Source organism: Nocardioides ultimimeridianus, from assembly GCF_054777895.1.
Map to the genome: position 1 here is coordinate 56,986 of NZ_BAAHAB010000011.1, position 221,800 is coordinate 278,785.

The following is a 221,800-nucleotide window of genomic DNA, read 5'->3' on the forward strand; positions in this document are numbered from 1 at the left end:
CGCCTCCCTGATGGGCTACGGCGTCGGCATGCTCGCGCCGGGCCGCGCGCTGCTCTTCGACGCGCAGCCCGTGACCCACCACCTGCTCCTCGCCCACGGCCGCGCGGTCGCGGCGCTGCGGGCCGCGGGCGTGACCGGCCGGATCGGCTGCGCCAACAACCACGCCCCGGTGTGGCCCGCCTCCGACAGCGATGCCGACGTGGGCGCGGCCAAGCTCTTCGACGCCCTCTGGAACGGCCAGTACGTCGAGCCGATGCTGATGGGCCGTTACCCGGCCGACATCGCGATGCTGATGGGGGAGTTCGACGGCCTGGTCCTCGACGGCGACCTGGCCGCGATCCGCCAGCCCCTCGACTTCTACGGGCTCAACTACTACAACCCGATGCGGGTCGCGGCGACCGCCGACGACGCCGACCTGCCCTTCGCCTTCCGCGAGGTCGTCGGCCACCCCCTGACCGACTTCGGCTGGCCCGTCGTGCCCGACGCGCTGCGCGAGCTGCTGATCACGCTGCGGGCGCGCTACCGGGCGGTGCTGCCGCCGGTCGTGATCACCGAGTCGGGGTGCTCCTACGCCGTCGGGCCGGACGCGGCCGGTGTCGTCGCCGACCAGGACCGGATCGACTACCACGCCGGCCACCTGCGCGCGGTCGCCGAGGCGAACAGCCGCGGCGCCGACGTACGGGGCTACTACTGCTGGTCGCTGCTGGACAACTTCGAGTGGGCCGACGGCTACCAGCAGCGGTTCGGGCTGGTCTGGGTCGACTTCGCGACCCAGCAGCGGATCCCCAAGGCCAGCTACCGGTGGTACGCCGACCTCATCGCGGCCCACCGAGCGCGGCAGCCGTCCGCTCCACCACCTGGGTGAGGCGCTCGGGGCTGGTCGCCAGGTTGACGCGGGCGTGCCCGGTGAGCCCCGGGTGGTAGTCGTGCCCCGGCGCCAGCCGCACCCGACCCTTCTCGTGCGCCACCGCGGCCGGGTCGTCGTGGCCGTAGACGCGCAGGTCGACCCAGGCCAGGTACGTCGCCTCCAGCGGCCGCATCCGCGCCTCCGGCAGGTGCTCGGCGAGCAGGTCGGTGAACAGGTCGCGCTGCTGTCCCAGGCGGGCGACGAGGGAGGCGAGCCAGGGGTCACCGTCGGTGTAGGCGGCGATCGCCGCGGCCACGCCGAGCGGTGACCACGAGTCGTTGCGCACCATGGGCAGCGCCCGGACCAGGTCGCGGGTGGCGTCGTCGCCCACGACGACCTGCGCGCAGCGCAGCCCGGCCACGTTGAAGGCCTTCGAGGCGGCGACCACCGCGACGGCGTGGTCGGCGGTGCCCTCGAGGGACAGGTAGGGGATGTGGGCAGGGGAGCCGGGCAGTACCAGCGGCGCATGGATCTCGTCGGCGACCACCCGGGCGGCGTACCGGATCACCAGGTCGCGCACGCCCTCGAGCTCGGGGCGGGTGAGGACGCGGCCCCACGGGTTGTGCGGGTTGGTGAGCAGCACGGTGCGGGCGCCGGCGGCGAGGTGCCGCTCCAGGGCGTCGAGGTCGATCTCGGCGCGTGCGGCATCGGGGGACACCACGAGGTCCCAGCGCTCCCGGCCGGTCACCCCGCCGACGTCGAGCAGCGGCGGGTAGCCCGGCAGCGTCATCACGACCGGGGCTGCCTCGGAGAGGGCGTCGAGCGCGAGCCGGACCCCGGCCGTCACGTCGACGGTCGGGATCACGTGCGTGGGGTCGACGGTGTGGCCGAAGTGGCGGGCCGCGAAGCCGGCGTACGCCTCACCCAGCGGGCCGCCGAGGGGGAAGTCCGGATAGCCGGTCATGCCGGCCGTGACGGCCTCCCGCAGCGCCTCCGCGATCGGCGGGGCGAGGGCGTAGTCCATCTCCGCGACCCAGGCCGGTAGCACGTCCGGCTCGACCATCCCCCACTTGCACGGCAGGGCCCGCCGCGCCTCCTCGTCGGTCAGGTCGCGCAGCATGCGGCCAGCCTAGTTGGCGTCGCACCTGACCAACGCGTTGGTTTTTGCCGCCTGGGGCAACGCGTTGGTCAGGTACGACGATTCAGAGGGCCGCGGCGACCTCGGTCCCTTGGAGGATCGCCCGCTTGGCGTCCAGCTCGGCGGCGACGTCGGCGCCGCCGATGACCGTCCGGCCATCGCGCACCAGGTCGCGCACCGACTCCTGGCCGGCGCAGATCACGACATGGTCGACGTCGAGGACCTGCTGCGCGACCGAGCCGTCGGCCGCGGTGACCGTGATGTGGAGGCCCGCGTCGTCGATCAGGTCGTACGTCGCCCCGCTGATCTGGTGCACGCCGTCCTGCTTGAGGTGGGCCAGGTGCGCCCAGCCCGAGGTCTTGCCGAGGTCCTTGCCGATGCGCGAGGTCTTGCGCTGCAGCAGCCACACCTCACGCGCGGGCGTGCGCGGCTTGGCCGGGGCCAGGCCGGCCCGGTCGAGCTGGAAGTCGCCGACGCCCCAGTGCGCCTTCCACTCCTCGAGGGTCTCGTCCTCGTGGGTGAGGAAGACCGACATGTCGACGCCGATGCCGCCCGCGCCGATCACCGCGACGCGCTTGCCGGGGACGACGCGGCCGTCGAGGACGTCGGCGTACGAGACGGCCTTGGGGTGGTCGATGCCCGGGATCTGCGGCATGCGCGGGACGACGCCGGTCGCGACGACCACCTCGTCGAAGCCGGCCAGGGTCGCGTCGTCCGCCTCCGTGTTCAGGCGTACGTCGACGCCGAGCACCTCGAGCCGCCGCGCGTAGTAGCGGACGGTGTCGCGGAAGTCCTCCTTGCCGGGGACCTGCATCGCGAGCCGGAACTGGCCGCCGATCTCCGCGCCCTTCTCGAACAGCGTCACCGAGAGACCGCGCTCGGCGGCGGACACCGCGGCCGCCAGCCCGGCCGGCCCGGCGCCCACGACGGCGACCCGCTTCGCGACCCGGGTCGGGGAGAGGACCAGCGTGGTCTCGCGGCCCGCGCGCGGGTTCACCAGGCAGGACACCTTCTTGTTGACGAAGGCGTGGTCCAGACAGGCCTGGTTGCAGGCGATGCAGACGTTGATCTCGTCGGAGCGACCCGCGGCCGCCTTGGCGACCAGGTCCGGGTCGGCCAGGAAGGGTCGCGCCATCGACACCGCGTCGGCGGCACCGGAGGCGATGATCTGCTCGGCGAGCTCGGGGGTGTTGATCCGGTTGGAGGCGATGACCGGGACCGAGACGTGGGGCTTGAGGGCGGCGGTCGAGTCGACCCACGCGCCGCGCGGCACCTGGGTGATGATCGTCGGCACCCGGGACTCGTGCCACCCGATGCCGGTGTTGAACACGTCGACGCCGGCCTCCTCGAGGCGCTGCGCCAGCGTGACGGTCTCGTCCCAGCTCTGACCGCCCTCGACCAGGTCCAGCAGCGAGATGCGGTACTGCAGCACGAAGTCCGGGCCGACCAGCTTCCGTGCCCGCCTCACGATCTCGAGGGGGAAGCGCATCCGCTTCTCGGCCGTGCCGCCCCACGCGTCGGTACGCCGGTTGACCCGCTCGGCGAGGAACTGGTTGATCCCGTAGCCCTCCGAGCCCATGATCTCGACGCCGTCGTAGCCGGCCTTCTGCGCCAGCCACGCCGACCGCGCGAACGCGTCGACGGTGCGCTCGATCTCGCGCGCCGACATCGCCTTGGGCTTGAACGGGTTGATCGGGGCCTTGATCGCCGACGCCGAGGCGTTGAGCGGGTTGTAGCCGTAGCGGCCGGCGTGCAGCAGCTGCAGGAAGATCCGGCCGTCGTGGCGGTGCACCGCGTCGGTCACCTGGCGGTGCCGGATCGCGTGCAGCCGGGTCGACATCTCCGAGCCGAAGGGCTTGAGCCAGCCGCGCTTGTTGGGGGAGAAGCCGCCGGTGACGATGAGGCCGACGCCGCCCTTGGCCCGCTCCTCGTAGAACGCCGCGAGCTTCGCGACGTCCCACGGGTGGTCGTCGAAGCCGGTGTGCATCGAGCCCATCACCACGCGGTTGCGCAGCTCCAGGTTGCCCACCCGGAGCGGGGACAGCAGGTGCGGGTACGGCGAGGCGGTCTCAGTCATTGCGGTGGTTCTCCCAGGTGTCCAGGTATTCGGTCAGCCACGCGACCTGCCCCTCCTCGAGGAGGAGCCCGCCGCGCAGCACGAGGTACTGATCGAGCTCGAGCCCGTCCAGGCCGGCCGGCCCGTCGGGGTAGTCCCGCTTCATCAGGGACGTGTAGATGTCCAGGCGCACCTGGTGGTCGGCCACGAGGTCGCGCACCGAGGCCAGCACCGCGGAGCGGTCGCCGAACGAGGCCCCGCGGAGCTTGACGGCGATCTCGCTGCGCACCGCCTGCTCCCGGGTGGGAGCGGCCAGCCAGCCGGCCAGCTCGGCGCGGCCGGCCGCGGTGACGGCGTACACCTTCTTGTCGGGCTTGCCCTGCTGCCCGACCACCGACGCCTCGACCCAGCCGTCGGACTCCATCCGGCCCAGCACGCGGTAGATCTGCTGGTGGGTGGCGGACCAGAAGTAGCCGATGGACCGCTCGAAGCGCCGGGACAGCTCCAGGCCGGAGGACGGGCGCTCGCGCAGGGCGACGAGCAGCGCGTGTTCCAGGGCCATGGCACCACTGTGGCAGACCTATGCAACTCGTTGCAAGGTGACCCGGACCACCTCGCGCCCGCTAGGTTCGGGCCATGCGCGCAGCCCAGGTCGTCACCACCACCGGTCCCGCCGACGTCGTCGTCCGGGAGGTGCCCGAGCCGACGCCCCAGGCGCACGAGGTGCTCATCGACGTGCACAGCGTCGGCATCTCGTTCCCCGACCTGCTGCTGAGCAAGGGCGAGTACCAGCTCAAGCCGGAGCCGCCGTTCACCCTCGGCGTCGACATCGCCGGCACCGTCGTCTCCGGTCCCGGTTTCGAGCCCGGCCAGCGCGTCTGCGCCGTCGGTCCGTACGGCGGTGCCGCGGAGCGGGTCGCGGTGCCGGCCGAGGCCGTCTTCGCGCTGCCCGACGAGCTCAGCTTCGACGAGGGCGCCGCGATCCCGATGAACTACCTGACCGCGCTCTTCGCGCTCGACGAGCGCGGTGGCCTCCGTGAGGGCGACACCGTGCTCGTCAACGGCGCCGCCGGCGGCGTCGGCAGCGCGGCGCTCCAGGTCGCGCGCGGTCTCGGGGTCCGCAGCATCGCGCTGGTGAGCACCCCGGAGAAGGCCGAGTTCGCGAAGGCCGCCGGCGCCGACCAGGCGGTCCTGGTCGAGGGCTTCCGCGACGCCGTCGCCGAGCTGACGGACAAGCGCGGCGTCGATGCCGTGCTCGATGTCGTCGGTGGGAGCATCTTCACCGACTCGCTGCGCTCGCTCGCCCCGCAGGGCCGCCTGCTGGTCGTGGGCTTCGCTGCCGGCCAGGGCATCCCCGAGGTCAAGGTCAACCGGCTGCTGCTCAACAACATCGACATCCGTGGCGTCGGCTGGGGCGCCTACGCCTTCCTCACCCCGGGCTACCCGGCCAAGCAGTGGGCCCAGCTGGTGCCGATGATCGAGGACGGCTCGATCCGCCCGCCGATCGGCCGCACCTTCGACCTGGACGGCTTCAGCGACGCGCTGCTCGAGATGGACGCCCGCGGGACCCTCGGCAAGTCGATCGTGAGGATCCGCGACTGACCGGGCTCAATGGCGGCCGAAGTCCTGGGTCCACCAGACCGTGCCGTAGTCGTCCATCCGCACGCCCACCCCGAGGTCGCGCAGCCGGCAGTCGAGGATGTTGCGGCGGTGCTCGGTGCTGTGCATCCAGGCCGTGACGACCTCGGACGGCGTCGAGTAGCCGACCGCGATGTTCTCGGCGAGGCGGGACCACGGGTGGTAGCCCACGCGCAGGATCCGGGCCACGAGGCCGAGCTCGCTGGCGAGCAGGTGGGAGAGGATGTCGCGGGCCGACATCAGGTTCGTGTGCAGCTGGGCCGAGCGCTGCAGCTGGTCCTGCCAGTGCAGGGCGACGCAGCCGTGCCGCGTGCGTTGCCGGTTCGTCAGCGTCAGCACCCGGCGGCCGTACGCCGCTGTGTCGATCGTTCGGGCCGCGGACCGGAGCACGGTGGTGCCCGCGGCGCTCGCGGCGGAGAGGTGGACCGATCCCGGGAGCACGCCGACGACGAGCGCGGCGGTGACCGCGGCGAGTGTCCGTCGTAGGTGTTCCATGCCTTGCACTTCGACGCAAGCGGGCGTCACCTGAGCGCGGACGGTGCGAACGGGACCATCCGGGACCTGGTCCCGTGAGGTCCCCGGTGAGGGTCCGTGCCCTACATTCGAGACGTGAGCATCCTCGATGACGCCCGCCCGGGCATGGACCCCGCCATCCGGCCGCAGGACGACCTGTTCGGCCACGTCAACGGCACCTGGCTGACCGAGACGGAGATCCCGTCGGACCGGTCGAGCTGGGGGCCGTTCGTGCAGCTCGCCGACCGGGCCGAGGAACAGGTCAAGGAGATCATCACCGAGCTCGCGGCCGAAGGCGGCGCGAGCGAGGACGCGCGCAAGATCGCGGACCTGTTCAACTCCTTCATGGACACCGACCGGATCGAGGCGGCCGGCGTGGCGCCGGCCCAGCCGCTGGTCGACGCGGTCCAGGGGCTGCGCGACGTGCGCGACCTGGCGGCCTACCTGGGCGAGTTCGAGCGGGTCGGCGGTCACGGCCTGTTCGGTTCCTACGTCGACACCGACGACCGGCAGTCCGACCGCTACCTGTTCCACCTCGGCCAGGGCGGGCTGGGGCTGCCGGACGAGTCCTACTACCGCGACGACCGGTTCGCCGAGATCCGCACGGCGTACGTCGACTACCTGACCAAGCTGCTCACCCTGGGCAAGCACCCCGACCCGGCGGGCGCGGCGAGCCGGATCCTCGAGCTCGACACGCTGCTGGCGAAGGGTCACTGGGAGCGCGCCGAGACCCGCGACGTCCAGAAGACCTACAACCTCCGGACGCTCGCCGAGCTGACCGAGCTGTGCCCGAGCTTCGACTGGCACGCCTACATCACCAACCTGGGCGGCTCCGAGGCCACCATCGCCGAGGTCTGCGTGCGCCAGCCCAGCTACTTCGAGCACCTCTCGAAGGTCCTCGACGAGGTCCCGCTGAGCACCTGGCAGGACTGGCTGACCTCGCACGTGTGGCGGCACGCGGCGGCGTACCTCACCGACGACTTCGTGCAGACCAACTTCGACTTCTACGGCAAGACGCTGAACGGCACCCCGGAGCTGCGGGCGCGCTGGAAGCGGGCGGTGGCGTTCGTCGAGGGGGCGATGGGCGAGGCCGTCGGCAAGGAGTACGTCGACCGGCACTTCCCGCCGGCCAGCAAGCAGATGATGGACGAGCTGGTGGCGAACCTGCTGGCGGCGTACCGCGCCTCCATCGAGAAGCTCGACTGGATGACCGCCGAGACCAAGGAGCGCGCCTACGAGAAGCTCGCGACGTTCCGGCCGAAGATCGGCTACCCGGAGAGGTTCCGCGACTACTCCTCGCTGCAGGTCACGCCCGACGACCTGTTCGCGAACGCGCAGGCGGCGGCGTCCTTCGAGACCGCGCGCCACCTCGCGAAGATCGGCAGCCCGGTCGACCGCGACGAGTGGTTCATGCTGCCGCAGACCGTCAACGCCTACTACAACCCGGGCACCAACGAGATCTGCTTCCCGGCCGGCATCCTGCAGAAGCCGTTCTTCAGCCCCGACGCCCACCCGGCCGAGAACTACGGCGGCATCGGCGCCGTCATCGGTCACGAGGTCGGTCACGGCTTCGACGACCAGGGCGCGCAGTACGACGGCGAGGGCAACCTCAACGACTGGTGGACCGCCGCCGACAAGACCGCCTTCGAGGCCAAGTCGAAGGCGCTCATCGAGCAGTACAACGGCTTCAGCCCGCGCAACCTGCCCGGTGAGCACGTGAACGGCGCGCTGACCGTCGGCGAGAACATCGGCGACCTCGGCGGCCTGACCATCGGCCTCAAGGCCTTCCTCATCTCGCAGGGAGGCGACGCGGCGGTCGAGGACAAGGAGAAGGTCTTCCTCAACTGGGCCTACGTCTGGCGCACCAAGCGCCGCGAGGAGCAGGAGCGGCAGTACCTCACCATCGACCCGCACAGCCCGCCGGAGTTCCGCGCCAACATCGTGCGCAACCTCGACGAGTTCCACGAGGTCTTCGCGACGTCTCCGGGTGACGGCCTGTGGCTGGAGCCGGAGGACCGCGTCCGGATCTGGTAGCTCGACCGTGGGGGAGAAGTGGGACGTCTACGACGCGCCCGACCGCGACGAGAAGCGGCCCGAGGACCGGGCCGCGGCCGGTGACCCGCTGCCGAGCGTGATCCAGCAGGTCGGCTCGGGCGGCACCGGCGGTGTGGTCCGGATCCGACGGCGCACGCTGGTGGTCCTGGGCATCGTGCTGGCGGCCGTGCTGGCGGTCCCCGCGGTGATGCTCGTGACGCGGGACGGGCACGGCGGGTCGTCGTACGGCAACGGCGACGAGAAGCCGATCGCGTTCGCGCCGACCCTGGACCAGGCCCGGTTCGCCGCGTTCGTGAAGGGGCTGCGCAAGCGGGCCGGCACCACGCGGGTCTCGTCGTTCAGCTCCTACCAGGGCGACTACCAGGTCGTGGTCCCGCCCGAGCACCAGGGAGATCCCGCGCAGTCCTACTTCTTCTACGGTGACAGCGGGGTGCGCAGCGGCGGGGACGCGAGCTCGTACGTCCTGGGCAGGACCTTCGACCTCGCCAGCCTCGACCTCGCGGCGCTGGAGCGGCTCTACGAGCGGGCCTGGCACGACGCCGGCGGGAAGATCACGCACACCTCGCTGACGGTGAAGCCTCCGGCGGAGTCCGACGACCACTGGGTCACGATCTTCCTCGACCACCCCGACGACACCTTCTACGCCGTCGACGGCGAGCTGGACGGGACCCTGGTGGACGGTCACCTCGTCGACTGACCCGTGACATCCGGCACTTGTCGAGGTCCGGATCGCGAGGTGTCCTGGAGGCATGCCCACGTACGACGTCTACGAGCCCCCGCAGCGACGTACCCCTGAGCCGCCGGTGTACGACGAGCGGCGACGACCCCCCGTCCGGCGGCACCGGCGCATGCCGGCGCCGTTCCTCGGCGGAGCGGTCGTCTGGGCGGTCGTGATCTGGGCGATCAGCGGCGCGGGCTACTTCTGGCCGATGTGGGTCATCGTGCCCGCGCTGTGGATGACCTGGGGCGGCGGACGCCGCCGCTGCTGACCTCGCGGGGTCGGCTGTGGACAACTCCGTTCCCGGGTCGTCGGATGTCGGGAGCGGTTGGTAGACAGGCGGCATGAGCGTTTCCACCACCGACGTCCGCAGCCGCGCCGAGGAGCATCTGCGTGCGCTGGTGGGCTCACCCGACGCGACCCTGTACGACGACCAGTGGGCCGCCATCTCCGCGCTGGTCGTCGACCGGGCCCGCGCCCTGGTGGTGCAGCGCACCGGGTGGGGCAAGTCCGCGGTCTACTTCGTGGCCACCCTGCTGCTGCGGGAGGCGGGTGCGGGGCCGACGGTGATCATCTCGCCGCTGCTGGCGCTGATGCGCAACCAGATCGCGGCCGCCGAGCGTGCGGGCATCCGCGCGGTGACGGTCAACTCCACCAACATGGAGGAGTGGGACCGCGTCCACGCCGACATCGCGGCCGGGGCGGTCGACGTGCTGCTGGTCAGCCCGGAGCGGCTCAACAACCCCGGCTTCCGCGACGAGGTGCTGCCCCGGCTGGCCGCCACCTGCGGGCTGCTGGTGATCGACGAGGCGCACTGCATCTCGGACTGGGGCCACGACTTCCGCCCCGACTACCGGCGGATCCGCACCCTGCTCGGGGAGCTGCCCGCGGGGATCCCGGTGCTCGCCACCACGGCCACCGCCAACCAACGGGTCACCGACGATGTCGGGACCCAGCTCGGGCCGGACACGCTGGTCCTGCGCGGGTCGCTCGACCGCGCGTCGCTGCAGCTCGGGGTGGTGCGGCTGCCCACGGCCGAGCAGCGGCTCGCCTGGCTCGCCGATCACCTCGCCGAGCAGCCGGGTAGCGGCATCGTCTACTGCCTCACCGTGGCCCAGACCCAGGAGGTGGCCGACTACCTGCGCTCGCGCGGCCACGAGGTGGCGGCCTACTCCGGGCAGACCGAGCAGACCGAGCGACTGGCCCTCGAGCAGGCGCTCGTCGAGGGCCGGGTGAAGGCGCTGGTCGCGACCAGCGCGCTCGGGATGGGGTTCGACGCCGCCCTCGGCTTCGTGGTGAACCTGGGAGCACCCAGCAGCCCGGTCGCCTACTACCAGCAGGTCGGCCGCGCGGGTCGTGGAGCGGTGGCCCGGGCGTCCGTCGTACTGCTCCCCGCGATCGAGGACCGCGACATCTGGGCGTACTTCGCCTCGCTGGCGTTCCCGCGGGAGGAGCTGGTCCGCGACACGCTCGCCGCGCTGGCCGAGGAGGGCCGGCCGCTGAGCACGGCCGCGCTCGAGCCGCGCGTCGACCTGTCCCGCACCCGGCTGGAGACGATGCTCAAGGTCCTCGACGTGGACGGGGCGGTGCGCCGGGTCCGCGGCGGCTGGGAGTCCACCGGCCGGCCGTGGGAGTACGACGCCGAGCGCTACGCCCGCGTCACCGAGGCGCGCGAGCGCGAGCAGCGGGCGATGCTCGACTACCTGGCCAGCACCGAGTGCCGGATGGCCTACCTCCGCCGTCAGCTCGACGACCCCGAGCTGATGGCGGACCCGTCGTGGACCTGCGGCCGCTGCGACAACTGCGGTGGGCTCGCGCTGTCGGCGGAGATCTCGGCCGCGGCGGTGAGCGAGGCCGCGGAGCGGATCGCCCGCCCCGGCGTACCTGTCGAGCCGCGCAAGCTGTGGCCCACCGGGCTCTCGGCCATCGGGCTGTCGCTGTCGGGCAGGATCAACCCGCCGCTCGAGGAGGGTCGCGCGATCGCCCGGCTCACCGACCTCGGTCACGGCGGCTCGCTGCGGGCGCTCTTCGCCGGCGAGGACGGGCCGGTCCCCGACCACCTGGCCCGCGCGATGGTCACGATGCTGCAGGACTGGCGCCCGCGGGTGGACGCGATCGTCGCGGTCGAGTCGGAGCGGCGGGCGCAGCTGGTGGCCGACCTGGTCTCGGGGCTGTCGCGCTTCCTCCAGGTGCCCGTGGTCGGGCGGTTCGCGATCGTCGATCCCGAGGTGCCGCCGGAGAAGGGCGCGACGAACTCCGCCCAGCGCGTGGCAGCCGTACGCCGCCGCAGCGCGCTGCGCCTCGAGGAGGGCGTCGACCTCGCAGGCCGCCGGGTGCTGCTGGTCGACGACCGGGTCGGCACCGGCTGGACCCTCACCATCGCCGGGGTCGAGCTGCATCAGGCGGGAGCCGGCGGCGTGGTCCCGCTCACCCTGGCCGTCTCCGCCTGAGCCTCCGCAGGATCGGGCCGTCGCGGACCTAGGCTCGGCAGCATGGACGACGCTGTGAACCCGGACGACGCCACGGACCCCCAGCAGGAGGCGCCGGCCGCGGACCAGGGTCCGCAGCCGCCCGCAGGCGCGTTCGACCCCGACCCGGCCGACGACCCGACCCCGACCGCGACGGTCCAGCGGGTGCAGGTCGACTCCGACGACGACGGCGGCATGGGCGGCCCGATCGACACCGACTTCCCGACCGCGCCCACCAAGGGCGGGCTCACGGCCGCCCTGGTCTCGGTCGGGGCGGGCCTGCTCGGCGCGGGTGTGGTGATCGCGGCCGGCCACGGACGGCACGGTGATCCCAGCACGATCCACTGGTCGACGTACGGCGTCGGGCTGGCCGCCACGGTGGCCCTGCTCGGCCTCGCCCTATTCGGTGCCATCGGCGTGGGCCGGAAGACCGGCGGCCAGGCCCGCGGTGACCTCGTCACCTGGCCGGGCGTGGTCGGCATCCTTGCGACCGCGCCGATGATCGAGGTCGCGGTCGGGCCGGACCACCACGGCGCCTGGGAGGCGTACCTGGTCGGCGGCGTGATCGCCTGCCTGGCCGCCATCGGCTACGTCATCGCCCGGCGGCCGGCCTTCGTCGTCGTGGCCATCGTGGGTCTCGGCGTCCTCTACGTGCAGGGCTTCCGCGACACGGTGAGCGACTCGGTCAAGCACCACGACCACGTCGTGGTGTTCGCGGTCGCGCTGACCGTCTTCGTCGCCGCGGTGACCGTGCTCGGGTGGTTCCTGCCGAGCCGGGCCATCAGCGGTGTCGCGGTCGGCGTGGTCGGCCTGGTCGGGCTGGTCGGCTCGATGGCGGCGCTGTTCGCGGAGCGCCAGATCGCCGGCCTGTTCGGTTCGTTCGGCTCGTTCCTGCCGATGGTCGACGACGCCTCCGCGCCGAGCTCGAACCCTGCCGACTACTCCGGCCACGTCGCCTGGATCCTCGTCATGGTCGCCGCCCTCACCGTGCTGTGGGCCCTGGCCGCGCTGGTCTCGGACCACTCCGGCTTCAAGGTGCTCGCCGTGGCCCTGCCTGCCGTCGCGGTGCCGATCGCCACGGCCGTCCTCGCGGTCCGCCACCCGGCGATCTGGGAGGGAGCGCTCGGCGGTGCCGGCGCGCTGCTGGTCCTCGCGGCGTTCTTCCTGTCGCGCCGCAAGGCGCGTGCTGTCGGTGTGTCCGGCTAACTTCCTCTGAGTGAGCTTCGTGCCCCTGGTCGGACCGGCGACCTTCCGTCCGGCCGACCCGCCGCGCGACAGCACGATCGAGTTCAGCGGCGCCCAGCGCCGGGTGGAGCTGCCCGTCCGGGCGGCCCTCCCGGCGCTCAGCCGCTCCCGGCAGGACCCGGCCGCCCACCCCAGCGTCGCGCTGCTGGCGGCGTCTGCGCTGCTGGCCACGCGGCTGGTGGGCGCGGGTCGTCTCGTGCCGGGTGAGGGGGCCTGGCGCGTCGAGGGTCTCGACGAGCGCGACCGGGAGAGCATCGAGCTGCTGGCCCGCGCGAGGACGTACGACGACCTCGACCCGGTCTCCGCACGCGCCATCGTCGAGGGCATGGTCGCCGCGGTCGCCGACGCGCTGCCCCGGGCCGCTCCGGTGCCCCGGCCGAGCCGTGCGGGGGCCGCGCGGGACGCCGTCGCGAAGCCGGACGACGCCTTCGCCCGGCGGGTGCAGGAGCGGGTCGCGGCCCGGGCGAGCGCCCGCCGCGGCCTGGAGCTCCCCGAGCTAGTGCGGATCTCGTTGCGGGTGGAGGCCGACGAGGAGGAGCTGTCGGCCGGCGGCGTACGGCTCGTGCTGCAGGTGCACGACGAGCAGGACCCGCTCCACGTCTGCGAGGCGGCGCTGCTCTTCGCGCCGGTCCCGGCCGGCGAGCTGCCCGAGCACGGCTTCGGCCCGCGGGCCCGGATCCACGCCGGCATCGCGCTGCGGGCGGCGGCCGAGGTGTGGCCGGTCCTGGACCGGTTCCTGGCGCTGGCCGTGCCCGACGAGATCGCCCTCGACGGCGCGGAGGTCGATTCGCTCCTCGAGCACGTCGCCGCGCTGCGGGACGCGCAGGTCGACGTGCACTGGCCGCGGGCGCTCGGCCGCGACCTGACCACGCGCGCCGTGCTCGACCACAAGGTGACGCCGCGCGACCAGGAGCTGCCGCTGCAGGACGGCATGTTCGGCGAGGGCGCGCTGTTCGCATTCTCCTGGCAGGTGGCGCTGCACGGCGACCCGCTCACGGAGGCCGAGCTCGCCGAGCTGGCCAGCGCGGCCAGCCCGATCCTCAAGCTGCGCGGCGCGTGGACGGTCGTCGACCCGAGCACCGCGATCCGGGCGCGCAAGCGGCTGATCCGCCGCGCGTCCGGTGCCGACGCGCTGGCCGCGGCGCTGACCGGGGTGGCCGAGGTGCCAGCGGGTCCGGGCGAGGAGCCGCTGGCCGAACAGGTGATCGTGGGCGCGTCGCTGCTCCGCGTGCGGGAGGACCTCCTCGCCGCCGCGACCCGCGACCCGCTGCCCGCACCGGCCGGCCTGCGGGCCGAGCTGCGCGACTACCAGCGGCACGGCCTCACCTGGCTCGCCGACCTGACCCGGCTCGGCCTCGGCGGCTGCCTCGCCGACGACATGGGCCTGGGCAAGACGATCACCCTGATCGCCCTGCACCTGCACCGCCTCGAGGCCGGCCTGTCCGACGGCCGGCCCACGCTCGTCGTGTGCCCGGCCAGCCTGCTCGGCAACTGGCAGGCGGAGATCGAGCGGTTCGCCCCCGGCGTACCGGCGGTGCGGTTCCACGGCTCGGCGCGCGAGCTTCCGGAGACCGGGTTCGTGCTGACGACGTACGGGACCCTGCGGCGCAGCGTCGACGCGCTCGCCGGTGTGCCGTGGGACCTGGTGGTGGCCGACGAGGCCCAGCACGTGAAGAACTCCCGGACGGCGACCGCGCGGGCGCTGCGCAAGCTGGCCGGCAGCGCGCGGGTGGCGCTCACCGGCACGCCGGTCGAGAACGACCTCGCCGAGCTGTGGTCGATCCTGGACTGGACCGTCCCGGGCCTGCTCGGCAGCCGCCTCGCGTTCCGTCGCCGGTGGGCGATGCCCATCGAGAGCGGCGTCGACCCGGTCGTGACGCGGCAGTTCGCGGACCTGATCGGGCCGTTCCTGCTGCGTCGCCGCAAGAGCGACCCGGGCATCGCGCCGGAGCTGCCGCCGAAGACCGAGACCGAGCACCTCCTCGGGCTGACCCGGGAGCAGGTCGTGCTCTACGAGGCGTTCGTCAAGGACACCCTGGAGCGGATCGAGCTGCTGCCCGACGACGACCCCGGACGCCGCGGCCTGGTGCTCGCGCTGCTCACCGGCCTCAAGCAGATCTGCAACCACCCGGCCCAGTTCCTCAAGGAGTCCGGCGGGCGCGGGCCCCGGCTGCGCGGCCGCTCGGAGAAGCTCGAGCTGCTCGACGAGCTGCTCGGCACGGTCCTGGCGGAGGGAGGCGCGGTCCTCGTCTTCACCCAGTACGTCGCCATGGCGCGCCTCATCGAGCGGCACCTGGCCGCGTCCGGCGTACCGCACCAGTTCCTGCACGGGCAGACGCCGGTGCCGGAGCGGGAGGCGATGGTGCGCCGCTTCCAGGACGGCGAGGTGCCGGTCTTCCTGCTCTCCCTCAAGGCCGGCGGCACCGGGCTCAACCTCACCCGCGCCGACCATGTCGTGCACTTCGACCGCTGGTGGAACCCGGCGGTCGAGGACCAGGCCACCGACCGGGCGTACCGGATCGGCCAGACCCAGCCGGTGCAGGTGCACAAGCTGGTCGTCCGCGGCACGATCGAGGAGCGGGTCGCCGAGCTGCTGCGCCGCAAGCGGTCGCTGGCCGACTCCGTCCTCGCCCGCGGGGAGGCGGCGCTCACCGAGCTCGGCAACGAGGACCTGCGCGACCTGGTGACCCTGCAGGCGGTCGCCCGGCGCGAGGCCTACCGAGCGGCGCTGGACGAGCGGGATGAGCCGGACGAGCCGTACGAGCCGTGAGGACGACGTACCCCCGCCAGCACCCGCCCACCCGCGGCCTGCGGACCTGGTGGGGCAAGGCGTGGGGCAGGGCCGTCGAGGAGGCGGCGTACGCCGAGGGCGACCTGCGCCGCGGCCGTGCTCTCGCGCGGCGCGGCGAGGTGGGCGGGATCAGCGTCGGTCCCGGCTCGCTGCTGGCGGCCGTGCGCGAGGGCGACGACGCGTGGACGGTGTCGGTCGACGTACCGGAGCTGGCGCCGGAGGAGCGACGCGCGCTCGTCGAGGTCGTCGCGGCCGAGTCGGGTCGCATCGCCGCCCTGCTCGCCGGCGAGCTCCCACACGCACTGATCGAGCATGCCGAGGAGGCCGGCGTCGAGCTGCTGCCGTACGGCGGCGAGCTGGCCGCCACGTGCACCTGCCCCTACGTGCTCGACCCCTGCGCGCACGCCCTCGGAGTGCTCGTCCAGGTCGGCTGGCTGGTCGACGCCGACCCGCTGGTGCTGTTCGCGGTGCGCGGGCTGGACCGTGAGGCGCTGCTCGGGGAGCTGCACGCCCGCGCCGAGCAGGCACCGGTCCTCACCGCGCGCGACCTCGCCGACGACGTCGAGGTCGCCGCCGACGCCGTCCTGCGGGCCCGCCGCCTCGCCGCGCTGCTGGAGCGCGGCGAGGAGATCCCGGAGGGCCTGCTGTAGTCGGTCAGCGCGGGTACGCCGAGCAGAGGACGCGCGCGTTGCCCCAGTCGCCCTGCATCGAGACGCCGCCGGGGTTGACGAAGTTGTGCGAGAGCCGCAGCCGCAGCACGCCCTGGACGCTGAAGGTCACGGCCGTCCCCTGGCCGAGGGACTTGGTGCCGAGGTCGTGGTCGGCGCCGTCGAGCAGCGGGTCGAAGTGGATCGAGGAGCCCGAGCTGCTGTTGTTGTCCACGCCGATGGTGGCGTTGAACTTCGAGCAGTGGTAGCCGAGGTTGTACTCGCCCCAGTAGGTGTTGCTGCTGCTGTAGGTCCCGGCCCCGACCGCCTTGCTGAAGTGCTGCGCACCGATGTTGGCGTCGTTGTAGGTCTCCCAGTTGTTGCTGTCGACCGTGGACAGGTCGTAGAGGGAGAACCAGGTCGAGACCAGGGTGGCGACCACGTTCGAGACGTGCAGGATCGTGCCGGAGCTGACCGGCTGTGCGATCCGCACCTTCCAGTGGTTGATGCCCATCTTCGAGGCCAGGCCCGACACGGTCGCGGCACCGGTGGAGCTCACCCGGGCGGAGCCCACGTTCACCCAGACGCCCGTGCCGACCTGGCGGAGGAGGACCGCGGTCCGGCCCGCGGTCGCGCGCGGCGCCTTCACCGACACAGTGACCGGCTTGCCGTTGATCACGTTGTAGCCGGACGTGACGGCGATGGTGACGTCCTTCTTGGTGGTCGTCGTCGCGCCGGCCGGCGAGGTGCCGGAGAGCCACGCGAGGGCGAGCCCGATCGTGAGGAGCGCCGCCAGAGGCGCTGTGCGGCGTGGACGTCGGTCGGTTCGGCTCATCGGGGTGCCCCTCGCTCGATGGTGGTCGGACGAGCGGCAACGTAGTGGGGTGGCGACAGGCTCCGCGGGCGATCGGTCAGAACTTTGCCTTCGGCCCGGATGCCTAGGTGGTGAGTGCCTGCAGGGTTCCGGCGTACATCTTGCTCTTGATGCCGGCGTAGGCGTCGCCGCGCAGCGGGGCGAGGGCGGCGGCCCGCTCGATCGCGGTCGGGAGCACGTCGTCGGCGCCCACCGCCACGTCGACGATGCCCGCCGCGACGGCCTCGGCGCCGCCGTACCTGCGCCCGGTCGTCATCGCCTCGTGGGCGACGGCCGCGCTCAGCCGTGCCATGACGATGCTGTTCATGCCGTCGGCGAAGGTCATGCCGAGCTGGACCTCGGGCAGGCAGACGAAGCCGCGGTCGGCGCGCATCACCCGCTGGTCGTGGGCGAGCGCCCAGAACACCCCACCCGCGAAGCAGTGGCCCTGCAGCGCCGCCACCGACGGCAGCGGTGAGGCCAGCAGCCGGCCCACGAGCCGCTGGTAGGCGCCGATGTACTCCGCGTGGCCGGGCGCCTTGAACCGCTCCGGCTGCAGGCCGTTGGAGTAGAACTTCCCGACCGCCGTCGTCACGATCGCGGCCGGCCCGGTGGTCGCCTCGGCCTCGTCGATCGCGGCAGTCAGCGCGTCGATCTGCTCGGGGGAGAAGCGGTGGTCGTCGTCGTCTCCGACGTGGCCGAGGTCGAGGAGGAGGACGTCGCCCTCACGGGTCAGATTCACCATGCGCGCGACCCTACCGAGCCGGCGGCTCCGTCACTTCACGATCACCAGGTAGGTCCACGCGCCGTACGTCGTCGTGTTCACCGCGTCGCCCGACGTGCCGCTGATGTAGCTCGAGCGCAGGCGGATCCTGACGCCCGTCGGAACCCGGTTCAGGTAGAGGGTCACCTTGCCGGTGGAGCTCAGCCTCCAGTACGACGTCGGGCCCGTGCGCCAGCTGCCGGTGGAGTAGTCGAAGTGGGCCTGCATCTTGCGGCCCGGGTAGGCGGTCATCGTGGTGACGGTCTTCGGGGAGACGGTGTGGTGGAACACCAGGTAGCGGTGGCCCCCGATGCTCGTCGTCCTGAAGTAGCCGGTCGTGCGGGTCGCGATCTTGACCCGGGTGCCCACGGTCAGGGCCACGGTGCGGGGGTTCTCCAGCCCGCCGCCGGCGAAGACGGCCGTCACCTTCGTGTTCCGCGTCATGGTCATCGAGGCGGAGAGATTGCCGCTCGAGTCGACCGTGCCCGAGGCGAGCAGGTGGTTCGGCGCGGTGCCGGCGGGGTCCGCCCAGATCGAGACGGTCCGGTTCGTGCTCGCGCCCAGGTGTGCGGTGAACGTGCCCGACGAGCCGTAGCTGAAGACCGTCCGGCTCGCGGTCAGGGTGAGCGCGGGTGAGGTGTGCGGCTGCGTGGGCAGGTCGATCATGTCGAGGACCTGGCTCGCGCCCGAGGAACGCATGACGAACAGGTGGGACTCGTCCTCGCCCCAGGTGATCGCCGTGGCGCCGCCCGCCGCGGGGAAGGTGCTGACCGCGGTCGGGGACCCGGCCGGGTACACCGTCACCGACGAGCCGGCTGCGCTCGCCACGTAGCCCGTCGCCGACACGTCGGCCAGCACGCCGGTCGGGTAGGACCCGGCCGCGGTGAACGCGCCGTCGGCGTAGGCCTGGCGGTGGCTGCCGTTGACGAGCACCTGGGTGCCGCCGGGCGTGAGGTCGATGTCGGAGATGCCGTTGTTCAACGTGTAGTTGCCCTGGTGGAACGCGACCTTCGTGACACTCCCGCTGGACACGTCGAGGACCGCCATCGAGTCGGTCGAGAGTCCGGTCTCGCCGATGGCGAGCATCCCGGGTTGCGAGGTGTCCGCATCGAGCAGCCCCGGTCCCCAGATCTGGTTCGTGCCGAGCCGGCCCATGGTGACGGTCCCCGTGCTCGGGTCGATCGAGCCGAGGTCGCCCTCCCACTGGTCGCCGTAGGTGAACCACACCTTCCCGCCCGCGAACGCCACGTGCGTCGGTCCGTCGGTGGTGGCCGCCGTGTAGCGGTGCAGGACGGCCAAGGTGGTGGTGTCGATGGCGTCGACCTCGTTCAGCACCGGCGAGGCGGCGTAGAGCACGGCACCGTCCGGCGAGACCGCCAGGTCCGTCACGCCCGGAACGGTGACCGACCCGACCGCGGCTCCTGCGTAGTCCGCCGCCTTGACCAACCCGTTCGTGCGGTCGCCCACGAACACCCGGCTGACGACGTCGTCGGCGACGAAGCCGCCGACCTGGCTGACCGAGACCGCGGCGGACGCGGGGGCCGCGGCCTGGAGCACCACCGCGCCGGACCCGGCGACGAGAGTCGTGACGGCGAGCAGCAACCGTCGGGCACGGGGGCGGGAGGACGCCGCCGAGGAGGATCGATCCATGCCCACGAGGATGCCTCAGATCCCGGCGCCGCGTGGGTGGTTCTGGGGAGTCCGTCCGTCGGAGTCGTGAGTGGGGGAGTGACCCCTGGGTCACGCTCACACTCACGACTCAGGTGAGCCCTCTGAGCTCCTGCTGGTACGCCGCGTAGCCGGCCCGCAGCTCGCCGGCCGGCCAGTCCGCGGGCAGCAGCGCGGGTGGGAGCAGGGGGTCGGTGGTCAGGTGGCGGACGAGCGCGGCCGCCGCGGCCAGCCGGGGGGCCGGCCGGCGGGTCCGCTCCAGCGCGCGCAGCAGCCGCCGCCCGTCGCGGGCCCAGCCGGGAAGGTCCCAGAGCGCGGCGACCAGCGCCGCCGGGTCGTCGGGGGTGGAGCCGAAGGTGCGCAGGACCGGTTCCTCGGCGTACCCGCGTGGGCGTCGGAGGTTCGCGGGCCGTGTCCAGACCCCCTCGCGCAGCTCGCCGAGGCGGTACGCCGACAGCAGCTCGCGCAGCGCAGCGCGGTCGCCCCCGGACCGGCCGGCGACCACGACGACCGCCATCTCCCAGGTGCCGTCCCACGGAGTCTCGGCGTCGTCGACGGCTTCGTCCTGGCGGCGCTGGCGGCGGACCAGCCGCTCCCCGAGCACGTAGTCCCCCTCCACCCGGACCAGGTCGCCCGCCGCGACCGCGCGGGTCAGCGCGACCCGCATGGTGGCTGCCGGGATGCCGAAGTGCTCGCCCGCGCGGGTCAGTGCGGCGGGGCTCATCCGGTCGGGGTGCGAGCCGAGCATCAGGCTGAGCGCCACGGACCGGGCCGACAGCGCGGGCGCTACAGATCTCGACACAGTTGTCAGCATAGTTGTAACGTCGGGTGCATGACAGACGCAGCGCCGTGGCGCAGGTCCGCCCACGAGGGTGCCGACTCGGCGTACGCCGGCCTGCCGCTCGACGATGCCGAGACGACCTACTCGACGCTGACCTACGAGGTCGACGGCCGGATCGCGCGGATCACCTTCGACCGCCCCGAGCACGGCAACGCGATCACCCTCGACACCCCGCGCGAGCTGGCCGATGCCGTCGAGCGGGCCGACCTCGACCCGCGGGTGCACGTGATCGTGGTGAGCGGGCGGGGCAAGGGCTTCTGCGGCGGCTACGACCTCGGTGCGTTCGCCGAGCAGGCGATCCCCAACCACGACCCGGGCAAGCAGTGGGACCCGATGGTCGACTACGCGATGATGAGTCGCTTCACGCGCGGATACGCCTCGCTCCTCCACGCCAACAAGCCGACGGTCGCCAAGATCCACGGCTTCTGCGTGGCTGGCGGCACCGACATCGCGCTGCACTGCGACCAGATCCTGATCGCCGCCGACGCCAAGATCGGCTACCCGCCGACGCGCGTCTGGGGCGTGCCGAGCGCGGGCCTGTGGGCGCACCGGCTCGGCGACCAGCGCGCCAAGCGGCTGCTGTTCACCGGCGACACGCTCTCGGGCCGCGAGGCGCTGGAGTGGGGCCTGGCGATCGAGGCGCCCGAGCCGGAGGACCTCGACGCGCGCACCGAGAACCTCCTGGAGCGCATCGCCGCGATGCCGCTGAACCAGCTGATGATGGTCAAGCTCGCGCTCAACTCCGCGCTGCTCGCCCAGGGCGTCCAGAACAGCCAGATGATCAGCACCGTCTTCGACGGCATCTCCCGCCACACCCGCGAGGGCTACTCCTTCGCCCAGCGGGCGATGGACGTCGGCTTCAAGCAGGCCGTGCAGGAGCGCGACAGCGCGCCGTACGACGACTTCGGACCCTCCACGAACAAGGGATGATCGACATGACGACGCATGAGGTCTTCAACCAGGTCCCGCCGCTGGTGGGGCACGACACCGCCGACGACCCGGTGCTGCTCGAGGGGGTCGAGCGCGAGGGCGCCGGCTGGGCGCTCGACGAGATCCACGAGCTGGGCCGGATGGCCGGCAGCGCGGAGTGGATCGACCGCGGCCGCTGGGCCGAGCGCGTCAAGCCCGTGCTGCACACGTTCTCCCGCACGGGCGAGCGGATCGACGAGGTCGAGTACGTGCCGGCGTACCACCAGCTGATGGAGGCCGCCGTCACCCACGGCGTGCACGCGGCCCCGTGGGCCGACGACCGGCCGGGCGCGCACGTCGCGCGGGCCGCGAAGTTCGCCGTCTGGAACGTCGACGCGGGCCACGGCTGCCCCATCTCGATGACGTACGCCGTGGTGCCGGCTCTGCGCGCCAACGCCGAGCTCTCGGAGCGGTTCGAGCCGCTGCTCACCAACCGCGTCTACGACTTCGGGCTGCGCGACCCGGCGACCAAGCGCGGGCTGATCGCCGGCATGTCGATGACCGAGAAGCAGGGCGGGTCCGACGTACGCGCCAACACGACGACGGCCACTCCCTCCGCCGACGGCACCTACGTCATCCGTGGCCACAAGTGGTTCACGTCGGCGCCGATGTCGGACATGTTCCTCACCCTCGCCCAGGCGCCCGGCGGGCTGTCGTGCTTCCTGCTGCCGCGGGTGCTGCCGGGTGGCGACGCGAACCCGATCCGCTTCCAGCGGCTCAAGGAGAAGATGGGCAACCGGTCCAACGCCTCCTCCGAGATCGAGTACGACGACGCCACCGGCTGGCTGGTCGGCGAGGAGGGGCGCGGCGTCAAGACCATCGTGGAGATGGTCAACATGACCCGCCTGGACTGCGTGATCGGCTCGTCGTCGGGGATGCGCTCGGCGCTGGTCCAGGCAGCGCACCACGCGCGTCACCGCAGCGCCTTCGGCAAGGCGCTCATCGACCAGCCGCTGATGCGCAACGTGCTCGCCGACCTGCAGATCGAGTCGGAGGCGGCGACCACCGCGATGCTGCGGCTCGCGGGCGCCAACGACCGCGCAATCCGCGGGGACGCCGGCGAGGCGGCCGTACGCCGGCTCGCCCTGGCCGCCACCAAGTACTACGTCTGCAAGCGCGCCCCCGTCGCCGCCGGCGAGGCGCTGGAGTGCCTGGGCGGCAACGGCTACACCGAGGACTTCGACCTCGCGCGGATCTACCGCGAGATGCCGCTGCTCTCGATCTGGGAGGGCTCGGGCAATGTGGCGGCCCTCGACGCGCTGCGGGCGATCGGCCGCGAGCCGGAGTCCCTCGACGCGTTCTTCGCCGAGGCGGAGCTGGCCGCCGGCCTCGACGTTCGGTACGACGACGCACTGGCCGCACTGAAGAAGGAGCTGACCACCTTCGACGACATCGAGCTGCGGGCGCGGCGGGTCGTCGAGCAGATCGCGCTGGTCTTCCAGGGTGGCCTGCTGCTGCGTCACTCGCCGTCCGCCGTGGCCGACGCCTTCTGCGCGACCCGCCTGGCCCGCGACTGGGGTGGCGCCCTCGGCACCCTCCCCGCCGGGCTGGACCTGGCGCCGATCCTGGCTCGCATCCCCGGCAACTGACCCGCGAGTTCTGGCTCGTGGTCAACCCAAACCAGGGTTTCGGTCGACCACGAGTCAGAACTCGGCTGGACTGGCGAGGAGGGAGCGCTCGGCCATCCCGCCCAGCAGCGCCCGCAGCTCGGCGTCGGAGACGGCGTGGCCGGCCCGCGGCGTGGAGTTGAGCAGGCCGAAGGTGGCCTGGGCGGCGGCGTGCGCGGCCCCTGCCGACAGGTCCGGGTCGAGGGCGCGGAGCTGGTCGGCCCACAGGCCGACGTACTGGCGCTGGAGGCGGCGTACCTGCTCGCGGGCGGTGGTGGGCAGCGACTCCCAGTCCCGGTCCTGTACGACGATCAGCGCGCGATGTCCGAGGGCGAACTCCAGGTGCCAGTCGATGAGGGCGCGCAGCGCGGCCGCGGGGTCGCCGCCGGTCTCCACCCGCTCCCGGCCGACGGCCAGCAGCCGTTCGGAGATCGCGGTCAGCATCTCGGCGAGCATCGCCTGCTTGGACGGGAAGTGCTTGTAGAGGGCCGGGCCGCTGATGCCGCACGCGGCTCCCAGGTCGGCGACGGAGACGCCGTGGAAGCCGCGGGCGGCGAACAGCTCGGCGGCCGTGGCCAGGATCTGCTCACGACGGGTGGGCGCACTCACGCGCCCAGGTTAATGCCCGTTCACCTCGCTGGGGGCGGTGGCGCCCGGATCGCGCTCGGCGGCCCGCCGCATCGTCTCGGACTCGTGACGCACGGCCTTGGCGACCGACGGGTCCAGCAGGGGGCGGTCGTCGTCGGCGGGCGCGGGAATCTCGTCGCCCTCGTCGGCCTCGTCGGCCTCGTCCAGCTCGTCGTGCCAGTCGTCGATGTCGGCGGGCTTCGGCTCGGTGGCCACCGGCGGCGCAGCGGGGGCGGGCTCCGGCGGGAACAGCAGCGCCTCCGGCGGGGCGCCGGTGGTGCTGGTGGAGGCGGTCGGCTCGGTCGGGCCGGTGTCGCCGGGGTCCTCCTTGGTGCCCGTGACCGCGCCGGCGGCCGCTGAGGCGGCGCTGCCGGCCAGGTCGGCCACTCCGGTGGCGGTCTCGACGGGGTGGACGATCGCGTGGGCCGTACGGCTCGCGACCTGACGCGTCAACCGCACGACGGTGTCGACGACGGACATGGGTGGTGCTCCTTCCGGGTCGGGGATCCGACAGGGGCCAGTACCCCGGATCCGGAGGTTCACCCGTCACCCCATTGACCGCGCAGGTTAATGATCATTAACCTAGGGCGCGTGTCCGAACCGACGATGAGCGAGCTCGCCACCGAGCTGCGCGAGCGCCTCGCACGAGTCCGCCAGGGCGGCAGCGAGGCCGCCCGCAAGAAGCACACCGACCGCGGCAAGCTGCTGCCCCGTGAGCGGGTCGACCGGCTGCTCGACCCGGGCAGCCCGTTCCTGGAGGTCGCGCCGCTGGCGGCGTACGGGATGTACGGCAAGGACGGGGACGACCATGCGGTGCCGTCCGCAGGTGTCGTCGCCGGCATCGGCCGGGTGATGGGTCGCGACTGCATGGTGCTCGCCAACGACGCGACCGTGAAGGGCGGAACCTACTACCCGATCTCGGTCAAGAAGCACCTCCGCGCGCAGGCCATCGCCGCTGAGAACAACCTGCCGTGCGTCTACCTGGTCGACTCCGGCGGCGCGTTCCTGCCGATGCAGGACGAGGTGTTCCCGGACAAGGAGCACTTCGGCCGGATCTTCTTCAACCAGGCCAACATGAGCGCCCGCGGCATCCCGCAGCTCGCCGCGGTGATGGGCTCGTGCACGGCCGGCGGCGCCTACGTGCCGGCGATGTCGGACGAGACGGTCATCGTCAAGAACCAGGGCACGATCTTCCTCGGCGGCCCGCCGCTGGTGAAGGCCGCGACCGGCGAGGTCGTGTCCGCGGAGGACCTCGGCGGCGGCGACGTGCACGCGCGTACGTCGGGCGTGGTCGACCACCTCGCCGACGACGACGCCCACGCGCTGCGGATCCTTCGGGGGATCGTCGACACCCTGCCCCGTCCGACCGCGGCCGCGCCGCTGGAGTGGGACGAGCCGCTCGAGGCCCCCGAGACGCTGTACGACGTGGTCCCGACGAGCACCCGCACGCCGTACGACGTGCGCGAGGTGATCCGGCGCCTCGTCGACGGGTCCCGCTTCCAGGAGTTCAAGCAGCTGTATGGCGACACCCTCGTCTGCGCCTTCGCCCGCATCTACGGCCGCGAGGTCGGGATCGTCGCCAACAACGGCATCCTGTTCAGCGAGTCGGCGCTCAAGGGCGCGCACTTCGTCGAGCTGTGCAACCAGCGCGGCATCCCGCTGCTGTTCCTGCAGAACATCACCGGCTTCATGGTCGGGCGGGAGTACGAGAACCGCGGCATCGCCCGCGACGGCGCCAAGCTGGTGACGGCGGTGGCGTGCTCGGTGGTCCCGAAATTCACCGTCGTCATCGGCGGATCCTTCGGCGCCGGCAACTACGGCATGTGCGGCCGCGCGTACGACCCGCGCTTCCTGTGGATGTGGCCGAATGCGCGGATCTCGGTGATGGGCGGCGAGCAGGCCGCCAACGTGCTCGCCACCGTGTCGGGACGCGAGGACGACGACGAGTTCAAGCGGCCCATCCGCGAGCAGTTCGAGGCCCAGGGCTCGCCGTACTACGCCACCGCGCGGCTCTGGGACGACGGGATCATCGACCCCGCCGACACCCGGCGGGTGCTGGGGATGGCGCTGTCGGTGACCTCGCACGCGCCCGTCCCCGCGCCCAACTACGGAATCTTCCGGATGTGATGACGATGCCGATCAAGTCAGTCCTCGTCGCCAACCGTGGCGAGATCGCCCGGCGGGTGTTCGAGACCTGCGACCTGGAAGGGATCAGGTCGATCGCGATCTACACCGATCTCGATGCCTCCGCCCTCCACGTGAGCGATGCCGACGTCGCGGTCCGGGTTTCGTCCTACTTGGACGCCTCTGCTGTGCTGGCCGCTGCGAAGGAGGCGGGTGCCGACGCGATCCACCCCGGCTACGGCTTCCTGTCCGAGAACGCCGGCTTCGCCCGCGCCGTCACCGACGCCGGCATCATCTGGATCGGCCCCACGCCCGAGGTCATCGAGCAGATGGGCCGCAAGGATGCCGCCCGCGACATCGCGGTCGCGGCGGGCGTCCCCGTGGTGCCGTCGTACGACATCGACGACGATCCCACGACCTTCGCCTACCCCGTCCTCGCCAAGGCAGCGGCCGGCGGCGGTGGCAAGGGGATGCGGGTCGTGCGCTCGGCCGAGGAGCTGCCCGAGGCGGTCGCGGCCGCGAAGCGCGAGGCGCTGAGCGCCTTCGGTGACGACGCCATGATCATCGAGAAGTACGTCGAGCGCGGCCGGCACATCGAGGTCCAGATCGTTGGCGACGAGCGTGGCAACGTCACGCACCTCTGCACGCGCGAGTGCTCGGCGCAGCGCCGCCACCAGAAGGTGATCGAGGAGGCGCCCGCCCCGGGCCTCGACGACGAGCTGCGCGAGCGCATCCACGCCGCAGCGGTGGCCCTGGGCAAGGCCGTCGGCTACACGAACGCCGGGACCGTGGAGTTCCTCCTCGACGTGGCGACCAACGACTTCTACTTCCTGGAGATGAACACCCGCCTCCAGGTCGAGCACCCGGTGACGGAGGAGGTCACCGGCATCGACCTCGTTGCCCTTCAGCTGCGTGTGGCCAACGGGGGCACGGCGCCGATCCAGGCGACGGTCCGCGCGTCCGGACACGCGATGGAAGCGCGGATCTACGCCGAAGACGCCTTCGGCGGCTTCCTGCCGCAGGCGGGCCGCGCGACTCTGGTCCGGTGGCCGACGATCGCTCGCGTCGACCATGCGTTGGTAAGCGGTCAGGTGGTCTCGACGTCGTACGACCCGATGCTGGGCAAGGTCATCGTGGACTCGTCGGACCGCGACGCGGCGATCAGTGCACTCGTCCTCGCACTCGACGACACCGCCATCCTGGGTCTCACCACCAACGTCGGGTTCTTGCACGAGCTGGCGGCGAGCGACGAGTTCGCTGTCCCGGGCGCGATCGACACCGCCTGGCTCGACCGGAACGAGGTACCCGCGCCCGACCCGACGCCCGCGCGCGAGATCGCGGCCCGGCTGTGGCTGGACCAGCACCGTGAGCACGCCGGCCCGTTCGCGGGGGATGGGTTCCGGATGGGCGGACCGCCCGTCGATCCTGTGGTCGACTTCGACGAGCCGGCCCGGCCGGCCGCCGTCGTACCGCCGAACCTCGTCTCCCGCGTCACCGATCACGAGGTCGAGCTGGCCCTCCACGGCCAGCGCTACGTCTTCGTCCGCCCCGACGCGAGCACCGACCACGGTGTCGGCGCCTCCGACGGCACCATCGTCAGCCCGATGCCCGGCACCGTCCTCGACGTCCGCGTCGCGCAGGGCGATGCTGTGACGGAGGGACAGGTGCTCGGGGTCGTGGAGGCGATGAAGATGGAGCTGGCGCTGAAGGCGCCGTACGACGGCGTGGTGACCGAGGTGGGCGCAGAGGTGGCGCAGCAGGTGGCGCTGGGCGCGATGCTGTTCGTGGTGGAGGCGTCGTGAGTCTGCCGATGGTGGTTCCCGAGCCCGGCCTGCCGGACCGGGTGACGATCTACGAGGTCGGTGCGCGCGATGGCCTGCAGAACGAGAAGGTCGCCGTGCCGACCGCGGTGAAGGCCGAGTTCATCCACCGGCTCTGCGCCGCGGGTGCGCCGATCGTCGAGGCGACGAGCTTCGTGCACCCGAAGTGGGTCCCGCAGCTCGCCGACGCCGCCGAGCTGATGACCGGCCTGGTCGCGGAGATGGGCGACTCGGCCCGGCAGATGCCGGTGCTGGTCCCGAACGAGCGCGGGCTGGACCGCGCGCTCGAGCTCGGCCTTCGGCACGTCGCCGTCTTCGCCTCGGCCACCGAGACGTTCGCGAACAAGAACCTCAACCGGGGCGTGGAGACACAGTTCGAGATGTTCGAGCCGACGATCGCGCGGGCGCTGGCGTCCGGGATGGACGTCCGCGGCTACGTCTCGATGTGCTTCGGCGACCCGTGGGAGGGCGCGGTGCCGATCGAGCAGGTCGTGACCGTCGGTCGCCGTCTGCTCGACCTCGGCTGCGCGCAGCTCAGCCTCGGCGACACGATCGGCGTCGCCACGGCCGGCCACGTGCGCGCGCTGATCGCGGCGTTCGCCGATGCGGGCGTGGGCGTCGAGCGTCTCGCGCTGCACTTCCACGACACCTACGGCCAGGCGCTCACCAATGTCCATGCCGGCCTGCAGTCCGGCGTGACGACGTACGACGCCAGCGCCGGCGGCCTCGGCGGCTGCCCCTACGCCAAGTCGGCCACGGGCAACCTCGCCACCGAGGACCTCGCCTGGTTCCTCACCGGTATGGGCATCGAGCACGGCATCGACCTGGCGGCGTACGTCGCCACGTCCCGCTGGATGGCCGACCAGCTGGGGCGGCCGAGCCCCTCGGCGGTCGTGCGGGCGCTGGAGATCTAGCGAGCCCTGCGCATCAGCGGGGGAGGAACTCGCGGTCGGCGTACCGACCCACCCGCCACGTCGACACCCCGTCGGCGACCATCCCGACGGCCCCGCCGACCACGGGCATCCGCTTGCCGATGGTGGCGGCCATGCGCTTGCCGATGACCCGTCCGACGAGCTCGCCGGCGAGCGCGTTGGCGACGATCTGGTCGGTGGCCGCGTCGTACGCCGGCGACGTGGCGATCGCCATCGGCGGGCCCGGGATGCGGTGCGACTTGACCATCTTGGCGACCACCTCGTCGCCGAGTAGCGCCACCAGGATGGCGTTGCGGACGCGCGGGTCGTCGAGGTCGTAGCCGCGCAGGTGCGCGATCCCGGCGACCATCCGGCACTGGACGAGCGCCAGCCCGGAGATCGAGGCCGGCGCGACCACGGCCGCGGTCACGAGGCCGCCGAGGTTGGTGACGAGACCCTCCACGCCGGCGTACCGGACGTGGTTCTCGATGACCTCCTTGACGGCCCGGTCGACGTCTCCGTGCTGCTCGCGCAGCTGGGCGTCCGCGGCGGCCGCGGCTCCGGGGAGTCTGCCGACGCCGACGATCGCACGGTTGAGCGCGTGCCGCACGAACGCCTCGGTGGCCCCGGGCGCCATGGAGGTCACCTTCGGGGCGAGCTGCCGCGCGACCTCGGTCGCGACTCCGGCCTTGACGTTCCTGCGCATGGCGTCCATCCCATCATGAGAAGTCGGTGGCGACGACTAGGTTCCCCCTGTGCCCATCGAACCGCCGCCCACTCCCTGGGTGTTCCCCACGGTCGGCGAGCTGGGCGCGCTCCCGGCCGCGGGCGCCGGCACTGCCGAGGACGAGCTCGACCCCAGCGACCTGGTGGCGATCGGGGCCGACCTGGCGCCGGGGACCCTGCTGGCGGCGTACCGCTGCGGCCTGTTCCCCATGCCCGAGGGCCCACGCTCGATCGGCTGGTGGTGTCCCGCCCGCCGTGGCGTCCTCGAGCTGGCCGACCTGCGGGTCTCGCGGAGCCTGCGCCGCAGCGCGCGCGACTTCGAGGTCCGCATCGACACCGCCTTCGAGCAGGTCATCACCGCCTGCGCCGACCCCGATCGCCCGCACGGCTGGATCGACCGGCGCATCCGCACGGCGTACGTCGAGCTGCACCGGCTCGGCTGGGCCCACTCGGTGGAGACGTGGCGCGACGGGCGGCTGGTGGGAGGCCTGTACGGCGTCGCCATCGGCGGCCTGTTCGCCGGCGAGTCGATGTTCCACCACGAGCGGGACGCCTCGAAGGTCGCGCTGGTGGGGCTCGTCGAGCACCTGCGGCGCGACGAGCACGGGCGCGCGGGGCAGCGCCTGATCGACGTGCAGTGGCCGACCCCGCACCTGCGCTCGCTCGGCGTGACCGAGCGGCCGCGGGCGGCGTACCTCTCCGGGCTGGGGGCCGTCCTCGACGTCCCGGCCGCCGATTTCGACCTGCGCGGTTAGAACCGGAGGGCGTCGGGCATGGTGCCCGGCATGACCACCATGAAGCGATCCGCCCTCGGCCTCAGCGCCGCGGCTCTGATGGCCCTCTCCCTCTCCGCCTGCGGCGGTGCCTCCGGCGCGCCCAAGGACGCCTCGCAGCAGAGCTTCTGCGACGCCTGGAAGACCAGCTTCACGGCCATCCAGGACAACGGCAGCACCGGCGACCAGGCCGACCAGGCGCACAAGGTCGCCGACCAACTGAAGAAGGTCGGCACGCCGTCCGACATGTCCGCCGACGCCCGCAAGGGCTTCGAGATCTTCGTCGACTGGCTCGGCAAGGTCAGCGCGGACGACGTCAAGAAGATGGGCGAATCCACCGACCCGTCCGCCAGCCCGTTCTCGGGTGACGACGAGACGAAGTTCGAGGCTTTCACCGCCTACACCGGCAGCAAGTGCTTCGACATGCCCACCGACATGCCGACCGACATGAGCCTGCCGACGGACTTCCCCACGGGCGTCCCGACCCAGTGATCGGCTGAGACCCGAACGTCGGCCGGCCCTCTCGGGGCCGGCCGACGTTTGCTTTTCGCGGGTGGTGCCAGTTGGCTGCACCCATGACCCTGAAGCGTTCCGCCCTCGCGCTCGGTGCCGCGGCCCTGATGACCGCCTCGCTCACCGGCTGCGGGGGCTCGGACGGTGCCGCCGGTGCGCCGAAGGACGCCTCGAAGACCGACTTCTGCAACGCGTGGAAGTCCCTCGGCACGGCCGTGACCGGTGGCAACGACGAGAGCACGTTCAACGCGCTCCAGTCCGCCGTCAGGAACCTCGAGGGCGTCGGGACCCCGTCGGACACGCCCGCCGATGCCCGCGCAGGCTTCGAGATCGCCGTCGACGCGATCCTCAAGGCGAGCTGGGACGACGTGAAGGGCAGCTTCGGCAGCGGCACCTTCCCCGGTGTCTCCGGCGACGACCAGGCGAAGGCGCAGGCCTTCGGCACGTGGGCCGTCGGGGAGTGCCCGAGCTGATCAGCCGACGTACGCCGGCTGGCCGGTCTCGCTGACCATCGGCCGCCCGGCCGCGGCCCAGTCGAGCATGCCGCCGGCCAGGTTGATCACGTCGTACCCCTGCTGGGAGAGGTAGGCGACGGCCTGTGCGGACCGGCCGCCGACCTTGCAGACGACCAGGGTCTGCGCGGCGTCCAGCGCGGCGACCTCGTCGACGCGGGCCGGCAGGGTGCGGAGCGGGATGTGCACGGCACCCTCGATGTGGCCCGCGGCCCACTCGTCGGGCTCGCGCACGTCGAGGACGGCGACGCCCTCGGGCAGCGGGCTCGGGACGTTCTCGATGGCGATCGTGGGAATGTTCATCGGGCTCATTTCAACAGCTACTTCAACAGCTTGGACATCCGGCGGTCCGCGAGCGGCTTGCCGCCGGTCTGGCAGGTGGCGCAGTACTGCAGGCTGGAGTCGGCGAAGGAGACCTCGCGCACGACATCGCCGCACACCGGGCACTGCTGGCCGGTGCGGCCGTGGACCGCGAGGTTCGACTTCTTCTCGGCCTTGAGCTCGCTGGCCGCCAGGCCGCGCGAGCGCTCGACCGCGGCGTCCAGGGTGGTGCGCAGTGCCATGTAGAGCGTCTCCAGGTCGTCGCCCTCCACGCTCTTGGCGGGCTTGAACGGCGACATCCGCGCGGCGTGCAGGATCTCGTCGGAGTAGGCGTTGCCGATCCCCGCGATGGTGCCCTGGTGGCGCAGGACGCCCTTGAGCTGCTTGCCGCCCTCGGCCGCGAGGATCTCGGCGAGCGCGTCGATGGTGAACTCCTCCGACATCGGGTCGGGCCCGAGCGAGGCGATGCCGGGGACGTCCAGCGGGTCGCGCACCAGGTAGCACGCCAGCGACTTCTTGGTGCCCGCCTCGGTGACGTCGAGGCCGGGCGTGACCTCGCTGCCGTCGTCCGGCGACAGCACCACGCGCACGGCGAGGGTCGACTTCATCGACGGCTTGGGCGGCAGCGCCGGCACCTCGTCGCGCCAGCGCACCCACCCGGCACGGGCGAGGTGGAAGATCAGGTGCAGGCCGCTGGCCTCGATGTCGAGGAACTTCCCGTGCCGTCGTACGCCGTCGATGAGCGTGCCCTCGATGGCGCTCAGTGGCGGGTCGTAGGTCTTCAGGGCGCTGAACTGCGGGACGTGGATCTTGGTGATCGCACGCCCCGCGAGCCGGCCGGTCAGGTCCTGGGCCAGCGCCTCCACCTCGGGCAGCTCGGGCATGGCCCCGAGTCTAGGCAGGTCGTCAGGCTGTGGGCGGCCCATCGACCGTCCACAGCCTGACGACCCGGGCTCTGGCGCGGTGTCGGTGGCGAGGCGCATGATGCAGGGATGACGGCGATCCGTCCGGTCCCGAAAGTCGGCTCCGTCCACCTGGACGGCCGCGGCGATCGCGCGCTCCGGGTGAGCTGGCATGAGGAGGCCGCCGTCGTCGTCCTCTCGGTGTGGCACGAGAACGTCTGCACCGGCACGGTCCGTCTCTCTCCCGACCAGGTCCCCGACGTGATCGCCACCCTGCAGAAGGCCCTCTCCGAGTCCGTGTCAGGACACGCTAAGGATCTCTACGACGCCGGCTAGAGACGCCGATACGGTCTGATCGTGGATCCGATCCGTAACCCCTACGCGCCCGGCGCGGGGCAGAGGCCGCCCGAGCTGGCCGGCCGCGACGAGCAGCTGACGGCCTTCGACGTGGTGCTCGAGCGGGTCGCGCGGGGCCGTCCGGAGCGGAGCCTGGTGCTGACCGGACTGCGCGGCGTCGGCAAGACCGTGCTGCTCAACACCCTGCGCAGCGCGGCGGTCCGCAAGGGCTGGGGGACCGGCAAGCTCGAGGCGCGTCCCGACCAGAGCCTGCGCCGGCCGCTGGCCTCGGCGCTGCACCAGGCCGTCCGCGAGCTCGGGCACCCATCGCCCGAGGAGACCAGTCAGGTGCTCGGGGTGGTGCGGGCGTTCGTGGAGCGCGACGCCGGTGCGGACGCCAAGCTGCGCGACCGGTGGAGCCCGGGGATCGACGCCGCGGTCGTCCGCGGTCGCGCCGACTCCGGCGACATCGAGATCGACCTGGTCGAGCTGCTCACCGACGTCGGCGGGCTCGCCGCCGACGTGGGCAAGGGCGTGGGCATCTTCATCGACGAGATGCAGGACCTCGGCGCCGACGACGTCTCGGCGATGTGCGCGGCCTGCCACGAGCTCAGCCAGAACGGCTTGCCCGTCATCGTCGTCGGCGCCGGCCTGCCGCACCTGCCCGCGGTGCTGAGCGCGAGCAAGTCCTACTCCGAGCGGCTGTTCTCCTACCAGCGCATCGACCGGCTCTCCCGCGAGGCGGCCGACCGCGCGCTGGCGGCCCCCGCGGCCGAGGAGGACGCGGAGTTCGAGCCCGCCGCCCTGGCCGCCATGTACGACGCCACCGGCGGCTACCCCTACTTCATCCAGGCCTACGGCAAGGCCGCCTGGGACCTCGCCCCGCGCAGCCCGATCACCGCCGACGACATCGCCGTCGCCGCGCCCGAGGCCGAGCGCGAGCTGGCCGTCGGCTTCTTCGGGTCCCGCTACGAGCGGGCGACGCCGGGGGAGCGGGAGTACCTGCGCGCCATGGCCGACGCCGCCGGCGGCGAGGCCGACGACCCGGTGGGCACGGTGGCGACGGCGGACGTCGCCGGCGTACTCAACAAGCGGCCGCAGTCGCTCTCGCCCGCCCGCGACGCCCTGCTCAAGAAGGGGCTGATCTACTCGGGGGAACGCGGCAGGATCGCCTTCACGGTCCCGCACTTCGGCCGCTACCTGCGCACCCAGTCCTGAGGAGCAACTTTCCTCGACGCGGCGACGTCTACCCGGGTGACGAGGGGAGGCAGGTCGTGAGGGCTCGATCCGAGGCGCGTCCGGTCGTTGCCGTGGTGGGGACAGTGGTCGCGGTGGTCATCGTCGCCGCGCTCGCAGACGGCTTCGCAGCGCGGCGCGGTCCTGCGCGGCCGGCGACCTCGACCGCCGACGCGGGCATCTCGATGCAGGTCGCGCAGGACGAGAGCGCGGTCGCCACGAGCGCGCCCTTCCCCACCGATGCGCGCGGCTGGACCTACGGCGCCATCCCGGACAGGGGTCGGGCGCCGTACGCGGAATGGCCCGACCTGGTCGCCGTGTTCTTCGACGGCACCGCGAAGGTCGGCTTCGTCCACAAGGCCGACCTGCACCTCAGTGACGATCCCGCCGACAACCCGCGTACCCCGGCGCTGATGCTCGCGTACGCGTCGACGCTGCCGACCGCAGCGACGGTCTACGCTCCCGATGGCACGACTGTTCTCGGGTCGGTGCCGATCGGACCAACGAGGAGATCCCGATGAGGTACGCCGTCCTGGGCACCGGCATGGTGGGCAACGCGATCGCCGCGCGGCTGGCCGAGCTGGGGCATGAGGTCACCATGGGCACCCGCGACCCGGCCGCCACGCGGGCGCGCGAGGGGTACCGGCCGATCGACGGAGTCGCGCTGGCGACCTTCGCGGACGCGGCGGCCGGCGCGGAGATCGTCGTCAACGCCACCAACGGCGACGCGACCCTCGGGGTCCTCGGTCTCGCCGGTGCGGCGAACCTGGCCGGCAAGCCGCTCATCGACCTGTCCAACGGGCTGGACTTCTCCGGCGGCTTCCCGCCGCTGATCAGCGCCCCGCAGGACGACTCGATCGGCGAGCAGGTGCAGCGCGCCTTCCCCGACGCTCTCGTGGTGAAGACGCTCAACACGCTCAACGCCGACCTGATGGTGCATCCCGAGACGCTGCCCGAGCCGACCTCGGTGTTCGTCTCCGGCAACGACGCCGGCGCGAAGGCGACGGTCACGGCCCTGCTCACCGAGCTCGGTCACACCGACGTGATCGACCTCGGCGACATCACCACCGCGCGCGGCACCGAGTGGCTGATGCCGTTCTGGCTGCGGATGATGCAGGCACTCGGGACGCCCGCGTTCAACTATCGCATCGTGCGCTGAGGTCCCTCGCTACAGCGGCTCGACGCCGTGCCGGCGCGGCGTGACCGTGTCCAGCAGCCGGTGCCGCGGCAGCTGCGGCAACAGCTCGGCGAGCCAGGCCCGGGTCTCGCTCGGCCGGATGACGGCGTCGTACCCGAAGCCCTCGGCGCCCCTGATCGCGCTGGCGCGGTCGTCGAATGCTGCGGCGATCTCCCGCTTCTTCGCTGGCCGCTCCTCGTCCGTCACCGCCTCGAGCTCGCGCTTGAAGACGAGCTCGACAGCGGTCTCCGCCGCCATCACGGCGGTCTCCGCGTGCGGCCAGGCCACGACCAGCTCGGGGGAGAACGTGCGGCCGCCGGACATCATCACGTAGCCGCCGCCGTACCCCTTGCGCGCGACGACGGTGAACAGCGGGACCGTGGCGTTGCCGTACGCCGCCGACATCCGCAGGCTCGCACGGCCCAGCCCGGACCGCTCCGCCTCGAGGCCGACGGCGAGGCCGGGAAGGTCGATCAGGGTCAGCACCGGGATGCCGAACGCGTCGCAGAGCGAGACCATCCGCGATGCCTTCGCGCAGGCCGGGGTGTCGAGCATGCCGGCGCGCACGGCCGGCTGGTTGGCGACGATGCCGATCGGGTTGCCGTCGACGCGGGCGAGGAGGGTCACCATGTTGCGGGCGTACGCCGGTCGCAGCTCGACCTCGCTGTCCTCGTCGACCAGGCCCGCGATCACGTCGTACATGTCGTAGGAGCGGCGGGCGTCCGGGGTGACGGTGGCGTCGAGGGTGCGGGCGGCGGACGGCCGCGGCGGGGAGGACGCGCGGACCGGGAGCGGCGCCTCGGCGTTGCTCGGCAGCGTGTCCAGGTAGAGCCGGACCGCGTCGAAGGCCTCCGCCTCGGAGTCGACCGCGACGTCGATGTTGCCGAACCCGGCCTGCGCGTCCGGACCGCTGACGTCGTCGCCCAGGACCTCGCCGGTGGCGGCCTTGACCAGGGGCGGCGGTGCCATGCCGAGGGTGGCGAGGCCGCGGACGGCGATGACGTAGTCGCACAGGGACGCGCTCAGCGTCGGGGCTCCGAAGCCGGGGCCCAGCAGCACGGCGACCAGCGGCACCCAGCCGCTCATCCGGGTGTGCAGGTGCTGGATGTCGACACCGATCGCGAACTCCTTGGCGTCCAGCCCCTCGTGGATCCGGTGGCCGCCGCCGTCCATCAGCATCACCAGCGGGATGCCGCGGCTGCCGGCGAGGGAGTAGACCCGGCGGATCTTCTCGTTGCCGGCAGCGCCGCTGCTGCCGCCCGCTGCGGTGAAGTCGCTCGCCACCACCACGACCGGCCGCTCGTCGATCTCGGCCGTCCCGCAGACCACACCGTCGGCGGGCACGGGCGCGCCGTCCGGGCCGGTGCCGGCGACCAGCGCGCCGATCTCACGGAAGGTGCCCGGATCGGTCAGGGCGGCGATCCGCTCGCGCGCGGTCAGCTTGCCGCGGCGGTGCTGCTTCTCGGCGGCCTCGGGCCGGCCGGCGTCCAGGACCGCGTCGAGTGCGGCCTCGTGGGGCAGGGGTGCCTCGTGCGTCACGGGGCCACTCTGCCGGTTCGGCGGGCCCGTTCGGTGGCATCTCAGGAAGTTTCCACGGCAACCAAGGCGTAGCATGGCGTCGTGGGAACGCGTTGGCTCGACGACCGCGAGGAGCTCGCCTGGCGAGGGTGGCTCGATGCCCACACCCTGCTGTCGGCGGCGCTCGGCCGCGAGCTGCAGCGCACCAGCGGGCTGTCGCTGGCCGACTACGAGGTGCTCGTCAACCTCACCGACGTCCCCGAGCGCACGCTCCGCATGTACGAGCTCGGCGAGCGGATGCAGTGGGAGAAGAGCCGGCTGTCCAAGCAGCTGTCCCGGATGGCCGCCCGCGGGCTGGTGGCCCGCCGCGAGTGCACCGACGACCGGCGCGGGGCCTTCGTCGACCTCACGCCCGCCGGCGCCGCGGCGATCGAGTCGGCTGCTCCCGCGCACGTGGAGCTGGTCCGCGAGCTGGTCTTCGACCACCTCACGCCCGAGCAGGTCGACGCCTTGGCGTCGGTGACCGCGGTGATTCAGGGGCGGCTCTCCAGCATGTCCGCCACGGCCAGCGACGCGTAGACCATCGCTGCGCCGAGCGGGGCGCCCGGGCCGGGGTAGGCCGATCCGAACACCGACGCCGTGGAGTTGCTGGCGGCGTACAGGCCGGGGATGGGTACGCCGGCGGTGTCGATCACCCGCCCGTGCTCGTCGGTGACCAGGCCGCCCTTGGTGCCCAGGTCGGAGAGGACGAAGCGGGCCGCGTAGTACGGGGGCTGGTCCAGCGGGACCAGCGTCGTACCGCCACCGGCGAAGAAGGTGTCGTACTCGTCCTCGCCGCGGCCGAAGTCCTCGTCGGTGTCGGCGGCGGCGAAGCCGTTGAAGCGGTCGACGGTGGCGGTCACCGCGTCGACCGGCAGGCCCGTCGCCTCGGCGAGCTCCTCGATCGTGTCCGCGCGCACCCAGGTGCCTGCCGTGAGGTGGTCGGCCGGGTCGCCCTCCGGCATCGCGATCGCGGGCAGCCGGCCGCCCTCGCGGGAGTCGAAGAGGAACCAGGACGGGACGCGCTCAGGGGCCGCTGCCATCAATCGGCCGAACCGGTCGTAGGGCAGGCACTCGTTGCCGTAGCGATGGCCGGTCGCGTCGACCATCAGCCCGCCGCGGAAGCCGAGGGTGAAGGTGCCCGAGCCGTCGGGCTGCTCCAGGCCCGGGCAGAACCAGCCCTCGCCGGAGAAGTCGGTGGCCGCGCCGAGGGCCGCCGCCGCGTCGATCACCTCGCCGGTGTTGGTGCCGCGCGGCGCCATCGACCACTCCGCACGTCCGGGGGTGCCGTGCTGCTGCCGGCGCTCAGGGGAGCCCTCGAAACCGCCGGCGGCGACCAGCACCCCGTGCCGCGCCGTGATCGTGACCGGCCCCTCCGGACCCATGGCCTGGACGCCGGACACGCGGCCGCCCGCGTCCTGCTCGAAGCCGACGACCTGGTGCCCGACGGCGATCACCGCGCCGTCGCGCACCGCCATCGCTGCGAGCCGGGCGATCAGCGCCTGGCCGCCGGACAGCGTGGAGCGCCCGGGCCGGCCGGCGCGATCGCGCTCGACCGGTGGGCGCAGGAGGTCGGTGACCTCGGACGGCAGTTCGCTCCGGCTGATCGCGGAGGGCTGGATGGAGCGTCCCATGGGGACCCGGCCGGGCGCGGCGAAGTACTCCGCGAACGGGATCCACTCGAAGTCCATCAGCTCGTCGGCCTCGAGCGTCGCGACCAGCCGCGGCGCCTCGGCCAGCAGGGCCTCGACGCGGGCTCGGTCGGGGTCGTCGAGGACGGCTGCAAGGTAGGTGCGGGCGCCCTCGGTGGAGTCGGGCAGGCCCGCGCGCTGCTGCACGTCGGTGCCCGGCAGCCAGCACGCGCCGCCGGAGTACGCCGACGTGCCGCCGATCAGCGGCGTGCGCTCGAGCACCAGCACCGACAGGCCGGCCTTCGCCGCGAGGGCGGCCCCGGTCAGGGCGCCGCCGCCGGAGCCGACCACCACGACGTCGTACGCCTCGTCACCGGTCATGAGGAAACGATAACGCGTTCTAGTTTTGGGTGGGCCTAGTCTGCGCGTGTGGGGCATGGACACGGGCACGGGCATCGGGCGGCACGCAGCGTCGACGCGTCGGTGCGGGTGGACCCGCTCCCGCGCTGGCTGCTCCTGGGGGGCCTGGCCGTCGCGTTCCTGGCGACCGTGGTCGGCGTGGTGGTGTGGTGGCCGGGGCACGGCGTGGACGCCGATCCCGCGGCCGCGGGGAAGGCCGGCATCCAGTTCGCGGCGCCGGGCGTGACCTACGTGGACGCCACCGTGGTCAGCACCGCCCCCGCCTGCCCGACCGGCGGGAGTCCGGCGAGCGGCACGGCCCCGCCCTGCGGCACGCTGACCGTCGACCTCGGCGGCGGCCGGGGGACCGTCGACGTGGGGGTCCCCCCGGAGGTGTCGACCTCGGGCATCGGTCACGGCGACCGCGTCCAGCTGCTCCGGCTGCCGGGCGGCGACGGCGTCCCGCCGACGTACTCCTACTTCACGATCCTGCGCGGCCACACCCTGCTGTGGCTGACCGTGCTGTTCGTCCTGGTCGTGGCGGCGGTGGCACGCTGGCGCGGGCTGATGGCGCTGCTGGGGCTGGCGTTCGGGGGCCTGGTCGTGTGGCGGTTCCTCCTCCCTGCCCTGTACGCCGGCTCGCCCGGCGTCGGCGTCGCCCTGGTCAGCGCCGCCGCCATCATGTTCGTGGTCCTCTACACGACCCACGGCTTCTCCCTGCGCACCAGCACCGCCCTCGCCGGGACCCTCCTCGGCGTCGCCCTCACCGCGGGCATCGGCGCGTGGACGCTGGCGGACGCGCACCTCACCGGCATCCCGGACGACGGCGCCACCACGCTCCAGACGCTGAGCCCGGCGCTCGACTTCCGGGCGCTGCTGGCGGCCGCCATCGTGATCGCCGGACTCGGCGTCCTCAACGACGTCACCATCACCCAGGCCTCGGCGGTGTGGGAGCTGCGTGCGGCGACCCCGGACGCGCCGCGACGAGCCCTCTTCACCAGCGCGATGCGGATCGGCCGCGACCACATCGCCTCGACGATCTACACGATCGTCTTCGCGTACGTCGGCACCACCGTCGTCGGCCTGATGCTGCTCCAGGTCTACGGCCGCTCGCTGTGGGGGCTGCTCTCCAACGAGCAGCTCGCCGAGGAGATCGTCCGCACGCTCGCCAGCTCGATCGGGCTCGTGCTGGCGGTGCCCGTCACCACGGCCCTGGCCGCGCTGCTGGTGTCACCGGGCGTCCGCGCGCCGGCCGGCCGGCGGATCGCGGGCATGCCGCTCGCGGATCACGACGACGGGTCCGTCCAGCCGAGCTGAACCACCGTCGGCGCCCGGTCGCGGGTGATCAGCCGTGCCCGGCCCGGCGGGGCGGGCACGGGACGGACCCCGCCGAGCAAGGGGCCTTCGCCGGGGTCGCCGGAGAGCAGCAGTCCCGGCTGCCCGAGGTCGAGCAGCGTGCGCAGGATCGGCTCGTAGAGGGCCCGCGAGGCGCCGCCTGCCCGCCGGGCCAGCACCAGGTGCAGGCCCACGTCCGAGGCCTGCGCCAACAGTGGCTGCAGCGCGGCCAGAGGGGAGCTCGAGCCGTCGGCGACCAGGTCGTGGTCGTCGACGACCACGAACACCTCCGCACCCGTCCACCAGGAGCGGGCGCGCAGCCGGGCCGCGTCGACGTCGGGGCCGGGCAGCCGCTGGGTGAGGTAGGCGGCGAGCTCGGCGATCGCCCGCTCGGCCGCCGGGCCGGAGGTGACATGGCCGACCAGCTGCTCGGCCGGCACCTCGCCGAGCAGCGAGCGGCGCGGGTCGACGATCAGGATCCGTGCCTCGTCCGGCCCGCGGCTGCGCACCACCTCCCGGCACACCGCGCGGAGCAGGGCGCTCCGGCCGGAGCCGCGGTCGCCGAGCGCCAGCAGGTGCGGCTCGTGGTCGACGTCCAGGACGACCGGCTCGAGGGCGCCCTCGTCGATGCCGAGGACGAGCCCCCGGCCCCGGACCTCCGGATCGCTGATCTCGTCCAACGTGATCCGGGCCGGCAGCAGGCGCAGCTTGGGTCCGGTTGGACCGGCCCAGGCCGCCGCGACCGCGGCGACCAGGGCATCGACCCCGCCCGCCTCGATCCGCGGCAGTGCGGCGAGGAAGTGCAGCCCGTCGGCGGTCAGCCCGCGCCCCGGTCGCGGAGGCACCCGCGCGGCGGCATGCCGGCCGATCTCGGAGTCCATCGGGTCGCCGAGGCGCAGCTCGAGCCGGCTCCCGAACAGGTCGCGCGTCGCCGCGCGGAAGTCGGACCAGCGAAGACCGCTCGCCACCACGTGGAACCCGAAGGCGAGGCCGCGCGCCTGGAGCTGCGCGAGGGCCGGCTCCAGGTCGTCGAAGTCGGTCCGCAGCGTGCCCCACCCGTCGACCACCAGGAACACGTCGCCGTGCCCGTCGTCCACGGACCCGGCCGCGCGCCTGCTCCGATAGGACTCGATCGAGTCGATGCCGTGGTCGCGGAAGTGCTGCTCGCGGCGGTCCAGGAGAGTGGTGAGCTCGGCGAGGATGCGGCGTACGACGTCCGGCTGGGCCCGGCCCGCGCTCCCCGCGACGTGGGGGAGCCCGGCCAGCGGGGCGAGCGCTCCGCCGAGGTCCAGCAGATACACCTGCGCCTCTGCGGGCGTGGTCGTGAGGGCGAGCGCGCTGACCACCGTGCGGAGCAGGGTGCTCTTGCCGCTGCGGGGGCCGCCCACGACCGCGACGTGTCCGCCGGCGCCGGCGAGCTCGAGTCGCAGGACGTCGCGACGCTGCTCCCGCGGCCGGTCGACGACCCCGACCGGCACCACCAGCGGCCCCGCCGCGCGCCAGTACGGCGAGGTCAGGCCGAGCCGGGAATCGGGGCGCAGGTCGTCGACCAGCCCACCCGCGCCGGCGAGCGGGGCGGACGCATCGAGCGGCGGGAGCCACACCTGGTGGGCACGGCACGGGTGCCGGGCGAGGCGTCGTACGGCGACGTCGAGCTGCGTCTCGCCTCCCACCGTCCTGGGGGTCGTCGTCGCGCGCACCTCGGCGAGCGTGAAGGGCAGCAGCGGCGGGCGCTGACCTCCCTCGGCGGATCGCGACGGACCGGAGACGTACGCCGCCGTGAACCGCCGCAGCGTCGTCGGGTCGGAGCGCAGGTAGCCCAGCCCGGGCACCGCGGGGAGCTCGTAGGCATCGGGCACCCCGAGGACCGCCCGCGACTCCTGTGCGCTGAAGGTGCGCAGGCCGATCCGGTAGCTCAGGTGCGCGTCGAGCCCGCGCAGCCGGCCCTCGTCCAGCCGTTGCGAGGCGAGGAGCAGGTGGATGCCGAGCGAGCGGCCCAGCCGGCCGATCGACACGAACAGGTCGATCAGCTCGGGCTCGGCGGCCAGCAGCTCGGAGAACTCGTCGATCACCACGAGCAGCGACGGCAGCGGCTCCAGCGTCGCACCCGCGCGGCGGGCCTGCTCGTGGTCGTGGCGCGACCCGAGGCCCGCGTCGCGCAGCAGCCGCTGGCGGCGGACGAGCTCGCCGGACAGCGCGTCCTGCATCCGCTCGACGAGCGCGAGGTCCTCGTCCAGGTTGGTGATCACGGCCGACACGTGCGGCAGGTCGGCCAGCCCCGCGAAGGTCGCCCCGCCCTTGAAGTCGACGAGCACCAGGTTGAGCCGGTCGGGCGGGTGGGTGGTCGCCAGGCCGAGGACGAGCGTGCGCAGCAGCTCGGACTTGCCGGAGCCGGTCGCACCGATGACCAGGCCGTGCGGGCCCATGCCGCCGCGGGCGGACTCCTCCAGGTCGAGCAGGACCGGCCCGTCGTCGTCGGCGCCCAGAGGCACGCAGAGCCGGTCGGGGTCACGCAGCTGCGCGAGCAGGGAGTCCAGGTCGGGCGCCGCCGCGGAGGGGCCGGCGGTAGACAAGGGTCGCGTCAGCCGACGGGCGAGGGCCTCGGCCGAGGGCAGGCTGCACCGGTCGGCCTCCGCCGCACTCTCGCGCCCGGGCAGGCGAAGCCCCGTCGTCGCGCCACGGGAGCGGAGCGCGATGACCGTCACGCCGTCGCGTGCCGGTGGATCGAGGTCGCCGTCGACGACCAGCAGCAGGTGCGGGCCGCCGGATGGGGGCAGCAGTGCGTCGAGCACCTCGGGATCGCTGTGCGCCAGCCGCGCCGGACCGACCTCGTCGGTGTGGTCCGGACTCGCGGCGTGGGGCAGCCACTTCAGCCACTCCCACCCGCCCAGAGCGGGGGGTGTCGCGAGCACGGCGACGGCCAGGTTCTCGGGGGCGTGCGTCGCCGCTGCCGAGCAGACCAGGGCGCGCGCCAGCGCCCGCGCCTCCTCCGCACAGCCGTCCAGGTCGATCCGTGGGTGCGCGCGCAGGTCGACGACGAGCGGCAGCCCCGGCTGCGTGCGGTGCGCCGCGACCAACCGCCGTGCCAGTACGACGGCGGCCGGGTCCGCCTCCGGATGCTCGTCGGCCGCGACCGGCTCCAGCGCGGCAGGCTGCTCGCCGGCGCCCCACCGCACCCGCAGGAACCACGGATGGTCAGGACCGCGCTGCTCCACCGCGCCGGCGCCCACCCGCGCGGCCAGGGCGTCCGGAGGTGGGTGCAGGCCCAGCAGCACCACCCGCTGGCGCTCGGCCGCCTCGCGGAGCCGCCCGCGCGCGCCGGCCAGGTGGCGCAGGTAGTCGGTCCGCCCGGCGTCGGTGCGCCGGGCCCGGGAGACCCGCTGCCGGTCGAGCTGGAGCAGCACGACGATCGCGGTGGTGAGCAGGAACATCCCGCCGGCGACGTACCGCAGGACGCTGTGGCCGCCGACCCCGGCGAACAGCGCGATGGACCCGACGCTTCCCAGCATCGGCAGCACCGTCATCGCCGCACCGCCGCCCGCCTCGCGGTCCGGCAGGCGCGGCGGCGCGTCGAGCTCGAGCCGGCCCGCGGCGAGGTCCGGATCGGTGGTGGAGGTGGTCATCGACGACGCCTTTCCCGAGAGTCCGATCACCTTGGCACCGCCCGCCGACAACCGCGGACGTTCTCCACAGGCACCCGCGCCACGGCCCTGTGGAGAACTCCCGCACCCCGTTTCCGGCCCGCCGGCAGCCGGGTAGCCGACGGTCCCGGCACCGACCGCGGTGCCTTGATCAGGAGGACGAACCATGGGATCCACCGCACCCGTCTTCGGCCAGGCCCACGGCGCGCTCGGACGCGCCGCCGGCATGGTCACCGAGGCGAAGGCCGACTTCGAGAGGCAGAGCCAGCGCCTGGACGGCCAGATCGCCGCGATCCGCGGACGCTGGGGAGGCGACGGCGCCACCGCGTTCTTCACCCTGCACCGCGCGTGGCACGACCAGCACCGGGTCGTGGTCGGCGCGCTCGACCGCTTCCACGCCGCGCTGGTCGCCACCGAGCGCGACAACGTCCAGGTCGACCAGCAGGCCGGCGCCGCGATGCACCGGCTGGCCGGCCAGCTCGGCGCGGTCTGAGGGGGAGCGATGAGCCAGGACCTCGACGGCCTCCGGGTCGAGCACGCGGCGCTCGACGGCGCCGCGACCGACATGTACGACACGGTGGGCCGGATGGACGACCGGCTGGACCGGCTGGAGACCGACCTCGCCCCGCTGCGCTCGCAGTGGGCCGGCGCGCAGCACGAGGCCTACCGGATCGCGAAGGCCCAGTGGGACGGCGCGATGCAGCAGATGCGCAACCTGCTCGACGAGAGCCACCGCACCGTCTACGCCTCCAACCAGGACTACACCGCGGCCGACCAGCGCGGCGCGTCCCGGTTCGACTTCTGAGGCGGCGGCGTCATGGCGGCGGGCCCGGTCCGGGTCAGCATCGCGGCCGGGACCCGCCGTGCGGACGTCGTGCTCCCTGGCGCCGTCCCCGCCGCCGAGCTGGTGCCCGACCTGGCCCGCGCGCTCGGCGTACCGGAGGGGCGGTGGGTGCTCGCCACCGTCACGGGCCGGCGGCTGGTGCCCGAGCAGGGTCTCGCGGCGCAGGACGTGCCCGACGGCAGCGTCCTCCTGCTCACCAGCGCCGACCTCCCGCCGCCGCGGATCCACGACGACCTCGCCGAGGCGATGGCCGAGGCCGTCGAGGAGTACGTCGCTCCCTGGCCGCACCGCGCGGGCCGCCCGGCTGCGCTCGTGGCGGCTGTGCTCCTGCTCGGCACGGCCGCCGGGATCGCGCTCCGGCCGCTCGCGCTCGGCGCCCCGGTGGCCGCGCGCATCCTGCTCGCCGTCGCGGCCCTGCTGGTGCTGGCCGGCAGCACCTTCCCGCGGTGGGCGCTCGCGGCCGCGGGCCGGCAGGCGGCCGCGGGCCCGGTCGACCTCGACCGGACGAGGACGGAGGCGCGGGCCGCCCACCGGCTGCTGCTGGCGATGGTCACCGTGACCGGCCTGCTGCTCCTCGCCGTCGCCCCGGTGGCCGCCGGAATCGGGTCGTGGGCGGTGCTGCTCGTGGTCGACTGCGCGGGGGTGCTGGCGCTGCGGATCCGGCACCACCGCAGCGGCGCGCAGGTCCTGGCCGGCCTGGTGACCGCCTTCGCCGCCGTGCTCGGCGCGGTGACCGGAGCCGCCGCCGAGCATCCGGCCCTCGTGCCGCGGCTCGCGTCAGCCCTGGCCGCCGGTGGCGTGCTGCTCGTGGCCGGCGTCGTGGTGCCGGCGTCCCCACGGCGCGCGCGGGCCGCGGAGCTGCTCGAGGCCGCCGTGGTCGTGGCGCTGCTGCCGCTGCTCGTCACCGCGACCGGCGTGCTCCCCTGGGTGCGGTCCGTGGTGGCGCGATGAGCAGCCGCGACCTGGTCGACGCGGCGGCCTTCCACCGTCGCCGCCTGGTGGCGGCCTTCCTCACCGGCGGAGCGGAGCCGCAGGCCCCGCCGCGGCCGGGCCGCCGGGTCGTGGCCGGCGCCCTCCTGGCCGGGCTGCTCACGGCCGGTGCCGCGCTGAGCGGGCTGCCCGTGGTGGCGGCGTACCTGCCCTGGCGCTGAGATCGGATCAGCTGTGGCTGATCCGCTCGTCGTACGCCGCCCGCTGCGACTGGTCCACGTCGAGGAAGGTGTCGTAGGCGCCGAGCCGGCGGTTCATGAAGTCGCGGACGCGACGGCCCAGCAACGGCTGGGTGAAGAAGATGCCGCGCAGCGCCTTCGGGGCGTAGACGTCCTTGTGCTTCTTCTCGATGGCGTCGGCGATGCCGATGGCGACGTCCTCTGGCTCCACGTTCTTGAGGAGCTTCGTGCCCTTGGTGCCGGCGACGAGGTCGGTGTTGGTGAAGGACGGCATCACGCAGGTGAAGTCGACGCCCGTGCCGGCGTACTCGATGCGCGCGCCCTCGGTGAGGTGGATGACGCCGGCCTTGTGCGAGCAGTAGTTGAGGCCGCCGGGCACGCTGGCCTTGCCCGCCGAGGAGGCCATGTTGACGATGTGGCCGTGGCCCTGGGCGATCATGTCCGGCAAAGCCAGGCGCATGCCGAGCGTCGGGCCCAGCAGGTTGATCTCCATCGACCGCCGGACCACGGACTCGGGGATCTCCAGGAAGTGACCGATCGGCATCACTCCGGCGTTGTTGATGAGCACGTCCAGCCCGCCCATGGCCTGCTTGGCGTCGGCCAGGAACGAGCCGAAGGACGCGGTGTCGGTGACATCCAGCTGGAAGGCGAAGACACCGGAGCCGATCGCCGCGGCGGCCTCCTTCGCGACCTCGACGTCGATGTCTCCGATGGCGACGAGGGCGCCGCGATCGTGCAGCTCCTGTGCGGTCGCGCGCCCGATCCCGCGTCCCGCACCCGTGATCGCCACCCGCTGCCCGGCCAGTCGCCGGATGCCTGCTGAGGACATGTCGCTCTCCATCTTTCGAATTCAGGATCAAGGAATCCGGTGCCGCGAGGATCCCTCTGGACGTCCAACATAACTCAGGTTATGGTGTGCTGACCACGGGCACCCGGAAGTTTTCTTCGAGCGATTCGAAAACTCTCGAGGCCCGGCGAACAGAGAGGTGCGGGATGTATCCAGGAGTCCACGCTGCGACCAGCCCCGATCGGCCGGCGGTCGTGATGGCCGGGTCCGGCCAGGTGATCACGTACGGCGAGCTCGAGGACCGGTCGGCCGCCCTCGCGGGCGCGCTGCACGACGTCGGGCTGCGCAAGGGCGACGTGGTCGCGATGCTCGCCGACAACGCGGCCGAGTGCTTCGTCGTCTACTGGGCGTGCCTGCGCTCGGGGCTCTACATCACGCCGGTCAACCGCAACCTCTCCGCCGACGAGGTCGCCTACATCGTGAACGACAGCGACGCCCGGGCGCTCATCGCCTCCGCGGCGCTGGCCGGGCTCGCCGAGGCGGTCCGCGGCAGGGTGACCGGCCTCGTGGCGGCGTACGCCTTCGGCGGGGAGGTGCCGGGCTACGACTCCTACGAGGACGCCGTCGCCGGTACGACGACGCGGCTGGCCGACATGCCGCGCGGCTCGGACATGATGTACTCCTCCGGCACCACCGGCCGCCCCAAGGGCGTGCGCCAGGCGATGCTGCCGATCCAGGTCGACCAGCCCGGCGACCCGATCGTGGGCCTGCTCGGCGGCGCGTTCCAGGTCGGCCCCGAGGACGTCTACCTCCAGCCGGCGCCGATCTATCACGCCGCCCCGCTGAAGTGGTCCGGCGCCGTGCAGGCGCTCGGCGGCACGGTCGTGATGATGGAGAGGTTCGACGCGGAGGCCGCGCTCGCGGCGATCGAGGAGCACCGGGTCACCTGCGCCCAGTTCGTGCCGACGATGTTCGTGCGGATGCTGCAGCTGCCCGAGGACGTCCGCTCGGCGTATCGCCACGACACGCTGCGCCTCGCCGTGCACGCCGCCGCCCCCTGCCCGCCCGAGGTCAAGCAGGCGATGATCGACTGGTGGGGGCCCGTGGTCTTCGAGTACTACGGCTCCACGGAGCAGAACGGCATCACCTTCATCTCCTCGCAGGAGTGGCTGACCAAGCGCGGCTCGGTCGGCAGGGCGATGATCGGTGTCGCCCACGTCTGTGACGACGAGGGCGACGACCTCCCGGCCGGCGAGGTCGGCACCGTCTACTTCGAGCGTGAGACGCGGCCGTTCGACTACCACAAGGACGAGGCCAAGACCCGCGAGGCGACCCACCCGCGGCACGACAGCTGGACCGCCGTCGGCGACATGGGCTACCTCGACGAGGACGGCTACCTGTTCCTCACCGACCGCAAGTCGTTCACGATCATCTCGGGCGGCGTCAACATCTACCCGGCCGAGGTGGAGGCGGTGCTGACGTTGCACCCCAAGATCTACGACGTCGCGGTGATCGGTGTGCCCGACGACGTGATGGGCCAGAGCGTGAAGGCCGTCGTCCAGCTCAAGGACCCCGCCGATGCGTCGCCGGAGCTGGCGCAGGAGCTCATCGACTACACGCGCGAGCGGATCGCGCACTTCAAGGCGCCCCGGACCGTCGACTTCACCGACGACATCCCGCGCCTGCCCACCGGAAAGCTCCTCAAGCGTGAGCTGGAGAAGCGCTACACCACCGTAGGAGCGTCAGCATGACCGTCACCGCCGTACCGCGCGAGTTCCACCCCTACCGTGTCTCCGAGCTCTCGTTCTGGGCCAAGACGGCCGAGGAGCGCGAGGAGACCTTCGCCAAGCTGCGCGCCGAGGCGCCGATCAGCTGGCAGCCCACCATCGAGGGCGCCCTGATCCCGCCGGAGCACGACGGCCTGTGGGTCGTCACCACCCACGAGCTGATCCAGCACGTCAGCAAGAACCCGCAGCTGTTCTGCTCCGGGCAGGGCTTCCAGATGGAGGAGGTCCCCGAGGACGTCAACGAGGCCGCCGGCAGCTTCCTGGGCATGGACGCGCCGCGCCACCCGCGGGTGCGCAAGCTGGTCAGCTCGGCGTTCACGCCCAAGCGGGTCGCCGCCATCAAGGACCAGATCGACCGCCAGGCGCGCGACATCGTCGACGGCCTGCTCGCTAACCCGTCGGGCGACTTCGTGCAGCAGGTGTCGAAGAAGCTCCCGATGTGGACCATCTACGAGATGCTCGGCCTCGACGACCCGGCCAAGCGCGACGAGGCCGCCCACCACGCCGATGGCATGGTGTCGTGGGCCGACGAGGACGTGGCCGCCGGCCGCGAGCCCGGCGAGGTGCTCAACGAGTCGCTGGTCGGGCTGCTGATGATGGGCCTGGAGTTCGCCGAGGAGCGCCGCGCCCACCCGAAGGACGACCTGATGACCGCGCTGGTCCAAGCCGAGGTCGACGGGGTGAAGCTCACCGACGAGGAGATCGGCGCGTTCTTCGTGCTCCTGTCGGTGGCCGGCAACGACACCACCCGCAACTCGATCAGCCTCACCACCCGGGCGCTGCAGCAGTTCCCGGACCAGAAGGCGCTGCTGATGGAGGACTACGACGGTCGCATCGGTACGGCGATCGAGGAGTTCGTCCGCTGGGCGAGCCCGGTGATGACCTTCCGGCGTACCGCGACCCAGGACACCGAGCTGGCCGGCGCCCAGATCAAGCAGGGCGACTGGGTGGCGATGATCTACTCCTCGGGCAACCGCGACGAGTCGGTCTTCGAGGACGCGCACACCTTCGACATCCTGCGCGAGAACAACCCGCACGTCGGGTTCGGTGGCGGCGGCCCGCACTTCTGCATGGGCAACTTCGTGGCCAAGATGCAGATCCGGGCCCTGTTCAAGGAGCTGCTGTTCCGCGCGCCGACCCTGCAGGTCGGCGAGCCCGAGTACCTCACCGGCAACTTCGTGCGCGCCGTGAAGGCCATGCCCTACACCCTGGGCTGAGGCCCCCACCCGAGAGGCTCATCGTCATGACCGCATCCACGACCGCGTCCCCATCCGACGGCGCGACCCAGACCTCCCCGGAGCCGGGAGCGGTGATCTCGCGGCTCCGGGGGACCTATGCCACCGGGCGTACGCGCAGCTACGAGTGGCGCGTCCAGCAGCTCGAGGCGCTGGCCCGCATGCTGACCGAGCGCGAGCACGAGATCGTCGAGGCGGTGAAGGCCGACCTCGGCCGCAACGACTTCGACGCCTGGTTCGGCGACGTGGCCCCGCCCAAGGGCGACGTCGAGTACGCGCTCAAGCACCTGAGGTCCTGGATGAAGGCCCAGCGCCGCAAGGTTCCGCTGATGCAGCTGCCGATGTCGGCGCGGATCCAGTACGAGCCGCTCGGCGTCGTGCTGGTCATCGGGCCGTGGAACTACCCGGTCAACCTCTCCCTCGGCCCGGTCGTCGCCGCGCTCGCGGCCGGCAACTGCGTGGTGCTCAAGCCCTCCGAGGTCGCCCCGGCGACGTCGCGGCTGCTGGCCGAGCTGCTGCCGGCGTACCTCGACAACGATGCGGTGGCGGTCGTGGAGGGGGACGGCGTGGTCACCCAGGAGCTGCTGGCCCAGGGCTTCGACCTGGCGTTCTTCACCGGCGGCACCGAGATCGGCCGCAAGATCATGGCGGGGGCCGCGGCGACGCTGACCCCGGTGATCCTCGAGCTGGGCGGCAAGAGCCCCGTCTTCGTGACCCCCGACGCCGACCTCGACGTGACCGCGCGGCGCATCGCCTGGGTCAAGCTGCTCAACTCCGGGCAGACCTGCATCGCGCCCGACTACCTGCTCGTCCACGAGTCGGTGCGCGACGAGCTGGTCGCGAAGATCGGGGCTGCGCTGGCGGAGATGTCGCAGGGCGAGCCCGCTCTGCGCCCGATCGTCAACCAGCGGCAGTTCGACCGGTTGCGGGGCTACCTGGCGCAGACGCAGGGCACGGTCGTGACCGGCGGCGAGATCGACGACGACGCCTGCGCGATCGCGCCCACCGTGCTCGTGGATCCGGCCGTCGACGAGCCGTCGATGACCGAGGAGATCTTCGGCCCGATCCTGCCGGTGCGCACCTACACCGACCTGGACGCGGCGATCGACTTCGTCAACAGCCGGTCCAAGCCGCTCGGCCTCTACGTCTTCAGCGGCAGCAGGCGTGTCGCCGACGACATCATCGAGCGGGTCCCAGCCGGGGGCGCGGTGATCAACCACTGCGCGATGCACTACCTCGTGCCCAGCCTGCCGTTCGGCGGGGTCGGGGCGAGCGGGATGGGCTCCTACCACGGGGAGTGGGGCTTCTACGCGTTCAGCCACCGCAAGCCCGTGGTGTCCAAGCCGGTGCGGCCGGACCTGCGGATGGTCTACCCGCCGTACTCCGCGAAGACCCAGCGCCTGCTCCGCCGCATGTTCTAGAGGATCAGGCCTTCTTGGCGCGCTTCTGGGCTCGGGCCAGGCGCTGCGCGTCGGCGAGGATCGACTCCAGCGACCACAGCAGGTGCTCCCTGCTGTGCATGTCGGCGATGACCTCGTAGCCCGCGAGCGTGCTCACGCCCCAGACGGCGTACGCCGGTGCCTCCTGCTCGCCGACCAACGCGGTCATCGCCTCGAGGACGACCTGGTAGCGGCCCTCGTCGACCTGGCGCTGGATGTCGCGGACGTGCTCGTCGACGCCGGCCCAGACCCGGATCGCGGCCTCGGTGCGGTGCAGCAGCTCGAAGGACGCGACGGCGAGTGCGCGGAGGCGCTCCACCGGGTCCGGGGTCTGCCGCGCGATCTCGACGGTCTGCTCGGTGCGCTCGGCGAGCCAGTTGGCCAGCAGCGAGTCGGTGAAGTCCTGCCAGTTGTTGAACGAGTGGTAGAAGGAGCCCGTCGTCACGCCGAGCCTCTTGCAGAGGGCGGCGAGCTTGAGCGCGCCGTAGCCGTCGGAGGCCAGGATCTGGTTGGCCGCGTCGAACCACGTGTCGCGCAACGTCTCGTTGCGGCGCACCGGGCGGTCGGTCATCAGCTCTCCCTCGTGAGTGTGGTCGTCATGCTAAAGGCCCGTCCGTCGACGGGCTCAGCGGGCGGTCGTGCCCATCGGCGCACTCCTCCTCGAGGGGGCTGTCAACATAACTTAACTTATGCTAGCGTCTCCGACGTCGGAGGGCACGCGTTCGCGGCCCCGGATTCGGAGGAGTGAGATGGGCTTCAAGGATGCGGACGAGGTCCGCCACTACATCGGCGGCGTGTTCCAGGCCGGCTTTGACGACCCGGAGGTCGGACCGAAGCTGCAGGCGACGGGGATCGTGGTGAAGTTCGCCTTCACCGATCCCGACGCCGACCTGGTCGTCGACATGGCCAAGCAGGAGATCGGCGACGGCGCCGGCATGGCCGAGCCGAATGCGGTCATGCGCATGACCGCCGAGCTGGGCAGCGCGTACTGGCAGGGCAAGGTCAACCTGCCGCTGTCGATGGCGCGCGGCAAGATCAAGGTCGACGGCAACGTGGCGACCCTGCTCAAGATCGCCCCGCTGGGCAAGAAGCTCTTCCCGAAGTACGTCGAGACGCTGCGGGCCGCGGGCCGCGAGGACCTGGTCGTCGCCTGATGGCCGGGGTCGAGGGACGCGTCGTCATCGTGACCGGAGCGGGTGGTGGCCTCGGTCGCGCGTACGCCCTCTTCCTGGCGAGCGTCGGCGCCAAGGTGGTCGTCAACGACCTGGGAGGGTCACGCGACGGGAGCGGTGCCGGGTCGGCGATGGCCGACGCGGTCGTCGCGGAGATCCGCGCCGCGGGCGGTGAGGCCGTCGCGTCGTACGACAGCGTGGCGACGGAGGAGGGCTCGCTGGCGATCGTGCGGACGGCGATCGACGCCTTCGGTGCCGTGCACGGGCTGGTCAACAACGCGGGCATCCTGCGCGACACGTCCTTCGCCAAGATGGACACCGAGGCGTGGAGGCTCGTCCAGGCGGTGCACCTCGACGGCGGCTACTTCATGTCCAAGGCCGTGTGGCCGCACTTCCGCGAGCAGGGCTTCGGCCGGATCGTGATGGCGTCGTCGACCAGCGGACTGTTCGGCAACTTCGGCCAGGCGAACTACGGCGCCGCGAAGGCCGGGCTGGTGGGGCTCCTGAACACCCTGGCGATCGAGGGCGCCCGCGACAACATCCTGGCCAACGCGATCGCGCCGATGGCCGCGACCCGGATGACCCAGGACATCGCCCCCGCCGAGCTGCTCGCCAAGCTGCCTCCGGAGTTCGTCGCGCCCGTCGTGGCCTACCTGCTCACCGAGGAGTCCACCGAGACCGGCTCGGTCTTCGTCGCCGGCGGCGGTCAGGTCTACCGCGTCGCCCAGTTCCAGAACAAGGGCGTCGTCTTCCCCGAGCCGCCCTCGCTGGGCGAGGTCGCGGATCGCTGGAGCGAGATCAGCGACCTCTCCGACACGGTGGTGGGGAAGAACCCGGTCGGCTGAACGCTCTCGGGTGCGCTGCGCCTGCACCGGGTGCGGGGGCCGCGCACCTCAAGCCTCAGTCAGCGGGGGCGAGCTGGGGGTAGAGCGCGGTGACGGGCGCGGCCAGCCCGGCCTTGACCTGCCGGGAGATGTCGTCGGCGAGGACCTCGTAGGTGCCGGCCTCGATGCCGTCGTAGGCCTGGCGGACGACGTCGGCCGGGTCGTTCTTGGCGACGTCGAGGCCCGCGGTCATCGGGGTGTCGGTGTAGCCCAGGTGGAGGGCCGTGACGAGGATCCCGTCGGGCGCGAGGGCGAGCCGCTGGGTGTTGGTGGCCGACCACAGCGCCGCCTTCGTGGCGCTGTAGCCGTCGCCGATGCCGATCCACGACAGCACCGAGAGCACGTTGAGCAGCGCGCCGCCGCCGTTGCCCCTCAGCGCGGGGGCGAAGGCGCCGACGACGGCCAGCGGGGCGAAGAGGTTCACCTCGAACAGCTCGCGCAGTGTCGGGCCGTCGTCCATGACCGTCGCCCCGTTCGAGGCGCCGGCATTGTTGACGACCACGGTGACGTCGCTCGCGACGGCGGCCGCCGCGGCGATGGAGGCGGGGTCGGTGACGTCGAGGGTGAGGGGTACGACGCGCGCGTCGTCCCAGGCCCGCGGGCTGCGCGCGGACGCGTAGACCTTGGCGGCGCCCCGCTCGAGCGCCTGCCCGACGAACTCGGTGCCGAGACCGCCGTTGGCGCCGGTGACGAGGACCACCGCGCCGGCGAGCGGACGGCCGCTCATCGGGTCACCACGATCTTGCCGCTGGCCTTGCCCTGCTCGACGTGCTGCATCGCCTCGAGGGTGTCGTCGAAGGCGAACGTGCGGTCCAGGACGGGTCGGAGGGTGCCGGCGTCGTACAGCTCGGCGAGGAGCTTGAGCTGGGTGCCGCTGGCGCGCATGAAGAAGAACGAGTAGCGCACACCGAGCTTCCCGGCCCGACGGCGGATCTTCCGGCTGAGCAGGGCCATCACCGGCGCGAGCACCGGCTGGCCGAGCTGGCGGGCGAAGGCCGGGTCGGGTGGGCCGACGACGCTGATGGCGATCCCGCCCTTCGTGAGCACGGTCAGCGACTTCTCCAGGCTCGCGGCGCCCAGCGAGTCGAGGACGACGTCGAAGTCATGGAGCACGTCGGCGAAGTCGGTGGTCGTGTAGTCGACGACCTCGTCGGCTCCGAGCGCCCGGACCCTGTCGGCGTCGCGGGTGTGGGCCGTCGTGGCGACGTACGCGCCCAGGTGCTTGGCGACCTGGATGACGGTCGACCCGAGGCCTCCGGCACCCGCGTGCACGAGGACCCTCTGGCCGGGCCGGACCTCGGCGACCTCGACGAGGGCCTGCCACGCGGCCAGCGCCACGAGCGGGACCGCCGCCGCCTCGGCGAAGGACAGCGACGAGGGCTTGAGGGCGACGTCGCCGGCGTCGATCGCGATGCTCTCCGCGAAGGCGCCGATGCGCAGGTCGCGGGGGCGGGAGTAGACCTCGTCGCCGACCTCGAAGTCGCGCACGTCGGCGCCGACGGCGGTGACGACACCGGCCAGGTCGTGCCCCAGCGTGAACGGCCTCCTGTACCTCAGCAGCTGCTTGAACTCCCCGTTGCGCAGCATCTTGTCCAGCGGGTTGATGCTCGCCGCCCGGATGTCGACCAGCACGTCGCGCGGGCCGGGGGTCGGGGTCGGGACGTCGGCGAGCGCGAGCCCGTCGCTGCCGTAGCGCGTGACGACGTAGGCCTTCATCGGGGGTCCTGTCCGGTGGCGAGGGTGATGGCGTTGGCGCGGGCTGCGGCAAGGACCTGGTCGGAGAGCTCGGGGTCGTCGACTGCGCGAGCGAGCTGGAGCGACGCGACGAGCATCGTGAAGAGCCCGATGGCGCGGGTGCGCGCGGCGTCGTGATCGCCGGTGTCGAGGTGGCGGGCGATGGCCTCGATCATCGAGCGCGAGCCCTCGGTGTACGCCGCTCGTGCCTGCGGGCTCGACCGGGCGATCTCGTCGAGCAGCGCGGCGGACGGGCACCCGCTGGCGATGTCGTCGCGGTGGGCGGGGGAGAGGTACTCCTCCAGGAAGGTCGCGACCGAGTCGAGCCCGGCCGGCAGCGCGTCGATGCGCGCCACCTGGCTGTCCAGCTGGTCGGCCACGACGGCGGCGATGAGGTCGTCCTTGGAGTCGAAGTGGCCGTAGAACGCGCCGTTGGTCAGGCCGGCGTCGGCGACGAGCGTGGCGATGCCCGCACCGTCGAAGCCGTCGCTCTTGAAGCGTCGGCCGGCGGCCTCGATCATCCGACGCCGGGTTGCTTCCTTGTGCTCCGGGCTGTAGCGGGGCATGGCCTCGGCCTCCTCTGCATCACGTTGTCGTGCTCGTCACTTGCGCTGGTGCCAACCATAGCATTACGGTCATAATATTACGAACGTACGCCAATGCACGAGTGAACAGAGAGAGACGCCCATGGCCTCGCAGAAGTACGACCTCGCCGGCAAGGTCGTCCTCATCACCGGTGGCAACGGAGGGATCGGCGGTGCGACGGCACGTGAGCTGCTCGGCCGCGGCGCGCGCGTCGTCATCGCCGACGTGGCGCCCGACACCCCGGCCCGTACCGCCGAGCTCGGCGCGAACGCCCTCGGGTGCGTGGCCGACGTTCGTGACCGTCCCTCGTTGGACGCGGCGGTCGCGCTGGCCGTGGAGCGCTTCGGCCGCCTCGACGTCGTCATCGCCAACGCGGGCCTGCTGGCCAAGGCGGCGACCCTGCGCAACACCCCCGCGGCGGACCTCGAGGCGACGCTCGCGGTCAACGTGACAGGCGTGGCCAACACCGTCGCCGCCGCTCTCGAGGAGGTCGTCGCCCAGCAGGGGCAGGTCGTGGTGATCAGCTCGGTGTTCGCCTTCATCAACGGCATGGGGACGATCCCGTACGCCATGAGCAAGGCGGCCGTCGAGCAGCTCGGGAGGGGCCTGCGGGTGGAGCTCGCGGGCCGTGGCGCCTCGGTGCTGACGGCGTACTTCTCGCTGGTGCAGACCGACATGATCGCGCGCGGCGTCGACGAGGACCCGATGGTGCTGGAGCTGCTCGGCACGCTCCCCAAGGCGATGCTCCGGCGGATCACGCCCGCCGTGGCGGCGACCGCCATCGCCGACGGGCTCGAGAGCCGTTCGGCCCGGGTGATCCGGCCCGGGCTCTGGCGCCCCGTGTCCGCGCTGCGCGGACTGCTTGGCCCCGCCCTCGACGCCCGGTTCACCCGGGACCGCCGGATCCTCGACGTCCTCGTGCGCCTCGACGCCCGCACCCCGCTCGCCCTGCAGACCACCCGAGAGAAGGACCTGGCATGACCACCTGGAAGAACACCCCCACACAGACCATCGACGTCGGCGGCACCCCGTTCGCCTACCGCGAGCTCGGGCCGCGAGGCGGCGTACCGGTCGTCTTCTGCCACCACTTCACCGCGGTGCTCGACGACTGGGACCCCCGCGTCATCGACGGGGTCGCCGCGCACCACCACGTCATCGCGTTCGACAACCGCGGCGTCGGCGCGAGCGGCGGCTCGGTGCCGGGCGACATCGAGGACATGGGTGCGGACGCGATCGCGTTCATCCGCGCGATGGGGTACGACGAGGTCGACCTCCTCGGCTTCTCGCTCGGTGGCGCCGTCGCCCAGATGGTCGCGCTGCAGGCTCCCGATCTCGTACGCCGCCTGGTGCTCACCGGCACGGGGCCGCGCGGTGGCGGCGGCATCTGGAAGATGCCGTTCATCGTCGGCGGCGCCTACGCGAAGGCGTTCCTGCTGCGGAAGGACCCGCGGCACTTCCTCTTCTTCCCGCGCACCGCCGAGGGCAAGAAGGCGGCCAACGCCTACTTCGAGCGTCTGGCCGAGCGCACCGCGGACCGTGACCAGCCGATCTCGAGCCAGGCCCGCAACGCCCAGCTGAAGGCGATCACCACCGCCGGGATGCACGCGGCCGACGACCTGTCGGCCATCAAGGTCCCCGTCCTCGTGGCCAATGGCGACAACGACCTGATGGTGGCCAGCGCCCACTCCGCCGACATGGCGGAGCGGCTCCCGGACTCGCGGCTGCGGATCTACCCGCGGTCCGGGCACGGCGGCATCTTCCAGTACCACGAGGAGTTCGTGCCCGAGGTCCTGGAGTTCCTGTCGTGACCGAGGAGGTACGCGGCGGCCTCCACGTCGAGGACCGGGGCGACGTGCTCGTCGCCCGCATCGACGGTGGCCCGCTCGGGCTGTTCGGCAACGACATCGCCGAACAGCTCGACGCGCTCGTCGACCGGGCGGACGCCGATGCGGCGATCCAGGCGGTCGTCTTCACCGGCACCCACCCGGAGCGCTTCGTCTCGCACGCCGAGGTGCGCTGGCTGCAGGAGGGCGGAGCGACGGTCCCGTCGGTCGGCGTACGGGGTGCCTCGGCGCTGGCCCACACGGCCCGCGGCGTCAACCGCGCGGGCGGTCTCAAGACGGTGCTCGGGCGTACGCCGCTCTGGCCGGCCGTCCAGCTCGAGCGCGTCCACCAGACCTTCCTGAAGATGAACCGCAGCGGCGTGGTGTTCGTCGCGGCTCTCAACGGCTCGGCGCTCGGCCTGGGCGCGGAGTTCTGCTGGGCCAACGACCTGCGGGTGATGGCCGACGGCGACTTCGTCATCGGCCAGCCCGAGGTGCTGCTCGGCATCATGCCCGGCGGTGGCGGCAGCCAGCGGCTGCCGCGGCTGGTCGGCAACCACCGTGGGCTTCTCGCGATCCTCTCCGGTGAGCCGTTCACGCCGGCGCAGGCGCTCGAGATCGGTGCGGTCGACGACGTCGTGGCGCCCGAGGAGGTGCTGGACCGGGCGGTCGAGCTGGCGCGCCACCTGGGCTCCCGGCCTAAGTCGTCGCGCGCCGCGATCAAGCGGTCGGTGTACTTCGGCGGCTCGGTCGGTCTCGAGGAGGGCCTGCACACCGAGCGTGCGGAGTTCCTCGCGACCGCGCTCTCCGGCATCGGCCAGGAGCTGATGCTCGACTACATGGCCAACACCGACGCGTCCGGGGAGCTGCCACTCTACCAGCCCGGTGTGTTCGCGAAGGTCCTCCAGCGCGGTACGACGCGAGGCGCGGGGGCGGTCCGATGAGCGGCCACGACGTCGTACGGCACGACGTCGCGTTCGACGTCGACGGCGACAGCTGCGTCGCCTGGCTCTACCTGCCCGGGGGTGTCGAGCGGCCGCCGGTCGTCGTGCTCGGCCACGGGTTGGGTGCCCGCCGCGAGATGCGCGTGGACGCCTTCGCCGAGCGCTTCGCCGCCGCCGGGATCGCCGCCCTCGCCTTCACCCACCGCAACTTCGGTACGTCGGGCGGCGTGCTGCGCCAGGTCGTCTCGATCAAGGACCAGCTCGAGGACTGGGAGAGCGCGCTGCGGTACGTGAGGTCCCGTCCCGACCTCGACGGCTCGCGCGTCGCGGTCTGGGGCTCGTCCCTGGGTGGCGGCAACGCGATCCTCGTCGCGTCCCGGCACCCCGAGCTGGCCGCGGCCGTCGCGCAGTGCCCCTTCACCAGTGGCCCGGCGACCTCCCTCGCGCTCGGGCCGGTGAGCAGCGCGAAGCTGCTGCCCGCCGTGGTCGCCGACCTCGTCGCCCAGGCTCGAGGCGGGTCCCCGGTGCTCGTGCCGCTCGCGGGCGGGGCGGGTGCGAAGGCCTTGATGGCGGGGCCCGGCGTGCTCGAGGACTGCCAGTCGCTGATGCCCGCGGGGGAGACCTTCCGCAACGAGGCCGCCGCGCGGATCGTGCCCACGATCGCGGTCAGTCGACCCGGCCGTGCCGCGCGCAAGGTCCGGGCGCCGATCCTGTTCTGCGTGTGCGATCGGGACACGGTCACACCCCCGAAGCCCACGCTGCGCTACGCCCGGACCGCGCCGAAGGGCGAGATCAAGCGGTACGACGCCAGCCACTTCGACATCTACGTCGGCGAGCAGTTCGAGGCCGCCGTCGCCGATCAGACCGAGTTCCTCACCCGCCACCTGACCACCTCCGGGAGCACGCGATGACCGCCGACTTCGTGACCATCGACGCCTTCTCGCGCCCGCCGGGCGGCCGCGTCCGGTGGCGCCGGCGACTCAACGCCGAGCTGCGGGCCGGCGTACCGGGCCTGCGCGGAGCGAGCGTCAACTACGCGAACAACGGCACCCATGCCGTCGTACCGGGCCTGGTGCCCGGGGGAGCGGCGCTCGTCGCCGCGTGGGACTCACCCGAGGCGGCACGTGCGGCCTTCGCCGGTCGGCTGCGGTCGGCCCTGGACGGCCCGGGGCGGTTCAGCCTGGACGGCGAGGTCGTGCGCGTGCGGATCGACTCGGAGTCCGAGCGGGACAGCTGGCACGGCTGGGTGCCGCAGGCCGGCGACGCCGAGCCGCTCGACAAGGACGAGCCGATGGTGGCGATCGTGCACGGGATCCTCAAGCGCGGTCGCCTGGTCGAGTTCGTGCGCAACAACGTGCACGCCGCCAGCCGGGCCGCGCACCACCCCGGCCACCGCGGCAGCATCGACATCTCCTCGCAGCTGCCCTTCGAGCACACCTCGATCAGCCTCTGGAAGACCTATGCGCTGGCGCAGGACTTCGCCTACAAGCCGGGGGGTCACGCGGCCGCGATGAAGCACTCCGTCAAGGAGAGGACCCACCGCGTCGGCGTCTTCCTCCAGGTGCGACCGCTCGCCGCGACCGGCACGCTGGGGATCGACGCCCCGCCCTTCCCGCAGCTGCCCGAGGCGGCGCGCGGAGGGCTCTGAGCTGCGTCGGGTCCGCGCCTCAGCGCCCGGCGATGTCGCGACCGATGATCTCCTTCATGATCTCGGTGGTGCCGCCGTAGATCGTCTGGATGCGGGTGTCGATGTAGGCCTTGCCGACGGCGTACTCCCGCATGAAGCCGTAGCCGCCGTGCAGCTGCAGGCAGCGGTCGACGACGCGCTTCATGAGCTCGGAGATGTACCACTTGCCCTTGGCGGCCTCGACCGGGGTGAGTGTGCCCGCGTTGAAGGCGAGCACGGATGCATCCATGTAGGCCTGGGCGATGTCGAGCTCGGTCTCCATCTCCGCGAGCGCGAAGCGGGTGGCCTGGAAGTCGACGAGCCGCTTGCCGAAGGCCGTGCGGTCCTGGAGGTAGGCGATCGTCTGCTCCAGCGTCGCGCGGGCCGTGGTGATCGACTGGTTGGAAACGCCGAGGCGCTCGCGGGGGAGGTGGCTCATCAGGTAGCGGAGTCCCTGGCCCTCCTCGCCGAGCAGGTTCTCGACCGGCACGCGGGCATCGGTGAAGTAGAGCTCGGCGGTGTCCTGGGCGGGCAGGCCGATCTTGTCCAGCTTGCGGCCGCGCTCGAACCCCGGGGTGGACGAGGCCTCGACCATCAGCAGGCTGAAGCCGTTCGATCCGCCCTCGGGATCGGTGCGGACGGCGAGCACGATCAGGTCGGCCATGATCCCCGAGGAGATGAACGTCTTCTGCCCGTTGACGACGTAGTGGTCGCCGTCGCGCCGGGCCGAGGTGCGGATGCCCTGGAGGTCGGACCCGGTGCCGGGCTCGGTCATCGCCAGCGCGCCGATCAGGTCGCCGGCAGCGAAGGCCGGCAGCCAGCGCTTCTTCTGCTCGTCGTTGGCGCGGCCGAGGAGGTAGGCCAGGAACAGGTCGTCCTGCAGGCCCAACGTCACACCGAAGGAGATGGCGTTGGCGCGCGCGACCTCCTCGCCGACGACGAGCCGGTAGCGGTAGTCGGGTACGCCGGAGCCGCCGTGCTCCTCGGGGATCTGCAGGCCGTAGACGCCCGCCTCGGCCGCGGCCTTGAAGACTTCCCGCGGGATCCACCGGTCGTCGTCCCACTGGTCCTTGTGCGGGACGACCTCACGGGCCAGGAACTCCCGGACGGTCGCGCGGTAGGACTCGTGGTCCTCGTCGTAGAGGGTGCGCTCCATCGTCGTACCCCTCAGCCCAGCCGCTCGATGATGGTCACGTTGGCCTGGCCGCCGCCCTCGCACATCGTCTGCAGGCCGTAGCGGCCGCCGGTGCGCTCGAGCTCGTGCAGCATCGAGGTCATCAGCCGGGCGCCGGTGCAGCCGATGGGGTGGCCCAGCGCGATCGCGCCGCCGTTGGGGTTGACCTTGGCGGGGTCGGCGTTGAGCTCCTTGTTCCACGCGAGCACGACCGGCGCGAACGCCTCGTTGATCTCGACCACGTCGATGTCGTCGATGCTCAGGCCGGTCTTCTTCAGCGCGTGCTGGGTCGCGGCGATCGGGGCCGACAGCAGCATCACCGGGTCGTCGCCGCGCACCGAGACGTGGTGGATCCGGGCGCGCGGGATCAGGTCGTGCTCGGCGACGGCCTTCTCCGAGGCGATCAGCAGGGCGGCCGAGCCGTCCGAGATCTGCGACGCCACCGCAGCGGTCAGCACACCGCCGGGCACCAGCGTGCGCAGCGAGGCCATCTTCTCGAGCGTGGTGTCGGGGCGCGGGCCCTCGTCGGTCGTGACCCCGGCGTACGCCGAGATCTCCTTGTCGAAGTAGCCGGCCTCGATCGCGGCGAGCGCGCGCTGGTGGCTCTGGTAGGCCCAGGCCTCGCACTCCTCGCGGCTGATCTTCCAGTGCTCGGCCATCATCTCGGCGCCGCGGAACTGCGAGATCTCCTGGTCGCCGTACCGCGCGAACCATCCCTCCGAGCCGGTCCACGGGTCGACCGAGCCGTAGGGCTCGCCCGCCGCGAAGGCGGAGAGGATGGGGAACTGGCTCATCTTCTGCACCCCACCCGCGACCACGAGGTCCTGGTAGCCGCTGGCGACGCCCATCGCGGCGAAGCTGACGGCCTGCTGGGCGGAGCCGCACTGGCGGTCGATCGTCACGCCGGCGACCGTCTCGGGGAAGCCCGCGGCCAGCGCCGCGGTGCGGGCGATGTCGCCGGCCTGGGCGCCGATGTTGTCGAGGCAGCCGAGCACGACGTCGTCGATGGCGGCGGTGTCGATGCCGCTGCGGGCCGCGAGCTCCTGGAGGGAGTGGGCGGCGAGGTCGGCCGGGTGCACGTCGGCGAAGCCGCCCCCGCGGCGGCCGACGGGGGTGCGGACCGCTTCGACGATGTAGGCCTCGGACATGGGTTCCTCCTGGATGCGCTGACGTTGACGTAAGTCTGCTTATGACTATAATCTATTCTTGATTAAAAAGTCTAGGTGGAACGGGGTCCGCGATGCGGGTGTACGACGGCTTGGCCGAGTTCGCGAGGTCCGAGGGCGACGTCCTCGGCACATCGGACTGGATGGTCATCGAGCAGGAGCGGATCGACCGGTTCGCCGAGGCGACGGGCGACCACCAGTGGATCCACGTCGACCCCGAGCGCGCCAAGGACGGCCCGTTCGGCGCGACCATCGCGCACGGGTTCCTGACGCTCTCGCTGCTGCCGCCGCTGCTCAACTCGCTCTACCGCGTCGACAACGTGACGATGGCCGTCAACTACGGCCTGGACAAGGTGCGCTTCATGGCGCCGGTCCGCGTCGACAGCAAGGTCCGCGCGACCGCCAAGGTCCTCACCGTCACGCCGCTGGAGGATGCGGTGCAGGCCGTCTTCGAGACCACCTTCGAGATCGACGGCTCCGCGAAGCCGGCCGCGGTCGTCCGGTCCATCGTGAGGTACGTCGGATGAGCGGCCTGCTCGACGGCCGCAGCGCGATCGTGACCGGTGCCGGCCAGGGCATCGGCCTGGCCATCGCGCGCACCCTTGTCGGTCACGGCGCCCGGGTCACGCTGGCCGACCTCGACGGCACGCGCGCCGAGGCGGCCGCCGCGGAGCTGGACGGCGACGCCCGCGGGGTGGCGTGCGACGTCACCGCCGAGGACGACGTGGCCGCCCTGGTGGCCGGCCACATCGCGGCGTACGGCGGGATCGACGTGCTCGTCAACAACGCCGGCATCACCCGCGACGCCTCCCTGCGGAAGATGACGCTGGAGAGCTTCCAGGCCGTCATCACCGTGCACCTGCAGGGAACCTGGCTCGGCATCCGCGCGGTCAGCGAGGTCATGCGCGAGCAGAAGCGCGGCAGCATCATCAACATCAGCTCGATGTCGGGCAAGGTCGGCAACCCCGGCCAGACCAACTACAGCGCCGCCAAGGCCGGCATCGTCGGCATGACGAAGGCCGCCGCGAAGGAGCTCGCCCACCACGGCGTACGGGTCAACGCGGTGCAGCCGGGCCTCATCCGCACCCCGATGACCGCGGCGATGACCCCCGAGGCGTACGCCGCCACCGAGGCCACCATCCCGATGCGCCGTGCGGGCGAGCCGGAGGAGATCGCGCAGGTCGTGGCGTTCCTGGCCTCGGACATGGCCAGCTACATGACCGGTGCCGTGCTCGAGGTCTCTGGCGGGCGGGGCATGTGATGGATGCCCCGGTGCGCCTGGAGATCGCCGACGGTGTCGCGCGGATCCGGCTCGACCGCCCCCACGCGCTCAACGCCGTCACCGTGGCCCTCGCCGAGGCGCTGGAGCAGGCCCTGCTCACCGCGGGTGCCGACCCGGACGTCCGGGTCGTGCTGATCAGGGGCGCGGACGGCAACTTCTGCGCCGGCGGTGACTTCGAGGAGGTCAGCCGGCTGCGGGCCGAGGGGCCTGAGGCGCTGCGCGCCCTCTTCGTCGCGTTCGGCCGCGCCTGCACGGCGATCAGCACGATCAGCCACCCGGTGGTCGTCGCCGTCGAGGGCATGGCGATGGCCGGCGGGTTCGAGCTGATGCAGGCCGCCGACGTCGCGCTCGTGCGGGACGACGCCCGGATCTGCGACAACCACGTCAACTTCGGCATGGTGCCCGGGGGCGGCGGATCGCAGCGGTTGCCCCGGCTCGTCGGCCGCCAGCGCGCGCTCGGCCACCTGCTCTCCGGCGACCGGCTGACCGGCGTCGAGGCCGTCGCGTGGGGCCTGGCCTACCGGTCGTACGCCGCCGACGAGTTCGACGACGCCGTCGAGGCGTTCGTCGCGAAGCTCGCCGGCCGCAGCCCGGCCGCGGTCGCGACCATCAAGCGCCTCGCGCGTGCGGCCGTCGACACCGACCTGGACGCGGGTCTCCGGGCGGAGATGGACGCCGTGGTCGACCACATCTCAGGAGAGGCGGGCACCGCGAGCTTCGCGGCCTTCGCCGGACGGAAGGGGACCGCATGAGCGACGAGATCACCGAGGGGCTGGTGCTCCTCGACATCACCGACGGGATCGCCCGGATCCGGCTCAACCGGCCCGAGGCGTCCAACGCCGTCGACGCGGATCTGCTCCGCGAGCTGCACGCCGCCGTCCTGCGGGTCCACGCCGAGCCGTCGGTCCGGGTGGCGATCCTCAGCGGCGAGGGCCGCAACTTCTGCGCGGGCGGCGACGTGAAGACGTTCCTCGGCAAGGGGGACGGGCTGCCGGCGTACCTCCGCGAGGCGACCGCTTGGCTGCAGCTCGCCACCGCGGCGCTGATCCAGCTCAAGGCGCCGGTCATCGCGCAGGTGCAGGGCTTCGCGGCGGGTGGAGCCGGCTTCGGCTTCGTCTGCGCCGCCGACCTGGTCGTCGCGGCCGAGTCCGCCAAGCTCTTCTCCGGCGCCGTCCGCGTCGGCATGGCGCCCGACGGCGGCACGACCGTGACGCTCGCCCGGATCGTGGGCCTGCGCCGGGCACTCGACATCCTGCTGACCAACCCGACCCTGACCGCGGCCGATGCGCACGCCCTCGGCATCGTGAGCCGGGTCGTGCCCGACGACGAGCTCGCCGCGCGCGTCGACGCGCTGGCCGCCGACCTCGCCGCCCAGCCGCCGCTCGGCCTCGCCGCCACCAAGCGGCTGGTGTGGGACGGGCTCGGCTCGACGGTCGCCGAGCGGATGCCGGAGGAGGCCCGCGTGGTCTCCGAGCTCTCCGGCACCGCCGACAGCCTCGAGGCGCTCGCCGCGGTCGTCGAGCGGCGCCCCGGGAAGTACGTCGGCCGATGAGCGCGGTCCTGGTCGCCGACGAGGGCGCGGTGCGGGTGATCACCCTCAACCGCCCCGAGCGCAGGAACGCGATCGACCTGCCGCTGCGCCACGAGCTCGCCGAGGCGCTGGAGGCGGCCGACGCCGACGCCGCCGTGCGCTCCGTCGTGCTGACCGGCGCCGACGGCGCCTTCTGCTCAGGCGGTGACGTCTCCACGATGCGGCGGGGTCCGCGCCACGAGACCACCCCGCGCGCCAACGCCGCGCAGCGGGTGATCCGCGCGATCTGGGGCACGCCGAAGCCCGTCGTGGCGGCGGTCGAGGGTCCGGCGTACGGCGCCGGCGCTGCCCTCGCCCTGGCCTGCGACCGTGTGGTGGCGGCCTCCGACGCCGTCTTCGCGACCACCTTCACCGGCGTCGGACTGGCCGGTGACATGGGCATCTTCGCCTCGCTGCCGGCGCGGGTCGGCACGCCGCGCGCCCGGCAGATGCTGATGCTGGGCAGCCGCGTGACGGCCGAGGAGGGCCATCCGTACGGGCTCGTCGACCGGCTCACCGCCCCCGGTGCCGCACTCGGGGCCGCCCTGGAGGATGCGCAGCAGCTCGCCGCCGGGCCGCCCCTCGCCCTCGGCGTGATCAAGCAGATGCTGAGCGGCGAGCCGCGGCACCCCTTGGCCGTCCTCGACCTCGAGGTCCGCAACCAGACCACGCTCTGGGACACCGACGACTTCGCCGAGGGGGTCGCCGCCTTCGGTGAGAAGCGCCGCCCGGTCTTCGGCGGCTACGGGAAGGAGCACCGCCATGGGTGACATCGCCGCGCGCCGCGAGGCGCTGCGGCAGCGCTTCGCGTCGTGGACGCCGCGCACGCTCGACGCCTGGCTCGACCTGTGCGCCGAGCAGTACGCCGACCGCGAGCTCGTCATCACCGACGACCGCACGCTGACCTACCGCGAGGTCGCCGAGGAGTCGCGCGTGCTCGCCGACGGCCTGGCCGCGCTGGGGGTGCGCGCCGGGGACCGGGTCGGCCTGCTGATGGCCAACCACGCCGAGTTCGTCGCCCTCAAGTTCGCCATCGCCCGCACCGGCGCGATCGCGATCCCCTTCAACTTCCTCTACCGCGCCGAGGAGCTGCGCTACGTCCTCGAGCAGTCCGGCTGCTCGGTGCTCGTGACGATGGCCCGCTTCGGCGGCCTCGAGCACGCCGCGATGGCCGCGGAGGTCGCGCCGCCCACGCTGCGCCACGTCGTGGTCACGCCACACGGCGCTCCCAGCGACGCGACGCTCACCCTCGATGGGCTGCGGGAGCTCGGGCACGCCAACCCGGGCGCGGCGGTGGCGACGCACGGACCGGACGACGTCGGCGACATCCTCTACACCTCCGGCAGCACCGGGTCGCCGAAGGGCGTCCAGGTCACCCACGACGCCGTGCTGCGCACGGCGTACGCCTCGGCCCTGACGCGTGCCTACGAGGACGGCCGGCGCATCCTCTTCTCGCTGCCCTGCTACCACATGTTCGGGTACGTCGAGGGGCTGCTCTCGGCGATGTACGTCGGTGGCGCGGTCGTCATGCTGCCCGCGTTCTCCGCCGAGGCGTACCTCTCCGCGATCGAGCGGCACCGGGTGACGGACATGCTCTGCGTGCCGACGATGGCGGTCGCGCTGGTCGAGAGCCCCCTGCGTGCGACGACCGATCTGAGCACCCTGACCGCGATCCTCTGCGGCTCCGCGCCGGCGCCGGTCTGGCTGTGGGAGCAGGTCGAACGGGACTTCGGCGTGAGCGAGATCGTCACCGGCTACGGCATGACCGAGTGCGGCGGCGCGATGACGCTGACCCGGCCCGAGGACGATCTCGTGCTGACCTCGACCACGGTCGGCCGGCCCAAGATGGCCGGGTCCGCCGGTGTCGAGGGCAGCGGCGACCTCGTCGTCTACCGCACCGTCGACCCGGTCACCGGAGCGCCGCTGCCGCCCGGCGAGGTCGGCGAGCTGGTCTCCGAGGGCCCGACGACGATGCTCGGCTACTACGGCAAGCCCGAGGAGACCGCGAAGGCGCTGCACGGGCGCACCCTGCTCTCCGGCGACCTCGGCCGGGTCCGCCCGGACGGCTACCTCGAGCTGACCGGCCGCAGCAAGGAGCTCTACAAGTCCGGCGGCGAGCTGGTCATGCCCAAGGAGGTCGAGGAGGTCCTCGGCTCCCACCCCGCGATCAGCCAGGTGTACGCCGTCGGCGTGGTCGACGACCGCTGGGGCGAGATCGGGTGCGCCGTCGTCGTACCGGCTCCGGGCTCCGAGCTCACCGCGGACGAGGTGATCGCGCACGCCAAGGCGCATCTGGCCCGCTTCAAGGTCCCCAAGCGCGTCGTCTTCCTCGACGCCGACCAGCTGCCCACCACCGCGACCGGCAAGGTCCAGAAGTTCCGGCTGGTCGAGCTCGTGCGGGCCGACGACCAGGAGGTCGTCGGCCCGCACCCGTCGTGACGGCAGCGGTCAGCCGTTCGGCTGTCCGTCCGGAGGGGTCTGCTCGACCAGGTCGGAGGCGTCCACGGCCCCCGGTCGCAGGTCCGGCACGATGAAGTGGTCGTTCACGGCGCTGACCGCGGGGCCGGCCGGGCCGGCGCTGCCGACCGCCGTCGGGTCGGTCGGGTCGACCGCGTCGGGACCGGACAGGAAGTGAGCCTGGGCGGGGTGCGGGTGCACCGGGCGGAACAGGTTCGCGACCGAGACGTGCGGCCAGTCCAGCGGGCCGAACCGCAGGTTCACGAACTGCGAGTACTGCAGCATGATCCCGGGAGCGCCGTGGCTGTCGGTGAACCGACTGATCCAGAAGATGGCGCGCATCTCGGTGACCTTGGCGTTCGGCCCCTGGTGCTGGCTGGGCTGCTGCGGGTTGTTCGCGTCGAGGAACGCGATGTCCGCGATCCCGCCGCCGGCGTGCGGCACCGTCTGCGGCGTGGCGTTCGTCGTGATCTCGATCCGCGTGTGGGACGCGATCGTCTTGCCGACGAGCGCGGCACGCAGGAAGGTGTTGGGTTCGTCGACCATCGCCTGGGTGATGCCGGGCGGGTTGGCCTGGGCCGGGATGCGGCGGTTGCTGTGGTGGGAGATGTCCTGCGACGGGAAGGGCACCTCGTTGTCGGTGCCGATGAAGTCGGGGGTGATCTCCTGGACGGGGATGTGCGGCGGGCCGTCCTTGTGCTGGGCGGTGCCCTGCGCCAGGAGCGAGGTGCCGTGCGGGATCGTCGCGAGTCGGGCAACGGTCGCCGGGGCGTGCGGGTGGTCCGTGGCGGGGATGGTGATCCAGATGCCCGGCTCGATGTGGATGCCGGCGGGTCGTCCCTGCGCGTCGAACTGGTTCTGGTCCGCGACCTGCTGGAGGTAGGTCAGGCCGAACAGGTCGATGTCGCCCTGGGCGAAGCCGCGGTTCGGGATCGTTCCGCCGATGTCGGTGAACTCCAGCGTCTCGTTCGTGAGGTTGAGCTCGAGCACGTTGTCGTCCGCCACGTTCTGGCCGTTGCGGAACGGACGGAAGATCGTGTTGAAGCCGGACCCGGTCCACGTGCCCCGCAGGGCCGCGAGGTGCCCGAGCGGCGAGGTGGGGTGCGCGGGGCCCGCTCCGTTGAGCGGGCCGATGGGCGTGAGACGGGTGGTGAGGTTGATGGCCATGGGGGCTCCGTCGTCGTAGGTCGTCTGACATCCCTCTGAGGGCCGGGAGCGCGACTTTGATACAGCTGTGAGCCAGATCACAGTCGAAGGAGCGATGACGCCGGCCCTTCCTTGCCGATCGCGTCACCACCAGTTATTCTAATCTAGAATAAAAGAAGGACGCGGCACGACAAGGAGAAGGCGCATGACTGCAACGGTTCCGTCGACCGTCGACGTGGAGGAGAGCCGGTACGACCGGCTGATCCAGCCCGCCCGCGTGCACGGCTCGCTCTACACCGACCCCACGATCTTCGCCGAGGAGATGCGCAAGATCTGGCACAAGACCTGGGTCTTCGTCGGCCACGAGAGCGAGGTGCCCGAGCCGAACGACTACGTGCGCAAGCAGCTCGCCGACCAGGACGTCGTGATGACCCGCGACAAGGAGGGCGAGGTCCACCTGCTCATCAACCGGTGCGCGCACCGCGGTCTGCAGGTCTGTGACGACAACGCCGGCAACTCCAGCTCCTTCCGCTGCCCGTACCACGGCTGGACCTACCGCAACACCGGCGAGCTGCTGGGCTACCCCTACAACAAGGGGTACGGCGGCAAGAACCAGCTGCCGCTGGGCATGGGCAAGGTCGCGCGCGTGGCCAGCTACCAGGGTTTCGTGTTCGGCAGCCTCGCCGAGGAGGGTCCGAGCCTCGAGGAGCACCTGGGTGCTGCCAAGGGTGAGATCGACCGCCTCGTCGGCCTGTCGCCGGAGGGTCGCGTCGCGCTCGATGCCGGGTGGCTGCGCCACAAGACCCGCTCCAACTGGAAGTTCCTGGCCGAGAACGAGACCGACGGCTACCACCCGCAGTTCGTGCACGGCTCGATCTTCGGCGTGACGGGCAGCCCCATCGGAGCCCTCTACAGCGACAGCTCGACGGCGGTCACCCGCAACCTGGGCGACGGCCACAGCGAGAACGACCTGCGCCCGGAGTTCCGCGGGTTCGCCGAGCCGATGCGCTGGTTCGGCACCACGCCGGACCGGCTGCCGGCGTACGTGGCAGCGATGAAGGAGGCCTTCGGCGAGGAGGAGGCCGACCGGCGGATGATCGAGGGCGCACCCCACGTGATGATCTTCCCGAACCTGTTCATCGCCGAGATCCAGGTCTTCAACATCCAGCCCGTCGCGACCGGCGAGTGCGTGCAGTACTCCACCGCGGTCCAGATCGCCGGCGGCCACGAGCTCAACCAGCGCATGGTCTCGCAGTCGATCGGGTCCGTCGGGCCCGCGGGCATGCTGCTCGCCGACGACACCGAGATGTACGAGCGCAACCAGCGCGGCGTGGAGATGGCCGACCCGGAGTGGCTCGACGTACGCCGTGGTCTCGTGCGGGAGTCCGTCGACGAGAACGGCTTCACCATCGGCGCCGCCACCGACGAGACCGGCATGCGCGGGTTCTGGAACCACTACAAGTCGCTGATGCAGGCCCCGGAAGGGACGGACCGATGAGCACGATCGAGGCAGCCGAGCTGGCGCCGCGACCCGACACCGCCACCGAGCTGGTGGACGTGCCGGAGGGGTGGGAGGCTCGGGACGTCGAGCAGTTCCTCTTCAAGGAGGCGCGGCTCGCCGACACCAACGACTACGACGGCTGGGAGGCGCTGTGGACCGATGACGCGCTCTACTGGGTGCCCGTCGACGGCGAGGGTGACCACCCGCGCGCCAAGGTGTCGGTCATCTTCGACAACCGCTCGCGGATCCGCACCCGTCTCAAGCAGGTGCGCACCGGCAAGCGCTACGCCCAGGCCCCGCCGTCCAACCTGCGTCGCATCATCGGCAACGTCGAGCTCCTCGGCGGGCGTGCCGACGCGGCCGGTGGGATCGACCTCGAGGTCGGCGCCAACTTCATCGCGCTCGAGTCGCGGCCCCGTGGCAACGAGCTGTGGGGTGGCCGTACGACGTACCGGCTCCGTCGCGTCGATGGCGAGATCCGGCTCGTCTACAAGAAGGTCGTGCTGGTCGACAACGACCGGGCGCTCCCGACGCTCGGCTTCCTGATCTGAGTCTCGAGGGAGTGGTGATGGAGCGCGTCGAGGTACCGGGCAAGGGTGAGGTCGTGGAGAGCGAGTTCGCCTCGGTCGCCGTGCGGGTGGACACCGAGGCGAACGCCCTGCGGCTGCGGATGGAGGACCTGCGCACCGGGAGGGTCCGGTACCTCGACGCGCTCGAGCTGGAGACGATCGTCTGGCTGCCCGACGGCCGGCTCGAGGAGCTGCTCGACCCGTCGCACGACAGGTGGCGCGGGTGAGCTCTCCGGTCCTCGACCTCGGCCGCTACCTCCGCCCGGGTGACACGATCACCTGGGGCCAGATGTGCTCCGAACCGGCGACCCTGACCGAGCTGCTGGTCGAGCAGGCGGACTCCATCGGATCCCTGCGCTGCTTCGTCGGCATCCCGGCCGACTCCTCGGTGCGAGCCGACACGGTGCCGGCTTCGCTGAGTGTTCACTCGTTCTGCGGGACGGGAAGCAACTCCGCCCTTCACGCGCAGGGCCGGCTGGAGATCTGGCCGGTCCACTACTCGACGCTGCCGCACCTCCTCTCCGGTGGCGATCTGCACGCCGACGTGGTGCTGGTGCAGGTCTCTCCACCCGACGACCAGGGGCGGCACAGCCTCGGGCTCGGCGACGACTACTTCTCGGCCGCGCTCGACACCGCGCGGGTCGTGATCGCGGAGATCAACGACCAGGTGCCGTACACCTTCGGCGCCCGCTCGCTCACCGCCGACGAGATCACCGCATCGATCCGTACGTCGCGCACGCCGGGCCAGATGCCGACGCCGGCCTTCTCCGCGGACACCCTCGGGGTCGCGCGCAACGTCGCGCAGCTGGTCGAGGACGGTGCGACGCTGCAGTTCGGCATCGGTGCGCTGCCGGAGGCCGTGCTTGCCGAGCTGCGCGGGCACCGCGACCTCGGCATCCACTCCGGGATCATCAACGACACCGCGATGGAGCTGATCGAGTCCGGCGTCGCGAACGGCTCGCGCAAGTCCCACGACAAGGGGGTCGCGATCGGTGGCCTCCTCGGCGGCACGACGCGGCTGTTCCGCTGGGCCGACCGCAATCCCGCGGTCCGGCTGCGCTCCACGGCGTACACCCACCACCCGATGGTGCTCGCCTCCTCACACCGGATGACCGCGATCAACGCGGCCATCGAGGTCGACCTGACCGGTCAGGTCAACGCCGAGCTCGCGGCCGAGCGGTACGTCGGTGCGGTCGGCGGTGCCGTCGACTTCCTGCGCGGTGCGGGCCACTCGCGCGGCGGCATGCCGATCGTGGCGCTGCCGTCGACCGCCCGTGGCGTCGGGCGCATCGTCTCCCGCCTGTCGGGCCCGGTCTCCACGCCGCGGTCCGAGGGCATCGTCGTCGTCACCGAGCACGGCTCCGCGGACCTCCGTGGCGCCACCCTGAGCCAGCGGGTCGAGCGGATGATCGCCATCGCCCACCCGGACCACCGAGCAGAGCTCGACGCGGGCGCCGACCTGGCGCTCGCGTCGGTGAGGAGCCCCCGATGACCCCCTCCAGCCGACGCGTCGCGATCGTCAACCCGGTGCGGACCGCCGTCGGCGCGTTCGGCGGTGCGCTGCGGCCGGTGCCCGCCGAGGACCTCGCCGCCGAGGTGATCAAGGCGCTCGTCTCGCGCTCCGGTGTCGACCCGGCGCGGATCGAGGACGTCGCCTTCGCGCAGTCCTACGCCAACTCCGAGGCGCCCTGCATCGGCCGGTGGGCTGCGCTCAACGCGGGCCTGCCCGTCGAGGTGCCCGGCTTCCAGCTGGACCGCCGCTGCGGAGGCGGCCTGCAGGCGGTCGTGACCGCGGCGATGATGGTGCAGACCGGCGCGGCCGACGTCGTCGTGGCCGGTGGCGTCGAGTCGATGAGCAACATCGAGCACTACACGACCACCGCGCGGTGGGGCTCGCGGTCGGGCAACCAGACCCTCTACGACCGGCTCGACCGCGGACGCGAGCGGTCCCAGCCGGAGTGGAGGTTCGGTCCGATCAGCGGGATGATCGAGACCGCCGAGAACCTCGCCTCCGCGTGCGGGATCGGGCGTGAGGAGTCCGACGCGTTCGCGGTGCGGTCGCACCAGCGCGCTGCTCGTGCGTGGGAGTCGGGAGTGTTCGCCGACGAGGTGGTGCCGGTCTCGGTGCCGCAGCGTCGCGGTGATCCGGTGGTCTTCGACAGGGACGAAGGGGTGCGGCCGGAGTCGTCGATGGAGACGCTCGGCGGCTTGCGGGTGATCCGGCCCGGGGGGACCGTCACGGCCGGCAACTCCGCCCAGCAGAACGACGCCGCGGCCGCCTGCCTGGTCGTGGCCGAGGACCAGCTCGACGAGCTCGGCCTGGAGCCGATCGCCTGGTTCGAGGGCTGGGCGGCCGCGGGCGTCGACCCGGCGATGATGGGCATCGGCCCGGTCGCCGCCGTCGCGCGACTGTTCGCGCGCACCGGCGTCACCTTCGACGACCTCGACCTGATCGAGGTCAACGAGGCCTTCGCGGTGCAGGTGCTCGCGGTGCTGCAGGGCTGGGGGCTCAAGCTCGACGAGGTCGAGTCGCGACTCAACGTCAACGGCTCGGGCATCTCGCTCGGCCACCCGATCGGAGCGACCGGCGTGCGGATCCTGACCACGATGCTGCACGAGCTGCGCCGTCGCTCGGTGTCTGGCGGCGGGCTGGCTCTGGAGACGATGTGCATCGGCGGCGGTCAGGGCATCGCGGCGCTCTTCCGGGGAGCGGGCGCGTGAGCGGGGGCGTGGTCGGGGTCGTGGCGTACGGCGCCTACCTGCCGGCGTACCGACTCGGGAGCGACAGCGGGGTGCGCGGCCGCCGGGTCGTCGCGTCCTTCGACGAGGACGCGACCACGATGGCGGTCGAGGCGGCCCGGGGACTGCCCGCCGCGGGCTCGCTGTGGTGGGCGAGCAGCTCGCCGCCGTACCTCGACAAGACGAACGCGGCTGCCGTGCACGCCGCCCTGCGGCTGCCGTCCTCCGTGCCGGCCGCCGACCTGATCGGCTCCGCCCGGTCGACCTTCGCCGGGATCCGGGCGGCGATCGGTGGTGGCGGGCTCGTGGTCGCCGCCGACGTGCGCGTCGGCAGGCCCGGCTCGCTCGACGAGCGGGCCGGCGGCGACGGCGCCGCAGCGGTGCTCTTCGGGGAGGGCGAGGTGCTCGCCGAGGTGCTCGGCGTCGCCGGCGACACCCTCGAGCTGCTCGACCGCTGGCGCTCGCCGCAGAGCACCACCGGCGAGCAGTGGGAGGAGCGCTTCGGCTTCGAGCAGTACGCCGAGCTGGTGCGCGCCGTCGCTGCGCGACTGCTCGACGACGCCGGTCTCGCGGACGCCGACCACGTCGTCGTCACCAGCGGCAACCCCGGTGTCACCAAGCGCGCCGGTGCCCTGGTGAAGGGCACGATCTCATCGAGCGGATCGCCGATCGGGTTCTCCGGCGCCGCGGACCCGCTGCTCGCGCTGGCATCCGTCCTCGACGTGGCCGGGCCGGGCGAGACGATCCTGGTGCTGTCGGCCGTCGACGGCTGCGACGGGCTGCTGCTGCGGACGACCGAGCTGCTGGCCTCGCGCCGCTCCGCGCGGCCGATCGCCGCGCAGCTCGCGGGTGGACGCGAGGTGCCGTACCCGACGTACCTCTCCTGGCGGGGACTGCTCGAGCGCGAGCTGCCGCGCCGGCCCGAGCCCGACCGGCCGGCCGGGCCGCCGTCGTACCGTGCCGGCGGGTGGAAGTTCGGCTTCGCCGGCTCGCGCTGCACGGCATGCGGCTTCCTGCACCTCCCGCCGCTGCGGGTGTGCCGCTCCTGCTCGGCGGTGGACGCGATGGAGAGCGTGTCCGCGGCGGACCTGACCGGCGTCGTGGCGACGTACACCGTCGACCGGCTGGCGTTCTCGCCCTCACCCCCCGTCGTCGACGTGGTCGTCGACTTCGACGGAGGCGGCCGTACGACGCTCGAGGTCGCCGACGCCGATCCCTCGGTGGTGACCGTGGGAGCACCCGTGGGGCTGACGTTCCGACGGCTGTTCACCGCGGGGAGCGTCCACAACTACTTCTGGAAGGCGCGGGTGCTCTGATGGGCAGCAACGGCATCGCCGACAAGGTCGCCATCGTCGGTATGGGCTGCACCCGCTTCGGCGAGCGCTGGGAGTCCTCGACCGACGACCTCCTGCTCGAGGCGGTCGGGGAGTGCCTCTCGTCGGCGGGGGTGGCGCGCGACGACATCGATGCGTTCTGGCTCGGCACGCTGTCCTCGGGGCAGAGCGGGCTGACGCTGTCGCGCCCGCTCGGCATCGACCACAAGCCGGTCACCCGCGTCGAGAACTACTGCGCCACGGGCTCGGAGTCGTTCCGGAACGCCTGCTACGCCGTCGCGTCCGGCGCCTACGACCGGGTGATGGCGGTGGGTGTCGAGAAGCTCAAGGACTCCGGGTTCTCCGGGCTGCTGCGGGGCGACCCGCCCTCCGACGGGACGGCGTCCGAGCTGTCGCTCACCGCACCGGCGGCGTTCTCGCTGCTCGACCCGGCCTACACCGCGCGCTACGGCGTGGATCCCGAAGCGATGCGCGAGGCGATGACCCACGTCGCCTGGAAGAACCACGTCAACGGGGCCCGCAACCCCAAGGCGCAGTTCCAGCGCGAGGTGTCGCGCGAGACCATCGACGGCGCCGCTCGGGTGGCCGGCCGGCTGGGCATCTTCGACTGCTCCGGCGTCTCCGACGGCGCGGCCGCCGCGATGGTCGTGCGCGCCGAGGACGCCTACGACTACACCGACCGGCCGATCTTCGTGAAGGCGCTGGCGCTCGCGGCCGGTCCGATGCGCGGTGGGCTGGACCCGGCGTACGACTTCACGACGTTCCCCGAGGTCGTGGCGTCGGCTCGCGACGCCTACGCCCAGGCGGGTGTGGTCGATCCGCGCACGGAGATCTCCCTCGCCGAGGTCCACGACTGCTTCACGCCCACCGAGATCGTGCTGATGGAGGATCTCGGCTTCACCGACCGCGGCCAGTCCTGGAAGGACATGCTCGCCGGCGACTTCGACGCCGACGGTCGGCTCCCGGTGAACGTCGACGGCGGACTCAAGTCCTTCGGCCATCCGGTCGGCGCCTCCGGCCTCCGGATGCTGTACGAGGCGTGGCTGCAGCTGCGCGGCGACGCGGGAGCGCGGCAGCTCGCCTCGCCCCGCCTGGCGTTGACGCACAACCTGGGCGGGCGGCCCGGGGGGTGCGTGTCGTTCGTGTCGGTGGTCGGGAACGAGCGGGGCTGATCTCGGGGCCGGTGGCGGGGTCGGTCTCTGGCGGCCGCACCTTAGCTCGTCGTCACCCGCCGTCAAGGACGCCTTCGGCGCCGCTGCGCGGTGCCTTCGGCCTCCTTGACTGCGGGTCCCGGACGACGAGCTGGACGGCGCGGAGTCGGCACGGGCTTCGCCCGCGCCGCCGCTTCGCGGCCGCCATCGGGTGGATCGCTCGTCGGGGAGTTCTCCCGGCACCTGGTGCCGGGCGGACTCCCGCCTATGTCCTTCGGTGGAACCGGTAGTCGCCGGTGGCGAGCTTGGTCATGTCGTACCGGGTGTCGTGGGCTCGGTGATGGTGGTGGGAGCAGAGCAGTACGCCGTCGGCGAGGTCGGTCCTCCCGCCCTCCGACCAGGGCTTCAAGTGGTGGGCTTCGCACCAGGCTGCCGGTATCGAGCACCCTTCCGCACGGCAGCGCTTGTCCCGCAGCCGCATGGCTTTGCGTTGGGGTGGTTGGAACAGGCGGCGTGCTCTGCCGAGGTCGAGGGGTTCGGACTTGCCGCCGAGGACGACGGGGATGATCTTCGCCTTGCACGCCAACCGGCGAGCCTCACCGGCGCTGATCGGTATCTCGCCGAGCATGGCGGACCCGAGGTCCTCGGCCAGCTGGTCGAGCGAGATGGTGACCATGATGGTGGTGGCGTCGCCGCCGTGGTCGGGGAGTCGTTTGGGGTCGAGTAGTTCGAGGAGGCGGCAGAACGCCTCACCCCTGTTCCGGGATCGGGTCTGGGTGACCCTCGGGGAGTCTTCGGCTTCGAGGTAGGTGAGGACTCGCTCTGAGACGGCGTCGGGGAGGTCGCAGATCCAGCGGGTGATCCCGTTGCCACGTTTCAGGATCCTGATGGCGACCTCGTCCCTCGCGGCCTGCTCCTCGCGCTCCAACGCCTTGCCGAGCTCGGCCTCGGCGATGTCGGGGGCCACGACTTCGAGGATCTTGGTGCCGAGCACCTGAAGGTCCTTCGGGTCATAGATCGCGGCGAGCTCGATCAGGTGCGCCTCGGCCTGGGCCCGCACCGTCTCGTCGACGGCGTCGGAGAGCTTGTCGACCGCGCGGATGATGACGTGGGCCTGGGCTTCGTTCACTGAGCCTTCGCGCATCGCGGCGGCGGTGAGCGGGTGGGCCTCAAGCGCCTCGGCCAGCCGGAGCTGGGCGCGGCCGGCGGAGGCGGTGATGCGGGTGGTGTGGGCGAGCCAGCAGCCGGCGTCACGCGAGCCGTGCTCCTCGGCCACATCCGCCGCAACGGCGAGGACTCGGAGTTCGAGCTCGGCGAGCTGCGCCTTGACCCGCGCCAACTCGGTCAACAAGTCGGCCTTGTCGCGGGTGCGGAGGTAGTCAGCCGGCATGTCCGCGACCGCCAAGAGTTCGTTCCGCAGAGCGTGGGCGCAGGCGAGGAGCGGGTGCAACGACACCGTTCCTGCGACCATGAGGAGCTCCCCGAGACGGACTGATCAACTACCTTTCATAGTACACCTGTTCGAACGCCGGTGGAAGACGTTCGACGAGAGTTTTCCCAGGTCAGAGTGTGTTTTGAGGGCGGCCGCGGAGCGGCGGCGCGGGCGCAGCCCGTGCCGTTGTCGCGCCGTCCAGCACGGCTAAGGTGCGGCCGCCCACGGCCAACCCCGCAGGACAGTCGCAGGCCCACGTATGTCCACCGCCACTTGCGCCACCCTGCCCCGTTGCTTAATCTATATTCAAATAAGTGGGGTTACGGTCCGTCGGATCGTGCGGAAGGAGCGTGGCTGTGCGCCTCGGCATGATCGTCGATCACAGCGGTGGGTTCCCGGAGACCGTGGAGCTGCTGCAGGACTACGAGCGCAACGGGCTCGACCTCGTGGCGGTGGCGGAGGCGTACTCCTTCGACGCGGTGAGCCAGCTCGGCTACATCGCGGCCAGGACCGAGAAGCTGCAGCTGATGTCCGGGATCTTCCAGATCTACTCGCGGACCCCCTCGCTCACCGCCATGACCGCGGCCGGGCTCGACTACGTCTCGGGCGGTCGCTTCAACCTCGGGATGGGCGCCTCGGGCCCGCAGGTGATCGAGGGCTTCCATGGGGTGAGGTACGACGCCCCGCTGGGCCGCACCCGCGAGGTGGTCGAGATCTGCCGCCAGGTGTGGCGCCGCGAGCCCGTCCAGTTCCGGGGCAAGCACTACACGGTGCCCCTGACCAAGGAGGACGGAGGCTCCGGTCTCGGCAAGCCGCTGAAGCTGATCAACCACCCGGTCCGCCCGGACATCCCGATCTCGATCGCGGCGCTCGGGCCGAAGAACGTCGAGCTCACCGCCGAGATCGCCGACGGCTGGCAGCCCCTGTTCTTCCACCCCGGCAAGGCGGACCTGGCCTGGGGCGAGTCGCTGCGCGCCGGCCTCGCCCGCCGCGATCCGGCACGCGGCGAGCTCGACATCCAGCTGCAGGTCGGCTTCTTCGCGGGCGAGCCGACCGAGGAGGCCGTCCGGACGGTGCGCAACCAGCTCGCGCACTACATCGGCGGCATGGGCGCACGCGGAAAGAACTTCTACAACCAGCTCGCCTGCCGCTACGGCTACGAGGACGAGGCCACCGTGATCCAGGACCTCTACCTGTCGGGGCAGAAGGCCGAGGCGGCCGCGGTGGTCCTGGACGAGCTCGTCGAGGCCGTGAGCCTGATGGGCGACGAGGACGCGCTGCGCCGACAGGTGGCCGAGTTCGAGGCGGCCGGCGTACGCACGCTGATCCTCAACCCGCTGGCGACGACGGCCGAGGAGCGTGTGGCGCACCTCGGCCGACTCAGCGCCCTCCTCGGAGACCGCCGATGAGCGCGCGGATGTCGGTCGTCGCCGACGGACCCGTCGCGACCCTCCTCCTCACCGGACCCACCGGGACCAATGCCATGGACGAGCAGTTCTTCTACGATCTCGCGACAACCGTGGAGGGCCTCGACGCGGACGAGGGTGTCCGCGCGATCGTGGTGCGCGGCACCGGCGGCCACTTCTCCTACGGACTCGACCTCCCGTCCCTCGCGCCCACGCTGGTGGGGCTCCGGGACGCGGGTGTGCGCGAGAGGTTGGCCTTCCGTGACTTCATCCTGCGCGGCCAGCGCGGCATGCGGGCGGTGGCCACCTGCACCAAGCCGACGATCGCGGCGATCGACGGCTGGTGCATCGGAGGTGGTCTCGGGCTCGCCTCGGCGTGCGACTTCCGGATCGCGACGAGTCGGGCACGGTTCAGCCTGCGCGAGGGCCGCGTCGGCGTGGTCGCCGACATGGGCAGCCTGCAGTGGCTGGCCGGCATCGTCGGGGACGGCCACCTACGCCAGCTCGCGCTCACCGGCGCGGACGTCGATGCCGCACGGGCGTTGCGGATGGGCCTGGTCAACGACGTGTACGACGACGCCGACACGCTCACCGCGGCTGCCCGCGACCTCGCCCTCGAGATGACCGCGAGCTCACCGATCGTGCTGCGCGGGATTAAGGACGTCCTCGAGGACGAGCGGCGCTCGCGCATCGACCGGGGGCTGCGCGCGGTCGCCGAGTGGAACGCGGCGTACCTCCCGGGCCAGGACGTCACGGAGGCCATGCAGGCGTTCGCAGAGGGCCGGAGACCGGTCTACGTGGGGGCCTGAGCGATGACCGAGCCACGCGCGCTCGTCGAGCGCCTGTACGCCGCCCTCGCGGCCGGCGACGTCGACGCCATCACGGCGACACTCACCGACGACTTCCTCGGCGACCTCACGCCGTCGCTCCCGTTCGGCATCGGGGGCGAGCACCGCGGGCCGTCCGCGATGATCCACGAGGGCTGGTTCCGCTTCGGCGAGCACTGGCGGGTGCGGACGTTCCCCGACGCCTTCGAGCAGCTCGAGGACGGGCGGCTCCAGGTCACCGGCACCTACCGCGGCAAGGGCCGCCGCAGTGGGACGCCGTTCGAGGCCCCGTTCGTCCACACCTGGACCTTCCGTGACGACCGGATCGCCGCGCTCACCCAGCTCACCGACTCCGCCGCCTTCGTCGCGGCGCTCGGCGACGACGCCCCGCTCACCGTCATCGACCTCGGCGTCGCCGACGGCCTGGCGGTCCTGCGCCTCAACCGGCCCGACGCGCGCAACGCGATCGACCAGACGCTCGCCGACGAGCTGCTGGTCGCCGCCCGCCGTGTCGCCACCGACCCGGAGGTCCGCGCGCTCCTCATCTGCGGCGCGGGCCCGGACCTCACCGTCGGCGGCGACATCGGCTTCTTCACCGAGAACGCCGGCGACGACCTCGGCGGGCTGCTGCGAGCGATGACCGCCCCGTTCCACCTGGCCTTCCAGGTCCTCGCGACGCTCGACGTCCCGATTGTCACCGCCGCGCGCGGCGCCGTCGCCGGCGGCGGCCTCGGCCTGGCGTACGCCGCCGACATCCTGATCGCCGCCGACGACACCCGCTTCGTGACGGCGTTCGCGCAGATCGGCCTCAGCGGCGACGGGGGCGGCACCTGGCACCTGCCCCGCCGGATCGGCCCCGCACGGGCCGCGGCGGCGTACCTCCTCAACCAGCCGATCACCGCCGCCCAGGCCCTCGACTGGGGCCTGGTCGCCGAGGTCCTTCCGGCCGACGAGCTCGAGGAGCGCGCCCATGCCCTCGCCCAGCAGCTGGCGAACGGCCCGACCAGGGCGTACGCCGCCATGCGCCGACTCCTCCGCGAGTCCTGGGACCGCAGCCTGCCCGACCAGCTCCACGCCGAGATCGAGGCGCTCGTCGTCGCGGCCGGCACCGACGACGCCCGGGCGGCCCTCGATGCCTTCCTCGCCAAGCAACGCCCGACCTTCCACGGTCGCTGACCCCAGGAGAACCCCGTGAAGAAGATCGCCGACTACGCCGCCCTCACCGGGCCGATCTGCGTGGTCATCACCCTCGCCGGCTGGCTGGTCGCCGGCCTCCTCCCGCTGCCGTTCGGCCCGCGCGACCAGGCCGGGATCGTGCACTTCTTCCTCGACGACCCGACCCGGGTCAAGGCGGGCTTCGTGATCGCCTCGATCGGCACCGCGCTCGCGATGCCGCTGTGGGCCGTCGTCTCGCTGCACCTGTTCCGGATGGACCGCCGGATGCCGCTGCTCGCGCTGGTGCAGGCGATGATCGCCGTGGTCACGCTGGTGATCAACATGTTCCCGCAGCTGATCTTCGCGCTGGCGGCCTTCCGCGCCGACCGTGACCCGGGCGACGTGGTCCTGCTCAACGACCTGGCCTGGCTGCTGCTCTTCACCGGGATCGTGCCGTTCATGGTGCAGAACGTCGTGATCGGCATCGCGATCCTGCGTGACCCGCAGCAGCTGTTCCCGCGCTGGGTCGCGTGGCTCAACTTCTTCGTCGCGTTCTCGTTCATCCCCGACCCGCTCGCCTACTTCTTCAAGAGCGGCATGTTCGCGTGGAACGGGATCTTCGTGTTCTGGCTCGCGCTGACGACGTACTGCGTCTTCATCTTCGTCATGTGCTGGGGCTGCCTCCGGGCCAACCGCACCCTGTCCGACGCCGCACCCGAAGGAGCCTGACCGATGGGCCTGATCCACGACACCGACGACCACCGCGCGATCCGCGAGAGCGTCCAGAAGATCTGCGCGCGCTACGGCCAGCAGTACTTCCTGGAGCGCTCGCGCGCCGGCGAGGACATCACCGAGCTGTGGCAGGAGCTCGGCGACGCCGGCCTGCTCGGCGTCCACCTCCCCGAGGAGTACGGCGGGGGCGGCTGCGGCATGCAGGAGGCGGTCGTGGTCGTCGAGGAGCTCGCGGCGCACGGCATGCCCATGCTCATCTGGGTGATCTCGCCGGCGATGATCGGGTCGATCCTGGCGGCGTACGGCTCGGAGCACCTCAAGCAGGAGTGGCTGCCCGGCATCGCCGCCGGCACCAAGAAGATCGCCTTCGGCCTGACCGAGTCCGACGCAGGATCCAACAGCCACCAGGTCGCCACGACGGCCCGCCGCGACGGTGACGGCTGGGTGCTCAAGGGCGCGAAGACGTTCATCTCCGCGGTCGACCAGGCCGACGCGCTGCTCGTGGTCGCGCGGGACGCCGACCTGTCCACCCCGGAGAAGAAGCGGCTCTCGATCTTCGTCGTGCCGACCGATGCGCCGGGCTTCTCCTACCAGCCCATCCCCACCTCGATCGTGTCGCCGGACAAGCAGTACGGCGTCTTCCTCGACGACGTCCGGGTCGGGCCGGAGAGCCTCGTCGGTCAGGCGGGCGACGGCCTGCGTCAGGTCTTCGCCGCGCTCAACCCCGAGCGGATCCTGGTCGGTGCGATCACCGGCGGTGTCGGGAGGTACGCCGTGGAGCGGGCCGCCGACTACGCCCGGACCCGCGAGGTGTGGGACGTGCCGATCGGCCGGCACCAGGGCGTGGCCCACCCGCTGGCCGCCGCCCACATCGACGTCGAGGTGGGTCGGCTCGCCACCCAGCACGCCGCCCGCCTGTACGACGCCGGCGAGCCCGGCGCGGGCGAGGCCGCCAACATCGCCAAGTACGTCGGCGCCGAGGCGGCCCTCAAGGCGCTCGACCAGGCCATCCAGACCCACGGCGGCAACGGGCTCACCCAGGAGTACGGGCTCTCCGAGCTCTGGTTCACGACCCGCCTGATGCGCACCGCCCCGGTGAGCCGGGAGATGGTCCTCAACTTCGTCGCGCAGACCTCACTCGGCCTGCCGCGTTCCTACTGATCAGGAGACACGACCCATGACCCAGAGCTACGACGCGATCGTCATCGGTGCCGGCGCCGGCGGCCTCTTCACCGCCGCCCGGCTGCAGCACCAGGGCTACCGCACCCTCGTCCTCGAGCGCCTCGACAAGGTCGGCGGCCGCGCGTCGACCACCGACGTCGACGGCTTCAAGGTCAACGACGGCGCGATCGTCATCGAGGTCGGTGGCATCACCCAGCGCACCTGCGAGGAGGTCGGCGCGCCCTTCGACATCCGCGAGCCGAGCCCGCCGATCCTCTACCGGATCAAGGGCAAGGACGTCGACGTCACCGGCGGCGGCTGGGGCTTCCTGCTCCAGAAGCTGACCCGCCAAGGGGCCAAGCTGGTCGGCGGCATCGGCGCCGCCCGCAAGGACGAGGGCCTGCCCGAGGACCAGATGACGCTGCAGGAGTGGGTGTCGAGGTACACCAAGAACGAGGGCGTGCACGGGATCTTCCGCAACATGGCCGCCTCCGTCTTCGCGGTCGGCTCCGAGGACCTGCCCGCCAAGGTCTTCCTGACCTACTTCACCCGCAAGAGCGCGTTCAAGCGCTTCGGCTTCCACCCCGAAGGCACCATCGGCATCTGGAGGGGTCTGGCCGCGGCCATCGAGCGCGACGGCGGCGAGGTCCGGCTCGCCACCGAGGTCGAGCGGATCCTCGTCGAGGACGGGCGCATCACCGGCGTCGTGGTCGGCGGCGAGACCATCAGCGCGCCGGTCGTCGTCAGCAACGTCGGACCCGCCGCGACGCTTGCGCTCCTCGGCGACGCCGACATCCCCGCGGAGTACGCCGACGAGGTCAAGCGCAACGACCGCCCCACCGCGATGATCACGGTCAACTTCGCCAGCCGGGAGCGGCTGATCGAGGCGCCCGGCATGCTCAGCTTCGCCACGTCGCGGCGGCTGGCCTACATCGCCAACTTCACCGACACCTGCCCGGAGATGGCGCCCGAGGGCTGGCACCTGTACGTCGGCACGGCCGTCCCGAAGCCGTCGGTCGGCGACTTCGACGAGGAGTCGGAGTACGGCCTGCTGCTGGAGGACCTGCGCGAGACCATCCCGGGCTTCGACGAGCGCGCCCGGATCCTCAGCAGGGTCACCACGCGCGACGGCTGGCCGCCCCAGCGGGCCGTGGCCGGCTTCGACATGTCCCACGACACCCCGGTAGCCGGGCTGTGGAACGTCGGCGACGGCGTCAAGGAGTACGCCAACGGCGGCACCACCGCGTGTGCGGAGACCGCGGAGATCGTGGCGGGGAAGATCGCGGCGGCGTACGCGCCCGCCTCCTGACTCTCTCGGTTTCTAATGCAAATACGATTCTGAGGCCGACCTCTGGTCACGGAACATAAGTTGAGTTATGGTGGTGCGAACAGGTCACGGGACCACCCTGAACGGAGAAGACGATGAAGTGTGTGACGGTCGATTTCGACAAGTGCACGGGGCTTGGCATCTGCGAGTCGCTCGCGCCCGCTTTCTTCGAGGTCAACGACGACGGCGACCTCGTGCTGCTCCGTGAGGACATCACCGACGCCGAGCTGCAGGAGGTCGAGGAGGCCGTCACCGGCTGCCCGACCGAGGCCCTGCAGATCGTCGAGCGATGAGCGACCCGCGCCGGCTGGTCGTCATCGGGGCCTCGCTCGCCGGCCTGCGGGCCGTCGAGGCCGCGCGCAAGACCGGCTTCGACGGCGAGGTCGTCCTGGTCGGTGCCGAGGAGCACCTGCCCTACGACCGGCCCCCGCTGTCCAAGGCGTTCCTCTACCCGGCCGGCGACGAGGGCCTCGCGCCCGAGCCGTTCTTCCGCGACGAGGCCTACCTGCGCGACGAGCTGTCGGTCGAGCTGCGGCTCGGCGCCCCCGCCACCGCGCTCGACACCGAGCAAAAGGTCGTCGTCGCCGGCGGCGAGGAGATCGCGTACGACGCCCTCGTCATCGCCACCGGCTCCACGCCGCGCCTGCTGCCCGGCACCGGGGGGCTGGCCGGCGTGCACCCGCTGCGCAGCCTCGACGACTCGCTCGCCGTGCGCGACGCACTTGAGGCCGGCGCCCGGACGGTCGTCATCGGCGCCGGGTTCATCGGCTCGGAGGTCGCTGCCACGGCCCGCAAGCGCGGGCTCGAGGCCACGATCATCGAGGCGCTCCCGACGCCGCTGGTCCGCGCGACCGGCACCGAGATGGGCGCTGCCATCGCGTCCCTCCACGAGCAGAACGGCACCGCCCTGCTGTGCGGCACCGGCGTCGCCTCGATCGAGGGCGACGGCCGGGTCGAGAGGGTCGTCCTCGCCGACGGCCGCGAGATCCCGGCCGATCTGGTCGTGGTCGGCATCGGCGTGGTCCCGGCCGTGGACTGGCTCGCCGGCTCCGGCGTACCGCTGGAGAACGGGGTGGTCTGCGACGAGACCCTGTGGACCGGGGTCCCGGGCGTGTACGCCGCCGGCGACGTCGCCAGCTGGCACAACCCGACCATGGGCGAGCGCCAGCGGATGGAGAACTGGACCGCCGCCGCCGAGCAGGGCGCGGCCGCGGCGCGCAACGCGCTGGACCCCGACAACGCCAAGCCCTACGGCACGGTGCCCTACTTCTGGTCCGACTGGTACGACGTGCGGATCCAGTTCGTCGGATCGCCCGACGCCGACGAGGTCCGGCTGGTCGACGGCGACCCGGCCTCGGGCGGCCGGTGGATCGCGCTCTACCGGCGCGGCGACCGCCTGATCGGCGCGCTCACCGTCAACGGCCAGGCCGAGATCATGAAGTACCGCGTGCAGATCATGAAGGGCGGCTCGTGGGACGACGCCCTCGCCTTCGCCGAGGCCCGCCGCAAGGCGCACGAGGAGAAGCTCGCCGGCGTGTAGCCGGCGTCGACGGCTGGGAACTGAGCCACCCGCCGTCCACCCCTGAGGCCGCCCGCTCCGGCCCCTCCCCGGCCGGGCGGGCGGCGTTGGTTTCGTATCGAAACCAACGCGCAGGCCCTCACAGGCCGATGGCTGCGAGCGAGTCGAGATCCTCGATGGCAGCCGCGACGCGGTTGATGCAGGCGAGGCTGATCTCATCGGGCTGCATCTTCGGCTGGTAGAAGGCGCGACCGATGGTGAAGGACCAGGCGGAGTACGCGTAGAAGACCGCTTGCCGGTAGCGAAGCCAGGCCTCGTCGTAGGCCGGGGGCCGGCCGCCGTGCTCGGCGAGACCGGTGAGGTAGTGCTCGAGGAGCTCGCGCTCCCACTCGCGACGCTGCTCGCGCTCGATCGCGGTGCTGACGAGGTAGGCGTAGTCGTAGAACCAGGCGCCGCGCATCGTGCCCTGCCAGTCGGTGTGGCCCATCCGTCCCTCGCCGGTGACATAGACCTGTCCGACGTGACCGTCGCCGTGCAGCAGCGTCTGCGGGCCGCTGGTGGTGGCGAGGTCGAGGCAGCGGCGGGTGCCCTCCCACAGCTTGTCGGCGTGGCCGTAGAGGCTGGCCGGTATCACCGACTTCGCGCGCTCCATGCCGATGGCGGTACGCGGTCCCATGCGAACGAAGGTGGAGAGGTTCCGGTAGAAGTCGTTGGGGGTCTTGAGGACCGCGAGCTCCGGGTCCTCCCAGCACGCACCGTGGTACCGGGCCATGTTGGTGAGCAGGTCCTCCAGCTGCGCCCGCGTGATCGGTGTCGTCGGCTCGTTGAACCGGGCTCCCTTGGTGCTGGCGATGTCCTCCATCAACAGCATGCTCCGCCACGACCGCGCATCGACGGCGCCGTAGTAGCCGAGCGGCGCCTCCATCTCGATGCGGGGCCGGAAGCGCATGAAGAAGTGGGCCTCGCCGTGCAGGACGTCGGCGCCGCCGAGCATCAGCCGCTGGGCGAAGCTCGCCGAGGACTTGGTGAACAACGCCTCGGGCAGGCCCGCGTCCTGTCCCGCCCGGTTGTAGACGACGCGGAGCGCGGCGCGACATGTCGTGCCGGCGTGCGCCTCGGGTACGTCGAACGCCACGACCTCGGCGCCGTCGACGTCCGCGCACAGCACGGCGGTCAGCCACTCGGTGGTGAAGTGGTGGGCGCTGGCCGGTACGTCCGTCGCCGTGTGCGGACGGGCGCGGCCGGCGCGCTCGCGGCCGATGTGGGCGCCGACCGCGACGGCGCGCCCGGCCACCTGGACGAGTGGGTGCACAATGCTCTCCTTCTCGGGTCGATGCTCCGAGCCTGCGCCGTACGCGGTGCGGGCGGAAGGGGCAGAGTGCACCAGCTCTGTGGCATTCTGGCTCCATGTCGGTGGCGACGCGGCTGGCGGCTGAGATCGCCGAGGACGGCAGTGCGTGGGTCGAGCACATCCGCCGGCGGGTACAGGACGAGCTCCCTGATCTGATGCGGTCCCCGATCGCCCTCGAGTTGGCGTCGGCCTCGACGGCGTCGCTGCTGACGCAGTTCAGCGAGGTGCTGGCGGCCGAGGACATGGTCGGCACCGAGCCGCCGCCGGACGCACTGGAGTTCGCTCGGTTCCTGGCGCGCGCCGGCGTACCGCTCTCGTCGCTGCTGCGCTCCTACCGCCTGGGCCAGGAGGAGATCTTCGGCCGCGCTGCACAGCTCGCCGCGGACGGCGACGAGGACGGCGACGAGGGCGGCGACGTCGGCGGATTGCGGGAGGTGGGCCTGCTGACCTTCCGCTTCGTCGACCGGGTGACGACGGGCGTCACGGACGGGTACGAGGCGGAGCGGGAGGCGTTCGCGCGTGGCTCGGCGCTACGGCGCGAACGCACGGTGGCGCGGCTGATGGCGGGGGAGCCGGTTGCGCTCGCGGAGGCTGAGCGCACGCTCGGTTGGCGTCTCGCCGGCGACCACTGCGCGCTCATCGCATGGCCCCTCGACAACGACGTCGACAGCGCGGTGGTCCACTCGGTGACGCGCAGGATCGCCGACTGGGCCGGCCGGGGCCGCCCCTTGCTGCTGCCCGGGCCGGGAGCCGAGTGGTCCGCCTGGCTGCGTCCCGCGGCCGGCACGGAGGAGATCCCGCAGGACCTGCTCGCCGCGATCTCCGCCGCTCGCGTCCGGGTGGCCGTCGGCGGCGTCGGGTCGGGTGTCGACGGCTTCGTCGGATCGCGCCGCGAGGCGGAGGCCGCCCGCCACGTGTCGCCCCGGATCACCCGCCCGCTGGTCAGGTACGCCGAGATCGCGCTGCTGCACGTGTTGCTCAGCGACGAGGCGGCCGCCGCCCGCTTCGTGCGGTCCGAGCTCGGTGGGCTCGCGGCTCCGGAGCATGCCGAGCTGCGGCGCACGCTCCGCGTCTACCTGGAGGCAGGGCAGGACACGACCCGCGCCGCCCGCGTCCTCGACATCCACCGCAACACCGTGATCCGGCGGATCCGTCGGTCCGAGGCGGTACTCGGTCGGGGCGCCGACGTACGGCCTGCCGAGACGATGGCCGCTCTGCAGATCGCTGCTGCGGGCACTGTCCTGCCGTGAGGACTCCGTCTGGCTACGGCGCCAGCGCGCTGCGCACGTAGGACTGGGCGTTGGCGACCACCCGGTCGATGGTGGCCCGGTTCGGCTTCCACCACTCCGCGGTCCAGTTGATGGTGCCCATGACCAGCATCTGCGCGAGATAGGGGTCGAGGTCCTCGCGGAGCTCGCCCGCCTCGGCGGCCGCCTTGAAGAGGTCGCGCCACAGGGCGCCGTACTTCTTCTCCTCGGCGTCGTGGCGCGCGCGGATGCTGTCGGGCAGCTGGCCGGCGTTGCGGATCGACGCGGTCGCGTAGTCGGAGATCGCGAGCTCGTGACGGAGGTGGGTCTCGACGGCGATCAGGATGCGGTCCATCGCGGACGCCTCGGCCGGCGCCTTGGCGAGCTCGGCGGTGAGGTGCTCGCGCATCTCGGCCAGGCCGACCCACATGACCTCCTCGATGAGATCCTCGCGGGAGGGGAAGTAGTAGTAGATCGCGGGCGCCTGCAGCTCGGCGACCTTCGCGACGTCGCTGAGGCGGGTGCCGGCGTACCCGCGCGTGCTGAGGACCTGCGCCGCCGCGTCGAGGATGCGCGTCCGGGTGCGTGCGGACTTCTTGTCCTTCTCGGACTCCGCCTCGAGGGTGCCTGCCGACTTGCGTGCCATGGCTGAATTCTAAACTAGATTCACGGGCGCTGGTCAGCGGCCGAGCCCGCCACGCTTGACCAGCTGGCCGGCGATGACGTTGCGCTGGATCTCGTTCGTGCCCTCGCCGACGATCATCAGCGGCGCGTCGCGGAAGTAGCGCTCCACGTCGTACTCGGTGGAGTAGCCGTAGCCGCCGTGGATCCGTACGGCGTCCAGGGCGAGCTCCATCCCGATCTCGGAGGCGTAGAGCTTGGCCATGCCGGCCTCCATGTCGCAGCGCTCGCCGGCGTCGTACTTCTCGGCGGCGTGCAGGACGAGCTGGCGGGCGGCGGTCAGCTTGGTGGCCATGTCGGCGAGCCGGTGGCCGATCGCCTGGTGCTGCCAGATCGGCTTGCCCATCGACTCGCGCTGCTGGGCGTAGGCGAGGGCGTCGTCGAACGCGGCCTGGCCGACGCCGAGCGCGCGGGAGGCGACCTGGATCCGGCCGGTCTCGAGGCCCCGCATCATCTGGGCGAAGCCCGCGCCCTCGGACTCGCCGAGCAGCGAGGAGGTGGGGGCGCGGAAGTCGTCGAAGGCGAGCTCGCAGGTCTCGACGCCCTTGTAGCCGAGCTTGGGCAGATCGCGGGAGACCACGAGGCCGGGGCCGTGCTCGACGAGCAGGATCGAGACGCCCTTGTGTCGCGGCTGCGCGGCCGGATCGGTCTTGCAGAGCAGGGCGATGAGGCCGGATCGGCGGGCGTTGCTGATCCAGGTCTTGGAGCCGTTGACGACGTACTCGTCGCCGACCTTCTTGGCAGTGGTCTTCATCGCCTGGAGGTCCGAGCCGCCGCCGGGCTCGGTGAGGGCCATGGTGGCCCGTAGCTCGCCGGTCGCCATCCGGGGCAGGTAGTGCTGCTTCTGCTCCTCGGTGCCGAACTGCAGGATCAGCTTGGCGACCACGGTGTGCCCGCCCATCGCGCCGGCCAGGCTCATCCAGCCGCGCGCGAGCTCGGCGGTGATCTCGACGTAGCAGGGCATCGAGACCGCGACGTCGCCGTACGGCTCGGGGATGGCGAGCCCGTAGATGCCGAGCTCCTTCATCTGCTCGATCCACTTCTCGGGGTACTCGTTCGCGTGCTCGAGCTCCTGCACGCTGCCGCGCACGTCCCGGTCGATCCACTCGCGCACGAGCGCGACGATCTCGCGCTCCTCCGGGGACAGTGTCGACATCTGCTCGCCTCGCCTTCCGCGCGGACTGAGGTTGCCCGCTGCTCAAAGTTTAACGTAGATTAAAAGAATGGCGATCGTCAACGCGGCACCCCTGCGTCGTTCCTCACTCTGCGTCCCGGCAGGGGACGGGCACAAGCTCCGCAAGGCCCTGGCGGCCGGCGCCGACGAGGTCGTCATCGATCTCGAGGACGCGGTGGCGTACGACGACAAGGACCGCGCCCGCGCCGAGCTGGCCGCCTTCGACTGGTCGTCGGCCGGTGCGCAGGTAGCGCTATCGGTGCGGGTCAACGCGCCCGGCAGCCCCTGGTGCCACCGCGACCTCGAGGCGGTCGCCGCCATCGACGCGATCGGCTCCGTGGTGGTGCCGAAGGTGGAGAGCCGTGCCGACGTCGGCTTCGTGGAGCGGCTGCTCGCCGGCCTGGAGGGCGAGCGGGCCAGGACCAGCCCGCTCGCCGTCCAGGCCCTGGTCGAGACCGCTTCCGGGGTGCTCGCGCTGGGTGACATCGTGAGCGACGTGCAGCGACTCACCTCCGTCATCGTGGGGTACGCCGATCTCGCGGCCTCCCTCGGCCGCGCGCGCACCGCGCCGGCCGCCTCGTGGGCCGGCGTCCGCGACGCGATCGTGCTGCACGCGCGGGCCGCGGGGGTGGCGGCTGTCGACGGCCCGTTCCTGGGGGTGGCGGTCGACGAGTCCTTCCGCTCCGACGTGGCGAATGCCGCTGTCGTCGGCTTCGATGCGAAGTGGGTGATCCACCCGCGTCAGGTCGCTGCCGTCAACGAGGCCTTCACCCCCTCGGGCGCCGCGGTCGACCACGCCGAGCGCGTCCTCGCGGCCCTGGCGGCCGCGGCCACCGAGGGCAGGGGAGCGGGCGTGGTCGACGGCGCCCTCGTCGACGAGGCGATGGCCCGCGACGCCCGACGGATCCTGGGCCGGGTGGGCGCATGACGGCCGTCGACGTGGCGGGTCCCTTCTTCGACGACCTCGAGGTCGGCCGGGTGTTCACCGATGCCCCCGGGTGCACGCTGACCGAGGGCCGGGCGGCCGCGCACCAGACGATCGTCGGTGACCGCTGGCGGCTCGCGCTCGACGACCACCTCGCGATGGCCGTCGCCGGCCAGCGACTCGCCAGCCCCGCGCTGGTCTGGAACGTCGCCATCGGGCAGTCCACCGTCGCCACCCAGCGGGTGCGCGCGAACCTCTTCTACCGCCGCCTCGCGCTGCTGCGGCAGCCGGCGATCGGCGACACCCTGCGGACCGTCACCACCGTCGTCGGCCTCCGCGAGAACGCCCGGCGCGAGGGGCGTCCGCCGACCGGCCTCGCCGCCCTGCACATGGTCACCGTCGACCAGGAGCAGCGGCCGGTCCTCGACTTCTACCGCTGCGCGATGCTGCCGCTGCGCCCCGGCGCCGGCCCCACCGGGCATGCCGACGACCTCGACGCGATCGGCGCCGAGCCCGTCGACGCGGCAGCGCTGGTGCCGGGCTGGTCGCGCTCGGCGTACGGCGATCACGGGGCGGCCCCCGCCGCCGGCACCGTCCTCCGCGTGGTGTCCGGTGACGTCGTCTCGAGCGCGCCCGAGCTAGCCCGACTGACCCTCAACGTGGCCGCCGTGCACCACGACCGGCACGCCGGTGGTGAGCGGCTCGTCTACGGCGGCCACACCATCGCCCTGGCCGCCTCCCAGGTCCTCCGCGCGATCCCCGGGCTGGCGACGGTCCTGGCGTGGGAGTCCTGCGACCACACCGGCCCGGTCCGCGAGGGCGACACCCTCACCACCGAGATCAGCGTCGAGCGCTCAGCGTCCGTGGGGGAGTGGAGGGTCCTCGACCTGCGCGCCGTCGTCACGGCCGATGGCGAGCGGCCGGTCCTCGACTGGCGCTTCTCGGCCCTCCACCCCTAGGTGGTTCCGCTACGCCTCGGGCAGCTGCCTCACGGCATCGTGTAGCCACCGCTGACGCTGAACAGCTGCCCGGTCACCTGCCGCGCGGCCCGGTCCGAGGAGAGCCACAGCACCGCGTTGGCGACGTCCTCGGCGGTGGTGAGCCGTCCGAGCGGGGTGTCCTTGAGCAGGTACTCCGCCTGCTCGTCGTTGAACACGTTGTCCTTGCCGACCGACCACAGGCTGGATGCCCCCACCGCCTCCGGCCCGTCCGGTACGACGAGGCCCGGGCAGACCACGTTGGAGCGGATGCCGTGCCGGCCGTGCTCGCGGGCGGTCGTGCGGGCCAGCGCGACGACGGCGGCCTTGGTGGCGCCGTACACGCCCTGCCGGATCTGCCCGAACGCGGCCTCCGAGGCGACGAAGACGATGCCGCCCGCGCCCTGCTCTCGCATCGGGCCGAGAGCGGCCTGGGTGGCGGCGATGGCGGTGTAGAAGTTGATCTCCACGGTGCGCTGCCAGTTGCTGCGGTCGGTGTTCTTGGCGATGAAGCCGGGCGTGCTCCAGCCGGCGTTGTTGACCAGCACGTCCAGCCCGCCCCACGCGTCGACGGCGGTGGCGACGGCGCGCTCGGCCTCGCCCTCGACGGTCAGGTCACCGACCGCGAGCAGCACCTCGGCGGCCCCGAGCCCCACGGCCTCGGCCCGCACCCGCTCGGCCTGGTCGCCGTCGATGTCGGCGAGCACGATGCGGCTGCCCTCGGCGGCGAAGCCGTGGACGATGCCGCGGCCGATGTTCGATGCGCCGCCGGTGATCAGCACGCGTGCGCGTGCGAGTCCCAGGTCCATGGCGTTCCTTCCCTCGGTTCTTCGGTAGTGAGCCTTGACACATCCTCGAGCGCCGTCCTAGGCTTCCATAACTCGACTTACGTTAATCTAGATTCAAAAAGTCCGGTAGTCCGGATTGAACGCCTGAAGGGGGTGATGGCGCAATGGCGTCCATGACAGCGACGATCGCGAAGCCGGCCCGGGCGCTGGGCGACGTCCTGGCGATGACCCTGGATGCGCTCGTCATCCTGTGCACCCGGCGCTTCTCCTGGCGCGAGTGCGTGGCGCAGGCGTGGTTCATCGCGCGGGTATCGCTGGTCCCTACCCTGCTGGTGATGCTCGGCTTCACGCTGCTGGTGATCTTCGAGGTCAACCTGCTGTTGAAGGACCTCGGCGCCCTGGATCTGTCCGGCGGCATCGCCGGCATCGCCTCGGTCCAGCAGATCGGGCCCTTCGTCACCGTCGTGGTGGTCGCCGGCGCCGGCGGTACGGCGATGTGCGCCGACCTGGCCGCGCGCACGATCCGCGAGGAGATCGCGGCGATGCAGGTGCTCGGCATCGATCCGATCCAGCGTCTCGTCGTCCCCCGGATCGTGGCGGCGGTGTTCGTCTCGCTGGTCCTCAACGTGCTGATCTGCGCGGGCGGCCTGATCGGCGGCTACTTCTTCTCGGTCTACCTCCAGGGCGTCACCCCGGGGGCGTACGTCGCCAGCATCCCGCTGTTCACCGGCATTCCCGAGCTCGCGGTCAGCATGCTCAAGGCGCTCATCTTCGGGCTGATCGCCGCGATCATCGCCTGCTACCGCGGTCTCAACGTGGCCGGCGGCTCCAAGGGCGTCGGCGACGCCGTCAACCAGGCGGTCGTCATCACCGTGGCCGTGCTCGTCCCGGTCAGCCTGACCATCACTCTCATCCAGTTCGCGGTCCTGTGAGGAACCACCTGTGACCACCACGCTCCCCCGCCTGGCCGACCTCAGGTCGCGGCCGGGCAAGGCGCTCGACGCGATCGGCGCGCACGGGCTGTTCTACGCCCGCGTCATCCTCAACGTCCCGAGGGCCCTCACCCGGCACCGCGGCGAGGTGCTGCGGCTGATCGCCGAGCTCGGCACCGGCACCGGAGCGCTGGCCATGGTCGGCGGGTCGGTCGTCATCGTCACCTCGATCACCTTCTTCGCCGGTGCCGTGGCCGCGGCCCAGGGCTTCGACTCGGCCTCGAGCATCGGGGTCGGTTCGCTGAGCCCGCTGCTGGCAGCGTTCTTCACCGCGCGTCTCTCGACGCCGCTGCTCGCGGGAGTGGCGCTCGCGGTGACGCTGGGAGCGGCGACGACCTCGCAGCTCGGAGCGATGCGGATCAGCGAGGAGATCGACGCGCTCGAGGTGATGGCGATCCCGTCGCTGCCCTACCTCGCCTCGACGCGGGTCGCGGCCGGGCTGATCGTGATCACGCCGCTCTACGTCTTCGCGACCCTGGGCGGCTTCCTGGCCGACTACCTGCTGCTGGTGCTCTTCTACCACGTCGGTCAGGGCAACTTCAGCCACTACTTCTTCCTCTACCTCAACCCCTTGGACATCGTCTTCTCCTACGTCCAGGTGCTCGGGATGGTCGTGGTGATCATGCTGATCCACACCTTCTACGGCTACAGCGCCAGCGGCGGTCCGGCCGGTGTCGGCGAGGCCGTCGGCCGCTCGGTCCGCGCCTCGCTGAGCGGCGTCATGATCGTCAACCTGCTCATCGGCATGGCGATCTACTCCAACGTCAACACCTTCCACCTGGCCGGCTGAGGGGACGGGGCAGATGGGCAATCAGCAGATGGGCAATCAGAGGGGTAGGCAGTCACTCACCCGCGCGGCCGGAGTCGGCCTGATCCTCGCCGTCATCGGCGCCTTCGCGCTCACGGCGGCCTTCTACAACCGCGCCTTCGAGGACCCCGCGCAGATCACCCTGACCACGGCGCGCGCGGGGCTGGTCATGGACGCGGGCAACAAGGTCAAGCTCCGCGGCGTCGAGATCGGCCGCGTCGGCTCGGTCAGGCTCGAGAACGGCAGGGCGGTGATCGTGCTCGACCTGGACCGCGACCAGCTGGACGAGATCCCTGCCAACGTGACCGCGCAGATCCGTGCCACGACCGTCTTCGGAGCCAAGTACGTCGAGCTCGTGCCCCCCGCCGACCCGTCGCCGACCCGGCTCGCCGACGGCGCCGCGGTCCGCACGTCCGGCGTCACGGTCGAGGTCAACACCGTCTTCGACGATCTGGACCGCGTCTTGGGCGGGCTCGACGTGGCCGGCCTCAACAACACGCTGACCGTCGTCTCGCGCACGCTGAGCGGCCGTGGCGCGGAGATCGCCCAGGTCGCCGCGCGCGCGGACGACTACCTGACCCGGCTCCAGCCCGAGCTGCCCCAGCTGCGGCGCGACCTGCTCGGCGTCGCGCGGTTCGCCCGCCTCGGCGTACGGATCTCTCCGGCGCTGCTCGCGATCCTGCGCAACGCCACGGTCACGGCCAACACCGTCAACGCCCACAGCGCCGAGCTGAGCACGCTCCTGGTCGACCTGTCCGTGCTGGGGGCGCACGGAGCCAAGGTGCTCGGGGTGAACGCGGACGCGCTCGCCGCCCTGTTGCGCACGCTCCACCCGTCCGCGGCCACGCTGCGCGCCTACGCGGTCGAGCTGCCGTGCCTGTTCCAGGGGCTCGACAACACCCGCAAGCTCATGGCGGGAGTCATCGGCGGCACCACGCCGGCGCTGCGGGCCTACGTCAGCATCCGCTCGAAGCTTCCGAAGTACACCGTGCCGAGCGACCTCCCCGGACTGCCGCGGGGCGGTGCCGCGTCGTGCGCGGGCATGCCCCTGCTCGGCTCCGGCCAGATCCCCTACCCGGAGCGGGGGCCGGTCCAGTGAAGGTCACCGGTCCCGCGATCCGGCTCGCCATCTTCGGTCTCGCCGGCGCCTTGATGCTCGTGCTGCTCTACCTCACCCTGGGCCAGATCCAGCTCGGTCCGAGCAACCACTACAGCGTGCTCATGCACGACGTCAGCGGGCTCAGCTCCGGCGACCTGGTCCGCGTCGCGGGCGTCCAGGTCGGCCAGGTCGACGGCCTGCACCTGGTCGGCTCCGGCGATGGCGCGAACCCCGACAGCAATGAGGTGCGGGTCGACTTCCACGTCGCCGACACCCAGCACCTCACCGACCAGACCCAGGTCCTGGTCCGCTACGAGAACCTCCTCGGCGACCGCTACCTCGAGCTCGCCCAGGGCGGGGAGGGCGGTACGCCGCTCCCCGACGGCGCCACGATCCCCGCCGACCGAGCCACCCCAGCCCTCGACCTCGACGTGCTGCTCAACGGGTTCCACCCGCTCTTCGAGGGGCTCCAGCCCGACCAGGTCAACGAGCTCGCGACCAACCTGATCCAGACCCTGCAGGGCCAGGGCGGCACGGTGCAGTCGCTGCTCGCGCAGACGGCGTCCCTGACCAACGGGCTGGCCGACGACAGCTCCACGATCACCTCGCTGATCACCCACCTGGACCGCCTCCTCGGCCACGTGAACTCCCGCGACGCCCAGCTGCGCCAGACCATCACCCAGTTCCGCACGCTGGTGACCGGCTTGGCGAAGGACCGGGACCCGATCACGACCTCGGTCGTCTCCATCAACGCGATGGCGGCCCGGCTGAGCAGCCTGTTCACCCAGGTCCGCGGGCCGTTCCACTCGACCACGATCGCGGTCAGCGACCTCGCGCGGCTGCTCAACACCAACACCGCCACGCTCAACAAGGTCCTGGCCCAGCTGCCGCGGGCCTACCAGCTGCTCGACCGGGTCGGCTCCCACGGATCGTTCTTCAACTTCTACCTGTGCTCGGTCCAGATCAAGACCGGATCGGCCGCGCACCCGATCGAGACGCCCGTCGTCCGCAGTCAAGTGAGCCGGTGCAACTGAGATGAAGATGTTCCGCGAGCGCAACCCGCTGCCACTGGGACTCGTCGTGATCGTCTGGCTGGTCGCGACGATCCTGGTGGTGCTCAACATCAACGGCATCGTCGGCGCGTTCGGCCGTCACTACAGCGTGCTGCTCCCCGAGGCCGCCGGCCTGGTGCAGGGCGACCCGGTGCGGGTCAGCGGCCTGCACGTCGGGCGCGTCGGCACGATCAAGCTCGACGGGCCCGGCGTCCTGGTCGACTTCTCGATCACCGACCCGCATGTCGAGCTCGGCGACCTCACCAGCGCGCAGGTGAGCGTCGAGACCGTGCTGGGGGACAAGGCCCTGGTCCTGACATCGGCCGGGTCCGGCACGCTGGCCGCGGACGCGACCATCCCGATGAGTCGCGCCTCGGTCCCGTACGACGTCAACGACGCGCTCTCCGACCTGCAGCGCACGACCTCGAAGATCGACGTCCCCCGCGTCGCGGACGCACTGACCACCGTCGCCGACACCGTCAAGGGCTCGACCCCCGAGCTCCGCTCGGCGCTGCTCGGGGTCAGCCGGATCTCGGCCACCGTCGCCAGCCGCGACACCGCCCTGCGCAGCCTGCTCGGCAACGCCAACCGCTTCTCGCGGATCCTGTCCGACCGCAGCGGCGACCTGACCCGGCTGGTCAAGGACGGCAACGTCTTCTTCGCCGCGCTGCTCCAGCGGCGCCAGGACATCGCGAGCCTGCTGGTGAACGTCCGGGCGATGGCCACCCAGCTCGACGGCCTGGTCACCGACAACGACAAGACCCTCGCCCCCGCGCTGAACGGTCTCAACCGGGTCCTCGGCACCCTGCAGCACAACAAGGCGAACCTCGGCCAGGCGCTGCGCGGGCTCTCGGTCTACGTGACCGGCCTCGGCGAGGTCGTCGGCTCCGGGCCGTTCTTCACCGCCTATCTGCAGAACGTCCTTCCGGGCAACATGCTCACCCCCACGATCAACCCGCGCCCGGCGTACTCCCGCTACCTGGCGCCCGCACTGGGAGGCAGCAATGGCTAAGGGAACGGGTGACTCGCTCACGAAGTGGCTGCGCCTCGGCCTGCCGCTGGCGGTCGTGGTCGCGCTCCTCAGCGCGTTCACCGTCCACCACGCCGGACGCACCGACCTGACGGCGTACTTCGCCGACACCGACGGCATCTATCCCGGCGACGAGGTGCGTGTCCTCGGCGTACCCGTCGGCAAGATCGACTCGATCACCCCCGAGGGCGACCAGGTCAAGGTCACCCTGCACGTCGACGGCGGCGTCGACCTGCCCGCCGACGCCAAGGCGGTCATCGTCGCGCCCTCCCTGGTCAGCAGCCGCTACGTCCAGCTCACTCCGCGGTACGTCGGCGGCGACAAGCTCGCCGACGGCGCGACCATCCCGATCACCCGCACCGCGGTGCCGGTCGAGTGGGACGCCATCAAGGGCCAGCTCAACGACCTCGTCACCGCGCTCGGGCCGAACGGCGCCAACAAGCAGGGCGCCCTCAACGACCTGATCGACGCAGGATCCACCGCCCTGCACGGCGAGGGCGGCCGCCTCAACCGGACCATCGCCGACCTCGCCAGCGCGATCCGCGTCCTCGACGGGGGCAGCGACGACGCGTTCGCGACCGTGCGCAACCTCGCGATCTTCGCCGCCGCGATGAAGCGCAGCAACGGCCAGGTGGGCCAGTTCATCACCCGCCTGGACTCCGTCTCCGGGCTGCTGTCCTCCGACCGCCACCTGGTCCGCGGCGCCCTGAGCTCGCTCTCGGTGGCCGTCGGCGACGTCGAGAGGTTCGTGCAGCACCACCGCGGCCGGATCGGGACCCTGCTCACGCGCCTCACCTCGGTCATGCGGCTGGTCACCACCCACCAGGCCGACCTCGCCCAGATCCTGCACGTCGCGCCCAACGCGCTGCGGAACCTGATCGAGAGCTACCACCAGCGCCAGAACGCCGTCGCCGTCGACCTGCACGGTGCCAACATCCACTCGCCGGGCCAGCTCATCTGCGGCGCCATCGGCACCGCCGCCGGCACCGGCAGCGAGGGCACCGAGAAGCTCTGCTCGAAGCTCATGGGCAACCTGCTCGACGGCCTCGCCAACACCCCCGGCGCGCAGAACACCCTCGACGCCCTGCTCGTCCTGCTGGGAGGCCTGAAGTGAAGAGGATCCTGGCCCCGCTCCTCTGCCTCGGCTGCGCGGTGCTGCTCAGCAGCTGTCGCTTCGGCGGCATCAACCAGACCGTCCTCCCGGGCGCCATCGGCACCGGCAGCGACGCCCTCCACCTCACCGTCGAGCTCCCCGACGTCGGCACCCTGACGCCCAACGCCCAGGTCAAGGTCGGCGACATCGCGGTCGGCACGGTCACCTCGATCAAGGCCGTCGACTGGCACGCCGAGGCCACGCTCAGCATCGACCCCGGTACCCGGCTGCCGGCCGACACGCTGGCCCGGGTCGGCGTGAACACGCTGCTGGGGGCGGCGTACGTCGAGCTCGACCCGCCCGCGCACCCCACCGGCACGCTGGCCGACGGTGCCACCATCCCGCTGGCCCGCACCCACGCCTACCCCTCCACCGAGGAGGTGCTGTCCGCGGCATCGGTCGCCCTCAACGGCGGCGGTCTGGAGCAGGTCAGCACCATCACCCGCGAGCTGAACAAGGTGCTCGGCGGCAACGATCACGCCGTCGCGGACCTGCTGCCCCGGATGAACTCCTTCGTCACCGCCGTGAACGGGCAGCGGACCCAGATCCTCGGTGCCATCCGCGACATGAACACCCTCGCGAAGCGGTTCGACGGCTCCCACCAGGTCATCGACCACGCCCTGGACGCCTTGGGGCCCGCGCTGCGGACGCTGTCGCACAACCGCCCCGCGCTCACCCGCGCCCTGACCGCCCTCACCCGGCTCAGCAAGGTCGCCACGCCCCTGGTGGACCGGGTGCGGAGCGACCTCGTGGGCGACCTGACCGACGTCGTACCGGCGCTGCAGGCACTGCGCCGGGCCGGACCGTCGCTGGTCCGTGGGCTCGGGTTCGCCATCACCTTCCCGTTCGCCCCGGAGACGGTGCAGAACGCGTGCCGCGGCGACTACTGCAACCTCGACCTGACCCTGGACCTGACCGGCACCTCGCTGCTCAACGGCTTCACCACGCCCTCGGGCGGGATCGGGGTCCCGGGCCTGCCCGGCCTCGACCTGACCTCGCTGCTGGGGTCGCTGCTCGGCACGCCCCTCAAGGGCGCCGGGGCGCCGACCTCCAGCGCCGGCGGAGCGGCCGGCGGAGGCGGGACGACGGGCGGGACGACGGGTGGGACAGCCACGGGCGGCCTGAGCCAGCTGCTCACCGGACTGCTGGGAGGGAACCGATGAAGGGCGCGTCCTCGCTGATCAAGAAGCAGCTCGTGGCGTTCGCGATCGCCTCCGTCATCGGCATCGTCGTGCTCGCCATGACCTTCCTGCGGGTCCCCGAGCAGCTCGGGATCGGCCGCTACCACGTCACCGCCGACTTCACCCAGGCCGCCGGTCTCTACTCCGGCGCCGAGGTCACCTACCTCGGCTCGCCCATCGGCAAGGTCGACTCCCTGCACGTCGACGGCGACCACGTCGTCGCCGACCTCGACCTCAGGACCGACATCACGGTGCCGGCCGGGGTCACCGCCGCCATCCACAGCAGGTCCGCCGTGGGCGAGCAGTACGTCGACCTCGCGCCGGCGGCCTCGACGACCGGATCGGCGGGCAGCCTCTCCGATGGCTCGAGCATCCCGATCGCCCGCACGTCGTACCCCGTCGAGATCGGGCCGGTCCTCGACAACGTCGAGGCGCTGGTCAAGGACCTGCACCAGAAGAAGCTGAACTCGCTCCTCTCCGAGACCGATCGCGGGCTCAGCGGGCGGGCAGGCGACCTCCAGGACATCCTGGACCTGACCACCGACCTGGTCACCAAGGCCGACGCCAACCTGGCCCCGACCCAGCAGCTCCTGCGCGACGCCGAGCCCGTCCTCGGGACCATCAACGGGCACGCCGGCAACATCACCCGGCTGACCCGCAACCTCGATCTCGTCACGCACGAGCTCCGCGCCGGCAACGGTGACCTGAGCACCCTGCTGACCACCGGGCCCGGGTTCAGCAGCACCACGACCTCCTTCGTCGACCAGCTCGGTCGTCAGCTGCCGCCGCTGCTCGCCGTCACCAACCCGGTCCTGCAGACCCTCGCCACCTACAACCCCGCGCTGGCCCAGCTGCTCAGCGACTACCCGAAGGCACTGGCCGCGGTGCAGTCCGTCACCCTGCCGAACGTCGCCGACCACTACGTCCGGCTGACGCTGTCCAACCTGATGGATCCGCCCGAGTGCATCCAGGGCTTCCTGCCGCCGTCGAGGTGGGCCGGGCCGCTCGAGAACGAGCCGCGGCGGACCCCGCTCGTGTACTGCTCGGCCTCGCACTCCGATCCCCGCGACGTCCGCGGCGCGCGCAACATCCCCTGCCCGAACAACCCTGCCCGTCGCGAGGCCCTCGCGGCGCGGTGCTGAGGAGGACCCGATGGGCTCCGAACGGATCCGTGGCGACTACCTGACCCTGAGGATCGCCCTCCTGCTCGTCGTGGCGTACGTCGTCCTCGGCCTGGTCGGCTTCGCCGTCCTGGCCGGGTTCTGGCCGCCGCCGGGGGAGGACCTCGATGCGGCCGGCATCGCGGCGTACTTCCTCCAGCACCACACCGGCATCACCGTCGGCATGATCCTGATGGCCGCGGCCGGGCCGTTCTACTTCCCGTGGAGCGTCGCGCTGTCGAAGATCATCGGCCGTATCGAGGGGCCGATGGGTGCGCTGTCGAGCATCGAGCTCGTGGGCGGCCTGCTCACCGCACTCGTGACGTTCACGCCGGCGACCATCTGGCTGACCGCGTCCTTCCGCGTCCACGAGCGCAGCCCCGAGACGATCCACACGTTCTACGACTTCGGCTGGATGTTCTTCGACACCACCTTCGTCTGCTCCACGCTGCAGAGCTTCGCCCTCGGCGTGGCGATCCTGCGCGACCGGCGCGAGGTGCCCCTGCTGCCCCGCTGGACGGCGTACGTCGCCTTCATGACCGGGCTCAGCTACGTGCCGCTCACCGTCATGCCGCTGGTCCGGACCGGGCCGTTCGCCTGGAGCGGCCTGATCAGCTTCTGGGTCGTCTTCGTGATGTTCTTCGTGATGATCGCGGTCGTCACGCCCTACGCCTATCGTGCGCTGCGCCGGCTCGAGGCCGAGGACATCGCTGTGGCGTCGGCCGCCTGATCACAGCTGCACCGGGAGGCGGACCGCCCCCGCGCGCATGCGCCAGCCGACGAGCTCGACCGGACGGCCCCGGTGCCCCCGCATCCTGCGTCCGCGGATCGCGTCCCACGCCGGCCCGGGCGCCGCGAGGTCGAATCGGACCGACCCGGGGCCGTCGCCGGCGAGCAGAGCCGTGATCCGGGCGGCCGCGATCAAGAAGCCCGACACGGACAGGGCGACCGACAGCCCCTCACCGAAGGCCACGGTGCCCGTCATCACGAAGGCGTCGCCGTTCCCGATCGGCCACGGTCCGGCGAGCTGTGCTGCGGTCTCGGGCCAATCGGCCGCCGCGGACGTGGTCCGGCCGCGAGGGAGCCTGGCCACCACGAGGCCGGTCGGGAACGCCTCGTCGAACTCGGTCAGCGTGATCGCCGGCCGGCTCGCGACGTCCTCGACCAGCTCGGACTCGTAGAGCGTGATCGATTCCAGCCGGACAGGGACACCTGCGATGCCCGTCGCGAGCAGGTGCTGGGACGCGGAGAGGCTCAATCCGTGCTCCTCGAGCAGGCGGGCTGCTGTCCGTTCCGAGATCAGGGACATGACATCAGCGTGGCGCAGCTGCGCCGCCGCCCGCACGGGGTCGGTGTGGGCCTGTGGACAACAACGGCCGCGCACGGCTCCGGTGAGGGTCACGTCGAGGCGCTACGGACTATGGGTCACCCGACCCATCGTCACAAGCGCCGCGGCGCGCGGGTCTGGGACAGGTCCGTGGCCCCTCTTCGGCCGTCGGCCGGTCACTGGGCACGGGGCCGGCACCGACCTGGCGCCGGATCAGCGCGGCGACGGCGGCGGGGTCGTCGAGCATCGGCAGGTGCCCGACGCCGGGGAGGGTGTCGACGGTGGCCGGCAGGGCGTCGTACCCCTGCTGCGCCCAGTGGCCGGTCAGCACGCGGTCGCCGCCGGACCAGACGATCCGGGTCGGCACGTCGACCTTCTCGATGGGCCGCATCCGGCGCGTGCCCGGGTCGCCGACCGCGACGTCGAGCGCTTGGCACTGGGCGAGATCGCGGACGAAGCGGTACGTCGTCGGGCGGGTCGCCGCCTCCGGCCGGCTGACGACCGGGTGCATCACGGCATGGCGGACCGCGCCGGAGCTCAGCACCGCCGGCACCCGGACGACGCGGCGTGCGACCTGGCGGCCGAGCACGAAGCGCGCCACCAGGCGCTGCTCGTCGCGTCCGCCCGGGAGCCAGCCGCCGGCGGGCGCGAGGCACAGCACCGAGCGGGCGCGGCCGCGCTCGGCGAGCCGCAGCGCCAGCCAGCCGCCGAGCGAGTTGCCCACGACGTGCGCTCGGTGCACCCCGGCGCGATCGAGCCGTCGCTCGAGGTCGTCGACCATCTGCTCGGCCGCGGACACGCCGCTGGCCCGGTCGAGCGGTACGCCGCCGCGGTGGCCCGCGAGGTGCACCGGCATCGCGGCAACACCCAGCAGCGGGGTCACCTCGCTCCACACCCACGGACCGCATCCCATGCCGTGCAGCAGGAGGACGGGGTCTTGCGGGGCCATGGCACCAGACCCTAACATAAGTCAACTTATGTTGACCGATCACGGAGGCCCCCCGATGACGAACATCGCACTCAACGACGCCATGTTCCTGCTCGGCGAAGGGCCCGGGCGCCCCGCGCAGGTCGTCGCGCTGCAGCTGTTCCGCCCGCCCGCCGGCGAGGACGCCCGCGAGTGGGTGGAGAACCTGTATCCCGAGCTCCTCGCCGCCGAGGACCTGAAGCTGCCGTTCCGGCGCCGGGCCGCGCGGACGATGGCCTCGCCGTCGACGTACCGCTGGGTCGAGGGGGACCCGATCGACCTCGACCACCACGTACGCCGCTCGGCCCTGCCCGGCAAGGCGCGCGTCCGCGAGCTCCTCGAGGCCGTCTCGATCGAGCACGGCGCCGCGCTCGACCGCCGCCGGCCGCTGTGGGAGTACCACCTCTACGAGGGTCTCGAGGACGGTCGCTACGCCACGGCGCTCAAGACGCACCACGCGATCCTCGACGGCGTCTCCCTCGCCAAGCACGTCCTGGGCAGCCTGACCCCGGATCCCGACGCCCGCGACTGCCGGCCGCTCTGGGCCGGGGAGGACGGGCCTGCCCGCGCGTCGATCCGTGGTGGCAACGCCCTCGCCCCGCTCGCGCGGTCGGCCGGCGCGCTCCGATCGCTGGTGGAGATGGCGCGCGACACCAATGCGCGCGTGCCGTTCACTGCGCCCCCGTCGCCACTGAACGTCAAGGTCGGCGGAGCGCGCCGCTTCGCCGGCGACAAGTGGGACCTCGCGCGGCTCAAGGCGATCGCCTCCGCCGTGGGCGGCACCGTCAACGACGTCGGGCTGGCGATGTGCGGCGCGGCCCTGCGCGGCTACCTGGCCGAGCTCGACGGCCTGCCGGACCGCTCGCTGATCGCCATGGTGCCGGTGTCGGTGCGCAGCAAGGATCCGGAGACCGCGGCCGTCCAGGGCAACGCCTTCGGCGCGACGCTGTGCGACCTCGGCACCGCCGAGCCGGACGGCCTGGCGCGGCTCACCTCGATCCGCGACCAGATGCGCGGCGCCAAGGACCGCTTCGGCGGGATGTCCGCGGCCGAGGTGCTCGCGGTCAGCAAGCTGATCATGGGCGGCGCGATCTTCTCGTCGTTCACCGGCATCACGTCACTGCCGCGGCAGCCGTTCAACCTGGTCATCTCCAACGTGCCCGCCACCGACTTCCCGCTCTACTACAACGGCGCGGAGATGACCGACATCTACCCGGTCTCGATGATCTCCGAGGCGCAGGCCATGAACATCACCATGAGCCGGTACGCGGGCTCCATGAACTTCGGCGTCGTCGGCGACCGCAAGGCCCTGCCCAGCCTGCAGCGGATCCTGGTCCACCTCGACCAGGCGCTGGAGGACCTGGAGAAGGCCACCGCGAGCTGATGGGCCCGGGCGACGCGATCAGGCCGCTCCTCGTGGCGTCGGGGGCGCTGTTGCGCGCCGCCCAGCGGGTCGAGCAGGAGGGACAGCGCCTGCTGCCCGCACCGGTCGTGCACGCCGAGACCCCGGAGGTACGTCGCCCTGCCGCACGCGAGGGCGGCGCCGCGGTCGTGATGGCGGCCCTGCAGGAGCGGGCCCTCCACCAGAGCACGTCCGACGCCGAGGAGGCGCTCGCGCTCGCGGTGCTGCTGCTCCTGGTGCCCGACGAGGCGCGGCTGCTGACCGCGCTGCAGCGGGCCGGATGGGTGGCGGCCGTCGACGCACTGCCCCGCCCCGGCAGCCCGGTGCCCGCGCTGGTCGGCGCCACCCTGCTGGGGCGGCGGGCCGGCGTCGCGCTCGTGGATCGCACGCCGGCGTACCTCTCCCGGCTGGGGACGCTCGGCCTCGTCGAGGCCACCGAGGAGCGTCCGGGCCACGACCAGGAGTACGAGATCCTGCTCGCCGAGCCGAGCGTGCTGCGTGTGCTCCGCTCGGGGCGCCGGGCCGGCCGGTCCCCGCAGACGCGGCGGTACGGCTTCGTGCTCACCCCGCTGGCCGAGCTGGTCCTCCGCCTCGCGGATCCGGAAGCCGGCCCGTGAGCCCGCTCCTGATGACCTGGCCGGCGATCCGCGCCGACCTCGCCGACCACTGGTACGTCTACGCGACGATGCCGTTCATCGCCGCGGCCATCGGCTACGTCACCAAGATCGTGGCGATCGAGATGCTCTACCGGCCGATGCGGTTCGTCGGCATCGGCCCGATCGGCTGGCAGGGCCTGGTCCCGCGGCGCGCCGGCAAGGTCGCGGCGGTCACGATCGAGCTGCTCACCGAGAACCTGCTCAAGGTCGAGGAGCTGCTGGACCGCATCGACGGGGCCGACGCCGTCGAGAGCCTCCGCGAGCCACTGACCCAGGCCGTCGACGAGGTCGCCCGCGAGGTCGTCGACCTGTTGGCCCCCGGTGGCTGGGACGCCCTGCCGGCGGGCGTGCGGCAGGGGCTGATCACCCGGGTGCGGTCCGGCGCCCCGGCGGTCGTCGACCGGCTGCTCTCCGAGGTGCGGGCGGACGCGGCCCATTACATCGACATCCACCACCTGACCGTCAGCACGCTCGTGCAGCACAAGGCCCGGCTGAACACGATGATGCGCGAGACCGCCGGCGCCTCGATGCTCTTCCTGCGGCGTACCGGCCTGGTGTTCGGGCTGGCCATCGGGCTGATCCAGACGGTGGCCTGGGCGGTGCTGCACAGCGTCTGGATCATGCCGGTCTTCGGCCTGGTCACCGGCTTCTTCAGCGACTGGCTCGCGCTGACCCTGCTCTTCCGCCCCCAGGTGCCGCGCCGGTTCCTCGGAGCGCGGTGGCAGGGCGTGCTGCATGCCAACCGCGACCAGATCACCCGCGACTACGCGCGGATCATGGCCGCCGACCTCTTCGAGCCCGCCGCGCTCATCGGCGCCCTCCTCGACGGCAGCGGCGCCGACCGCCTCTTCGCGCTGGTGCAGCGCGAGGTCGCCGACGAGCTGCGCCGCCAGCTCGGACCGGCGCGTCCGCTGCTGCAGGTCGGCATCGGCACCCAGCGCTACCGCGACATGCAGCGGCTGGTCGCCGAGCGCACGCTGTCGCTGGTTCGGTCGATGCCCGAGGTCGAGCGGTACGCCGCCGAGGTGCTCGACGTCGAGAACGTGCTCGCCTCCAAGATGGCGCAGCTCACGCCGGAGCAGTTCGAGGGCATCATGCGCCCGATCTTCAAGGACGACGAGTGGCTGATGATCAGCGTCGGCGCGCTCCTCGGCTTCGTGGTCGGCGAGATCCAGGTCGAGGTCGTCACCCGCATCGGAGGTGCGTAGTGGAAGCAGTGGAGACAGTGGAAACAGCCGGAGCAGTGCGGGATCGACCGGCCCGACCGGCCACCCGGGTCCCCGGCGAGGAGGGCCTGTGGGTCTTCGTCCTCGGCGACATGACCATCTTCGGGCTGTTCTTCGGCACGATCATGGTGACACTGGTGAAGGACCCGGCGGCGTACGCCGCGTCCCAGGACCACCTGCACCCCGTGCTCGGGATCCTCAACACGGTCCTGCTGCTGACCGGCTCGCTGCTCGTCGTACGCGGCCTGCGCCGGCTCGGCGACGGGAGCCCCGTCGCCGCACGGCTGTTCGCCGCCGCCCTCGCCTGCGCCGTGGGCTTCGCCGCGGTCAAGGCCACGGAGTACTCCCTGCTGGTGCACGCGGGCCTCACCCCCGCGACCAGCGACTTCTTCATGTACTACTTCGTCTTCACCGGCATCCACCTCGCGCACCTGGTGATCGGCGCGGCCGTGATGGTGTTCCTGGTCCGCACCGCGCGCCTCCCCGACCTCAGCGAGCGGCGAGCGCTCGCGGCCGAGTGCGGCGGCATCTACTGGCACATGGTCGACCTGCTCTGGCTGGTCCTCTTCCCCCTGCTCTACCTGGTGAGGTGATCGACGTGCTCTCCCGACTGCTCTCCGACCGACAGACCGCCGTCTGGCTCGTCCTGGTGCTGGCGACCGCGCTCACCGCGGCGCTCGGCCTGGAGGAGCGCGGCTCCGCCAAGGCCGTGGCCGTGGTCCTGATCGCGATCGGCGTGGTCAAGCTGCGCCTGGTCGCGATGCACTTCATGGAGGTACGCCGAGCCCCGCTCGCGCTCCGCCTCCTGATCGAGCTGTACGCCGCCGCGGTGTTCGCGTCGCTCGCCGGGATCTACCTGCTCGGCTGAGCGAGCAGAACAGCCTCCGACCTGCTCGGTCGGAGGCTGTTCTTCGTGCGGCGAGGTACTGGGACGGTATTCCAACCATGGCGCCGCGGGAACTGGCGCGCGGGCCGTGCGTGACGCCGCGGCTGTGGTGGTCCGGGACATCCCGTGGGAGGCGCCGAACTTGGTTGGAACGACCCGGTTGCGACGCCATCATCGAGGATCACCAGCGCGGGATGGGATGCGTGTTGCTGTCGCGCAAGCACGGGATCCCGGAGAACACCGTGCTGGCGAGACTGAAGGACGCCGGGTTACCGTCGGCCTGCAGGGATACCTTGTCCCGAGGTCCTGGCAGAGATGGCTGCTCTCCGTCGGAAGGGTGGACGTTGAGGGCGTTCGCGGAGCGTTACGGCGTCACGCGGCAAACGGTGGCGGCACGGCTGCGTCCTGTGGTGCCGTGAAGTATGCGATTGGCGACCGGGTCAATGGTCGAGTGATGCCCAGAGGAGCGAAGCGGCGTAGCTGCGCCATGGTGTCCATCTCGACGCGAGGGCGTCGAGTTCGGCGGGCGTCGGACGGGTGGGCAGGTTCCATGCGACGTGGACTGCTCGCTGGAGGCCCACGTCGGCGATGGGTAGTACGTCTGGGCGATGGAGTTGGTGGATCAGGAACATGTCGGCTGACCATGGTCCGATCCCGCGGAGCGTGAGGAGGGCTGTCCGTGCGCCGGCGTCGTCGAAAGATCGCAGCGTGCCGAGATCGAACGTGCCGTGCGCGACCCTGACGGCGAGCTCGTGAATCGCACGGGCCTTGGCTCCGGAGAGTCCAGCGCTTCGGAGGTCCTCGGGCTCGAGGTCTGCGACGTGCTCGGCGGTCATAGGACGGCTGCCGGCAGCGTCGGTGAGGCGCGTGAACACGGCGAGTGCTGCGGGGATGGAGATCTGCTGTCCGACGATGTGCAGGACGAGCCCGGAGAACAGGTCGGGTGCGATGTCGTTGCCGGGCCAGTCGAATGGGTCGGGTCGACCGACCCGTTCGATCAGCAGCGCCATCGTCCGGTCTGCGGATCCGAGGGCGCCGTACGTCGCTCTCAGGCGCCTGTCACTGCAGTGGGATGACGTCGCGGCCATGCTCGTGCTCTCCGCGAGGTCCGAACCAACGGCGCTCGGTCTCGGCGATGGCGAGGTCGTTGATGCTGGCTTCCCGCCGGCGCATGAGGCCGTGTTCGTCGAACTCCCAGAGCTCGTTGCCGTAGCTGCGGAACCACTGGCCTGCGGCGTCGTGCCACTCGTACTGGAACCGCACGGCGATCCGGTTGCCGCGAAATCCCCAGAGGCTCTTGCGGAGCACGTAGTCGAGCTCGCGCTCCCACTTGCGGGTCAGGAATTCCACGATCTCGGCGCGCCCGGTGACGAACGTGTCGCGGTTGCGCCACACGGAGTCCGCTGTGTAAGCCAGCGCGACGCGTTCGGGGTCGCGGGTGTTCCACGCGTCCTCGGCGGCTTGGACCTTGGCGAGCGCGGTGGCCTCATCGAACGGCGGGAACGGCGGGCGGGGTTGTTTCATCTGAAGGCTCCGGTGGTGGTGATGGGCAGCTGTGTGTGAGCGACGCGTTCGATGGTGAGGACGATCCGTCGGCCTGTCTCATCAGGTGCCGCGTTCTTCCGAGGCGGGGCGACGACCAGCTCGGCGGTGCCGCTCAGGTGCAGACCGCGCCTGGATTCGAAGTCGGGGAGGTAGAGCGCGGCGTGGGGGTCGGACTGCAGGTTGCCCAGGCTGTTGAACAGGTTGTTGCCCGGGTAGTCGGGCCACCACACCCGATCGCCGTCGACGCGCACGAAACCGGGCGCCCCGCCACGGTGGGAGACGTCCGCGCCGCGCTCAGGATGAGTGGTTCCGAGGAAGAACCCGTTCGTTGCGGCCAGGCTTGCCCGGTCACCAGCCCCGAGTCGGCCATCGATCGACACCGGCCCTACGGGGTCCCCCTGTTGGAGAATCTGCGGTAGCGGCTCGATGGACCGCGGGGTGATGTACTGCGGGCAGTTCCCGAACGCCTCGGCCACGTCGATCTCGAAACCGTGGTGACTGGTCGTTGTGACGATGCCGTTGATCCGGAATCGGCGACGCCGCTCGTAGTCCATCGCGATCAACGCCGCCGACTGGCCGGCGACGAGACCGGCCAACGGGTCGTCGTACCGGGGAACGGTGTGGACGCGGATCGACTCGGCCGAGGTCACCTCGAGGAACCCGGCCGGTGCTGCCAACGCCGTTGTCCACAACCGCCCGTGTCGGTCATGGGCCGTGAGGCCGGTGAACGTGCGCTGGGCCAGGAACCCGTCCATGCCCCGACTGATCGACGCAGCGGCGAGCATCCCTTCGAGGTGTGCTGCCTCGCGCCTGACGCCGACGAGTTCTTGGACGGCGATCTCGCCTTCGTGGAAGCCCGTGGGTCGCGGGGCACGGCCGGTGTTCATGGCTCTCCTGTTCCTGTGCTCAGGCAGGCTGGCCGACCCGGACGACGGGCCAGTCGATCTCGACCGTGCTCAGGGTGTTGAGGTAGTTCGTGAGTACGTTGAGTGCGATGTGACCGACGACCTCGGCGATCTCGGCATCGGTGACGCCCTGGGCTCGCGCTGCTGCAAGCACGTCGTCACTGACCCGACCGCGGGTCTCCAGAACCTCGTTGGACAGCTGCAGCAGTGCTGCGGTGTGCGCGTCTGCGGACGTGGCCCGGCGAGCAGCCTCGAGCTCGTCGGCGGCGACCTTGGCGAGGTTGCTGCCGATGTAGGTGTGGGCCGACAGGCAGTAGTCGCAGCCGTTGGACTCGGCCGTGGCCAGCGCGAGACGCTCGCGGACGGCAGCAGGCAGGGTGCCCTTGCTCAGCGCGCCGTTGAGGGCGAGGTAGCCGTCGAGGACCGCCGGGCTGGTGGCCATCACCTTGGTCATGTTCGGCGTGACGCCGAACGCGGCGTTGACGGCGGCGAGCAGTTCCGCGGCCCTGCCTGTCGCGGTGGCGGGCTCGACGAGGGCGATACGAGACATGGCTTCGTCCTATCTAACGGGTAACGCTCTTCGCTACCGTTAGGAGGATCCTGCAACGAGACATCTTCGAAGTCAAATGGTTAGAAGATCTGTTTGCCGTTAGTATCGGACACGTGGACGACCCGCCGCTGACGACTGCTCCCCTGCTGGGCGAGCCTCTGCCGGTCGAGCTGATGAACACGGTCTGGGCAGATCGAGACGGCGTGCACGACGCCCTGGTCACGCCTGGCGACGCCGCGGGTTGGCTGACGGCCCTGCGTGAACGGCTGCCCCGTGGCGCCGACGTGGCCGCCTGGGCAAAGGGCGCTGGCGAGGTGGAAATGGTGGAGGTGTGGTCGGCTCTGCGGACCCTGCGCGACGCCACCCGTGCGTTGGCCGCTCGCCGCACGGCTGATCCGCGCGCGGCCGGCGGCAGTGGCATGCCAAGCCACGAGGCACTCGACCACCTCAACGCCCTCGCGAAGACCGCTCCCTCGTGGCCGGTTCTGCAGTGGCCGGACGGGGCCACGCCGACTGTCGTCACCGATCAGGCCGCACAGAACACCGGCCAGATGGCTGTGTCGTGGCTCGCGCGCGAGGCGGTCGACATCATCGGTGGGAGCCGCGGCGAGGAACTGCGCGCCTGTCTCGCCCCCGGCTGCGTCCTCTACTTCGTGCGCCACCACCCTCGGCGTGAGTGGTGCTCGGACAGCTGTGGCAATCGTGCGCGCCAGGCCCGCCACTACCAGCGACGCCGCGACTGAGTCGAGCCTGTTCGGATGGCGACGAATGCCGAACGCCTATTCCGACCGTGACTGGCTTGGTCGGAATAGGCGTCTCCGGCGGATCTGGGGGGATTCGAACCCCCGAGGGCGTTAACCCAACCCGCTTTCCAAGCGAGCGCCATAGGCCACTAGGCGACAGATCCGCTGAGGAGGTTACCGGTCGGCAACCGGGCTCTGAAATCCTCAGGCCCGGTCCGGGATCTCCGCGGCGTACGCCCCGGCCGCGATGTCCTCCAGGAGCGTCGGTCCGACCGGCTCCCAGCCGAAGCGCTCCCGCGTGATCGCGCTCGAGGTCGGCACATCCATGCCGTAGAACCGCGCGATCCAGTCGAAGTGCGCGGCGGCGTCCTCGGGGTCGATCGAGGCGGTCGGGAGGCCGAGGACCGCCGCGTGCGCTTCCGCCATCGCCCTGGTGGTGATCCCCTCCTCGGCGACCACGTGCACGCGGGTGCCGGGCGCCGCCTCCTCCACGGCCAGCCGGACCAGCCGGGCCGCGTCGGTCCGGTGGACCGCGGGCCAGCGGTTGGAGCCGTCGCCGATGTACCCGCTGACGCCGGTACGGCGCGCGACAGCGGCGAGGGTCGCGGAGAAGCCGTGGTCCCGGTGGCCGTGCACGGTCGGGGCGAAGCGCAGCGCGATCGACCGCACCCCTTGGTCGGCGAGGTCGAGGGCGAGGTTCTCGCTCCCGCCGCGCGGGGCGTCGGGCCCCGAGGTCGGGTTCTCGTCGGCCTCGGTCAGTGGACGGCCGAGGGGGATCGCCACGCCGGAGGCGATGGCGAGCGGCCGGTCGGAGCCGGCCAGGGTCTCGCCGAGTGCCTCGACGACGGCGCGCTCGATCCGCCCCGACTCGGCGAAGTTCGCGAAGTCATGGACGAAGCCGAGGTGGACCACGCCGTCCGAGGCCTCGGCCGCACCACGGATCGCGTCGAGGTCGGTGAGCGACCCGCGGACGATGCCCACACCCTTCGCCTCGAGGGCGGCGGCGGAGGCGTCGGAGCGGGCCAGCCCGGAGACGGTGTGGCCGTGGGCGAGCAGCTCGTCGGTGACAGCGGAACCGATCCAGCCGGAGGCGCCGGTGAGGAACAGGTGCATGAGGACTCCTCGAGAGGTGATGTCAGTGACTGACGTCAACCGTAGCACCCGATGTCAGAGACTGTCATCGGTTAGGCTCCGCGGCATGGGTCGTTGGTCGCCGGGTGCGCAGGGGCGACTCGTCGACGCCGCCCTGGACCTGTACGCCGAGCGCGGGTTCGACCGCACGACGGTGGCCGAGATCGCCGAGCGCGCCGGCGTCACCGAGCGGACCTTCTTCCGCTACTTCACCGACAAGCGGGAAGTCCTCTTCGCCGGCGGCCACCAGCTCGAGGTGCGGATGACCGAGCGGATCGCCGCGGCCGAGCCCGGGTCGTCCCCTCTGGACGTGGCGACCGAGGGCCTGGCGGCGGCCGTCGAGGCCATCGATCGGGACTTCGCGCTCCGCCGCCACGCGGTGGTGTCCGCGCACCCGGCGCTCCAGGAGCGCGAGCTGCTCAAGCTGGACGCCCTCAGCCGGGCGGCGGCGGAGGCCCTCCAGGCGCGGGGCATCGGCGTGCTCCCTGCGGCGCTGGCGGGGGAGAGCGCGGTCGCGGTGTTCAAGATCGCGTTCGCCCAGTGGATCGGCGACGACGTACCGGACGACCTGCCGGACCTGCTGCGCAGGACGCTCGCGGAGCTGCGCTCGACGGTGGCCCCGGAGACGTAAGGGCCCCCCGCACACCCGACAGAGCTCGCTTACCCTTGCTGCCTTCCGGCCCTGGGGGAGTTCGGCAAGATGTCGCCGCACGGGGGGTTGGCACAACGATAGACGAAGCGGTGGGGCGCGCCCCAACCCGCCCGCCCCCTGCCGGGAGCAGAATGCGGCCGTGACCTTCGTGGAGCTCGCGGTGATCGGCGCGGCGGCGCTGCTCGGGCCGCTGCTGGCCTACCCGCGCGGCTGGCACCTGCCGGTCGTCCTCGGCGAGCTGCTGGCGGGGGTGGTCCTGGGGCGCACCGGGCTCGGCTATCTCGACGCCGGCGACGCGACCTTCTCCTTCCTCGCCGACATCGGGTTCGCGCTGGTGATGTTCGTGGCCGGCACGCACGTGCCGGTGCGCGATCCCGCGATCCGGCCGGCGCTGAGGTCGGGCCTGGTACGGGCCCTCCTCGTGGGCGTGGCTGCGGTGGCGCTGGGCGTCGGGATCGCCGCGGTCTCGGGCATCCACCACGGCCCCCTGTACGCCGTGCTCCTCACCTCGTCCTCGGCCGCGCTCGTCCTGCCGATCGTCGACTCGCTCGGGCTCGGCGGCCCGCAGGTGATCGGCCTGCTGCCCCAGGTCGCGATCGCCGACACCGCCTGCATCGTCGCGCTCCCGCTGGCGATCGACCCGTCGCACGCGCTGCGGGCGGCCGGTGGCGCAGCGCTCGTCATCGCCGCGGCCGCGGTGGTCTTCGTGGTGCTGCGCAGGCTCGAGCGCAACGGCATCCGCGACCGGGTGCACGAGGTGTCGGAGGACCGGCTGTTCGCGACCGAGCTCCGCATCCAACTGGCGATCCTCTTCGCCCTCGCGGCGCTCGCCACGCGCACCCACGTCTCGATCATGCTGGCCGGCTTCGCGTTCGGGCTCGCCGTCGCCGCGGTGGGGGAGCCGCGCCGCCTGGCCAAGCAGCTCTTCGCCCTCACCGAGGGCTTCCTGGGCCCGGTGTTCTTCGTCTGGCTCGGCGCCGAGCTCAACCTGCGCGAGCTCGGCCGGCACCCCTCGATGATCCTGCTCGGCGTCGCCCTCGGCCTGGGCGCCGCGCTCACCCACCTGGTGCCGCTCCTGTTCCGGCAGCCGGCCTCCCTGGATCTGCTCTCGGCCGCCCAGCTCGGCGTCCCGGTCGCCGCGGCCACGGTCGGCTCCCAGCTCGGCGTGCTGAAGCCCGGCGAGCCCTCGGCGCTGATGCTCGGCGCGCTCGTCACCATCGCCCTCGCGGTGGTGGGCGGCGGGCTGGCCGCGCGGGCGGGGCTCGTTCCCGTCGTACCGAAGCCCGTCGACCCGGTCGGAGGAACGCCATGACCAGCGCACGTCAATTGACGACCGACTACGACCGCTGGCTCGCCGAGCAGATCCCGGTCATCGGCAACGACGTCGACCGCAAGCACGCCGAGCTGCGCGCCGACCGGTTCCGCTTCCTGCGCGGCACCTACTACCTGTGGCTGACGCGGGTGGCCGAGCGCGTCCCCGAGGTGCTGGAGGCCGCTCGGGTGCCGATCGTCGGCGACCTGCACGTCGAGAACTTCGGCACCTGGCGCGACAAGGATCAGGTACGCCGCTGGGGCGTCAACGACCTCGACGAGCTGGCCTGGGGATCGTGGCTGCTCGACCCGCTCCGGCTGGCCGTCTCCGCGCGCCTGGCGCCGCGGATCGCGCTCGGCGACAAGGCCGTGAGCGACACCGTGCTGACGGCGTACGCCGGGAGCGGGCCGGGCCGGGCCGTGAAGCTGGCCGGCAAGCGGGGTGCGCACCTGCGCGCGCTCGTCCCCGCGTTCCCGCACCCGAGCAAGTTCTACGCCCACTTGCGCAACGGCTCGCCGCTGACCGACGTGCCGGCCCCCGTCGTGGCCGCGGCGCAGCGGATCGCGGAGCCCGGCTGGGCGCCGCAGTGGTACGAGCGCGAGGCAGGCACCGGCTCCCTGGGCCACCTGCGCCGGGTCGGTGTCGGGGACGCCGCCGACGGCACCACCCACGCGCGCGAGGCCAAGCAGCTGGGCCCGGGCACGGCGGTCTGGGCCGCCGACCGGGGGCCGGCGATGCCGACGCCCGACCCGAGCCTGTTCCTGAGGGTGATGGGTGCGATCAGCGGCCCGGGGGCGATCGCCCGGGTCGGCGACTGGCACCTGCGCGACCTGGCCCCCGACGTCGTACGCATCGAGCTGTCGGGTCTGCGCAAGGGCGACAGCCGGACCCTGCTCGCGTCGATGGCGCAGGCGACGGGCGCCATCCACGCGGTCGACCCGAAGGCCGCCGAGGCCGCCCGGCAACAGGCGGGGGAGCTGGATCCCCGCACCTTCCGCAGGTACGTCGACGCGATGGTCGACGCGCTCGAGGCCGACTTCGCCGACTACCGGTAGGGGACGTCGGCGCAGCCGACTAGTGTCTCTCCCGATGGATGCCCCGCTCGCGCTCTACCGCCGCTACCGTCCCGAGACCTTCGCCGAGGTCATCGGGCAGGAGCACGTGACCGAGCCGCTCCGCGCCGCTCTGGCGGCCAACCGGGTCAACCACGCCTACCTGTTCTCCGGGCCCCGCGGCTGCGGCAAGACCACCTCCGCGCGGATCCTGGCGCGCGCCCTGAACTGCGAGAAGGCGCCGATCGCCGACCCGTGCGGGGAGTGCGACTCCTGCCGCGACCTCGCCCGCGGCGGCCCCGGCAGCATCGACGTCATCGAGATCGACGCGGCCTCCCACGGTGGCGTCGACGACGCCCGCGACCTCCGCGAGAAGGCGTTCTTCGCGCCGGTGCGCAGCCGCTACAAGGTCTACATCATCGACGAGGCCCACATGGTCACCACGCAGGGCTTCAACGCCCTGCTGAAGCTGGTCGAGGAGCCGCCGCCGCACCTGCGGTTCATCTTCGCCACGACCGAGCCGGACAAGGTGATCCCGACCATCCGGTCGCGCACCCACCACTACCCGTTCCGGCTGATCCCGCCGCGGCTGCTGTCGTCGTACCTCTCCGAGCTGTGCGAGCGCGAGGGCGTCGCCATCGAGCCCGCGGCGCTCCCGCTGGTGGTGCGGGCCGGCGCCGGCTCCGCGCGCGACACCCTCTCCGTCCTCGACCAGCTGCTCGGCGGGGCCGGGCCGGACGGGGTCACCTACGCCCTGGCCAGCGGGCTGCTCGGCTACACGCCCGACACGCTGCTCGACGACGTGGTCGACGCCTTCGCCGCGGGCGACGGCGCGGCCGTCTTCGGGGTCGTGGACCGGGTCGTCGAGACCGGCCAGGACCCCCGCCGCTTCACCGAGGACCTGCTGCGCCGGCTGCGCGACCTGGTGATCGTCGCGGCGGTGCCCGACGCGCCCGCCACCGGCCTGATCGACGTCGCCCAGGACCAGGGCGAGCGCCTGGTGGCCCAGGCCGGCCGCTTCGGGCGCGCCGACCTGGTCCGTGCCGCCGACCTGGTGGCCACCGGCCTCACCGACATGCGCGGCGCCACCGCACCGAGGCTGCTGCTCGAGCTGATCTGTGCCCGGGTGCTGCTGCCCGGCGCCGACCACACCACCGAGGGCGTGATGGCCCGGATCGACCGGCTCGAGCGCCGCGTCTCCATCGGCGGTACGCCGACGCCCGCTCCCGCCCCGGTCGCGGCGCCCGTGCCGGCGCAGGACCGGCCCGAGCCCGTCCAGCGGTCCGCGCCCGAGCGGCAGGAGGAGCCGGCGGCGGCTCCCGAGCCGGTGGCCACGCCGGTCGTCACCCCGGAGCCCGTCGCTGCGCCGCAGCCGGTGGTCGCTCCGGAGCCCGTCGCTGGTTTCGATACGCCCTCGCCTAGCGGCTCGGGCTACTCAACCAACGACACAGCGCCGGCCCCCGCCGCCCCCGGCGCCCTCACCCTGGTCGACATCCGCCGGCTCTGGCCCGACGTCATCGACCGGGCGAAGTCCGCGCGCCGGCTCACCTGGATCCACCTGAGCCAGAACTCCCAGGTCGTCGGCTTCGACAACAACACGATCACCCTGGGCTTCACCAACGCGGGTGCGCGCAACAGCTTCGAGGGCGGCTCGGCCGACATCGTCAAGCAGCTCGTGATCGACGTGATCGGTGCCGAGGTGCGCATCGAGACCGTGGTCGACCCCGGCGCCGACCCGAACGCCAACGCCCCCGGCGGCGGCTTCCAGGTCACCCAGCCGGCCACCCCGGCGGCTCCGCCGGAGCCGGCTCCGGCCCCGGCCGCAGCCGGTCCGGCGGCGGACACCGAGCCGCCGCCCTGGGCGACCGACGAGCCCGCCGCCCCCGAGCGCCCCTCCGGGGCCGAGCAGGCCCGCCGGGCGCTCGTCGAGGAGGTCCAGGCCCAGGAGCAGGCGGCCCGCGTCGACCCCGATGAGGCGGCGAGCCTCGACGACGCCGACGTGGACGCCGAGTCCGGCACCGACCTGCTCGCCCGCGAGCTCGGCGCCAAGATGATCGAAGAGATCCCCCACTCCTAAGGACAAGGTGACCCGATGACCAACAACCCCTTCGACGCGCTCGGCGGAGCCGGCGGCTTCGACATGGGCGCCCTGCTGCAGCAGGCCCAGCAGATGAAGGAGGACCTCGCGACCGCCCAGGCGGCCCTCGCGAGCGCCGAGTTCGAGGGCAGCGCGGGCGCGGTCACGGTCACCGTGAGCGGCACCGGAGAGCTCAAGGCGGTCCGGATCGAGCCGGGGAGGTTCGACGGCTCCGACGCCGAGTCGCTGACCGACCTCGGCGACCTGGTGGTCGCCGCCTTCCGCGACGCCAAGGCCAAGGCCGACGCGACCTCGGAGGAGAGCATCGGGATGATCACCGGCGGGCTCAGCCGCTCCATGCCGGGCATGCCCGGCCAGCTCGGCTTCTGACGAGCAGGACCACCACCTATGTACGAAGGCGTCGTCCAGGACCTGATCGACGAGCTCGGTCGGCTCCCCGGCGTCGGGCCCAAGGGTGCGCAGCGCATCGCGTTCCACCTGCTCCAGGCCGACCCCGCCGACGTACGCCGCCTGGCCGAGGTCCTGATCGAGGTCAAGGACAAGGTGAAGTTCTGCTCGATCTGCTTCAACGTCGCCGAGGAGGACCAGTGCCGCATCTGCCGCGACCCGCGGCGTGACGCGACCGTGCTGTGCGTGGTCGAGGAGTACAAGGACGTGGTGGCGATCGAGCGGACCCGCGAGTTCCGCGGCCGCTACCACGTGCTGGGCGGGGCGATCTCGCCGATCGACGGGATCGGGCCCGAGCAGCTGCACATCCGCGAGCTGCTCGCGCGGCTCGGCGGTGGCGACGGCGCGTCGGTCGCGGAGGTCATCCTGGCGACCGACCCGAACCTGGAGGGCGAGGCCACGGCGACGTACCTCACCCGGATGTTGAGCCCCCTGGGGTTGCGCGTGACCCGTTTGGCGAGTGGACTGCCGGTGGGTGGAGATCTGGAGTACGCCGACGAGGTCACCCTCGGCCGGGCGTTCGTAGGAAGGCAGGCAGCACAATGACGGACCAGCTCCCGGGACAGGCCGCGCTCGAGGCCCTGTTGGCCGCCGAGACCGCGAACGTCCAGTTCGCGACCGAGATCGCCGCGAGCGTCGCCGCGTTCATGGACGGGGTCAGGCTGATCGCCGGGCAGGCGCCCGGCGGGCAGGCGGTCTCGCTGCTGCTGCTCGAGATGAGCCAGATCTGCCTGACCGGCGCGCGGCTCGGCGCGACCGCGGACTTCGAGCCGCGCGAGGAGTTCCAGCCCGACGTGGGCCCCGACTCCGACCTCGACGACCTGCGCATGCAGCTCGCGCAGCTGCTCGGCGACCTGGACACCTACAGCTTCGTCTTCGACCCCTACAACCCCGACGTGGTGGAGAGCCAGCTCTCCGACGACATCACCAGCATCGCGGCGGACCTCGACAACGGCCTGCGGCACTACCGCAACGGCGACGTCGCCGAGGCGCTGTGGTGGTGGCAGTACTCCTACGTCAACAACTGGGGCAACCTCGCCGGCGCCGCCCTCAACGCGCTGCTGATGGTGGTCGCGCACGACCGGCTCGACGTCGACGTCATCGACGAGCACGAACAGCTCGAAGCGGCTGCGGCACTGGACTGAAGCGGTCTATCGTCGGCGGCATGACCACCCGGTTGGCGGCCGTCGCCGCAGCGCTGCTCATGCTCGTCGGCCTCGGCACCTCGTCCGCGAGCGCCAGCCCCAGCGTCCTGATGATCTGGACGAACCCGCACTCGATCACCTCGCTGACCGCGGCCAACCACTACCTCGCGGGTACGCCGCTGGGCTTCCGCCGCAAGATGGGCAGCTTCGGGCACCACCTCGCCTCGATGTCGGAGTGCGCCGGGGTGGGGGTGTTCGTCGAGCGCTTCGACAGCCGCGGCTTCGCCAGCACGCTCACGTCCTGCGGCGACGACGCCGGCCAGGTCTGGGTGCGCGCCAGCGGCATCTGGAAGGTCGTCACCCACTGGGACCGCGGCCAGAACATCTCGTGCGGCGCGCTGCGTCACTGGGGCGTCCCGTCCCTGGTGCTCGACAGCCAGCCGGCGTTCTGCCAGAACTCGATGGGCGACAACGTCCCCTACAGCCACCCCTGAGCCTGGATCCAGGCTGAGCGCGTCCGCGCCTGGATGCGCGGAGAATCAGGTGGCGCTGCGCCGGTAGAATCGGCCGCGACCCGACCCCGCACCTCCAGGAGTGAGCCCTCGTGGGCATTGTCGTGCAGAAGTACGGCGGCTCGTCGGTCGCCGACGCGGCCGGCGTCAAGCGCGTCGCGCAGCGCATCGTCAACACCAAGAAGCTCGGCCACCAGGTGGTCGTGGTGGTCTCGGCGATGGGCGACACGACCGACGAGCTGATCGATCTGGCCAACGAGGTCTCCCCGCTGCCGCCGGCGCGCGAGCTCGACATGCTGCTGACCGCGGGCGAGCGGATCTCGATGGCCGTGCTGGCCATGGCGATCCACGACCTCGGCCACGAGGCGCGGTCCTTCACCGGCTCGCAGGCCGGCGTGATCACCGACGCCGAGCACGGCAAGGCGAAGATCATCGACGTCACGCCGGGCCGGATCGAGACCGCCCTGGCCGAGGGCGCGATCGCGATCGTCGCCGGCTTCCAGGGCGTCTCGCAGACGACGAAGGACATCACCACGCTGGGCCGCGGCGGCTCCGACACGACCGCCGTGGCGCTCGCCGTCGCGCTCAAGGCCGAGGTGTGCGAGATCTACTCCGACGTGGACGGCATCTTCACCGCCGACCCGCGGATCGAGCCGACGGCCCGCAAGGTCCCCCGGATCTCGTACGAGGAGACCCTCGAGATGGCCGCGCAGGGCGCCAAGATCCTGCACCTGCGGTGCGTCGAGTACGCCCGCCGCTACGACATGCCGATCCACGTCAGGTCCTCCTTCTCCGAGAAGGAGGGGACCTGGGTGGTCAAGGCAGAGGACCTCGCCAAGACACAGGAGAACGCTGTGGAGTCCATGGAATCCGCGATCATCACCGGAGTCGCCCACGACCGGAGCCAGGCGAAGATCACCGTCGTCGGCGTACCGGACAAGCCGGGCGAGGCGGCCGCGATCTTCCGTGCCGTCGCCGACGCCGCGATCAACCTGGACATGATCGTCCAGAACGTCTCGGCGGCCGCCACGAACCTCACCGACATCTCCTTCACGCTGCCGCGCGGCGAGGGCCAGGTCGCCATGGCCGCCCTCGACAAGCTCAAGGCGAGCGTCGGCTTCGACGCGCTCCTGTACGACGACAGCGTCGGCAAGGTCTCCATCGTGGGCGCCGGGATGAGCTCGGCCCCCGGCATCAGCGCGCGCTTCTTCGAGGCGCTCTCCGAGGCCGGCGTGAACATCCAGATGATCTCCACCTCGGAGATCCGGGTCTCGGTCGTGGTGGCCGAGAGCCAGGTGCAGGAGGCCGTCAACGCGGCCCACGCCGCGTTCAGCCTGGGGTCGGACGAGATCGAGGCCGTGGTCTACGGAGGGACCGGACGATGAGCGTCAACATCGGCATCGTCGGCGCCACCGGTCAGGTCGGCGTCGCCATGCGGCAGATCCTCGAGGAGCGGGACTTCCCCGCCGACCAGGTGCGCTTCTTCGCCTCCGCCCGTTCCGCCGGGAAGGTGCTGCCCTTCCAGGGCAAGGACGTCGTCGTCGAGGACGTCGCCACGGCCGACCCCACCGGGCTCGACATCGCGCTGTTCTCGGCCGGTGCGACCACCTCGCGCGCCCAGGCCCAGCGCTTCGTCGACGCGGGCGTGATCGTCGTCGACAACTCCTCCGCCTTCCGCAAGGACCCGGCGATCCCGCTCGTCGTCTCCGAGGTCAACCCCGGCGCGATGGCCGGCGTGATCGAGGCCGGTCGCGGCATCATCGCGAACCCGAACTGCACCACGATGGCGGCCATGCCGATCCTCAAGGTGCTGCACGACGCTGCGGGCCTGGAGCGGCTCGTCGTCTCGACGTACCAGGCCGTCTCGGGCTCGGGCGTCGCCGGCGTCGAGGCCCTGGCCTCGAGCGTCGAGGGCATCGAGGACCCGCGTCCCCTCGCGTACGACGGCTCGGCGGTCCCGTTCGGCGACCCCGCCCCCTACGTCGAGACCATCGCGTACAACGTCCTGCCGCTGGCGGGCTCGATCGTGGACGACGGCCTGAACGAGACCGACGAGGAGCAGAAGCTCCGCAACGAGTCGCGCAAGATCCTCGACATCCCCGACCTCAAGGTCTCGGGCATCTGCGTGCGGGTGCCGGTCTTCAGCGGCCACTCGCTGGCGGTCAACGCCGAGTTCGCCTCGCCGATCACCCCGGAGAAGGCCCGCGAGCTGCTGGCCGACGCTCCCGGCGTCCAGCTGGAGGAGATCCCGACCCCGCGCAAGGCGGCCGGCAAGGACCCGTCGTACGTCGGCCGGATCCGGGCCGACGAGGGCGTGGACGGCGACCGCGGGCTGGCGATGTTCATCAGCAACGACAACCTGCGCAAGGGTGCCGCGCTCAACACGGTCCAGATCGCCGAGCTGATCGCCGCCCGCTGATCTGCGCGAGCGCGTCGCCGCTGATCGGCGCCTCGCCTCACCTGCGAGCCTCGGCTCCTACGGTCGCTGGCGCTCCCTCCGTCGCCTCGTCCCGCAGGCTCGGCAACCGGCGCCGGCGGCGCCGCGCTGCCGCGCGCGCAGTTGGCCTCCGTAGGACGAGCCTTGGTCTGGCGGCAAGCCTCGGTCGGGTGGCAGGCCGTGGTCAGCCGGCAAGGCAGACGCGGGCCTCCGCTATCCGTTGCCGTCGACGAAGGTCTCGGTGACCCAGACCGACGCCAGGTAGGCGGCGACGCTGAGCAGTGGGATGACGATGATCATCGACCAGCTGGTGATCAGGTTGATGAGGAACAGCAGCGCCACGACGGCGACGAGGCCGACGGCCAGGAAGCTGCTGCTGCCGGGGTCGGGGATCACGAACGCGCGGAGCAGGGCGCTGCCCAGGTAGACGCAGACCACGAACGTGATCAGCAGCAGCACGAACCCGGGGCCGCCGCCGCACGAGGACGTGCCGCGCACGGCCTCGCAGCCGCGCAGCGACAGCCAGGTCAGCAGCACCATCGCACCGCCGACGACCAGGCCGGTGACGGCCGCGGCGCGGTAGGGCGTCAGGAGGGGTACGGCGTCCGCGTCGGCCTGCTCGACCGGCTTCTTCAGCGCCGCCGCGACCTTGCCGACGACCGCCAGCGCCCGGCCGGCCGGGGTCGGCGGCTTCGCGGAGGCCTTCTTGGGCAGCGCGGTGGCGCCCGGCATCGTGGCGGCGGGCTTGGCGCTCGCCTTCGGGGCGGTCTTCGTGACCGGAGCCTTCGCGCGCGTCGTGACCGGGGCGTCCTCGATCGGACCGGCCATCGTGGCCTTCGCGGCAGGCTCGGCCGGCTCGACCAGCTCCGGCGCGGGGACCACCGGGACCGGGTCGGGCTCGGGGACCACCGGGACCGGGTCGGGCTCGGGCACGACGGGCACCGGGTCCGGCTCGGGCACGACGGGCACCGGGTCCGGCTCCGGCTCCGGCACGGGAGTGGGCTCGGGGGTGGGCTCGGGCGTGGGGACCGGGGTGGGCTCGGGCTCGGGCGTCGGGACCGGGGTGGGCTCGGGCTCGGGGGTCGGGACCGGTGTCGGCTCGGGATCGGGAGTGGGGACCGGGGCCGGCTCGGGCTCGTCGACGACGGGCAGCACGGCCGTCGCCGGGGCCTCCTCGGCAGCGGCGTCGACCTCGACGGTGGGTGGCGCAGCGACCGTCTCCTCGACGGTGGCCCCCTCGGCGGGCGCGGGGTCGTCCCCGGCCGCCTTCTTCTTGCGCCCGAACAGCTTGGGTGCTTCCAAGCTGACCCGGAGCTTGTCCTGCTCGTCCGACATGGGGTGCAGTCTGTCACGAGGCCTGCGCCGGGGAGCGGTACCGCCGATGATTGGCCCGCGTCGCCGTGGAACCCGCACGAGTGCCGCTACGGCTGGGCCAGCAGCAGGCTGCGATCCGCACAGCCGATCCGGACGTCCTGGCCCCAGGTCACGACCACCCGGTCGTTCTCCAGGCCATCGGCGAACAGGACCAGCTGGTCGCTGGTGCAGGTGACGACGAGCTCTGCGGTGACCAGGCCCTCGGTGGTGTCGGCGTCCAGCCCGGGCCCCGGCCACGGCTCGCGCGCGAACCACGCCAGTGCCCGCTCGTCGGGCCGGGGGAGCGGGAGCTCGCTGTGCCGCTCGCGCAGGATGCTCGCCGCCCACCCCGTCGCCCCGGTGCCGGTCGCGGCGATCAGGCCCGAGGACGACTGCGGCAGCGTGCGGCCGTCCTGGTGCAGCGCGTAGCGCGCGCTCTGGTGGCTGGGGTGGCCGAAGAAGACCTCGTTGAGCGCACACAGCTCCTGGCCGTCGTCGGTCACCGCCCGCGCCATCGTCAGCGACCGGAGCGCCGGTCGGCCCACCAGCGCGCGGGCGGCGACGGCGGGCGACATCGGCACCAGCACGCCGGCGTTGGCGCGCGGGTCGGGGTTGACGCCGAGGACCGGCTGCCCGTCGACGTACTTGGCCACGTTCGCGACGAGTCCGTCCTGGCCGACCACGATCACGACGTCCTCGGGGGTGAAGGCGAAGGTCGGCAGGTCGGGGCGGCTGACGCTCGCGCGGCGCCAGTCTCGTGGGATCGCCGCGCTCATGGTGCGTACGGCGTCCTCGAGCAGGTCGTGCGCCTCGTCGAGCGGGGCCAGGGTGCGGCCGCGGGTGCGCAGGAAGAACTCGACCTGGCCGCGCGTCCCGTGCCGGGCGAGCATCTGCTCGAGCTCGCTCGGCCGGGTGACGACGACGGCGCGGGGGGCCAGGGTGCTCACCTCAACCGCCCCATCAGCCCGGTCAGCAGGTCAGGGGTGACCGTCAGCTGGCCGATCTCCGGCAGCTGGCCCGCGACCTCGCGCAGCGCCAGGGCGAGCAGCTTCTCGGCCTCGACGTCGCCGACGGCGGCGTACCGCCCGGCCTCCGCGGTCGCCTCCGCCTCACCGACGGTGGTGGTCCGGTAGGCCTCGGCGTCGGCGAGCACCCGGGTCCGGTCGGCGTCGGCCGCGACGGCCACCTCCTGGGCGGCGGCGGCCTCCTCGGCCCGCCGGCGGTCGTTGGCGCCCTGCTGCGCGACGAGCGTCTCCTCCTGCCTGGCCAGCTCGATCCGGCTGGTCATCTCGTTCTCGGCGATGGCGCGCTCGCGCTCGACCGCCAGCGCACGCCGTTCGTACGTCGCCCGGTCCGCCTCGCCCTGCACCGTCTCGCGGGTGGGGGTCTGCAGCGCCCGCTGCACCTCGGGGTCGGCCACGACGCCGGTGATGCGCACCCCGATCACCGACAGCCCGACCTCGGCCAGCCGTGCGTCGCCGATCAGGCCGGCGGTGACGCCGTCGCGCACGACGACCGGTCCGCGCACCAGCGCGTCGGTGAGGTCGAGGTCGGCCAGCAGGTCCAGCGCGTACTGCTGGGCGAGCTCGGTCAGCATGCCGCCCACCTGGTCCAGCGGCCGGTTGCGCAGCTGGCCGGTGCCGGGGTCGATGCCGAAGTCGAGCCGGCTGACCGCCGTACCGGGCTCGGCGACGCGGAAGGTCACCGTCGCCTGCACGGTGACCTCCTGGAAGTCGCGGGTGCGGCCGCGGAAGGTGAACGCGAGCTCGCGGTCGTCGATCGGCGCCTCGCTGAGCACGCAGCTCAGCGGCCGGAACCAGAAGGCCAGCCCGGCGCCCTCGCGGGCGGGGCGGCCGTTCTTCAGCTGCCGCACGTAGGTGGTCGGGGTGCCGCGGTAGTGGAACCACGGGCCCCGGCGCTTGATGTCTCCCATGACGTCCTCCTGTATTTATCGTCGGTATGACGAGAATAAGCAGAGCGTGACTTCTCGTCAACTAGACGATTAAGGTGGGCGGTGTGAAGTACACCGCAGCCCCCGCCGTCGACCTGGTCGTGCTCACCGTCAGCGAGGGCGCCCTGCGGGCGCTGGTCGTCGAGCGCGCCATCGAGCCGTTCCGCGGCGCTCGGGCGCTGCCCGGCGGGTTCGTGCTCGCCGACGAGGACCTGCTCGACGCCGCGCGGCGCGAGCTCGCCGAGGAGACCGGCCTGGCGGTCGCCCACCTCGAGCAGCTGGCGACGTACGGCGCTCCCTCGCGCGACCCGCGTGGCCGCGTCGTCTCGATCGCGTACCTGGCGCTGCTGCCGGACCCCGGTCCGGTCGCTGCGGGGTCGGATGCGGCAGCGGCGTACTGGCACCCGGTCGGGGACCTGATGACCGACGGCGACCTTGCCTTCGACCACGCGCAGATCCTGCGCGACGGGGTCGAGCGGGCACGGAGCAAGCTGGAGTACACGCCGCTGGCGACCGCCTTCACCGGGGAGCCGTTCGCGGTCTCGGACCTGCGCGAGGTCTACGAGGCGGTCTGGGGGCGCGCGATCGACCCCCGCAACTTCCACCGCAAGGTCACCTCGGTCGCCGGCCTGCTCGAGGCGACCGGCGAGGTCCGCACCGGCGACCGCGGACGCCCCGCTGCCCTCTACCGGCGCGGCCCGGCCGAGCTGCTGCTGCCGCCGCTGATGCGGGCCGAGCTCCGCTCCCGCTGAGATTTCTCGGCGAACGTGTATCAGGGCCTCGGCCCACGACTCCTCCTGTCGACGCGGGCGCTCGGCCCGTGTCATCCCTCATGACAGGAGTTCGCCATGCGCGACAGCGTGCGCAAGGGTTTCACCACCTTCACCACGAAGTTCGAGGGCCGGGTGGCCTGGATGTACCTCGACATCAAGGCCCTGGTCACCACCGGCGTCGGCAACCTCATCGACCCCGTCGATGCCGCCCTCGGTCTTCCGTTCACTCACAAGTCCACCGGCAAGGCGGCCACCTCTGACGAGATCCGTCAGGAGTGGACGATGCTCAAGGGCAGGACCGACCTCGCCCAGAAGGGCTACAAGGCCTGCGAGCCGATCACCGACCTGCGTCTGAGCGACGCGGACATCGATGCGCTCGTGCTCAAGAAGCTCGACGCCAACGACGCGGTGCTGAAGAAGACCTTCCCGGACTTCGAGTCGTGGCCGGCCGACGCCCAGCTCGCCGTGCACTCGATGGCGTGGGCGATGGGCCCGGGCTTCCCGGCGCACTGGACCAACCTGACCGCCGCCCTCAAGGCGCAGGACTGGGCCAAGGCCGCGGCGAACTGCAAGATCAACGAGACCGGCAACCCGGGCGTCAAGCCCCGCAACGACGCCGACGTCCTCCTCTTCCAGAACGCCCAGGCCGTCAAGGACAAGGGTCTCGACGCCGCGACGCTCTACTACCCGGGCGACGCCAAGGCGGCGGCCGCTCCGGCTCCGACCGGTTCGGGAAGCGGCAGCAGCGGTACGACGGGGCAGCAGTCGAGCTCCGGCCAGTCCACCGGCCAGCCGTCGGGCCAGGCCACCGAGCCGACCCAGGTCGCCTCGGCCGACCTGCCGACCGGGGACCAGCCGACCGGGGACCAGCCGACCGGGGACCAGCCGACCGGGGACCAGCCCACGGAGGACCAGCCCACGGAGGACCAGCCGACCGAGGACCAGCCCACGGAGGACCAGCCGACCGAGGACCAGCCCACGGAGGACCAGCCGACCGAGGACCAGCCCACGGAGGACCAGCCGACCGAGGACCAGCCGACCGAGGACCAGCCGACCGAGGACCAGCCGACCGAGGACCAGCCGACCGAGGACCAGCCGACCGAGGACCAGCCGACCGAGGACCAGCCGACCGAGGACCAGCCCACGGAGGACCAGCCGACCGAGGACCAGCCCACGGAGGACCAGCCGACCGAGGACCAGCCGACCGAGGACCAGCCGACCGAGGACCAGCCGACCGAGGACCAGCCGACCGAGGACCAGCCCACCGAGGACCAGCCCACCGAGCCGTCGGACGACCAGTCCGCCGACCAGTCGACCGACGACAACAACTGAGAGAGGACCAGGACCATGACTGACTTCCTGACTGCGGCGGGCCCGATCTTCGGACCGGACTTCGTCCTGATCACCGTGAACGACGAGACCGGCATGGAGTACCAGCTGCAGGTCTACCCCGACGCCAACAACGAGGACCTGCGCAAGGCGGGCCGGCCGACCCAGTACTACTGGCAGCCCGCACGCGTCTACCTCGCCAAGAAGCAGAACAGCCCGAAGGACTACGACTTCGGGATGACGGTCTTCAAGGGCCTGATGACCTCCGAGACCACGGTCGGCGTCACCGACGCGAACACGACCGACGGCACCGTCGAGGCGGGTGGCGGGTTCTGCACCTTCTCCACCACCTTCGCCGTGCCGCCGAGCGTGGTGACCGGGGCGATCGCGAAGCTGAAGGCCGGCGAGCACCCGGAGCCGAAGCCGTGGATCTCGCACCTGTTCGGGTGGGACCAGGACGCACCGGAGCCGCTGCTCGGCATCATGCCGATCGTCGAGAACAACGTGACCATCGAGGTCCCGCCGCTCGCGACGGCCGCGGGCCAGACCAAGATGCCGATGTTCATCGACGCCCAGGGCGCCGGCAAGGGCAGCATCGAGGCCGAGGGCTTCAGCGCCTTCCTGGTGACCTGCAGCCAGCTCGCCGCCGGCGCGATCGCGGGGTCGCTGGAGAACGGCAAGTCGCCGTTCACCGTGCACTGCAACCTCAAGGAGCAGGTCTACATCCACGCCTGCCAGGTCGAGGTCACCATCAACGTGAGCAAGTGCTACGACCAGTTCTCCGCGGCGCTGAGCACCGGTGGCTTCCTCGGCATCGACTCGGCGAGCATGGAGTACGCCTACTCCAAGATGGTCACCAGCGGTGCCATCACCACGAAGATGACGATGGACAGCGCGAACCTGCCTCCCGAGCTGGAGGACTGGATCAAGAAGAACGTCGACGACATGAAGACGACGGCGTACAACGTCCTCAAGAACGAGATCTTCGACTGGAAGCCGCGCGAGGACGCGCCCGCGTCGACCGACCGGGGCATCTTCTCGAGCATCTTCGGCGGTACGTCGGTGAGCCTGAAGGACAGCCACCAGGAGCACGACGTCAACATCGTGCAGACCCTCGAGCTGGACACCACGATCGCGGTCACCAACACGATCTCGGGCGACCTCAACGACCTGCTCCCGGCGGTCAAGGCCGACCAGGCCAAGTACCTCTCGATCGTCGACATCGGCGAGTGGTTCAAGAAGGTCCAGGTCGCGGCGACCAGCGCCGTGAACTTCGCCGAGGTCGTCGGGGGAGTGGACCTGCGCGACCCGATCCAGTCGGTCTCGCTGGAGGCGGCGTACCCCGACTACAGCCACCCGCTGGACGCCGAGGGCAAGCCGAACCTGGTCACCATCGCCCAGGGCTTCCACTACACGGTCGGCAACAAGGACCCGAACGGCGGCGCGCAGCTCGCGACGTGGACCAAGGACAACCCCGGCGACATCGTGAACATGGCCTTCCTGCGCCTCGACCAGGACGTGCCCGGCTGGCCGCGCGACCAGGTCAAGCTCACCAAGACCATCGTGTACGACGGCCAGGACCCGCGCGTGGAGCTGTCCAACGGCACCAGCACCTTCGTGGTGGAGACGGTCGGCACCGAGCACGCGCCGAAGCTGACCGCCGACGAGGCGGGCTACGTGTTCGTCCGGTTCATGCTCGACCGGCCGATCCCGACCGAGAACGTCAACGTGACGCTCACCTGCAAGATCGGCGGGCGCACCGACACCCTCACCGTCACGGCGGCGAACCAGAAGGACGTGCTGTGGGAGATCTTCTCCGACAAGTACGGCGACCAGACCGAGTTCACCTACACCGTCGACGTCGAGGTGACGGGGTCGTCGTTCACCGACGCCCCGGTGCAGTGGTCGAGCCCGGCCGCGGTGACGGTGCCGCTGCCGACGGGACGGGTGAAGTACCTGAACCCGCTCAAGGTCGCCCTGCCCGCCGCACCGGCCGACCAGGTGGCGGTCATCAACGGCTACATCAACGCCTTCCCGCCGGTGGTCTGAGATGAGCAACGTCATCGAGAGCCGGTTCGAGCTGAGCAACGCTCGATTCGCCGAGGTGGCGTTGTCCCCGTCGGTGCTGTCGTCGCTGGTCCCCATCGCGGTGACCAGCGACGACGGCGCCGGCGCGCCGGCGGCCGACAGCCGGCAGGGCAACGTGTTCGTCGACGGCGGTGACGAGCAGGTCCACTGGTACCTGCCGGAGTGGGTCCTCGCCCCTGCGCCGGACGCGTCCTTCGGGCTCGCGGCGGTCCGTGGCCTGCCGCTGGCCGACGGTACGCCGTACAACAGCGCGACCGTCACCTTCGGCATCGTCAAGCAGGTGCCGGACGACGTCCGGGCCGCGATCGCGGCGAGCCCGGGAGCGGCGTACGACGAGATCCCGCTCGCCGGCCTGGCCGCGACCCTGCGGTTGACCGTCAAGGACGACGCGGGCAACGACGTGGTCCGGGCCCTGCCCGGCACGGTCGCCGTCGATCCGGAGGGCGCGAGCGCGAAGGTCGCGGTGCCGCTCTCCGGTCCCGATGTGGTCGTGGCGTTCGAGGAGCTCACCGCGGGCCAAGGTGCCTCCCTCGAGATCACCGGGGGCTACACGGTCGTCCGGTGGGCGACCGACACCCCGGCCGGTCCCCGGCTGCCCCCGTGGCTGCCGGGCCGGATCGACCGGGTCCGGCGGTTCCCCGAGATGAGGGTCGCGGTGCCGGTCGAGCCCGAGCACCCGCTGACGGACCCGGACCCGGAGGTCGCGACCGTCCAGCAGGTCGACGTCACGCAGCAGCTCGACGTGGCCCAGCTGCAGGTCGCCCGGCCGCTCGGGCTGACCTCGGCGTTCCGCACCAGGCTGGATCCGCGGACGGTGAGCCAGCTGGAGGTCACTCGGGTCGAGCCGCTGCGGCTGCCCGACCCGGAGCCCGACCCGGCGCCGGAGCCGGCCCGGGTGGCGGTCCGGGAGACGGCCGGCTTCGTGGGCGAGCTGCCGCTGGGGACGGCGTACTCCAGCCCGTCGTACCGCCCGGGCTTCACGCTCGCCGTGGACGGCAAGGTCACCGGCATCCGGTCGGTCGACGACCTGGTCTCGTTCAACGCGAGCCAGACCGAGTACGTCGAGGTCACCGCGCTCGGGCCGATCGCCCAGCGGTTCCCGTCCTTCCGGGCGCTCTACCTCGGCCTGTTCAGCGGTACGGCGATCGCGGTCCCCGCGGCGTACGGCATCGCCCGCCGGCCCGACGGTCTCGCCGCCCGCTGCGACGCGATCGTCGACCCGAGCGCGAGCAGCGGGTGCCGTTTCCAGCTCACCTTCGGGCTCGCTCCCGTGGTCGATCCCGGAGAGCTCGCCCTGCTGGAGGCCGCCCTCGCCGCGGAGCCGTCCCTGGGCCCGAAGGTGGAGCAGGTGATCCTGCCGACCGACCTGGACCCGCGGACGCCGGGGACGCTCAGCTCGGCCAGCATCGCCAAGGCCACGTTCGCGGTCGGCGACGACCCCGGTGAGCTCGTCCTGGTCGCCGACATCGTCGACGACGACGTACCGGCCGTGGAGAAGGTCGATCTGGTCCTCTCCCAGCTGGCGGACGTGTCCACCACGAGCCTGGTCGGCTCGCTGGCGGTGCGTCTGGACGAGGGTCACGAGGGTCCGGTGACGTCGGCGGTGAAGCTGAGCCTCGACGTCACGGCGGGCGACGGCGACATCTCCCTCGTGGTCGCCCAGGACGGGGGAGTGCGGCTCGCGAACCTGTCCCCGCACCCGCTGACCATCACCTCGCTCACCGTGCGGACCGCCGGGCAGATCGTCGCCTCGGCCCCCGGCGCCGCGCTGGCGGTCGGCGGGGCCTGGGACGTGCCGGCCGCCGCCGGGGCCGACCTGGTGGTGGCGGCCTGCCGGCTCGACCTCGGGCCGGGACCGGTCACGGCCCACGGCTACGTGGACGTGCACGCGGAGACGACCACCGTCGTCCACCACGTGCTCGGCTTCAACGCCGCGGGCCAGCTCGCGCCGGACCTGGCCGCGGTCCGGATCCAGGCGTCGGTGGCCGGCCTGCCGGACCTGCAGCTGCCGGCGGTCACCCTCACCCCGGACCACCAGGTCGACAGCATCACCGCCGACCTGCCGGTGCTGTTCGCGGTCTCCGGCATGGCCGCTGACCTGGCGGTCACGGTGACGCCGGCCCAGGGGGCGCCGTACGACGTCCACCTGGTGCACGACTTCACCGCGCACCCGACGCTCAACCTGGTCCGGTCGGACCTGGCGCCACCGCAGCCGTGAGCGATCCTGGGGCCTGGCTGCCTCCTGCTGCCTCCAACCGAGGGGCTAGGAGGCGGGCAGGTCCCAGGTGCTGCGCAGCACGGCGCGGTGGGTGGGGAGCGCCTCCTGGTGGGTCACGGCGCCCTTGCCGGTGAGGCAGACGAAGACCGAGCGGCGGTCGTCCTCGCAGGTACCACGGGTCACGAACCCGTCCTTCTCCAGGCGGGCGACGGCACGGGACAGCGCGCTCTGGCTCAGGTGGATGTCCTTGGCCAGGTCGTGCATCCGGTAGCTGCCGCAGTTGGCGTCGACGAGCCGGTCGAGGACCTCGAACTCGCTGAGGCCGATGCCGTGCCCGTCGTTGAGCGCCTTCTCGAGCGCGCAGCTCACCGCGGCGTGCCGGTCCAGGAGCGTGCGCCACTCACCCACGAGCGTGGACTCCGACGTCGCTGCCATGTCCGCACTGTAGCCGCGCCGTGAACTAGATGCAAATGCATTATTTGCGCTTGCATTGAATGCGTGTGCATGGAATGTTGGTCCCCATGACCTCTACCGCGACCCTCCCCGCGCCGGCCACCGCCGGCACCGGCTGGACCCCCCGCACCTGGGCGATGCTGATGACCCTCTGCATCGTCCTGGGGCTCGACGGGCTCGACGTCTCGATGATCGGCGTCGCCCTGCCCTCCATCGGCTCCGACCTCGACCTGGGCACCTCCACCCTGCAGTGGCTCGTCAGTGGCTACGTGCTCGGGTACGGCGGCCTCCTGCTGCTCGGCGGCCGCACGGCCGACCTGCTCGGCCGGCGCCGTGTCTTCCTCGTCGCCCTCGCCGTCTTCGCGATCGCGTCGCTCGCCGGCGGCCTGGTCAGCACCGGCCCGCTGCTGATCCTGACCCGGTTCGTGAAGGGCCTGGCCGCCGCCTTCACCGCACCCACGGGCCTCTCGATCATCACCACCAACTTCGCCGAGGGTCCGGCGCGCAACCGGGCGCTGTCGATCTACACGGTGTTCGGCGCGGGCGGCTACTCCTGCGGCCTGCTCTTCGGCGGCCTGATGACCGGCGTCGGCTGGCGCTGGACCTTCCTGCTGCCCGTCCCGGTCGCGCTCGTCGCGCTGGCGGCCGGGTACTTCCTGATCCCCCGGGACCGTCCCGCCGAGGGCGGCCACGACCTCGCCGGCGCCGTGCTCTCGGTGTCGCCGATGCTGCTGCTGGTCTACACCGTCGTGAGCGCCCCGGCCGCGGGCTGGACCTCGTTCCGGACCCTCGGCTCGTTCGCCCTCGTGGTGGCCCTGTTCGCCGCCTTCCTTGCCGTCGAGCGCCGTGTCGCGCACCCGCTGGTCCGGCTCGGGATCCTGCGCACGCCGACCCTGCTGCGTGCCAGCGTCGCGATCGTCGCCATGGCCGGCTCGTACTTCAGCTGGCAGTTCATCGTGACCCTGTTCCTGCAGGACAGCCTGGGCTGGAGCCCCCTCCACCTCGCGCTCGCGCTGCTGCCGGTCGGCGTCATGGTGGCGGTCTCGGCCGTGTTCTCCAACCGCCTCGTCGACCGGGTCGGTCCCGGCCCGATCATCGCCGTGACGCTGACGACCATGGCCGTGGGCTACCTGCTGTTCCTGCGGCTCGACACCGCTCCGTCGTACCTGACGATGATCCTGCCCGCCGTGGTGCTCATCGCCATCGGCTGGATCGGCTTCCCCGCGGTCAACATCCTGGCCACCAACGGGATCCATGACGACGAGCAGGGGCTCGCGGCCGGCGTGCTGCAGACCTCGATGCAGGTCGGTGCCGCGATCGTCCTGGCGATCACCTCGGCCCTCATCGCCTCGACGCCCGCCGGGGCCGGCCCGCAGGCCGTCCTCGACGGCTACCGCCCGGGCCTGGTCTTCGCCTTCGCCGTCGCCACCGTGGGGGCGGTCGTCACCATCGCCGGCCTCGCGCTCTCCCGCCGCGCGCCGGTGGAGCCGGTGGCCCTGCCGGTCGAGGAGTACGCCGCCTGACCTCCCGCCTCGGCTCGGCTCCCGGCACCCTTTACTGCAACGTCATGTTGCGCTAACTTCGACAGAAGACTGCGTGGCAAAGGGGCCGGAATGACCGAGACGACCGAACGGGTGGGGACCGACTACGCGGAGGCGCTGCGGACACTGTCCGAGGCGTCGGTCGAGGTCCACTTCGACGCCTTCGCCGACATCGCGTGGGACGACCCGCAGCTCGCGATCGTCGCGGACGACCCGCGCTGGATCCTCCCGGACGCGGACCCGCTGGCCCGGACCGACTGGTACCGCTCGCTCCCGCAGGAGCGGCAGATCGAGGTCGGGCTGGAGCGGTTCGCCTCGATGCTCAAGGTCGGCCTGCAGTTCGAGCAGGTACTCATCGGCGGGATCATGACGCACGCGATGGTGCTGCCCAACGGCTCGCCCGAGTTCCGCTACTCGACCCACGAGGCGGCCGAGGAGTGCCACCACACCCAGATGTTCCAGGAGTTCGTGAACCGCACGGGATCCGCGACCCGCGGGGCGCCGCGGTGGTTCCGCCGGCTGGCGCCGTTCCTCCCCCTCGCGGGTGGGGTGCTGCCGTCGGTGTTCTTCATCGGGGTGCTGGCCGGCGAGGAGCCCATCGACCACTTCCAGAAGGGGATCCTCCGCTCGGGGCACCGGATGCACCCGCTGCTGCAGCGCATCGTGCAGATCCACATCGCCGAGGAGGCGCGGCACATCGGCTTCGCCCACCACTACCTGCGGCGGCGGGCGGGCGAGGCTGGGAGGTTCCAGCGCTTCTGGCTGTCCCTCGCCCTTCCGCTGATCATGCGGGTCCTGGGCGACGTGATCATGAAGCCGAGCCGGGCGCAGCGACGCGCCCTCGGCATCCCGAGGAGCGCCGTACGCCAGGCCTTCTGGCGGGATCCCGTCTCGCGCAAGGACCTGCGCGACACGTTCTCCGACGTACGGATGCTGGCCGAGGAGATGGGGCTGATGACGCCGGCCGGCCGCTGGATGTGGCGCCGGTGCGGGATCGACGGCCGGCCCGCGCGCTTCCGCAGCGAGCCCGTGCGCGCCTCCTCCTGACCGCCTCCTGACCGCGCGGCGGCCCCGGCGCGTTAGCGTTGCTGCCCGGAGCGAGGAGGTCGGATGGCCACTGCGGGGATCGACGGCCGCCAGCTGCGGTGGGAGCGTCACAAGGACGACCGCCGCCGGCTGATCGTCGAGGCGGGCCTCGCGGTCATGGCCTCCGAGGGCGCCGGCGCCGAGGTCAGGATCCAGCAGATCGCCGACCGTGCCGCCATCAACCGCTCGGCGATCCACCGGCTGTTCGCGAGCCGCGAGGAGCTGGACGCGGCGCTCCAGGCCGCCATCGCCGCCCGGGTCGCCGACGTGGTGCTCGACTCGATCGTCCTCGACGTACCTCCGCGCGAGGTCGTCCGCCGCGTGGTCCACGCCTTCGTCGAGTGGGCGCTCGAGCACCCGGCCTGGCTCCACTTCGTCGCGAAGCCGATCGCGACCGCGGACGAGGCGCCGCTCGCGCTCGCGCTGGGCACCCTGACCGAGCGGCTGGTCGTGGTCGTCGGCGGCATCCTCGAGGCGCTCGGCGCGGAACTGGCCCCCGATGACGCCGACTTCGTCGACCCGTGGCTCTTCGGTGCCGTGAGTGCCGGCCTGCAGTCGGTCCAGCGATGGATGGCCCGTACGCCGCGCCGGCCCGGCACCCGCGCCTTCGTCGTGTCGCTGTCCGACGCGTTCTGGTTCCAGGCCGACGGCCTGGCCCGGGAGCGGGGGGTGGAGCTGCCCGAGGGGCCGCTCGACGCCGCCCTCGGCGGGGCGCCCGCGACGGACCACTGACGGACTCGTCACGTCGGTCCTTCCTCAGGAGACGGCAGGCGTTCCCGTCGGACGTCGGACCACGTGATCCATCTCCGGGCGCCCCCTGCCGGCTGGAGGTGGTGGTAGCGCGCCCTTGCCAGAATAATCTATAACCTTTAGGTTATCCGCCATGAGGGCGCGATGGTGGTGGGCGGCGGCCGTGGTAGGTGCGGGCGGCGCGATCGGAAGCTGGATCGCCGGCGGCTCGGATGATCCTGTACGCCGGCCGCGGACCCTTGCCGCGCCCACCTGGACCGACACCGACTGGGATGCGTCGGTCCGCACGTACTGGCACGAGTCGACGCGCGTCCGCTACCTCGACTGCGGGGTCGGGCCGACGCTGGTGCTGCTGCACGGGATGGGCTGCTGCTGGGAGTGGTGGCTCGAGTGCCTGCCGGCGCTGACCCGGCACTGCCGCGTCATCGCGGTCGACACGCCGGGCTTCGGTGAGTCGACCTGCCTGCCGAGCCCGGCGACGATGTCCGACTACGCCGATGTGGTCGCCGGAGTCCTGGCGCATGCCGGGGCCCCTGCCGGCGTCGTGGCCGGCCACTCGATGGGAGGCCTGGTGGCGCTCGGCCTCGCCCGTCGGCACCCTGAGCTGGTGACCCGGCTCGTCCTCGTCGACTCGGGTGGCGTGCCGATGAGCGAGCGGCGACTGAAGGTCGTCCTGTCCGTACTCCGCGGTGCCCAGCGGATCTTCTCGCACCCTCGTGTCGTCGACCTGCTCGTCCGCAGCCGCACCGCTCGCTCCGTCCTCCTGCGAGGCGCGATGCGCGATCCCGGCTGCATGTCCGACGAGCTTGCGGCGGTCATCGTGCCCAAGCTGGGAGCGGCGGGGTACGCCGACGCCATCACGGCATCGGCTGCCGCCGTACGCGACTCCGTCCCTGAGCAGGTCCTGCATCCGACGCTGCTCATCTGGGGCGAGCGTGACCCGTTCGCGCCGCTCAAGACCGCTGAGGAGATGCTCGCCCGCCTGCCCGCCGGCCGACTCGAGGTCATTCCGGGCATCGGTCACACGCCGCTGGTCGAAGCGCCTGAGGTGCTCACGAAGCTTCTCCTCCAGCTTCGGTACGACGACGCCGGCGTCCCTTCCCGCAGCACCGAGAGGAACAACTGATGTCCAAGAAGGAATCGCCGCTCACCTGGGGTGGGGGGCAGCAGATGTCCGAGTTCGAGGCCACCATGTGGCGTGCGAACAAGCACCCGGAGAACTCCACCCAGGGCGGTGTGCTCGAGGTGCTCGCGGGCACGCCGGACTGGGACGAGCTCGTGGCCTGGCACGAGTTCGGGCTGTCCGAGTTCCCGCGCTTCCGGCAGAAGGTCGTCGAGCCGGCCCTGCCGCTCGGGCCGCCGGTCTGGGTCGACGCCGACTTCGATCTCTCCCGGCACCTCGAGCGGGTGGACCTCGGGGGTTCGGCCACCCACGAGGAGCTGCTGGCATGTGCCGCCAAGCTGGCGCTCGTCGCACTCGACCCGGCCCTCCCGCCGTGGCGGGGCCATCTGATCGAAGGGCTCGACGGGGGACGGTCGGCGTACTTCCTGATCGTCCACCACTGCCTGATGGACGGTCACGGCAGCGTGCAGCTCTTCAGTGACCTGCACAGCCGGACGGCCGATCGGGTCGCCGCGGTCCGTAAGGCCGCTGCGGGCCGGACGCCGACACCCGTCGACGTGGCGGTCGGTCAGGCAGCACAGCGTGTCCTCGGCCTGCCGAGGCTCGCCAAGGGTGCGCTGGGTGTGGCGGCTGGCGTGGCCAGGGACCCGGTCGGGTCGGCGAGGTTCGTCGGCTCCATGGGTCGGGTCCTGGCGCCTCCGACACCCGGGAAGTCCGAGCTGCTCCGCGCCGGCCAGCGGACCAACTGGGCCTACGGCACCCTCACCTGCGACCTCGCCGAGCTCAAGGCGGCGGGCAAGGCGGTCGACGGCACGATCAACGACGCCTACGTCGCGGCGATCCTCGGCGGTCTGCGGCGCTACCACGAGCTGGCCGGCAAGCCGATGGGCGACGTCGTCATCAACATGCCGGTCTCGATGCGCAACGACGGCGACAGCAAGGGTGGCAACAGGTTCGCCCCGGCCTTCATCAGTGCGCCGGGGTCGATCGCCGACCCGGCCGAGCGGATGCGCGAGCTCAAGAAGGTCGTACGCCGCGCCAGCAGCGAGCCTGCCCTCGACGTGTTCTCCCTGGTGCTCCCGGTCCTCAACCGCGCGCCCTCCCAGATCCTCACCCCGCTCTTCACGAGCATGCAGAACCGGACCGACGTCACCCTCAGCAATGTGCCCGGGGCGCGCGAGGAGTCGAGGCTCCTCGGGATCGTCATCGACGAGATCTTCTACTTCGGACCGCTGCCCGGGTCCCCGGTCATGGTGGTGCTGCACTCCCACGTGGGCAAGGCCTGCATCGGCGTCAACTGCGACGGCGACGTCTTCGACGCGCCGGTCCTCATGGCGTGCCTCCAGGAGGGCCTCGACGAGGTGCTCGCACTGGGGAGGTGAGTCAGATCGCTCCTCCCCGGTCACGGAGGACGTCGCGACGGCGAGGTGGAGGCCGGGGAGAATGACCGGGGTCACAGGTGTTGACACGGTCACATCCCGTCATAGACTAACGGCATTAGATTAACAGGCAGGCTCGGGCGCCCCGGCAGCTGACGAAACACGAGGAGTGTCATGGCACATTCACTGGTCTCCGCCCTGCGTTGGTGGGGTACGACGAAGGGTGCCGAGACGGCTGTCGTCGTCGGGGACGACCGGGTGTCCTTCGCTGATCTCCACCACTGGAGCAGCCGGGTGGGACGTGCCCTCGCGGCTCGCGGGGTGGCTCGTGGCGAGCGCGTGTGCGTGCTCGGCGCCAACTCGATGGAGTGGGTCGGGGCTGGTCTGGGTGTCCAGAAGGCAGGCGCCGTCCTGGTTCCGCTGAACCCTCGTCTCGTGGCTCCGGAGCTGACCAAGATCATCGGTGAGGCCGGCGCGGTCGCCGTGGTCGCGGCGCCCGAGTTCCGCGGGGTCCTCGAGGACGTCTCCGCCCTGGGTGCGGAGTTCGACGTCATCGGCTTCGAGGAGATCGCCGACCTGCGCGACGGCGACGCGGACGACTTCGTCGTCGAGATCGAGCCGGACGACCCGACGATCATCCTCTTCACCAGCGGCACGACGGGCCTGTCCAAGGGCGTCATCTGCACCAACAGGACCCTGCTCAGCATCGTCTTCGAGGCGTCGCTGACCGAGGAGGGCCTGCGGCCGGGTGGCAGTGAGCTGATGCTCCTCCCGCTCGCCTTCACCCCCGGCCTCGTCTGGGGACTCTGCATGTGCACGGTGCTCGGCAGCACGATGTGGCTGGAGAGGGACATCAATCCCTCGCGGGCCGTCGGTCTCATCGAGAAGAACAAGATCGGCACGCTGTTCGGCGTCCCCTTCATCTTCGAGGCGCTCATGAAGGCCCCCGAGTTCGAGTCGGCCGACCTCTCCTCGCTCGTCTCCGCGTTCACCGGCGGCGCCGCTGTGTCCGTCGCGATGCTCGAGGCGTACGCCGCCAAGGGCGTCAAGCTCCGCCAGATCTACGGCATGACCGAGGCGGGCGGTGTCGCGACCGCGACGCTGGCCAAGGACTTCGCCGAGCACCCCGAGACCTGCGGCACCGGGTCGATCTTCACCGAGGTCAAGGTCGTCCGCGAGGACGGCACCGAGTGCGACCCGGGTGAGCCCGGTGAGGCCATCCTGCGCGGCCCCGGTGTCACCCCGGGCTACTGGAACGACGAGGAGAACACCAAGAAGGCGCTGCGCGACGGGTGGCTGTACAGCGGTGATCTCTGCACCACCACGGAGGACGGCCGGCTGAGGTTCCTCGAGCGGCTCAAGGACCTGATCATCTCGGGCGGGATCAACGTGTCGCCGGGTGAGATCGAGCAGGTCATCGCATCGGTCGACGGCGTCGCCGAGGTCACGGTGCTCGCCGCCGCCGACGAGAAGTTCGGGGAGACGCCGGCCGCCATCGTCGTACGCTCCGGCGACGTGACGACCGAGGACATCCTGGAGAGGTGCCGCACCCAGCTCGCCAAGTACAAGGTGCCGAGCTATGTCGTGTTCAGGGATGAGCCGCTTCCGCGCCTGGGCAGCGGCAAGATCGCCAAGGTCGCACTCCGTGAGGAGTACGCCGACATCCCGGGCGCCTACGCCAAGGCGCCGTAGCCACCCAGCTCTCCCACCCTGCCGCCGGGTCGTTGCGCCCCTGAGCCAGGCGCCGACCGGTCACGGCGGCGGGTGGGAGCTTCACCCGCCGAGGACGGCCAGCCCGGCCTCGAGGTACGGCGCGACGGCACGCGCCGCAGTGTCGGACCCGGCGTCTCCGCCCGCGACACGGTGTCGGTGGCTGATGCCGGCGGTGATGACCGCGACCTTGAAGTAGGCCAGCGCCAGGTGGAACTCCCAGTTGGTCAGCTCCACCCCGCCCGCGGCGGCATAGCGCTCGGCGAGCGCATGTGCGTCGGGGATCCGGGGGCTGGTCCATGCTGCCGCGAAGCCGAGCACGTCGTCGAAGGCGGGAAGGCGGTAGGCGCACATCATCGCGACGTCGGCGACGGGATCGCCGATGGTCGACAGCTCCCAGTCGACGATGGCCGTGACGGCGGGCGGGGTCGCGTCGAAGTCGATGAGCGCGTTGTCGATCCGGTAGTCGCCGTGGATCACCGCGCTCCGGGGCTGGTCCGGGATCGATCGGCTGAGGCCTCGGATCAGTTCGGTGGCCGCCGACCCGCATCCGGTTTCGGCTCCGACGATCTCCCATTGACCGCCCCAGCGCCGGAGCTGCCGTTCGGCGTACGCGTCGCTGCGACCGAACCCCGACAGCCCGACTGCGGGCACGTCGACGCGGTGCAGCGCGGCGAGCGAGGTGACCAGGCTGTCGATCGCCTGGTCGATGTCCCCGTCGTCGATCGGGTCCAGGTCGTCCTGGGAGCTGATCGCGGACCCCGCAGCGAACCCGGTCACCGCGAAGTCGCAGCCGAGGACCTCGTCCTCGACCTTGAGGGCGACGGCGAGAGGTACGGGAACATCCGTCGGCCCGAGCGCGCTGACGACCCTGAACTCCCGGGCGACGTCGTGCGCGGACGGGGTACGCCCGACGCGCGGCGGCATCCGGAGCACCCACTTCGGCCCGGCGGCGTCGGACAGCAGGGCCGTGACGTTGGAGCGGCCCCCGGAGAGCCTCTTCGCCGTGAGCGTGCCGTCGACCGGGGTGCCGGCGTCGGTGATCGCCGACCTGACCGAGACCAGCTCGGCCGGCGAGAGAACCTCGGTCACCTGCTTCCGCCGTACTGCTGCACGGAGCGGCGGGCGATCGACCAGCGGTGCACCTCGGAGGGGCCGTCGTAGATGCGGAACGGCCTGATCTCACGCGCGATCTTCGCGATCGGCAGCTCGTTGGAGATGCCGAGGCCGCCGCACATCTGGGTGGCCCTGTCGACGACCCGATGGAGGGCCTCCGCCGCGAACGTCTTGGCGATCGAGGTCGTCCGGGAGGCGTGGCCCCCCAGGTCGAGCTCCCGGCACGCCTCCATGAGCAGCGCCCGCGTCGCGGCGAGATCGATCTCGTTGTCCGCGATCATCTGCTGCATCATGCCGAGGTCGGCGAGCCGGCTGCCGAACGCCTCACGCCCGGCGACGTGGCGGACCGCCACCTCGTGGGCGCGTTGCGCAGCGCCCGTCCACCGCATCACATGGGTCATGCGCGCAGGGCCGAGGCGGACCTGGGCGTAGCGGAAGCCCTCGTCGACACCTCCGAGGACGGCGTCAGCGCCGAGGTGGACATCGGCGAAGCGCATCTCGCAATGCCCGCCGAGCATCGACTTGTCGGTCGTCCCGATGTGGCGCACGACCTCGACGCCGGGGGCATCCGCATCGACCAGGAACATGGTCGCGCCTCCGCGATCGCCGGGCACGCCGCTCGTGCGGGCCATGACGATGAAGAAGTCCGCCCCGTCGGCGCCGGTGATGAACCACTTGTGGCCGTTGAGGACCCACCCGTCGCCCGTCTGCTGCGCGGACGAGAGAAGGGCCGACGGATCGGCGCCCGCACCGGGTGCCGGCTCGGTCATGGCGAAGGCCGACCGCTTGGCTCCGCGCGCGAGGGGATCGAGGTACCGCTCGCGCTGGGCGGCCGACGCGACGTGCGCGAGCAGGTGGATGTTGCCCTCGTCGGGTGCGTTGATGTTGAGCGCGACCGGACCGAACACCGACCGGCCGGCCGCCTCGAAGATGCCGGCCCGGTCGACCATGGTGAGCCCGAGGCCGCCGTGCTCGACAGGTGCGTGGGGCGCGAACACCCCGGCGGCCTTGGCGGCGTCCTGGAGCGTACGCCGGAGGGCCTCGCCGCCCGCAGCCTCGATGTCGCCGTCGTACTCGTCGTCGATCGGCAGGACGTGCTCGTCGATGAAGGCGCGGGTGCGGTCGAGGAGATCGATGGTCATGAGGTTCATGCTGGTCCCTTCCGGGGGCGGTTCGGGCCGCGTCTCGGCCGTCGCGACAGTCGCGATGTCGGCGCGGCGCCATGCGGATGGAGCCGTCGAGGCGGGTGACTCGGAGTCGGGCATCGGGTCTCTAGATGATGTGCTGCACCACGGCCGTCCCTGGCTGCGGCGGGCGGGACCGGACCACGCTGATGCTCGTCATGGAGAGCACCACGAGGTCGTCCTGGTCGATGAGCAGGCCGCGGCAGTGGATGTCCGCACGGTCCGGCTTCGCCACGACGTCGACGACCTCCATCGACCCGCGGAGTGTGGAGCCCGGCCGGACCGGGTTCGGCAGCCGGAGCCGGTCGATCCCCTTGCCGGCGACGATCGCGAGGCGCGCGACGAGCTGCGGCGAGGCGAGGCTGGCGAAGAGGGCGAGGGTGTGGATGCTGCTGCCGATCACGTCGCCGAAGTGCGACGCGGCAGGGTCGACGTGGAACGGCAGGGGGTCGTACCGCCGGGCGAACTCGATGATCTCCTCGCGCGAGACGCCCACGGTCCCCAGCTCGACGTGGAACCCGATCGGCAGGTCCTCGGCGTACAGCAGGTCCGTCATCGTGGGGCGCCGTCGTGGATGGCCCCGGCCGCGAGGAGGTCCTCGATCTCGGATTCGGTCAGGCCGAGCGCCCCGGTGCTGATGTCGCGGGTGTGCTGGCCGGGTGAGGGCGCGGGCGTCGCGGGACGCACCACGACCGACTCGTACGGCGCGGTCACGTCCTCGGCCGGGAGCGGCTGGTCCAGCAGCGGGTGGTTCATCGTCGTGAAGGTTCCGCGGTGCTGCAGCTGGGGGTCGTCGAGCAGCTCGGGCAGGCGCACCATCGCCGCCGCGGGGACTCCGACGGCCTGGAGTGCCTCCATCACGGCAACGGGGGAGCGCTGCGAGGTCCAGGCCGCGACCTCGCTGCCGAGCGTGGCCGGCGAGCGCGCACCGACGATCGCTGCGAGGGTGTCGAGCTCCTCGGTCACGCGGGCGTCGATCACGCACCACTCGTCATCGCCCGCGCAGGGGAACACCCCACCGAACAGCTCGCGTCCCCGGTTTCCCACGGCGGTGACGGATCCGGGCTCCAGGTCCTCACTCGCGACGTACCCCGCCAGCTGGGTGAGCACCACGTCGGACTGGCCGAACTCGATGTGCGCGCCCCGGCCCGAGCAGCGTCGCCGCCAGAGTGCGGCGACGACGGCGAGCGCTCCGACCCTGCCGGCGACGTGGTCGGGGTAGACGGTGACGCCGTCCCAGCACTCGGTCTCATCGGGGCCGTAGCGCCACAGGCTGGAGATGCCGCACGCGGCGCGGACCAGCGGGCCGTAGCCGAGTCGCGCGGCCCAGGGACCCTTCGAGCTGAAGGCGGCGCTCTCGACGACGATGAGGTCGGGACGCAGGGCCGTGAGGTCGTCGTAGGAGATCCCGAGAGAGGCGAGCGTCCCCGGCTTGAAGTTGGACAGGACGACGTCCGCCGTCGCGGCGAGCTCGAGGAAGACCTCGCGCCCGCGGGTGGTTCGCAGATCGAGGCCGAAGCTGCGGCGGTTGCGGTGACCCCACGCGAAGGAGGCGTTCATCGCCTCGCCGCCACGGGTCTGGCGAAGGCCGTCGGGGAAGGTGAGGCTCTCGATCTTGATGACGTCCGCGCCCAGGTCGGCGAACGCCCGACCGATCTCGGCGCCGAAGACGATGACGCCGAGGTCGAGCACGCGCAGGCCCGCGAAGGGTGGCTCGTCGGCCGCTCGGGGCACTGCCGCCGGCGTACGCGCCGCCCAGGGCGCCAGTGGGTCTTCGGCGACGGAGGGCATCGGCGCGCGGAAGCCGATGCGGTCGCCGTCGAGGTCGATGCTGCCGACCGGGAGCCGGGCGTCGGTGCCCGGGAGGAGGGGGACCCGGGCGATGGTGCCGGCCTTGGTGAAGTGGTCTGCCTCGAGCGCATCGCGCACGGTCATGACCCTGGCCAGCGGGACGCCGCGACGAGCGGCCTCCTCCACCAGGGCCTCGGCGGACTCGTCGGCGAAGAGGTCCGCGATCAGCTTGCTCAGGCGAGGCCAGGCCGCGACGCGCGCGCTGATCGAGTCGTACGCCGGATCGGCGAACTCCTCCGGGGCGCCGAGCCACCCGAACATCCCGCGCCACTGGCGCTTGGCCAGGAGGCAGAGACGGACCTGGCCGTCGGCGCATTCGAAGACGGGATAGGAGTCCGCCGGCGGCCGGCCTCGTCGGAACGACCCGGACCGGCCTGCCGCCGCGGAGCCCTGGACGCCGAAGGCCGGGTCCAGGCCGACCGTCACGGACTCGTGGTGTGACATGTCGAGCTGCTGGCCCGTGCCGGTGCGAGCAGCCTCCTGCAGGGCGATGAGGGTGCACCAGGCGAGATGGGTCGCTGCGGTCGCCGCGGCGATGCCGTCCGGTGGGACCAGCGGTGGGTCGCCGGGCCTTCCGGATCGCGACATCGACCCGCTCAGTGCGAGCAGGGTGCGCTCGGTGGCCTGCCAGGTGCTGCGCGGCCCGGTCGAGCCGAACGGGCTGGAGAGCGTCACGACGAGCGCGGGGTTGGCCTCCCGCAGGCGCACGAGGTCGAGACCGGTCGCGACGTCCGCAGCGACGACCAGCGCGTCCGCAGACGTGATGAGATCGGTCAGCCTCGCTCGATCCGTGGCGGAGTCGAGATCGACCTGTCCGAGCCGCTTGTTGGCGTTGGCGACAGCCCGCCGGATCTCGGTCAGCGAGGTCTCGGAGCCCCGGGGGCTCTCGTCGGCTGCCAGGCGGACCTTGACCACGTCCGCACCGAGGTCTGCGAGCAGCCGGGCGCCGTCCTCGGCGACGGGATCCCCCAGGTCGACGATCCGAACCCCCGAGAGGGGCAGCGCGGTCAGCTCAAGCACGGCGGCTCCTTGCAGTTGTGCGGCCAGACCCCGTTAATCTAATGGCAATCGGTTTCTGTGACCAGTCCCCGTTCGAGCCGCCGAGGAGGCACCCGTGAACGAGCAGCCCGTGACCTACGAGGTCCGCGACGGGATCGGCGTCATCTCGCTCAACCGGCCCGACAAGGGCAACGCGATGACGCTGGCTCTCTGTGCGGGGCTCTTCGACGCCTTCGACCGGGCGGACCGCGACGACGAGGTCGGGGTCGTCCTGCTGCGCGGCAACGGTCGTCACTTCTGCGTGGGCGCGGACCTGGAGAAGGGCTTCCACTCGAAGGTCTCCGGGCCGACGGAGGAGCAGGCGGAGTTCGTCGATCGCTTCGGGAGCATCGCGGGAGTGCCGCGCGATGCGGGCGGCGTCGTGACGATGCGGATCGCCGCCATGCTCAAGCCTGTGGTCGCCGCGGTCCGTGGTGCTGCGGTCGGTGGCGGCGCGACGATGCTGCTTCCCTGCGACCTCCGCGTGATGGGTGACGGTGCGCAGGTCGGCTTCCTGTTCGGCCGGCGCGGGATGCTCGCCGAGTCGGCGTCGAGCTGGTTCCTGCCGCGCCTGGTGGGGATGACGAACGCCGCGGACTGGGTTCTCACCGGCCGGATGGTCGACGCGGCCGAGGCGCGGACCGCCGGACTGGCGACCCGGGTCGTCCCTGACGAGGAGCTCGATGACGCAGCCGAGGCACTGGCTCGCGACGTACTCACGAACACCTCGCGAGTCGCGACCGCGCTCTCACGCCAGCTGCTCTGGTCGGGGCTCTCGCACGCTTCGCCGTGGGCGTCGCACGCGGTGGAGTCCCGAGGTGTGTTCGACCTGCCGGCGAAGGCGGACGTCCGCGAGGGCGTCGCGTCCTTCCTGCAGAAGCGTGCCGCGGCGTTCCCGATGCGCGTGCCGAGCGACTACCCCGACTATGGACCGCGCTGGCCTGGCCCCGCTGCCGGCTGATGCTCAGAAGGACGTGAGTCCGCCGTCGACCGTCAGGGTGGTCCCGGTGACGTACGTCGATGCCGGGCTCGCCAGGAAGAGCAGTGCCGCATCGAGCTCCTCCTGCCGGCCGAACCGGCGCATCATCGACTGCTCGGCCACCATCTGCCGCAGCACTTCGCCCTCGCCCGCGGTCATCTCCGAGTCGAAGTAGCCCGGGCACAGGGCGTTGACGCGGATGCCGCGCCGATCCGACCACTCTCCGGCGAGGTCGCGGGTGAGCCCGATGACACCGGCCTTGCTCGCGGCGTACGCCGCCTGCGGGAACCTCGGTGCCACCTGGCCGAGGACGCTCGACACGTTGACGATCGACCCGCCGTTCTCCATCACGCGTGCGCAGGCCTGTGCCATCCAGAAGACTCCGTTGAGGTTGACGTCCACGAGACGCCGGAATCCTTCGGGCGTCTCCTTGAGCGCCGAGACGGCGCTGCCGAGCCCGGCGTTGTTGACGAGTACGTCGATTCGGCCCGTCGTCGCGATGGCGGCCCGGGTGACCTCGGCGCAGTCCGTGGGGTCGGCCACGTCGGCGGTGACCGCGATCGCTTGTACGCCGTGGTCCTGTGCGATGCGCCGCGCGAGGGCCTCCACCCTGTCCGTTCGTCGTGCGGCGAGCACCACGTCGGCGCCCGCCGAGGCGAGGGCCGCCGCGAACCCGGCGCCGAGACCGGAGCTCGCTCCGGTGATCACCGCGGTCTGTCCGTCGAGCCGGAATCGGTCGATAAGGGTCACGTCGGCTCCTGTGCATCCGTTGTCTAATCTAATGTCGTTAGGATAACGTAGCTCACTATGCCGGAGAGCTCGATGAAGATGCGCATCCGATCGCGCAGCGAGGTGGCCGACGGGGTCGTGCACCTCGTGATGGAGGCGGTCGGCGGCGGCGACCTGCCCTCCTGGCAGCCCGGCGCCCATGTGGACGTGCGGATCGCGGAGGACCTGGTCCGGCAGTACTCGCTCTGCGGCGACCCGCGCCGGCGCGACGTCTGGGAGATCGGCGTGCTCCGCGTCGCGGACGGCCGCGGGGGCTCGATCTGCATCCACGACGACCTGGTCGACGGTGCGACCGTGGAGGTCGTCGGGCCGCGCAACCACTTCGCGCTCGAGCCCGCTCCGGCGTACCTCTTCATCGCGGGGGGCATCGGCATCACGCCGATCCTGCCGATGGTCCGGGAGGCCGAGGCGGGCGGCGCCGACTGGCACCTGGCCTACGGCGGGCGCACGCGATCGTCGATGGCCTTCGCGAGCGACCTCCTCGAGCGGTACGCCGATCGCGTGGTCCTCGCGCCGCAGGACGAGTGCGGGCTTCTCGACCTGTCCGCGCTCCTCGGCCCGGTCGTGCCGGGGCGACGGATCTACGCGTGCGGCCCGGAGCCGCTGCTCGTCTCTCTCGAGGCGGCGATGGCCCGACGTGACGGCGAGACCCTGCACCTGGAGCGGTTCAGCCCCAAGGAGCTGCCGGCCTCGACCGGCGGATCGTTCGAGGTCGAGGCGTCGGCGTCCGGTGTCGACGTCACGGTCGAGGAGGACGAGTCGATCATCGACGCGCTTCAGCGGGTGGGCGTCTCGGTCGACTTCTCCTGCCGTGAGGGGACCTGCGGCACCTGCGAGGTGGCCGTCCTCGACGGGGTGCCGGAGCACCGCGACAGCGTCCTCACGCCCGAGGAGCAGGCCGAGAACGACTGCATGATGATCTGCGTGGGCCGTTGCCTCCAGGGCCCGCTTGTCCTCGACATCTGATTGTCGCCACTCCGCCTCCGGGCGCTTGCCACTCGTAGCCTAATGCCATTAGATTGAATCAGCGGTGACGTCGATCGTCGGAGCCGCCGAGAGGAGTCCCCGTGAGCACCGCCGTCGATCCACCGGTCGTCACGACCGAGACCGCCGACCACGTCGCTGTGATCCGCATCAATCGACCGGAGGCGAAGAACGCCGTGAACCCGGCGGTGGCGACAGGGCTCGGCAACGCCGTCGCCGACGCCGACGCCGACCCTGAGGTCCGGGTCATCGTCGTCACCGGAACCGGCGACTCCTTCTGTGCGGGGGCCGACCTGAAGGCCCTGGGCCGCGGTGAGTCGCTGGAGGCCGAGGGGCATCCCGAGTGGGGCTTCGCGGGCTATGTCCGGCACTTCGTGGAAACCCCGACGATCGCGGCGGTCAACGGGTTCGCGCTCGGGGGTGGCACCGAGATCGTGCTCGCCTCCGACCTGGCCGTGCTCGACCCGGGGGCCCAGCTGGGGCTTCCCGAGGTCAAGCGCGGGTTGATGGCCGCCGCGGGCGGCGTCGTACGCATCCAGCGCCAGGTGCCGCTCAAGAGGGCGCTCGAGATCGCGTTGACCGGGGACGCGATCGATGCCGAGACCTGCGTCGCGTGGGGCCTGGCCAACGCCGTGTCCGCGCCCGGCCAGGTCGTCGAGGCGGCGCTCGCGCTGGCGGCGCGGATCGCGGTGAACTCGCCCGTGTCGGTACGGGAGAGCAAGCGGATGGTGCACCGCACGGCGGTGCTCGGGTCCGACTGGGACGACGACGCCTGGCAGCTGAACGGCAGGGCGGTCGGGCGCGTCTTCCGCTCCGAGGACAGCCGTGAGGGGATCAAGGCCTTCGCCGAGAAGCGCGCCCCGAAGTGGACGGGCAAGTGAGATGAGCGAGTTCCGCAAGGGCGTCGACCGCCTCGTCGTCATCGGAGGATCGCTCGGAGGCGCCAAGGCGGCCGAGCAGGCCCGCCAGCTCGGGTTCCAGGGCTCGGTCACGGTGATCAGCGCCGAGGAGCACGCGCCCTATGACCGGCCGCCGCTGTCGAAGGACTTCCTCGTCGCCGAGGAGGATCTCGGCCTCGTCGAGCACATCGACGACCCCGAGGGCCAGGGGATCGATCTGCGTCTCGGTGTCACTGCCGTCGGTCTGGACCCCCGCAGCCGCATCGTGCGAACGAGCGCCGGCGAGGTCGAGTACGACGCCGCCATCATCGCGACCGGTGCGCACCCGCGCAGCCTGGGGCTGGGCGAAGACCTGAGCGGCATCACGGCGCTCCGGACCGCGTCGGACGTCGCGCGGATCCGGGAGCGGCTGCAGCCGGGCGCGCGGGTGGTCGTCATCGGTGCCGGGTTCATCGGCGGGGAGGTGGCCTCGAGCGCCATCGCACGAGGAGCGGAGGTGACCCTGGTCGAGGCGGCGCCGCTCCCGTTGGAGCGGGCCGTCGGATCGCTGGTCGCCGAGCGACTCGCCGTGCTCCACCGCCAGTACGGCGCCGACCTCCGCACGCGTGCTCGTGTCCGTGACATCACCGGTGAGCACCACGTCGAGTCGGTGGTTCTCACCGACGGCACGGTCCTGCCGGCCGATCTCGTGGTCGTCGGCATCGGCGTGGATCCGGCGGTCGGCTGGCTGCGCGGATCCGGCGTCCTGGTGAGTGACGGTGTCGCCTGCTCGCGGTACCTCGAATCGACGGTGCCGGGTGTCTACGCCGCCGGGGACGTCGCTCGGTGGGTCAACGGCTGGAGCGGTAGGTCCACCCGACTGGAGCACTGGACGTCGACGATCGAGCAGGCGGAGCTCGCGTGCCGCAATGCGCTCCTCGTCGAGCGTGAGACCTGCTCGATCGTCCCCTACTTCTGGTCGGAGTGGTACGGCCATCGCTTCCAGATGCTGGGCGAGGCCGCGGACGAGGTCGAGCTGGGCGCCGGCGGAGGAGCCACGGACCCGTTCCTCGCGCGCTACCGCTTCGAGGGCCACTTCGTCGGCGGCTTCTCCCTCGACTCGGGCGGGCAGCTGATGAGGCAACGCCGTGCGATCACCGCTCGGGGTGCGTGGGAAGACGTGCTGACGACGCCCGCCGTCGCCGGCCGGGGATGATCGGAGTCTGCTGATGGTCGCCATCGTCGTCCTGCTCGCCGCCGCTGTGCTGCTCGTCGTCGGCTGGGTCACCGACAGCGATGCCCAGCTGATCGCGGCGTGCGTTCTGGCTGGGCTCGTAGCGGTCGCCCTGATCGCTGATCACCTCCTCCGGCGTGACTCGGCAGGGTTGGCTGCCGGGACGACGGTCGCCTCGGAGGCCCGGGCGCAACCTGATCCGGCGGCCGAGGATCCGGCTGTCGACGACGACGCGTGGGTGGGGCCGGGTACGGCGCAGGAGCTGCCGGTCGCCGCCGCAGGCGAGGTCGGCGAGAGCGAGACCGGCGACGCTCAGGGCGTCGTGTTCGTGCCCGGGCGGATGACGTTCCACCGTCCCGGCTGTCGCACGGTCGAGGGCAAGAGCGTCGGACGCGGTTCGCGGGCCGATCTCGAGGGCGCGGGCATGAATGCGTGTCGCTCCTGCTTCACCGCGTGATCCGCCGGTTTCCGGCGCCGGCGACCTCGGAGGGTTGCAGGGCGAACGGGCCGGCAGTAATTTAATGACGTTAGGTTTATCGGGACGGGCTGCAGGAGGCGACCATGTCAGCAGAGATGAATGTCGATCGGGAGATGCGGATCCGTCGAGCCCTTCAGCACCTGAGGGACGACACGACCGACCAGGTCGAGGCGGTCGAGTACTTCGACGCCAGCGAGTTCACCGACGCCGAGCTTGCCCAGCGCGAACGCGATCTGGTCTTCGGGCAGGTGCCGACGATCGTCGCTCACGGGTCCGAGATCGCGAAGACGTATGACTTCAAGACCGTCCGGATGCCGCGGAACAACGTCATCGTCTCCCGTCAGAAGGACGGGTCGGTGAAGGCGATGGTCAACCTCTGCCGTCACCGCGGAGCCCTCCTCGAGGACGAGGCCTGCGGGAAGCGCAGGTTGTTCTCCTGCCCGTACCACCGCTGGTCCTACGACATCGACGGGTCGCTCCGGACCGTCACCCGCGACAACACCGTCGGCGAGGTGGAGAGGGAGAAGCTCGGCCTGATCGAGCTGCCGTGCGAGGAGCGACATGGCTTCGTGTGGATCGTCGACCGAGCCGGCGCCGAGATCGACGTAGCGGCCTGGCTGGGTCCCGAGATGGACGAGATCCTGGCGAGCTACTCGCTCGACACGTTGAGCTGCGTCAGGTTCGACGACTTCTGGGAGCCGGTGAACTGGAAGATCATGCAGGATGCGTTCCTGGACGGCTACCACATCCAGTACGCCCATCCGAACACCGCAGGCAAGATCATCCACACGAACGTCATGGCGTTCGAGGACTACGGCAACCACTCGCGGTTCGTCGCTCCACGCAAGACGATCGACCGCTGGCTCGACGAGGATCCAGGCGACCAGAGCCTGGTCAAGTACGTCACCGAGACGCACTGGCTCGGCCCCAACAGCACGCTGCTCAAGCAGCCCGACCACTTCCAGCTGCTGACCTTCCGTCCCCACCCCAGCGACCCTGGGCAGTCGGTCATGGAGATGCGGCTCATCGTCCCTTCTGCCGCAGATGCCGGCATGGACGAGGAGAAGTGGACCCGCCTCTGGGAGAAGAACTGGCAGATCCTGATCGACGTCCTCTATGAGGAGGACTTCCCCGTGCTGCGCAACTCCCAACAGGGGATGACCAGCCAGAGCGCCGGGCAGATGGTGCTCGGCCGCAACGAGGTCGCCAACCACGTCTTCCGACGAACCATCCAGCGCCTCGTCCAGGCCGGCGGCGACTCCGCAGCCGGATGATCGAGTACGGCTGGCACCTGTCCGTCCCGGACCGTCTCCGGGGCGAGCTCGATGGGATGCTCGCGGACGCAGTCGCCTACGACGCCGAGGCCGGGTTCTCGACCGTCGGGGGAGTGGCTGACGCCGGACCCGGCATGGTGCATCTGATCGCCACCATGCCCCCCAAGGGGCAGCGTGGGCGCGCCGACCTCGACGCGCTGCCCGATGCCGAGATCGTCGCCTATCTCCGGCTCGAGGGGGAGGGCGATGACGTCGCTGCCCAGCTGCTGGTGCGCAAGGAGTTCCGCTCTCTCGGTGTGGCCACCCTGCTCTCGGAGCGGCTTCGCGATGAGCCCGAGGGATGGGCGGCGCAGCCTCAGCTCCGACGGGTCCGCGGTTGGTCCCATGGCTCACACCCGGCCGCAAGCCGTCTTGCCGCGCGCTTCGGCGCGCAGGTCGAGCGTGAGCTGTTCCGGACGATCCGTCCCCTCCGACCGGACGACCGGGTCGGCGGTGCTGAGGCGAGTGGCGACATCGCCGACGGTTCGGTGGATCCGCCGACGACGGACCCCCACGCCGTCGGCATCGCGCCCGAGCACGCCGCACTGCTGCACGCTCCCGGCGTCCGGGTCGTGCGAGGCAGGGGCGGGGACGTCGTCGTACGCCGGGGCGACTCGGCCGAGGCGCTGCTCCAGCTGACGCCGTCGGAGGATCCGGAGCGGCTCGACGACCTCCTCGTGCTGGGGCTCCGCCAGGCGAACGCGATGGGTGCCCGTCTCGCCGTCCTCTATGTCGACGCACGCGAGGAGCAGCTCCTGCTGCACCTGTCGCGGGAGCTCGGCTTCTTCCACGATCAGACCGACTGCAGCTACGTCCTGGCTCTTCCGCCGGCGTTCTGACGCCTTCCGGTGCGGTCGTTGTGACGAGGGCCACCGATGACTCTTGACACAGAAAAACTAACGACATAAGTTTTCCGACAGTTCTCCCTCGCCTTCTCCGGGGATGGCGAGCTCCTGACATCGCGTGAGCGGAAGGACAGATTCGATGCGTAGGTTCCGCAACTTCATCGACGGCCGGTGGGTCGATGGGGCGGGTGCCCTCCCGGTGGACGACCCGTCGACCGGCGAAGTCTTCGGTGAGGTCCCCGACTCCGACGCCACGTCCGTCGCATCCGCCGTCGAGGCCGCCCGCCGGGCGTTCGACCAGGGCCCGTGGCGCCGGCTCACCGTCGAAGCGCGGGCTGACATGCTCCGCGCCCTCGCATCGGCGCTCGAGGCGAACTTCGACACCCTGGTCGATGACCTGATCGCCGACACGGGCGCCACCGCGCGCTTCTGCCCGATGCTCCAGGTCGGGGCGCCGATGGCGCACCTCCGCGACTTCGCGGACATGGCACCGATCCTCAGCGGCCCCGAGGCGTTCCCGATCGACACCAATCCGGGCTTCGGTCAGTGGGAGCTGCACCGCGAGCCGCACGGCGTCGTCGGTGCGTTCACGCCGTACAACTTCCCGCTCTTCATGTGCGTGTGGAAGGTCGCACCGGCGCTGCTCGCCGGCAATACCGTCGTGCTCAAGCCTTCACCGCTGACGCCAATCGGACCCGAGGCTCTGGCCGAGGCGGCGGTCGCGGCGGGCCTGCCGCCGGGCGTGCTCAACATCGTCCATGGCGACCGCGTCGCGGGTGAGGCCCTCGTCGCGCACCCTGATGTCGACATGGTCACCTTCACCGGCAGCACCGCCGTCGGTACCCAGGTCATGGCATCCGCGGCGGCGACCGCCAAAGAGGTGGTCCTCGAGCTGGGCGGCAAGTCGCCGGCCCTGATCCTGCCCGACGCCGACGCCGAGCTGGCGGTCCGCGGCACGCTCTTCAGCAGCCTCATGCACGCCGGTCAGGCCTGCGTCGCGACGACCCGGATGCTCGTGCCGAGCTCCCGCTACGCCGAGTTCTGCGCCCTTCTCGAGGCCCGCGCGTCGGTGCTCCAGCTCGGTCCCGCCCAGGAATTCACCACCGACGTGGGCCCGGTGATCTCGGCTGCCGCCCGCGCCAAGGTCGAGAAGTTCATCAGCGCCGGCCTCGAGCACGGTGCACGCGCGCTGGTCGGCGGCGGTCCGGTGGCCGATCTCCCGAGCGGCGGCCACTACGTCGCACCGACCGTGTTGGTCGACCTCGACAACGACAACCCTGCGGCGCACGAGGAGATCTTCGGGCCCGTGCTGTCGGTCATCCGATACTCCGACGTCGAGGATGCGATCCGCATCGCCAACGACACCCGCTACGGTCTCGCCGCCGCTGTCTGGGGCGCCGACCTCCAGCGGGCGCGCGAGGTCGCTCTCCGGGTGCGCGGGGGTCTCACCTGGATCAACGACGCGGCCCAGGCCGACGTACGCCGTACGCCGCTGGCGGGTCGCGGCATGAGTGGCGTGGGTGCCGAGAACGGCCGGGACGGCGTCCTCGCCTACACGAAGGTCCGCAGTCTCTACACCGACCTCGGCACGCCGCTGGACGCACGTGCCTATGGGGTCGTCGGAAGCGAATGGGAGTGACGATGAGTGACCAGGCGATGACGGCGACCGTCGACCTCGACGTCTGCAAGGGGCACGGGCGCTGCTACATGCTCGCGCCCGACATCTTCGACTGCGACGACGCCGGCTTCCCGGTCGTCATCGGTGAGGCGAACGACGACACGCAGCGTGCGCTGATCGTGAAGGCGGCCTCGAACTGTCCCGAACAAGCCATCACGGTCGTCTGAGCCGACCCAGCACAGAAGGATCCATCGTGACCGAACTCAAGGACGCCTTCAGCCCCGAGCTGCAGGTCGACTTCGACATCCACATGGCCGACGGCGTCGAGGGCGTCTTCGACACCTACGCCGAGATGCGGGCGAAGTGCCCCGTCGCCCACACGCCGCGCTACGGGGGCCACTTCGTCGTCACCACGTACGACGACATCCACGACATCGTCCGCGACGCCGGGACGTGGTCGAGCCGGATCATCAACATCCCTGACTCGATCGGCCAGGACGGCGAGATGATCCCGATCCAGATCGACCCGCCGGACCACGGCTACTACCGCAACATCATCAACCCGCTGTTCTCGCCCAAGCGCATGCGGGACCTCGAGCCGCAGATCCGCGACATCGTCAACGAGCTGCTCGACAAGATGCTGGCCAAGGGCCAGGTCGACTTCGTCGAGGACTTCGCCAGGGAGTTCCCGAGCCGTGTCTTCCTCGCGCTGATGGGCTGGAACCTCGAGGACGCCCCGAAGTTCAACCGCTGGGTCGACACCATGGTGCTCGGCGTACCGGGGGCGAGTGAGGAGGAGAACCTCGCTGTGCGCGAGGCCGCCGGCATGGAGGTGTACGCGTACTTCGCCGAGATGATCGACGAGCGCACCGAGAACCCCGGTGACGCCGACGACATCACCCAGATCCTGATGGAGAGCACGGTCGATGGCCGCGAGATCACCCAGTTCGAGATCCTCAACCTGCTCCTCCTGATGATGATCGGCGGTCTCCACACCGTCCAGGGGCAGCTCGCCCACAGCATCATCTACCTGGCCGAGCATCCCGAGGTGCGCAAGGAGCTGGTCGACGACCTCTCGCTGGTGCCGACAGCGGTCGAGGAGATGCTGCGCTACGAGTCGGCGATCTGTCCGGCGCGCGTCGCGACCCAGGACACCGTCGTGGGCGACGTACAGATGAAGGCCGGCGATCGGGTGCTGATCCCCTTCGCCGCCGCCAACCGCGACCCCGCCAAGTTCGACGACCCCGACGAGGTCGACATCGCCCGTGACCCGAACCCGCACCTCGCGTTCGGCGCCGGCAACCACCGGTGCGTGGGCTCGCACCTCGCCCGGCTCGAGCTGCGGATCGCCTTCGAGGAGATCCACACCCGGATGCCGGACTACCGCCTCGACCCGGACGCGCCGCCGGTGCGGCACCTGAGCCAGGTCAAGGGCGTGCACTCGTTGCCGCTCATCGTCGGAGAGTCGGCCTAGCCGCACCGCCGACTCCATCCGCATCACATTCATCACAAGGAGAGACCAATGGCAGTGAAGCTGGGAACCGTCGAGTTCTACCAGGCGATGGCCGACGCGCTCAACGCCGACCCCGTGTGGGCCGACAAGGGCAAGAACATCGACTTCAACATGGCCTACAAGTACGAGGCGCCGATCGAGGGCCAGTTCTACGTCAGCTTCGACAAGGGCAAGGTCGTCGCCGTGCGCGAAGCCGACCAGGATGACCTCGACCGCGCGGACTTCCTCATCAGCGGCAGCTCCGACGTGTGGCGCGGGTGCTTCGACGGCAGCATCAACCCGACCGTGGCGATGACCCGCGGCAAGCTCCGCGTGCGCGGCAAGATGGCGCAGATGCTGAAGAACATGCCAGCGTTCATGTACATCCAGGAGACGATGGGCAAGATCGAGTTCGAGTGACTTCCTCGCTCTCGTCGCGGCGCCTGTGAGCCTTCCGGCTCGGCTCCGCTCTCGAACGACCGCTGCCCCTTGTCTCCCTCCCCGAGGCATGGGGCAGCGGCCTGTCCGCACCTCGCAGCACCATCGGTGTGACGAAGATGTAAACCAAATAAGAATAGGTATTGCAATCTTCGTCACAGTCGGTTTGACTAACGGCATTAGATAAACGCCGGCTCCCGAACGGGCGCGCCGGGAAGGAAGGGCACACGATGAAGTCTCGCGCAGCAGTCCTGTTCGACGCTCCCGGCAAGTGGGAGATCGTCGAGGTCGAGGTCGACGACCCGAAGGAGTTCGAGGTCCTCGTGCGCTACGAGCACGCCGGTCTCTGCCACTCCGACGACCACTACGCGCAAGGCGACGTCCCGGCGATGTCGTACCCGTTCTGTGGGGGCCACGAGGGCGCCGGCATCATCGAGAAGGTCGGCCCCGGCGTACGCGACCTGAAGGTGGGCGACAAGGTCGTTGCCGCCTTCATCCCCGGATGCGGTCGCTGCACGTGGTGCGCCCGTGGTCAGCAGAACCTCTGCGACAACGGTGCGTACATGATGCTCGGCACCCAGCTCGACGGCACGCACCGCCTCCACCTGGAGGACGGACGCCCGGTCGGCCAATGCAGCCTCGTCTCGACGTTCTCGGAGTACTCCGTCATGCCCGAGTGGGGTGCGGTCAAGATCGACGACGACGTACCGCTCGAGGTCGCGGCGCTCATCGGCTGTGGTGTCCCCACCGGCTGGGGCTCGGCCGTCAACGCCGCAGAGGTCCGCCCGGGCCACGTCGTGATCGTCATGGGCGTCGGCGGCATCGGCATCAACGCCGTCCAGGGTGCCAAGTTCGCCGGTGCCTCCACGGTCATCGCGGTCGACCCGGCTCCGTTCCACCGCGACGAGGCGCTCAGGTTCGGCGCCACGCACGTCTTCGAGAACATGCCGCAGGCGACGGACTTCGCCCAGTCGATCACCGACGGTCAGGGCGCGGACTCTGCGATCGTCACTGTCGGCATCGTGACGGGCGACCATGTCGCCGAGGCCTTCGCCTCCATCCGCAAGGCCGGCACGGTCGTCCTGACCTCGATGTGCAATGTCACCGAGTACGGCATCGACATCAGCCTGTTCGAGCTGGCCATGTACCAGAAGCGCATCCAGGGCTCGCTCTTCGGGATGATGCAGCCCACGCGCGCCGTCCCCGACATGCTCCGCCTCTACAAGGAGGGGCACCTCAAGCTCGACGAGCTGATCACGCGCCGCTACCCGCTCGAGCAGATCAACCAGGGCTACGCCGACATGCACGCGGGCATCAACCTCCGCGGCGTCATCGACTTCTGAAACCTACCGACAGTAGATCAAATCTACATACTGAAGGTAGTTTCCCGTAACTCCCTTCGCGGCGTCGCCGTTGGTCCGATGTGATCGCCGACACGTCGCAGGGGTGACCGGTCCACGTCCCCGACCAGCCGGCAGACATGAGCAAGACAGAGGTGAGGCAGATGAGCACGACGGCCGCTCATGGGTCCGGTCGCCGGGTGCGTCGGCCCGTCGGTCCGTACGACGGGACGCTCAACGGCGTGCTCGCGAAGGTGCCGCTGCGCCTCCGCCGGCCGATCCAGGAGGCCGGCGGCATGGTCGACCTGCTCCTGCAGATCCTCAAGAGCGCGATCACCAAGCCGGTCGGCTACTGGGGCGCCGTCGCTGACGACATGTTCGGCACGATGCGCACGGCGTCGGCGCCGATCGGAGCTGCGATCTTCGGCTTCCTGATCTTCATGTCGATCCTGACCGTCCAGTTCTTCCAGATGGCGGGAGCGACGCAGCTCTTCGGTCCGCTGCTGTTCCTCCAGGCGATCCGGACCTTCACGATGTGGATCGTCTCGATGGTCGTCGCGGGCGTCATCGGCTCCGCGCTCACCGCCGACCTCGGCGCTCGCCGGGTACGCGAGGAGATCGACGCGATGGAGGTCATGGGCGTCGACCCGATCCGTGACCTGGCCCTGCCGCGCGTCGTGTCGATCACCCTGATCACGACGCTGCTCTCGGTCCCTGCGCTCCTGGTCACGATGCTGTCGATGCAGCTCGGTGGCCTCTACGTCGCCCATCAGCCGGCGGCCCACTTCCAGAGCAACCTGTTCGCCAACGTCTCGCCGGTGCAGATCCTCGCTGTGGTCGTCAACTGCTTCCTCGTCGGGATCCTGATCGGCACGATCTGCTGCTACAAGGGATTCACCGCCTCGGGCGGCGCGATCGGTCTCGGTCGCGCGGTCAACCAGGCCGTGGTCCTCTCCTTCATCGCCGTCTGGGTCCTGCAGCTCGCCTTCAACGCGCTGCTGCTCGGCCTCTTCCCGGATCTGGGTAACTTCCGATGACCCTTGTCGCAGACCCGCAGGGAGCCGGCGCCGCCGACTCCGAGGACACCGGTCCGGCTCTGGCGCCGAGGCCCAGGAGGAGCGCCTTCGACGGACTCGGCGACTTCGTCGAGTTCTCGGCGAAGGTGTTCCGGGAGATCCCGTACGCGATCCGGCTCTACCCCTCGGAGATCATGCGGCTGACCAGTGCGATGGTGCGCGAGAACGCCGCGGTCATCTTCGGCCTGCTCTTCATGATGGGCGCGGTCATGGGACTCACCGCGAGCTTCCTGTTCTCGAGCATCGGCATCGACAGCTACGTCGCGGCGGTCAACTCCGTCGGCGGCATGCGCGGCATCATCCAGGTCGTCTTCGGCTGGGTGGTCGCCGCCAAGATCGGCTGCGGCATCGTGGCCGAGCTGGGCGCGATGAGGATCTCGGAGGAGATCGACGCGATGGACGTCATGGGCGTGCGGTCCGTCCCCTACCTCGTCAGCGCGCGGGTGATCGCGGGTGCGATCTCCATGCCGCTGCTCTTCATCACGGGTCTGGCGATCAACTTCATGGCCGGCTACCTCTTCAACGTCTCGTTGTTGAACACGGTCTCGGGCGGCGGCTTCAGCTACTTCCTGTTCCTCTTCCAGAACCTGCGTGACTTCGTGGTGGCCCTGTTCTGGGGGACGTTCCTCGGTACGTCGATCGTCCTGGTCGCCTGCTACTTCGGCTTCAACGTCTCGGGTGGGCCCGTCGGCGTCGGCCGGGCCACCGCCAAGTCGATGCTCGTCAACCTGGTGATGGTCAGCGGGATCGCGATGGTCCTCGTCCAGCTCTTCTACGGCAACTCCCCGAACTCGCCGATCGGCAACTGAAGTGACGGAGACTCAGATGACCACACAGACCATGGCTCCCGACCACGCGTCGAACCTGCCGGCCACGCCCCACGTCAGCATCAGCATTCGCGGGGTGAAGAAGGACTTCGGCAACGGGCCGATCCTCAACGGCGTCGACCTGGACTTCCCCGACGACGCGATCACCTCGGTGCTGGGTCCCTCCGGCACCGGCAAGTCGGTGCTGCTCAAGCACATCGTCGGCCTGCTCGAGCCCGACGCCGGCACGGTCAGCGTGTTCGGCAGCGACATCTGGCACGTGAGCGAGCACGAGCGCTACGAGCTCCGCAAGCGCTTCGGCGTCCTGTTCCAGGACGGGGCGCTCTTCGGGTCGATGAACCTCTACGACAACGTCGCGTTCCCGCTCCGCAAGCACACCGACAAGCCCGAGGCCGAGATCCGCGAGATCGTCATGGAGAACCTCAAGATGGTCGGCCTCGAGGCCGCCGTCGGCAAGGCGCCGAACGAGATCTCCGGTGGCATGCGCAAGCGCGCCGGCTTCGCACGAGCCCTGGTGATGCGGCCCGACGTCGTCCTCTTCGACGAGCCCGACTCCGGCCTCGACCCGGTCCGCACCCGGCTGCTCTCCCGGCTCATCCGGGAGGTCCACCGTGAGAACGGCGGGACCTACATCGTCATCACCCACGACATCCCGTCCGCTGAAGAGCTCAGCGACTACGTCGGGGTCCTGTGGAAGGGAAAGATCGTGCACGCCGGTCCTGCCGATGAGGCGTTCGCCTCCGATGACCCCTTCGTGCGGCAGTTCCTCGCCGGCGCCGCCGACGGCCCCCTGGGGATGGACTGACCCATGAATCCTCTCGGCTCCCTCTCCCGCAAGACGGTCGCGCTGAGCGCGGTCGCCGTGCTGCTCGTCGTCCTCGCCCTGGCCAAGGTCGTGCACGGATCGCCGTACACGGTCTCCCTGCTGATGCCCTCCGCCGACCAGGCGTTCGCCGGCGGACGCGTCGTGATGCGTGGCCAGACGATCGGCCACGTCGACTCGATCGGCGTCCAGGACGGCAAGGCCCTGGTCAAGGTCGACATCGACGACGCGTTCGCCCCACTGCCCTCGGGAACCTTCGGCCGCATCAAGTGGGAGTCGGTGCTCGGCGCGCGCATCGTGGAGCTCGTGCCCGGTCCGGCCGACGGGGCGCCGATCCCGTCGGGCAAGCTCATCACCGGCAACGACGAGGCGGTCGACCTCGACGACCTGTTCTCCATGCTCGATGCCAAGACGCGCAAGAACCTCGGGACGCTCGTCGTCAACCTCAACTCGACCCTGGCCGGCAAGCCGACGCAGAAGACCCTGAACGCGACCCTGCGGGAGGCAGGGCCGACGTTCAAGGCCCTGCTCGAGCTCCTCCGTGGCGTCGGCGAGGACGGCCCGGCGCTCCGCCGGTTGGTCACCCAGCTTCACGGGGTCACCTCGGTGGTCGCATCGCGTGACGTCTCGATGGTGCGGACCGTGAACAACCTCAACCGCCTGACCACGGCCGTCGCGGCCCGGCAGGCACAGCTGTCGAGGACCATCGCCCTGCTGCCCGGCACGGTGTCGCAGGCCAACACGACGCTGGGCCACGTGCCCGGTGCGGTGACGTCGGCGCGGGAGCTCCTCCGGGCGCTCAAGCCGTCGACCGCGCAGCTCCCGCAGCTCGCCCGCTATGCCAAGCCGGTCCTGGTGACGGCCAAGCCGCTGCTCGCCATGCTGCCGAGCACGCTCAAGGACGCGGACACGCTCTTCAAGTACACGCCCGGTCTCGTCCGGGACGCGAACGCGACGCTGCCGTCGGTCACGACGGCGCTGCGGACACTCAACCCGATGGTGTCGTACCTGCGGCCCTACACGCCCGAGCTCGTCGGATGGCTGAGCAACTGGAACGGGGTGTTCGGCAGCCGTGACGCGGCCGGGCACTACGCACGGGCGCTGATCACGGCTTCGGCATCGAGCCTCGACAACAACCCGGGGATCATGCCGCCGGGCATGCAGCAGGACGCCCGCCCGCAGCCGGGCTCCATCGCTGGACAGACCTGGACCGACGCAAATGGGGACGGTGTGAGCTGATGTCGCGCAAGATGTTGATGCTGTGCGTGGCGATCGTCGCACTGCTCGTATCGGGCTTCGCCCTGGTCGGTCGCACCCCCGACTCCGATGGCACCCTGACCGCCTACTTCCAGGACGCGAGCCCGCTCGAACGCGGCAGCGAGGTGCGGATCGACGGTGTGAAGGTCGGCAAGGTCGACAGCATCGACCTCGACGGCAAGGTCGCCAAGGTGGCGATGACGGTTCAGAAGCAGGTCCTGCCGCTGCACCAGGGCGCTCGCCTCGAGATCAAGCCGATCAACGTTCTCGGTGAGAACTACGTCTCGATCGTGGACGGCAAGCCGACGGCGCCGTACGACGCATCGGCTGAGATCCCCGTCGACCGGACCAGCAGCGTGGTCAACCTCCAGGACGTCCTGAACACCTTCGACGACCCCACCTCGACGGGCCTGGCCGCGCTCGTCGCCGCCCTGGGCGACGGCGTCGCCGGCAACGGCACGAAGGCCGCCCAGGCGATCAGGGCACTTGCCCCGACGATGAGCGACCTGACCGGCCTGGGCCGCATCATCCGCCAGCAGAACGGGGTCCTCAGCAGCCTGATCGACAAGGCAGCCCCGGTCTCCGCCGCGCTGACGAGGAACAACGGCCGCGACCTCGACGTCCTCATCGCCAACGCCAAGGCGACGCTCTCGGCCCTCGGCGACAACCAGACCGCGATCGAGCAGACCATCAAGCAGCTGCCGACGACGCTGATCGAGGCACGGCGGACGCTCGACGACCTCGGCAAGGTGTCGGACTCGATCGCGCCGACCCTGCGTGATGCTCGACCGGTGACCTCGCACCTGTCGACGATCTCCGACGAGATCACGAACTTCTCCACCTACGCCGCGCCCGCGTTCCGGAACTTCGCGACGCTGCTCGTGCATGCCGATGGACTCATCAAGGCCGCCCGACCCATCGCGGCCGACCTGCGCAAACACGGGACCAACCTGCGCAACACCGCGCATCGCACCGTCCCCGTCGGCAACCAGCTGCTCGATGTCCACCTCCAGGACCTGATGGACTTCGTGACCAAGTGGGCGCTGTCGACCAACAGCCGCGATGCGATCAGCCACTACTTCCGGGGCGTCGTGTTCGTGACGCCGCAGGCCCTCAACACGCTGGCCGGCAACAAGGTTCTCCCCGGCGGTCTCAGCCAGCCGAGCCTCGGTGGCGTCACCGGCGGTCTGACCAACGGGCTGCAGGGCACGGTCCAGGGACTGACCGGTGCGCTCGGCGGCACGAAGGGCAACCCGCTCACCGGCCTGCTCGGGAGCCTTCTCGGAGGCAACAAGCGCACGTCGTCGCGGAGTGCCACCGGGCTGTCGTCCACGCAGGAGCATGCCCTGCTCGACCAGCTGATCGGAGGCCAGTGATGGCGCGCAGGATGCACCGCAGGGACGTCCGCAAGCTGCTGATCGGGACCGTCGCCGTGCTGGCGGCCTTCTCGATCGCCAAGGTGGGCACGACCGTCCAGGGCGGTGGCGCTGTGCCGCTGAAGAGCTACACCGTGCTCAGCGCGGCCTTCGACGACGTCGGCACCCTCAAGCCGCAGCAGAACGTCAAGGAGGACGGCGTCCGCATCGGCCAGGTGACCGGTATCGAGTACCGCGACGGCAAGGCCCACGTGACCATGCGGCTGGAGGGCGACGTCAAGGTCTACCGCGATGCCGAGCTCAGCGTCGGCAACGAGTCGGCCCTCGGTCGCAAGTTCGTGTCGCTCGACCCCGGTACGCCCACCAGCGGTGCGCTGGACGGCGGGGAGATCCCCGCCACCCACACGCGCAGCGCGGTCGACCTCAATGACGCCCTCGCCGCGTTCCCCCCGTCGGCACGCAAGGGGCTCTCGACCACGCTGCGGAACGTCGGCATCGGCGTCGACGGCGGCGGCCAGAACCTGCAGGACGGGCTCGGCGTCGCGCCGAACGCCCTCGATGACGCACAGAAGATCCTGCGTGCCGTCAACTCGCCCGACGCCAATCTCTCCGGACTGCTCGCCACGGCCGATCAGCTCGTCGGCCAGCTCCGTGGGCACGAGGCAGAGCTCGGTGCGCTGGTCAAGGACACGGGCACCACCCTGGCCGCGGTCAACACCGAGGACACCCAGGCGCTGCGGCGTACGCTCCTGGCCGCCCCGTCGACACTGCGGACGGTCAACCGCGGGCTCACGCGGATCCGTCCGGCACTCGACAAGACCGCCCACGCGGTCAAGGTCCTCCGCCCGGGCGTCCACGACCTGGTGCGCGCGATGCCCGACCTGCGTGGATTCCTGCGTGAGGCGCCGCCGGTCGCGCGGACCGTCGTCGGGTTCTCCCGCGAGGGGGTTCCGGCCGTGGACGCGCTCACCCCCGCCGTGACCGACGCGCAGTACGCGGTCCACCACCTCGGAGAGTCGCTCGGGTTCACCGACCCCATTCTGAGCGTGCTCGCGCCGTACGCGCCGGATGCGGGCCACCTGTTCAGCCTCAACACGCTGCTCTCGGGGCACTTCACCCCCTGGAAGCACTACTTCTCCGCCGAGCTCGTGTTCCCCGGTCTGTACAACTTCAGCGCTCCCGACCCGCTCGCCAAGGTCGACCCCTACCCGGGCCCCGGCGGCGCGTTCGCCGCCGGCGACGCCTACAACAACAAGTGAGGCCAGCATGAGTTCCTCGACGTCGTTGCTGTCACGGCGGCCCCGCATCAGGACCAAGGCCGGCAAGGGGATCGCGCTGCTGGTCATCGGCGTCGCCGTGGTCACCGCGCTCGCGTTCAAGAACGACATCACGATCGCACTGCGCGGCGGCACGACGATCCACGCCGACTTCCCCCAGAACTACTCCCTGATCAAGGGTCAGACGCGAGTGAAGATGGCGGGTCTCCAGGTGGGCGTCGTCTCGGGGGTCTCGCAGGACCCCGACGGCGTCACCCACGTGACGATGAAGGTCGACGACGACGTCGCGAGCGAGCTCGGCTCGAGCCCGCGGGCCCAGATCCAGCCGTACACGGTCCTGGGCGGTGTGTACGCCGTCAACCTGATCCCCAGCGCCGACGGCACCAAGTTCAGCGGTGCGACGATCCCGCAGTCCCGCACGAGCACCCCGGTCGAGCTGGACCGGGTGCTGGACGCACTCCCGGACCCGACCCGACGGGCGGTCCAGGACACGGTCGCCGAGCTCGGGGACACCCTCGGAGCCCGGGGCGCCGCCTCCCTGCGTCGCTTCTCCGGTACGGCGAGCCGGGTGCTCCCGCCGGCGGGGCGACTCGTGACGGCGGCTCAGGGCAACCACCCGGCGACCGACCTCCCGACGATCGTTCGTGGCCTGCAGAACCTCGCCGCGAACGTCGACCAGCGCAGTGGCGACCTGAAGGCAAGCCTCACGGGCCTCGACCGGACGACCACGACCCTGGCCGCCAACAGCCCGGAGCTCGCGCAGTCGATCAACAACCTGCCCGCAGCGCTGATGGCGACCCGCACCGGCACCCGCCGGCTCGACGGGACGCTGACCCGTCTCGGATCGACCTCGACGGACCTGCTGCCGACCGCCAACAGCCTCGCGCCCCTGGTGGGCAAGCTGACGCCCACGCTCAGGGACGCGTTGCCGGCGGTCCGCAAGCTGCTTCCGATCGTCCGGGACGCCCAGCCGCTGGTGCGCCAGCTCATCCCGATCAGCCAGAACGCGGACGCGATCGTGCGCGACATCAAGGGTCCCGTGATCAACAAGATCAACGGCCCGATCCTCACCACCCTCGGCAGCACCTACCGCGGCACCGGCGCGTTCAAGGACACCGGCGGTGGCGTGCAGGCGGACAACAAGCTGTACCAGGAGATCGGCTACATGGTGACGAACCTCGACCGGGCCTCGCAGACGCAGGACGCACAGGGCTCGACGCTCAACTTCCAGGCCGGCATCAGTGCGGGTCTCCTGAAGGCCGGCAACCTCGACCTGGGCGATGCCCTCGCCGCCCTCCTCCCGCAGGTGGTGGGTCGATGAGCACCCTCAGCCACCGCCTCGCCACGCTCCGCGACCGGGTCGCCAACACGCCGGGCCTCAAGCGCGACACCATCGCCGTGGTCGTGGCGATCGTCATCGGCTGCACCTGCGGCGGCTACATCCTCAAGCAGGAGCACAACAACTGGCCGTGGGAGCATCACTTCGAGTTCGCGGCCGAGTTCAGCAACGCGGCCGGCGTCCAGCCCTCCGCCGTGCAGGAGGTCCGGATCGCAGGCGTCAACGTCGGCCGGATCACCGCGGCCCAGCCGGAGGCCGACGGCCGAGCGAAGCTCACGCTGTCGATCGATCCTGAGCAGAAGATCTACAGCAATGCGCAGCTGATCCTGCGGACGAAGTCGCCTCTCAACATCATGTACGTCGAGATGAACCCGGGCGGCCCGCCGGGAACGCTCCTCAAGGAGGGACAGACCATCCCGGTCTCCCAGACCGAGCGTCCTGTCCAGCCCTACGAGATCCTCGACAAGCTCGACGACCACACGCGAGCCGCGCTGACGTCGCTGTTCGACCAGGCGGCAGTGGCCCTGCGGACGGCCCCCAAGGACCTTCCGGCGAGCCTCGACGCGACGCGGCGCACGATGCTGACCTGGCAGCCGATCATCAACCAGCTCGACCAGCGACGCTCCAACATCAGCTCCCTCGTCAGCAACTTCGCCGTCTTCGCGAAGACCACCGGCACCGACGGCCAGCGCGTCCAGGTGCTCCTGAGCTCGATGCGCAAGACGCTCGATGCCCTCGGCACGCGTGACAAGCAGCTGTCGCAGACGATCAAGGCACTGCCGGCCTTCACCGGCCACCTGAGCACCTCCATGACCAAGGTGACCCGACTGGCCCGGACGCTCAACCCGACGCTGGCCGACCTCGACAAGGCGTCCGGAAAGCTGCCGACCGCCCTCGACAAGCTCGGCAGCACGGTGAACGGCATCCACAAGACGGTGCGGGCGGCCGGCCCGCTGGCGACCGACGCCGGCCCGGTCGTCCACGACCTGAGCAGCTTCTCGTTCCAGGCCGACCCGGCGCTGCGGGACCTGCGCCCCGTCGCCGGCTACCTGCCGCGAGCGGCGACGCTGGTGTCGCCGTGGATGTTCGACCTGGCGGCATTCACCTACCAGACCTCCTCCTCGTTCAGCTTGTACGACGTCAACGGCGGCCTCGGTCGCGCCGATGTCGAGCTCGACGTGAACAACCTCAGCGGTGGTCTGCAGCCGATGGACCACTCGGTCCCGAACACGCACTGAAAGGCGGCGTACCGATGAGCATGTACCGCGTTCGGACCCCTGTCGCGGTCGTCGTCACCGTGGCGCTCGCCTGCGTGATCGGCTTCTTCTACCTCTGGAACCGTGCCGGCGGACACATGCCCGGCCGTCACCCCTACCTCGTCAGCTTCGACGCGACGGACGTCAAGAGCCTCCAGCCCGACGGCGACGTCCGGGAAGCAGGCGTCCTCGTCGGCAAGGTCGACAGGATGGAGCTGGGCGATGGGACGGTGCACGTCACGCTTGCGCTCAACGGCGACGGGGGTCCGGTCCACGCCGGCACCAAGGTCCGCATCGGCGTGAAGTCGGTGATCGGTCAGACGATGGTCGTCCTGAAGGACGGCAATGGCCAGGCGCTCTCCTCGGGCAGCGTGCTACCGGCCTCGTCCGTCGAGGCGCCCGTCGACGTCGACGAGATCTTCAAGATCTTCACGCCTCACACCCGCAAGGCCCTGGCGAGCGCGCTGACCTCGGCCGGCGTCGTCACCGGCGGCACGCAGGAGAGCTTCGCCGACCTCGTGGACGCCGTCGGCATCCTCGGGCACGAGGGCTACACCGCGACCGACGCCATCGCCGCCCAGAGCCGCGACCTGACCGCGCTCGTCCGTGAAGCGACCCGGATCATGGCCTCGCTCAACACCAACCGCACGGCGCTGGCCTCGCTCATCTCGAACGCGCACACGATCACGGCGGCCACGGCCGGTCAGCAGAAGAACCTCGCGAGGACCATGCAGCTCCTGCCCGGCCTGATGACGTCGGCGAAGTCGGCGACGTCCTCCCTCGGTGGCCTCGCGTCGGACCTCGACCCGGTCGCGTCCGACCTCAACGCGGCCGCTCCGGCGTTGAACACGGCGCTCACCCAGCTGCCTTCGGCCAGTCACAGCCTCCGCGCTCTGCTGCCTTCCATGAACTCCTCGTTCAAGCGCTCGCACGCGACCCTCACGCAGGTTCCCACACTCGCCACGAACCTCAGCGCGGTCGCGCCACAACTCGATGAGCTCGTGCTCAACCTGAACCCGATGCTCGCCTACATCAAGCCGTACGCCGCCGACATCGGCTCGTTCTTCGGCAACTTCGGCGGAGCCTTCGACGTACCTGTCGAGAACGGCATCACGCCCGCCCGACTGGCCCCGATCTTCAGCCAGTTCAGCCTCCGCGGTAACCCGCTGAACCTCCAGTCGATCACCGTGAACAACTGGAACAACCCATATCCGTCCCCGCTCAAGGCTGCGCAGCCGTCCAAGTACACCGGCACCTATCCGCGGATCCAGAAGGAGAAGGAGACCGAGTGACATGGGACGCAAGGCTCTGCTGAGGACTCACCCGAGCGCGCTGCGATGGATCCTCGTCGCGGTTCTCATCGCTCTGGTCGCAGGGGGGCTGTTGCGAGCCAGGATCGACACCAACGTCACTTCGTTCGTCCCGCACGGTGACAGCTCCTACGACGAGCTGTCGGCACACGACAAGCAGTTCGGCGGCGACCCGATCGTCGTCATCCTGCACGGCACCGGACCACAGGGTGTGTTCCTCGAGCAGGACCAGCTGCTCAAGCTGATCCAGCTCGAGGGCACCCTCTCCGGTCTTCCGGGTGTCAAGGTCGTCTACGGGCCCGGCACGGTGCTCAACCAGACCGGCCTCGCCATCCGCGCCGTCCTCGCCCAGATCGCCGGCCGTCGTGACTCCCTGTGCAACCTCGCCAAGGCAGAGGCCAGGTCGAAGGGGCAGAGCGTCGGCGGCCAGAAGGCCGCCTGTGATGCCGCACTGCGGACCTTCGACCAGCGGTACGGCTCGCTCGTGGCCGCGGCGCTGCCGATCGGGCTCCCCACCGTGGGCAACCCCCGCTTCGTCGCGAGCGTGCTGTACGACCGGCACGGCAACCCCAAGCAGGAATGGAAGTTCCTCGCACCCGACGCGAAGTCCGCGACGGTGCTCGTCCGACCCGAGGCCGACCTCAGCCAGGCACAGACCGCCGCGCTCGTCGACGAGGTGACCCACGCGGTCGACGCCGCCGGGATGGAGACATCCCGGCCGCTCGTCACCGGCGTACCGGTCCTTGCTGCCGCGGTGGCCCAGAAGGCGAGGTCCGAGGCCCCGCTGCTCGGTGGCATCGCGCTCCTCGGCGTCGGCCTCGTGTTCCTCCTGCTGCCGTGGAGTCGTCGACGTCGCTCTCGCCTCGTGCCGCTCGCGAGCGCTCTGCTCGGCACCGGCACGACCATCGCCGGCTTCGGCTGGCTCGACAGGCCGTTGTCCCTCGGCGTCGTCGCGTTCATGCCGATTCTGCTGGGCATCGGCAGCGACTTCCCGCTCTACCTCGTGCAGACCCGGAAGCGTGGCCGCATCCTGGCCGCGGCGGCCGCCAGCGCGGTCGCGTTCGCCAGCCTCGTCCTCACGCCGCTGCCGTTCGTCCGAGAGCTCGGCCTTGCGCTTGCGATCGGCGTGGCCCTCACGGTCGGCTGGTCGCTGCTGCTGACGAGCCTCGTCGGCGTCGCCCAGCCGCGCGAGTCGCGTGAGCCCGGGCCACGCGACAAGCGCCGGATCCCGGTGGGCCCGGTCGGTGTGCGACTGGTCGCCGTGGCCGGTGTCGTCGCCGCCGTGGCCGGCTGGATCGCCATCGGATCGGTGCGCATCGAGTCGAGCCCGGAGCAGCTCGCCGCCGGCCTCCCGGAGCTCCAGGGTCTGAACACCGCCGAGCACACCCTCGGGTTCTCCGGCGAGGTCGACATCCAGATCCATGGCAGGAACGTGGTGTCTGGGGCCGTCCTCGACTGGGAGCGCCGCGCGGAGGCGGCGGTCGTGGAGGCGCACGGCGACCAGCTGCGGCCGCTGCTGACCTATGGCCGACTGCTCTCCTTCCTCGGGGACAAGCCGACGTCCGACCAGCTCTCCTCCGGGGCCGGGCTCATTCCGCCGTACCTCCGCAGCGCGGTGATCGCTCCGGACAGCGCGACCGCGATCTCGACCTTCGGCATCGTCCCGCAGGACGTCCGCGCGCAAGGTGATCTCATCGACAGCGTCGAGAGCGTGCTGCCTGCGCCGCCCCCGGGCTACACCGTCAGCGTCACCGGGCTGCCTGTCCTGGCCGCACACGGCCTCGAGGCGATGTCGTCCGACCGCTACTGGATGAACCTCGTCGGCCTGCTGGTCGGAAGCCTGGTCCTCGGTCTGCTGCTGCGGACCTGGCGCGATGGGGCGGCGGTCCTGGTCACCGGCCTCCTGGCAACCGGCTGGCTGTTCGCCGGCGTGCGCCTGCTCGGTGTCACGCTCAGCCCGCTGACCGTCGTGGTCGGTGCGCTCATCACCGTGACGTCGTGTGAGTTCGCGACCATGCTCCGCCGTTCGGATGCGCCGGGCGGTCGGAGCGTCGCCGTCGCCGCGTGCGCCGGCACCATCGGGTACGCCTCCCTCTCGCTGTCGGGTCTCGCGGTCTTGCGAGGCTTCGGACTGGCGCTCGCGGCCGGCGTCGTCTGCTCGTACGTCGCCGCGCGCCTCGTCCACGCGACCTGGACCGCCCCGCCACGCCGGGCCGGCGCCGAAGGAGTCCCGGCGGCGAGGCCGAAGCTCGCCCTCGTTCCCCCCGACAACCAGCCGAAGTTGGAAGTGATCAGCCGATGAAGTCCACCCTCAAGGACGTCGACCTCCTGCGCCCCCGCGGGTTCGCAGCCGTGGTGCTGGTCGCCCTCTCCCTGGCGATCACCGGGGCGGGCGCCGTACGCATGACGACGAACGCCGACAAGCTCCCCGCGGACGTCGCCTTCGCCATCGGCGACCGGCAGGTCACCATCGACCAGCTCGACCAGCGGGTCCACACCCTGTCGGCGCTCTACTCCATCAAGGTTCCGACCGCCGGCGACCAGTTGTCGACCTTCCGGCGTGACTCGGCCAAGTCGATGGCGGTCAGCATGATCCTCGACGCCGAGGCGCAGAGGCGGGGCGTGCGCATCAGTGACGCCGAGGCGGAGCTCGGCCTCAACTCCGTCGTGAAGAGCAACCTCGGCGGCAGCCAGGCACGCTTCGCCACGTTCCTCGGCGACAACGGCATCTCCAAGAGCGACGTGCTGGACGAGATCGTCCGCACCCTCGAGACCACGGCGCTGTACAAGGAGGTCACCGGCAGCATCGCCCAGCCGACGGCTGCCGAGGTGAAGGCGGACTTCGACGCCCACCGAGGCCAGATGAAGGCGCCCGAGCGGCGGACGATCCGCAACATCGTGGTCGACAGCCCGGCCGCCGCCAAGGCGGCCATCCGGCGGATCCGGTCGGGCCGGCCGTTCGCCGAGGTCGCCGCAGCGGCGTCGCTGGACAAGAGCACGTCCGGCCGGGGAGGCCTGCTCGGCACGGTCGCTGCGCAGGACCTGGACGACGCGTACGCCAAGGTCGCGTTCACCGCGAAGCGCGGAGTCGTGTTCGGGCCGGTCAGGTCCGCCACCGGCTGGAACGTCGGCATCGTCGAGGCGATCAAGCCGTCGTACCCGCTGACCTTCGCGCAGGTGCAGAAGACGCTCGCCTCCGCGCTCTGGTCGGACCGGAAGCTGAAGGCCTGGAACGAGTGGCTCGCGACGACGATCAAGGCCGCACACGTGCGGTACGCCGACGACTACCTGCCTGCGAACCCCGACGCAGCGCCGTCGCTCGCGCCGACCGAAGGGAGCTGAACCATGACCCACGTGATCACCCGCGCCTGCTGCAACGACGCGGCCTGTGTCCCCGTCTGCCCGGTCAACTGCATCCATCCGACGCCCGACGAGCCGGACTACCGGACCGCCGAGATGCTCTACATCGACCCGCAGAGCTGCATCGACTGCGGCGCGTGCGTCGAGACGTGCCCCGTCGGAGCGATCCAGGCCGACTACGACCTGTCCGAGGAGTCGGCCCGCTACGAGGGCATCAACGCGCGCTACTACGAGACACCCGGTCGCCGGGACTACGAGGAGGTCCAGAACGTCGCGGCCAAGCGTGACTGGTCGGCTGGCCCGGAGGGCACGCTCCGGGTCGCGGTCGTCGGCTCCGGTCCGTCCGCCTTCTACGCGGCCGAGGAGATCCTGAGCCAACGCGGTCTCGAGGCCGAGGTCGACATGTTCGAGCGGCTCCCGGTCCCGTGGGGGCTGGTGCGCGCGGGTGTCGCACCGGACCACCAGGACACGAAGGCTGCCGCCGATCCGTTCAACCGGACCGCGCGGCGCAAGGGATTCCGGATGTTCCTCAACACCGAGATCGGGCGCGACATCAGCCCGGAGCAGCTGCAGGAGCGCTACCACGCCGTCGTGTACGCCGTCGGGGCCCTGGGGGAGCGCACCCTCGGCGTACCGGGGGAGGACCTGCCGGGCAGCCACTCCGCCACGGCGTTCGTCTCCTGGTACAACGGACACCCGGACTTCTCCTCCCGGACCTTCGACCTGTCGTGCGAGCGCGCCGTGATCATCGGCAATGGCAATGTCGCTCTCGATGTCGCGCGTGTCCTGCTCAGCGACCCTGACCGCCTGGCCGCGACCGACATCGCCGACCATGCCCTCGAAGCGCTGCGCTCGAGCAAGGTCCGGGAGGTCGTCGTCGTCGGCCGTCGCGGGGCTCGCGAGGCCGCCTTCACGACGCCGGAGCTGCTCGGGCTGCTGGAGACCGAGGGCATCGACGTGGTCGCGCGGCCCGACGAGCTGGGCTCTGCCGCCGCGGGCGACCGGTCGATGGAGGCACTGAAGGTCGAGCTGCTCGAGGAGCTGTGCACCGGTACGCCGACGCAGGACCGCCGCATCTCCCTGCGCTTCCTCCTCTCGCCGGTCGAGATCCTCGGGGAGGGCTGGGTGGAGGGGGTGCGACTGGTCCGCAACCGGCTCGAGGTGGGCGAGGACGGCCGGACGATCGCGGTGGCGACCGCAGACTCCGAGGAGCTCGCCTGCGGGCTGGTGTTCCGATCGGTCGGCTACCTCGGTGAGGCCGTGCCCGGTCTGCCCTTCGACGAGTCGCGGGGCGTCGTGCCCAACGACGGTGGTCGAGTAGCGGGTGCCGCGGACTCCTACGTCACCGGTTGGATCAAGAGAGGTCCGTCCGGCGTCATCGGCACCAACAAGAAGTGCGCGAAGGAGACCGTGGCGGCGCTGTTCGACGACTACGTCGCCGGGCGCCTGACCGTTCCTGTCGCCGGCGCGGAGGATGTCGCCGACCTCATCGACGGCTACATCGACCTGCAGGGCTGGAAGCAGCTCGACGACCACGAGCGCAAGGGCGGCAAGGGCCAGCGCCGCCCGCGGGTGAAGATCGTCGACCGCGAGCAGATGGTCGCCATCGCCCGGGGCGGTGCCGGGTGAGCGCCCTCGATCCGCGGACCCCGGTCCTCGTCGGTGGCGGCCAGCTCAACCAGCGCGAGGATCCGGTCGAGCCGGTCGACATGATCGTCCGCGCAGTGCGGCTGGCGGCCGAGGACGCCGGTGCGCCGGCCCTCGCCGAGGTCGTCCAATCGATCCGCGTCATCGGCATGCTGTCGTGGCGCTATCGCGACCCGGGTGCTCTGGTGGGAGAGCGCCTGGGTGCCCCGGTCCGGCACACCGTCTACACCGGCGCCGGCGGCTGCTATCCGCAGGCGCTGGTCAGCGACGCGTGCGAGGACGTCCTCGCCGGCAGGTGTGACGTGGCGGTGGTCGCCGGGGCCGAGGCGTGGAGGACCCGGATGGCCTTCCAGGCCCAGGGCGAGCGCCCGGCCTGGACGCGCCAGGGCGACGACGTCGCGCTGCCGGAGAGCCGGCCGGACGTGCCGATGCGGCACGAGTCCGAGGTCATCGGCGGGGTCGACCGTCCGGCGTACGTCTATCCGCTGTTCGAGCAGGCCCTTCGGATCTCGGCCGGCCGCACGCAGGCCCAGCACCGCGACCACATCGCCGCGCTCTGGTCGCGCTTCAGCGAGGTCGCCGTCGACAACCCGTACGCCTGGGTGCGCACTCCGCACACCGCGGAGCAGATAGCGACCGCCACAGCGAGCAACCGGATGATCGCGGCGCCGTACACGAAGCTGATGAACTCCAACAACAGCGTCGAACAGGCTGCCGCCGTCATCATCTGCTCGGCGGAGACGGCCGAGCGCCGCGGCGTACCGCGTGATCGGTGGGTGTTCCCCGTGTCGGGGGCCGACGCTTCCGACACCGGTCCGATCGCCGAGCGGCCGGCGCTCGACGGCTCGCCCGCGATCAGGTACGCCGGAGCGGCCGTGCTCGAGCTGGCCGGACTCTCGGTCGCCGACCTGGGTCCGATCGACATCTACTCCTGCTTCCCCTCCGCGGTGCAGGTGGCGGCCAAGGAGCTGGGGCTGCCGGTCGACGACCCGGCCCGTCCGCTGACCATCACCGGCGGCCTCACCTTCGCCGGCGGTCCGTGGAACAACTACAGCACCCATGCGATCGCCTCGATGATCGCCGCCGTGCGCGGCAGCGACAGGCCGGGGCTCGTGACGGCCAACTCGGGCTACCTCACCAAGCACAGCCTCGGCATCTACTCCTCGACGCCGCCTGCGAAGGGCTTCCGCCGCCGGTCGGCGCAGCCGGAGACCGATGCCGTGCCGACGACCCCGCTGTCGATGGGCGTGCGCTCCGACGTCGCTCAACTCGAGTCGTGGACCGTCGTTCACGACCGCGAGGGCCGGCCCGAGAGCTCCCATGCGGCATTGATGCTGCCGGACGGGTCGCGGACGTTGGCCCGCAACGACGATGCGGGGACGGCGGCACATCTCGCCGTGGCCGAGGCGGAGGGAACCAAGGTACGTGTCACCGAGGCAGGCAGGTTCGACCTCGTCTGAGCGCGCCGGTCCCTTGCCCAATTAATCTAACGTCGTTAGGATCGGGCCATGAGTGAATCCTTCGCGTCCGACCTGTCCGGATTCGAGGCGGTCTACCGCCGTCATGTCGACTTCGTCCGCACCGGCGACGTGAAGGCGGTGCTGGCCGACATGGATCCCGCGGTCGTTCCCGCCGTCTTCGAGGGCGTGAGGACTCCCCGCGCGCAGGTCACGGCCACCGACATCCGTGAGATCCGGCTGGACGACGGCCGGGGGATCGGCCGGTGCGTCTACACGACGGAGGACGGGGCGATCGGGCTGGAGTCCGCGTGGCGCCATGACGGCACGAGCTGGCTCGCCGACGGCCTCGCCAACTTCGAGGTCTGACGTGGTGCCGACCGCGCCCGCCGAGGCGCTCCCGTGCGGACCGGACGTGGACGGCGCGGACGCGCCGTACTGGGACGGACTGCGCGAAGGCGTCGTGAAGCTGCCCCGGTGCTCCTCCTGCGGTGACTGGCAGCCCATCGGTCGGGTCCTGTGCGGCTCCTGCTGGTCATTCGACTTCGCGTGGACCGCCGTCGAGCCGGCCGGCACGGTCTTCAGCTGGATCCGGACCGAGCGCGACTTCATGAGCGAGCTGGACGCATCCGCGCCGTACGTCAGCGTGCTCGTCGAGCTCGATGGTGCGCCGCTCCGCCTGCTCGGACTCCTACGGGGTGGCTCCGTCTCCATCGGCGATCGTGTGCGCGGGGTCATCGAGGAGCCCACCAACGCGACGTGGCCGGTCCTGCGCTGGGTGTCCGTATGAGTGCCCTCCGCGGCGCCGCTGCCATCGTCGGGATCTCCGAGATCCACCACCCCCGTGGCCGGGCGCCGGGCAGCGAGCGGGTCATGGTCCTCGAGGCGATCCTCGCTGCCTGCCGCGACGCGGGCATCTCGCCGCGGGACATCGACGGATTCACGTCGTACGCCGGCGGCGACCACACCGGCGTGGTGCTCGGCGCCGAGCTCGGCATCACCCAGCTGCGCTGGTCCAGCATGGTGTGGGGAGGCGGTGGAGGAGGCTCGGCTGCGTCCGTGACGGCCGCCGCTGCGGCGATCGCGACCGGTCAGGCTGACTGCATCGTCGCCGTCCGCGGGATCACGCAGGCGACGACCGGCCGGCTCGGCTATGCGAAGTACTACTTCGACAACCACTACCTCTCCGCCGGCGTCGCGACGCCTGCCCAGACCTGCGCCCTGCGGACGCAGCGTCTCCTCGAGGCCGACGGGGTCCCACGCAGCGCGCTGCGCAACCTGGTGCTGGCGGCGTACGCCCACGCACAGAACAACCCATCGGCCGCCGGTTTCGGCAAGCCCTTGGACGCGGCCAGGTACGACGCCTCACCGGTGATCGTCGAACCGTTCCACCTCTTCGACTGCTCCCGAGAGAATGACGGCGCCGTGGCGCTGGTTCTCGTCAGCGCCGCGCGGGCGAGGCAGCTGGACGTGAAGCCGGCGTACGTCCTGGCGGGGGCGCAGGGCGCGCCGGGAGGGTACGCCGCACTCGCCAACTGCGAGGACGGCTACACGACCGCGGGCTACGGCGACCCGGTCGGAGGGGAGGGTGTCGCGTCACGGCTCTGGCGACAGGCGGCGATGAAGCCGTCCGAGGTCGACGTGGTCCAGGTCTACGAGAACTTCAGTGGCCCGGCCGTCGCATCGCTCATCGACCACGGCCTGGTGCCCGGCGGCCCCGCCGCGGGCGACTTCATGACCGTCGAGAACCTCACCGCCCCGACCGGGTCGTTGCCGGTCAACACCTCCGGAGGGAACATCGCCGATGCGTTCATCAACGGGATGGGTCTGGCCGTCGAGGCTGTGCGCCAGGTCCGGGGCACATCGACGAACCAGGTCCGGTCCGGCGCCGGCGTGGAGACCTCGCTCTACATCGGGGGCCCGATGGCTCCCCTCGGCAGCTCGGTGCTCCTCGGCGCCGAATCGACCCTGTGACGGATGCGGGAGACGACATGACTGACCTGACGCAGCGCCCCCACCTCTATATCGACGGCCAGTGGGTCGCGCCCCGCAAGGGCGACCGGACCGACGTGATCGAGGCGTCGACCGGACGCCCGATCGGTACCTCGGCACTCGCGGGTCCCGAGGACGTCGACGCCGCCGTCGGTGCCGCGCGGGCCGCGCTGAAGGGCCCGTGGGCGGCGATGACCCCCGGCGAGCGCGGCGAACTGATCCGCCGCTTCGCCGCCGCGCTCAAGGCGAGCGGTCGCGACACCGCGGCACTTGTCTCTCGGGAGAACGGCATGCCGATCGGCCTGTCGAACATCGTCAACGGCATCGCCCCGTCGATGATCACCGACTACTACGGGCGGCTCGCCGCCGACCTCGGGGGCGACGACATCCGCCCGAGCGTGACCGGCGGCGACACCGTGGTCCTGCGGCAGCCGGTCGGTGTCGTCGCAGCGATCACGCCCTGGAACTACCCGCAGGCACTGGCGATCGTGAAGCTCGCCCCCGCTCTGGCCGCCGGCTGCACCGTGGTGCTGAAGCCTCCGCCGGAGGCGGCACTGGACGCCTTCGCGTTCGCCGACGCCGCCGCCGCGGTCGGCCTGCCTGCGGGTGTGCTGAACGTGATCCCGGGTGACCGCGAGGCCGGTGCGGCACTCGTCGGCCACCCGGGCGTCGACAAGGTCTCCTTCACCGGATCCACCGTGGCGGGTCGCGCCATCGGCGAGGTGACCGGCCGTCTCTTCCGGCCGACCACCCTCGAGCTCGGGGGCAAGTCGGTCTCGCTGGTCGCCGAGGACGCCGACCTCGACCACTTCGCATCCCGCCTCGCGGAGATCTCGCTGCCCAACAACGGCCAGACCTGCCACGCCGCGACGCGCATCCTCGCGCCGCGCTCGCGCTACGGAGAGGTCGTCGACGCCGTGACCGCGGTCGTGGGCGCGCTGAAGGTGGGTGACCCGCTCGACCGAGCGACACAGATCGGGCCGTTGGTCTCGCGTGCACAGCAGCAGCGGGTCCTCGGCTACATCGACGCCGGGCCGGCGTACGGTCGCCTGACCACCGGCGGCGGCCGCATCGACGGTGAGGGCTGGTTCGTCCCGCCGACCGTGTTCGCCGATGTCGACAACTCCTCGCCGCTGGCACAGGAGGAGATCTTCGGACCGGTCCTCTCGGTGATCCAGTACGCCGACGAGGACGAGGCCATCGCGATCGCGAACGACTCCGACTACGGCCTGGCCGGCGTGGTCTGGTCGGGTGATCCGGAGCACGGCCTCGCGCTCGCGCGGCGGATCGAGTCGGGCACCGTCGGCGTCAACCACTACGAGCTGCACATCAATGCGCCGTTCGGTGGGATCAAGTCCTCCGGCATCGGCAGGGAGCTCGGTCCGGAGGGCATGGCGCCGTACCTCACGACGAAGTCGATCTATCGCGGTCGCGGCTGAGCGTGTGCCAGTGCGGGCAATCCCCGCGCTGACGTCGGGCGGGCCGGATCGGGCCCCTGGGAGATCCCAGGGGCCCGATCCGTTCGCTGCGTGCTGTCAGCGCAGGAGGTCCTTCTGCACGATCTCCATCATGATCTCGTTCGTGCCGCCGTAGATCCGCTGGACGCGTGCGTCGAGGTAGGCCCGGGCGACGGGGTACTCGATCATGTAGCCGTAGCCGCCGTGCAGCTGGACCCCGACGTCGATCACGTCGTGCTGGAGCTGGGTGCACCACGCCTTGGCCTTGGCAGCATCGATCGCCGTCAGGGTGCCGGCGTTCCACTCGCGGATGCAGCGGTCGACGTACGCGCGAGAGACCTCGACCGCGGTCCGTGCCTTGGCCAGCTCGTGCGCCGGTTGCTGGAAGTCCGCGATCCGCTTGCCGAACGCGGTGCGCTCCTTGACGTAGTCGATCGTCCAGCCGAGGACGGCTTCCGCGCAGGCTTGGCCTGCGATGGCGATGCCGAGGCGCTCGAGCGGGAGGCTCTGCTTGAGGTAGGTCAGGCCCTGGCCGATCTCGCCCAGCACGTTGTCGTGCGGCACGACGACGTTCTCGAAGAACAGCTCGGCGGTGTCCTGCGCGTGCAGGCCGACCTTCTTGAGCTGCTGGCCGCGCTTGAAGCCGGGCATGCCGTCCTCGACGACGAACAGGCTGAAGGAGTCGCCGGTCCTGGCGAAGACGATGACGACGTCGGCGAGGATGCCGCTGGTGATGAACGTCTTGGAGCCGTTGACCACCCAGCCCTCGGCGGTCTCGGTCGCGCTGGTCCGGATGCCGCGCAGGTCACTGCCCGCGCCCGGCTCCGTCATGGCGATGGCGCCGATCGTCTCGCCGGTGACGAAGCCCGGCAGCCACCGCCTCGACTGCTCGGGGGTGGCGTGGCGCAGCAGGTAGTTGAGCACGATGTCGTCGTTCGTCGAGAAGCCCGACTGCAGCGACGATGCGCCGACGCGGGCGATCTCGTACTGGACCATCGCGCGGAAGCGATAGTCGGTCTCACCGGCGCCGCCGTACTCCTCCGGCACGGCAAGGCCGAGCAGCCCCTGCTTGCCGGCCTCGGTCCAGATCGAGCGCGGGATCCGACGCTGCTCGGTCCACTCCTCCTGGTGGGGCTCCACGTGCCGGCTGACGAACTCGCGCACCACCGCCCGGTACGCCTCGTGATCGGCCTCGAACAGGTCGCTCTCCACGACGCCTCCTCTCTGAATAACCTATAGACGATAGGTTACTTCAGAGACGGCGCGATGGCGATGGGTACGCCGAGCGGATCGGTGAGATCAGCCGTTGACCGGGACGTCGACGTTCCCGAAGTGGGCGACGCCCAGGAGATAGCTGCGGACCGTGTGCTCGAACATCTGGCGCGGCGTCAGGGTGTTGGCCGCCGCTGCCGCACTCAGCACGGCGTGACGCTCGGGGTCGACGTGCTCGAACGCCACGCGACCGCGCGAGGGCGGCCGCATCGCCTCGGTGATGGTGGCGCCGATCGCCAGCTTCTCGAGGCCGTCGAGGATCTGCATCTGCAGGGCGACGGGGACCTCGCACTCCTCGAGGTACGCCGCCGCGTTCTCGTACATGTCGGTCATCCAGTCGCGCGGCATGAACTGGAGCAGGATCGGCGCGGCGTTGCGGTGACGGAGCACCGCCGTGCGGAAGTTCAGCGCGAGCTGGGTGAACCACTCGGCCCAGTCGCCGGAGACCGGCTTTCGCGGGAAGACGGTCTTGGCGACGATCGCGCGGGAGACCGCCGCAAGGATGGCGTTCTTGTCGTCGAAGTGGTGGTACAGCGACGGCGCGCGCACGTTGAGCTCGCGAGCGAGCCGAGGGAGGCTGAGCGCGTCGAGTCCGTCGTTGTCGATGATCGACAGCGCGGCCTCGACTGTCGCCTCTTGGCTGATCAGCGGGCTACTCGGTCGCGCCATCCCCATCTCCTCCCGGAAAACCACATTCAATTAGATTATGTCATGGGCCGTCGGAATCTCGGCTCGTGCTGGATCGGCGGCCGCCGGCCCAGCGGCTCGGTCAGCGGATGCTCTCCAGCGCCTTCTGCGCCTCGAGCAGGTGGATCCCGGCTCGGAGCGCGAGGTCGGCAGCCTCCTGCATCTGGGCGCGAGCGATCTCCACCTGAGCGTTCGCCGCTGCGGAATCAGCCGAGGGGCTGCCGTCCATGGCGGTCGTGGGATCGAGCCGTTCGCTGAGCTCGTTAAGGACCTCCGGCAGGAGGTGCCCGGCCTTGGCGAGGTTGCCCAACATGCCGTGCATCTCGCGGGTCGTCGGAGAGCTGGAGCTGAGGAGCTTCATCTCGCGGACCGACTCGAAGAGGAGCTCGGCATCCTGGGCGACGTTGACGTTCTGGTCGCGGGGCTCCGTGTCGTCGCTCATCTGTGACGCCTCCGGTTCGGTTCAGGGGACAGGGGAACAGCTGACCCGGTCAGTGACGGTGACCACACTAGGAGTTGTACGCCGCGGCCGGGCGGCGACCCTCTGACAACGGCTTGTCGGGAAGCAGGGGGATCAGCGTGCGGTGCCGGAGGCATCCCCACCACAGTCCGGCGCCGTACGCCGCATCATCGAGCCTGCGGCCGAGGAGCAGCAGATCGGGGCGCAGTCGGTCGTCGGGGTGCCGGCTCTCCCAGAGTGCGACGGCTGCGTCGACGACGAGGGCGGTCGCGGTGGCGCGCCGTGCGGTCCGAGACGTCGCGAGGGCGACCGCGGTGGCGGGCCACCAGTGCCTGAGCAGCAGGCTCGACTCCTGGCGGACCGCCCAGCCGAGACCCCGGACGGCCAACCCGGCGGCGTACCGGTCACGCTCGGCGGCTTCGGGCAGCCGGGACCGGACGGAGCGGGTGCCGTTGGCGAGGCACAGCAGCGCGACCGGGAGGCCCCACCTGCGGCGCAGCAGGACGGCCGCGCCGGCCGCGGCGTACGTCGGGGTGAGCACTGCCGGGGCGACCGCCCGTCCGTGTCGGCGGGCGAGGAGTGCGCCGCCGGTGCCGTAGGTGAACGCACGGGACAGCAACGCTCGGGCCGACGTCCGCGTCGCGTGGAACGCCGCGACCGTCGGGTCGTAGCGGACGCGGTGGCCGCCGTCGACGAGGCGCCAGACCAGGTCGACGTCCTCGCCCACGCGAAGGGCGGCCGCGAATCCGTCGGCGTCGGAGCGCAGGACGTCCGTGCGTGCTACGAGACATGCACTGGGCAGCCAGCCGACCGCGGCGCGCGGCCGGACCACTCCGGGCTCGCGTCCGAGCGCGAGCGAGGGCGCGGCTGCGTCGTACTTCTCGAACCACCGGGGCTTCCTCGAGATCGTGCGGGCCGCAACCCGCGGGCCGACCACGCTGACCGCGGGATCGGTGAAGTGCCGGGTCAGCCGGAGGAGCGACTCGGGCGTGACCTCGACGTCGGAGTCGACGAAGACGACGAACGGTGTCGTGACGCGATCGAGCCCTGCGTTGCGAGCGCCGGCCGGTCCGAGGTTCCCGGGCAGGACGACGAGCCGCGCCCCGTGGCGATCGGCGACCTCCTCGATCGCTCGCGGTTGCTCGGAGGCGTCGTCCACGACGATGCAGTGCAGGCCCCGGAGCGCGGTGAGTGCGCGATCGAGCAGATCGGCGCGGTCTCGGACCGGGAGCACGACCGTGAGGTCCTCGGGAGCGACCGCAGGTACGCCGTCGAGATCCGGTTGGGCCAGGTTGGTCGCGAGGAGACGCTCCGCGATGTGCTGGCTGGCGGCGTCGCGGACGACCAGGTCGCGGCCCGTCAGTGCCGTCCGGCCGGCGCGGCTGAGGCTCAGTGCGGTCAAGGGGGACCCGCCCAGGACCAGGCTGCGGTCCGCGCTCACCGTCGTCGCCGGCGCGAGGCGGACCCTGGTGCCGAGCGGCAGCGTCATGCGCCGAACCCGCCGTCGGCGTTGACGACGGATCCGTTGAGTGCGGCCGCCGCGGGGGAGCAGCACCACGCGATCGTCTGGCCGATCTCGTCGGGCTCGATCAGGCGGCGAAGGCCCTGGTGCTCGGCGAGCGCGGAGGGCGTGGTGCCGTAGATGGCGGCCGTCTGACGCAGCATCTCGGTGTCGGTCGAGCCGGGGGACACGGCCACGGCCGTGACTCCGGTGCCCACGAGGTCGGCGGCGAGACCGCGGACGATGCCGACGACGGCATGCTTGGACGCGTTGTAGGCGGCGAGCCGGAACAGCCCTCGCTCGCCGGCTGCCGAGGCGATGGCGACGAAGCGGCAGCCCGACGGATCGGGCTGGTCGAGGAGGGTGGGGATCGTCGCGGTCGCGGTGTTCCAGACGCCGAGGGTGTTGACCTCGAGCTGGGCCCACAACTGATCGGGAGCCGTCGTCCACTGGGGCTGTCCGCCGGCGATGACTCCCGCACCGGCGACGACGGCGTCGAGACGCCCGTGCGCCGCGAGCGTCGCGGCGACAGCGGTCGACAGGTCCTCGGTGGAACGTACGTCGCCGACATGGCCGCAGACCTTGCCCGCGAAGCGGTCGACCAGCTCGTCGAGCTGGGCCTTGGTGGCCAGGGAGTAGCCGATGCCGTCCGGGGCGGCAGCTCCTGCGCACGAGTCGAACGCCGTGACGCGGTAGCCGTCGGCCACCAGGCGTGCGACCGTCGCGGCGCCGATCCCGCGAGCGGCTCCGGTCACGAGGGCGACGCGGCCGCCGCTCACGGCGTACCTGTCGGGGTGCGTGCCTCCACGTGCGGTGCCAGCTCCGCGACCATCGCGTCCAGGATCGCCCGGCCCGACTCGGCGCGGGCTCCCGCAGGATCGCCGAGCACGCCGTTGGGCGAGACGGCCCGGACGCCGTCGGCCATCATCGGAGCGAGGATCTCCGCGAGGGGAGCGCTGTTGCCGGCCTCGGCGCGGTCCAGGTGCACCGCCGCGGGGTCGATGTGCAGCAGCAGCGATGTCTCGGTGACGCCGGCATGGAGGTCGACGGCCTCGGTGGCGCACGCCAGCCAGTCGACGTCGTGGCCCTCCGCCCGGAGCTGGTCGACCGCCGCCCGAAGGGCGAAGACGTTGCCGCCGTGGGCGTTGACGAACACGACGCGATCGGCCCAGGTGCGTGCTGACCGCGTCAGCTCGATCACGACCACCCGCAGTGCCTCGGTGCCGATCGACACGGTGCCCGGGAACGCCTGGTGCTCGCCGCTCGACCCGAGGCTCAGCGCCGGTGCGAGCAGCGTCCCCGGCGTCCGGGCGACGAGCTCGGCCGCGACCGCGGACGCGATCCGGGTGTCGGTGTCGAGCGGGAGGTGGGGGCCGTGCTGCTCGAGTGATCCGACCGGCACGACCAGGGTCGTGTGCCGACCGGCGACCTCGGGCCACGTGCGCGCGGCGAGGTCTCCGGCCCGTGCGTCGGCGTCGGGCCGGGAGTCAGGCCGACGGTCAGGCACCGAGCTCACGGTGGAACCCGGAGGGGACCAGCAGGTCGTCCGGCGTGAGGTCATGGATCGAGCTGTGACCCATGCCCATCAGCGCGGAGTCGACGCCGTTGCGCAGCACGTCGAGGACGTTCTCCACGCCCGCTTGGCCGTTCGCCGCGAGACCCCACAGGTAGGCGCGGCCGATCATGACCGCCTTGGCGCCGAGGGCAACGGCCTTCACGACATCGGACCCTCGGCGCACGCCACCGTCCATGACCACGTCGATGTCCTTGCCGACGCGCGCGGAGATGCCGTGGAGGACGCGGATCGGAGCGGGCGTGCCGTCGAGGTTGTTGCCGCCGTGGTTGGAGACCGAGATGCCGTCGACGCCGGCGTCGACCGCCCGCAGCGCATCGTCGATGCGACACACGCCCTTGAGCAGGAACGGTCGGCCGCCACTGAGCTGGCCCCACTGCTCGCGCAGCCACGCGACGTCCTCCCAGCTGGGAGGGGGCGTCGTCATCCACTCGTAGTACGCGCCGAAGAAGGTCGGCGCCGCGCCGCCGGGAGGTGCGAGGTTCGGTGCCGTGAGGTCGGGCAGCTTGCCGGTGGCCTTGAACTCCTTGCCGAACTCCCACATCCACCGGCCCTTCGTGGCGACCTTCGGTGCGAGGCGGACCATCGCCTTGAGGTCGACCTTCTCGGGGATCTCGGGGCTGCCCCAGTCGCGGCCGACGGAGAACGACCAGTCGAGAGTCGCGATCAGGCCGACGGCGCCTGCCGTGTGCGCCCGCTCCATCCGCTGGACCATCACGTCGCGGTCGCCTGTCCAGTACATCTGGAAGAAGGTGGCGGCACCCGTGGCGGTCACGTCCTCGACCGGCTTGCTGGCGAAGTTCGAGAGGCCCATGATCGTGCCGCGGGCGGCGGCCGCGCGCGCGACCGCGACCTCGCCGTCCGGATGCACCGCCTGTACGCCGGTCGGCGAGATGATCACGGGCAGCGAGATCTCCTGGCCGAGCACCGTCGTCGACTGCTCGCGCTTGGCCTGGTGGCCGGCGACGTGCGGGGCGAGGCCGAGCTCGGCGAAGGCGGCCTCGTTGTCGGCGATCGACTGGCCGCGCTCGGAGCCGGCCACGAGGGCGCCGTACACCGGCTGGGGGAGGCGCTTGCGCGCCCGCTGCTGCGCCACGGCCACCGACTCGAACCAGGGGTTCTGCTTCCAGGGGTTCTCGAACGTGGTCATCAGCAGCAGCCTTCGTGCTCGGCGGATCCGGTCGTATCGAAGCCGGCGAGAGGGCTCTCCGCGCACGCCGACGTCGGCGGCGCGGTGAGCAGCTTGAGCATCACCGGCTGGTTGCGGGTCGGGTTGGTCTTCGAGTGGTCCTGGCTGGCTGCCGGGATCGTGCGGTCGCCGGCGAGCGCGAGCTCGCCGTACCCCTGGACGCACTCGGGATCGGGCCCGTCGAGGGGGAGGCCGGTGAAGAACTTGGCGGCCATGCAGCCGCCCCGACACGAGTCGAAGAACTGGCACGAGGAGCACGCGCCACCCGTCTGCGGCGAGCGGAGCTCGGCGAAGAGGGGCGAGGTCCTCCAGACACTGTCGAACCCTCCGTCGGCGAGCAGGTTGCCGGCGAGGAAGTCGTCGTGGATCGCGAAGGGGCAGGCGTAGACGTCGCCGATGGGATCGATGAGGCACACGACGCGGCCGGCGCCACAGAGGTTGAGGCCGGGCAGGGACTCGCCGAATGCGGCGAGGTGGAAGAAGGAGTCCCCGGTGAGCACGTCCTCGCCGTGGGCCATCAGCCAGTCGTAGAGCTCGCGCTGCTGTTCCGGGAGAGGATGCAGCTCGTCCCACACGTCGGCGCCGCGACCGCTCGGGCGGAGCCGGGTCAGCCGCAGCGTCGCGCCGAAGCGATCCGCGAGCGCCTTGAACTCGTCGAGCTGGCCGATGTTCTCGCGGGTGCAGACCACGGAGATCTTGGCGTCCTCGAAGCCGGCGTCCTGCAGGTTCTGCAGTGCGGTGAGCGCCGTGACGTAGGAGCCGGGACCGCGGACGTGGTCGTTAACCTCGGCGGTGGCCCCATCCAGCGAGATCTGCACGTCGACGTACCCGTTCATCGCGGGAGAGGCGAGGAGCGCGGCCTTCTCGGGGGTGAGTCGGACGCCGTTGGTCGAGAACTTCACACCGACCTGGTGAGCGATCGCGTACTCGAGGAGGTGCCAGAAGTCGGGGCGGATCGTGGGCTCGCCGCCGCCGATGTTGACGTAGAAGACCTGCATCCGCTGCAGCTCGTCGATGACGGCCTCGCACTGCTCGGTCGTCAGTTCGCGCGGGTCGCGGCGACCGGAGGAGGACAGGCAGTGGGCGCACTCCAGGTTGCAGGCGTAGGTCAGCTCCCAGGTCAGGCAGATCGGAGCGTCCAGCCCGAGCTCGAACTGGTCGACCAGCGTGCCGCCGGTCGGTCGTGCGGGTGGGACGAGCGTCGCGGTCATCGGATCGCCTCTGTTCGCGGTCGGATCATGTCGGTGGCGGCCAGGCCTTCCAGCGCTGCGGCGTACGCCGCGTGCTGCCCGGTGGCGATGCCCGCGGCGTCCAGGGCGGCGCGGACGGTCGGTGCCACGTCGAGACGGCGGACGACCTCGACGAGCTGTGGGCGCTTGAGGAAGGTCAGCTTGCGGTTGCCGAAGTGGTAGGCCAGCGCGCCGAACGGCTCCGGACGCAATGCCACGTGCGGCGATAGGCGCCAGGGCTCGTCGAGCATCGACATGAGGGGTCTCGGTCCGTCTCAGTACACGCCGCACATGCCGTCGATCGAGACCTCTTCGATCAGATCGGCGGCGGTCAGGTCGGTGTCGTTCGCCTCGGCGGGTGCCGTGGTCGAGTTCGTGTCGGGGTTGGACATGAGCGGGGTTCCTTCCAGGAGCCGGGTGTGACGGCGGTCACCCGACCGCCTCCTGTTAAACCTTACGCGATAAGGTTTGTGACCTCAATGACTGATTCTGGAGGCGAGGCATGGACAGGCCGATGACGAGGAACGTCCCCGTGGCCGAGGCCACCTGGTACGTCTGCGCGTCGCATCGCACGAGCTTCGCCTCGGACACCCCGTTCGGGGTGCGGCATGCGCGCCATGTGGGGAGCCGGTACGCCGCCTGCGGCCGAAGCGTCTTCGGGTGGACGATGTTCTGGGCCGAGAGGTTCGAGCCGGGATTGGACGACGTCTGCGCTCGCTGCAGCGAGGTTGTGATCGCAGCTGTGCGACGCGAGCTGCTCGCAGTTGCGCGGTAGCCCTGCGGGCGGGCGACCGGAAGGCGGGCGCGACGCGGACCTGTCAACCGGTCAGAGGGTGAACCACGTGACCAGCAGCCCGCCGGTGCAGCGCTGGCAGCTCGCCACGGTGCCGCCGTGGTGCCGGATGTGATCGATGAGAGCCGTCAACCCTTCCCGGGTTGTCGTCGAGCTGTGCCAGGTCATTGTCGGCCTCCTTGGGATCGGGGCGCCGTGTTCGGGCGGCGCCTATTGATGTTAGGTAAATCACATCACCACACAAACCTAATGTCAATAGTTAATGGTCGGCCGTGCCTCTCCCGGATGCCGGCGGCATCTGCTCGGCGTTGGCGCAGCCCGACGCCCCAGTCGTCGTGCGTCGTGCTGCGCGGACGCCCTGCCGGCGGCGAGCCCTCGCGACCGTGCCGCCGCTGATGTCGGTCCGGCCGGTGGCGATCGCGCGAAAAAGAAAGATCCCCTCCCGCCGTACGTTTCCGCAGGTGGGAGGGGATCTGTGTCGCGTCGGGCTGACAGGATTTGAACCTGCGGCCTCCTCGTCCCGAACGAGGCGCGCTACCAAACTGCGCCACAGCCCGCGGTGCAACGCGCTGAGCCTACCGGAGCCCTCGCGGCGTACTCCAATCGAGGGGTCAGGTCAGGGTGAGCAGCGTGGCCTCGGGTCGGCAGGCGATCCGGATCGGCGTGTAGGGGCTGGTCCCGAGGCCCGCGGAGACGTGGAGCCAGGCCGATCCGGGGTCGCCGGGGGACGAGTCGGCGGGGTGCCGGTGGAGGCCGCGGGCTCGCGCCGGCTCGAGGTCGCAGTTGGTGGTGAGTGCCCGGCCACCGGGCAGGCAGACCTGCCCGCCATGGGTGTGGCCGGCGATGATCGCGTCGTAGCCGTCGGCGGCGTACTGCTCCAGCACCCGGAGGTACGGCGCGTGCGCGACGCCCAGCCGCAGGTCGGCATCGGGATCGGCGGGGCCGGCGACGGCGGCGAGGTCGTCGTACTTCAGGTGCGGGTCGTCGACGCCGGCGAACGCCAGGATCGTCTCGCCGACGGTCAGCCGGGTGCGCCGGTTGGTGAGGTCCACCCAGCCCGCTGCGCCGAAGCGCGCGGACAGCTCGCGCCAGGGCAGCTGCGGCACGTTCGTGCGGCGCTTGCCGCGGTCCGGCAGCAGGTACTGCAGCGGGTTGCGCAGCCGCGGCTCGAAGTAGTCGTTGGAGCCGTGCACGAACACGCCGGGACGGTCCAGCAGCGACCCGAGCGCGTCGAGGACCACCGGCACCGACCCCTGGTGCGCCAGGTTGTCGCCGGTGTCGATCACCAGGTCGGGCTTGAGGTCGGCCAGCGAGCGCAGCCAGTCCTGCTTGCCGTGCTGGTACGGCGTCATGTGGATGTCGCTGAGGTGCAGCACCCGCAGCGGTCGCATCCCCGCCGGCAGGACCGGCACCGTGACCTCGCGCAGCGTGTACTGCCGGGCCTCCCACACGGCGTACGCCGTCACGGCACCGCCCGCGGCGCCGGCCGCGCCCAGCAGGCCGAGGGCCGACGACAAACGCATTCGGCAAGGCTGGCACACCTGGGGGAGAATCGCCGCATGAGCACCCTCAAGGACCGTCTGCGCACCGACCTGACCGCCTCGATGAAGGCACGTGACGCGCTCCGGTCCTCCACCCTGCGGATGGTGCTGACCGCGATCACGAACGCGGAGGTCGCCGGCTCGGTCGCCAAGGAGCTCACCGACGACGACATCATCGGGGTCCTCGCGACCGAGGCCAAGAAGCGCCGCGAGGCCGCCACGGCCTTCGACGACGGCGGCGCCCCCGACCGTGCGGACAAGGAGCGCGCCGAGGCGGTCGTCATCGCCGAGTACCTCCCGCAGCAGCTCAGCGACGAGGAGATCTCCACGCTCGTCGCCGACACCATCGCCCAGCTCGGCGTCGCGGGCGAGGGCCCGCGCGCCATGGGCAAGGTGATGGGGGTCGTGACCCCGCAGGTCAAGGGCCGCGCGGACGGCGCCGCCGTGGCCGCGGAGGTACGCCGCCAGCTGGGCTAGCGGCCCACCACGGTCAGTGCCCCTTGCCGTTGCCCTTCCCGGGCTCCGGCGCCGTGGCCGGCGGGCTCTGCCGGTGGTGGCCCCGGCCGCCGTGACCCCGGTGGCTCGGCGGTGGCGCGTGGTAGACCGGCGCCACGGCGGGCGCGCCGTGGCCGGTCGAGGTGAACAGGTAGACCGTCTGGCCGTCGGCACCCATGCTGGCGAACGCCACCTCGCCGCGGGCGTACGACGAGTCGTACACGCCGGCCAGCTCGGGGGTGTAGCCCGCGGCCTTGATCTGGTCCATGGCCCGCTGGACGCTGGAGCCCAGCACGCTCGGCAGGCCGCTCTGGTCCGGGCCGAGGCCCGGGGCGGTGAAGTCGGCGTACGGGATCAGGTCCTGGACCGGCCGCAGCGCCGCGGCCCACATCGGGCCGGCGACGGTCGAGCCGTGCGCCGTGCCGTAGTACTGCCCGCCGAGGACCGGTGGCACCGGGATCGGGTGCCCGGCGCGGTTGACGCCGCTGACCACGGTCGAGACCGACAGCTTCGGGGTGTAGCCGTTGAACCAGACCGCCATGTTCTCGGAGTTCGTGCCGGTCTTGCCGGCCGCGGGCCGGTTGAGCAGCAGGTACTGGCCGAACCCGCCGGGTGACATGACCCGGTGCAGGACCGAGTTGATCGTGTCGGCGGTGTGCTCGGAGAGAACCGGCTTGCACTGCGTCGGGTACTTCTTCACGACCTGGCCGTTGCCGTCCAGGATGGCGCTGACCGGGTGCGGCCGGCAGTAGGTGCCGCCCGAGGCCGCCGTGGCGTACGCCGCCGCCATGGTCAGCGGGTTCTCGTCGGCGACACCGAGGGTGAAGCTGGGGACCTGGTTGCCGGGCTTGAGGGAGACGCCCATCGCCTTGGCCAGCTGGTAGGCCTTGCAGATGCCCGTGCGACGCTCGAGCTGGGCGAAGTAGGTGTTGACCGACAGGGGCGCGCCGATGTCCATGTCCATCGTCTCGTTGGTCGCGTCGGTCGAGTTGTGCGCGGGCCAGGTCTGCGTGCTGGGGTACATGCCACGGCAGGTGCGGAACTCGCCCTCGGACACGTTGAGCGTCGACGGGGCGTAGAAGCTGGTCGTCTCCGGCAGGCCCTCCTCGAGCGCGGCCGCCATCACGAAGAACTTGAACGTCGAGCCCGGCTGGAAGCCGTTGGCACTGCCGAACTTCTTCGGCACGCTGTAGTTCAGGAAGGTCTGGCCGGCGTTGGCGTCGGTGCCCATCGGCCGCGACTGCGCCAGCGCCCACACGTCGCCCGTTCCCGGCTCGACCTCGGCGATCGCGCCGATCGCGTTGTCGTGCTTGGACACGTGCGTGGTCGCGGCGACCGTCGCCCAGTGCTGGAACTGCGCGTGCATGGTCGTCTGGATGGTGAGCCCGCCGCCCCACAGGATGCGCTCGCGCTCCTTCTTGGTGTTGCCGAGCGCGCTGTCCTTCATCAGGTAGGAGACGACGTAGCTGCAGAAGAACGGCGCGCTGGAGTTCACGCAGCCGTTGGCCGTGGGCTGTACGTCGAGGTGCAGGCCGCGCTTCTTGAAGTGGTCGGCCCGCTGGTAGCTGATCACGTGCAGCTGGGCCATCCGGTCCAGCACCACGTTGCGGCGCTCGATGGCGCCTTGCGGGTTGTCGGTCGGGTTGAGCGCCTCGGGGCTGCGCACCAGGCCGGCGAGCAGCGCCGCCTGCGGCAGCGTGAGGTCCTTGGCGTTGACGTTGAAGAAGTGCTGGGCCGCAGCCTGGATGCCGTAGGCGCCGTCGCCGAAGTAGACCGTGTTGAGGTACTGCTGGAGGATCCAGTCCTTGCTGTGCAGTCGCTCCAGGGCGATCGCGTAGCGCAGCTCGCGCAGCTTGCGCGCGAACGTGTCGGCGATGGCGGCCTTCTGCTCGGCGACGGTGTCGGCCTGGTTCACCAGCGTCTGCTTGACCAGCTGCTGGGTGATCGAGGACCCGCCCTGGACGACGCCGCCCTGGGTGGAGTTCGTGAACAGCGCGCGCAGCGTGCCCTTCATGTCCAGCGCGCCGTGCTGGTAGAAGCGGTAGTCCTCGATGGCGACGATCGCCTTGACCATCGTCCGCGAGATCTGGCTGAGCTGGACGTTGACCCGGTTCTGGTCGTACAGCGTCGCGATCGGGTCTCCGACCGCGTCGACGATCTCGGTGCGTTGCGGGAGCGCCTCGGTGGTGAGCTCCTTGGGCAGGTCGCTCGCGGAGTTCGCCAGGTCCTTCGCGGTGAAGCCGAAGACGCCGGCGAACGGGATGGCCAGGCCGGACACGACGATGCCGAGCACTGCGGCGACCGCCATCATCACCCCGATGTGGGAGGCCACCTTGCGCTTGTCGAGACCGTCGAACCGGGGACCTGCCATGGGTTCAGGGTACGGGACCCGCGGAACTGGACCACTTCCCCGCACAATCGTGCAGATAACGGCGCCAAGACGCCGAAAATAGTCCGTAGTGACTAGACCAGTTGGGCCCAATTCGTCCTGTACGAGTCGCCATTTTCCTTTACCGTTGGGCAACGAGCTTGGGACCAACGGTGCTGTGGGGGCGCCACCCGGGCTCAGATGTGGGGACAATTCCATGTGGGTAGAAGACTGGGCGCTGCGCGCCGCATGTCAGAACGGCCAAGCTGACGCGTTGTTCGTCAAGGGTGCCGAGCAGAACAAGGCCAAGTCGGTGTGTTCCGGCTGTGAGGTTCGTGCCGAGTGCCTGGCCGAGGCCCTCGACAACCAGATCGAGTGGGGCGTCTGGGGCGGGATGACGGAGCGGGAGCGCCGTGCGCTGCTGCGTCGTCGTCCTACCGGTTCGTGGCGCAAGCTGCTCGAGTCGGCGCGTGACGCCGGCGTCGACGCACGCATCGGCGCCTGATCGCGGCTAGGCCGGGGCTTCGGCCCCGGCCAGCAGGTCCCCGACCTCGCGGAGTCCGCCGAGGTCGTGGACGTCACCGGCGAGCGCCGGTACGACGACGGTGCGCACCTGCGGGTGTGCCCGCGCGAAGCCGTCCCTGAGCGCTGCCTCGCGCACGGTCATCCGCACCCGGTCGGCGTGCATCCGCAGCAGGGCCGCGGTGGCCGACGTACCGTCACCGTCGGATGCGTCGATGCGGTCCGCTCCGGCCGTGGCCTCGTCCGCGGACAGGTGTCCCGCAGGCACGGGCGTGCTGCGGTTGATCACCAGGCCGGCCAGCGGCATCCGGTCCTCGCTGAGCCGCTCGACGAAGTACGCCGCCTCGCGCAGCGCGTCGGGCTCCGGGGCCGCGACCACGAGGAACGCCGTGCCCTGCGCCTGGAGCAGCGAGTAGGTCTGCTGCGCCCGCTGCCGGAAGCCGCCGAAGACCGTGTCCAGCGCCGAGACGAAGGTCTGCAGGTCGGACAGGAAGCCCGCGCCGAGGATCTTGTTGAGCGCGCCGGTGATCAGGCTGAAGCCGGCGCTCATCAGCTTCGCCGGGCCGCGCGCGGGCGCCAGCAGCAGCCGCACGAATTTGCCGTCCAGGAAGCTCGACAGCCGCTCCGGCGCGTCCAGGAAGTCCAGCGCGGACCGGGACGGCGGGGTGTCGACGACGATCAGGTCGTAGGTCTTGTCGCCCAGCACCTTGTCGCGATGGATCTGGCCGAGCTTCTCCATCGCCATGTACTCCTGGGTGCCCGCGAACGAGCTCGACAGCGCGATGTAGAACGGGTTGGCCAGGATCTGCTTGGCCTTCTCCGGGCTGGCCTGGGAGAGCACGACCTCGTCGAAGGTCCGCTTCATGTCGAGCATCATCGCGTCCAGCGACCCGTCCCCACCGACGTCCTTGACCGGGCGCGGGGTGTTGTCGAGGGCCTCGATGCCCATCGACTGCGCGAGCCGGCGGGCCGGGTCGATGGTGAGGACGACGACCTTGCGGCCGCGCTCGGCGGCGCGCAGCGCCAGGGCCGCGGACGTCGTGGTCTTGCCGACGCCGCCGGAGCCGCAGCACACGATGATGCCGGTCTGCGGGTCGTCGAGGAGCGCGTCCACGTCGAGGGCCGGCGCCGGGGCGCCGGTCGGGCCGACGCGGGTGCGGTTGGTACTCATGCCATCCCCTGCTTCCTGAGGAGCCCGGCCAGCTCGTAGAGCGCGCCGAGGTCCACCCCGCCCGCCAGCCGGGGGAGCTCGTACGCCGGCACGCCCAGGCCGGCCACGACCGCGCGCTGGCTGTCCTCGAGGGCCCGTCGCTCGGCGTACTCCTGCGCCTCGGTGAGCAGCCCGGCGACGAGCGCCTCGTCGTGCGGCAGGCCGACGCCGGCGAGGCCGGCCCCGATCGCCGCGCCGTCGAGGGTGCCGTTGCGGGCGGCGACCAGGTCGGCGTCGCTGAGGTCGCTGGGGCGGGTCATGTTGACGACGACACCACCGACGGGGAGCTTGACGCTGCGCAGCTCGTCGATGCCGTCGGCCGTCTCCTGCACCGGCATCTCCTCCAGCACGGTCACCAGGTGCACGGCGGTGCGGGGTGAGCGGAAGAGCGTCATCATCGTGTCGCTCTGCGACTTGATCGGCCCCACCTTCGCCAGCCCGGCCAGCTCGTTGCTGACGTTGAGGAACTGGGTGATGCGGCCGGTCGGCGGGGCGTCGAGCACCACGGCGTCGTACTGGATGGCGCCCTTGTTGCGGCTGTTGCGCTGGACCGCCTCGTAGACCTTGCCGGTCAGCAGGACGTCGCGTACGCCGGGCGCGATCGTGGTCGCGAACTCGATGACGCCGAAGCGGTCGAGCGCGCGCCCGGCGCGGCCGAGGCGGTAGTACATCGAGAGGTACTCCAGCAGCGCCGACTCCGCGTCGACGTGCAGCGCGTGGACGGTGCCGTGCCGGCCGTTCGCGTCGGGCAGGCCGGTGGCGAGCCGGCGCTCCTGATAGGGGAGCGGGTCGACGTCGAACATCCGGGCGATGCCCTGGCGTCCCTCGACCTCGCACAGCAGCACGTTCTTCCCGGCTCCGGCCAGGGCGAGCGCCAGCGCCGACGCGACCGTCGACTTGCCGGTGCCCCCCTTGCCGGTCACGACGTGCAGGCGCACCCGGCTCCAATCACTCACGGCCGCCACCCTAGCGAGGCGGGGCGTGGCTAGGCTGCCGGTATGACCAAGTGGGAGTACCAGGTAGCGCCCGTCCTCAACCATGCGGCGACGCAGATCCTCAACAACTTCGGCCAGGACGGCTGGGAGCTCGTGGCCGTGATCCCGAGCCCGCAGGGCAACGACCTCGCCTACTTCAAGCGGCCGGTCGAGGGCTGATCGGCATGAGCGTGGAGGCGCGGCTCGCCGAGCTCGGGCTGACGGTTCCGGAGGTGGTTCCGCCGGTGGCGGCGTACGTCCCGGCGGTGCGGGTGGGCTCGCTGGTCCACACGGCCGGCCAGCTGCCGATGCGCGACGGCTCGCTGATCGCGACCGGCAAGGTCGGCGACGCGGTGACCCCCGAGGTCGCGACCGAGTGCGCGCGGCAGTGCGCGCTCAACGCGCTCGCGGCGATCAGGTCGGTCGTCGGGTCCCTGGAGCAGGTGCGGATCGTCAAGGTGGTCGCCTTCGTCGCGTCCACCACCGACTTCACCGGCCAGCCGGGGGTCGCGAACGGCGCGTCCAACCTGTTCGGGGACGTGTTCGGCGATGCGGGCGTGCACGCGCGCTCGGCCGTCGGCGTACCGGTGCTGCCGCTGGACGCTCCGGTCGAGGTCGAGGTCACCGCCGAGATCCTGGGCTAGTCGTGGCCCTCCCGATCCCGCTCCCGCCGGTGGCGCTGCCCGAGCACCTCGTCGGCCGCTACCAGGAGTACGTCGACGGCACCCGGGTCCCGGCCGAGCCGCGCAACGCGGCGACCGTGATCCTGCTGCGCGACGGTGCGGCCGAGCCCGAGGCGTACCTGCTGCGCCGCCAGCTGAGCATGGACTTCGCCGGCGGCATGGCGGTCTTCCCCGGCGGCGGCGTGGACGCGCGCGACCACGCGCTCGCGCCCGCACTGTGGGCCGGGCCGTCGGTCGCCGAGTGGGCCGCGCGGCTGGGCGTCGGCGAGTCCGACGCCGTCGCGCTGGTGTGCGCGGCGGTGCGCGAGACCTTCGAGGAGTCGGGGGTGCTGCTCGCCGGGGAGTCGGCCTCGAGCGTGGTTGCCGACACGACCGGCGAGGACTGGGAGGCCGACCGCGTCGCACTGGAGGCGCGGTCGCTGTCGCTGACCGACTTCCTCGAGCGCCGCGGCCTGGTGCTGCGCACCGACCTGCTCAGCGTGTGGTGGGCCTGGCTCACGCCGATCTTCGAGCCCAAGCGCTACGCGACCTGGTTCTTCGTGGCGCGGCTGCCCGAGGGGCAGCTGACCCGCGACGTGTCCTCGGAGTCCTCCGAGGTCGTCTGGCTGGGCGCGCGGGAGGCCATCGCGCGGGCCCACTCCGAGCAGCTGGCGATGCTGCCGCCGACGTACCTCACGCTGCTGGAGATCGCCCAGCACGCCTCGGTCGACGAGGTCCGTGCCGCTGCGCCGTCGTCGGTGGCGATGTTCATGCCCGAGTTGGAGGAGCGGGACGGCGGCTGGGGCCTGTCGATGCCCGAGCGCGTGCGGGCGCTGGTGGCGGAGCGCTCGCTGTGAGCGAGGCCTGGGAGGGTGGGACGTACGGCGAGCGCGGCCGCTGCGTCCTCGCCCCCAACCCGGGCATCATGACGCTCGACGGCACCAACACCTGGGTGCTGCGCGAGCCCGGGTCGTCCTCGTCGATCGTGGTCGACCCGGGGCCGCTCGACGACGCGCACCTCGACGCCGTCGCGGAGGTGTGCGGGACGGTCTCGGCCGTCGTCGTGACGCACCACCACCTCGACCACACCGAGGCGGCCCGGTCCTTCGCCGAGCGGATGAGCTGCGGGGTGCGGGCCCTGGACCCCCTCCAGTGCTGGCGGTCCGATCCCGTGGTCGACGGGGAGGTGCTCTCCGTGGGCGGGCTGGCGGTCGAGGTGATCACCACCCCGGGACACACCCGCGACTCGATCTCGCTCGTGCTGGACGCCGACCGCGCCCTGTTGACGGGCGACATGGTGCTGGGCCGGGGGACCACGGTGATCGTGCACCCGGACGGGGATCTCGGCGGCTACTTCGACTCCCTTGCCCGGATGCGGGCGCTGGTCACCGACGGACGGGTCTCGTCGCTGTGGCCCGCGCACGGGCCGGTGCTGGCCGACGCCGCCGGCGTGCTGGACCACTACAAGGTGCATCGCGAGCAGCGCCTGGCCCAGGTGTCCTCGGCGCTGTCGCGGCTCGGGGTGTCTGCGCTGCGGGCTGATGCGGCCGAGGATCCTCTGCTTCCGCGGCAGGTCGTCGAGATCGTGTACGCCGACGTCGACGAGTCGCTCTGGGGTGCGGCGGAGTGGTCGGTGCGGGCGCAGCTGGCGTACCTCGCTACCCGCTGACCCCTCGTTGGTTGAGTAGCCGCGAGCGCCAGCGAGCGGCGTATCGAAACCAACCCATCTCTCCTTCGGGGCTGGTGTCGGGCGGCCGCACCTTAGCCGTGCGCCTCCCGCCGTCAAGGACGCTCACTTCGTTCGCGCCGCTGCGCGGCGGCCTTCGGCCGTCCTTGACCGCGGGGCCCTGGCGCACGGCTGGACGGCGCGACAACGGCACGGGCTCCCCCCGCGCCGCCGCTCCGCGGCCGCCTTCAAGACACACTCTGACCTGGGAAAACTCTCGTCGAAAGTCTTCCACTGGCGTTCGAACAGATGTACTATAGACGGTAGTTGATCAGTCTGTCTCGGGGAGCATGTAGTGGTCGCAGGAACGGTGTCGTTGCACGCGATCCTCGCCTGCGCCCACGCTCTGCGGAACGAACTCTTGGCGGTCGCGGACATGCCGGCCGACTACCTCCGTGCTCGCGACAAAGCCGACTTGTTGACCGACCTGGCCAAGGTCAAGGCCCAGCTCGCCGAGCTCGAGCTCCGAGTGCTCGCCGCTGCCTCGGACGTGGCCGAGGAGCACGGCTCGCGTGACGCCGGCTGCTGGCTCGCCCACGCCACCCGCATCACCTCGGCCGCCACCCGCATCACCTCGGCCGCTGGCCGCGCCCAACTGCGGCTGGCCGAATCGCTCGAGGCTCACCCGCTCACCGCAACCGCCATGCGCGACGGACGGGTGAACGAGGCCCAGGCCCGGGTCATCATCCGCGCGGTCGACAAGCTCTCCGACGCCGTCGACGAGTCGGTGCGGGCCCAGGCCGAGGCGCACCTGATCGAGCTCGCCGCGATCTACGACCCCAAGGACCTTCAGGTCCTCGGCACCAAGATCCTCGAAGTCATCGCCCCCGAGATCGCCGAGGCCGAACTGGGCAAAGCCCTGGAACGTGAAGAACGGGCCGCACGGGACGAGGTCGCGATCCGCATCCGGAAGCGCGGCAACGGGATCACCCGCTGGATCTGCGACCTCCCCGACTCCGTCTCCGAACGAGCCCTCACCTACCTCGAAGCCCAAGACTCACCCCGCGTCACCCAAACCCGAGCCCGCAACAGGGGCGAGGCGCTCTGCCGACTCCTCGAACTGCTCGACCCCAAGAGGCTCCCCGACCACGGTGGGGATGCCACCACCATCATGGTCACCATCCCGTTCGAGGGCCTTCTGAGTGAGCTAGGGTCCGCGATGCTCGGCGAGATCCCGATCAGCGCCGGCGAGGCCCGCAGGCTGGCGTGTACCGCGAAGATCATCCCCGTCGTCCTCGGCGGCACGTCCGAACCGCTCGACCTCGGCAGAGCACGCCGACTGTTCCAACCACCCCAACGCAAGGCCATGCGACTACGCGACAAGCGCTGCCGTGCCGAGGGCTGCTCCATACCGGCTGCCTGGTGCGAGGCACATCATCTGAAGCCGTGGTCGGAGGGCGGGATGACCGACCTCGCCGACGGCGTACTGCTCTGCTCCCACCACCATCACCGAGCCCACGACACCCGGTACACGATGGCCAAGCTCGCGACCGGCGACTACCGCTTCCACCGCCGGACGTAGACCGAGTGCTCTCGGCGCATCAATGTGACGCCGGAGCGGCGATCGACCAGCCGGTAGCGCGGAGCTATGGGAGAAGCGGCTGAGATCGCCTCTCCCGCGGTGCAGTGTTCCTGGGTCGGATCACTCGCGTCATAGACCAGCCACTGCGGCGGCGTACGGGTGGGGAGCGAGCCGGGGGAGAGGCAGACCTCGCTCACCGTGGTGCGGGCTGCGAGCTGGGCCGCGAGCTGGTTCGACGCGGCGACGGTCGCTCCGTCGGGTATCTCGGCGAGGACAGCGCGTACGGCGCGCAGGTGGGCGTCGGTCCCCCACGTACTCGGCGACACGACGCTGTGCAGCGGGTGGGTGAAGAACGTGACGACGGTGACCGCACCGCCGACCCAGCACGCGCACCGCCGCGCCCGCGGCCCGACCGTGGGCGCCGCCTGGATCGCGGCGCCGAAGACCACCGGCATGAGGACCGCGCTGTAGTGGAAGTGCGTTCCCCAGTAGTGCGGGTTCGTGGCTGCGAAGCGCCAGCCTAGGGTCGGAAGTGCGACCACCAGCAGGGGAGACCGCGTAGCCAGGAAGCCGGTCGGCGCCAGCAGCAGAAGCACCGTCAGCCATTTGGTCGACGGCCAGGCCAACCCGGACGGATCCAGGCCGGTGTAGGCGAAGTGGCCCGCAGGGTTGATGGCCGGGAGGATCACGCAGATCTCGATCGCACTGGCGGCGAGCCCGAGCACGGCGAGTACCACGCCTCGCCGCCGCGGCCCTTGCCACGCGATGAAGGCGCCGATCGCTGCGACGGTCAGGCCGAGGTCCTCCTTCACCAGCACCAACGGGAGCGCCCAGAGCGCCGCCGCGGTCCAGCGCCGCTGCCCGAGCGCGCACACGGCGTACGCGACGAGAGGTACTCCGCACGCGACCTCGTGGAAGTCGAACCCGAGCAGCTCCGCGATGCCCCACGAGCCGCCGTAGGAGAGGCCGATCCACCAGGCGAAGCGGGCACCCACGTCGGTCCGTGCCCAGCGCATCAGGGGGACCACCGGGACTGCCGCCAGGGCGGCTTGGATCACCAGGAGCGTGACGGGTGACGGGAACACCCGGTAGAACGGGGCGATCAGGGCCAGGATCGGGTGGAAGTGGTCGCCGAGCGCGTTGAAGTGCGGTCCCTTGAGAGGCACGTACGGCGGCGTCAGGTCGGCGTACGACTTCACGACCTGGGTGAAGATGCCGAGGTCGAAGCCGGTCGCCTGTCCCTCGACGTACCGCCGGACGCTCAGCACGAGGTACGCCGTGAAGCAGCCTCCCGCCACGAGCAGGTCCGGCACAGCCGATCGGCGGAGCCGCTCCGGTGCTGCGGTGGGTGCTGCGGGCACGACTGTGGTCGTCATGGAGCTGGTGCCTCCGAGCGGCGAGGGGGCGGGCGTGGGCGCGCGGGACGGCCGGCGCGGCAGGGCCGCACCGGGTTCTCGCGATGGGTCGCTGCTCACTCACCTGTGAGTGAGCCGGATTCACTCACATGTGAGCGAGTGATCGCCGGCGTCGCCACCAGAGGGCGGCGCCGGCCAGGAGGAGGAGACCGATGCCGGCCCCGGCGAAGGGGGTGAGGTGATGGTGGTGGGTCGGCTCCGGCGGTACGGCCGGCCAGTTCGGAGTAGGTCCGGGCACCGTCAGGTTGTCAGCCGTCATCAGGTCCGTCGCGAGGGTGACAGTTGTCAGGCCGTCATCGACCTGCAAGAGTGTGCGGGCCCGCCCGGATGCTGTGGTGGGCACGAGTACGACCGCATGACCCAAGGGTGCGGATCGCAGGAGCACGCGTCCGTCGTTCAGCACGCCGGCGACCTCGGGAACTGTCACCGGCCCGGCACCGCCGCGCCATCCGCTGCCACGAAGCACCCGATCTCCTGGCAGTACGCGGATCCGCAGGCAGCAGCCGCGTGGCGGGTTCTCGGCAGCCACGACCTGTGATCCCCGCAGCCAGATCGCGCCGATCAGCGCTCCTGAAGGAAGCGTGAAGGTCTGCGGCGCTCGGCCCACGCCGTACAGCTTGTTGCCGGCGACCGAGATGAGAGTGCCGTCGTCGGTGACGGCGACCGGACGCGTCGGGTAGTGGTTGTTGTCGCTGTCGTTGACCACATTCACGGCCGTGTCGACGCCGGACGGCGCCACGATCACGTTGCGAAGACGACCCGCGGCCGGGCCATCGACGCGGTCCACCATGCCGATGTACGCCGCCGTCCTGACGGGCGCGTCGCCGGATCCATCGGTGGCGACGCCTTCCCATCCGACGAAGCGGCTGTTGGCGGACCATGCGAGGGACAGCACCCGCGCGAACCGTGCCTGATGCGTCGGGTCGATCCACGTGCCGTCGAGCACGGTCCTGCCCGTCGTGAGATCGACGACCCGGATCCCGCTGTTGAAGTTTCCCGTCTTCGGCGTGCCGTCATTGGCATCCGAGAACTCCCAGGCGAGGAGCTGCCCATCAGGGGAGAGCGCGAGCGCGCCGCCGCCCCAGCCAGGAAGCACGAGTTGGTGGTAGGTGCCAGTCTCGGCGTCGATCACCATCGGATCGCCGTACCCGTCGTTGAAGGCCGCTGCTGCGACCCCGACCTTGAGGTCGTCACTGGCAGGGACCGCGCCCAGCCAAGGAGCCACGTGCAGGTAGTCCGGCACCCCCTGTCGCTGCGCCGGTGCGGACGTGTCGGGATGGGGCGGGTGGTGCCCGTCGCCGAGCCGGCCGCCCGCAAGCGTCCCGATCACCACGCATCCGGCCGCGAGGACGGCGGCCGCGACGCGGCCGCGTGCGATCGCCCGCCGCCCGCGCCGATAAGTATCCGACGGCACCGACGCGATGGGTGCGTCCTCGGCCAGGCGGGCCAGCTGCTCGCGGAGCTCCTGACGGCTCATGACACGCCCTCCAGCAGGGTCTCGAGATGGGGCGCGACGACGCGGAGACGCGCCAGCGCCTCGCGGGTCGTCGACTTCACGGTGCCGGCGCCGATCCCGAGGATCCGCGCGGTCTCGACCTCGGTGAGGTCCTCGTAGAAGCGCAGCACCAGGACGGTGCGCTGGCGCGGGGTCAGCAGCCGGAGCGCGGCGTCCAGGCTCAGCCGGAGGTCGGGATCGGGGCAGGCGGCACCCGTGCGGTCGTCGTACGACGACAGCGGCACCTCGGCCACCCGGGACCGCGACCGCCGCCACCGGGAGATGTTCTGGTTGGCCATGATCCGGCGGACATAGGGCTCGGGGTCGCCGGCGATGCGGTGCCAGGCCCTCGCGGCCTGCAGCAGGGAGCTCTGGACCAGGTCCTCGGCGAGGTGCGCGTCGCCGGTCAGCAGGTAGGCGGTACGGGAGAGTGCTGGCGTGCGCGAGGCGACGTACTGCTCGAACGCCGCCCGAGATGCTTCACGAACCACAACGGCCCCCTCTCACCAGTGTCTACGCACCGGTGCAGGGGGCCGGGGGTGGCCGAGCGCCAGGAGATTCAGCGTGCTCGGCGCGCCATCCGCTCCATGTCCAGGATCACGACCGAGCGCGGCTCGAGCCGCAGCCAGCCGCGCGAGGCGAAGTCGGCCAGCGCCTTGTTGACCGTCTCGCGCGAGGCGCCGACCAGCTGGGCGAGCTCCTCCTGGGTGAGGTCGTGGTGGACGTGCACGCCGTCGTCGGCGGTGCGGCCGAAGCGCTCGGCGAGGTCCAGCAGCGCCTTGGCGACGCGGCCGGGGACGTCGGAGAAGACCAGGTCGGCGACGACGTCGTTGGCCTTGCGCAGCCGGCCGGCCAGCTGGGCGAGGAGCCCGCGGGCGACGGCGGGGCGGCCCTCGAGCCAGCGGAGCAGGTCCTCGTGGGACAGCGAGGCGAAGTCGGCGTCGGTCACGGCCGTCACGGTCGCGGAGCGCGGGCCCGGGTCGAAGAGCGACAGCTCGCCGAACATCTGGCCGGGGCCCATGATCGCGAGCAGGTTCTCCCGGCCGTCGGAGGAGGTGCGGCCGAGCTTGACCTTGCCCTCGAGCACGACGTAGAGCCGGTCGCCGGTGTCACCCTCGTGGAAGAGGACCTCGCCACGGCGCAGGTGGGTCTCGCCCATCGACGACCGCAGCGCGGTCATCGCCTCGTCGTCGAGAGCGCTGAACAGTGGCGCCTGACGGAGTACGTCGTTGTCCACGCTGCCTCCAAGTTCACGTCGACGACGCATCTCGGCCCCCCAATGAGGCCGACACACACGTCGTCTCGCCGAATCCTAGCCAGTGGCACACTTCACACCTAGTCCCTGGTGCGCGCCGGGAGCGTCGGCACCGCCCCGTAGGCTGGCCCGCGTGCGGCCGATCGACACCTCCGGGGAGACCACGACCCAGCTGGTGCGTCGGGCCCGCAAGATCGACCGGGTGCTCGCCGAGACCTACCCCGACGCCAAGGCCGAGCTCGACTTCGACGACGCCTTCCAATGCCTGGTCGTCACCGTCCTCTCGGCGCAGACCACCGACAAGCGGGTCAACCTGGTCCGGCCCACGCTCTTCGCCGCCTACCCGGATCCGGCCGCCATGGCCGCCGCCGATCGCGCCCACCTGGAGCAGATCGTCGGGCCCCTCGGTTTCTTCCGCGCCAAGACCGACAGCCTGCTCAAGCTGAGCGCCGCCCTGGTGGAGAGGTACGACGGCGAGGTGCCCGGCCGCCTCGAGGACCTCGTGACGCTGCCCGGGGTCGGCCGCAAGACCGCCAACGTGGTCCTCGGCAACGCCTTCGGCCTGCCCGGGATCACCGTCGACACGCACTTCGGCCGGCTCGCCCGCCGCCTGGGCTGGACCGACGAGACCGACCCGGTGAAGGTCGAGCACGCGATCGGCGCGCTGTTCCCGAAGCGGGACTGGACGATGCTCAGCCACCACCTCATCTGGCACGGCCGTCGTCGCTGCCACGCCAAGAAGCCCGCGTGCGGGGCGTGCCCGGTGGCCAAGTGGTGCCCGTCGTACGGCGCCGGCCCGACCGATCCTGTCGAGGCCGAGAAGCTGGTCCGCACCGAGGGACCGAACTGATGCGCCGCCCGCTCGCCGCGGCCGGCGTGGCCGCGCTCAGCGCGGCCGTCCTGCTGACCTCCTGTGACGCCAAGCAGGCGGTCGGGGCGTGCAACGTGAGCGTGAGCAGCGCCGACCTGGTGCAGTTCCGCCAGCAGGCGGGCATCGCCGACTGCACACCGAAGACGCTCGCCGTCGACCCGGCGGCGACCGCGTCGACGCTGCCGGACACCGACATCGGCTGCCTCGGGAGCACCTCCACGGTCGCGCTCGCCGACATCAAGGGCCCTGCCATCATCAACTTCTGGGCGTCGAACTGCGGCCCGTGCCGCAAGGAGATGCCGGCGCTCGCCGCCTTCGCCCAGCAGTACGCCGGACAGGTGAGCGTCGTGGGCGTCGACTACCTCGACACCTTCCCCGGGATGGCGCTCAAGCTGGCGCGCGACAGCGGGGTGACCTACCCGTCGCTGGCCGACCCGTGCGGTGACCTGCAGCGTTCGAGCATGGACCCGCCGAGCGCGCTGCCGACCTTCTACTTCGTGGCCGCCGACGGCACCGTGTCGACGCCGGTCGCCGGCGGCCTCGACTCGGTGCAGCAGGTGGTCGACCTCGCCGCGCAGCACGGCATCACCGTGACGAGCCCCGTGAAGCAGGGCGGATGAGCACGACCGACGGACCCCGGTGGCTGGGCCAGATCGCGGCCGGCGCCGCCCGGATCCAGGGCAGCGATCTCACGGCCTTCCTGCCGCCGGAGGGCAGCGATCCGCGCCGCGGTGCGGTGCTGATGCTGCTGGCGGAGGGGCCGGAGGGGCCCGACGTACTCCTCACCGAGCGGGCGCACGATATGCGCTCGCACCCGGGGCAGGTGTCCTTCCCGGGCGGCAGCATCGACCCGGGCGAGACCGCGGTCGAGGCGGCGCTGCGGGAGGCCGACGAGGAGGTCGGGCTCGACCCGGCCGCCGTCGAGGTGTTCGCGACCCTGCCCGAGCTGTGGCTGCCGCCGTCGAACTTCGCGGTGACGCCGGTGATCGGCTACTGGCGCGACCCCGTCGACCTCGTGGTCGTCTCGCCGGCCGAGGTGCACGCCATCCACCGGGTCTCCATCCGCGAGCTGGTCGACCCCGAGCACCGGATCCAGGTGCGGCACCCCGGCGGGTGGGTGGGCCCGGGCTTCCTGATCGGCGAGGACAAGGACGTCATCCTCTGGGGCTTCACCGGTGGCATCCTGACCAGGTTCCTGGACTTCATCGGCTGGCTGCCCCCGGTGGCCGACCCGCCGGTGCATGATCTCCCGGACTACATGCTGGCCGAATACGTTCGGCGTACGGGGGACTCATGAATCTGTTGGACTGGCTGCTGGTCCTGCTCGTCCTCGCCTACGCCCTCTCCGGCTACTGGCAGGGCTTCGTCACCGGCGCGTTCGCGACGGTCGGGCTGCTGACCGGCGGCCTGTTCGGCATCTGGCTCGCGCCGACGGTGCTGCGCAGCGCGAAGCCGTCGCTGCTGGTCTCGCTCGGCGCCCTGTTCATCGTCATCGTCAGCGCCTCGCTGGGCCAGGCCCTGATGCAGTACGTCGGCGCGAAGGTCCGCGACAAGATCACCTGGCGCCCCGCCCGGGTCCTCGACGCGCTCGGCGGCGCCGTCCTCAGCGCGCTGGCCGTGCTGCTGGTGGCGTGGGCCCTGGGCGTCGCGATCAGCGGCACCCGGATCGGCCCGGTCACCGGGCTGGTCCGCAACTCCGAGGTGCTCGCCCGGGTCAACAGCGCCCTTCCCGGCGCGGCCCCGAAGGCGCTGCAGGCGTTCAACAACGTGGTCGGGACCGGCTTCTTCCCGCGCTACCTCGAGCCGTTCGCGCCCGAGCAGATCACCAACGTCCCGCCCGGCCCGAAGGAGCTGCCCGGCTCCGCGAAGGTGCAGGCGACCCAGGCCAGCATCGTCAAGATCCGCGGCTCCAACTCGTGCGGCCGTGGCGTCGAGGGCAGCGGCTTCGTGTACGCCGAGAACCGCGTCATGACCAACGCGCACGTCGTCGCCGGCGTGCACGACCCCACGGTCCAGGTCGACGGCGAGACCGAGCTCGCCCGGGTCGTGCACTACGACCCCGAGCTCGACATCGCGATCCTCGACGTCGACACCCACGGGTCGACCGGGCTGCGGTTCGCGATCGGCTCCGACGCCGTGCAGGCGCAGGACCCCGTCGCGATCATCGGCTATCCCCAGGACGGCCCGTTCGACATCCAGACCGGCCGGGTGCGCGCCCAGCAGCGGCTGCGCTCCCCGGACATCTACGGCTCGGGCACGGTCCTGCGCGACGTCTACTCGCTGCGCGGGCTGGTGCGTCCCGGCAACTCCGGCGGCCCGATCGTCACGCCCGGCGGCAAGGTCGCCGGCGTGGTCTTCGCGGCCTCGGTCACCGACCCCGACACCGGCTACGCGCTGACCGCCGACCAGGTCCAGGACGCCGCGGCGCAGGGCCGGACCGACGACAGCGAGGTCGGCACGGGGGCCTGCGCGGGGTAGCGGGCAGCCGGCCCCGCTCAGCCGGGCAGCAGCACCGAGAACCGGCACCCGCCGACGTTGGCGAGGTTCTCGACCGCGACGCGGCCGGCGTGGGCCTCGACGATGCCCTTGACGATGGCCAGCCCCAGGCCGGCGCCCTGCCCGAGCGAGCTGTCGCCCGGCGTACGGGCATCGCTGCCCTGCCAGCCCAGGTCGAAGACCCGCTCGATCTCCTCGGCGCGCAGGCCGCCGCAGCCGTCGCTGACGCAGACCTCGACGCTGTCGCCGCGCTGACGGCCGATCACCTCGACCACGCCGTCGGCGGGGGTGTGCCGGATCGCGTTCATCAGCAGGTTCGAGAGGACCCGGGACAGGCCCGCCGGGTCGGCGGTGACCTCGAGCCCGGCGTCGACGGAGCCTCCGATCCGCACGTTGCGGGCCCGGGCCACCGGGTCGGCTCCCGCGATCGCCTCGCTGACCAGGTCGCCGACGGCGAGCGTGGTCGGGTTCAGCTTGAGCACCCCGGCGTGGATCCGGGACAGCTCGAAGAGGTCGTCGACCATCGAGGCCATCCGGTCGACCTCGGTGCGGATCTGCTGGTGGAACCGGGCCGGGTCGGCAGCCAGGCCGTCCTCGAGCGCCTCGGCCATCGCGCGGAGGCCGGCCAGTGGCGTGCGCAGGTCGTGCGACACCCAGGAGACCAGCTCGCGGCGCGCCTCCTCCAGGCGCAGCTCCCGCAGCCGCGCCTGCTCCAGCCGGCGCTGGGTCTCGGCGAGCTCCTCGGAGACCGCGCGCAGCTCGCGCGGGCCACCTCCGCCGCCGGCGCTGACCATCCCGGGACCCATGCCGCGGACCTGGGTCTGCAGCGCGGTCGACCAGCGGGCCAGCGGCCACCCGACCGCGAGCGCGACCGCCACCGCGACCACGGTCGCGACCGAGGACACGACGGTGACGACGAGCAGGTCGTGCGAGGACAGGAACATCAGCTGCGCGATGGCCAGCGTGCCGGCGTACGAGCCGAGGCCGGCGACGGCGACCAGCAGCACCACGTGCCAGCGCAGCGACCAGCCGCGGGTGAGCCAGGCGAACGCCAGCCCCACCGCGCCCACCACCACCGCGGCCAGCGCGGCGACCCAGACGATCTCCAGGAACGCGCTCAGGGTCATGCTCGGGGCTCCCATCGGTAGCCGACGCCCCACACCGTGAGCAGCCGGGTCGGGCGGGTCGGGTCGTCCTCGACCTTCTCCCGCAGGCGCCGGACGTGCACGGTGACCGTCGAGCGGTCGCCGATGGTCCAGCCCCACACGTGGTGCAGCAGGTCCTCGCGGGTGAACGCGGTGGACGGGTGCGCGACCAGGTAGCGCAGCAGGTCGAACTCGCGCACGGTCAGCGCGAGCGGCTCGCCGCCGAGGGTCGCGACGTGGCGTGCGCCGTCGATGACCAGGTCGCCGTCGGTGAGGTTCTCCTCGACGGCGGCGGGGGCGGCGGTACGCCGGAGCACGGAGTCGACCCGCAGCGCGAGCTCGCGCGGGCTGAACGGCTTGCCCACGTAGTCGTCCGCCCCGAGCTCGAGCCCCACCACGCGGTCGGCCTCGCTGCCCAGCGCGGTCAGCATGATGATCGGGACGTCGCGCTCGGCCCGCAGCCGGCGCGTCACCTCCAGGCCGTCCATGCCCGGGAGCATGAGGTCCAGCACCACCAGGTCCGAGGGCTGGTCGGACATCAGCTGCAGCGCCGACTCGCCGTCCGCGGCCTCGACGGTCTCGTGGTCGTGGGCGCGCAGGTACGTCGCCAGGACCTCGCGCACCGTCGCGTCGTCGTCGACGACCATCACCCTCGCCACCCGCGCGACCTCCTGAGTCGTCCCAGCACCGTCGCGACCGCGACGGCACCGATGATGCCCAGCGTGACCGCAAGCAGCCCGATCGGGTAGTCCCGGTCCAGCAGGGTGGTGTTCGGACCGCCCCGGTGGGAGCGCGTGAGGACCGCGAACCCGGCCAGTGCGACCGTCCCGGCCAGGGTCAGCGCGATGGCGGTGGCGCGGGCGAGCCCGCCGGGCAGCCGGCGCTGGACGAGCCAGCCGACCGCGAAGGCCAGGGGCGCGAGCACCCCGTCGTGGATCACCACCGCGGCGACGGCCCACTCGGCGACCTGCACCAGCTGGGTGACGGTCTGGTCGCGGACCAGCAGCCAGGCGGCGTACGCCATCACGAGCGCGCCGGCGGCGATCAGCAGGGCACGGGTGGTCCGCATCAGAGCACCTCGATCCGGGTGACCCACTTGGTCTGCAGGGCGCCCGGCCGGTCCGGCGCGATGAGCCGCGCGGGATAGCCGTGGTCGATGGACAGCGGCTCGCCGTCCAGGGCGAGTGCGAGCAGGGTGCGCGGGTCGTCGACGAAGTTCGCGGGCAGCGTGGTGACCCGGTCGGGGCCCTGCTGCTGCAGGGACGTCACCACGACAGCACGACCCTTCGGTGCTCCGACGTGGTCCAGCAATGTCCGCAGCGGTACGCCGGTCCACGACCCGTCCGCACTCCACCCCTCGACGCAGGCGATCGGGAGGGTGTGGGTCGACTGCGGGAGTGCGAGCAGCTCGGTGCGGGTGAAGGTGGCGGCAGCGCCGGCGTACTCGACCTTGCAGCGGAAGCCGTCGCCCAGCGCCGACGGGACGACGCCCGCCTCCGCCGCGGTGCGGTTGATCGGGATGCCGGAGCGGCGCGAGCGCGGGGAGAGCACGGCGATCCGGCTCAGGCCGGGGACGGTGCCGGCGGCGGAGCTGGCGGTGATCACCGCGACGCCGGCCGCGAGCCAGCCGGTCCGGATGACCGCGCGCCGGCCGACCACTCCGGCCGCGACCGCTTCGGGCCGGTCCAGGTTGACACTGTCAACATCGCTGGTGAGCGCCTCGCGGATCACCGGCAGCTTGACCGCGATGTGCACCAGGAGAGCCCCGATGACCGCCCAGGCGAGGGCGTAGTGGGTGGCGCGGAAGTCGAAGCGCCAGACGTACCACTGCGCGACGTTCATGACCCCGATCGCCAGCTCCAGCAGGGATCCTGCGACCAGCACGGCGATCGACCCGCGCTCCAGCAGGACCAGGGCGGCCTCGCGCAGGTGCCGCGGAGGCGCCTGGAACAGCCGCGGGTAGACCGCCCAGAGCTTGACCAGCAGCAGCGGGATCGCGGCGGTGCCGCTGACCACGTGCAGGGTCTGGGTGAGCTGGTAGCCCCAGCTCGGCGAGCTCGGGAACGGCACCGGCTGGTGATCGAGCTGGGCGTAGTGGCTGATCAGCCCGGTCACGAAGCAGACGCCGAAGCTGATGCCGACCCAGAGGCCAACGCGTGCGGCGACGGCCGGGCTGCGCAGCCGCGAGGTGAACGTGGGGATGGGCGCTCTCATCGTGCCTCCGTCAGTACGCCGACCCAGCGCCCGTGCGCCGAGCGGCGGTCGATCTCGATGAGCCCGGCGGCGGCGCCGAGCGCGGGAAGGTCGTCGGCGGACACGACCGCCCACGGGAACCGCTCGCTGTGCCCGCAGGGGCACTCCAGCCGGGCGTCGAAGTGGGCGGAGGGCTGGCCGGGGCCGGCGACCTCGACGACGACGCGGCCACCGGGCTGCAGCAGCCGGCGGGCGCGGGTGAGCAGCGCGACGGGGTCGCCGCCGATGCCGATGTTGCCGTCCGCGAGCAGCGCCGTCACCCAGCGGCCCTCGCCCGGCACCCGGGTGAAGACGTCGCGCTGCAGTGCGGCCGCGCCGCGGTCGACGGTCTGCCGCACGGCCTCGCCGACGATGTCGATGCCGAGCGTGACGTGACCGCGGGCCGCGAGCTCGGCGGCCATCCGGCCGGGACCGCAGCCGATGTCGAGGGTCGGCCCGACGCACAGCCGCAGCAGCAGCTCGTCGGCGCCGTCGCTGGCCCGGGTCCAGTCGGCGACGGGCAGCGGCATGCGATGGCGGCCGGGCGTCGAGAGGTAGCAGGTCTCGCCGCGCAGGGCGTGGCTGAACACCTCGCCCGCGGGCAGGGTCGCGGTCATCGCGGCACCAGCCCGTCGATGGCGTGCAGCGCCCGCGCGAAGCGGGTGGCGGGGGCCGCCGCAGCGATCCGGCGCGCCTCGGCCAGGTGGTCGGCGTCCTCGAGCAGCGGCGCGTCCACGACCCGCAGCCCACCCGCGTTCAGGGCGGTGAGGGTGTCGGCGTACGTCCTCGGACCGGACATGGGTACGCCGCGCAGCAAACCGCCGTGGCGCCCCGACCGGAGCGCCAGCGCCCACCAGCCACCGTCCGCGGCCGGGGCCAGCACGGCGTCGGCAGCGTCCAGGCCCTCGGCCAGGTCGTGCAGCAGCGCGGCCGTCAGCTGGGGCGTGTCCATCCCGACCTGCACGACCGGTCCCGTGACGCCCTCGTGGGCGTGGGCGAGCCGGTCGGCCAGGTCGCCGGCACACTGGGGGACGACGGTCCAGCCGGCCAGCGCGTCGAGCAGGTCCGCCGAGCGCCGGCCCTCGGCGAGCGATCCGTCCAGCGCGAGCCGGCAGCGATCCGCGCCGACGGCCGCCGTGCACGCATCGATCGTGTCCAGCAGGGCGGCCGCGGCGAGATCGGCGGCCAGGTCGAAGTCGCCGAGGTCCGCCGCGAGCCGGGTCTTCACCCGTCCGGCGACCGGCGCCTTGGCAAGCACCAGCAGGGTGGTCATGACTGGGCCGCCAGGACCCGGCCGAAGTCGCGGGCGGTGCGCAGCGTGCCGCGGACCGAGCCGGACACCTTCGACCTCGTACCGGCGGTGCGCGGCAGGTAGGCCACGTCCCGCTCGACGATCCGCCAGCCCGCGCGGGCCGCCCGGTCGAGCAGCTCCACCGGGTAGCCCATGCCACGGTCGGTCACCCCGAGGTCGAGCAGCATCTCCCGGCGTACGACGCGCAGCGGACCGATGTCGCCCACGTCCAGGCCCAGCCGCCGGCGCAGCAGCGCGAGCACCAGCCGGTTGCCTACCCGCGCGTGCCACGGCACCAGGCCCCGGCGTACCGGGACCCGCCGGCCCATGGCCAGGTCCGCCGCGCCGGACCGCACCAGCGCCACCAGCGGCGCGATGTCGTCGGGGTCGATGGAGCCGTCGCCGTCCATGACCACGACGATCGGCGCGGTCGCGGCCAGGACGCCGGCGTGGACGGCGGCGCCGTACCCCCGCCGGGGCTCGTGCACGACCAGCGCGCCGGCCGCCCGCGCGACGTCGGCGGTGTCGTCGGTGGAGCCGTTGTCGGCCACGATCACCCGCATCCCAGCGGGGATCCGCGGCAGCAGGGCCCGCAGGGACGGGCCCTCGTCGAGGCAGGGCAGGACCAGGTCGATCTCGTTCATGCGACGACCTCCCGCAGCTGAGCCGTCGCCAGCTCGCGCAGGCCGGCGTCCGGCGCGACGCGCGCCCGGAAGCCGAGCTCGCGCGCCGCGAGGTCGGGCGAGGCGACGACGTGGCGCACGTCGCCGAGCCGGTAGCCGCCGGTCGTCTCCGGCGTGATGCCCGCGGCCGCGCCGAGGATCCCGGCGACCTCGGCGATGGTGATCGGCGAGCCCGAGGCCACGTTGTACGCCGACAGCGAGCCGGGCGCGGCCGTCCTGACCGCCCCCACCGCGGTCAGGTTGGCCCGCGCCACGTCGGCGACGTGCACGAAGTCCCTGGTCTGACCGCCGTCCTCGAAGACCAGCGGCGCGAGACCGTGCTCGATCCGGGAGCGGAACATCGCCGCCACGCCGCAGTACGACGTGTCGCGCGGCATCCCCGGTCCGTAGACGTTGTGGTAGCGCAGCGCGATCACCCGGCTGCCGGTCGCGCGGGCCCAGGCGCCGGCGTAGTGCTCCTGCGCGACCTTGCCGGCGGCGTACCCGCTGCGCGGGCGGAGCGGCTGCTCCTCGCCGACCGGCAGCCAGGCGAGGTCGTCACCGCAGCGCGGGCAGGGGTTCTCGAAGTGGCCGGCCTCCAGTCGCTCCACTGACCGCGGGCCGGGCAGCTGCGGGCCGTGCGTGGCGCAGGCGTAGCGGCCCTCGCCGTACACGACCATCGAGGAGGCGAGGACCAGCCGGTCGATGCGGTGGGCCGCCATCGCGGCGAGCAGGGCGGCGGTGCCGACGTCGTTGTGGGAGGCGTACGCCGGCAGGTCGGCCGCCGACGCCTCGACCCCGACCATGCCGGCCTGGTGGCACACCACGTCGACACCGCGGAGGACCGCGTCCCAGGCCGGGTCGTCGGCGGCGCGGCGTACGTCGAGGCGGTGGGTGTCAGGCGGGAGGGCCGGCGCGGACCCATGCGCCTGGGGGAGGAGCAGGTCGACGGCGACGACCTCGTGGCCGTCGGCGAGCAGGTCGTCGCGGATCGCGGCCCCGATGAACCCGGCCGAGCCGGTCAGCAGCACCCTCATCGCGGCACCCCGTACGCGAGCTCCAGCCCGTCGGCCCACGTCGAGCACGTGCACCCCTCGGGATCGGGCAGCTCCTTCACCGTCGCGGTGAGGATCGCGCCGAGCCGTCCGAGGTTGGCGGCGAACATCGCGTAGACGTCCTGCTCGCCGACGCCGTCACCCGGGTCCACCCCGGCGTCGAGGTCGGTCACGACCGCGAGCGCGGCGTAGCAGAGCTGCATCTCCCGGGCCAGCACGGCCTCGGGGTGCCCGGTCATGTTGACGAGGTCCCAGCCCTGGTCGGCGTACCAGCGCGACTCGGCGCGGGTCGAGAACCGCGGGCCGTCGATGACGACCATGGTGCCGCCGTCGCGGATCGTGTCGCCGGTGTCGCGTCCCGCGCCGACGAGCGCGTCCGAGAGCCGGCGGCAGTAGGGATCGGCGAACGGGACGTGGGTCGCCCCGGTCTCGACGTAGGTCTGGACGCGCCCGGTGGTCCGGTCGACGAGCTGGTCGGGCACGACGAGGGAGCCCGGCGCGACCGTCGCCCGCAGGCTCCCCACCGCGCACGGCGCCAGCACCTGGCGCACCCCGAGGCTGCGCAGCGCCCACAGGTTCGCGCGGTGGTTGATCGCGTGCGGCGCGAGCGAGTGCCGTTCGCCGTGACGCGGCAGGAAGGCCACCGAGCGCCCGGCCACCGTCCCGATCTGCACCGGCCCCGACGGAGCGCCGTACGGCGTCCTGAGCTCGACCGGCTCGGCGTCGTCGAGCCAGCGGTAGAAGCCGGTGCCGCCGATCACCGCAACCGTCGCACGAGGTGTGTCCATGGCCTCAACGTGACAGCGGAACCCGCACGGGAACAGGGCTCCGGGCCATCCGTCACCGCCCTGTAAGAACTTCCTTACGGACCCCTTACGGTCTCGCCGCGGCCCTTCATCGACGGGTGCGATGCTGCGACGCTCGCAACCGTGCTGGATGTACGCCGACCGCCCACCCGGACCGCCGCGAGGACCCTGCTCGTGGGGGCCGTGGGCTGCCAGCTCGTCCTCACCGCGGCCCTGTACGCCGGCCCGCACGCCGGCCTCGACATCCCCAGGGCCGGGATCCTGCAGCCGCTGAACGCCGTGCCCTTCGCCGTCGCGATCCTCGCGCTCGCGCGGTCGGGGATCAGCCGGCGGACGACCGCGATCCTGGTTGTGGCGGTCACCGCCGCGCTGCAGCTGCTCGCCCTCGCCCAGCCGCCGCTCACCTCCAACGACGACCTGCGCTACCTCTGGGACGGCAAGGTCCAGCTGGCCGGCGTGGACCCGTACCGCTACGCGCCGGACGACCCGGCGCTGGCCGGGCTGCACGAGCCGGGGCTCTTCGCCGACCCCGGTCAGGACGGCTGCGCCCTGCCCATCGGCTGCGCGCTGCTCAACCGCCCGACCGTCCACACCGTCTACCCGCCGGTCGCCCAGGGTGCCTTCGACCTGATCCGCATCGTCACCTTCGGCGGCCACGCGGCGTACGACGGCCAGCAGGCCTTCCAGGTCGCGGCCGCGCTCGCGGTGGTGCTCCTGACGCTCCTGCTGCTGCGCCGATGTCGCCGCCGCGGTGACCCCGCGTGGTGGCCCGCGCTGTGGGGGTGGTGCCCCGTGGTCGTCTCCGAGCTGGGCAACAACGCGCACATCGACTGGGTCGCGATCCTGCTCTGCTACGCGGCTCTCGGCGCCTATGCGGCCGCCAGGCCGGTGTGGGCGGGCGCGCTGGTCGGTGCCGCGGTCGCGACCAAGATCTACCCGCTGCTGATCGGTCCGGCACTGCTGCGCCGACACCCGGCGAAGGTGGTCGCTGCCGCCGCGGCGGTCGGGATCGCCGGCTACCTGCCGCACGTGGCGGCGGTCGGGACGCAGGTGATCGGCTACCTGCCGGGCTACCTGCACGAGGAGGGCTACGCCAACGGCAACCGGCTGACGCTGGTGGGTCTCCTGGCGCCCCACCCGTTCGACTCCGTGCTCGGGGCGCTGCTCATGGCCGCTGCGGGCTGGTGGTGCTGGCGTCGTACCGACCCCGACCGGCCGGAGATCGCGGCGGTCTGGCTGGTGGGCGTCGGCTTCCTGGTCTTCACCCCCGGCTACGGCTGGTACGCCGCCCTGCTGGTCGCCCTCGTCGCGATGACCGGCCGCTGGTACTGGCTGCCCGTCGCCCTCGCGCCCACCTGCGCCTACCTCTACGCCCGCTCCGCGCCCGCCTCCGCCGCGATGTACGGCGCCGCCCTCGCCGGCTCGCTCGTGTGCTGGTGGGCCTGGCGCCGGGCGCACCCGGAGGACCCGCGCGGATGCGGCATGCTGGCGACATGAGCATCCGCTACGAGTACGCCGACGGCCTGGCCACCATCACCCTGGCCGACCCGTCGGGGGCGAACGCGCTCGGCCAGGAGGTCGGCGCCTCCCTGGTCTCCGCCGCGCTGCGCGCGCGTTCCGACCGCGCGCGCGTCATCGTGATCCGCGCCGAGGGCCGGTTCTTCTCCGTCGGCGGCGACCTGGGCGGGATGGGCTCGGCCGACGACCCGGGCGCCTTCGTGCTGGAGCTGGCCCAGGGCGCGCACCGGTTCATCACCGAGCTGATCACCAGCGACGCCATCGTCGTCAGCGCCGTGCAGGGCATGGCGGCCGGCATCGGCTTCCCGATCGCCGCTGCCGCCGACATCGTCGTGGCCTCCGAGAAGGCGTCGTTCAACCTGGCCTACGTGAAGGTCGGGCTGAGCCCCGACGGGGGCGCCAGCATGCTGGTCACCACCCTCGGGCTGCACCGGGTGCTCCGGCTGGCCCTGCTCGCCGAGACGTTCTCGGCGCAGGAGGCGGCCGACTGCGGGCTGGTCGCGCGCGTGGTCGCGGCCGAGGAGCTCGACGCCACCGTCGACGGCATCGTCCGGACCCTGCTCGCCGGCTCGCGTGACTCGCTCGCGGCCACCAAGCACCTGGTCCGCCGGGCTGCCGAGGCCGCTCCTCAGGAGGCGCTGCGCCGGGAGGCCGAGTCGATCAGCCGGCTCGCCGGTGGTCCCGACGGCCGCGAGGGCGTGGCGGCGTTCCTCGCGAAGCGGGCGCCCGACTTCAGCTGACCGCCTGCGCCGGCTCGCTCCGGGGTGCGTGCGACACCGGGCACCCGGCGCCGTACGGCGTGAAGGTGCCGAGGTCCTCCAGCCGGTGGCCGTCGGGGTAGGTCTTGAACCGCGGCATGTCGACGACGCGCTGCGCGGTGCGGCGCGACGGGGTGTGCCGCAGGATCCGCGCCCGTGCGCGCATCCCGGCATGCACGAGTCGTCGCACGCGCGGGCCGGGGTCGTCGTACCGGAACGCCTCGAGCAGCGGCGGGTCCATGAGGGCGCGGCTCATCGCGTTGACCGGGCGCCGGAGGATCGCCGGGTAGAAGGTGTCGAGCAGCTCCAGGGTGGAGTCGGCGACGTGCCGCCCGCCCTCGTCGTAGGCGAAGTGCGCGCGCTCGTAGTCGTCCATGAGGTGCATGAAGGCGTCGTAGGTCTCGGGGATGTCCTTGATGCCCATGTGCCGGCCGAGCGCGCGGTAGTAGTTGACCATCGCGCGCAGCTCGCCCTCGGTCAGGCGGCGCCAGCCGTAGGCGTCCAGCCACCGCTTCGGGACGACCACGAAGGTCGCCAGCACGTAGCGCAGGTCGTCGTTGCTGATGTCGTACATGTGGTGCATCTGGTTGATCCGCCGGATCGCCGCCTTGCCCTCGGGGCTGTCGAAGCCGTGGACGAAGGGCGCCTCGAGCAGCAGCCCGGTGTCGTCGTACCGCTTCTGGCAGGCGGTGGTGAAGGCGCCGGTCTCGTCGAGCAGCCGGCCGATGCTGGGCACGGCGTAGGTGCGGAACAGGGCGAAGCTCAGCGACTGGGTGATGTCCCAGGTGAACTCGTAGAGCGCCAGGTTCTGCACGATCTCGATGTAGTCGGTGTCCGGGTCGAGCGCCGCGTTGCGCTCCCGCCACAGCTTCTTCGCCATGCCTTCGAGCGTAGGCCCGCCCCGCCCGCACCGAAAGATGAGTGATCCTCACTTTCCTCTCACTTTCCGCGGCACTAGAACACGTTCCAGTTCGGGGCTACGCTGCCGGGGTGGTGATCCCCGACGTCTTCGACCCCGCCGACCTCGGACCGGTCCGGCTCCGCAACCGCACCGTGAAGGCCGCGACCTTCGAGGGCCGTACGCCGGACGGGCTGGTCACCGACGAGCTCATCGCCTACCACCTGGCCCCCGCCCGCGGCGGCGTCGGGCTGACCACCGTCGCCTACCTCGCGGTGTCGCCCGAGGGGCGCACCCACGCCGAGCAGATCGTGGTCGGGGAGCGGACGCTGCCCGGGCTGGCCCGGCTCGCCGACGCCGTCCACGAGACCGGCGCCAAGGTCGCGGGGCAGGTGGGGCACGCCGGACCCGTCGCCAACGGTCGCTCCAACGGGGTGCCGGCGATCGCGGCGAGCGCGATGCCGAGCCCGCTGTCGATGCAGATGATCCGCTCCGCCAGCGAGAAGGACCTGACCCGCGTCACCCGGGCGTACGTCGACGCCGCCCGCACCCTCGTGCGCGCCGGCTTCGACGTGCTCGAGCTGCACATGGCGCACTCCTACCTGATCTCCTCCTTCCTCGCTCCCGGCCTCAACCGGCGCCGCGACCGCTGGGGCGGGTCGCTGGAGAGCCGCGCGAAGCTCGCCCGCCAGGTCGCCCGGGTCGTGCGCGAGGAGGTCGGCGACGCGGTGGCCGTCACCGCCAAGATCTCGGTGGGCGACGGCTTCGCCGGCGGTGTCACCACCGAGGCCGGTCTCGAGCTGGCCCGCCTGCTGCAGGCCGACGGCCACCTCGACGCACTGCAGCTCTCCGGCGGCTCGTCGCTGATGAACCCGATGTACCTGTTCCGTGGCGACACCCCGATCCGCGAGTTCGCCGAGACGATGCCGCCGCTGGTGCGCTTCGGGATGAGGACGCCGATGGGCCGCGGCTTCATGAAGCACTACCCCTTCGAGGAGGCCTACTTCCGGCCGAAGTCGCTGGAGTTCCGCAAGGAGCTGGCGATGCCGCTGATGTACCTCGGCGGGGTGAACTCGCTGGCCACCATGCAGCAGGCCATGGCCGACGGCTTCGACTTCGTGGTGATGGGGCGCGCGCTGCTGCGCGAGCCCGACCTGGTCAACCGACTCGCCGTGGGTGCGGCGTCCGAGGGCGTCTGCATCCACTGCAACCGGTGCATGCCCACGATCTACTCCGGCACCCGCTGCCCGGAGTGGTCGGCCGACCAGGTCATCCCCGTCGTCGGTCAGGGAAGGTAGTAGGTCGGGTTCGGCAGCTTGACCGCGTTCTCGGCGTACCCGCCGATCAGGTCGGAGAACTGGTCGCCGAAGTTCGCGACGATGTCGTAGCCCTCGGCCTCGACGTGCTGGCGCGTCCCGGACTTGTACTCGATCGTCGAGCAGACGTTGTCACTCCCGCAGTCGAGGTACGCCGGGGGCGTGGTCGCCCACTTCGTGAAGTAGGTGTCGGGGGTGAACCCGACGTACCCCACGTTCGCGAGGTTGGCGAGCGTCGCGTCCTTCTGGGCGGCGCCGCGGCCGGTGAGGCCGATCGGGGTGCACCCGGCGGCGGTCACGGCGTTCTCGAGGCCGACCATCGACGGGGTCGCGGGGAACCGCTCGTCCTGCACCCACTGGTTCTGGAGCACCGGGTCGAAGTTGAACTTCATCGCCCCGTCCTCCATGTCGTAGGTCCACAGCGTGGTGTCGTCGGCGTCGAAGACGATCGCGGGGCGGTTGCCGGCCGCGGACATGCGCCGGCACTCGTTGACCAGCCGGGGTTGCCAGCGGGCCACGAGGTCCGCCATCTCGCTGATGTAGGGCGAGCTCGACTTGTTCGCGATGCCGCCGGTGGCGTTGTAGTAGGCGCGGATCTCCTTGCGCAGCGGATCGAGGTTGGGGATGTCGTCGCCACTGGCGACGGTCCGCCCGCTCGATCCGTCCGGCGCCATCGTGTAGTCCGTGGGCGGCACCATCGCGGCGTCGGTCGCGGGCGCGCCGGCGATGTCGGCGGCGGCCAGGAAGTAGGTGGGGTTCGGGATCTTGGTGTGCGCGTCGGCGTACCCACCCTCGAGGTCGCTCCACTGATCGCCCACGTTCATGACCACGTCGTCGCCGAGGTCCTGCTCGACGTGCTTGCGTGTGTTGGCCTTGTACTCGACGGTGTTGCAGGTCGGCGACAGCGTGCAAGTGCCGATGTACGCCGGCTTCGCGGCCGGGTCGGCGGTGTTCCACTTCGTGTAGAGGTTGTCGTTGTCGAACAGCGGGGTGCCGGTGGCGGTGCCGTCGGTGGTGAAGCCCTGCGCGGTGAGGTTGCCGATGGTGGCGTCCTCCTGGCTGAAGGGGCGGCCGGTGATGCCGTACAGGTCGTAGCCGCGCGCCGCGATCTGCTGCAGCAACTGCGGCATCCCGGGCACGGCCGGGAACGCCTCGTCCTGGACCCAGGTGTTGTTCACCGCGGGGTCGTAGTTGAAGTGGGTCGCCTCCTCGAAGGCGTAGTCGAGCAGCAGCGTCGCGTCGACGTCGAAGACGACGGCCTGGCGCGGGGCGTGCTCGGCCGGCAGGGCGTCGAGGATGCCCTGCTCGATCGTGCGGACCTGTCCGGCGTACGTCGATCCGGTGAGGTCGGGCAGGTAGATCGGCGCGCTCGACAGGCCGGTCGGGTCGGGCCCCTTGTGCGCGCCGTAGTAGGCCCGGATCGTCGACTTCACCGAGTCGATGTTCGGGATCTCGGCGCCATGATCGGGCGCGGGCACGGTCCCGGTGGCCTGGTCGACGACCATGGTGAAGTGGGTGCGGGGGGTGAGCTGGTTCGCGGGCGGCACGCTCTGGCGGGCCTGGGTGGGACCGGCGAGCAGTGCGGTGCTGAACAGGGTGGCGGCCGCGGTGGCGGCCAGGACGGTCGAACGATGCATGGGGGTCTCCCGAGTCGATGACGGTGGCGCTCCGGTGACGGTATGCGCGTCCTTGCTTGCCAGCAAGCGGCAGGCAGGCGCAGCCCGGCTCCGCTCCACCCCGCCCCTAGCCAGAAACTAGAACCTGTTCTAGATTCAGCCCATGTCCCAGGTGATCCCCGAGCAGCCCCTCCGCGTCGTCGTGTGGTCGACCGGCACGATCGGCCGGCACGCCATCGCCGGCGTCGACGCCCACCCCGACCTGGAGCTGGTCGGGGTGTGGACCTCCACGAAGGAGAAGGAGGGCAAGGACGCGGGCGAGCTCGCGGGCCTGGGCCGGACCCTCGGCGTCACCGCCACCACCGACCGGGACGCGCTGATCGCCCTGCGACCCGACTGCATCGTGCACGGCGCGATGACCGACGACCGGCTCTTCGAGTCGATCGAGGACCTCACCGGCTTCATCCGCGACGGTGTCAACGTCGTGTCCAGTGGCCCGGTGATCCTGGTGCACCCGCAGGGGACGCTGCCCGACGACTTCATCGCGGGCATCGACAAGGCCGGCGAGGAGGGCGGCGCCAGCCTGCACGTCAACGGCATCGACCCCGGCTTCGCCAACGACGTGCTGCCGCTGGTGATGACCAGCCTCAGCCAGCGCGTCGACCACGTCCGGGTCAGCGAGATCGCCGACTACTCCACCTACTACCAGCCGGTCGTGATGAAGGACCTGTTCGGCTTCGGCCAGCCCCTCGACAGCAAGCCGCTGCTCTGGGAGCCGGGGATCCTCTCCAGCGCCTGGGGTCCGGTCGTCCGCGTGATCGCCGCCGGTCTCGGCGTCACCCTCGACGAGCCGTTGACCGAGCGCGTCGAGCGCCGCCCGGCCGCGCGGGCCAAGGAGACCGTCTCGGTCGACATCGCCGAGGGCACCATGGGCTCGGTCCGGTTCCAGGTCACAGGATCGGTCGACGGCGTCCCGCGGATCACCCTCGACCACGTCACCCGGACCGCCGCCGACAGCGACCCGGACTGGCCGACCCCGCTCGAGGGCGACGGCTGCTACCGGATCGAGATCACCGGCGAGCCGTGCATGAAGGTCGAGTTCACCCACCACGGCGAGAACGGCGACCACAACGTCTCCGGGATGATCGTCACCGCCCAGCGCCTGATCAACGCGATCCCCGCGGTCGTGGCCGCGAAGCCGGGGCTGGTGAGCCCGATCGACCTCCCGCTCGTCACCGGAAGGGGGCTGGTCGCGCGATGAGCATCCTCGACCGCTTCGACCTCACCGACCACGTCGCCGTCGTCACCGGAGCCGGCCGCGGCATCGGCGCCGCCACCGCCGTCGCGCTCGCCGAGGCCGGCGCCGACGTGCTCATCTCCAGCCGGACCGAGAGCCAGCTCGCCGAGGTCGCCGCGCGGATCGAGGCGACGGGGAGGCGTGCCCTCGTCGTACCGGCGAACCTGGCGCACACCGACGAGGTCGCCGCTCTCGCTGAGAGGGCCTTCGACGAGTTCGGCCGCCTCGACATCGTCGTCAACAACGTCGGCGGCACCATCCCGAACGCCTTCCTCGACACCGACGTCGATTACCTCGAGGAGGCGTTCCACTTCAACGTCGCGACCGCCCACGCGCTCAGCCGTGCGGCCGTGCCGCTCATGCTGAAGTCCGCCGGCGAGGGCCGGCAGAAGTCGATCACCAGCATCAGCTCGATGATGGGCCGTACGGCGGCCCGCGGCTACCTCGCCTACGGCACCGCCAAGGCCGCGCTCGCCCACTGGTCCCGCCTCGCCGCGACCGACCTCTCGCCGCACATCCGCGTCAACGGCATCTACGTGGGCTCGGTGATGACCAGTGCGCTCGAGTTCGTCGCCGGCGTACCGGAGATGAAGGAGCAGATGGAGACCCGTACGCCGCTGGGCCGCATCGGCGAGGCCGAGGACATCGCCGCCGGCGTCGTCTACCTCTCCTCGAGGGCAGGGCAGTTCGTCACCGGCAAGCTGCTCGAGATCGACGGCGGCATCCAGGAGCCGAACCTGGACCTCGGGCTGCCAGACTTGCATCCGTGACCAGCCCGACCAGCCCGACCAGCCCGACCAGCTCGACCCCGACCGGCGCAGCCATCTCCCCGGACTCCGGCGAGCACTGGGCCGCCGAGGGGGCGTGGCAGGTCGCGGAGGGAATCCACCGGATCCCGCTGCCGCTGCCGATGGACGGGCTGAAGGCGATCAACGTGTACGTCGTCGAGGGCGACGACGGGCTGACCTTGATCGACGGCGGCTGGGCGATCCCGGTCGCGCGCGAGCTCCTCGACCGATCGCTCAAGTCGATCGACGCGGGCTTCGGCGACATCAAGCGGTTCCTGGTCACCCACATCCACCGCGACCACTACACGATGGCGTCCGTGCTCGGCGGCGAGCTCGGGATCCCGGTGGCCCTCGGCCGCGACGAGCAGCCCGGGCTCGACCTGCTCAACAACATCGACGCCTTCACCGAGAGCCCGTTCCTGCCGGTGCTGCGCAGCGCGGGTGCGTTCGAGGTGGCCGAGGCCTGGGCGGCCGGCCGCACCGACGACGACCTCCCGGTCCCCGAGATGTGGCGCTACCCCGACCAGTGGCTCGAGGGCGACACCCGCCTCGAGATCGGCGCGCGCACCATCGACGCGGTGCACACCCCGGGGCACACCCCCGGCCACTTCGTGTACGCCGAGCAGGCGGCCGGGCTGCTGTTCGCCGGTGACCACGTGCTGCCCACGATCACTCCCTCGATCGGCTTCACGGTGCCGCCCGTGGACCAGCCGCTCGGCGACTTCATGGCCTCGCTGGCGAAGGTCCGCTCACTGCCCGACCTGCAGATCCTGCCCGCGCACGGGCCGGTCGCGCCGTCGTCGTACGCCCGCGTCGACGAGCTGCTCCTCCACCACGAGACCCGGCTCGACCTGTGCCGCGAGTCGGTCGACGCGCGCGGCGACGTGAACGCCGAGATGGTCGCGCGCGACCTGGGCTGGACGCGTCACGAGCGCAGCTACGCCGACCTCGACGTGTTCAACCAGGGCATGGCCTCGATGGAGACCAAGGCCCACCTCGACCTGCTGGTCGCCCGCGGTCAGGCCGCGCTGACGGTGCGCGACGGCGTCAGCTGGTACCAACCGGCGCCGTAGCGCCCAGCATCCGCCGCCGCGGCCGCGTCAGTGCAGCTCGTAGCGCTGGGCCGCCCGCAGCGCGTCACGCACGATCGCCGGGAGCCTCGGGGCCTGGCGAGCGGCGCCGGTCGAGGCCGCCGGCGGGGCGAGTGCCGGGCACTCGCGATCCGGGCGGTAGCCCGCGCGACGCTTCGGCACCGCGCCGGTGGCCAGGTAGTGCGCGATGGTGTCGTCGACGCACCGGACCCCCCACAGCGAGGCCGCGTGGGTGGTGCCGCCGACACCCTCGATCAGCCGGGCCCGCGGGAAGCGGGCGCGCACGGCCAGTGCTCCGGAGTACGGCGTCGCGGCGTCCTTCGACTCGCTGACCAGCAGGAATCGCGGCACGCCGCGCCGCTGCCGGACGTTCACGCGGTGGTGGGATGCGACGGGCCAGTTGAGGCACGGTGCGTTGAACCAGGTGTTGCTCCAGGTCATGAACGGCGCCTTCGCGGCCACCCGGCGGGTGTCGCGCAGCGTCGTCGCCCAGTCGGGCCACGACGTGTCCGTGCACTGGACCGCGTTGTAGACCGCGAAGCCGTTCTCGGCGCCCGCGCCCACGTTGCCGTCCCGGTAGGCCTTGAGCAGCGCCGTCCC

The 221,800-nt window shown here is 71.6% G+C and carries 218 protein-coding genes, 2 tRNA genes and 1 other RNA gene (2 of these 221 running past the window's edge); 142 read left to right on the plus strand and 79 right to left on the minus strand.

The genetic code is table 11. The features are described 5' to 3' along the window. Nucleotides 1-865: the 3' portion of a GH1 family beta-glucosidase gene (locus ACYU8V_RS11720; RefSeq protein ID WP_460847539.1), read on the plus strand. Its footprint begins 533 nt before the window's first position; 865 of the gene's 1,398 nt are visible here — the last part of the coding sequence; its start codon lies beyond the left edge, outside the window; it ends in the stop codon at nt 863-865. Here ACYU8V_RS11720 and ACYU8V_RS11725 read toward each other — a convergent pair. The 3 genes from ACYU8V_RS11725 to ACYU8V_RS11735 all read right to left on the minus strand — a co-directional run bounded on the left by ACYU8V_RS11725 (nt 816) and on the right by ACYU8V_RS11735 (nt 4,603). After that, the gene (locus ACYU8V_RS11725; RefSeq protein ID WP_460847540.1) at nt 816-1,967 is read right to left on the minus strand and encodes a MalY/PatB family protein; all 1,152 of its coding nucleotides are present in this window, start codon (nt 1,965-1,967) and stop codon (nt 816-818) included. The genes ACYU8V_RS11720 and ACYU8V_RS11725 overlap by 50 nt on opposite strands. A gap of 82 nt (nt 1,968-2,049) precedes the next feature. Beyond that, nucleotides 2,050-4,062 (minus strand): FAD-dependent oxidoreductase, encoded by a 2,013-nt coding sequence (locus tag ACYU8V_RS11730; protein WP_460847542.1) that lies wholly within the window; start codon nt 4,060-4,062, stop codon nt 2,050-2,052. Then, on the minus strand, nt 4,055-4,603 hold the full coding sequence (locus ACYU8V_RS11735; RefSeq protein WP_460847543.1) for a PadR family transcriptional regulator: 549 nt from the start codon (nt 4,601-4,603) through the stop codon (nt 4,055-4,057). The genes ACYU8V_RS11730 and ACYU8V_RS11735 overlap by 8 nt, the downstream gene beginning before the upstream one ends. 74 nt (nt 4,604-4,677) lie before the next feature. Between ACYU8V_RS11735 and ACYU8V_RS11740 the strand changes: the two genes are divergently transcribed. Then, nucleotides 4,678-5,643, plus strand: coding sequence for an NADPH:quinone oxidoreductase family protein (locus ACYU8V_RS11740; RefSeq protein WP_460847545.1), 966 nt, complete (start codon nt 4,678-4,680; stop codon nt 5,641-5,643). Nucleotides 5,644-5,649: 6 nt separating this feature from the next. Here ACYU8V_RS11740 and ACYU8V_RS11745 read toward each other — a convergent pair whose 3' ends face one another. Next, nucleotides 5,650-6,174 carry a CAP domain-containing protein gene (locus ACYU8V_RS11745; RefSeq protein ID WP_460847546.1) on the minus strand — a complete coding sequence of 175 codons (525 nt, stop codon included), beginning with the start codon at nt 6,172-6,174 and terminating at the stop codon, nt 5,650-5,652. 114 nt (nt 6,175-6,288) lie between these two features. On the opposite strand from ACYU8V_RS11745, the gene ACYU8V_RS11750 reads away from it, so the two are divergent. The 7 genes from ACYU8V_RS11750 (at nt 6,289) to ACYU8V_RS11780 (ending at nt 16,119) form a co-directional block, all read left to right on the plus strand. Continuing rightward, a complete protein-coding gene (locus ACYU8V_RS11750) occupies nt 6,289-8,226 on the plus strand; it encodes a M13 family metallopeptidase (protein WP_460847548.1) in 1,938 nt (645 codons plus the stop codon). Between the two features lie 7 nt (nt 8,227-8,233). After that, a complete protein-coding gene (locus tag ACYU8V_RS11755) occupies nt 8,234-8,944 on the plus strand; it encodes a hypothetical protein (RefSeq protein WP_460847550.1) in 711 nt (236 codons plus the stop codon). A gap of 52 nt (nt 8,945-8,996) precedes the next feature. Continuing rightward, nucleotides 8,997-9,236 (plus strand): hypothetical protein, encoded by a 240-nt coding sequence (locus tag ACYU8V_RS11760; protein WP_460847551.1) that lies wholly within the window; start codon nt 8,997-8,999, stop codon nt 9,234-9,236. A gap of 73 nt (nt 9,237-9,309) precedes the next feature. Then, complete coding sequence (locus ACYU8V_RS11765; protein ID WP_460847553.1) at nt 9,310-11,415, plus strand: DEAD/DEAH box helicase; 2,106 nt, start codon at nt 9,310-9,312, stop codon at nt 11,413-11,415. A 42-nt stretch (nt 11,416-11,457) separates the two neighbouring features. Beyond that, nucleotides 11,458-12,639, plus strand: a complete 1,182-nt coding sequence (locus tag ACYU8V_RS11770) for a hypothetical protein (RefSeq protein ID WP_460847555.1) — start codon at nt 11,458-11,460, stop codon at nt 12,637-12,639. A 10-nt stretch (nt 12,640-12,649) separates the two neighbouring features. Further along, the gene (locus ACYU8V_RS11775; protein ID WP_460847556.1) at nt 12,650-15,448 is read left to right on the plus strand and encodes a DEAD/DEAH box helicase; all 2,799 of its coding nucleotides are present in this window, start codon (nt 12,650-12,652) and stop codon (nt 15,446-15,448) included. Further along, nucleotides 15,445-16,119, plus strand: a complete 675-nt coding sequence (locus ACYU8V_RS11780) for an SWIM zinc finger family protein (protein ID WP_460847557.1) — start codon at nt 15,445-15,447, stop codon at nt 16,117-16,119. Before ACYU8V_RS11775 ends, ACYU8V_RS11780 begins: the two co-directional genes overlap by 4 nt. 4 nt (nt 16,120-16,123) lie before the next feature. Here the strand turns inward: ACYU8V_RS11780 and ACYU8V_RS11785 are convergent, their stop codons facing one another. From ACYU8V_RS11785 to ACYU8V_RS11800, 4 genes are all read right to left on the minus strand, one after another. Further along, nucleotides 16,124-16,951, minus strand: coding sequence for an NPCBM/NEW2 domain-containing protein (locus tag ACYU8V_RS11785; RefSeq protein ID WP_460847558.1), 828 nt, complete (start codon nt 16,949-16,951; stop codon nt 16,124-16,126). A 103-nt stretch (nt 16,952-17,054) separates the two neighbouring features. Then, on the minus strand, nt 17,055-17,714 hold the full coding sequence (locus ACYU8V_RS11790) for an enoyl-CoA hydratase-related protein (protein ID WP_460847559.1): 660 nt from the start codon (nt 17,712-17,714) through the stop codon (nt 17,055-17,057). 30 nt (nt 17,715-17,744) lie between these two features. After that, nucleotides 17,745-19,382 carry an NHL repeat-containing protein gene (locus ACYU8V_RS11795; protein WP_460847560.1) on the minus strand — a complete coding sequence of 546 codons (1,638 nt, stop codon included), beginning with the start codon at nt 19,380-19,382 and terminating at the stop codon, nt 17,745-17,747. Between the two features lie 109 nt (nt 19,383-19,491). Next, nucleotides 19,492-20,202 (minus strand): PaaX domain-containing protein, C- domain protein, encoded by a 711-nt coding sequence (locus ACYU8V_RS11800; RefSeq protein WP_460847561.1) that lies wholly within the window; start codon nt 20,200-20,202, stop codon nt 19,492-19,494. 30 nt (nt 20,203-20,232) lie between these two features. Here ACYU8V_RS11800 and ACYU8V_RS11805 point away from each other — a divergent pair, with 30 nt between their 5' ends. After that, nucleotides 20,233-21,171: a crotonase/enoyl-CoA hydratase family protein gene (locus ACYU8V_RS11805; RefSeq protein ID WP_460847563.1), complete on the plus strand. Its 939-nt coding sequence runs from the start codon at nt 20,233-20,235 to the stop codon at nt 21,169-21,171. 5 nt (nt 21,172-21,176) lie between these two features. Continuing rightward, nucleotides 21,177-22,799 carry an acyl-CoA dehydrogenase family protein gene (locus ACYU8V_RS11810; RefSeq protein ID WP_460847564.1) on the plus strand — a complete coding sequence of 541 codons (1,623 nt, stop codon included), beginning with the start codon at nt 21,177-21,179 and terminating at the stop codon, nt 22,797-22,799. 54 nt (nt 22,800-22,853) lie between these two features. Here the strand turns inward: ACYU8V_RS11810 and ACYU8V_RS11815 are convergent, their stop codons facing one another. After that, complete coding sequence (locus ACYU8V_RS11815) at nt 22,854-23,426, minus strand: SACE_7040 family transcriptional regulator (RefSeq protein WP_460847566.1); 573 nt, start codon at nt 23,424-23,426, stop codon at nt 22,854-22,856. Between the two features lie 9 nt (nt 23,427-23,435). Continuing rightward, a complete protein-coding gene (locus tag ACYU8V_RS11820) occupies nt 23,436-23,924 on the minus strand; it encodes a hypothetical protein (RefSeq protein ID WP_460847568.1) in 489 nt (162 codons plus the stop codon). Nucleotides 23,925-24,050: 126 nt separating this feature from the next. Between ACYU8V_RS11820 and ACYU8V_RS11825 the strand changes: the two genes are divergently transcribed. The 3 genes from ACYU8V_RS11825 to ACYU8V_RS11835 are packed head-to-tail and all read left to right on the plus strand — an operon-like array spanning nt 24,051 to nt 28,302. Further along, nucleotides 24,051-25,571, plus strand: a complete 1,521-nt coding sequence (locus ACYU8V_RS11825; RefSeq protein ID WP_460847953.1) for a carboxyl transferase domain-containing protein — start codon at nt 24,051-24,053, stop codon at nt 25,569-25,571. Between the two features lie 5 nt (nt 25,572-25,576). Further along, on the plus strand, nt 25,577-27,370 hold the full coding sequence (locus ACYU8V_RS11830; RefSeq protein WP_460847569.1) for an acetyl/propionyl/methylcrotonyl-CoA carboxylase subunit alpha: 1,794 nt from the start codon (nt 25,577-25,579) through the stop codon (nt 27,368-27,370). Next, a complete protein-coding gene (locus ACYU8V_RS11835; protein WP_460847572.1) occupies nt 27,367-28,302 on the plus strand; it encodes a hydroxymethylglutaryl-CoA lyase in 936 nt (311 codons plus the stop codon). The genes ACYU8V_RS11830 and ACYU8V_RS11835 overlap by 4 nt, the downstream gene beginning before the upstream one ends. A 13-nt stretch (nt 28,303-28,315) precedes the next feature. Here ACYU8V_RS11835 and ACYU8V_RS11840 read toward each other — a convergent pair whose 3' ends face one another. After that, nucleotides 28,316-29,005, minus strand: coding sequence for an EcsC family protein (locus tag ACYU8V_RS11840; RefSeq protein ID WP_460847575.1), 690 nt, complete (start codon nt 29,003-29,005; stop codon nt 28,316-28,318). 49 nt (nt 29,006-29,054) lie between these two features. Here ACYU8V_RS11840 and aat point away from each other — a divergent pair, with 49 nt between their 5' ends. From aat to ACYU8V_RS11855, 3 genes are all read left to right on the plus strand, one after another. Continuing rightward, the gene (gene aat / locus ACYU8V_RS11845) at nt 29,055-29,780 is read left to right on the plus strand and encodes a leucyl/phenylalanyl-tRNA--protein transferase (RefSeq protein ID WP_460847576.1); all 726 of its coding nucleotides are present in this window, start codon (nt 29,055-29,057) and stop codon (nt 29,778-29,780) included. A gap of 30 nt (nt 29,781-29,810) precedes the next feature. Next, nucleotides 29,811-30,290 carry a hypothetical protein gene (locus ACYU8V_RS11850; protein WP_460847577.1) on the plus strand — a complete coding sequence of 160 codons (480 nt, stop codon included), beginning with the start codon at nt 29,811-29,813 and terminating at the stop codon, nt 30,288-30,290. Nucleotides 30,291-30,373: 83 nt separating this feature from the next. Beyond that, nucleotides 30,374-30,784 carry a hypothetical protein gene (locus tag ACYU8V_RS11855; protein ID WP_460847579.1) on the plus strand — a complete coding sequence of 137 codons (411 nt, stop codon included), beginning with the start codon at nt 30,374-30,376 and terminating at the stop codon, nt 30,782-30,784. Here the strand turns inward: ACYU8V_RS11855 and ACYU8V_RS11860 are convergent, their stop codons facing one another. Further along, on the minus strand, nt 30,785-31,126 hold the full coding sequence (locus ACYU8V_RS11860) for a rhodanese-like domain-containing protein (RefSeq protein ID WP_460847580.1): 342 nt from the start codon (nt 31,124-31,126) through the stop codon (nt 30,785-30,787). A 17-nt stretch (nt 31,127-31,143) separates the two neighbouring features. Continuing rightward, on the minus strand, nt 31,144-32,028 hold the full coding sequence (locus tag ACYU8V_RS11865) for an Fpg/Nei family DNA glycosylase (RefSeq protein WP_460847581.1): 885 nt from the start codon (nt 32,026-32,028) through the stop codon (nt 31,144-31,146). Between the two features lie 108 nt (nt 32,029-32,136). On the opposite strand from ACYU8V_RS11865, the gene ACYU8V_RS11870 reads away from it, so the two are divergent. From ACYU8V_RS11870 to ACYU8V_RS11885, 4 genes are all read left to right on the plus strand, one after another. Further along, nucleotides 32,137-32,382 (plus strand): hypothetical protein, encoded by a 246-nt coding sequence (locus tag ACYU8V_RS11870; protein ID WP_460847582.1) that lies wholly within the window; start codon nt 32,137-32,139, stop codon nt 32,380-32,382. Between the two features lie 21 nt (nt 32,383-32,403). Beyond that, nucleotides 32,404-33,600: an ATP-binding protein gene (locus tag ACYU8V_RS11875; RefSeq protein ID WP_460847583.1), complete on the plus strand. Its 1,197-nt coding sequence runs from the start codon at nt 32,404-32,406 to the stop codon at nt 33,598-33,600. 92 nt (nt 33,601-33,692) lie between these two features. Continuing rightward, the gene (locus tag ACYU8V_RS11880) at nt 33,693-34,139 is read left to right on the plus strand and encodes a hypothetical protein (protein WP_460847585.1); all 447 of its coding nucleotides are present in this window, start codon (nt 33,693-33,695) and stop codon (nt 34,137-34,139) included. Continuing rightward, complete coding sequence (locus ACYU8V_RS11885) at nt 34,136-34,777, plus strand: NADPH-dependent F420 reductase (protein ID WP_460847586.1); 642 nt, start codon at nt 34,136-34,138, stop codon at nt 34,775-34,777. Before ACYU8V_RS11880 ends, ACYU8V_RS11885 begins: the two co-directional genes overlap by 4 nt. A gap of 9 nt (nt 34,778-34,786) precedes the next feature. On the opposite strand, the gene ACYU8V_RS11890 is transcribed toward ACYU8V_RS11885, so the two are convergent. Beyond that, entirely contained in the window at nt 34,787-36,334 is a 1,548-nt protein-coding gene (locus tag ACYU8V_RS11890; protein ID WP_460847588.1) for an acyl-CoA carboxylase subunit beta, read from the minus strand. An 81-nt stretch (nt 36,335-36,415) separates the two neighbouring features. On the opposite strand from ACYU8V_RS11890, the gene ACYU8V_RS11895 reads away from it, so the two are divergent. After that, the gene (locus ACYU8V_RS11895) at nt 36,416-36,892 is read left to right on the plus strand and encodes a MarR family winged helix-turn-helix transcriptional regulator (RefSeq protein ID WP_460847589.1); all 477 of its coding nucleotides are present in this window, start codon (nt 36,416-36,418) and stop codon (nt 36,890-36,892) included. Here ACYU8V_RS11895 and ACYU8V_RS11900 read toward each other — a convergent pair. Beyond that, the gene (locus ACYU8V_RS11900) at nt 36,847-38,364 is read right to left on the minus strand and encodes an FAD-dependent oxidoreductase (protein ID WP_460847590.1); all 1,518 of its coding nucleotides are present in this window, start codon (nt 38,362-38,364) and stop codon (nt 36,847-36,849) included. The genes ACYU8V_RS11895 and ACYU8V_RS11900 overlap by 46 nt on opposite strands. Nucleotides 38,365-38,412: 48 nt before the next feature. Between ACYU8V_RS11900 and ACYU8V_RS11905 the strand changes: the two genes are divergently transcribed. Next, nucleotides 38,413-39,699, plus strand: coding sequence for a YibE/F family protein (locus tag ACYU8V_RS11905; RefSeq protein WP_460847592.1), 1,287 nt, complete (start codon nt 38,413-38,415; stop codon nt 39,697-39,699). Here the strand turns inward: ACYU8V_RS11905 and eccCb are convergent. After that, a complete protein-coding gene (gene eccCb / locus ACYU8V_RS11910) occupies nt 39,669-43,340 on the minus strand; it encodes a type VII secretion protein EccCb (protein ID WP_460847594.1) in 3,672 nt (1,223 codons plus the stop codon). The two genes, ACYU8V_RS11905 and eccCb, sit on opposite strands and share 31 nt — an antisense overlap. A 184-nt stretch (nt 43,341-43,524) precedes the next feature. Here eccCb and ACYU8V_RS11915 point away from each other — a divergent pair, with 184 nt between their 5' ends. Genes ACYU8V_RS11915 through ACYU8V_RS11930 form a run of 4 tightly spaced genes read left to right on the plus strand, consistent with a single transcriptional unit; the run spans nt 43,525 to nt 45,353 of the window. Further along, nucleotides 43,525-43,851, plus strand: coding sequence for a WXG100 family type VII secretion target (locus ACYU8V_RS11915; RefSeq protein ID WP_460847595.1), 327 nt, complete (start codon nt 43,525-43,527; stop codon nt 43,849-43,851). 9 nt (nt 43,852-43,860) lie between these two features. Next, the gene (locus ACYU8V_RS11920; RefSeq protein WP_460847596.1) at nt 43,861-44,163 is read left to right on the plus strand and encodes a WXG100 family type VII secretion target; all 303 of its coding nucleotides are present in this window, start codon (nt 43,861-43,863) and stop codon (nt 44,161-44,163) included. 12 nt (nt 44,164-44,175) lie between these two features. Next, nucleotides 44,176-45,153: an EsaB/YukD family protein gene (locus ACYU8V_RS11925; RefSeq protein ID WP_460847597.1), complete on the plus strand. Its 978-nt coding sequence runs from the start codon at nt 44,176-44,178 to the stop codon at nt 45,151-45,153. Further along, nucleotides 45,150-45,353 carry a hypothetical protein gene (locus tag ACYU8V_RS11930; RefSeq protein ID WP_460847598.1) on the plus strand — a complete coding sequence of 68 codons (204 nt, stop codon included), beginning with the start codon at nt 45,150-45,152 and terminating at the stop codon, nt 45,351-45,353. Before ACYU8V_RS11925 ends, ACYU8V_RS11930 begins: the two co-directional genes overlap by 4 nt. 7 nt (nt 45,354-45,360) lie before the next feature. On the opposite strand, the gene ACYU8V_RS11935 is transcribed toward ACYU8V_RS11930, so the two are convergent. Further along, on the minus strand, nt 45,361-46,200 hold the full coding sequence (locus ACYU8V_RS11935) for an SDR family oxidoreductase (protein ID WP_460847599.1): 840 nt from the start codon (nt 46,198-46,200) through the stop codon (nt 45,361-45,363). Between the two features lie 164 nt (nt 46,201-46,364). Between ACYU8V_RS11935 and ACYU8V_RS11940 the strand changes: the two genes are divergently transcribed. Genes ACYU8V_RS11940 through ACYU8V_RS11950 form a run of 3 tightly spaced genes read left to right on the plus strand, consistent with a single transcriptional unit; the run spans nt 46,365 to nt 50,601 of the window. Beyond that, nucleotides 46,365-47,909 (plus strand): acyl-CoA synthetase, encoded by a 1,545-nt coding sequence (locus tag ACYU8V_RS11940; RefSeq protein WP_460847601.1) that lies wholly within the window; start codon nt 46,365-46,367, stop codon nt 47,907-47,909. Then, complete coding sequence (locus ACYU8V_RS11945) at nt 47,906-49,162, plus strand: cytochrome P450 (RefSeq protein ID WP_460847602.1); 1,257 nt, start codon at nt 47,906-47,908, stop codon at nt 49,160-49,162. Before ACYU8V_RS11940 ends, ACYU8V_RS11945 begins: the two co-directional genes overlap by 4 nt. 26 nt (nt 49,163-49,188) lie before the next feature. Continuing rightward, nucleotides 49,189-50,601 carry an aldehyde dehydrogenase family protein gene (locus ACYU8V_RS11950; RefSeq protein ID WP_460847603.1) on the plus strand — a complete coding sequence of 471 codons (1,413 nt, stop codon included), beginning with the start codon at nt 49,189-49,191 and terminating at the stop codon, nt 50,599-50,601. Nucleotides 50,602-50,605: 4 nt separating this feature from the next. Here ACYU8V_RS11950 and ACYU8V_RS11955 read toward each other — a convergent pair whose 3' ends face one another. After that, entirely contained in the window at nt 50,606-51,190 is a 585-nt protein-coding gene (locus ACYU8V_RS11955; protein WP_460847604.1) for a TetR/AcrR family transcriptional regulator, read from the minus strand. A 178-nt stretch (nt 51,191-51,368) separates the two neighbouring features. Here ACYU8V_RS11955 and ACYU8V_RS11960 point away from each other — a divergent pair, with 178 nt between their 5' ends. Together ACYU8V_RS11960 and ACYU8V_RS11965 are read left to right on the plus strand one after the other, a co-directional pair. Continuing rightward, nucleotides 51,369-51,773, plus strand: a complete 405-nt coding sequence (locus tag ACYU8V_RS11960) for an SCP2 sterol-binding domain-containing protein (RefSeq protein WP_460847605.1) — start codon at nt 51,369-51,371, stop codon at nt 51,771-51,773. Continuing rightward, nucleotides 51,773-52,636 carry an SDR family oxidoreductase gene (locus tag ACYU8V_RS11965; protein WP_460847606.1) on the plus strand — a complete coding sequence of 288 codons (864 nt, stop codon included), beginning with the start codon at nt 51,773-51,775 and terminating at the stop codon, nt 52,634-52,636. The genes ACYU8V_RS11960 and ACYU8V_RS11965 overlap by 1 nt, the downstream gene beginning before the upstream one ends. 55 nt (nt 52,637-52,691) lie before the next feature. Here ACYU8V_RS11965 and ACYU8V_RS11970 read toward each other — a convergent pair whose 3' ends face one another. The 3 genes from ACYU8V_RS11970 to ACYU8V_RS11980 are packed head-to-tail and all read right to left on the minus strand — an operon-like array spanning nt 52,692 to nt 54,975. Beyond that, nucleotides 52,692-53,402, minus strand: a complete 711-nt coding sequence (locus ACYU8V_RS11970) for an SDR family oxidoreductase (RefSeq protein WP_460847607.1) — start codon at nt 53,400-53,402, stop codon at nt 52,692-52,694. Then, on the minus strand, nt 53,399-54,391 hold the full coding sequence (locus ACYU8V_RS11975; protein WP_460847608.1) for an NADP-dependent oxidoreductase: 993 nt from the start codon (nt 54,389-54,391) through the stop codon (nt 53,399-53,401). Before ACYU8V_RS11975 ends, ACYU8V_RS11970 begins: the two co-directional genes overlap by 4 nt. Further along, nucleotides 54,388-54,975: a TetR/AcrR family transcriptional regulator gene (locus ACYU8V_RS11980; protein ID WP_460847609.1), complete on the minus strand. Its 588-nt coding sequence runs from the start codon at nt 54,973-54,975 to the stop codon at nt 54,388-54,390. The genes ACYU8V_RS11975 and ACYU8V_RS11980 overlap by 4 nt, the downstream gene beginning before the upstream one ends. Nucleotides 54,976-55,096: 121 nt before the next feature. On the opposite strand from ACYU8V_RS11980, the gene ACYU8V_RS11985 reads away from it, so the two are divergent. The 5 genes from ACYU8V_RS11985 to ACYU8V_RS12005 are packed head-to-tail and all read left to right on the plus strand — an operon-like array spanning nt 55,097 to nt 59,409. Then, complete coding sequence (locus tag ACYU8V_RS11985; RefSeq protein ID WP_460847611.1) at nt 55,097-55,975, plus strand: SDR family NAD(P)-dependent oxidoreductase; 879 nt, start codon at nt 55,097-55,099, stop codon at nt 55,973-55,975. Further along, nucleotides 55,972-56,802 (plus strand): alpha/beta fold hydrolase, encoded by an 831-nt coding sequence (locus tag ACYU8V_RS11990; protein ID WP_460847612.1) that lies wholly within the window; start codon nt 55,972-55,974, stop codon nt 56,800-56,802. The genes ACYU8V_RS11985 and ACYU8V_RS11990 overlap by 4 nt, the downstream gene beginning before the upstream one ends. Then, nucleotides 56,799-57,761, plus strand: a complete 963-nt coding sequence (locus tag ACYU8V_RS11995; protein WP_460847613.1) for an enoyl-CoA hydratase/isomerase family protein — start codon at nt 56,799-56,801, stop codon at nt 57,759-57,761. The genes ACYU8V_RS11990 and ACYU8V_RS11995 overlap by 4 nt, the downstream gene beginning before the upstream one ends. Further along, complete coding sequence (locus tag ACYU8V_RS12000; RefSeq protein ID WP_460847615.1) at nt 57,758-58,672, plus strand: alpha/beta hydrolase; 915 nt, start codon at nt 57,758-57,760, stop codon at nt 58,670-58,672. The genes ACYU8V_RS11995 and ACYU8V_RS12000 overlap by 4 nt, the downstream gene beginning before the upstream one ends. After that, the gene (locus tag ACYU8V_RS12005; protein WP_460847616.1) at nt 58,669-59,409 is read left to right on the plus strand and encodes a hypothetical protein; all 741 of its coding nucleotides are present in this window, start codon (nt 58,669-58,671) and stop codon (nt 59,407-59,409) included. The genes ACYU8V_RS12000 and ACYU8V_RS12005 overlap by 4 nt, the downstream gene beginning before the upstream one ends. Nucleotides 59,410-59,428: 19 nt before the next feature. On the opposite strand, the gene ACYU8V_RS12010 is transcribed toward ACYU8V_RS12005, so the two are convergent. Both ACYU8V_RS12010 and ACYU8V_RS12015 read right to left on the minus strand, forming a co-directional pair. Continuing rightward, on the minus strand, nt 59,429-60,583 hold the full coding sequence (locus ACYU8V_RS12010) for an acyl-CoA dehydrogenase family protein (protein ID WP_460847618.1): 1,155 nt from the start codon (nt 60,581-60,583) through the stop codon (nt 59,429-59,431). Between the two features lie 11 nt (nt 60,584-60,594). Beyond that, nucleotides 60,595-61,749 (minus strand): acetyl-CoA C-acetyltransferase, encoded by a 1,155-nt coding sequence (locus ACYU8V_RS12015; RefSeq protein ID WP_460847619.1) that lies wholly within the window; start codon nt 61,747-61,749, stop codon nt 60,595-60,597. A gap of 92 nt (nt 61,750-61,841) precedes the next feature. Here ACYU8V_RS12015 and ACYU8V_RS12020 point away from each other — a divergent pair, with 92 nt between their 5' ends. From ACYU8V_RS12020 to ACYU8V_RS12045, 6 genes are read left to right on the plus strand one after another with little or no spacing between them, the layout of a single operon-like run. Further along, entirely contained in the window at nt 61,842-62,294 is a 453-nt protein-coding gene (locus ACYU8V_RS12020; protein WP_460847620.1) for a MaoC family dehydratase, read from the plus strand. After that, on the plus strand, nt 62,291-63,028 hold the full coding sequence (gene fabG, locus ACYU8V_RS12025) for a 3-oxoacyl-ACP reductase FabG (RefSeq protein ID WP_460847621.1): 738 nt from the start codon (nt 62,291-62,293) through the stop codon (nt 63,026-63,028). The genes ACYU8V_RS12020 and fabG overlap by 4 nt, the downstream gene beginning before the upstream one ends. Nucleotides 63,029-63,039: 11 nt before the next feature. Further along, nucleotides 63,040-63,801 (plus strand): enoyl-CoA hydratase/isomerase family protein, encoded by a 762-nt coding sequence (locus tag ACYU8V_RS12030; protein ID WP_460847622.1) that lies wholly within the window; start codon nt 63,040-63,042, stop codon nt 63,799-63,801. Beyond that, nucleotides 63,798-64,601, plus strand: coding sequence for an enoyl-CoA hydratase/isomerase family protein (locus ACYU8V_RS12035; RefSeq protein WP_460847623.1), 804 nt, complete (start codon nt 63,798-63,800; stop codon nt 64,599-64,601). Before ACYU8V_RS12030 ends, ACYU8V_RS12035 begins: the two co-directional genes overlap by 4 nt. Continuing rightward, nucleotides 64,598-65,389, plus strand: coding sequence for an enoyl-CoA hydratase-related protein (locus ACYU8V_RS12040; RefSeq protein WP_460847624.1), 792 nt, complete (start codon nt 64,598-64,600; stop codon nt 65,387-65,389). The genes ACYU8V_RS12035 and ACYU8V_RS12040 overlap by 4 nt, the downstream gene beginning before the upstream one ends. Further along, nucleotides 65,382-67,058, plus strand: coding sequence for a class I adenylate-forming enzyme family protein (locus ACYU8V_RS12045; protein ID WP_460847625.1), 1,677 nt, complete (start codon nt 65,382-65,384; stop codon nt 67,056-67,058). Before ACYU8V_RS12040 ends, ACYU8V_RS12045 begins: the two co-directional genes overlap by 8 nt. Before the next feature lie 9 nt (nt 67,059-67,067). Here ACYU8V_RS12045 and ACYU8V_RS12050 read toward each other — a convergent pair whose 3' ends face one another. Continuing rightward, nucleotides 67,068-68,243, minus strand: a complete 1,176-nt coding sequence (locus ACYU8V_RS12050) for a heme-binding protein (protein WP_460847626.1) — start codon at nt 68,241-68,243, stop codon at nt 67,068-67,070. Between the two features lie 184 nt (nt 68,244-68,427). Here ACYU8V_RS12050 and ACYU8V_RS12055 point away from each other — a divergent pair, with 184 nt between their 5' ends. From ACYU8V_RS12055 to ACYU8V_RS12085, 7 genes are read left to right on the plus strand one after another with little or no spacing between them, the layout of a single operon-like run. After that, nucleotides 68,428-69,720 carry an aromatic ring-hydroxylating oxygenase subunit alpha gene (locus ACYU8V_RS12055; RefSeq protein ID WP_460847627.1) on the plus strand — a complete coding sequence of 431 codons (1,293 nt, stop codon included), beginning with the start codon at nt 68,428-68,430 and terminating at the stop codon, nt 69,718-69,720. Further along, nucleotides 69,717-70,274 carry an aromatic-ring-hydroxylating dioxygenase subunit beta gene (locus tag ACYU8V_RS12060; RefSeq protein ID WP_460847629.1) on the plus strand — a complete coding sequence of 186 codons (558 nt, stop codon included), beginning with the start codon at nt 69,717-69,719 and terminating at the stop codon, nt 70,272-70,274. Before ACYU8V_RS12055 ends, ACYU8V_RS12060 begins: the two co-directional genes overlap by 4 nt. 17 nt (nt 70,275-70,291) lie before the next feature. Continuing rightward, nucleotides 70,292-70,519, plus strand: coding sequence for a hypothetical protein (locus ACYU8V_RS12065; protein WP_460847631.1), 228 nt, complete (start codon nt 70,292-70,294; stop codon nt 70,517-70,519). After that, entirely contained in the window at nt 70,516-71,784 is a 1,269-nt protein-coding gene (locus ACYU8V_RS12070; protein WP_460847632.1) for an acetyl-CoA hydrolase/transferase family protein, read from the plus strand. Before ACYU8V_RS12065 ends, ACYU8V_RS12070 begins: the two co-directional genes overlap by 4 nt. Then, nucleotides 71,781-73,013 (plus strand): acetyl-CoA C-acetyltransferase, encoded by a 1,233-nt coding sequence (locus ACYU8V_RS12075; protein WP_460847634.1) that lies wholly within the window; start codon nt 71,781-71,783, stop codon nt 73,011-73,013. Before ACYU8V_RS12070 ends, ACYU8V_RS12075 begins: the two co-directional genes overlap by 4 nt. Continuing rightward, nucleotides 73,010-74,347, plus strand: coding sequence for an OB-fold domain-containing protein (locus ACYU8V_RS12080; protein ID WP_460847635.1), 1,338 nt, complete (start codon nt 73,010-73,012; stop codon nt 74,345-74,347). Before ACYU8V_RS12075 ends, ACYU8V_RS12080 begins: the two co-directional genes overlap by 4 nt. Further along, nucleotides 74,347-75,537: an acetyl-CoA acetyltransferase gene (locus ACYU8V_RS12085; RefSeq protein WP_460847636.1), complete on the plus strand. Its 1,191-nt coding sequence runs from the start codon at nt 74,347-74,349 to the stop codon at nt 75,535-75,537. Before ACYU8V_RS12080 ends, ACYU8V_RS12085 begins: the two co-directional genes overlap by 1 nt. A 244-nt stretch (nt 75,538-75,781) precedes the next feature. Here ACYU8V_RS12085 and ACYU8V_RS12090 read toward each other — a convergent pair whose 3' ends face one another. Continuing rightward, on the minus strand, nt 75,782-76,906 hold the full coding sequence (locus tag ACYU8V_RS12090) for an HNH endonuclease signature motif containing protein (RefSeq protein WP_460847638.1): 1,125 nt from the start codon (nt 76,904-76,906) through the stop codon (nt 75,782-75,784). Nucleotides 76,907-77,304: 398 nt separating this feature from the next. Here ACYU8V_RS12090 and ACYU8V_RS12095 point away from each other — a divergent pair, with 398 nt between their 5' ends. The 8 genes from ACYU8V_RS12095 to ACYU8V_RS12130 all read left to right on the plus strand — a co-directional run bounded on the left by ACYU8V_RS12095 (nt 77,305) and on the right by ACYU8V_RS12130 (nt 85,096). Further along, nucleotides 77,305-78,357 carry an LLM class F420-dependent oxidoreductase gene (locus ACYU8V_RS12095; RefSeq protein ID WP_460847640.1) on the plus strand — a complete coding sequence of 351 codons (1,053 nt, stop codon included), beginning with the start codon at nt 77,305-77,307 and terminating at the stop codon, nt 78,355-78,357. Beyond that, entirely contained in the window at nt 78,354-79,163 is an 810-nt protein-coding gene (locus ACYU8V_RS12100; protein ID WP_460847641.1) for a crotonase/enoyl-CoA hydratase family protein, read from the plus strand. Before ACYU8V_RS12095 ends, ACYU8V_RS12100 begins: the two co-directional genes overlap by 4 nt. Before the next feature lie 3 nt (nt 79,164-79,166). Beyond that, the gene (locus ACYU8V_RS12105; protein WP_460847643.1) at nt 79,167-80,357 is read left to right on the plus strand and encodes an enoyl-CoA hydratase-related protein; all 1,191 of its coding nucleotides are present in this window, start codon (nt 79,167-79,169) and stop codon (nt 80,355-80,357) included. Between the two features lie 15 nt (nt 80,358-80,372). Then, nucleotides 80,373-81,065 carry a hypothetical protein gene (locus tag ACYU8V_RS12110; protein ID WP_460847644.1) on the plus strand — a complete coding sequence of 231 codons (693 nt, stop codon included), beginning with the start codon at nt 80,373-80,375 and terminating at the stop codon, nt 81,063-81,065. A 3-nt stretch (nt 81,066-81,068) separates the two neighbouring features. After that, a complete protein-coding gene (locus tag ACYU8V_RS12115; RefSeq protein WP_460847645.1) occupies nt 81,069-82,229 on the plus strand; it encodes an acyl-CoA dehydrogenase family protein in 1,161 nt (386 codons plus the stop codon). Nucleotides 82,230-82,245: 16 nt separating this feature from the next. After that, on the plus strand, nt 82,246-83,538 hold the full coding sequence (locus ACYU8V_RS12120; RefSeq protein WP_460847646.1) for a phytoene desaturase family protein: 1,293 nt from the start codon (nt 82,246-82,248) through the stop codon (nt 83,536-83,538). A 122-nt stretch (nt 83,539-83,660) separates the two neighbouring features. After that, nucleotides 83,661-83,849 carry a ferredoxin gene (locus ACYU8V_RS12125; RefSeq protein WP_460847648.1) on the plus strand — a complete coding sequence of 63 codons (189 nt, stop codon included), beginning with the start codon at nt 83,661-83,663 and terminating at the stop codon, nt 83,847-83,849. After that, nucleotides 83,846-85,096, plus strand: coding sequence for an NAD(P)/FAD-dependent oxidoreductase (locus tag ACYU8V_RS12130; protein ID WP_460847649.1), 1,251 nt, complete (start codon nt 83,846-83,848; stop codon nt 85,094-85,096). Before ACYU8V_RS12125 ends, ACYU8V_RS12130 begins: the two co-directional genes overlap by 4 nt. A 118-nt stretch (nt 85,097-85,214) precedes the next feature. Here the strand turns inward: ACYU8V_RS12130 and ACYU8V_RS12135 are convergent, their stop codons facing one another. Next, complete coding sequence (locus tag ACYU8V_RS12135; protein ID WP_460847651.1) at nt 85,215-86,387, minus strand: phosphotransferase; 1,173 nt, start codon at nt 86,385-86,387, stop codon at nt 85,215-85,217. Nucleotides 86,388-86,482: 95 nt separating this feature from the next. Between ACYU8V_RS12135 and ACYU8V_RS12140 the strand changes: the two genes are divergently transcribed. Next, nucleotides 86,483-87,676, plus strand: coding sequence for a PucR family transcriptional regulator (locus ACYU8V_RS12140; RefSeq protein WP_460847652.1), 1,194 nt, complete (start codon nt 86,483-86,485; stop codon nt 87,674-87,676). Nucleotides 87,677-87,689: 13 nt separating this feature from the next. Here the strand turns inward: ACYU8V_RS12140 and ACYU8V_RS12145 are convergent, their stop codons facing one another. After that, the gene (locus tag ACYU8V_RS12145; RefSeq protein ID WP_460847654.1) at nt 87,690-88,319 is read right to left on the minus strand and encodes a TetR/AcrR family transcriptional regulator; all 630 of its coding nucleotides are present in this window, start codon (nt 88,317-88,319) and stop codon (nt 87,690-87,692) included. A 33-nt stretch (nt 88,320-88,352) separates the two neighbouring features. Next, nucleotides 88,353-89,510 (minus strand): acyl-CoA dehydrogenase family protein, encoded by a 1,158-nt coding sequence (locus ACYU8V_RS12150; RefSeq protein WP_460847655.1) that lies wholly within the window; start codon nt 89,508-89,510, stop codon nt 88,353-88,355. 67 nt (nt 89,511-89,577) lie between these two features. Between ACYU8V_RS12150 and ACYU8V_RS12155 the strand changes: the two genes are divergently transcribed. Together ACYU8V_RS12155 and ACYU8V_RS12160 are read left to right on the plus strand one after the other, a co-directional pair. Next, a complete protein-coding gene (locus tag ACYU8V_RS12155; RefSeq protein WP_460847656.1) occupies nt 89,578-90,456 on the plus strand; it encodes an HpcH/HpaI aldolase/citrate lyase family protein in 879 nt (292 codons plus the stop codon). After that, complete coding sequence (locus ACYU8V_RS12160) at nt 90,453-91,412, plus strand: MaoC family dehydratase (protein WP_460847658.1); 960 nt, start codon at nt 90,453-90,455, stop codon at nt 91,410-91,412. Before ACYU8V_RS12155 ends, ACYU8V_RS12160 begins: the two co-directional genes overlap by 4 nt. 29 nt (nt 91,413-91,441) lie before the next feature. Here the strand turns inward: ACYU8V_RS12160 and ACYU8V_RS12165 are convergent, their stop codons facing one another. After that, nucleotides 91,442-92,239 (minus strand): SDR family NAD(P)-dependent oxidoreductase, encoded by a 798-nt coding sequence (locus ACYU8V_RS12165; RefSeq protein ID WP_460847661.1) that lies wholly within the window; start codon nt 92,237-92,239, stop codon nt 91,442-91,444. A 152-nt stretch (nt 92,240-92,391) separates the two neighbouring features. Here ACYU8V_RS12165 and ACYU8V_RS12170 point away from each other — a divergent pair, with 152 nt between their 5' ends. The 9 genes from ACYU8V_RS12170 to ACYU8V_RS12210 are packed head-to-tail and all read left to right on the plus strand — an operon-like array spanning nt 92,392 to nt 101,423. Continuing rightward, entirely contained in the window at nt 92,392-93,150 is a 759-nt protein-coding gene (locus ACYU8V_RS12170) for an MlaE family ABC transporter permease (RefSeq protein ID WP_460847662.1), read from the plus strand. 10 nt (nt 93,151-93,160) lie between these two features. Further along, the gene (locus ACYU8V_RS12175; protein ID WP_460847663.1) at nt 93,161-94,000 is read left to right on the plus strand and encodes an MlaE family ABC transporter permease; all 840 of its coding nucleotides are present in this window, start codon (nt 93,161-93,163) and stop codon (nt 93,998-94,000) included. Nucleotides 94,001-94,028: 28 nt separating this feature from the next. Continuing rightward, nucleotides 94,029-95,117 (plus strand): MCE family protein, encoded by a 1,089-nt coding sequence (locus ACYU8V_RS12180; RefSeq protein WP_460847665.1) that lies wholly within the window; start codon nt 94,029-94,031, stop codon nt 95,115-95,117. After that, nucleotides 95,114-96,151, plus strand: a complete 1,038-nt coding sequence (locus tag ACYU8V_RS12185; RefSeq protein WP_460847667.1) for an MCE family protein — start codon at nt 95,114-95,116, stop codon at nt 96,149-96,151. Before ACYU8V_RS12180 ends, ACYU8V_RS12185 begins: the two co-directional genes overlap by 4 nt. A gap of 1 nt (nt 96,152) precedes the next feature. Next, nucleotides 96,153-97,181: an MCE family protein gene (locus ACYU8V_RS12190; protein WP_460847668.1), complete on the plus strand. Its 1,029-nt coding sequence runs from the start codon at nt 96,153-96,155 to the stop codon at nt 97,179-97,181. Further along, the gene (locus tag ACYU8V_RS12195) at nt 97,174-98,313 is read left to right on the plus strand and encodes an MCE family protein (RefSeq protein ID WP_460847671.1); all 1,140 of its coding nucleotides are present in this window, start codon (nt 97,174-97,176) and stop codon (nt 98,311-98,313) included. Before ACYU8V_RS12190 ends, ACYU8V_RS12195 begins: the two co-directional genes overlap by 8 nt. After that, on the plus strand, nt 98,310-99,515 hold the full coding sequence (locus ACYU8V_RS12200; protein WP_460847673.1) for an MCE family protein: 1,206 nt from the start codon (nt 98,310-98,312) through the stop codon (nt 99,513-99,515). The genes ACYU8V_RS12195 and ACYU8V_RS12200 overlap by 4 nt, the downstream gene beginning before the upstream one ends. After that, nucleotides 99,512-100,675 carry an MCE family protein gene (locus ACYU8V_RS12205; RefSeq protein ID WP_460847674.1) on the plus strand — a complete coding sequence of 388 codons (1,164 nt, stop codon included), beginning with the start codon at nt 99,512-99,514 and terminating at the stop codon, nt 100,673-100,675. The genes ACYU8V_RS12200 and ACYU8V_RS12205 overlap by 4 nt, the downstream gene beginning before the upstream one ends. A 10-nt stretch (nt 100,676-100,685) precedes the next feature. After that, nucleotides 100,686-101,423, plus strand: a complete 738-nt coding sequence (locus ACYU8V_RS12210; RefSeq protein ID WP_460847676.1) for a hypothetical protein — start codon at nt 100,686-100,688, stop codon at nt 101,421-101,423. Here the strand turns inward: ACYU8V_RS12210 and ACYU8V_RS12215 are convergent, their stop codons facing one another. Together ACYU8V_RS12215 and ACYU8V_RS12220 are read right to left on the minus strand one after the other, a co-directional pair. Continuing rightward, nucleotides 101,424-102,002 carry a hypothetical protein gene (locus tag ACYU8V_RS12215; protein WP_460847678.1) on the minus strand — a complete coding sequence of 193 codons (579 nt, stop codon included), beginning with the start codon at nt 102,000-102,002 and terminating at the stop codon, nt 101,424-101,426. A 109-nt stretch (nt 102,003-102,111) separates the two neighbouring features. Next, a complete protein-coding gene (locus ACYU8V_RS12220) occupies nt 102,112-102,969 on the minus strand; it encodes an alpha/beta fold hydrolase (RefSeq protein WP_460847679.1) in 858 nt (285 codons plus the stop codon). A 55-nt stretch (nt 102,970-103,024) separates the two neighbouring features. Between ACYU8V_RS12220 and ACYU8V_RS12225 the strand changes: the two genes are divergently transcribed. Genes ACYU8V_RS12225 through ACYU8V_RS12245 form a run of 5 tightly spaced genes read left to right on the plus strand, consistent with a single transcriptional unit; the run spans nt 103,025 to nt 107,139 of the window. Next, nucleotides 103,025-104,371, plus strand: coding sequence for a WS/DGAT/MGAT family O-acyltransferase (locus tag ACYU8V_RS12225; RefSeq protein WP_460847681.1), 1,347 nt, complete (start codon nt 103,025-103,027; stop codon nt 104,369-104,371). Next, nucleotides 104,371-105,006 (plus strand): Abi-alpha family protein, encoded by a 636-nt coding sequence (locus tag ACYU8V_RS12230; protein ID WP_460847682.1) that lies wholly within the window; start codon nt 104,371-104,373, stop codon nt 105,004-105,006. Before ACYU8V_RS12225 ends, ACYU8V_RS12230 begins: the two co-directional genes overlap by 1 nt. After that, nucleotides 105,003-106,253 (plus strand): DUF445 domain-containing protein, encoded by a 1,251-nt coding sequence (locus ACYU8V_RS12235; protein ID WP_460847684.1) that lies wholly within the window; start codon nt 105,003-105,005, stop codon nt 106,251-106,253. The genes ACYU8V_RS12230 and ACYU8V_RS12235 overlap by 4 nt, the downstream gene beginning before the upstream one ends. Nucleotides 106,254-106,288: 35 nt before the next feature. Then, on the plus strand, nt 106,289-106,864 hold the full coding sequence (locus ACYU8V_RS12240) for a cytochrome c oxidase subunit 3 (RefSeq protein WP_460847686.1): 576 nt from the start codon (nt 106,289-106,291) through the stop codon (nt 106,862-106,864). 5 nt (nt 106,865-106,869) lie between these two features. Continuing rightward, nucleotides 106,870-107,139 carry a cytochrome C oxidase subunit IV family protein gene (locus ACYU8V_RS12245; protein ID WP_460847688.1) on the plus strand — a complete coding sequence of 90 codons (270 nt, stop codon included), beginning with the start codon at nt 106,870-106,872 and terminating at the stop codon, nt 107,137-107,139. Nucleotides 107,140-107,597: 458 nt separating this feature from the next. Here the strand turns inward: ACYU8V_RS12245 and ACYU8V_RS12250 are convergent, their stop codons facing one another. From ACYU8V_RS12250 to ACYU8V_RS12265, 4 genes are read right to left on the minus strand one after another with little or no spacing between them, the layout of a single operon-like run. After that, entirely contained in the window at nt 107,598-108,167 is a 570-nt protein-coding gene (locus ACYU8V_RS12250; protein ID WP_460847690.1) for a DNA-3-methyladenine glycosylase family protein, read from the minus strand. 49 nt (nt 108,168-108,216) lie between these two features. Continuing rightward, complete coding sequence (locus ACYU8V_RS12255; RefSeq protein WP_460847691.1) at nt 108,217-108,681, minus strand: nuclear transport factor 2 family protein; 465 nt, start codon at nt 108,679-108,681, stop codon at nt 108,217-108,219. Continuing rightward, nucleotides 108,678-109,589 (minus strand): pyridoxamine 5'-phosphate oxidase family protein, encoded by a 912-nt coding sequence (locus ACYU8V_RS12260; RefSeq protein ID WP_460847693.1) that lies wholly within the window; start codon nt 109,587-109,589, stop codon nt 108,678-108,680. The genes ACYU8V_RS12255 and ACYU8V_RS12260 overlap by 4 nt, the downstream gene beginning before the upstream one ends. A gap of 19 nt (nt 109,590-109,608) precedes the next feature. Next, complete coding sequence (locus tag ACYU8V_RS12265) at nt 109,609-110,157, minus strand: carboxymuconolactone decarboxylase family protein (RefSeq protein ID WP_460847694.1); 549 nt, start codon at nt 110,155-110,157, stop codon at nt 109,609-109,611. A 113-nt stretch (nt 110,158-110,270) separates the two neighbouring features. Between ACYU8V_RS12265 and ACYU8V_RS12270 the strand changes: the two genes are divergently transcribed. Beyond that, on the plus strand, nt 110,271-110,900 hold the full coding sequence (locus ACYU8V_RS12270; RefSeq protein WP_460847696.1) for a CGNR zinc finger domain-containing protein: 630 nt from the start codon (nt 110,271-110,273) through the stop codon (nt 110,898-110,900). 79 nt (nt 110,901-110,979) lie between these two features. Here the strand turns inward: ACYU8V_RS12270 and ACYU8V_RS12275 are convergent. Beyond that, nucleotides 110,980-111,064, minus strand: a tRNA-Ser gene (locus ACYU8V_RS12275). A gap of 40 nt (nt 111,065-111,104) precedes the next feature. Next, a complete protein-coding gene (locus ACYU8V_RS12280) occupies nt 111,105-112,013 on the minus strand; it encodes an SDR family oxidoreductase (RefSeq protein ID WP_460847697.1) in 909 nt (302 codons plus the stop codon). 85 nt (nt 112,014-112,098) lie between these two features. Here ACYU8V_RS12280 and ACYU8V_RS12285 point away from each other — a divergent pair, with 85 nt between their 5' ends. Next, entirely contained in the window at nt 112,099-112,662 is a 564-nt protein-coding gene (locus ACYU8V_RS12285) for a TetR family transcriptional regulator (RefSeq protein WP_460847699.1), read from the plus strand. Here ACYU8V_RS12285 and ffs read toward each other — a convergent pair. Continuing rightward, nucleotides 112,661-112,751: signal recognition particle sRNA small type (ffs, locus tag ACYU8V_RS12290), an RNA gene on the minus strand. The genes ACYU8V_RS12285 and ffs overlap by 2 nt on opposite strands. A gap of 71 nt (nt 112,752-112,822) precedes the next feature. On the opposite strand from ffs, the gene ACYU8V_RS12295 reads away from it, so the two are divergent. The 9 genes from ACYU8V_RS12295 (at nt 112,823) to ACYU8V_RS12335 (ending at nt 121,668) form a co-directional block, all read left to right on the plus strand. Further along, a complete protein-coding gene (locus ACYU8V_RS12295) occupies nt 112,823-113,995 on the plus strand; it encodes a cation:proton antiporter (RefSeq protein WP_460847701.1) in 1,173 nt (390 codons plus the stop codon). Further along, on the plus strand, nt 113,992-115,050 hold the full coding sequence (locus ACYU8V_RS12300; protein WP_460847703.1) for a DUF2252 family protein: 1,059 nt from the start codon (nt 113,992-113,994) through the stop codon (nt 115,048-115,050). Before ACYU8V_RS12295 ends, ACYU8V_RS12300 begins: the two co-directional genes overlap by 4 nt. A 34-nt stretch (nt 115,051-115,084) precedes the next feature. Then, complete coding sequence (locus ACYU8V_RS12305) at nt 115,085-117,124, plus strand: DNA polymerase III subunit gamma and tau (protein ID WP_460847704.1); 2,040 nt, start codon at nt 115,085-115,087, stop codon at nt 117,122-117,124. Nucleotides 117,125-117,139: 15 nt separating this feature from the next. Next, the gene (locus tag ACYU8V_RS12310; RefSeq protein ID WP_460847705.1) at nt 117,140-117,514 is read left to right on the plus strand and encodes a YbaB/EbfC family nucleoid-associated protein; all 375 of its coding nucleotides are present in this window, start codon (nt 117,140-117,142) and stop codon (nt 117,512-117,514) included. An 18-nt stretch (nt 117,515-117,532) separates the two neighbouring features. Further along, the gene (gene recR / locus ACYU8V_RS12315) at nt 117,533-118,138 is read left to right on the plus strand and encodes a recombination mediator RecR (protein WP_460847706.1); all 606 of its coding nucleotides are present in this window, start codon (nt 117,533-117,535) and stop codon (nt 118,136-118,138) included. Next, nucleotides 118,135-118,737, plus strand: a complete 603-nt coding sequence (locus ACYU8V_RS12320; protein ID WP_460847707.1) for a DUF5063 domain-containing protein — start codon at nt 118,135-118,137, stop codon at nt 118,735-118,737. Before recR ends, ACYU8V_RS12320 begins: the two co-directional genes overlap by 4 nt. A gap of 20 nt (nt 118,738-118,757) precedes the next feature. Further along, nucleotides 118,758-119,231, plus strand: coding sequence for a hypothetical protein (locus ACYU8V_RS12325; protein WP_460847708.1), 474 nt, complete (start codon nt 118,758-118,760; stop codon nt 119,229-119,231). A gap of 110 nt (nt 119,232-119,341) precedes the next feature. Beyond that, complete coding sequence (locus ACYU8V_RS12330) at nt 119,342-120,634, plus strand: aspartate kinase (protein ID WP_460847710.1); 1,293 nt, start codon at nt 119,342-119,344, stop codon at nt 120,632-120,634. Further along, nucleotides 120,631-121,668 (plus strand): aspartate-semialdehyde dehydrogenase, encoded by a 1,038-nt coding sequence (locus ACYU8V_RS12335; protein WP_460847712.1) that lies wholly within the window; start codon nt 120,631-120,633, stop codon nt 121,666-121,668. Before ACYU8V_RS12330 ends, ACYU8V_RS12335 begins: the two co-directional genes overlap by 4 nt. A 231-nt stretch (nt 121,669-121,899) precedes the next feature. Here ACYU8V_RS12335 and ACYU8V_RS12340 read toward each other — a convergent pair whose 3' ends face one another. From ACYU8V_RS12340 to ACYU8V_RS12350, 3 genes are all read right to left on the minus strand, one after another. After that, on the minus strand, nt 121,900-123,021 hold the full coding sequence (locus ACYU8V_RS12340; RefSeq protein WP_460847714.1) for a hypothetical protein: 1,122 nt from the start codon (nt 123,019-123,021) through the stop codon (nt 121,900-121,902). A gap of 86 nt (nt 123,022-123,107) precedes the next feature. Further along, nucleotides 123,108-123,986, minus strand: coding sequence for a diacylglycerol kinase catalytic domain-containing protein (locus ACYU8V_RS12345; RefSeq protein WP_460847716.1), 879 nt, complete (start codon nt 123,984-123,986; stop codon nt 123,108-123,110). Then, complete coding sequence (locus ACYU8V_RS12350) at nt 123,983-124,972, minus strand: SPFH domain-containing protein (protein WP_460847717.1); 990 nt, start codon at nt 124,970-124,972, stop codon at nt 123,983-123,985. Before ACYU8V_RS12350 ends, ACYU8V_RS12345 begins: the two co-directional genes overlap by 4 nt. An 83-nt stretch (nt 124,973-125,055) precedes the next feature. Here ACYU8V_RS12350 and ACYU8V_RS12355 point away from each other — a divergent pair, with 83 nt between their 5' ends. The 4 genes from ACYU8V_RS12355 (at nt 125,056) to ACYU8V_RS12370 (ending at nt 131,398) form a co-directional block, all read left to right on the plus strand. Next, nucleotides 125,056-125,742, plus strand: coding sequence for an NUDIX hydrolase (locus ACYU8V_RS12355; protein WP_460847718.1), 687 nt, complete (start codon nt 125,056-125,058; stop codon nt 125,740-125,742). Nucleotides 125,743-125,838: 96 nt separating this feature from the next. Further along, nucleotides 125,839-127,095: a lysozyme family protein gene (locus ACYU8V_RS12360; RefSeq protein WP_460847720.1), complete on the plus strand. Its 1,257-nt coding sequence runs from the start codon at nt 125,839-125,841 to the stop codon at nt 127,093-127,095. 15 nt (nt 127,096-127,110) lie between these two features. Beyond that, nucleotides 127,111-129,141 carry a hypothetical protein gene (locus tag ACYU8V_RS12365; RefSeq protein WP_460847722.1) on the plus strand — a complete coding sequence of 677 codons (2,031 nt, stop codon included), beginning with the start codon at nt 127,111-127,113 and terminating at the stop codon, nt 129,139-129,141. A gap of 1 nt (nt 129,142) precedes the next feature. Beyond that, nucleotides 129,143-131,398 carry a hypothetical protein gene (locus ACYU8V_RS12370; protein ID WP_460847723.1) on the plus strand — a complete coding sequence of 752 codons (2,256 nt, stop codon included), beginning with the start codon at nt 129,143-129,145 and terminating at the stop codon, nt 131,396-131,398. Between the two features lie 45 nt (nt 131,399-131,443). Here the strand turns inward: ACYU8V_RS12370 and ACYU8V_RS12375 are convergent, their stop codons facing one another. After that, a complete protein-coding gene (locus tag ACYU8V_RS12375; RefSeq protein ID WP_460847725.1) occupies nt 131,444-131,833 on the minus strand; it encodes a MarR family winged helix-turn-helix transcriptional regulator in 390 nt (129 codons plus the stop codon). Nucleotides 131,834-131,919: 86 nt separating this feature from the next. Here ACYU8V_RS12375 and ACYU8V_RS12380 point away from each other — a divergent pair, with 86 nt between their 5' ends. The 6 genes from ACYU8V_RS12380 to ACYU8V_RS12405 all read left to right on the plus strand — a co-directional run bounded on the left by ACYU8V_RS12380 (nt 131,920) and on the right by ACYU8V_RS12405 (nt 139,422). Beyond that, complete coding sequence (locus ACYU8V_RS12380) at nt 131,920-133,374, plus strand: MFS transporter (RefSeq protein ID WP_460847726.1); 1,455 nt, start codon at nt 131,920-131,922, stop codon at nt 133,372-133,374. A gap of 90 nt (nt 133,375-133,464) precedes the next feature. Beyond that, complete coding sequence (locus ACYU8V_RS12385) at nt 133,465-134,439, plus strand: AurF N-oxygenase family protein (protein WP_460847727.1); 975 nt, start codon at nt 133,465-133,467, stop codon at nt 134,437-134,439. 63 nt (nt 134,440-134,502) lie between these two features. Beyond that, nucleotides 134,503-135,210 (plus strand): TetR/AcrR family transcriptional regulator, encoded by a 708-nt coding sequence (locus ACYU8V_RS12390; protein WP_460847729.1) that lies wholly within the window; start codon nt 134,503-134,505, stop codon nt 135,208-135,210. A 151-nt stretch (nt 135,211-135,361) separates the two neighbouring features. Continuing rightward, the gene (locus tag ACYU8V_RS12395; RefSeq protein WP_460847731.1) at nt 135,362-136,354 is read left to right on the plus strand and encodes an alpha/beta fold hydrolase; all 993 of its coding nucleotides are present in this window, start codon (nt 135,362-135,364) and stop codon (nt 136,352-136,354) included. Further along, nucleotides 136,354-137,733 (plus strand): wax ester/triacylglycerol synthase domain-containing protein, encoded by a 1,380-nt coding sequence (locus ACYU8V_RS12400; RefSeq protein ID WP_460847733.1) that lies wholly within the window; start codon nt 136,354-136,356, stop codon nt 137,731-137,733. Before ACYU8V_RS12395 ends, ACYU8V_RS12400 begins: the two co-directional genes overlap by 1 nt. A 171-nt stretch (nt 137,734-137,904) precedes the next feature. Next, a complete protein-coding gene (locus tag ACYU8V_RS12405; protein ID WP_460847735.1) occupies nt 137,905-139,422 on the plus strand; it encodes a class I adenylate-forming enzyme family protein in 1,518 nt (505 codons plus the stop codon). An 81-nt stretch (nt 139,423-139,503) separates the two neighbouring features. Here ACYU8V_RS12405 and ACYU8V_RS12410 read toward each other — a convergent pair whose 3' ends face one another. The 4 genes from ACYU8V_RS12410 to ACYU8V_RS12425 form a co-directional block, all read right to left on the minus strand. Next, nucleotides 139,504-140,532, minus strand: a complete 1,029-nt coding sequence (locus ACYU8V_RS12410) for a phosphotransferase family protein (protein ID WP_460847737.1) — start codon at nt 140,530-140,532, stop codon at nt 139,504-139,506. After that, nucleotides 140,529-141,698, minus strand: a complete 1,170-nt coding sequence (locus ACYU8V_RS12415; protein ID WP_460847738.1) for an acyl-CoA dehydrogenase family protein — start codon at nt 141,696-141,698, stop codon at nt 140,529-140,531. The genes ACYU8V_RS12410 and ACYU8V_RS12415 overlap by 4 nt, the downstream gene beginning before the upstream one ends. A gap of 130 nt (nt 141,699-141,828) precedes the next feature. Then, nucleotides 141,829-142,296, minus strand: coding sequence for a MaoC/PaaZ C-terminal domain-containing protein (locus ACYU8V_RS12420; protein ID WP_460847739.1), 468 nt, complete (start codon nt 142,294-142,296; stop codon nt 141,829-141,831). Further along, complete coding sequence (locus tag ACYU8V_RS12425) at nt 142,293-144,611, minus strand: CaiB/BaiF CoA-transferase family protein (RefSeq protein ID WP_460847740.1); 2,319 nt, start codon at nt 144,609-144,611, stop codon at nt 142,293-142,295. Before ACYU8V_RS12425 ends, ACYU8V_RS12420 begins: the two co-directional genes overlap by 4 nt. A 94-nt stretch (nt 144,612-144,705) precedes the next feature. Here ACYU8V_RS12425 and ACYU8V_RS12430 point away from each other — a divergent pair, with 94 nt between their 5' ends. After that, nucleotides 144,706-145,590, plus strand: a complete 885-nt coding sequence (locus ACYU8V_RS12430) for an enoyl-CoA hydratase-related protein (protein WP_460847741.1) — start codon at nt 144,706-144,708, stop codon at nt 145,588-145,590. Between the two features lie 3 nt (nt 145,591-145,593). On the opposite strand, the gene ACYU8V_RS12435 is transcribed toward ACYU8V_RS12430, so the two are convergent. Beyond that, on the minus strand, nt 145,594-146,358 hold the full coding sequence (locus tag ACYU8V_RS12435; protein WP_460847742.1) for an SDR family NAD(P)-dependent oxidoreductase: 765 nt from the start codon (nt 146,356-146,358) through the stop codon (nt 145,594-145,596). 72 nt (nt 146,359-146,430) lie between these two features. On the opposite strand from ACYU8V_RS12435, the gene ACYU8V_RS12440 reads away from it, so the two are divergent. From ACYU8V_RS12440 to ACYU8V_RS12575, 28 genes are all read left to right on the plus strand, one after another. Next, the gene (locus ACYU8V_RS12440; protein ID WP_460847744.1) at nt 146,431-147,363 is read left to right on the plus strand and encodes a PDR/VanB family oxidoreductase; all 933 of its coding nucleotides are present in this window, start codon (nt 146,431-146,433) and stop codon (nt 147,361-147,363) included. Between the two features lie 101 nt (nt 147,364-147,464). Continuing rightward, entirely contained in the window at nt 147,465-148,262 is a 798-nt protein-coding gene (locus ACYU8V_RS12445; protein WP_460847745.1) for a crotonase/enoyl-CoA hydratase family protein, read from the plus strand. A 1-nt stretch (nt 148,263) separates the two neighbouring features. Then, the gene (locus ACYU8V_RS12450) at nt 148,264-149,475 is read left to right on the plus strand and encodes an NAD(P)/FAD-dependent oxidoreductase (protein ID WP_460847746.1); all 1,212 of its coding nucleotides are present in this window, start codon (nt 148,264-148,266) and stop codon (nt 149,473-149,475) included. Nucleotides 149,476-149,488: 13 nt separating this feature from the next. Then, a complete protein-coding gene (locus tag ACYU8V_RS12455) occupies nt 149,489-149,950 on the plus strand; it encodes a hypothetical protein (protein ID WP_460847747.1) in 462 nt (153 codons plus the stop codon). 104 nt (nt 149,951-150,054) lie between these two features. Beyond that, nucleotides 150,055-151,245 carry an aromatic ring-hydroxylating oxygenase subunit alpha gene (locus ACYU8V_RS12460; RefSeq protein ID WP_460847748.1) on the plus strand — a complete coding sequence of 397 codons (1,191 nt, stop codon included), beginning with the start codon at nt 150,055-150,057 and terminating at the stop codon, nt 151,243-151,245. Continuing rightward, entirely contained in the window at nt 151,242-152,123 is an 882-nt protein-coding gene (locus ACYU8V_RS12465; RefSeq protein WP_460847750.1) for a GNAT family N-acetyltransferase, read from the plus strand. Before ACYU8V_RS12460 ends, ACYU8V_RS12465 begins: the two co-directional genes overlap by 4 nt. 145 nt (nt 152,124-152,268) lie before the next feature. Further along, the gene (locus ACYU8V_RS12470; protein ID WP_460847752.1) at nt 152,269-153,768 is read left to right on the plus strand and encodes an aldehyde dehydrogenase family protein; all 1,500 of its coding nucleotides are present in this window, start codon (nt 152,269-152,271) and stop codon (nt 153,766-153,768) included. A 2-nt stretch (nt 153,769-153,770) separates the two neighbouring features. Further along, entirely contained in the window at nt 153,771-153,974 is a 204-nt protein-coding gene (locus tag ACYU8V_RS12475) for a ferredoxin (RefSeq protein ID WP_460847754.1), read from the plus strand. 26 nt (nt 153,975-154,000) lie between these two features. Next, nucleotides 154,001-155,221 (plus strand): cytochrome P450, encoded by a 1,221-nt coding sequence (locus ACYU8V_RS12480; protein ID WP_460847756.1) that lies wholly within the window; start codon nt 154,001-154,003, stop codon nt 155,219-155,221. A gap of 48 nt (nt 155,222-155,269) precedes the next feature. Next, complete coding sequence (locus tag ACYU8V_RS12485; protein WP_460847757.1) at nt 155,270-155,659, plus strand: SCP2 sterol-binding domain-containing protein; 390 nt, start codon at nt 155,270-155,272, stop codon at nt 155,657-155,659. Nucleotides 155,660-155,907: 248 nt separating this feature from the next. Next, entirely contained in the window at nt 155,908-157,020 is a 1,113-nt protein-coding gene (locus ACYU8V_RS12490; protein WP_460847758.1) for an NDMA-dependent alcohol dehydrogenase, read from the plus strand. A 161-nt stretch (nt 157,021-157,181) separates the two neighbouring features. Next, a complete protein-coding gene (locus ACYU8V_RS12495; RefSeq protein ID WP_460847759.1) occupies nt 157,182-158,054 on the plus strand; it encodes an ABC transporter permease in 873 nt (290 codons plus the stop codon). After that, nucleotides 158,051-158,902: an ABC transporter permease gene (locus ACYU8V_RS12500; protein ID WP_460847760.1), complete on the plus strand. Its 852-nt coding sequence runs from the start codon at nt 158,051-158,053 to the stop codon at nt 158,900-158,902. The genes ACYU8V_RS12495 and ACYU8V_RS12500 overlap by 4 nt, the downstream gene beginning before the upstream one ends. 16 nt (nt 158,903-158,918) lie before the next feature. Further along, a complete protein-coding gene (locus tag ACYU8V_RS12505; RefSeq protein ID WP_460847761.1) occupies nt 158,919-159,725 on the plus strand; it encodes an ABC transporter ATP-binding protein in 807 nt (268 codons plus the stop codon). A 3-nt stretch (nt 159,726-159,728) separates the two neighbouring features. Beyond that, nucleotides 159,729-160,982, plus strand: coding sequence for an MlaD family protein (locus ACYU8V_RS12510; RefSeq protein WP_460847763.1), 1,254 nt, complete (start codon nt 159,729-159,731; stop codon nt 160,980-160,982). Next, nucleotides 160,982-162,376, plus strand: coding sequence for an MlaD family protein (locus tag ACYU8V_RS12515; protein ID WP_460847764.1), 1,395 nt, complete (start codon nt 160,982-160,984; stop codon nt 162,374-162,376). Before ACYU8V_RS12510 ends, ACYU8V_RS12515 begins: the two co-directional genes overlap by 1 nt. Then, the gene (locus tag ACYU8V_RS12520; RefSeq protein ID WP_460847765.1) at nt 162,376-163,635 is read left to right on the plus strand and encodes an MlaD family protein; all 1,260 of its coding nucleotides are present in this window, start codon (nt 162,376-162,378) and stop codon (nt 163,633-163,635) included. Before ACYU8V_RS12515 ends, ACYU8V_RS12520 begins: the two co-directional genes overlap by 1 nt. A 7-nt stretch (nt 163,636-163,642) precedes the next feature. Further along, nucleotides 163,643-164,974 carry an MlaD family protein gene (locus tag ACYU8V_RS12525; protein WP_460847767.1) on the plus strand — a complete coding sequence of 444 codons (1,332 nt, stop codon included), beginning with the start codon at nt 163,643-163,645 and terminating at the stop codon, nt 164,972-164,974. Beyond that, complete coding sequence (locus ACYU8V_RS12530; protein WP_460847769.1) at nt 164,971-166,230, plus strand: MlaD family protein; 1,260 nt, start codon at nt 164,971-164,973, stop codon at nt 166,228-166,230. The genes ACYU8V_RS12525 and ACYU8V_RS12530 overlap by 4 nt, the downstream gene beginning before the upstream one ends. A 14-nt stretch (nt 166,231-166,244) precedes the next feature. Then, nucleotides 166,245-167,540, plus strand: coding sequence for an MlaD family protein (locus ACYU8V_RS12535; RefSeq protein WP_460847770.1), 1,296 nt, complete (start codon nt 166,245-166,247; stop codon nt 167,538-167,540). A 91-nt stretch (nt 167,541-167,631) separates the two neighbouring features. Continuing rightward, nucleotides 167,632-169,860, plus strand: coding sequence for an MMPL family transporter (locus tag ACYU8V_RS12540; RefSeq protein ID WP_460847771.1), 2,229 nt, complete (start codon nt 167,632-167,634; stop codon nt 169,858-169,860). Beyond that, nucleotides 169,857-170,900, plus strand: a complete 1,044-nt coding sequence (locus tag ACYU8V_RS12545; protein ID WP_460847772.1) for a peptidylprolyl isomerase — start codon at nt 169,857-169,859, stop codon at nt 170,898-170,900. The genes ACYU8V_RS12540 and ACYU8V_RS12545 overlap by 4 nt, the downstream gene beginning before the upstream one ends. Before the next feature lie 3 nt (nt 170,901-170,903). Beyond that, nucleotides 170,904-172,547: a 4Fe-4S binding protein gene (locus ACYU8V_RS12550; RefSeq protein WP_460847773.1), complete on the plus strand. Its 1,644-nt coding sequence runs from the start codon at nt 170,904-170,906 to the stop codon at nt 172,545-172,547. After that, nucleotides 172,544-174,025: an acetyl-CoA acetyltransferase gene (locus tag ACYU8V_RS12555; RefSeq protein ID WP_460847775.1), complete on the plus strand. Its 1,482-nt coding sequence runs from the start codon at nt 172,544-172,546 to the stop codon at nt 174,023-174,025. The genes ACYU8V_RS12550 and ACYU8V_RS12555 overlap by 4 nt, the downstream gene beginning before the upstream one ends. A 48-nt stretch (nt 174,026-174,073) precedes the next feature. After that, nucleotides 174,074-174,391, plus strand: coding sequence for a hypothetical protein (locus tag ACYU8V_RS12560; RefSeq protein WP_460847777.1), 318 nt, complete (start codon nt 174,074-174,076; stop codon nt 174,389-174,391). A gap of 4 nt (nt 174,392-174,395) precedes the next feature. Beyond that, nucleotides 174,396-174,812 carry a Zn-ribbon domain-containing OB-fold protein gene (locus tag ACYU8V_RS12565; protein WP_460847780.1) on the plus strand — a complete coding sequence of 139 codons (417 nt, stop codon included), beginning with the start codon at nt 174,396-174,398 and terminating at the stop codon, nt 174,810-174,812. Further along, on the plus strand, nt 174,809-175,996 hold the full coding sequence (locus ACYU8V_RS12570; protein WP_460847782.1) for a thiolase C-terminal domain-containing protein: 1,188 nt from the start codon (nt 174,809-174,811) through the stop codon (nt 175,994-175,996). Before ACYU8V_RS12565 ends, ACYU8V_RS12570 begins: the two co-directional genes overlap by 4 nt. Before the next feature lie 17 nt (nt 175,997-176,013). Further along, nucleotides 176,014-177,453, plus strand: a complete 1,440-nt coding sequence (locus ACYU8V_RS12575; protein ID WP_460847783.1) for an aldehyde dehydrogenase — start codon at nt 176,014-176,016, stop codon at nt 177,451-177,453. Between the two features lie 96 nt (nt 177,454-177,549). Here ACYU8V_RS12575 and ACYU8V_RS12580 read toward each other — a convergent pair whose 3' ends face one another. From ACYU8V_RS12580 to ACYU8V_RS12640, 13 genes are all read right to left on the minus strand, one after another. Further along, the gene (locus ACYU8V_RS12580) at nt 177,550-178,683 is read right to left on the minus strand and encodes an acyl-CoA dehydrogenase family protein (protein ID WP_460847786.1); all 1,134 of its coding nucleotides are present in this window, start codon (nt 178,681-178,683) and stop codon (nt 177,550-177,552) included. Between the two features lie 87 nt (nt 178,684-178,770). Continuing rightward, nucleotides 178,771-179,412 (minus strand): TetR family transcriptional regulator, encoded by a 642-nt coding sequence (locus ACYU8V_RS12585; protein WP_460847788.1) that lies wholly within the window; start codon nt 179,410-179,412, stop codon nt 178,771-178,773. 100 nt (nt 179,413-179,512) lie between these two features. Then, entirely contained in the window at nt 179,513-179,872 is a 360-nt protein-coding gene (locus ACYU8V_RS12590) for a hypothetical protein (protein ID WP_460847790.1), read from the minus strand. 67 nt (nt 179,873-179,939) lie between these two features. Then, the gene (mftF, locus tag ACYU8V_RS12595; RefSeq protein WP_460847792.1) at nt 179,940-181,379 is read right to left on the minus strand and encodes a mycofactocin biosynthesis glycosyltransferase MftF; all 1,440 of its coding nucleotides are present in this window, start codon (nt 181,377-181,379) and stop codon (nt 179,940-179,942) included. After that, complete coding sequence (locus tag ACYU8V_RS12600) at nt 181,376-182,170, minus strand: mycofactocin-coupled SDR family oxidoreductase (RefSeq protein WP_460847793.1); 795 nt, start codon at nt 182,168-182,170, stop codon at nt 181,376-181,378. The genes mftF and ACYU8V_RS12600 overlap by 4 nt, the downstream gene beginning before the upstream one ends. Then, a complete protein-coding gene (gene mftE, locus ACYU8V_RS12605; RefSeq protein ID WP_460847795.1) occupies nt 182,167-182,898 on the minus strand; it encodes a mycofactocin biosynthesis peptidyl-dipeptidase MftE in 732 nt (243 codons plus the stop codon). The genes ACYU8V_RS12600 and mftE overlap by 4 nt, the downstream gene beginning before the upstream one ends. Then, complete coding sequence (mftD, locus tag ACYU8V_RS12610) at nt 182,891-184,114, minus strand: pre-mycofactocin synthase MftD (RefSeq protein ID WP_460847796.1); 1,224 nt, start codon at nt 184,112-184,114, stop codon at nt 182,891-182,893. Before mftD ends, mftE begins: the two co-directional genes overlap by 8 nt. After that, complete coding sequence (gene mftC / locus ACYU8V_RS12615) at nt 184,114-185,364, minus strand: mycofactocin radical SAM maturase (RefSeq protein ID WP_460847797.1); 1,251 nt, start codon at nt 185,362-185,364, stop codon at nt 184,114-184,116. Before mftC ends, mftD begins: the two co-directional genes overlap by 1 nt. After that, nucleotides 185,361-185,639, minus strand: a complete 279-nt coding sequence (gene mftB, locus ACYU8V_RS12620; protein ID WP_460847798.1) for a mycofactocin biosynthesis chaperone MftB — start codon at nt 185,637-185,639, stop codon at nt 185,361-185,363. Before mftB ends, mftC begins: the two co-directional genes overlap by 4 nt. Before the next feature lie 18 nt (nt 185,640-185,657). Continuing rightward, nucleotides 185,658-185,774, minus strand: a complete 117-nt coding sequence (mftA, locus tag ACYU8V_RS12625) for a mycofactocin precursor MftA (protein ID WP_460847799.1) — start codon at nt 185,772-185,774, stop codon at nt 185,658-185,660. 434 nt (nt 185,775-186,208) lie between these two features. After that, entirely contained in the window at nt 186,209-186,343 is a 135-nt protein-coding gene (locus ACYU8V_RS12630; protein ID WP_460847800.1) for a hypothetical protein, read from the minus strand. A 315-nt stretch (nt 186,344-186,658) separates the two neighbouring features. Then, nucleotides 186,659-186,732, minus strand: a tRNA-Pro gene (locus ACYU8V_RS12635). A 54-nt stretch (nt 186,733-186,786) separates the two neighbouring features. After that, the gene (locus ACYU8V_RS12640) at nt 186,787-187,698 is read right to left on the minus strand and encodes a metallophosphoesterase (protein WP_460847801.1); all 912 of its coding nucleotides are present in this window, start codon (nt 187,696-187,698) and stop codon (nt 186,787-186,789) included. A gap of 36 nt (nt 187,699-187,734) precedes the next feature. Between ACYU8V_RS12640 and ACYU8V_RS12645 the strand changes: the two genes are divergently transcribed. Beyond that, nucleotides 187,735-188,193, plus strand: a complete 459-nt coding sequence (locus ACYU8V_RS12645; protein ID WP_460847803.1) for a GatB/YqeY domain-containing protein — start codon at nt 187,735-187,737, stop codon at nt 188,191-188,193. A 13-nt stretch (nt 188,194-188,206) separates the two neighbouring features. Here ACYU8V_RS12645 and ACYU8V_RS12650 read toward each other — a convergent pair whose 3' ends face one another. Continuing rightward, nucleotides 188,207-190,582, minus strand: a complete 2,376-nt coding sequence (locus tag ACYU8V_RS12650) for a transglycosylase domain-containing protein (protein ID WP_460847804.1) — start codon at nt 190,580-190,582, stop codon at nt 188,207-188,209. Nucleotides 190,583-190,796: 214 nt separating this feature from the next. Here ACYU8V_RS12650 and ACYU8V_RS12655 point away from each other — a divergent pair, with 214 nt between their 5' ends. Beyond that, nucleotides 190,797-191,084 (plus strand): WhiB family transcriptional regulator, encoded by a 288-nt coding sequence (locus ACYU8V_RS12655; RefSeq protein ID WP_460847806.1) that lies wholly within the window; start codon nt 190,797-190,799, stop codon nt 191,082-191,084. Nucleotides 191,085-191,090: 6 nt separating this feature from the next. Here the strand turns inward: ACYU8V_RS12655 and ACYU8V_RS12660 are convergent, their stop codons facing one another. Together ACYU8V_RS12660 and ACYU8V_RS12665 are read right to left on the minus strand one after the other, a co-directional pair. Then, the gene (locus ACYU8V_RS12660; protein ID WP_460847807.1) at nt 191,091-192,272 is read right to left on the minus strand and encodes an ArsA family ATPase; all 1,182 of its coding nucleotides are present in this window, start codon (nt 192,270-192,272) and stop codon (nt 191,091-191,093) included. After that, entirely contained in the window at nt 192,269-193,267 is a 999-nt protein-coding gene (locus ACYU8V_RS12665; protein WP_460847808.1) for an ArsA-related P-loop ATPase, read from the minus strand. Before ACYU8V_RS12665 ends, ACYU8V_RS12660 begins: the two co-directional genes overlap by 4 nt. 42 nt (nt 193,268-193,309) lie before the next feature. Here ACYU8V_RS12665 and ACYU8V_RS12670 point away from each other — a divergent pair, with 42 nt between their 5' ends. The 5 genes from ACYU8V_RS12670 to ACYU8V_RS12690 all read left to right on the plus strand — a co-directional run bounded on the left by ACYU8V_RS12670 (nt 193,310) and on the right by ACYU8V_RS12690 (nt 197,195). Then, nucleotides 193,310-193,465, plus strand: a complete 156-nt coding sequence (locus tag ACYU8V_RS12670; RefSeq protein ID WP_460847809.1) for a DUF4177 domain-containing protein — start codon at nt 193,310-193,312, stop codon at nt 193,463-193,465. A 5-nt stretch (nt 193,466-193,470) separates the two neighbouring features. After that, nucleotides 193,471-193,929 carry a RidA family protein gene (locus ACYU8V_RS12675; protein ID WP_460847810.1) on the plus strand — a complete coding sequence of 153 codons (459 nt, stop codon included), beginning with the start codon at nt 193,471-193,473 and terminating at the stop codon, nt 193,927-193,929. Between the two features lie 2 nt (nt 193,930-193,931). After that, nucleotides 193,932-194,804: an NUDIX hydrolase gene (locus ACYU8V_RS12680; protein ID WP_460847811.1), complete on the plus strand. Its 873-nt coding sequence runs from the start codon at nt 193,932-193,934 to the stop codon at nt 194,802-194,804. Next, on the plus strand, nt 194,801-195,616 hold the full coding sequence (locus ACYU8V_RS12685) for an MBL fold metallo-hydrolase (protein ID WP_460847813.1): 816 nt from the start codon (nt 194,801-194,803) through the stop codon (nt 195,614-195,616). Before ACYU8V_RS12680 ends, ACYU8V_RS12685 begins: the two co-directional genes overlap by 4 nt. A 472-nt stretch (nt 195,617-196,088) precedes the next feature. Beyond that, the gene (locus ACYU8V_RS12690) at nt 196,089-197,195 is read left to right on the plus strand and encodes an HNH endonuclease signature motif containing protein (protein WP_460847814.1); all 1,107 of its coding nucleotides are present in this window, start codon (nt 196,089-196,091) and stop codon (nt 197,193-197,195) included. Here ACYU8V_RS12690 and ACYU8V_RS12695 read toward each other — a convergent pair. The 4 genes from ACYU8V_RS12695 to ACYU8V_RS12710 form a co-directional block, all read right to left on the minus strand. After that, a complete protein-coding gene (locus ACYU8V_RS12695; protein WP_460847815.1) occupies nt 197,171-198,571 on the minus strand; it encodes a DUF2079 domain-containing protein in 1,401 nt (466 codons plus the stop codon). The two genes, ACYU8V_RS12690 and ACYU8V_RS12695, sit on opposite strands and share 25 nt — an antisense overlap. 124 nt (nt 198,572-198,695) lie before the next feature. After that, complete coding sequence (locus ACYU8V_RS12700; protein ID WP_460847816.1) at nt 198,696-199,943, minus strand: hypothetical protein; 1,248 nt, start codon at nt 199,941-199,943, stop codon at nt 198,696-198,698. Nucleotides 199,944-200,083: 140 nt separating this feature from the next. Further along, nucleotides 200,084-200,596, minus strand: a complete 513-nt coding sequence (locus ACYU8V_RS12705) for a SigE family RNA polymerase sigma factor (protein ID WP_460847817.1) — start codon at nt 200,594-200,596, stop codon at nt 200,084-200,086. A gap of 68 nt (nt 200,597-200,664) precedes the next feature. Further along, a complete protein-coding gene (locus ACYU8V_RS12710) occupies nt 200,665-201,342 on the minus strand; it encodes a Crp/Fnr family transcriptional regulator (RefSeq protein WP_460847819.1) in 678 nt (225 codons plus the stop codon). A gap of 142 nt (nt 201,343-201,484) precedes the next feature. Here ACYU8V_RS12710 and nth point away from each other — a divergent pair, with 142 nt between their 5' ends. Genes nth through ACYU8V_RS12730 form a run of 4 tightly spaced genes read left to right on the plus strand, consistent with a single transcriptional unit; the run spans nt 201,485 to nt 204,709 of the window. After that, nucleotides 201,485-202,210 carry an endonuclease III gene (gene nth / locus ACYU8V_RS12715; RefSeq protein ID WP_460847954.1) on the plus strand — a complete coding sequence of 242 codons (726 nt, stop codon included), beginning with the start codon at nt 201,485-201,487 and terminating at the stop codon, nt 202,208-202,210. Continuing rightward, entirely contained in the window at nt 202,210-202,851 is a 642-nt protein-coding gene (locus ACYU8V_RS12720) for a TlpA family protein disulfide reductase (RefSeq protein WP_460847821.1), read from the plus strand. The genes nth and ACYU8V_RS12720 overlap by 1 nt, the downstream gene beginning before the upstream one ends. Further along, the gene (locus ACYU8V_RS12725; protein ID WP_460847823.1) at nt 202,848-203,528 is read left to right on the plus strand and encodes an NUDIX hydrolase; all 681 of its coding nucleotides are present in this window, start codon (nt 202,848-202,850) and stop codon (nt 203,526-203,528) included. Before ACYU8V_RS12720 ends, ACYU8V_RS12725 begins: the two co-directional genes overlap by 4 nt. Then, complete coding sequence (locus ACYU8V_RS12730) at nt 203,525-204,709, plus strand: MarP family serine protease (RefSeq protein WP_460847825.1); 1,185 nt, start codon at nt 203,525-203,527, stop codon at nt 204,707-204,709. The genes ACYU8V_RS12725 and ACYU8V_RS12730 overlap by 4 nt, the downstream gene beginning before the upstream one ends. Before the next feature lie 17 nt (nt 204,710-204,726). On the opposite strand, the gene ACYU8V_RS12735 is transcribed toward ACYU8V_RS12730, so the two are convergent. From ACYU8V_RS12735 to ACYU8V_RS12775, 9 genes are read right to left on the minus strand one after another with little or no spacing between them, the layout of a single operon-like run. Continuing rightward, on the minus strand, nt 204,727-205,854 hold the full coding sequence (locus tag ACYU8V_RS12735; RefSeq protein ID WP_460847826.1) for a sensor histidine kinase: 1,128 nt from the start codon (nt 205,852-205,854) through the stop codon (nt 204,727-204,729). Then, nucleotides 205,851-206,531 carry a response regulator transcription factor gene (locus ACYU8V_RS12740; RefSeq protein WP_460847828.1) on the minus strand — a complete coding sequence of 227 codons (681 nt, stop codon included), beginning with the start codon at nt 206,529-206,531 and terminating at the stop codon, nt 205,851-205,853. Before ACYU8V_RS12740 ends, ACYU8V_RS12735 begins: the two co-directional genes overlap by 4 nt. Further along, complete coding sequence (locus ACYU8V_RS12745) at nt 206,519-206,941, minus strand: hypothetical protein (RefSeq protein ID WP_460847830.1); 423 nt, start codon at nt 206,939-206,941, stop codon at nt 206,519-206,521. Before ACYU8V_RS12745 ends, ACYU8V_RS12740 begins: the two co-directional genes overlap by 13 nt. Beyond that, a complete protein-coding gene (locus tag ACYU8V_RS12750) occupies nt 206,941-208,086 on the minus strand; it encodes a molybdopterin-dependent oxidoreductase (protein WP_460847831.1) in 1,146 nt (381 codons plus the stop codon). Before ACYU8V_RS12750 ends, ACYU8V_RS12745 begins: the two co-directional genes overlap by 1 nt. Continuing rightward, nucleotides 208,083-208,721 carry a class I SAM-dependent methyltransferase gene (locus ACYU8V_RS12755; protein ID WP_460847832.1) on the minus strand — a complete coding sequence of 213 codons (639 nt, stop codon included), beginning with the start codon at nt 208,719-208,721 and terminating at the stop codon, nt 208,083-208,085. Before ACYU8V_RS12755 ends, ACYU8V_RS12750 begins: the two co-directional genes overlap by 4 nt. Then, a complete protein-coding gene (locus ACYU8V_RS12760) occupies nt 208,718-209,377 on the minus strand; it encodes a TIGR04282 family arsenosugar biosynthesis glycosyltransferase (protein ID WP_460847833.1) in 660 nt (219 codons plus the stop codon). The genes ACYU8V_RS12755 and ACYU8V_RS12760 overlap by 4 nt, the downstream gene beginning before the upstream one ends. Continuing rightward, nucleotides 209,374-210,039, minus strand: coding sequence for a glycosyltransferase family 2 protein (locus tag ACYU8V_RS12765; protein WP_460847835.1), 666 nt, complete (start codon nt 210,037-210,039; stop codon nt 209,374-209,376). The genes ACYU8V_RS12760 and ACYU8V_RS12765 overlap by 4 nt, the downstream gene beginning before the upstream one ends. Then, a complete protein-coding gene (locus ACYU8V_RS12770) occupies nt 210,036-211,094 on the minus strand; it encodes an NAD-dependent epimerase/dehydratase family protein (RefSeq protein WP_460847836.1) in 1,059 nt (352 codons plus the stop codon). Before ACYU8V_RS12770 ends, ACYU8V_RS12765 begins: the two co-directional genes overlap by 4 nt. After that, nucleotides 211,091-211,900: an S-methyl-5'-thioadenosine phosphorylase gene (locus ACYU8V_RS12775; RefSeq protein ID WP_460847837.1), complete on the minus strand. Its 810-nt coding sequence runs from the start codon at nt 211,898-211,900 to the stop codon at nt 211,091-211,093. The genes ACYU8V_RS12770 and ACYU8V_RS12775 overlap by 4 nt, the downstream gene beginning before the upstream one ends. A gap of 141 nt (nt 211,901-212,041) precedes the next feature. Between ACYU8V_RS12775 and ACYU8V_RS12780 the strand changes: the two genes are divergently transcribed. After that, nucleotides 212,042-213,415, plus strand: coding sequence for a glycosyltransferase 87 family protein (locus tag ACYU8V_RS12780; RefSeq protein WP_460847838.1), 1,374 nt, complete (start codon nt 212,042-212,044; stop codon nt 213,413-213,415). Next, nucleotides 213,412-214,176, plus strand: coding sequence for an enoyl-CoA hydratase/isomerase family protein (locus ACYU8V_RS12785; protein WP_460847840.1), 765 nt, complete (start codon nt 213,412-213,414; stop codon nt 214,174-214,176). Before ACYU8V_RS12780 ends, ACYU8V_RS12785 begins: the two co-directional genes overlap by 4 nt. On the opposite strand, the gene ACYU8V_RS12790 is transcribed toward ACYU8V_RS12785, so the two are convergent. Continuing rightward, nucleotides 214,169-215,074, minus strand: coding sequence for an oxygenase MpaB family protein (locus ACYU8V_RS12790; protein ID WP_460847841.1), 906 nt, complete (start codon nt 215,072-215,074; stop codon nt 214,169-214,171). The two genes, ACYU8V_RS12785 and ACYU8V_RS12790, sit on opposite strands and share 8 nt — an antisense overlap. Nucleotides 215,075-215,184: 110 nt before the next feature. Here ACYU8V_RS12790 and ACYU8V_RS12795 point away from each other — a divergent pair, with 110 nt between their 5' ends. After that, a complete protein-coding gene (locus ACYU8V_RS12795) occupies nt 215,185-216,390 on the plus strand; it encodes an oxidoreductase (protein WP_460847842.1) in 1,206 nt (401 codons plus the stop codon). Here ACYU8V_RS12795 and ACYU8V_RS12800 read toward each other — a convergent pair. Then, entirely contained in the window at nt 216,378-218,045 is a 1,668-nt protein-coding gene (locus ACYU8V_RS12800) for an HAD family acid phosphatase (RefSeq protein WP_460847843.1), read from the minus strand. The two genes, ACYU8V_RS12795 and ACYU8V_RS12800, sit on opposite strands and share 13 nt — an antisense overlap. Nucleotides 218,046-218,187: 142 nt before the next feature. Here ACYU8V_RS12800 and ACYU8V_RS12805 point away from each other — a divergent pair, with 142 nt between their 5' ends. The 3 genes from ACYU8V_RS12805 to ACYU8V_RS12815 are packed head-to-tail and all read left to right on the plus strand — an operon-like array spanning nt 218,188 to nt 221,182. After that, nucleotides 218,188-219,285 (plus strand): NAD(P)H-dependent amine dehydrogenase family protein, encoded by a 1,098-nt coding sequence (locus ACYU8V_RS12805; RefSeq protein ID WP_460847844.1) that lies wholly within the window; start codon nt 218,188-218,190, stop codon nt 219,283-219,285. Then, a complete protein-coding gene (locus ACYU8V_RS12810; protein WP_460847845.1) occupies nt 219,282-220,091 on the plus strand; it encodes an SDR family oxidoreductase in 810 nt (269 codons plus the stop codon). Before ACYU8V_RS12805 ends, ACYU8V_RS12810 begins: the two co-directional genes overlap by 4 nt. Then, a complete protein-coding gene (locus ACYU8V_RS12815) occupies nt 220,088-221,182 on the plus strand; it encodes an MBL fold metallo-hydrolase (RefSeq protein WP_460847848.1) in 1,095 nt (364 codons plus the stop codon). Before ACYU8V_RS12810 ends, ACYU8V_RS12815 begins: the two co-directional genes overlap by 4 nt. Before the next feature lie 27 nt (nt 221,183-221,209). Here the strand turns inward: ACYU8V_RS12815 and ACYU8V_RS12820 are convergent, their stop codons facing one another. Then, on the minus strand, nt 221,210-221,800 hold the end of the coding sequence (locus ACYU8V_RS12820; RefSeq protein ID WP_460847850.1) for an alpha/beta fold hydrolase. It continues 1,062 nt past the right edge of the window; only the last 591 of its 1,653 coding nucleotides appear in the window; its start codon lies beyond the right edge, outside the window; it ends in the stop codon at nt 221,210-221,212.

What these genes read in the sequence shown, in the direction of transcription:
- ACYU8V_RS11855 (WP_460847579.1), top strand. Translation starts at nt 30,374, where the DNA reads ATGACCCTGAAGCGTTCCGCCCTCGCGCTCGGTGCCGCGGCCCTGATG.
- ACYU8V_RS12150 (WP_460847655.1), bottom strand. Translation starts at nt 89,510, where the DNA reads ATGTCGACACTGTCCCCGGAGGAGCGCGAGATCGTCGCGCTCGTGCGC.
- ACYU8V_RS12660 (WP_460847807.1), bottom strand. Translation starts at nt 192,272, where the DNA reads ATGAGTACCAACCGCACCCGCGTCGGCCCGACCGGCGCCCCGGCGCCG.
- ACYU8V_RS12515 (WP_460847764.1), top strand. Translation starts at nt 160,982, where the DNA reads ATGTCGCGCAAGATGTTGATGCTGTGCGTGGCGATCGTCGCACTGCTC.
- ACYU8V_RS12180 (WP_460847665.1), top strand. Translation starts at nt 94,029, where the DNA reads ATGGGCAATCAGAGGGGTAGGCAGTCACTCACCCGCGCGGCCGGAGTC.
- ACYU8V_RS11740 (WP_460847545.1), top strand. Translation starts at nt 4,678, where the DNA reads ATGCGCGCAGCCCAGGTCGTCACCACCACCGGTCCCGCCGACGTCGTC.
- ACYU8V_RS12265 (WP_460847694.1), bottom strand. Translation starts at nt 110,157, where the DNA reads ATGTCTCGTATCGCCCTCGTCGAGCCCGCCACCGCGACAGGCAGGGCC.
- mftF (WP_460847792.1), bottom strand. Translation starts at nt 181,379, where the DNA reads ATGACGCTGCCGCTCGGCACCAGGGTCCGCCTCGCGCCGGCGACGACG.
- ACYU8V_RS11965 (WP_460847606.1), top strand. Translation starts at nt 51,773, where the DNA reads ATGGCCGGGGTCGAGGGACGCGTCGTCATCGTGACCGGAGCGGGTGGT.
- ACYU8V_RS12460 (WP_460847748.1), top strand. Translation starts at nt 150,055, where the DNA reads ATGTCAGCAGAGATGAATGTCGATCGGGAGATGCGGATCCGTCGAGCC.
- ACYU8V_RS12390 (WP_460847729.1), top strand. Translation starts at nt 134,503, where the DNA reads ATGGCCACTGCGGGGATCGACGGCCGCCAGCTGCGGTGGGAGCGTCAC.
- ACYU8V_RS11785 (WP_460847558.1), bottom strand. Translation starts at nt 16,951, where the DNA reads ATGAGCCGAACCGACCGACGTCCACGCCGCACAGCGCCTCTGGCGGCG.
- ACYU8V_RS12760 (WP_460847833.1), bottom strand. Translation starts at nt 209,377, where the DNA reads ATGACCACCCTGCTGGTGCTTGCCAAGGCGCCGGTCGCCGGACGGGTG.
- ACYU8V_RS12020 (WP_460847620.1), top strand. Translation starts at nt 61,842, where the DNA reads ATGCGGGTGTACGACGGCTTGGCCGAGTTCGCGAGGTCCGAGGGCGAC.
- ACYU8V_RS12320 (WP_460847707.1), top strand. Translation starts at nt 118,135, where the DNA reads ATGACGGACCAGCTCCCGGGACAGGCCGCGCTCGAGGCCCTGTTGGCC.
- ACYU8V_RS12250 (WP_460847690.1), bottom strand. Translation starts at nt 108,167, where the DNA reads ATGGCGCTGCTGATCGAACGGGTCGGTCGACCCGACCCATTCGACTGG.
- eccCb (WP_460847594.1), bottom strand. Translation starts at nt 43,340, where the DNA reads ATGACCACCTCCACCACCGATCCGGACCTCGCCGCGGGCCGGCTCGAG.
- ACYU8V_RS12225 (WP_460847681.1), top strand. Translation starts at nt 103,025, where the DNA reads ATGACGAACATCGCACTCAACGACGCCATGTTCCTGCTCGGCGAAGGG.
- ACYU8V_RS12230 (WP_460847682.1), top strand. Translation starts at nt 104,371, where the DNA reads ATGGGCCCGGGCGACGCGATCAGGCCGCTCCTCGTGGCGTCGGGGGCG.
- ACYU8V_RS12065 (WP_460847631.1), top strand. Translation starts at nt 70,292, where the DNA reads ATGGAGCGCGTCGAGGTACCGGGCAAGGGTGAGGTCGTGGAGAGCGAG.
- ACYU8V_RS12405 (WP_460847735.1), top strand. Translation starts at nt 137,905, where the DNA reads ATGGCACATTCACTGGTCTCCGCCCTGCGTTGGTGGGGTACGACGAAG.
- ACYU8V_RS12210 (WP_460847676.1), top strand. Translation starts at nt 100,686, where the DNA reads ATGGGCTCCGAACGGATCCGTGGCGACTACCTGACCCTGAGGATCGCC.
- ACYU8V_RS12350 (WP_460847717.1), bottom strand. Translation starts at nt 124,972, where the DNA reads ATGGGAGACATCAAGCGCCGGGGCCCGTGGTTCCACTACCGCGGCACC.
- ACYU8V_RS11930 (WP_460847598.1), top strand. Translation starts at nt 45,150, where the DNA reads ATGAGCAGCCGCGACCTGGTCGACGCGGCGGCCTTCCACCGTCGCCGC.
- ACYU8V_RS11885 (WP_460847586.1), top strand. Translation starts at nt 34,136, where the DNA reads ATGAGGTACGCCGTCCTGGGCACCGGCATGGTGGGCAACGCGATCGCC.
- ACYU8V_RS12785 (WP_460847840.1), top strand. Translation starts at nt 213,412, where the DNA reads ATGAGCATCCGCTACGAGTACGCCGACGGCCTGGCCACCATCACCCTG.
- ACYU8V_RS11840 (WP_460847575.1), bottom strand. Translation starts at nt 29,005, where the DNA reads ATGCGCAGGAACGTCAAGGCCGGAGTCGCGACCGAGGTCGCGCGGCAG.
- ACYU8V_RS12310 (WP_460847705.1), top strand. Translation starts at nt 117,140, where the DNA reads ATGACCAACAACCCCTTCGACGCGCTCGGCGGAGCCGGCGGCTTCGAC.
- ACYU8V_RS11955 (WP_460847604.1), bottom strand. Translation starts at nt 51,190, where the DNA reads ATGACCGACCGCCCGGTGCGCCGCAACGAGACGTTGCGCGACACGTGG.
- ACYU8V_RS12765 (WP_460847835.1), bottom strand. Translation starts at nt 210,039, where the DNA reads ATGAACGAGATCGACCTGGTCCTGCCCTGCCTCGACGAGGGCCCGTCC.
- ACYU8V_RS12395 (WP_460847731.1), top strand. Translation starts at nt 135,362, where the DNA reads ATGAGGGCGCGATGGTGGTGGGCGGCGGCCGTGGTAGGTGCGGGCGGC.
- ACYU8V_RS12130 (WP_460847649.1), top strand. Translation starts at nt 83,846, where the DNA reads ATGAGCGACCCGCGCCGGCTGGTCGTCATCGGGGCCTCGCTCGCCGGC.
- mftA (WP_460847799.1), bottom strand. Translation starts at nt 185,774, where the DNA reads ATGTCCAACCCCGACACGAACTCGACCACGGCACCCGCCGAGGCGAAC.
- ACYU8V_RS11970 (WP_460847607.1), bottom strand. Translation starts at nt 53,402, where the DNA reads ATGAGCGGCCGTCCGCTCGCCGGCGCGGTGGTCCTCGTCACCGGCGCC.
- ACYU8V_RS12490 (WP_460847758.1), top strand. Translation starts at nt 155,908, where the DNA reads ATGAAGTCTCGCGCAGCAGTCCTGTTCGACGCTCCCGGCAAGTGGGAG.
- ACYU8V_RS12810 (WP_460847845.1), top strand. Translation starts at nt 219,282, where the DNA reads ATGAGCATCCTCGACCGCTTCGACCTCACCGACCACGTCGCCGTCGTC.
- ACYU8V_RS12165 (WP_460847661.1), bottom strand. Translation starts at nt 92,239, where the DNA reads ATGGACCTGGGACTCGCACGCGCACGCGTGCTGATCACCGGCGGCGCA.
- ACYU8V_RS12090 (WP_460847638.1), bottom strand. Translation starts at nt 76,906, where the DNA reads ATGCCGGCTGACTACCTCCGCACCCGCGACAAGGCCGACTTGTTGACC.
- ACYU8V_RS11760 (WP_460847551.1), top strand. Translation starts at nt 8,997, where the DNA reads ATGCCCACGTACGACGTCTACGAGCCCCCGCAGCGACGTACCCCTGAG.
- ACYU8V_RS12775 (WP_460847837.1), bottom strand. Translation starts at nt 211,900, where the DNA reads ATGGACACACCTCGTGCGACGGTTGCGGTGATCGGCGGCACCGGCTTC.
- ACYU8V_RS12120 (WP_460847646.1), top strand. Translation starts at nt 82,246, where the DNA reads ATGACCCAGAGCTACGACGCGATCGTCATCGGTGCCGGCGCCGGCGGC.
- mftB (WP_460847798.1), bottom strand. Translation starts at nt 185,639, where the DNA reads ATGTCGATGCTCGACGAGCCCTGGCGCCTATCGCCGCACGTGGCATTG.
- ACYU8V_RS12075 (WP_460847634.1), top strand. Translation starts at nt 71,781, where the DNA reads ATGACCCCCTCCAGCCGACGCGTCGCGATCGTCAACCCGGTGCGGACC.
- ACYU8V_RS11765 (WP_460847553.1), top strand. Translation starts at nt 9,310, where the DNA reads ATGAGCGTTTCCACCACCGACGTCCGCAGCCGCGCCGAGGAGCATCTG.
- ACYU8V_RS12280 (WP_460847697.1), bottom strand. Translation starts at nt 112,013, where the DNA reads ATGCACCTGTTCCTCACCGGCGCCTCCGGCTGGATCGGTTCCGCTGTC.
- ACYU8V_RS11790 (WP_460847559.1), bottom strand. Translation starts at nt 17,714, where the DNA reads ATGGTGAATCTGACCCGTGAGGGCGACGTCCTCCTCCTCGACCTCGGC.
- ACYU8V_RS12720 (WP_460847821.1), top strand. Translation starts at nt 202,210, where the DNA reads ATGCGCCGCCCGCTCGCCGCGGCCGGCGTGGCCGCGCTCAGCGCGGCC.
- ACYU8V_RS11860 (WP_460847580.1), bottom strand. Translation starts at nt 31,126, where the DNA reads ATGAACATTCCCACGATCGCCATCGAGAACGTCCCGAGCCCGCTGCCC.
- ACYU8V_RS11945 (WP_460847602.1), top strand. Translation starts at nt 47,906, where the DNA reads ATGACCGTCACCGCCGTACCGCGCGAGTTCCACCCCTACCGTGTCTCC.
- ACYU8V_RS11825 (WP_460847953.1), top strand. Translation starts at nt 24,051, where the DNA reads ATGAGCGAGCTCGCCACCGAGCTGCGCGAGCGCCTCGCACGAGTCCGC.
- ACYU8V_RS11900 (WP_460847590.1), bottom strand. Translation starts at nt 38,364, where the DNA reads ATGACCGGTGACGAGGCGTACGACGTCGTGGTGGTCGGCTCCGGCGGC.
- ACYU8V_RS12650 (WP_460847804.1), bottom strand. Translation starts at nt 190,582, where the DNA reads ATGGCAGGTCCCCGGTTCGACGGTCTCGACAAGCGCAAGGTGGCCTCC.
- mftD (WP_460847796.1), bottom strand. Translation starts at nt 184,114, where the DNA reads ATGACCACGTTCGAGAACCCCTGGAAGCAGAACCCCTGGTTCGAGTCG.
- ACYU8V_RS11730 (WP_460847542.1), bottom strand. Translation starts at nt 4,062, where the DNA reads ATGACTGAGACCGCCTCGCCGTACCCGCACCTGCTGTCCCCGCTCCGG.
- ACYU8V_RS12630 (WP_460847800.1), bottom strand. Translation starts at nt 186,343, where the DNA reads ATGACCTGGCACAGCTCGACGACAACCCGGGAAGGGTTGACGGCTCTC.
- ACYU8V_RS11810 (WP_460847564.1), top strand. Translation starts at nt 21,177, where the DNA reads ATGACGACGCATGAGGTCTTCAACCAGGTCCCGCCGCTGGTGGGGCAC.
- ACYU8V_RS12400 (WP_460847733.1), top strand. Translation starts at nt 136,354, where the DNA reads ATGTCCAAGAAGGAATCGCCGCTCACCTGGGGTGGGGGGCAGCAGATG.
- ACYU8V_RS12305 (WP_460847704.1), top strand. Translation starts at nt 115,085, where the DNA reads ATGGATGCCCCGCTCGCGCTCTACCGCCGCTACCGTCCCGAGACCTTC.
- ACYU8V_RS12535 (WP_460847770.1), top strand. Translation starts at nt 166,245, where the DNA reads ATGAGCATGTACCGCGTTCGGACCCCTGTCGCGGTCGTCGTCACCGTG.
- ACYU8V_RS12485 (WP_460847757.1), top strand. Translation starts at nt 155,270, where the DNA reads ATGGCAGTGAAGCTGGGAACCGTCGAGTTCTACCAGGCGATGGCCGAC.
- ACYU8V_RS12450 (WP_460847746.1), top strand. Translation starts at nt 148,264, where the DNA reads ATGAGCGAGTTCCGCAAGGGCGTCGACCGCCTCGTCGTCATCGGAGGA.
- ACYU8V_RS11735 (WP_460847543.1), bottom strand. Translation starts at nt 4,603, where the DNA reads ATGGCCCTGGAACACGCGCTGCTCGTCGCCCTGCGCGAGCGCCCGTCC.
- ACYU8V_RS12195 (WP_460847671.1), top strand. Translation starts at nt 97,174, where the DNA reads ATGGCTAAGGGAACGGGTGACTCGCTCACGAAGTGGCTGCGCCTCGGC.
- ACYU8V_RS11745 (WP_460847546.1), bottom strand. Translation starts at nt 6,174, where the DNA reads ATGGAACACCTACGACGGACACTCGCCGCGGTCACCGCCGCGCTCGTC.
- ACYU8V_RS12735 (WP_460847826.1), bottom strand. Translation starts at nt 205,854, where the DNA reads ATGACCCTGAGCGCGTTCCTGGAGATCGTCTGGGTCGCCGCGCTGGCC.
- ACYU8V_RS12365 (WP_460847722.1), top strand. Translation starts at nt 127,111, where the DNA reads ATGACTGACTTCCTGACTGCGGCGGGCCCGATCTTCGGACCGGACTTC.
- ACYU8V_RS12465 (WP_460847750.1), top strand. Translation starts at nt 151,242, where the DNA reads ATGATCGAGTACGGCTGGCACCTGTCCGTCCCGGACCGTCTCCGGGGC.
- ACYU8V_RS12530 (WP_460847769.1), top strand. Translation starts at nt 164,971, where the DNA reads ATGAGCACCCTCAGCCACCGCCTCGCCACGCTCCGCGACCGGGTCGCC.
- ACYU8V_RS12015 (WP_460847619.1), bottom strand. Translation starts at nt 61,749, where the DNA reads ATGTCCGAGGCCTACATCGTCGAAGCGGTCCGCACCCCCGTCGGCCGC.
- ACYU8V_RS12415 (WP_460847738.1), bottom strand. Translation starts at nt 141,698, where the DNA reads ATGACCATCGATCTCCTCGACCGCACCCGCGCCTTCATCGACGAGCAC.
- ACYU8V_RS11795 (WP_460847560.1), bottom strand. Translation starts at nt 19,382, where the DNA reads ATGGATCGATCCTCCTCGGCGGCGTCCTCCCGCCCCCGTGCCCGACGG.
- ACYU8V_RS12590 (WP_460847790.1), bottom strand. Translation starts at nt 179,872, where the DNA reads ATGAGCGACGACACGGAGCCCCGCGACCAGAACGTCAACGTCGCCCAG.
- ACYU8V_RS11980 (WP_460847609.1), bottom strand. Translation starts at nt 54,975, where the DNA reads ATGCCCCGCTACAGCCCGGAGCACAAGGAAGCAACCCGGCGTCGGATG.
- ACYU8V_RS12645 (WP_460847803.1), top strand. Translation starts at nt 187,735, where the DNA reads ATGAGCACCCTCAAGGACCGTCTGCGCACCGACCTGACCGCCTCGATG.
- ACYU8V_RS12560 (WP_460847777.1), top strand. Translation starts at nt 174,074, where the DNA reads ATGAGTGAATCCTTCGCGTCCGACCTGTCCGGATTCGAGGCGGTCTAC.
- ACYU8V_RS12220 (WP_460847679.1), bottom strand. Translation starts at nt 102,969, where the DNA reads ATGGCCCCGCAAGACCCCGTCCTCCTGCTGCACGGCATGGGATGCGGT.
- ACYU8V_RS12100 (WP_460847641.1), top strand. Translation starts at nt 78,354, where the DNA reads ATGAGCGCGCGGATGTCGGTCGTCGCCGACGGACCCGTCGCGACCCTC.
- ACYU8V_RS12300 (WP_460847703.1), top strand. Translation starts at nt 113,992, where the DNA reads ATGACCAGCGCACGTCAATTGACGACCGACTACGACCGCTGGCTCGCC.
- ACYU8V_RS12510 (WP_460847763.1), top strand. Translation starts at nt 159,729, where the DNA reads ATGAATCCTCTCGGCTCCCTCTCCCGCAAGACGGTCGCGCTGAGCGCG.
- ACYU8V_RS12340 (WP_460847714.1), bottom strand. Translation starts at nt 123,021, where the DNA reads ATGTCGGACGAGCAGGACAAGCTCCGGGTCAGCTTGGAAGCACCCAAG.
- ACYU8V_RS11975 (WP_460847608.1), bottom strand. Translation starts at nt 54,391, where the DNA reads ATGAAGGCCTACGTCGTCACGCGCTACGGCAGCGACGGGCTCGCGCTC.
- ACYU8V_RS12115 (WP_460847645.1), top strand. Translation starts at nt 81,069, where the DNA reads ATGGGCCTGATCCACGACACCGACGACCACCGCGCGATCCGCGAGAGC.
- ACYU8V_RS12420 (WP_460847739.1), bottom strand. Translation starts at nt 142,296, where the DNA reads ATGACGGACCTGCTGTACGCCGAGGACCTGCCGATCGGGTTCCACGTC.
- ACYU8V_RS12380 (WP_460847726.1), top strand. Translation starts at nt 131,920, where the DNA reads ATGACCTCTACCGCGACCCTCCCCGCGCCGGCCACCGCCGGCACCGGC.
- ACYU8V_RS12525 (WP_460847767.1), top strand. Translation starts at nt 163,643, where the DNA reads ATGAGTTCCTCGACGTCGTTGCTGTCACGGCGGCCCCGCATCAGGACC.
- ACYU8V_RS11725 (WP_460847540.1), bottom strand. Translation starts at nt 1,967, where the DNA reads ATGCTGCGCGACCTGACCGACGAGGAGGCGCGGCGGGCCCTGCCGTGC.
- ACYU8V_RS12205 (WP_460847674.1), top strand. Translation starts at nt 99,512, where the DNA reads ATGAAGGGCGCGTCCTCGCTGATCAAGAAGCAGCTCGTGGCGTTCGCG.
- ACYU8V_RS12575 (WP_460847783.1), top strand. Translation starts at nt 176,014, where the DNA reads ATGACTGACCTGACGCAGCGCCCCCACCTCTATATCGACGGCCAGTGG.
- ACYU8V_RS12035 (WP_460847623.1), top strand. Translation starts at nt 63,798, where the DNA reads ATGAGCGACGAGATCACCGAGGGGCTGGTGCTCCTCGACATCACCGAC.
- ACYU8V_RS11865 (WP_460847581.1), bottom strand. Translation starts at nt 32,028, where the DNA reads ATGCCCGAGCTGCCCGAGGTGGAGGCGCTGGCCCAGGACCTGACCGGC.
- ACYU8V_RS12255 (WP_460847691.1), bottom strand. Translation starts at nt 108,681, where the DNA reads ATGAAACAACCCCGCCCGCCGTTCCCGCCGTTCGATGAGGCCACCGCG.
- ACYU8V_RS12495 (WP_460847759.1), top strand. Translation starts at nt 157,182, where the DNA reads ATGAGCACGACGGCCGCTCATGGGTCCGGTCGCCGGGTGCGTCGGCCC.
- ACYU8V_RS12085 (WP_460847636.1), top strand. Translation starts at nt 74,347, where the DNA reads ATGGGCAGCAACGGCATCGCCGACAAGGTCGCCATCGTCGGTATGGGC.
- ACYU8V_RS12550 (WP_460847773.1), top strand. Translation starts at nt 170,904, where the DNA reads ATGACCCACGTGATCACCCGCGCCTGCTGCAACGACGCGGCCTGTGTC.
- ACYU8V_RS12375 (WP_460847725.1), bottom strand. Translation starts at nt 131,833, where the DNA reads ATGGCAGCGACGTCGGAGTCCACGCTCGTGGGTGAGTGGCGCACGCTC.
- ACYU8V_RS12260 (WP_460847693.1), bottom strand. Translation starts at nt 109,589, where the DNA reads ATGAACACCGGCCGTGCCCCGCGACCCACGGGCTTCCACGAAGGCGAG.
- ACYU8V_RS12045 (WP_460847625.1), top strand. Translation starts at nt 65,382, where the DNA reads ATGGGTGACATCGCCGCGCGCCGCGAGGCGCTGCGGCAGCGCTTCGCG.
- ACYU8V_RS12440 (WP_460847744.1), top strand. Translation starts at nt 146,431, where the DNA reads ATGAAGATGCGCATCCGATCGCGCAGCGAGGTGGCCGACGGGGTCGTG.
- ACYU8V_RS12470 (WP_460847752.1), top strand. Translation starts at nt 152,269, where the DNA reads ATGCGTAGGTTCCGCAACTTCATCGACGGCCGGTGGGTCGATGGGGCG.
- ACYU8V_RS12655 (WP_460847806.1), top strand. Translation starts at nt 190,797, where the DNA reads ATGTGGGTAGAAGACTGGGCGCTGCGCGCCGCATGTCAGAACGGCCAA.
- ACYU8V_RS11820 (WP_460847568.1), bottom strand. Translation starts at nt 23,924, where the DNA reads ATGTCCGTCGTCGACACCGTCGTGCGGTTGACGCGTCAGGTCGCGAGC.
- ACYU8V_RS12060 (WP_460847629.1), top strand. Translation starts at nt 69,717, where the DNA reads ATGAGCACGATCGAGGCAGCCGAGCTGGCGCCGCGACCCGACACCGCC.
- ACYU8V_RS12570 (WP_460847782.1), top strand. Translation starts at nt 174,809, where the DNA reads ATGAGTGCCCTCCGCGGCGCCGCTGCCATCGTCGGGATCTCCGAGATC.
- ACYU8V_RS12160 (WP_460847658.1), top strand. Translation starts at nt 90,453, where the DNA reads ATGACGGCCGTCGACGTGGCGGGTCCCTTCTTCGACGACCTCGAGGTC.
- ACYU8V_RS12325 (WP_460847708.1), top strand. Translation starts at nt 118,758, where the DNA reads ATGACCACCCGGTTGGCGGCCGTCGCCGCAGCGCTGCTCATGCTCGTC.
- ACYU8V_RS12370 (WP_460847723.1), top strand. Translation starts at nt 129,143, where the DNA reads ATGAGCAACGTCATCGAGAGCCGGTTCGAGCTGAGCAACGCTCGATTC.
- ACYU8V_RS12505 (WP_460847761.1), top strand. Translation starts at nt 158,919, where the DNA reads ATGACCACACAGACCATGGCTCCCGACCACGCGTCGAACCTGCCGGCC.
- ACYU8V_RS12000 (WP_460847615.1), top strand. Translation starts at nt 57,758, where the DNA reads ATGAGCGGCCACGACGTCGTACGGCACGACGTCGCGTTCGACGTCGAC.
- ACYU8V_RS12695 (WP_460847815.1), bottom strand. Translation starts at nt 198,571, where the DNA reads ATGACGACCACAGTCGTGCCCGCAGCACCCACCGCAGCACCGGAGCGG.
- ACYU8V_RS12385 (WP_460847727.1), top strand. Translation starts at nt 133,465, where the DNA reads ATGACCGAGACGACCGAACGGGTGGGGACCGACTACGCGGAGGCGCTG.
- ACYU8V_RS11990 (WP_460847612.1), top strand. Translation starts at nt 55,972, where the DNA reads ATGACCACCTGGAAGAACACCCCCACACAGACCATCGACGTCGGCGGC.
- ACYU8V_RS12155 (WP_460847656.1), top strand. Translation starts at nt 89,578, where the DNA reads ATGGCGATCGTCAACGCGGCACCCCTGCGTCGTTCCTCACTCTGCGTC.
- ACYU8V_RS12770 (WP_460847836.1), bottom strand. Translation starts at nt 211,094, where the DNA reads ATGAGGGTGCTGCTGACCGGCTCGGCCGGGTTCATCGGGGCCGCGATC.
- ACYU8V_RS12215 (WP_460847678.1), bottom strand. Translation starts at nt 102,002, where the DNA reads ATGTCCCTGATCTCGGAACGGACAGCAGCCCGCCTGCTCGAGGAGCAC.
- ACYU8V_RS12005 (WP_460847616.1), top strand. Translation starts at nt 58,669, where the DNA reads ATGACCGCCGACTTCGTGACCATCGACGCCTTCTCGCGCCCGCCGGGC.
- ACYU8V_RS12585 (WP_460847788.1), bottom strand. Translation starts at nt 179,412, where the DNA reads ATGGCGCGACCGAGTAGCCCGCTGATCAGCCAAGAGGCGACAGTCGAG.
- ACYU8V_RS12040 (WP_460847624.1), top strand. Translation starts at nt 64,598, where the DNA reads ATGAGCGCGGTCCTGGTCGCCGACGAGGGCGCGGTGCGGGTGATCACC.
- ACYU8V_RS12190 (WP_460847668.1), top strand. Translation starts at nt 96,153, where the DNA reads ATGAAGATGTTCCGCGAGCGCAACCCGCTGCCACTGGGACTCGTCGTG.
- ACYU8V_RS12050 (WP_460847626.1), bottom strand. Translation starts at nt 68,243, where the DNA reads ATGGCCATCAACCTCACCACCCGTCTCACGCCCATCGGCCCGCTCAAC.
- ACYU8V_RS12520 (WP_460847765.1), top strand. Translation starts at nt 162,376, where the DNA reads ATGGCGCGCAGGATGCACCGCAGGGACGTCCGCAAGCTGCTGATCGGG.
- ACYU8V_RS12170 (WP_460847662.1), top strand. Translation starts at nt 92,392, where the DNA reads ATGACAGCGACGATCGCGAAGCCGGCCCGGGCGCTGGGCGACGTCCTG.
- ACYU8V_RS12755 (WP_460847832.1), bottom strand. Translation starts at nt 208,721, where the DNA reads ATGACCGCGACCCTGCCCGCGGGCGAGGTGTTCAGCCACGCCCTGCGC.
- ACYU8V_RS11935 (WP_460847599.1), bottom strand. Translation starts at nt 46,200, where the DNA reads ATGTCCTCAGCAGGCATCCGGCGACTGGCCGGGCAGCGGGTGGCGATC.
- ACYU8V_RS12730 (WP_460847825.1), top strand. Translation starts at nt 203,525, where the DNA reads ATGAATCTGTTGGACTGGCTGCTGGTCCTGCTCGTCCTCGCCTACGCC.
- ACYU8V_RS12800 (WP_460847843.1), bottom strand. Translation starts at nt 218,045, where the DNA reads ATGCATCGTTCGACCGTCCTGGCCGCCACCGCGGCCGCCACCCTGTTC.
- ACYU8V_RS12335 (WP_460847712.1), top strand. Translation starts at nt 120,631, where the DNA reads ATGAGCGTCAACATCGGCATCGTCGGCGCCACCGGTCAGGTCGGCGTC.
- ACYU8V_RS12360 (WP_460847720.1), top strand. Translation starts at nt 125,839, where the DNA reads ATGCGCGACAGCGTGCGCAAGGGTTTCACCACCTTCACCACGAAGTTC.
- ACYU8V_RS12750 (WP_460847831.1), bottom strand. Translation starts at nt 208,086, where the DNA reads ATGAGAGCGCCCATCCCCACGTTCACCTCGCGGCTGCGCAGCCCGGCC.
- ACYU8V_RS12475 (WP_460847754.1), top strand. Translation starts at nt 153,771, where the DNA reads ATGAGTGACCAGGCGATGACGGCGACCGTCGACCTCGACGTCTGCAAG.
- recR (WP_460847706.1), top strand. Translation starts at nt 117,533, where the DNA reads ATGTACGAAGGCGTCGTCCAGGACCTGATCGACGAGCTCGGTCGGCTC.
- ACYU8V_RS12725 (WP_460847823.1), top strand. Translation starts at nt 202,848, where the DNA reads ATGAGCACGACCGACGGACCCCGGTGGCTGGGCCAGATCGCGGCCGGC.
- ACYU8V_RS11770 (WP_460847555.1), top strand. Translation starts at nt 11,458, where the DNA reads ATGGACGACGCTGTGAACCCGGACGACGCCACGGACCCCCAGCAGGAG.
- ACYU8V_RS11830 (WP_460847569.1), top strand. Translation starts at nt 25,577, where the DNA reads ATGCCGATCAAGTCAGTCCTCGTCGCCAACCGTGGCGAGATCGCCCGG.
- ACYU8V_RS12545 (WP_460847772.1), top strand. Translation starts at nt 169,857, where the DNA reads ATGAAGTCCACCCTCAAGGACGTCGACCTCCTGCGCCCCCGCGGGTTC.
- ACYU8V_RS12455 (WP_460847747.1), top strand. Translation starts at nt 149,489, where the DNA reads ATGGTCGCCATCGTCGTCCTGCTCGCCGCCGCTGTGCTGCTCGTCGTC.
- fabG (WP_460847621.1), top strand. Translation starts at nt 62,291, where the DNA reads ATGAGCGGCCTGCTCGACGGCCGCAGCGCGATCGTGACCGGTGCCGGC.
- ACYU8V_RS12790 (WP_460847841.1), bottom strand. Translation starts at nt 215,074, where the DNA reads ATGGCGAAGAAGCTGTGGCGGGAGCGCAACGCGGCGCTCGACCCGGAC.
- ACYU8V_RS11940 (WP_460847601.1), top strand. Translation starts at nt 46,365, where the DNA reads ATGTATCCAGGAGTCCACGCTGCGACCAGCCCCGATCGGCCGGCGGTC.
- ACYU8V_RS12140 (WP_460847652.1), top strand. Translation starts at nt 86,483, where the DNA reads ATGTCGGTGGCGACGCGGCTGGCGGCTGAGATCGCCGAGGACGGCAGT.
- ACYU8V_RS12055 (WP_460847627.1), top strand. Translation starts at nt 68,428, where the DNA reads ATGACTGCAACGGTTCCGTCGACCGTCGACGTGGAGGAGAGCCGGTAC.
- ACYU8V_RS11920 (WP_460847596.1), top strand. Translation starts at nt 43,861, where the DNA reads ATGAGCCAGGACCTCGACGGCCTCCGGGTCGAGCACGCGGCGCTCGAC.
- ACYU8V_RS11985 (WP_460847611.1), top strand. Translation starts at nt 55,097, where the DNA reads ATGGCCTCGCAGAAGTACGACCTCGCCGGCAAGGTCGTCCTCATCACC.
- ACYU8V_RS11950 (WP_460847603.1), top strand. Translation starts at nt 49,189, where the DNA reads ATGACCGCATCCACGACCGCGTCCCCATCCGACGGCGCGACCCAGACC.
- ACYU8V_RS12010 (WP_460847618.1), bottom strand. Translation starts at nt 60,583, where the DNA reads ATGGAGCGCACCCTCTACGACGAGGACCACGAGTCCTACCGCGCGACC.
- ACYU8V_RS12670 (WP_460847809.1), top strand. Translation starts at nt 193,310, where the DNA reads ATGACCAAGTGGGAGTACCAGGTAGCGCCCGTCCTCAACCATGCGGCG.
- mftC (WP_460847797.1), bottom strand. Translation starts at nt 185,364, where the DNA reads ATGACCGCGACGCTCGTCCCACCCGCACGACCGACCGGCGGCACGCTG.
- ACYU8V_RS12805 (WP_460847844.1), top strand. Translation starts at nt 218,188, where the DNA reads ATGTCCCAGGTGATCCCCGAGCAGCCCCTCCGCGTCGTCGTGTGGTCG.
- ACYU8V_RS12145 (WP_460847654.1), bottom strand. Translation starts at nt 88,319, where the DNA reads ATGGCACGCAAGTCGGCAGGCACCCTCGAGGCGGAGTCCGAGAAGGAC.
- ACYU8V_RS12640 (WP_460847801.1), bottom strand. Translation starts at nt 187,698, where the DNA reads ATGCGTTTGTCGTCGGCCCTCGGCCTGCTGGGCGCGGCCGGCGCCGCG.
- ACYU8V_RS12745 (WP_460847830.1), bottom strand. Translation starts at nt 206,941, where the DNA reads ATGCGGACCACCCGTGCCCTGCTGATCGCCGCCGGCGCGCTCGTGATG.
- ACYU8V_RS12675 (WP_460847810.1), top strand. Translation starts at nt 193,471, where the DNA reads ATGAGCGTGGAGGCGCGGCTCGCCGAGCTCGGGCTGACGGTTCCGGAG.
- ACYU8V_RS11915 (WP_460847595.1), top strand. Translation starts at nt 43,525, where the DNA reads ATGGGATCCACCGCACCCGTCTTCGGCCAGGCCCACGGCGCGCTCGGA.
- ACYU8V_RS11960 (WP_460847605.1), top strand. Translation starts at nt 51,369, where the DNA reads ATGGGCTTCAAGGATGCGGACGAGGTCCGCCACTACATCGGCGGCGTG.
- ACYU8V_RS12105 (WP_460847643.1), top strand. Translation starts at nt 79,167, where the DNA reads ATGACCGAGCCACGCGCGCTCGTCGAGCGCCTGTACGCCGCCCTCGCG.
- ACYU8V_RS11850 (WP_460847577.1), top strand. Translation starts at nt 29,811, where the DNA reads ATGACCACCATGAAGCGATCCGCCCTCGGCCTCAGCGCCGCGGCTCTG.
- ACYU8V_RS12500 (WP_460847760.1), top strand. Translation starts at nt 158,051, where the DNA reads ATGACCCTTGTCGCAGACCCGCAGGGAGCCGGCGCCGCCGACTCCGAG.
- ACYU8V_RS11925 (WP_460847597.1), top strand. Translation starts at nt 44,176, where the DNA reads ATGGCGGCGGGCCCGGTCCGGGTCAGCATCGCGGCCGGGACCCGCCGT.
- ACYU8V_RS11805 (WP_460847563.1), top strand. Translation starts at nt 20,233, where the DNA reads ATGACAGACGCAGCGCCGTGGCGCAGGTCCGCCCACGAGGGTGCCGAC.
- ACYU8V_RS12285 (WP_460847699.1), top strand. Translation starts at nt 112,099, where the DNA reads ATGGGTCGTTGGTCGCCGGGTGCGCAGGGGCGACTCGTCGACGCCGCC.
- ACYU8V_RS11870 (WP_460847582.1), top strand. Translation starts at nt 32,137, where the DNA reads ATGACGGCGATCCGTCCGGTCCCGAAAGTCGGCTCCGTCCACCTGGAC.